At 60.8% G+C, this 222,747-nt stretch carries 209 protein-coding genes, 1 tRNA gene and 2 pseudogenes; 86 read left to right on the plus strand and 126 right to left on the minus strand.

Annotation, left to right across the window (positions count from 1 at the left end):
* Positions 1-139: 139 nt before the first annotated feature.
* From ACODSV_RS04530 to ACODSV_RS04575, 10 genes are all read right to left on the minus strand, one after another.
* Positions 140-2,197 carry a methyl-accepting chemotaxis protein gene (locus ACODSV_RS04530; protein ID WP_489044457.1) on the minus strand — a complete coding sequence of 686 codons (2,058 nt, stop codon included), beginning with the start codon at positions 2,195-2,197 and terminating at the stop codon, positions 140-142.
* 236 nt (positions 2,198-2,433) lie between these two features.
* Positions 2,434-2,742: a DUF3144 domain-containing protein gene (locus tag ACODSV_RS04535; protein WP_024076543.1), complete on the minus strand. Its 309-nt coding sequence runs from the start codon at positions 2,740-2,742 to the stop codon at positions 2,434-2,436.
* A gap of 33 nt (positions 2,743-2,775) precedes the next feature.
* Entirely contained in the window at positions 2,776-3,471 is a 696-nt protein-coding gene (locus ACODSV_RS04540) for a tRNA (adenine(22)-N(1))-methyltransferase (protein ID WP_150055931.1), read from the minus strand.
* Positions 3,472-3,576: 105 nt separating this feature from the next.
* Entirely contained in the window at positions 3,577-4,728 is a 1,152-nt protein-coding gene (argE, locus tag ACODSV_RS04545; protein ID WP_150055932.1) for an acetylornithine deacetylase, read from the minus strand.
* Complete coding sequence (locus ACODSV_RS04550; RefSeq protein ID WP_150055933.1) at positions 4,725-5,402, minus strand: DUF1028 domain-containing protein; 678 nt, start codon at positions 5,400-5,402, stop codon at positions 4,725-4,727. The genes argE and ACODSV_RS04550 overlap by 4 nt, the downstream gene beginning before the upstream one ends.
* Before the next feature lie 10 nt (positions 5,403-5,412).
* Positions 5,413-6,144, minus strand: coding sequence for a class II aldolase and adducin N-terminal domain-containing protein (locus ACODSV_RS04555; RefSeq protein ID WP_150055934.1), 732 nt, complete (start codon positions 6,142-6,144; stop codon positions 5,413-5,415).
* Positions 6,145-6,196: 52 nt separating this feature from the next.
* A complete protein-coding gene (locus ACODSV_RS04560; RefSeq protein WP_150055935.1) occupies positions 6,197-7,027 on the minus strand; it encodes an ABC transporter substrate-binding protein in 831 nt (276 codons plus the stop codon).
* 28 nt (positions 7,028-7,055) lie between these two features.
* Positions 7,056-7,928 carry a phytanoyl-CoA dioxygenase family protein gene (locus ACODSV_RS04565; RefSeq protein ID WP_150055936.1) on the minus strand — a complete coding sequence of 291 codons (873 nt, stop codon included), beginning with the start codon at positions 7,926-7,928 and terminating at the stop codon, positions 7,056-7,058.
* Positions 7,929-7,954: 26 nt separating this feature from the next.
* The gene (locus ACODSV_RS04570) at positions 7,955-9,472 is read right to left on the minus strand and encodes an amino acid ABC transporter permease/ATP-binding protein (RefSeq protein ID WP_150095304.1); all 1,518 of its coding nucleotides are present in this window, start codon (positions 9,470-9,472) and stop codon (positions 7,955-7,957) included.
* 893 nt (positions 9,473-10,365) lie between these two features.
* On the minus strand, positions 10,366-11,340 hold the full coding sequence (locus ACODSV_RS04575; RefSeq protein ID WP_069076168.1) for a LysR family transcriptional regulator: 975 nt from the start codon (positions 11,338-11,340) through the stop codon (positions 10,366-10,368).
* Between the two features lie 183 nt (positions 11,341-11,523).
* On the opposite strand from ACODSV_RS04575, the gene ACODSV_RS04580 reads away from it, so the two are divergent.
* From ACODSV_RS04580 to ACODSV_RS04595, 4 genes are all read left to right on the plus strand, one after another.
* Complete coding sequence (locus ACODSV_RS04580) at positions 11,524-11,946, plus strand: RidA family protein (RefSeq protein WP_024076555.1); 423 nt, start codon at positions 11,524-11,526, stop codon at positions 11,944-11,946.
* The gene (locus ACODSV_RS04585) at positions 11,943-12,923 is read left to right on the plus strand and encodes an NAD(P)H-quinone oxidoreductase (protein ID WP_150056153.1); all 981 of its coding nucleotides are present in this window, start codon (positions 11,943-11,945) and stop codon (positions 12,921-12,923) included. The genes ACODSV_RS04580 and ACODSV_RS04585 overlap by 4 nt, the downstream gene beginning before the upstream one ends.
* 13 nt (positions 12,924-12,936) lie before the next feature.
* Positions 12,937-13,377, plus strand: a complete 441-nt coding sequence (locus ACODSV_RS04590) for a type II 3-dehydroquinate dehydratase (RefSeq protein ID WP_069076166.1) — start codon at positions 12,937-12,939, stop codon at positions 13,375-13,377.
* Between the two features lie 101 nt (positions 13,378-13,478).
* The gene (locus ACODSV_RS04595) at positions 13,479-14,729 is read left to right on the plus strand and encodes a flavin-containing monooxygenase (protein ID WP_069076165.1); all 1,251 of its coding nucleotides are present in this window, start codon (positions 13,479-13,481) and stop codon (positions 14,727-14,729) included.
* 94 nt (positions 14,730-14,823) lie between these two features.
* Here ACODSV_RS04595 and ACODSV_RS04600 read toward each other — a convergent pair whose 3' ends face one another.
* Genes ACODSV_RS04600 through ACODSV_RS04640 form a run of 9 tightly spaced genes read right to left on the minus strand, consistent with a single transcriptional unit; the run spans position 14,824 to position 23,457 of the window.
* Positions 14,824-15,903: a protein-glutamate methylesterase/protein-glutamine glutaminase gene (locus tag ACODSV_RS04600; RefSeq protein ID WP_024076559.1), complete on the minus strand. Its 1,080-nt coding sequence runs from the start codon at positions 15,901-15,903 to the stop codon at positions 14,824-14,826.
* Positions 15,896-16,399 carry a chemoreceptor glutamine deamidase CheD gene (gene cheD, locus ACODSV_RS04605; RefSeq protein ID WP_150056151.1) on the minus strand — a complete coding sequence of 168 codons (504 nt, stop codon included), beginning with the start codon at positions 16,397-16,399 and terminating at the stop codon, positions 15,896-15,898. Before cheD ends, ACODSV_RS04600 begins: the two co-directional genes overlap by 8 nt.
* Positions 16,396-17,205: a CheR family methyltransferase gene (locus ACODSV_RS04610; protein ID WP_024076561.1), complete on the minus strand. Its 810-nt coding sequence runs from the start codon at positions 17,203-17,205 to the stop codon at positions 16,396-16,398. The genes cheD and ACODSV_RS04610 overlap by 4 nt, the downstream gene beginning before the upstream one ends.
* Before the next feature lie 9 nt (positions 17,206-17,214).
* Entirely contained in the window at positions 17,215-17,754 is a 540-nt protein-coding gene (locus ACODSV_RS04615) for a chemotaxis protein CheW (protein WP_150056152.1), read from the minus strand.
* Between the two features lie 36 nt (positions 17,755-17,790).
* The gene (locus ACODSV_RS04620) at positions 17,791-19,449 is read right to left on the minus strand and encodes a methyl-accepting chemotaxis protein (protein ID WP_150296191.1); all 1,659 of its coding nucleotides are present in this window, start codon (positions 19,447-19,449) and stop codon (positions 17,791-17,793) included.
* Between the two features lie 29 nt (positions 19,450-19,478).
* The gene (locus tag ACODSV_RS04625) at positions 19,479-21,512 is read right to left on the minus strand and encodes a chemotaxis protein CheA (protein ID WP_150055692.1); all 2,034 of its coding nucleotides are present in this window, start codon (positions 21,510-21,512) and stop codon (positions 19,479-19,481) included.
* Between the two features lie 41 nt (positions 21,513-21,553).
* Positions 21,554-21,841, minus strand: coding sequence for an STAS domain-containing protein (locus ACODSV_RS04630; RefSeq protein ID WP_024076565.1), 288 nt, complete (start codon positions 21,839-21,841; stop codon positions 21,554-21,556).
* Between the two features lie 23 nt (positions 21,842-21,864).
* Complete coding sequence (locus ACODSV_RS04635) at positions 21,865-22,233, minus strand: response regulator (protein WP_024076566.1); 369 nt, start codon at positions 22,231-22,233, stop codon at positions 21,865-21,867.
* Between the two features lie 9 nt (positions 22,234-22,242).
* Complete coding sequence (locus tag ACODSV_RS04640) at positions 22,243-23,457, minus strand: methyl-accepting chemotaxis protein (protein WP_024076567.1); 1,215 nt, start codon at positions 23,455-23,457, stop codon at positions 22,243-22,245.
* A 354-nt stretch (positions 23,458-23,811) separates the two neighbouring features.
* On the opposite strand from ACODSV_RS04640, the gene ACODSV_RS04645 reads away from it, so the two are divergent.
* The 5 genes from ACODSV_RS04645 to ACODSV_RS04665 all read left to right on the plus strand — a co-directional run bounded on the left by ACODSV_RS04645 (position 23,812) and on the right by ACODSV_RS04665 (position 30,711).
* The gene (locus ACODSV_RS04645) at positions 23,812-25,833 is read left to right on the plus strand and encodes a methyl-accepting chemotaxis protein (RefSeq protein WP_150054520.1); all 2,022 of its coding nucleotides are present in this window, start codon (positions 23,812-23,814) and stop codon (positions 25,831-25,833) included.
* Between the two features lie 95 nt (positions 25,834-25,928).
* The gene (locus tag ACODSV_RS04650) at positions 25,929-26,969 is read left to right on the plus strand and encodes an alpha/beta hydrolase family protein (protein ID WP_150054519.1); all 1,041 of its coding nucleotides are present in this window, start codon (positions 25,929-25,931) and stop codon (positions 26,967-26,969) included.
* Between the two features lie 80 nt (positions 26,970-27,049).
* Positions 27,050-27,568 carry a DUF2569 domain-containing protein gene (locus ACODSV_RS04655; RefSeq protein ID WP_150054518.1) on the plus strand — a complete coding sequence of 173 codons (519 nt, stop codon included), beginning with the start codon at positions 27,050-27,052 and terminating at the stop codon, positions 27,566-27,568.
* A gap of 212 nt (positions 27,569-27,780) precedes the next feature.
* Positions 27,781-29,007 (plus strand): MFS transporter, encoded by a 1,227-nt coding sequence (locus ACODSV_RS04660; protein WP_150054517.1) that lies wholly within the window; start codon positions 27,781-27,783, stop codon positions 29,005-29,007.
* Positions 29,008-29,322: 315 nt separating this feature from the next.
* Entirely contained in the window at positions 29,323-30,711 is a 1,389-nt protein-coding gene (locus ACODSV_RS04665; protein WP_150054516.1) for an aminotransferase-like domain-containing protein, read from the plus strand.
* Here ACODSV_RS04665 and panB read toward each other — a convergent pair.
* Entirely contained in the window at positions 30,699-31,514 is an 816-nt protein-coding gene (gene panB / locus ACODSV_RS04670) for a 3-methyl-2-oxobutanoate hydroxymethyltransferase (protein ID WP_024076575.1), read from the minus strand. The two genes, ACODSV_RS04665 and panB, sit on opposite strands and share 13 nt — an antisense overlap.
* 164 nt (positions 31,515-31,678) lie before the next feature.
* On the opposite strand from panB, the gene ACODSV_RS04675 reads away from it, so the two are divergent.
* Positions 31,679-31,840, plus strand: coding sequence for a DUF2986 domain-containing protein (locus ACODSV_RS04675; protein WP_150054515.1), 162 nt, complete (start codon positions 31,679-31,681; stop codon positions 31,838-31,840).
* A 1-nt stretch (position 31,841) separates the two neighbouring features.
* Here ACODSV_RS04675 and ACODSV_RS04680 read toward each other — a convergent pair whose 3' ends face one another.
* A complete protein-coding gene (locus tag ACODSV_RS04680) occupies positions 31,842-33,053 on the minus strand; it encodes a YeeE/YedE family protein (protein WP_150095257.1) in 1,212 nt (403 codons plus the stop codon).
* Between the two features lie 80 nt (positions 33,054-33,133).
* Between ACODSV_RS04680 and ACODSV_RS04685 the strand changes: the two genes are divergently transcribed.
* The 4 genes from ACODSV_RS04685 (at position 33,134) to ACODSV_RS04700 (ending at position 35,823) form a co-directional block, all read left to right on the plus strand.
* Complete coding sequence (locus tag ACODSV_RS04685) at positions 33,134-34,351, plus strand: MFS transporter (protein WP_150054513.1); 1,218 nt, start codon at positions 33,134-33,136, stop codon at positions 34,349-34,351.
* A gap of 75 nt (positions 34,352-34,426) precedes the next feature.
* Positions 34,427-34,702 (plus strand): metal/formaldehyde-sensitive transcriptional repressor, encoded by a 276-nt coding sequence (locus ACODSV_RS04690; RefSeq protein WP_024076579.1) that lies wholly within the window; start codon positions 34,427-34,429, stop codon positions 34,700-34,702.
* Positions 34,699-35,610, plus strand: a complete 912-nt coding sequence (gene dmeF / locus ACODSV_RS04695) for a CDF family Co(II)/Ni(II) efflux transporter DmeF (RefSeq protein ID WP_150054512.1) — start codon at positions 34,699-34,701, stop codon at positions 35,608-35,610. Before ACODSV_RS04690 ends, dmeF begins: the two co-directional genes overlap by 4 nt.
* Positions 35,611-35,643: 33 nt before the next feature.
* Positions 35,644-35,823 carry a DUF1289 domain-containing protein gene (locus ACODSV_RS04700; RefSeq protein ID WP_024076581.1) on the plus strand — a complete coding sequence of 60 codons (180 nt, stop codon included), beginning with the start codon at positions 35,644-35,646 and terminating at the stop codon, positions 35,821-35,823.
* A 26-nt stretch (positions 35,824-35,849) separates the two neighbouring features.
* On the opposite strand, the gene ACODSV_RS04705 is transcribed toward ACODSV_RS04700, so the two are convergent.
* The 5 genes from ACODSV_RS04705 to ACODSV_RS04725 all read right to left on the minus strand — a co-directional run bounded on the left by ACODSV_RS04705 (position 35,850) and on the right by ACODSV_RS04725 (position 40,962).
* On the minus strand, positions 35,850-36,647 hold the full coding sequence (locus tag ACODSV_RS04705; protein ID WP_150054511.1) for a DNA/RNA non-specific endonuclease: 798 nt from the start codon (positions 36,645-36,647) through the stop codon (positions 35,850-35,852).
* A 125-nt stretch (positions 36,648-36,772) separates the two neighbouring features.
* Entirely contained in the window at positions 36,773-37,789 is a 1,017-nt protein-coding gene (locus ACODSV_RS04710; RefSeq protein ID WP_150054510.1) for a sensor histidine kinase, read from the minus strand.
* Between the two features lie 8 nt (positions 37,790-37,797).
* Positions 37,798-39,258, minus strand: a complete 1,461-nt coding sequence (locus ACODSV_RS04715; protein WP_150054509.1) for an ATPase domain-containing protein — start codon at positions 39,256-39,258, stop codon at positions 37,798-37,800.
* Complete coding sequence (locus tag ACODSV_RS04720) at positions 39,255-39,689, minus strand: hypothetical protein (RefSeq protein ID WP_150054508.1); 435 nt, start codon at positions 39,687-39,689, stop codon at positions 39,255-39,257. Before ACODSV_RS04720 ends, ACODSV_RS04715 begins: the two co-directional genes overlap by 4 nt.
* Positions 39,690-39,750: 61 nt before the next feature.
* Positions 39,751-40,962 (minus strand): MFS transporter, encoded by a 1,212-nt coding sequence (locus ACODSV_RS04725; RefSeq protein ID WP_454843337.1) that lies wholly within the window; start codon positions 40,960-40,962, stop codon positions 39,751-39,753.
* Between the two features lie 122 nt (positions 40,963-41,084).
* On the opposite strand from ACODSV_RS04725, the gene ACODSV_RS04730 reads away from it, so the two are divergent.
* The gene (locus ACODSV_RS04730) at positions 41,085-41,735 is read left to right on the plus strand and encodes a TetR/AcrR family transcriptional regulator (RefSeq protein ID WP_150054506.1); all 651 of its coding nucleotides are present in this window, start codon (positions 41,085-41,087) and stop codon (positions 41,733-41,735) included.
* 70 nt (positions 41,736-41,805) lie between these two features.
* Here the strand turns inward: ACODSV_RS04730 and ACODSV_RS04735 are convergent, their stop codons facing one another.
* A complete protein-coding gene (locus tag ACODSV_RS04735; protein WP_150054505.1) occupies positions 41,806-42,861 on the minus strand; it encodes an NAD(P)-dependent oxidoreductase in 1,056 nt (351 codons plus the stop codon).
* Positions 42,862-43,010: 149 nt separating this feature from the next.
* On the minus strand, positions 43,011-43,907 hold the full coding sequence (locus ACODSV_RS04740) for a LysR family transcriptional regulator (protein WP_069076154.1): 897 nt from the start codon (positions 43,905-43,907) through the stop codon (positions 43,011-43,013).
* Positions 43,908-44,029: 122 nt separating this feature from the next.
* On the opposite strand from ACODSV_RS04740, the gene ACODSV_RS04745 reads away from it, so the two are divergent.
* The 3 genes from ACODSV_RS04745 (at position 44,030) to ACODSV_RS04755 (ending at position 47,285) form a co-directional block, all read left to right on the plus strand.
* A complete protein-coding gene (locus ACODSV_RS04745; RefSeq protein ID WP_024076587.1) occupies positions 44,030-44,692 on the plus strand; it encodes an RraA family protein in 663 nt (220 codons plus the stop codon).
* A gap of 11 nt (positions 44,693-44,703) precedes the next feature.
* Positions 44,704-45,912: a pyridoxal phosphate-dependent aminotransferase gene (locus ACODSV_RS04750; RefSeq protein ID WP_150054504.1), complete on the plus strand. Its 1,209-nt coding sequence runs from the start codon at positions 44,704-44,706 to the stop codon at positions 45,910-45,912.
* Positions 45,913-46,007: 95 nt separating this feature from the next.
* Complete coding sequence (locus ACODSV_RS04755) at positions 46,008-47,285, plus strand: cation:dicarboxylate symporter family transporter (protein WP_150054503.1); 1,278 nt, start codon at positions 46,008-46,010, stop codon at positions 47,283-47,285.
* A 290-nt stretch (positions 47,286-47,575) separates the two neighbouring features.
* On the opposite strand, the gene ACODSV_RS04760 is transcribed toward ACODSV_RS04755, so the two are convergent.
* From ACODSV_RS04760 to ACODSV_RS04785, 6 genes are all read right to left on the minus strand, one after another.
* Complete coding sequence (locus tag ACODSV_RS04760) at positions 47,576-48,034, minus strand: Hsp20 family protein (RefSeq protein WP_024076590.1); 459 nt, start codon at positions 48,032-48,034, stop codon at positions 47,576-47,578.
* Positions 48,035-49,987: 1,953 nt separating this feature from the next.
* Positions 49,988-50,368, minus strand: a complete 381-nt coding sequence (locus ACODSV_RS04765) for a hypothetical protein (RefSeq protein ID WP_143036972.1) — start codon at positions 50,366-50,368, stop codon at positions 49,988-49,990.
* An 8-nt stretch (positions 50,369-50,376) separates the two neighbouring features.
* On the minus strand, positions 50,377-50,790 hold the full coding sequence (locus ACODSV_RS04770; RefSeq protein WP_143036971.1) for a CdiA C-terminal domain-containing protein: 414 nt from the start codon (positions 50,788-50,790) through the stop codon (positions 50,377-50,379).
* A gap of 99 nt (positions 50,791-50,889) precedes the next feature.
* Positions 50,890-51,342 carry a hypothetical protein gene (locus ACODSV_RS04775; RefSeq protein WP_150055902.1) on the minus strand — a complete coding sequence of 151 codons (453 nt, stop codon included), beginning with the start codon at positions 51,340-51,342 and terminating at the stop codon, positions 50,890-50,892.
* Positions 51,343-51,703: 361 nt separating this feature from the next.
* Positions 51,704-52,012, minus strand: coding sequence for a DUF3630 family protein (locus ACODSV_RS04780; protein ID WP_223817905.1), 309 nt, complete (start codon positions 52,010-52,012; stop codon positions 51,704-51,706).
* Positions 52,009-53,052 carry a VENN motif pre-toxin domain-containing protein gene (locus ACODSV_RS04785; protein WP_454844019.1) on the minus strand — a complete coding sequence of 348 codons (1,044 nt, stop codon included), beginning with the start codon at positions 53,050-53,052 and terminating at the stop codon, positions 52,009-52,011. Before ACODSV_RS04785 ends, ACODSV_RS04780 begins: the two co-directional genes overlap by 4 nt.
* Here ACODSV_RS04785 and ACODSV_RS04790 point away from each other — a divergent pair.
* On the plus strand, positions 53,006-53,245 hold the full coding sequence (locus ACODSV_RS04790) for a hypothetical protein (RefSeq protein WP_454844036.1): 240 nt from the start codon (positions 53,006-53,008) through the stop codon (positions 53,243-53,245). The genes ACODSV_RS04785 and ACODSV_RS04790 overlap by 47 nt on opposite strands.
* Before the next feature lie 56 nt (positions 53,246-53,301).
* On the opposite strand, the gene ACODSV_RS04795 is transcribed toward ACODSV_RS04790, so the two are convergent.
* The 4 genes from ACODSV_RS04795 to ACODSV_RS04810 all read right to left on the minus strand — a co-directional run bounded on the left by ACODSV_RS04795 (position 53,302) and on the right by ACODSV_RS04810 (position 68,151).
* Positions 53,302-53,553, minus strand: a complete 252-nt coding sequence (locus ACODSV_RS04795) for a DUF7660 family protein (protein WP_096480655.1) — start codon at positions 53,551-53,553, stop codon at positions 53,302-53,304.
* A gap of 7 nt (positions 53,554-53,560) precedes the next feature.
* A complete protein-coding gene (locus ACODSV_RS04800; RefSeq protein WP_454843335.1) occupies positions 53,561-65,662 on the minus strand; it encodes a hemagglutinin repeat-containing protein in 12,102 nt (4,033 codons plus the stop codon).
* A gap of 33 nt (positions 65,663-65,695) precedes the next feature.
* A complete protein-coding gene (locus ACODSV_RS04805) occupies positions 65,696-67,417 on the minus strand; it encodes a ShlB/FhaC/HecB family hemolysin secretion/activation protein (RefSeq protein ID WP_454843333.1) in 1,722 nt (573 codons plus the stop codon).
* Positions 67,418-67,698: 281 nt separating this feature from the next.
* Positions 67,699-68,151, minus strand: a complete 453-nt coding sequence (locus ACODSV_RS04810) for a winged helix-turn-helix transcriptional regulator (protein WP_150296174.1) — start codon at positions 68,149-68,151, stop codon at positions 67,699-67,701.
* Between the two features lie 125 nt (positions 68,152-68,276).
* Between ACODSV_RS04810 and ACODSV_RS04815 the strand changes: the two genes are divergently transcribed.
* The 4 genes from ACODSV_RS04815 to ACODSV_RS04830 all read left to right on the plus strand — a co-directional run bounded on the left by ACODSV_RS04815 (position 68,277) and on the right by ACODSV_RS04830 (position 71,227).
* Positions 68,277-68,909: a class I SAM-dependent methyltransferase gene (locus tag ACODSV_RS04815; protein WP_150055483.1), complete on the plus strand. Its 633-nt coding sequence runs from the start codon at positions 68,277-68,279 to the stop codon at positions 68,907-68,909.
* A 112-nt stretch (positions 68,910-69,021) separates the two neighbouring features.
* Positions 69,022-69,987: an SDR family oxidoreductase gene (locus tag ACODSV_RS04820; protein WP_150095594.1), complete on the plus strand. Its 966-nt coding sequence runs from the start codon at positions 69,022-69,024 to the stop codon at positions 69,985-69,987.
* Positions 69,988-70,099: 112 nt separating this feature from the next.
* Entirely contained in the window at positions 70,100-70,720 is a 621-nt protein-coding gene (locus ACODSV_RS04825) for an NADPH-dependent F420 reductase (protein WP_150055481.1), read from the plus strand.
* Positions 70,721-70,810: 90 nt separating this feature from the next.
* Positions 70,811-71,227: a nuclear transport factor 2 family protein gene (locus tag ACODSV_RS04830; RefSeq protein ID WP_150055480.1), complete on the plus strand. Its 417-nt coding sequence runs from the start codon at positions 70,811-70,813 to the stop codon at positions 71,225-71,227.
* Between the two features lie 60 nt (positions 71,228-71,287).
* Here ACODSV_RS04830 and ACODSV_RS04835 read toward each other — a convergent pair.
* From ACODSV_RS04835 to ACODSV_RS04845, 3 genes and pseudogenes are all read right to left on the minus strand, one after another.
* Positions 71,288-71,425 (minus strand): annotated as a pseudogene (locus ACODSV_RS04835) (ParA family protein); the annotation flags it as partial.
* Between the two features lie 121 nt (positions 71,426-71,546).
* Positions 71,547-71,622: transfer RNA gene (locus ACODSV_RS04840), tRNA-Asn, on the minus strand.
* Positions 71,623-71,706: 84 nt separating this feature from the next.
* Complete coding sequence (locus ACODSV_RS04845; protein ID WP_150056161.1) at positions 71,707-72,594, minus strand: LysR family transcriptional regulator; 888 nt, start codon at positions 72,592-72,594, stop codon at positions 71,707-71,709.
* 100 nt (positions 72,595-72,694) lie between these two features.
* On the opposite strand from ACODSV_RS04845, the gene lldD reads away from it, so the two are divergent.
* A complete protein-coding gene (lldD, locus tag ACODSV_RS04850) occupies positions 72,695-73,837 on the plus strand; it encodes an FMN-dependent L-lactate dehydrogenase LldD (RefSeq protein WP_150056160.1) in 1,143 nt (380 codons plus the stop codon).
* A 281-nt stretch (positions 73,838-74,118) separates the two neighbouring features.
* Positions 74,119-75,045, plus strand: a complete 927-nt coding sequence (locus tag ACODSV_RS04855; protein WP_150095468.1) for a GGDEF domain-containing protein — start codon at positions 74,119-74,121, stop codon at positions 75,043-75,045.
* 22 nt (positions 75,046-75,067) lie between these two features.
* On the opposite strand, the gene ACODSV_RS04860 is transcribed toward ACODSV_RS04855, so the two are convergent.
* The 7 genes from ACODSV_RS04860 to ACODSV_RS04890 form a co-directional block, all read right to left on the minus strand.
* On the minus strand, positions 75,068-75,838 hold the full coding sequence (locus tag ACODSV_RS04860; protein ID WP_205896045.1) for an iron-containing redox enzyme family protein: 771 nt from the start codon (positions 75,836-75,838) through the stop codon (positions 75,068-75,070).
* Between the two features lie 78 nt (positions 75,839-75,916).
* The gene (locus tag ACODSV_RS04865) at positions 75,917-78,379 is read right to left on the minus strand and encodes an EAL domain-containing protein (RefSeq protein ID WP_150095469.1); all 2,463 of its coding nucleotides are present in this window, start codon (positions 78,377-78,379) and stop codon (positions 75,917-75,919) included.
* Between the two features lie 71 nt (positions 78,380-78,450).
* Positions 78,451-80,268, minus strand: coding sequence for an ABC transporter ATP-binding protein (locus ACODSV_RS04870; protein ID WP_069076148.1), 1,818 nt, complete (start codon positions 80,266-80,268; stop codon positions 78,451-78,453).
* Complete coding sequence (locus tag ACODSV_RS04875) at positions 80,261-80,896, minus strand: DsbA family protein (RefSeq protein ID WP_024076606.1); 636 nt, start codon at positions 80,894-80,896, stop codon at positions 80,261-80,263. The genes ACODSV_RS04870 and ACODSV_RS04875 overlap by 8 nt, the downstream gene beginning before the upstream one ends.
* A 3-nt stretch (positions 80,897-80,899) precedes the next feature.
* Complete coding sequence (gene trhO / locus ACODSV_RS04880; protein WP_024076607.1) at positions 80,900-81,841, minus strand: oxygen-dependent tRNA uridine(34) hydroxylase TrhO; 942 nt, start codon at positions 81,839-81,841, stop codon at positions 80,900-80,902.
* Between the two features lie 118 nt (positions 81,842-81,959).
* The gene (locus ACODSV_RS04885; protein WP_150055084.1) at positions 81,960-82,256 is read right to left on the minus strand and encodes a BolA family protein; all 297 of its coding nucleotides are present in this window, start codon (positions 82,254-82,256) and stop codon (positions 81,960-81,962) included.
* 6 nt (positions 82,257-82,262) lie between these two features.
* The gene (locus ACODSV_RS04890) at positions 82,263-82,781 is read right to left on the minus strand and encodes a DUF2059 domain-containing protein (RefSeq protein ID WP_010567461.1); all 519 of its coding nucleotides are present in this window, start codon (positions 82,779-82,781) and stop codon (positions 82,263-82,265) included.
* A 192-nt stretch (positions 82,782-82,973) separates the two neighbouring features.
* On the opposite strand from ACODSV_RS04890, the gene ACODSV_RS04895 reads away from it, so the two are divergent.
* Positions 82,974-84,356 carry a class II fumarate hydratase gene (locus ACODSV_RS04895; RefSeq protein ID WP_454843331.1) on the plus strand — a complete coding sequence of 461 codons (1,383 nt, stop codon included), beginning with the start codon at positions 82,974-82,976 and terminating at the stop codon, positions 84,354-84,356.
* Here the strand turns inward: ACODSV_RS04895 and ACODSV_RS04900 are convergent.
* From ACODSV_RS04900 to pap, 3 genes are all read right to left on the minus strand, one after another.
* Positions 84,353-85,309, minus strand: coding sequence for a DMT family transporter (locus tag ACODSV_RS04900; RefSeq protein WP_024076610.1), 957 nt, complete (start codon positions 85,307-85,309; stop codon positions 84,353-84,355). The two genes, ACODSV_RS04895 and ACODSV_RS04900, sit on opposite strands and share 4 nt — an antisense overlap.
* A 173-nt stretch (positions 85,310-85,482) precedes the next feature.
* Positions 85,483-86,667 (minus strand): thiolase family protein, encoded by a 1,185-nt coding sequence (locus ACODSV_RS04905; protein WP_150056204.1) that lies wholly within the window; start codon positions 86,665-86,667, stop codon positions 85,483-85,485.
* A gap of 387 nt (positions 86,668-87,054) precedes the next feature.
* On the minus strand, positions 87,055-88,569 hold the full coding sequence (gene pap, locus ACODSV_RS04910) for a polyphosphate:AMP phosphotransferase (RefSeq protein ID WP_150054956.1): 1,515 nt from the start codon (positions 88,567-88,569) through the stop codon (positions 87,055-87,057).
* 141 nt (positions 88,570-88,710) lie between these two features.
* On the opposite strand from pap, the gene mnmC reads away from it, so the two are divergent.
* The 5 genes from mnmC to ACODSV_RS04935 all read left to right on the plus strand — a co-directional run bounded on the left by mnmC (position 88,711) and on the right by ACODSV_RS04935 (position 96,132).
* Entirely contained in the window at positions 88,711-90,705 is a 1,995-nt protein-coding gene (gene mnmC / locus ACODSV_RS04915) for a bifunctional tRNA (5-methylaminomethyl-2-thiouridine)(34)-methyltransferase MnmC2/FAD-dependent 5-carboxymethylaminomethyl-2-thiouridine(34) oxidoreductase MnmC1 (protein WP_489078214.1), read from the plus strand.
* Positions 90,706-90,870: 165 nt separating this feature from the next.
* The gene (locus ACODSV_RS04920) at positions 90,871-92,643 is read left to right on the plus strand and encodes an N-acetylglutaminylglutamine amidotransferase (protein WP_150054955.1); all 1,773 of its coding nucleotides are present in this window, start codon (positions 90,871-90,873) and stop codon (positions 92,641-92,643) included.
* A gap of 3 nt (positions 92,644-92,646) precedes the next feature.
* Positions 92,647-94,395: an N-acetylglutaminylglutamine synthetase gene (gene ngg / locus ACODSV_RS04925; protein ID WP_024076615.1), complete on the plus strand. Its 1,749-nt coding sequence runs from the start codon at positions 92,647-92,649 to the stop codon at positions 94,393-94,395.
* A 265-nt stretch (positions 94,396-94,660) separates the two neighbouring features.
* Entirely contained in the window at positions 94,661-95,845 is a 1,185-nt protein-coding gene (locus tag ACODSV_RS04930; protein ID WP_024076616.1) for an osmoprotectant NAGGN system M42 family peptidase, read from the plus strand.
* A 59-nt stretch (positions 95,846-95,904) separates the two neighbouring features.
* A complete protein-coding gene (locus tag ACODSV_RS04935; RefSeq protein WP_003236706.1) occupies positions 95,905-96,132 on the plus strand; it encodes a YheU family protein in 228 nt (75 codons plus the stop codon).
* 8 nt (positions 96,133-96,140) lie between these two features.
* Here ACODSV_RS04935 and csrA read toward each other — a convergent pair whose 3' ends face one another.
* Together csrA and ACODSV_RS04945 are read right to left on the minus strand one after the other, a co-directional pair.
* Complete coding sequence (gene csrA, locus ACODSV_RS04940) at positions 96,141-96,338, minus strand: carbon storage regulator CsrA (RefSeq protein WP_069076724.1); 198 nt, start codon at positions 96,336-96,338, stop codon at positions 96,141-96,143.
* Positions 96,339-96,526: 188 nt separating this feature from the next.
* Positions 96,527-97,342, minus strand: a complete 816-nt coding sequence (locus ACODSV_RS04945) for an SDR family oxidoreductase (protein ID WP_024076618.1) — start codon at positions 97,340-97,342, stop codon at positions 96,527-96,529.
* Positions 97,343-97,670: 328 nt separating this feature from the next.
* On the opposite strand from ACODSV_RS04945, the gene ACODSV_RS04950 reads away from it, so the two are divergent.
* Positions 97,671-97,823, plus strand: a complete 153-nt coding sequence (locus tag ACODSV_RS04950) for a DUF3309 family protein (protein ID WP_010208879.1) — start codon at positions 97,671-97,673, stop codon at positions 97,821-97,823.
* Positions 97,824-97,877: 54 nt separating this feature from the next.
* Here ACODSV_RS04950 and ACODSV_RS04955 read toward each other — a convergent pair whose 3' ends face one another.
* The 5 genes from ACODSV_RS04955 to ACODSV_RS04975 all read right to left on the minus strand — a co-directional run bounded on the left by ACODSV_RS04955 (position 97,878) and on the right by ACODSV_RS04975 (position 103,647).
* Entirely contained in the window at positions 97,878-99,965 is a 2,088-nt protein-coding gene (locus ACODSV_RS04955; RefSeq protein WP_024076619.1) for an LTA synthase family protein, read from the minus strand.
* A gap of 411 nt (positions 99,966-100,376) precedes the next feature.
* Positions 100,377-100,568, minus strand: a complete 192-nt coding sequence (locus ACODSV_RS04960; protein WP_024076620.1) for a PLDc N-terminal domain-containing protein — start codon at positions 100,566-100,568, stop codon at positions 100,377-100,379.
* A gap of 67 nt (positions 100,569-100,635) precedes the next feature.
* Positions 100,636-101,166: a hypothetical protein gene (locus tag ACODSV_RS04965; protein WP_024076621.1), complete on the minus strand. Its 531-nt coding sequence runs from the start codon at positions 101,164-101,166 to the stop codon at positions 100,636-100,638.
* A 41-nt stretch (positions 101,167-101,207) separates the two neighbouring features.
* On the minus strand, positions 101,208-101,723 hold the full coding sequence (locus tag ACODSV_RS04970) for an ankyrin repeat domain-containing protein (RefSeq protein ID WP_150056425.1): 516 nt from the start codon (positions 101,721-101,723) through the stop codon (positions 101,208-101,210).
* A 97-nt stretch (positions 101,724-101,820) separates the two neighbouring features.
* Entirely contained in the window at positions 101,821-103,647 is a 1,827-nt protein-coding gene (locus ACODSV_RS04975) for a long-chain-acyl-CoA synthetase (RefSeq protein WP_150056424.1), read from the minus strand.
* Positions 103,648-104,046: 399 nt separating this feature from the next.
* On the opposite strand from ACODSV_RS04975, the gene ACODSV_RS04980 reads away from it, so the two are divergent.
* Positions 104,047-104,325, plus strand: coding sequence for a DUF3509 domain-containing protein (locus tag ACODSV_RS04980; RefSeq protein ID WP_003172952.1), 279 nt, complete (start codon positions 104,047-104,049; stop codon positions 104,323-104,325).
* A 60-nt stretch (positions 104,326-104,385) separates the two neighbouring features.
* On the opposite strand, the gene ACODSV_RS04985 is transcribed toward ACODSV_RS04980, so the two are convergent.
* From ACODSV_RS04985 to aroC, 4 genes are all read right to left on the minus strand, one after another.
* Complete coding sequence (locus ACODSV_RS04985) at positions 104,386-104,664, minus strand: response regulator transcription factor (RefSeq protein WP_150056423.1); 279 nt, start codon at positions 104,662-104,664, stop codon at positions 104,386-104,388.
* Positions 104,665-104,873: 209 nt separating this feature from the next.
* Positions 104,874-105,404: an acireductone dioxygenase gene (locus tag ACODSV_RS04990; protein ID WP_150056422.1), complete on the minus strand. Its 531-nt coding sequence runs from the start codon at positions 105,402-105,404 to the stop codon at positions 104,874-104,876.
* Complete coding sequence (locus ACODSV_RS04995; protein ID WP_150056421.1) at positions 105,401-106,564, minus strand: MFS transporter; 1,164 nt, start codon at positions 106,562-106,564, stop codon at positions 105,401-105,403. Before ACODSV_RS04995 ends, ACODSV_RS04990 begins: the two co-directional genes overlap by 4 nt.
* Positions 106,565-106,625: 61 nt before the next feature.
* A complete protein-coding gene (aroC, locus tag ACODSV_RS05000; protein WP_024076627.1) occupies positions 106,626-107,717 on the minus strand; it encodes a chorismate synthase in 1,092 nt (363 codons plus the stop codon).
* A gap of 142 nt (positions 107,718-107,859) precedes the next feature.
* Between aroC and ACODSV_RS05005 the strand changes: the two genes are divergently transcribed.
* The gene (locus ACODSV_RS05005; protein ID WP_024076628.1) at positions 107,860-108,822 is read left to right on the plus strand and encodes an alpha/beta hydrolase; all 963 of its coding nucleotides are present in this window, start codon (positions 107,860-107,862) and stop codon (positions 108,820-108,822) included.
* Between the two features lie 99 nt (positions 108,823-108,921).
* A complete protein-coding gene (locus ACODSV_RS05010; protein WP_024076629.1) occupies positions 108,922-109,728 on the plus strand; it encodes a hypothetical protein in 807 nt (268 codons plus the stop codon).
* Between the two features lie 293 nt (positions 109,729-110,021).
* Here ACODSV_RS05010 and prmB read toward each other — a convergent pair whose 3' ends face one another.
* A complete protein-coding gene (prmB, locus tag ACODSV_RS05015; protein ID WP_024076630.1) occupies positions 110,022-110,930 on the minus strand; it encodes a 50S ribosomal protein L3 N(5)-glutamine methyltransferase in 909 nt (302 codons plus the stop codon).
* A 239-nt stretch (positions 110,931-111,169) separates the two neighbouring features.
* On the opposite strand from prmB, the gene ACODSV_RS05020 reads away from it, so the two are divergent.
* The 4 genes from ACODSV_RS05020 to ACODSV_RS05035 all read left to right on the plus strand — a co-directional run bounded on the left by ACODSV_RS05020 (position 111,170) and on the right by ACODSV_RS05035 (position 113,557).
* Positions 111,170-111,760: a cysteine hydrolase family protein gene (locus ACODSV_RS05020; RefSeq protein WP_024076631.1), complete on the plus strand. Its 591-nt coding sequence runs from the start codon at positions 111,170-111,172 to the stop codon at positions 111,758-111,760.
* Between the two features lie 140 nt (positions 111,761-111,900).
* Complete coding sequence (locus tag ACODSV_RS05025; RefSeq protein WP_102625225.1) at positions 111,901-112,221, plus strand: hypothetical protein; 321 nt, start codon at positions 111,901-111,903, stop codon at positions 112,219-112,221.
* Between the two features lie 75 nt (positions 112,222-112,296).
* Positions 112,297-112,854, plus strand: a complete 558-nt coding sequence (locus ACODSV_RS05030) for a Smr/MutS family protein (RefSeq protein ID WP_003192796.1) — start codon at positions 112,297-112,299, stop codon at positions 112,852-112,854.
* Positions 112,855-113,203: 349 nt separating this feature from the next.
* Positions 113,204-113,557, plus strand: a complete 354-nt coding sequence (locus ACODSV_RS05035; protein WP_454844018.1) for a hypothetical protein — start codon at positions 113,204-113,206, stop codon at positions 113,555-113,557.
* On the opposite strand, the gene ACODSV_RS05040 is transcribed toward ACODSV_RS05035, so the two are convergent.
* The 11 genes from ACODSV_RS05040 to ACODSV_RS05090 form a co-directional block, all read right to left on the minus strand.
* Positions 113,505-114,044 carry a lysis system i-spanin subunit Rz gene (locus ACODSV_RS05040; protein ID WP_454844017.1) on the minus strand — a complete coding sequence of 180 codons (540 nt, stop codon included), beginning with the start codon at positions 114,042-114,044 and terminating at the stop codon, positions 113,505-113,507. The genes ACODSV_RS05035 and ACODSV_RS05040 overlap by 53 nt on opposite strands.
* A complete protein-coding gene (locus tag ACODSV_RS05045; RefSeq protein ID WP_411390685.1) occupies positions 114,044-114,451 on the minus strand; it encodes a ubiquitination-like system serine protease family protein in 408 nt (135 codons plus the stop codon). The genes ACODSV_RS05040 and ACODSV_RS05045 overlap by 1 nt, the downstream gene beginning before the upstream one ends.
* Positions 114,448-114,981 carry a glycoside hydrolase family 19 protein gene (locus tag ACODSV_RS05050; protein ID WP_454843326.1) on the minus strand — a complete coding sequence of 178 codons (534 nt, stop codon included), beginning with the start codon at positions 114,979-114,981 and terminating at the stop codon, positions 114,448-114,450. The genes ACODSV_RS05045 and ACODSV_RS05050 overlap by 4 nt, the downstream gene beginning before the upstream one ends.
* A 58-nt stretch (positions 114,982-115,039) precedes the next feature.
* The gene (locus ACODSV_RS05055; RefSeq protein ID WP_454843324.1) at positions 115,040-115,294 is read right to left on the minus strand and encodes a hypothetical protein; all 255 of its coding nucleotides are present in this window, start codon (positions 115,292-115,294) and stop codon (positions 115,040-115,042) included.
* A gap of 18 nt (positions 115,295-115,312) precedes the next feature.
* Positions 115,313-117,151 carry an SGNH/GDSL hydrolase family protein gene (locus tag ACODSV_RS05060; protein WP_489046083.1) on the minus strand — a complete coding sequence of 613 codons (1,839 nt, stop codon included), beginning with the start codon at positions 117,149-117,151 and terminating at the stop codon, positions 115,313-115,315.
* 72 nt (positions 117,152-117,223) lie between these two features.
* Entirely contained in the window at positions 117,224-117,964 is a 741-nt protein-coding gene (locus tag ACODSV_RS05065) for a gp53-like domain-containing protein (RefSeq protein ID WP_102643039.1), read from the minus strand.
* Position 117,965: 1 nt separating this feature from the next.
* Positions 117,966-118,619 (minus strand): putative phage tail protein, encoded by a 654-nt coding sequence (locus tag ACODSV_RS05070; protein WP_454843322.1) that lies wholly within the window; start codon positions 118,617-118,619, stop codon positions 117,966-117,968.
* A gap of 5 nt (positions 118,620-118,624) precedes the next feature.
* A complete protein-coding gene (locus tag ACODSV_RS05075; RefSeq protein WP_454843321.1) occupies positions 118,625-119,752 on the minus strand; it encodes a baseplate J/gp47 family protein in 1,128 nt (375 codons plus the stop codon).
* A gap of 55 nt (positions 119,753-119,807) precedes the next feature.
* Positions 119,808-120,251 (minus strand): phage GP46 family protein, encoded by a 444-nt coding sequence (locus tag ACODSV_RS05080; RefSeq protein ID WP_489046086.1) that lies wholly within the window; start codon positions 120,249-120,251, stop codon positions 119,808-119,810.
* Positions 120,248-120,844 carry a phage baseplate assembly protein V gene (locus ACODSV_RS05085; RefSeq protein ID WP_489046088.1) on the minus strand — a complete coding sequence of 199 codons (597 nt, stop codon included), beginning with the start codon at positions 120,842-120,844 and terminating at the stop codon, positions 120,248-120,250. The genes ACODSV_RS05080 and ACODSV_RS05085 overlap by 4 nt, the downstream gene beginning before the upstream one ends.
* On the minus strand, positions 120,844-121,938 hold the full coding sequence (locus ACODSV_RS05090) for a phage baseplate assembly protein (protein ID WP_489046090.1): 1,095 nt from the start codon (positions 121,936-121,938) through the stop codon (positions 120,844-120,846). The genes ACODSV_RS05085 and ACODSV_RS05090 overlap by 1 nt, the downstream gene beginning before the upstream one ends.
* Positions 121,939-121,994: 56 nt before the next feature.
* On the opposite strand from ACODSV_RS05090, the gene ACODSV_RS05095 reads away from it, so the two are divergent.
* Complete coding sequence (locus tag ACODSV_RS05095; protein WP_489046092.1) at positions 121,995-122,387, plus strand: hypothetical protein; 393 nt, start codon at positions 121,995-121,997, stop codon at positions 122,385-122,387.
* Between the two features lie 19 nt (positions 122,388-122,406).
* Here the strand turns inward: ACODSV_RS05095 and ACODSV_RS05100 are convergent, their stop codons facing one another.
* The 30 genes from ACODSV_RS05100 to ACODSV_RS05245 all read right to left on the minus strand — a co-directional run bounded on the left by ACODSV_RS05100 (position 122,407) and on the right by ACODSV_RS05245 (position 145,378).
* Positions 122,407-123,837: a DNA circularization protein gene (locus ACODSV_RS05100; RefSeq protein WP_489046094.1), complete on the minus strand. Its 1,431-nt coding sequence runs from the start codon at positions 123,835-123,837 to the stop codon at positions 122,407-122,409.
* Positions 123,834-125,843 (minus strand): phage tail tip lysozyme, encoded by a 2,010-nt coding sequence (locus ACODSV_RS05105; protein WP_489046096.1) that lies wholly within the window; start codon positions 125,841-125,843, stop codon positions 123,834-123,836. The genes ACODSV_RS05100 and ACODSV_RS05105 overlap by 4 nt, the downstream gene beginning before the upstream one ends.
* A gap of 111 nt (positions 125,844-125,954) precedes the next feature.
* Positions 125,955-126,245 carry a phage tail assembly protein gene (locus ACODSV_RS05110; RefSeq protein WP_489046098.1) on the minus strand — a complete coding sequence of 97 codons (291 nt, stop codon included), beginning with the start codon at positions 126,243-126,245 and terminating at the stop codon, positions 125,955-125,957.
* Positions 126,246-126,248: 3 nt separating this feature from the next.
* Positions 126,249-126,614, minus strand: coding sequence for a phage tail tube protein (locus tag ACODSV_RS05115; protein WP_489046100.1), 366 nt, complete (start codon positions 126,612-126,614; stop codon positions 126,249-126,251).
* Between the two features lie 56 nt (positions 126,615-126,670).
* On the minus strand, positions 126,671-128,149 hold the full coding sequence (locus tag ACODSV_RS05120; RefSeq protein ID WP_489046102.1) for a phage tail sheath subtilisin-like domain-containing protein: 1,479 nt from the start codon (positions 128,147-128,149) through the stop codon (positions 126,671-126,673).
* Complete coding sequence (locus tag ACODSV_RS05125) at positions 128,149-128,391, minus strand: DUF2635 domain-containing protein (protein ID WP_489046103.1); 243 nt, start codon at positions 128,389-128,391, stop codon at positions 128,149-128,151. Before ACODSV_RS05125 ends, ACODSV_RS05120 begins: the two co-directional genes overlap by 1 nt.
* Positions 128,392-128,393: 2 nt before the next feature.
* Positions 128,394-129,080: a phage tail protein gene (locus ACODSV_RS05130; protein WP_489046105.1), complete on the minus strand. Its 687-nt coding sequence runs from the start codon at positions 129,078-129,080 to the stop codon at positions 128,394-128,396.
* Entirely contained in the window at positions 129,080-129,415 is a 336-nt protein-coding gene (locus ACODSV_RS05135) for a head-tail joining protein (RefSeq protein ID WP_169884232.1), read from the minus strand. Before ACODSV_RS05135 ends, ACODSV_RS05130 begins: the two co-directional genes overlap by 1 nt.
* A 235-nt stretch (positions 129,416-129,650) precedes the next feature.
* Positions 129,651-130,730, minus strand: a complete 1,080-nt coding sequence (locus ACODSV_RS05140; protein WP_489046107.1) for a major capsid protein — start codon at positions 130,728-130,730, stop codon at positions 129,651-129,653.
* 87 nt (positions 130,731-130,817) lie between these two features.
* Positions 130,818-131,513 (minus strand): head decoration protein, encoded by a 696-nt coding sequence (locus tag ACODSV_RS05145; protein WP_489046109.1) that lies wholly within the window; start codon positions 131,511-131,513, stop codon positions 130,818-130,820.
* 27 nt (positions 131,514-131,540) lie between these two features.
* Positions 131,541-132,188, minus strand: coding sequence for a hypothetical protein (locus ACODSV_RS05150; protein WP_489046111.1), 648 nt, complete (start codon positions 132,186-132,188; stop codon positions 131,541-131,543).
* Between the two features lie 24 nt (positions 132,189-132,212).
* Entirely contained in the window at positions 132,213-133,091 is an 879-nt protein-coding gene (locus ACODSV_RS05155; RefSeq protein ID WP_489046113.1) for a S49 family peptidase, read from the minus strand.
* Entirely contained in the window at positions 133,091-134,743 is a 1,653-nt protein-coding gene (locus ACODSV_RS05160) for a phage portal protein (protein WP_489046115.1), read from the minus strand. The genes ACODSV_RS05155 and ACODSV_RS05160 overlap by 1 nt, the downstream gene beginning before the upstream one ends.
* Positions 134,743-135,009, minus strand: coding sequence for a gpW family head-tail joining protein (gene gpW / locus ACODSV_RS05165; protein ID WP_489046117.1), 267 nt, complete (start codon positions 135,007-135,009; stop codon positions 134,743-134,745). The genes ACODSV_RS05160 and gpW overlap by 1 nt, the downstream gene beginning before the upstream one ends.
* A 39-nt stretch (positions 135,010-135,048) precedes the next feature.
* A complete protein-coding gene (locus ACODSV_RS05170; protein ID WP_489046119.1) occupies positions 135,049-137,040 on the minus strand; it encodes a phage terminase large subunit family protein in 1,992 nt (663 codons plus the stop codon).
* Entirely contained in the window at positions 137,015-137,614 is a 600-nt protein-coding gene (locus ACODSV_RS05175; RefSeq protein WP_150054840.1) for a hypothetical protein, read from the minus strand. Before ACODSV_RS05175 ends, ACODSV_RS05170 begins: the two co-directional genes overlap by 26 nt.
* A gap of 140 nt (positions 137,615-137,754) precedes the next feature.
* On the minus strand, positions 137,755-138,384 hold the full coding sequence (locus tag ACODSV_RS05180) for a hypothetical protein (RefSeq protein WP_454843296.1): 630 nt from the start codon (positions 138,382-138,384) through the stop codon (positions 137,755-137,757).
* Between the two features lie 26 nt (positions 138,385-138,410).
* Positions 138,411-138,701 (minus strand): hypothetical protein, encoded by a 291-nt coding sequence (locus ACODSV_RS05185; RefSeq protein WP_454843294.1) that lies wholly within the window; start codon positions 138,699-138,701, stop codon positions 138,411-138,413.
* Complete coding sequence (locus ACODSV_RS05190; protein ID WP_150054843.1) at positions 138,698-138,913, minus strand: DUF7940 domain-containing protein; 216 nt, start codon at positions 138,911-138,913, stop codon at positions 138,698-138,700. The genes ACODSV_RS05185 and ACODSV_RS05190 overlap by 4 nt, the downstream gene beginning before the upstream one ends.
* On the minus strand, positions 138,910-139,224 hold the full coding sequence (locus tag ACODSV_RS05195; protein ID WP_223817849.1) for a phage holin, lambda family: 315 nt from the start codon (positions 139,222-139,224) through the stop codon (positions 138,910-138,912). Before ACODSV_RS05195 ends, ACODSV_RS05190 begins: the two co-directional genes overlap by 4 nt.
* A 271-nt stretch (positions 139,225-139,495) precedes the next feature.
* A complete protein-coding gene (locus ACODSV_RS05200; protein WP_150054845.1) occupies positions 139,496-139,849 on the minus strand; it encodes an antiterminator Q family protein in 354 nt (117 codons plus the stop codon).
* A 2-nt stretch (positions 139,850-139,851) separates the two neighbouring features.
* Positions 139,852-140,169: a hypothetical protein gene (locus ACODSV_RS05205; RefSeq protein ID WP_454843291.1), complete on the minus strand. Its 318-nt coding sequence runs from the start codon at positions 140,167-140,169 to the stop codon at positions 139,852-139,854.
* A gap of 282 nt (positions 140,170-140,451) precedes the next feature.
* Complete coding sequence (locus tag ACODSV_RS05210) at positions 140,452-141,732, minus strand: tyrosine-type recombinase/integrase (RefSeq protein WP_489046123.1); 1,281 nt, start codon at positions 141,730-141,732, stop codon at positions 140,452-140,454.
* Positions 141,729-142,160 (minus strand): VRR-NUC domain-containing protein, encoded by a 432-nt coding sequence (locus ACODSV_RS05215; protein ID WP_489046125.1) that lies wholly within the window; start codon positions 142,158-142,160, stop codon positions 141,729-141,731. The genes ACODSV_RS05210 and ACODSV_RS05215 overlap by 4 nt, the downstream gene beginning before the upstream one ends.
* Positions 142,157-142,453 (minus strand): DUF1364 domain-containing protein, encoded by a 297-nt coding sequence (locus tag ACODSV_RS05220; protein ID WP_489046127.1) that lies wholly within the window; start codon positions 142,451-142,453, stop codon positions 142,157-142,159. Before ACODSV_RS05220 ends, ACODSV_RS05215 begins: the two co-directional genes overlap by 4 nt.
* Positions 142,450-143,133, minus strand: a complete 684-nt coding sequence (locus tag ACODSV_RS05225) for a replication protein P (RefSeq protein WP_489046129.1) — start codon at positions 143,131-143,133, stop codon at positions 142,450-142,452. The genes ACODSV_RS05220 and ACODSV_RS05225 overlap by 4 nt, the downstream gene beginning before the upstream one ends.
* Entirely contained in the window at positions 143,130-143,906 is a 777-nt protein-coding gene (locus ACODSV_RS05230) for a helix-turn-helix domain-containing protein (RefSeq protein WP_489046154.1), read from the minus strand. Before ACODSV_RS05230 ends, ACODSV_RS05225 begins: the two co-directional genes overlap by 4 nt.
* 11 nt (positions 143,907-143,917) lie before the next feature.
* Entirely contained in the window at positions 143,918-144,622 is a 705-nt protein-coding gene (locus ACODSV_RS05235; RefSeq protein WP_489046131.1) for a phage antirepressor KilAC domain-containing protein, read from the minus strand.
* A 70-nt stretch (positions 144,623-144,692) separates the two neighbouring features.
* On the minus strand, positions 144,693-145,115 hold the full coding sequence (locus ACODSV_RS05240) for a phage regulatory CII family protein (RefSeq protein WP_489046156.1): 423 nt from the start codon (positions 145,113-145,115) through the stop codon (positions 144,693-144,695).
* An 83-nt stretch (positions 145,116-145,198) separates the two neighbouring features.
* Positions 145,199-145,378, minus strand: a complete 180-nt coding sequence (locus ACODSV_RS05245) for a Cro/CI family transcriptional regulator (protein ID WP_198865814.1) — start codon at positions 145,376-145,378, stop codon at positions 145,199-145,201.
* A gap of 88 nt (positions 145,379-145,466) precedes the next feature.
* Between ACODSV_RS05245 and ACODSV_RS05250 the strand changes: the two genes are divergently transcribed.
* Positions 145,467-146,318 (plus strand): XRE family transcriptional regulator, encoded by an 852-nt coding sequence (locus tag ACODSV_RS05250; RefSeq protein ID WP_489046133.1) that lies wholly within the window; start codon positions 145,467-145,469, stop codon positions 146,316-146,318.
* Between the two features lie 51 nt (positions 146,319-146,369).
* On the opposite strand, the gene ACODSV_RS05255 is transcribed toward ACODSV_RS05250, so the two are convergent.
* Entirely contained in the window at positions 146,370-146,687 is a 318-nt protein-coding gene (locus tag ACODSV_RS05255) for a DUF1654 domain-containing protein (RefSeq protein ID WP_489046135.1), read from the minus strand.
* A 741-nt stretch (positions 146,688-147,428) separates the two neighbouring features.
* On the opposite strand from ACODSV_RS05255, the gene ACODSV_RS05260 reads away from it, so the two are divergent.
* The 13 genes and pseudogenes from ACODSV_RS05260 to ACODSV_RS05320 all read left to right on the plus strand — a co-directional run bounded on the left by ACODSV_RS05260 (position 147,429) and on the right by ACODSV_RS05320 (position 154,697).
* Entirely contained in the window at positions 147,429-147,701 is a 273-nt protein-coding gene (locus ACODSV_RS05260) for a hypothetical protein (protein WP_454843365.1), read from the plus strand.
* Positions 147,698-148,012, plus strand: coding sequence for a hypothetical protein (locus ACODSV_RS05265; RefSeq protein WP_454843364.1), 315 nt, complete (start codon positions 147,698-147,700; stop codon positions 148,010-148,012). The genes ACODSV_RS05260 and ACODSV_RS05265 overlap by 4 nt, the downstream gene beginning before the upstream one ends.
* Positions 148,013-148,103: 91 nt before the next feature.
* Positions 148,104-148,451, plus strand: a complete 348-nt coding sequence (locus tag ACODSV_RS05270) for a hypothetical protein (RefSeq protein ID WP_454843363.1) — start codon at positions 148,104-148,106, stop codon at positions 148,449-148,451.
* Positions 148,452-148,475: 24 nt separating this feature from the next.
* Positions 148,476-149,291, plus strand: a complete 816-nt coding sequence (locus ACODSV_RS05275; protein ID WP_454843362.1) for a DUF2303 family protein — start codon at positions 148,476-148,478, stop codon at positions 149,289-149,291.
* Positions 149,292-149,374: 83 nt separating this feature from the next.
* Positions 149,375-149,851, plus strand: a complete 477-nt coding sequence (locus ACODSV_RS05280; protein ID WP_454843433.1) for a hypothetical protein — start codon at positions 149,375-149,377, stop codon at positions 149,849-149,851.
* A 120-nt stretch (positions 149,852-149,971) separates the two neighbouring features.
* On the plus strand, positions 149,972-150,559 hold the full coding sequence (locus tag ACODSV_RS05285) for an Lcl C-terminal domain-containing protein (protein WP_454843432.1): 588 nt from the start codon (positions 149,972-149,974) through the stop codon (positions 150,557-150,559).
* 57 nt (positions 150,560-150,616) lie between these two features.
* A complete protein-coding gene (locus ACODSV_RS05290) occupies positions 150,617-150,970 on the plus strand; it encodes a four helix bundle protein (protein ID WP_454843270.1) in 354 nt (117 codons plus the stop codon).
* Between the two features lie 211 nt (positions 150,971-151,181).
* Positions 151,182-152,339, plus strand: a complete 1,158-nt coding sequence (locus ACODSV_RS05295) for an RNA-directed DNA polymerase (RefSeq protein WP_454843269.1) — start codon at positions 151,182-151,184, stop codon at positions 152,337-152,339.
* Between the two features lie 155 nt (positions 152,340-152,494).
* Positions 152,495-152,818 (plus strand): annotated as a pseudogene (locus ACODSV_RS05300) (DNA cytosine methyltransferase); the annotation flags it as partial.
* A 44-nt stretch (positions 152,819-152,862) separates the two neighbouring features.
* Positions 152,863-153,174, plus strand: a complete 312-nt coding sequence (locus ACODSV_RS05305) for a DUF4406 domain-containing protein (protein ID WP_454843359.1) — start codon at positions 152,863-152,865, stop codon at positions 153,172-153,174.
* Complete coding sequence (locus ACODSV_RS05310; RefSeq protein ID WP_454843265.1) at positions 153,171-153,737, plus strand: hypothetical protein; 567 nt, start codon at positions 153,171-153,173, stop codon at positions 153,735-153,737. Before ACODSV_RS05305 ends, ACODSV_RS05310 begins: the two co-directional genes overlap by 4 nt.
* A gap of 80 nt (positions 153,738-153,817) precedes the next feature.
* Positions 153,818-154,177 carry a hypothetical protein gene (locus ACODSV_RS05315; RefSeq protein WP_454843263.1) on the plus strand — a complete coding sequence of 120 codons (360 nt, stop codon included), beginning with the start codon at positions 153,818-153,820 and terminating at the stop codon, positions 154,175-154,177.
* Between the two features lie 49 nt (positions 154,178-154,226).
* Positions 154,227-154,697 (plus strand): class I SAM-dependent methyltransferase, encoded by a 471-nt coding sequence (locus ACODSV_RS05320; RefSeq protein ID WP_454843262.1) that lies wholly within the window; start codon positions 154,227-154,229, stop codon positions 154,695-154,697.
* Positions 154,698-154,732: 35 nt separating this feature from the next.
* Here ACODSV_RS05320 and ACODSV_RS05325 read toward each other — a convergent pair whose 3' ends face one another.
* Both ACODSV_RS05325 and ACODSV_RS05330 read right to left on the minus strand, forming a co-directional pair.
* Entirely contained in the window at positions 154,733-154,975 is a 243-nt protein-coding gene (locus tag ACODSV_RS05325; RefSeq protein WP_454843261.1) for a hypothetical protein, read from the minus strand.
* A gap of 116 nt (positions 154,976-155,091) precedes the next feature.
* On the minus strand, positions 155,092-155,340 hold the full coding sequence (locus tag ACODSV_RS05330; protein WP_454843260.1) for a hypothetical protein: 249 nt from the start codon (positions 155,338-155,340) through the stop codon (positions 155,092-155,094).
* Positions 155,341-155,463: 123 nt separating this feature from the next.
* Here ACODSV_RS05330 and ACODSV_RS05335 point away from each other — a divergent pair, with 123 nt between their 5' ends.
* The 5 genes from ACODSV_RS05335 (at position 155,464) to ACODSV_RS05355 (ending at position 158,867) form a co-directional block, all read left to right on the plus strand.
* Positions 155,464-156,390 (plus strand): phosphohydrolase, encoded by a 927-nt coding sequence (locus ACODSV_RS05335; protein ID WP_454843258.1) that lies wholly within the window; start codon positions 155,464-155,466, stop codon positions 156,388-156,390.
* Positions 156,391-156,434: 44 nt separating this feature from the next.
* A complete protein-coding gene (locus ACODSV_RS05340) occupies positions 156,435-156,776 on the plus strand; it encodes a hypothetical protein (protein WP_454843257.1) in 342 nt (113 codons plus the stop codon).
* On the plus strand, positions 156,680-157,825 hold the full coding sequence (locus ACODSV_RS05345; RefSeq protein ID WP_454844013.1) for a tyrosine-type recombinase/integrase: 1,146 nt from the start codon (positions 156,680-156,682) through the stop codon (positions 157,823-157,825). Before ACODSV_RS05340 ends, ACODSV_RS05345 begins: the two co-directional genes overlap by 97 nt.
* A gap of 22 nt (positions 157,826-157,847) precedes the next feature.
* Positions 157,848-158,393, plus strand: coding sequence for a GTP cyclohydrolase I FolE (folE, locus tag ACODSV_RS05350; protein WP_454843256.1), 546 nt, complete (start codon positions 157,848-157,850; stop codon positions 158,391-158,393).
* 102 nt (positions 158,394-158,495) lie between these two features.
* Entirely contained in the window at positions 158,496-158,867 is a 372-nt protein-coding gene (locus tag ACODSV_RS05355) for a glutathione S-transferase N-terminal domain-containing protein (protein ID WP_069076717.1), read from the plus strand.
* Between the two features lie 110 nt (positions 158,868-158,977).
* On the opposite strand, the gene ACODSV_RS05360 is transcribed toward ACODSV_RS05355, so the two are convergent.
* From ACODSV_RS05360 to ACODSV_RS05370, 3 genes are read right to left on the minus strand one after another with little or no spacing between them, the layout of a single operon-like run.
* On the minus strand, positions 158,978-159,298 hold the full coding sequence (locus tag ACODSV_RS05360) for an AtuA-related protein (protein ID WP_024076635.1): 321 nt from the start codon (positions 159,296-159,298) through the stop codon (positions 158,978-158,980).
* On the minus strand, positions 159,295-160,620 hold the full coding sequence (locus ACODSV_RS05365) for an acyclic terpene utilization AtuA family protein (RefSeq protein ID WP_150055869.1): 1,326 nt from the start codon (positions 160,618-160,620) through the stop codon (positions 159,295-159,297). Before ACODSV_RS05365 ends, ACODSV_RS05360 begins: the two co-directional genes overlap by 4 nt.
* Before the next feature lies 1 nt (position 160,621).
* Entirely contained in the window at positions 160,622-161,914 is a 1,293-nt protein-coding gene (locus ACODSV_RS05370; RefSeq protein WP_150095518.1) for a CitMHS family transporter, read from the minus strand.
* Between the two features lie 111 nt (positions 161,915-162,025).
* On the opposite strand from ACODSV_RS05370, the gene ACODSV_RS05375 reads away from it, so the two are divergent.
* On the plus strand, positions 162,026-162,928 hold the full coding sequence (locus ACODSV_RS05375; RefSeq protein WP_069076714.1) for a LysR family transcriptional regulator: 903 nt from the start codon (positions 162,026-162,028) through the stop codon (positions 162,926-162,928).
* A 9-nt stretch (positions 162,929-162,937) separates the two neighbouring features.
* Here the strand turns inward: ACODSV_RS05375 and ACODSV_RS05380 are convergent, their stop codons facing one another.
* Positions 162,938-163,540, minus strand: coding sequence for a glutathione S-transferase family protein (locus tag ACODSV_RS05380; RefSeq protein WP_024076639.1), 603 nt, complete (start codon positions 163,538-163,540; stop codon positions 162,938-162,940).
* 10 nt (positions 163,541-163,550) lie between these two features.
* Positions 163,551-164,717, minus strand: a complete 1,167-nt coding sequence (locus ACODSV_RS05385; RefSeq protein WP_150055871.1) for an aminotransferase-like domain-containing protein — start codon at positions 164,715-164,717, stop codon at positions 163,551-163,553.
* Between the two features lie 81 nt (positions 164,718-164,798).
* On the opposite strand from ACODSV_RS05385, the gene ACODSV_RS05390 reads away from it, so the two are divergent.
* From ACODSV_RS05390 to ACODSV_RS05400, 3 genes are all read left to right on the plus strand, one after another.
* Positions 164,799-165,233 (plus strand): MarR family winged helix-turn-helix transcriptional regulator, encoded by a 435-nt coding sequence (locus ACODSV_RS05390; protein ID WP_024076641.1) that lies wholly within the window; start codon positions 164,799-164,801, stop codon positions 165,231-165,233.
* A gap of 308 nt (positions 165,234-165,541) precedes the next feature.
* Positions 165,542-166,873, plus strand: a complete 1,332-nt coding sequence (locus ACODSV_RS05395) for an NCS2 family permease (RefSeq protein WP_205896041.1) — start codon at positions 165,542-165,544, stop codon at positions 166,871-166,873.
* Between the two features lie 13 nt (positions 166,874-166,886).
* Positions 166,887-167,513, plus strand: coding sequence for a LysE family translocator (locus ACODSV_RS05400; protein ID WP_024076643.1), 627 nt, complete (start codon positions 166,887-166,889; stop codon positions 167,511-167,513).
* Between the two features lie 55 nt (positions 167,514-167,568).
* On the opposite strand, the gene ACODSV_RS05405 is transcribed toward ACODSV_RS05400, so the two are convergent.
* On the minus strand, positions 167,569-172,809 hold the full coding sequence (locus ACODSV_RS05405) for a dermonecrotic toxin domain-containing protein (protein ID WP_150095520.1): 5,241 nt from the start codon (positions 172,807-172,809) through the stop codon (positions 167,569-167,571).
* 147 nt (positions 172,810-172,956) lie between these two features.
* Entirely contained in the window at positions 172,957-173,310 is a 354-nt protein-coding gene (gene uraH, locus ACODSV_RS05410) for a hydroxyisourate hydrolase (RefSeq protein WP_024076645.1), read from the minus strand.
* Between the two features lie 389 nt (positions 173,311-173,699).
* On the opposite strand from uraH, the gene puuE reads away from it, so the two are divergent.
* The 7 genes from puuE (at position 173,700) to ACODSV_RS05445 (ending at position 180,893) form a co-directional block, all read left to right on the plus strand.
* Positions 173,700-174,626: an allantoinase PuuE gene (puuE, locus tag ACODSV_RS05415; protein WP_024076646.1), complete on the plus strand. Its 927-nt coding sequence runs from the start codon at positions 173,700-173,702 to the stop codon at positions 174,624-174,626.
* Entirely contained in the window at positions 174,623-175,138 is a 516-nt protein-coding gene (gene uraD, locus ACODSV_RS05420) for a 2-oxo-4-hydroxy-4-carboxy-5-ureidoimidazoline decarboxylase (RefSeq protein WP_024076647.1), read from the plus strand. The genes puuE and uraD overlap by 4 nt, the downstream gene beginning before the upstream one ends.
* 41 nt (positions 175,139-175,179) lie before the next feature.
* Positions 175,180-176,175 (plus strand): allantoicase, encoded by a 996-nt coding sequence (gene alc / locus ACODSV_RS05425; protein ID WP_069076708.1) that lies wholly within the window; start codon positions 175,180-175,182, stop codon positions 176,173-176,175.
* A 189-nt stretch (positions 176,176-176,364) separates the two neighbouring features.
* Positions 176,365-176,868, plus strand: coding sequence for an ureidoglycolate lyase (locus ACODSV_RS05430; RefSeq protein ID WP_024076649.1), 504 nt, complete (start codon positions 176,365-176,367; stop codon positions 176,866-176,868).
* A gap of 51 nt (positions 176,869-176,919) precedes the next feature.
* Positions 176,920-178,203 carry a urate hydroxylase PuuD gene (locus ACODSV_RS05435; protein WP_069076726.1) on the plus strand — a complete coding sequence of 428 codons (1,284 nt, stop codon included), beginning with the start codon at positions 176,920-176,922 and terminating at the stop codon, positions 178,201-178,203.
* A 122-nt stretch (positions 178,204-178,325) separates the two neighbouring features.
* Positions 178,326-179,672 (plus strand): nucleobase:cation symporter-2 family protein, encoded by a 1,347-nt coding sequence (locus ACODSV_RS05440; RefSeq protein ID WP_150056254.1) that lies wholly within the window; start codon positions 178,326-178,328, stop codon positions 179,670-179,672.
* A 435-nt stretch (positions 179,673-180,107) separates the two neighbouring features.
* A complete protein-coding gene (locus ACODSV_RS05445) occupies positions 180,108-180,893 on the plus strand; it encodes an outer membrane protein OmpK (protein ID WP_024076652.1) in 786 nt (261 codons plus the stop codon).
* A 116-nt stretch (positions 180,894-181,009) separates the two neighbouring features.
* Here ACODSV_RS05445 and ACODSV_RS05450 read toward each other — a convergent pair whose 3' ends face one another.
* Together ACODSV_RS05450 and ACODSV_RS05455 are read right to left on the minus strand one after the other, a co-directional pair.
* Complete coding sequence (locus ACODSV_RS05450; RefSeq protein WP_069076727.1) at positions 181,010-182,158, minus strand: patatin-like phospholipase family protein; 1,149 nt, start codon at positions 182,156-182,158, stop codon at positions 181,010-181,012.
* Between the two features lie 43 nt (positions 182,159-182,201).
* Positions 182,202-183,134 carry a lipid A biosynthesis lauroyl acyltransferase gene (locus ACODSV_RS05455; RefSeq protein WP_150055375.1) on the minus strand — a complete coding sequence of 311 codons (933 nt, stop codon included), beginning with the start codon at positions 183,132-183,134 and terminating at the stop codon, positions 182,202-182,204.
* Between the two features lie 119 nt (positions 183,135-183,253).
* Between ACODSV_RS05455 and minC the strand changes: the two genes are divergently transcribed.
* From minC to ACODSV_RS05490, 7 genes are all read left to right on the plus strand, one after another.
* Entirely contained in the window at positions 183,254-183,991 is a 738-nt protein-coding gene (gene minC, locus ACODSV_RS05460; protein WP_024076655.1) for a septum site-determining protein MinC, read from the plus strand.
* Between the two features lie 201 nt (positions 183,992-184,192).
* A complete protein-coding gene (gene minD, locus ACODSV_RS05465; protein WP_003175251.1) occupies positions 184,193-185,005 on the plus strand; it encodes a septum site-determining protein MinD in 813 nt (270 codons plus the stop codon).
* Positions 185,006-185,008: 3 nt separating this feature from the next.
* Positions 185,009-185,263 carry a cell division topological specificity factor MinE gene (gene minE / locus ACODSV_RS05470; RefSeq protein ID WP_003175252.1) on the plus strand — a complete coding sequence of 85 codons (255 nt, stop codon included), beginning with the start codon at positions 185,009-185,011 and terminating at the stop codon, positions 185,261-185,263.
* Between the two features lie 96 nt (positions 185,264-185,359).
* Entirely contained in the window at positions 185,360-185,995 is a 636-nt protein-coding gene (locus tag ACODSV_RS05475) for an RluA family pseudouridine synthase (protein ID WP_003192838.1), read from the plus strand.
* A gap of 170 nt (positions 185,996-186,165) precedes the next feature.
* A complete protein-coding gene (locus tag ACODSV_RS05480) occupies positions 186,166-187,455 on the plus strand; it encodes a M18 family aminopeptidase (RefSeq protein ID WP_024076656.1) in 1,290 nt (429 codons plus the stop codon).
* Between the two features lie 162 nt (positions 187,456-187,617).
* Positions 187,618-187,794 (plus strand): hypothetical protein, encoded by a 177-nt coding sequence (locus tag ACODSV_RS05485; RefSeq protein ID WP_017845812.1) that lies wholly within the window; start codon positions 187,618-187,620, stop codon positions 187,792-187,794.
* 73 nt (positions 187,795-187,867) lie between these two features.
* Positions 187,868-190,036, plus strand: a complete 2,169-nt coding sequence (locus ACODSV_RS05490) for a mechanosensitive ion channel family protein (protein ID WP_150055000.1) — start codon at positions 187,868-187,870, stop codon at positions 190,034-190,036.
* Positions 190,037-190,339: 303 nt separating this feature from the next.
* Here the strand turns inward: ACODSV_RS05490 and ACODSV_RS05495 are convergent, their stop codons facing one another.
* From ACODSV_RS05495 to ACODSV_RS05515, 5 genes are all read right to left on the minus strand, one after another.
* A complete protein-coding gene (locus tag ACODSV_RS05495) occupies positions 190,340-190,561 on the minus strand; it encodes an MbtH family protein (RefSeq protein WP_024076658.1) in 222 nt (73 codons plus the stop codon).
* An 82-nt stretch (positions 190,562-190,643) separates the two neighbouring features.
* Entirely contained in the window at positions 190,644-192,056 is a 1,413-nt protein-coding gene (locus ACODSV_RS05500) for an aspartate aminotransferase family protein (protein WP_150056334.1), read from the minus strand.
* Between the two features lie 215 nt (positions 192,057-192,271).
* Positions 192,272-193,039, minus strand: a complete 768-nt coding sequence (locus ACODSV_RS05505; RefSeq protein ID WP_150055913.1) for an N-acetylmuramoyl-L-alanine amidase — start codon at positions 193,037-193,039, stop codon at positions 192,272-192,274.
* Positions 193,040-193,165: 126 nt separating this feature from the next.
* Positions 193,166-194,485, minus strand: a complete 1,320-nt coding sequence (locus ACODSV_RS05510; RefSeq protein ID WP_041160988.1) for an ATP-binding protein — start codon at positions 194,483-194,485, stop codon at positions 193,166-193,168.
* Complete coding sequence (locus ACODSV_RS05515) at positions 194,485-195,180, minus strand: response regulator (RefSeq protein ID WP_024076662.1); 696 nt, start codon at positions 195,178-195,180, stop codon at positions 194,485-194,487. The genes ACODSV_RS05510 and ACODSV_RS05515 overlap by 1 nt, the downstream gene beginning before the upstream one ends.
* 177 nt (positions 195,181-195,357) lie before the next feature.
* Here ACODSV_RS05515 and dsbD point away from each other — a divergent pair, with 177 nt between their 5' ends.
* From dsbD to dsbG, 3 genes are read left to right on the plus strand one after another with little or no spacing between them, the layout of a single operon-like run.
* Positions 195,358-197,085 carry a protein-disulfide reductase DsbD gene (dsbD, locus tag ACODSV_RS05520; RefSeq protein ID WP_069076731.1) on the plus strand — a complete coding sequence of 576 codons (1,728 nt, stop codon included), beginning with the start codon at positions 195,358-195,360 and terminating at the stop codon, positions 197,083-197,085.
* A complete protein-coding gene (locus ACODSV_RS05525; RefSeq protein WP_024076664.1) occupies positions 197,085-197,945 on the plus strand; it encodes a TlpA disulfide reductase family protein in 861 nt (286 codons plus the stop codon). Before dsbD ends, ACODSV_RS05525 begins: the two co-directional genes overlap by 1 nt.
* Positions 197,921-198,682 carry a thiol:disulfide interchange protein DsbG gene (gene dsbG, locus ACODSV_RS05530; RefSeq protein ID WP_024076665.1) on the plus strand — a complete coding sequence of 254 codons (762 nt, stop codon included), beginning with the start codon at positions 197,921-197,923 and terminating at the stop codon, positions 198,680-198,682. The genes ACODSV_RS05525 and dsbG overlap by 25 nt, the downstream gene beginning before the upstream one ends.
* Before the next feature lie 125 nt (positions 198,683-198,807).
* Here the strand turns inward: dsbG and ACODSV_RS05535 are convergent, their stop codons facing one another.
* A complete protein-coding gene (locus ACODSV_RS05535; RefSeq protein WP_454843251.1) occupies positions 198,808-211,692 on the minus strand; it encodes a non-ribosomal peptide synthetase in 12,885 nt (4,294 codons plus the stop codon).
* 56 nt (positions 211,693-211,748) lie between these two features.
* Complete coding sequence (locus ACODSV_RS05540; RefSeq protein WP_150053694.1) at positions 211,749-212,501, minus strand: thioesterase II family protein; 753 nt, start codon at positions 212,499-212,501, stop codon at positions 211,749-211,751.
* A 302-nt stretch (positions 212,502-212,803) separates the two neighbouring features.
* Here ACODSV_RS05540 and ACODSV_RS05545 point away from each other — a divergent pair, with 302 nt between their 5' ends.
* A complete protein-coding gene (locus ACODSV_RS05545; protein WP_024076668.1) occupies positions 212,804-213,355 on the plus strand; it encodes an RNA polymerase factor sigma-70 in 552 nt (183 codons plus the stop codon).
* Positions 213,356-213,457: 102 nt separating this feature from the next.
* Here the strand turns inward: ACODSV_RS05545 and ACODSV_RS05550 are convergent, their stop codons facing one another.
* From ACODSV_RS05550 to ACODSV_RS05560, 3 genes are all read right to left on the minus strand, one after another.
* Positions 213,458-214,648 carry a hypothetical protein gene (locus ACODSV_RS05550; RefSeq protein WP_150053695.1) on the minus strand — a complete coding sequence of 397 codons (1,191 nt, stop codon included), beginning with the start codon at positions 214,646-214,648 and terminating at the stop codon, positions 213,458-213,460.
* A gap of 151 nt (positions 214,649-214,799) precedes the next feature.
* Positions 214,800-215,594 (minus strand): substrate-binding periplasmic protein, encoded by a 795-nt coding sequence (locus ACODSV_RS05555; protein WP_150053696.1) that lies wholly within the window; start codon positions 215,592-215,594, stop codon positions 214,800-214,802.
* 94 nt (positions 215,595-215,688) lie between these two features.
* Entirely contained in the window at positions 215,689-216,312 is a 624-nt protein-coding gene (locus ACODSV_RS05560; RefSeq protein WP_024076670.1) for a TetR/AcrR family transcriptional regulator, read from the minus strand.
* 152 nt (positions 216,313-216,464) lie between these two features.
* On the opposite strand from ACODSV_RS05560, the gene ACODSV_RS05565 reads away from it, so the two are divergent.
* Genes ACODSV_RS05565 through ACODSV_RS05585 form a run of 5 tightly spaced genes read left to right on the plus strand, consistent with a single transcriptional unit; the run spans position 216,465 to position 222,681 of the window.
* A complete protein-coding gene (locus ACODSV_RS05565) occupies positions 216,465-218,243 on the plus strand; it encodes an acyclic terpene utilization AtuA family protein (protein WP_024076671.1) in 1,779 nt (592 codons plus the stop codon).
* A 13-nt stretch (positions 218,244-218,256) separates the two neighbouring features.
* Positions 218,257-219,129: an SDR family oxidoreductase gene (locus ACODSV_RS05570; RefSeq protein ID WP_024076672.1), complete on the plus strand. Its 873-nt coding sequence runs from the start codon at positions 218,257-218,259 to the stop codon at positions 219,127-219,129.
* A 3-nt stretch (positions 219,130-219,132) separates the two neighbouring features.
* On the plus strand, positions 219,133-220,749 hold the full coding sequence (atuC, locus tag ACODSV_RS05575) for a geranyl-CoA carboxylase subunit beta (RefSeq protein ID WP_150053697.1): 1,617 nt from the start codon (positions 219,133-219,135) through the stop codon (positions 220,747-220,749).
* A gap of 16 nt (positions 220,750-220,765) precedes the next feature.
* Positions 220,766-221,923: a citronellyl-CoA dehydrogenase gene (gene atuD / locus ACODSV_RS05580; protein ID WP_150053698.1), complete on the plus strand. Its 1,158-nt coding sequence runs from the start codon at positions 220,766-220,768 to the stop codon at positions 221,921-221,923.
* Positions 221,920-222,681, plus strand: coding sequence for an enoyl-CoA hydratase/isomerase family protein (locus ACODSV_RS05585; RefSeq protein ID WP_150053699.1), 762 nt, complete (start codon positions 221,920-221,922; stop codon positions 222,679-222,681). The genes atuD and ACODSV_RS05585 overlap by 4 nt, the downstream gene beginning before the upstream one ends.
* Positions 222,682-222,747 lie beyond the last annotated feature (66 nt).

Here is a 222,747-nt window from a genome sequence, read left to right on the forward strand (position 1 = left end):
TTACAGGCGATGTGTTTTTAACTGACACACCGCGGTGCCTGGTTTTGGGGCTGCTTCGCAGCCCAACGCGGGGCAAGCCCGCTCGCCACAACGGCCCACTCCACAACAGCTAGCTCGCCACAGGAAACGCGGTGAGCGTTCAGCTCAGGCGAAAACGCGCGGTGTTGTCACTCAGGGCACGGCTGCCCTTGCTCAGCGTATCCGCCGCCTGGTTCACTGCCCGCGCGCCGTCGAGCAAGCGCCCTGCCGCCTGGTCGACCTGTTGGATATTGCCGCTCACTTCATCCGCCGTGGTGGCTTGTTCTTCCACCGCCGCCGCAATCTGCGCCAGGGTGTCGGTGACGTTCTGCACAGCCCCGGCGATCTCGCCCAGCCGCGTGCCCAGCCCGGTGACGGACTCGGCATCGGTCAGCGCCTGTTCGCAGGCGGCGCCCATCAGCGTGACGGCCTGGCTGACCGTGGCGCGCAGGCTGTCCACCGTGCTGGCGATCTGCGCGGTGGAGGCCTGGGTGCGTTGTGACAGGCTGCGCACTTCATCGGCCACCACGGCAAAGCCCCTGCCCTGCTCGCCGGCGCGAGCGGCTTCGATGGCGGCGTTGAGCGCCAGCAGGTTGGTTTGTTCGGCGATGCCGCGAATGGTGTCGACCACCGATTGAATCTGCTGGCCCTGCTGGCTCACTTGCTCCAGGGCGTTGGCCGTGTCGGTCAGGCGCTGGTTGAGCTGCTGGATGCTCGCCGTGGTGCGCAGGCTGTCGCGGCTGCTGTCTTCGGCGATGCGCCGGGTCTGCTGGGCGCTGCCGGATGCTTGCTCACAGCTCTTGGCGACGCCCATGGAGGTGGCGGCCAACTGCGTGGCGGCGGCGGCGATCTGGCTGATCTGGTGTTGCTGGTCTTCGACGTCGCCGAGGGTGCTGCTTGATTGCGTATTGAGGGTGAGCACGGCAGAACCGAGCTGCTGGGTCTCGTGGTTGACCCCGAGCAGGCTGGTGCGCAACTGCACCACCGCCACGTTGAGCGCGGTGCTGATGACCGCCAGTTCGTCGCGTCCTTCCACCGCCACTTCCACGCACAGGTTGCCGTCACGCAGGGACTCGGCCAAGGTGGTGATACCGCTGGCACTGCGGCGGATCGAGGCTTGCAGGCACATGAACAGGTACAGCGCCGCCAAGGCCAGCAGGCTGAACGTCGCCACTACAGGGATGAACTGCTGAAGGGAACGGTCGTGGTAATAGCTCAGGCGCGCTTCCAGTGAGCCCAGCGACTGGTTGCGCAGCGCGCCCAGGCTACCGAGCATGGCGTCGACACTGCGCTCGAAACCGGCGGGATCGAGCTTGATGCTGCCGCCGAACACGCCATCGTCAAGCACTTTGAGCTCGCTATCCAGCAATTGCAGGCTGTTGTCGTACTGGGCGATCCAGGGTTCCAGGCCAGGGTATTGCTTGGCCTTGAGCGAGGCCGTCGCCTTGACCAGTTGCTCCCGCGCATCGCCGATGCGGCTGCGCAGGTCACGCATCTGCAAACGGCTTTGCAAGGTGAACTGCCCCGAGGCGACGGACGACTGACCCACACTGGCCATGCGCCCGATACGCTCGATCAGGTCTGGCGTTTGCTGGGTGGAAATCTGCATCAGCAGGTAAGTTTCCAGCCAGGGATCGAGGATCAGGCCGGTGTCGAGGGCAATCTGCTCGCGCAGGGTTTGCAGGGCGGTCAGGGCCGAGGTGAAGCGGTCGTAACCGTCCGGCCACCAGCCCACCGTGCGCAGGGATTGCACGTCCATGCCCTTGACCGTTGCCTGCAACGCCTCGAAGCGGGCCAGGGTGTCAGCGCTGACGCCCTGCGCCTTGAGAGCATCGCCCAGGGCTTGCAGGCTTTGCAGGATCAGCGGGTTATTGGCATCCACCTTGTCCATCGCCACCTTGGCCGCAGGCGTCGGTTCACGCAGCAGGTCCAGGGCTTTCCAGCGCGACGCCAGGTTGCGCTGGGCGGTCAATTGGCCATCCAGCGAATCCAGAGCCAGCAGTTGGTGAACGCCGGACGTTTCGCTGGAAATCACCGCTAATTTATCGCGATAGTCCAGCCCGATCATCCACAGGCTCCCGGCCAGGGGCAGCATGAACAGAATGAATAAAATCTGGAACTTGCGCGCAAAACCAAAACGTCCGAGCAGGCGGATACCGGGTGATAAAAGACTGTGCATGGCCGACCACTCCCCAAAACAACCCACGCGGTACAACGCAGGGAAAAACCATGAAATGACTAACGGCAAAATGCCATGTCATTGATTGGGAAGGCTCAAGCAAGATACGGGCCGTCGGCATGAGGCCCGCGGATAGGCAGTGTGCGGCTGAATAACGGGCACGGCGCGCACGAAAATGGGGCGAAAGCACTCAGGTGCGCTGGGCAAACTGTAACCGCTCTTTACGCCCCTTTCGCTTATTCGCCGGCGGGCGACGCATTTACCTGCATGTACTGGCTGAAATTGTTGATGTGGTCATCCAGATTGTCCTCAAGCATCAGCCGGTATTGCTCGGTGAAATACTTCAACAGCGCTTCGCGCGCGTCGGCCATCTCCGCCCCGGACTTGAAACTGCGCGCGCTGGCCCAGGCATTGAAACGCGTGGTCCCGAAGGTCATCGAGGCGCTGACCTGGCCGATGTTTTCAAGGGTCTTGAGTTGCTCGTTCGACAGCTCGATATGGGCGTCGGCGCGGTCGTAGAAGGCTGAGTCGGTGGCGTCTGCCATGGTGGGCTTCCTTGATGAATCGTTGAATTGAGTTCAAGCCAGCAACGCGGTAATCCACTGCACCTGCTGGACAAGTTCCTGCACCTTGGCCTGCGGCACTGCCTGCCGCGCTTGCTGGAAACTGGCCAGGGTCTTGTGTTTCTGGCGCAGCAGGCGTTGCCATTTGGCCAGGAACACCGGGCTGCGCGCCTGCATCAGCAGCGGGCCGAAGTACAACGCCTCGGCACTGTACACCACCGGTTCGGCACGTTCGGCGACGATGATTTCGTAGTAGAAACGGTTTTCCTGCAACAGCTCCTCGACCAGGATGCGGTAGCCATTGTCCATCAGCCATTGGCGCAACGGTTGCTCGCCGCCGTTGGGTTGCAGGATCAGACGCTCCTGCCCGCTGAGGTTCGCCGTGCCGCTGGCGAGGATGTCACGGATCGTCTCGCCGCCCATGCCGCACAGGCTGATGGCGGTGATCGCATCTGCCGGCGTGACGGCCGCCAAGCCATCGGCCAGGCGCACGCTGACTTGCTGCTCCAGGCCATTGTCGCGCACGGTCCGTTCCGCCGCGTGGAAGGGCGTCGCCGCCACCTCCCCCGCCACCGCTGCTGCGATCACACCGCGACGCATCAACGCCACCGGCAGGTACGCGTGGTCCGAGCCGATATCCGCCAACCGCGCCCCAGGCGGCACATGCGCCGCCACGCGTTCCAGGCGGGTGGAGAGTGTGTGTTCGTTCAACTGAGGTTCCTTCTTCACCGCGAATGTCAGTGCGAGCGGCGCATCATGCTGGGTGAAGAAGATGAGGTAAAGGCTGGCGCCTGAAAACACGGCCGGCCTTGCCATTCAATGGCGCACAAACCCCACTACCCGCGCCAACATCCGATCACACGCCTCCAGTTGCGCCAGGCTGATAAATTCATCGGCCTTGTGCCCCTGTTCCATGCTCCCCGGCCCGCACACCACCGTGGGGATCCCCACCTGGTCAAACAGGCCGCCCTCGGTGCCAAAGGCGACGGTGCCGTAGTCTCGAGAGCCGCAAAATTGCGCGACCCACTCGGCGGCCTGGCTTTCCAGCGAGGTCACCAGGCCGGGGTAGCTCGACAACTCGCTGAAGCCGATCGCGCACTGCGCACTCACCGCCTGCATTGCCGGTAGCAGGGTGTGCTCGGCGTACTCACGCAGTTGGTTGGCCACCTGCCAAGGGTCATGGGCCGGCAGCGAGCGCACTTCAAAGTCAAACGTGCACTGCTGCGGGACGATATTCAGCGCCTTGCCGCCGCTGATCACACCGGTCTGCACCGTGGAGAACGGCGGCTCAAAACGCGGATCCAGCTGCGCCGGCGCCTTGAGTGTTTCGCCGAGCCGTACCAGTTCACTGATCAAGCGCGCCGCGTATTCGATGGCATTGACGCCCGACGGCGCATACGCCGAATGACACGCCGCACCGTGTACGTCGCAACGCATGGCCAATTTGCCCTTATGCCCCAGCACCGGCTTGAGTTCGGTGGGCTCGCCGATCACGCACAACAGCGGCTTGACCGGTTGGGCCTGAAACCTTTCGATCAACGCCCGCACACCCAGGCAGCCCACTTCTTCGTCATAGGACAGCGCAATGTGCACCGGCATGCGCAACGGCGCCTGTACCAGCGTTGGCACGCAGGCCAGTACGCAGGCGATATAGCCCTTCATGTCAGCCGTGCCACGCCCGTATAACCTGCCGCCCTGTTCCGTCAGCTCGAACGGCGCCACGCTCCAGCGTTGGCCGTCCACCGGCACCACATCGGTATGCCCGGACAACACGATGCCCGGCACATCTGCCGGGCCAATGGTCGCCAGCAGGTTGGCCTTGCTCTTGTGTTCGTTGAATAACAGTTCACAGGCAACGCCGTGGCCCTGCAAATAGGTGCGCACGAAGTCGATCAGCGCCAGGTTGGATTCGCGGCTGGTGGTGTCAAAGCGCACCAGTTGCGCCAGCAGGTCACGGCTGTGGTTCATCGGTCGTCTCCCGGCACCGCATAGCCCGGTGCAAGGTGCGGGTTGAGGGCGCGGTCGAGGTAGTCCTGCAGTTGCGGGCGATAGGCCTGCCAGAGCTGGTCGAGGCCGCCAATCGGGTCTGTATCGGCCCAGTCCACACGCAAGTTGACGATAGGCCACGGCAGGTCATCGACCACCACCAGGGCCGCCGAATGCACCGGCCCGGCTTCGCCGCCCTCGGCCTGGCCGGCGTGCATCGCGGCAAGCAGCCGCTCGGCCAGGTGCCCGCTGGCGTGCTCGAACGCGCGTACCATGGCGCTGATCACTGCGCGATTGGCCAGCATATTTCCGGCGGCAACACACTGCTCCCCGCTGACCGCGTCGTGAATGCCCAAGGTATGGGCACCGCTGTAATGCGCAGTGCGCCCCTGGCTATCGATCACCGTTACTTGACGATATTCACCGTGCTCCTGGCCGGCAAGCACCGCGCCAAGCGCCTCACTGGCTGCCATGCCCTGCTCCAACACGTCCAGCACCTGCGGCCCCAGGCTCGGCAAGGTGATGTTCTGCGAGGCCACCGCGCCCACGCCGGGCCGCAGCCATGGGCAACGAGCGCCCACCGCAATGCTCGACGAGCTGATTGCTATACCCAACTGGCCCGTTTCGGCGCAGCGGGCGACAACGGAAAAAGTCATTGAGCGCTCCTCAATCGAGTACCGAGGGGTCGGCGTCGATCATCATCTGCTTCATTTCTTCAAAGTGCCGGCGTGAGAAATCCGCAATGCCTTCCCAACTTCGTGCGGTTTTCTCCGCGACTTCATCGGACAACACTCGCAGCGGCTGCCCCGTGGACCACGCTGTGACGAGGATCTGGCAGGCGCGCTCCAGGGTCCAGATATCGTCGAAGGCTTCACCGATGGACGAGGCCGTCACCATCACGCCGTGGTTGCCCATCAGCAGGCGACGCTTGCCGTCGAGCAAGCCGGCCAGGCGCGCGCCTTCGGCCTCGGTGTCGGCCATGCCGCCGTAGAGTTCATCCACCGCGACACGGTTGAAATAGCGCGCGGTGTTCTGGTCGATCGGCGGGATATGCGGTGTGGCCAGGCACGCCACCGCCGTGGTGTAGACCGGGTGCAAGTGCAGCACAGCACGGGTGTGCGGCAGCAGGCGGTGGATCTGCCCGTGGATCGACCAGGCGGTGGCGTCCACGTGCGGGTGCTCGGCACAGGATGAGTCATCAGCGTTGAGCAGCAACAGATCGCTGGCCCGGATCCTGGAGAAGTGCTTCCACTTCGGGTTGAGCAAAAACTGTTTGCCATCGGCCGACACGGCGGCACTGAAGTGGTTGGCCACGGCCTCGTGCATACCCAGGTGGGCAATGATGCGAAAGGTCGCCGCCAGGTCGATGCGCGTTTGTTCTTCGAGGGATAACGCCATGGATCGGTCTCCGCAGGGCGCGGCCGCAGCGGACTGCGGCGCGCGGGTCAGGTTACTTGGGCATCAACGCCGCAATGTCGGCATCGGTCGGCGCCTCGAAGTTGTATTTCTTGAGCAAGGCCGCGTACTCAGGCGTGGCGCGGTATTTGTCCAGGCCGTCGAGCAGGGCTTTTTTCACCGTGTCATTGCCCTTCTTCACGCCGAAGCCGTTGAGCACCGGGTAGATCAACGTGTCGGATGAAATCACCACGCGGTTGCCCAGCTTGTCGATCACACCACGGGCCACGGCCGCGTCGGTGATCTGCGCCTCCACCGCATGCGCAAGCAGCGCCTGGGTGGTTTGCGGGTCGGTGCTGTATTCGCTGATCAGGATCGGCTTCAAGCCTTTGGCCACGCAGTATTCGGCCGACAGTTTGTTCATCTGCGCCAGCCACGAGGTGGCGCCCATGGAGCCGATCTTGTGGCCGCAGAATTCTTCCGGGGTCTTGGGCTGGAACGCACTGTCCTTGAGAGTGAGGATCGACTCGCCGCTCTTGAGGTAGGGGATCATGTCGATGACTTTGACCCGCTCGGCAGTGATGTACATCGACGAATTGGTCACATCGAAACGCCCGGCTTGCAGGCCGGTGATCAGGTTGGGAAAGCGCGTGTCGAGGGTCTCGACCTTGCGCCCCATGACCTTGCCCAGGGCGTCCATGAACTCGATATCAAAGCCCGCCGGCTTGTTGTTATCCATGTACTCGTAGGGGAAGAACGTCACATCGGAACCGGCGACGATCTTGCCTTCCTGCTGGAACGCCGAAGCCGCCAACGAAGTCATCGCAACCGCAGCGCCCAGCAGGCACACGGCAAGGGGGCGAACACTTTTACGAAACGCTGTCATGGTCAATACCTGCAAGGGGGTTGGGAGGTTAGGCAGTGGCAGAATCTTGTCCGGCCTGTTGCACGAAGAACGAGGCGCCACGGGGTTTCTGCGGCAAGCGCAGTTGGTTATCCGTAGAACGCACCACGCCACTTTCTTCGCCGGCCACCAGCAGGCCGGCATGTGCGCTGGGCAGTGGGTTTTCGCCGAATGGCAGCGCGTCTTCAGCGGCGTAGACGCTGATGAAGAGGGTGCGCGGCAGTTCGGTCTCGTTAGGGCTGGAAGCATGTAAAAGCCGCGTGTGCATGAAGCACACGGAGCCGGCCGGGCCGTAGCAGGCCACCGGTTGCTGGCAGTGTTCCTGCACCACCGCATCGTCCACCGCGCCGGTGAAGCGCTGGTTCTGCCAGTGCGACCACAGCGGGCCTTTGTGGCTGCCGGGGATCACATTCAGCGGGCCGTTTTGCGGGGTGACTTCACTGACCATCAGCAACGCAGTGACGATGTCGTCGTTGCTGTGGGGCGTGAACAAAAAGTCCTGGTGCCACTTCACCTGGGTCGCGGTGTGGGGCAGTTTCGAGTTGATCTTGCTGTGGTGGAAACGCGCGCCACCGCCACCAATCAACTGCGCGGAAATCGCCGCCATGCGCGAGTGCAAGGCCACGCGTTCATACACCGTGGAAATCTCGGTGGGCGAGCTGACCCGGCGCAACGAGGGGTGGTCAGGCCGGTGGTCGCCTTCCAGGTCGAAGCGCGCGCGGCCATCCACGGTAGCGCCCCATCCCTGGTCATGGCGCCGGCTCTCTTCGACCCACTGGTCGAAGTCGTGCTGCAGCGCGGCCACTTCGTCCATCGACAACACACCTTCCACCACCAGGTATCCGTCGCGCTGGAACTGCTCGATTTGTGCTTGCTCGATCATTGTCTTTTTCCTGAACGTTAAAGCGATCACGCCAGCGAGACGTCCTTGAGGAACGCCTCCACGCGTGGGTTCTGGCCGCTGCGCAATACCGCGGGCGTGTCGTCGCAGACCACCCGCCCCTTCTCCATGAACACGATCCGGTCGGAGACCTTGAACGCGAAATTCATCTCGTGGGTGACGATCACCATGGTGATGCCCTCCTCGGCCAAGGCCTCGATGACTTGCAGCACTTCGTTGACTTTCTCCGGGTCCAGCGCCGAGGTGGGCTCGTCGAACAACATGATCTGCGGGCGCATCATCAGGGCGCGGGCAATGGCCACGCGCTGCTGTTGGCCGCCGGAGAGTTGGTGCGGGTACTTCCAGGCATGGTCGAGCATGCCGACCTTGTGCAGCAGCGCGTAGGCCTGTTGCTTGAGCTCGTCGGTACGGCCCAGGCGGTGGTATTTGGGCGCCATCAGCAGGTTGTCGAGCACGTTCAAGTGCGGGAACAGGTTGAAGCTCTGGAACACCATGCCGATGTTCAGGCGGTGCTCGGCGTGCTCGGTGTACTGGGGTTTCTGCGCGCCGACCTTGCTCAGGTGAATGAAAGGCTGGCCGTTGATCTGGATCTCGCCGTTGTCCAATGGCTCCAGGCCGTTGAGCAGGCGGATCAACGTGGTTTTGCCCGAGCCGGACGGCCCGATCACCGACACCACTTCACCCGGCTGGATTTGCAGGTTGACCGAGCCCAGCACCTCGATGTCGTTGTAGGCCTTGTGCAGTCGCGTGGCCTGCAGCGCCGACACACCGGTACTCACCGGGCGCTGCAACACGCTGCGCTGTTGTGTGGCCAGGGCCAGCACCGCCGCATCGGGAACGCGCGAGACATTGCGCTGGTTGACGTCGAGAAGGCGCTCCAGGCGTTTGAGCAGGAAGTCGAACACCGTGACGATAAACACGTAGAAGAACGCCACCGCGGCCATGGTTTCGATCACCAGGAAATTCTGCGAATACAGGCGCTGGCCGACCATCAGGATTTCCGTCAGCGAGATCACCGACACCAGCGAAGTCAGCTTGACGATGGAGATGTATTCGTTGGCCAGGGACGGCAATGCCACTCGCAGCGCCTGGGGGATCACCACGCGCCATTGGGTGCCGAAAAACTTCAGGCCCAACGCCCGCGCCGCTTCGCCCTGGCCCTTGGGAATCGAGAGCAAACCGCCGCGATGGATCTCGGCCACGTATGCCGTTTCACAGATCACCAGGGCCAGCAGGCCGGACCAGAACGGGTCGGCCAACACCACCGAGGTGGCGGGCAGCGCCTGGGGCAGGTTGTAGATAAAGATCAGCAGCACCAGCAGCGGCAGGCTGCGGAACAACCAGATATAACCCCGCGCCGGCACGTTGAGCAGCGCGTGCCTGGATTGCTTGGCCAGCGCCAGCAGAAAGCCAAAACCGATGCTCAAGACCCAGGTCAAGGTGCTGAGCTTGATCACCGTCCACGTCGCTCGCCAGAACTCGGCGTCACCCAGCAAACCCAACATGTAGTTCCAGTCAAATGTCATCGTCGCTGTGCCCTGCAGAAAAAAGAAATGGCCGATCGAACGTGCAAAACGTTGATCTGCATCAATGGATTCAGAGTCGTGGCGAGAGGCACTTGGGGTCAATTCGTAAAAGCCGGTCCACTGGGTAGGCAGAACCTACGCAGCGCCTCCCCCACTGTTGAAAACACCCCACATCCACTGTGGGAGGGGGCTTGCCCCCGATAGCCATGGGTATCTACACAATGTTGTATTAGCCAACGCTAACCACGATGCGAAGCGAGCCGCCCTTGATCTTGCTTTTGATCTTGATCTCAGGCGCCCCGTTAAACCACGCTGGCCGCAATTCGACAGTGATTTGGGGGGTAAACCGGCAGGGATGCCGGTTTAGCCGCCCCGCGCCATGGATGGCGCGTGGCGGCGGCCCCCCAAATCACTGTCGGATTGCGGGCACACCGAGCCTGGGCGAGGTGCCGAGTGGTGGGGCAAGAGCCCTTTGCTTACTTTGGGGCTTTTCCAAAGTGAGCCGCCGTAAGGGCGGAACCCTAAGTGGCCGTTACCGCAGCAACGGATATGTACCCGGTCCAAACCAAAAAAATAGTCGGCCCAGAGGCCGCCATCGGGGGCAAGTCGAATCGTCGCACCGCCCGCTCCCACATTTAGGTCGCGATGCGTCAGTTAGATAGTCGTCGGCTCCCGAGCCGTCACGGGAGCAAGCTCCCTCGCCACAGACTCAGGGCCACGCCAAAAGTTGTGTAGATACCCATGCCCCGATAGCGGTGCATCAGCACCCCATCATCCGGCTGCCCCTCCGTAATCGGGAGCCCCCCCTGCCACAATGGGCAGACTGTGTGGTTTGGCTAAAAGGGTGCACGCTGCAATTCAGCGTGCCGCGAACGCCACCTTCTGGTGCGCTCTCAGTTCACACTGCTGAGCGAGCGCACCGCATGGGGGTCAAAAAAGCTCGGCGGCGCCATGCCGGGGATGTACTGGTCGGACACAAACATGCGGCAGCGCTCGGCGAACGCCGACACCACGCGCGACAGCTGGGTGTTGCTCGCAGTGGCATAGCCCAGCTTCATCGGCCGATGCGCCCCGGCCAGGCGCAGGCGGATCACCCGCTTGCCGTCCTGGGACATGTTCGATTTGGGCCGCGCATTCGCGAAGGAATAGCCAATGCCATTGCCCACCATCGCCCGCACCGTTTCCAGGTTGGTGGAGCGCATGATGATGTTCGGCGTGGTGCCCGCCTGCATAAACAGGCTGAGGAAATAGTCGCGGCTCCAGGGCGTGTCGAGCAGCACCACCGGGTACGCTTCCAGGTCCTGCATGCTGACCGCCGACAGGCTGGCCAACGGGTGATACTCGCCGACCATCACATAGGGCGGCAGGTGCGCGAGGGGTTGGAAGTCGATGTCCGGGCTGGTTACCAGGTCGTAGGTCAGGGCGATATCCAGCTCGCCGCTGCGCAGTTTTTCCAGCAGTTCCTCATGGTTGCCTTCGGTTTGGGTCAACCGCACGCCGGGAAACGCGCGACCAAAACCAAACACCAATTCGGGCGTAATCATCGGCGCCAGCGACTCCAGGCAGCCCACCCGCAACGGCCCGCGCACCGTGTTCAATGATTCCGAGGCGATGGTATAGAGGTTGCTCATCTGCTCCAGAATCTGCTTGGCCTCTTGCATCACCAAGCGCCCCACGGCGGTCAGGGAAATACCCTGGGCGTGATGGCGGATAAACAATTGGATGCCCAGTTCGGCTTCCATATGGGTGATCGCCGCCGAGATCGACGGCGATGACACATGAATGCGCTCAGCGGCCGCACTGATGCTGCCCGCCTCTCCCGACGCCACAAAATACTCCAGTTGACGCTGAGTAATACGACTGAGCATCACACCTGCCCCTCAACAATGACTGTGCAGGCGACGTTGCAGGGTTCGTGCCGGGTCCTGCGCGCGCCGATGACCTGCACGGGCTTCGGTTTTTCCTAAGCACTACCCCGCGCAAATGCTGGTTTCGCGAGAACGGAGGCGATGTGAAGCTGAACTCATCCCGCTTACGATGAGTTGCCTGCTATGCCGACCCACACCCGTATCCGCATGTTCAATACCAAAGAAACCTACCCCAACCAGGCGCTGGACAACGACCTGTGCCAGGCCGTGCGCGCCGGCAACACCATCTATGTGCGCGGCCAGATCGGCACCGACTTCGACGGCAACCTGGTCGGCCTCGGCGACCCGCGTGCCCAGGCCGAACAGGCGATGAAAAACGTCAAGCAACTGCTGGAAGAAGCCGGTTCCGACCTGTCGCACATCGTCAAGACCACCACCTATTTGATCGACCCGCGCTACCGCGAGCCGGTGTACCAGGAGGTTGGCAAATGGCTCAAGGGCGTGTTCCCGATTTCCACCGGGCTGGTGATTTCCGGCCTGGGCCAACCCGAGTGGCTGATGGAGATCGATGTGATCGCCGTGGTGCCGGACGATTGGACCGTATGAAGGCGGTGATCGCCCGCGAGCCCGGAGGGCCAGAGGTGTTGCAGTTAGTGCAACGCCCGGTGCCGTCGCCCCAGCCTGGCGAAGTGCTGATTCGTGTCGCGGCCGCGGGTGTCAACCGCCCGGACCTGATGCAACGCAGCGGCTTGCCGACACCGCCCGGCGTCACCGACGTACTGGGCCTGGAAGCGGCAGGCATCGTGGTTGCACGGGGTTGCGATGTGGACGAATTTGCCGTGGGCGATCGCGTGATGGCGCTGCTCAACGGCGGTGGCTACGCCGAGTACTGTGTGGCCGAGGCGGCGCACTGCCTGCCGGTACCCGTGGGCGTGTCATTGCACCACGCTGCCGGCATACCGGAGGCCGCGTTTACGGTATGGCACCACCTGTTTGAACTGGGGCGCCTGCGCAGTGGCGACAGCGTGCTGATCCACGGCGCCGCCAGTGGCGTCGGCAGCTTCGCCGTGCAGTGCGCCCAGGCTGCCGGTGCGCGGGTGATCGCCACCGCTGGCGGCCCGCAGAAAGTCGCGATGCTGCAAGCGCTAGGCGTTTGGCGTGCGCTCGACCGCCACACGGAAGACTTCGTCCGGGTGGTGCAGGACTGCACCGAAGATCGCGGCGTGGACGTGGTCCTGGATAACGTCGGCGGCCCCTACGTGGCGCGCAACCTGGCGGCGCTGGCGATGGGGGGACGGCATGTGAGCCTGTCGTTCCTGCAAGGCGCGCACATCGAGCTGGACCTGGGCCTGTTGATGCGCAAAAGCCTGAGCCTCACCTCATCGTCCCTACGCCCTAAAAGCCACGCCGAAAAAGCCCGCCTGGCGGTGTGCATCCGCTCCCGCGTTTTGCCCTGGCTGGCGTCCGGCCTGGTCAGCCCGCAGCTGCATGCGCAAATCCCCCTCGCCCAGGCTGCCGAAGCTCATCGGCTGCTGGAAGCCAACGCCAATGTCGGCAAAGTCGTGCTGAGCGTCGCGCACTAAGCAGGAGAACCCCATGCCCCACACCGTGTATTTCCTCAATGGGCCCAACGCCAACCTGTATGGGTTGGATAGCAACGGCACCTACGGCAATGAGAGTTTTGCCAGCATCGAAGCACGCTGCCAACGCCACGCCGCCGAACTGGGCTTGAGCCTGGACTTTCGCCAGAGTAACCACGAAGGCGTGCTGGTGGACTGGATTCAAGAAGCGCGCTTGCACGCTGACGCCCTTGTGATCAACGCCGCCGGGCTGAGCTACAGCTCGGTGCCGATCCTCGACGCGCTGCTGGCCTTCGACGGCCCGATCATCGAGGCGCACATGAGCAATATCTGGAAGCGCGAACGCTTTCGGCATCACTCCTACCTCTCCAAGGCCGCCACCGGCGTCATCGCCGGGCTCGGGGCGTTGGGTTACGAACTGGCACTTACCGCCGTGGCCGAGTTGCTCAAGCCTTGAATGCGCACTCGAAAACACAGCAGCTCCCCGCGGGCGCTCGACAACGCTCGCATTGGAACGTCGGCGTCGCTGATAAACCTCTCACTTTCCAGGAAACGCACATGTCAGTAGAAACCATCAACACCCTGGTCGTCGGCGCAGGCCAGGCCGGTGTCGCCATGAGCGAACACCTGTCCCTGATGGGCGTGCCGCATATCGTGCTGGAACGCCACCGCATCGCCGAACGTTGGCGTTCGGAGCGCTGGGACTCGCTGGTCGCCAATGGCCCGGCCTGGCACGACCGCTTCCCCGGCCTGACGTTCGAAGGCATTTCCCCCGAAGCCTTCCCGCCCAAGGAGCGCATGGCTGACTACTTCGAAGCGTACGTCGAGCGGTTACAGGCGCCCGTGCGCACCGGCGTAGAAGTGCACCAAGTGGAGCGCCATGTCGGCCGCCCCGGCTTCAAAGTCACCACCTCGGCCGGCGTGATCGAGGCTGCCAACGTGGTGGCCGCCACCGGCCCGTTCCAACGCCCCGCCATCCCGAACATCGTCCCCGCCACCGCACCGCTGCACCAACTGCACTCCTCCACCTATAAAAACCCCGGCCAACTGCCCGAAGGCGCCGTCCTGGTAGTCGGTGCCGGCGCCTCCGGCGCGCAAATCGCCGAAGAACTGCAAAAGGCCGGCAAGACCGTGTACCTCTCGGTCGGCGAACACTACCGCCCTCCCCGCGCCTACCGCGGCCGCGACTACTGCTGGTGGCTCGGCGCCCTAGGCCTGTGGGACGAAGTCAAAATCCAGCCGAAGAAAAAACACGTCGCCTTCGCCGTCAGCGGCTACGAAGGGGGCAAGACCGTCGACTTCCGGCGCCTGGCGCACCAAGGCATCCACCTGGTGGGCGTCACCCAGGGCTGGAACGACGGCATCATGACCTTCCAACCGGGCCTGGCCGAGAACGTGGCCGAAGGGGATCGTGCGTATTTTGACGTCCTGCGTGAGGCGGATGCCTATATCGAGTCGAACGGCCTGGCATTTCCACAGGAACCCGAAGCCTGGAAGCTGCTGCCCGACCCGGCATGCCTGATTAACCCGACCCTCAGCCTGAACCTGGCCGAAGCCGGCGTGACCACGATCCTCTGGGCCACTGGCTTCACGTTTGATTTCGGCTGGTTGAAGGTGGATGCATTCGACGAGAACGGCGAGCCGTTCCACAAACGCGGGATCTCGGCGCAGAGCGGCATCTACTTCCTGGGCCTGCCAAACCTGGTGAACCGCGCATCGTCGTTTATCTATGGGGTTTGGCATGACGCGAAGTACCTGGCCGATCACATCGTGTTGCAGAACGAGTACATGGCCTACAAGAAGCCTTAGCGCCTTGCCCCGTAGCCTGCAGTTGCGTCCAGATCCGCCGGTTTGTGCGCTTGAGTGGGACTCGCCGATGTTTATGACTGGCTGGCGTTCACCTTCACTTGTACAAGATCGCCTGATGAATGTCCTCCAGCGCCATGATGCGCTGGGCGGCGTTGAGTTTGATCGCCTCCTTGGGCATACCGAACACCACGCAACTGGCCTCGTCCTGGGCCACCGTGGCGGCTCCGGCCTCGAGCATCTCCTTAAGCCCGCGTGCGCCGTCGTCGCCCATGCCGGTCATGATGATGCCGGTGGCATTCCTGCCGGCGAACTTGGCCACCGAGCGAAACAGCACATCCACTGACGGCCGATGCCGGTTGACCAGCGGCCCGTCGATCACCTGGGCGTGATAATAGGCACCACTGCGGGTGACCATCAGGTGCTTGCCGCCAGGCGCGATCAAGGCCAGGCCGGGCAGGATGCGGTCGTTGTTGCGCGCCTCGCGTACCTCGATCTCGCAGACGCTGTTGAGGCGCTCGGCAAAGGAGGCGGTGAATTTCTCGGGCATGTGCTGCACGATCACCATGCCGGGGCACACCCTCGGCAATGCCGTCAGCACCGCCTCCAGTGCCTGGGTACCGCCGGTGGAGGTGCCAATGGCGACGATACGTTCCGTGGTCTGTGCCATGGCGTGGCCATTGGCGGGCAGGATCGCATCCGCACTGAGCTTGCTGGGCGGGGCCAGTGACGGCGCCGGGCTGGCGGCGCGCTTTCCCAGGTTCTTGACGTTGGAGTTCGCCGCGGCACGGATCGCGGCCACCAACTCGGCCGCCGACTCGATCAGGAAACTCTTCAGCCCGGTCGTGGGCTTGGTGATGATTTCCACGGCACCGGCCGACAGCGCTTGCAGGGAGGTCTCCGCGCCTTTCTGGGTCAGCGAAGAACAGATCACCACCGGCGTCGGCCGCTCGCTCATGATTTTCTTCAGAAAGGTGATGCCGTCCATGCGCGGCATTTCCACGTCCAGTACGATCACATCCGGCCATTCCCGGGCGAGTTTGTCCATGGCAAAGATCGGGTCAGAAGCGGCACCCATCACGTGGATATCCGGTGTATCGCTGAGAATCGCCAGCAGCACCTGGCGCACTACGGCCGAGTCATCGACCAGCAGCACACTGATTTTTTTGTTAGGCATTTTGTTGAAGTGTTCCCATTGGTTGGTGCCGAACCCAGACGTTGCCGTTCCACAGGTCGAACATGATCGTGCGGTAACCGGTACTGCCCATGTCCTGGGCCGCCAAGTGCAGGTGATAGCGCTCGGCCAAGGCCAGCGCCGCGCGAATATTCAGGCTGGCCACGTCCTGCGTCGGCCGCTGGCGTTGCTGTTCGGGAAACATCCTGCCGCCACCGAACAGCTTGACCTGGTAATCCTGTGCCTGCGTGCCATTGAGGTGGGCGTGTTGCACCAGCAGTTCCAGGGCCTCATCGGCATACCTGCCGTCCAGGGACTGATGGTTGCGCAAGCGCCCCGGCAGCATGAAGTGGCACATGCCGCCGATCTGCCGTTGCGGGTGCCAAAAGGTGATAGCTACGCAGGAACCGAGCAAAGTGCGCAGGCGCGTCGGCCGCGTCGCAAAGCTGACCTGCCCAGGTGCCAATACCACTTCGGCCACGCCGACAGGCTTTTTCATGGCTTGCGGTAAATCGACGGTGCCACCAGCTTCAAGGTGTCATTCACACCGTGGAGGCTTTCCGAATGACTGATGATGAAGTAACCGCCGGGCTTGAGCAGCGGCAACAGGCGCGCAACCACCTGGCTCTTGGTCGGCTGGTCGAAATAAATCATCACGTTGCGCAGGAAGATCACCTCGAACTCGCCGAGTGCGGGCAGCGCTTCGTTGAGGTTGACCTGGACAAAATTGACCCGGTTACGCAAGGTCTTGTCGATCAGGAAGGTGCCTTCCTGGCGACCAATGCCCTTGAGGCAGTACTTGGTCAGCAGCGGCTGGGGCAGCGTCTCGGTGCGCTCCATGGTGTAATGACCACTGCGCGCCTTGGCCAGCATCTGGGTACTGATGTCCGAACCGACCACTTCCCAGGGGGTGGTGCCCAGGCTCTCGGCCAGGGTCATCGCCAGGCTGTAGGGTTCTTCGCCCGAGGAGCTGGCCGCACTCCACACGCGAAACACCTTGCCCGGCACGACCTTGGGCAGCACCTGTTGACGCAGGAAGTCGAAGTGCTTGGGCTCACGGAAAAAATAGGTTTCGTTGGTGGTCAGCAAATCCAGGGCAACCTGCAGTTCGCCCGTGCGTTGGTCATTCATGATCAGCTTGAAATACTCACCATAGCTCTGCAGCTCATAGTGCTTGAGACGCTTGAACAGGCGCCCGGCCACCAGGGCTTTCTTGGCCGGCGACAGGTTGATGCCGGCTGCGCGGTACAGCCAGGATTGGAACTGGCCGAATTCACGATCGTCGATAACGGCGGTGTCTGGCATGGTCGGGCCTCAACGCAGGTCAAGGTCGAGAGCCGGCGCCTGGCCGCCCTCGGCGAGGCTGGACATCTCATCGATGGACAGCACCTTGTCCACCTCCAACACAATCACGAACTTGCCGTCGACCTTGGCCATGCCACTGATGAAATCGGCGCGAATCCGCGCGCCGAAGCTGGGCGGCGGCTCGATCTGCGTGGCGGGGATCTCCTGCACGGCAGACACCGTATCGACCAGCAGCCCGATGTCCTGGGGCTGGCCATCTTCGGTACTCGCCTCGATGATGATCACGCAGGAACGCCGGGTGATCGCCGAATTGGCCCGGCCGAAGCGCGCCGACAAATCGACCACCGGCACCACCGCGCCACGCAGGTTGATCACCCCGCGCACAAAGGCGGGCATCATCGGCACCACGGTCAGGCTGCCGTATTCGATAATTTCCTTGATCCCCAGAATGCCGATGGCGAACATTTCGCCGCCAAGCATAAAGGTCAGGTATTGCGCGTCCTCGTCCACCGCAACCGCGGCATGCCGAGTCGTCATCACTGCGCCCATGTCATTCTCCCTGTAGGCCCGCATCGATTCTTGTGATCAGAAGCGGGTGAATTCCGATTCGTCCGGGGCACTGGCCATGCTGTAGGCGAAGGCCTTGCGCGGCGCCTGTGGTTTCGGGCGTGGCGGCTGACGGTTGGGCTTGCTGCCGGGGCTGTCCACGCTGCTGCTTTGAACCGCGGCCTTGGGCGCTGAATCCAGCACGAAGAAGCTCATGGCCTGTTGCAGTTGCTCGGCCTGGCTGCTCATTTCTTCGGCGGTGGCGGCCAGTTCCTCGCTGCTTGAAGCATTCTGCTGGGTCACTTGGTTGAGCTGGGTCATCGCCGTATTGATCTGCGCGACACCCGCGGCCTGTTCCTCGGACGCGGCGCTGATTTCCTGCACGAGGTCGGAAGTCTTGTTGATCGACGGCACCATTTCGTCAAGCAACTTGCCGGCCTTCTCGGCCATGTCCACGCTGCTGGAGGACAGTTCGCCAATTTCCTGGGCGGCGACCTGGCTGCGCTCGGCCAGCTTGCGCACTTCGGCCGCCACCACGGCGAACCCCTTGCCATGCTCACCGGCCCGAGCGGCCTCGATGGCGGCATTGAGGGCGAGCAGGTTGGTCTGGTAGGCGATGTCATCGATGATGCTGATGCGCTGGGCGATTTTCTTCATCGCCACCACGGTCTGTTGTACCGATTCGCCGCCCTCGGTGGCTTCCTTGGCGGCCTTGCTGGCCATGCCGTCGGTGACCTTGGCGTTTTCAGTGTTCTGGTTGATGCTGGCGCTCATCTGCTCGACCGATGCACTGGTTTCCTCGACGCTGGCGGCCTGTTCACTGGTGGCCTGGCTCATCGATTGCGCGGTGGCGCTGACCTCCTCGGAAGCGCTGGCCAGGTTATCGGCGGCGTTGCGCACTTCACCGATGATATGTGCCAGCTTGCCGACCATGTTGCGCATGGCGTTGAGCACCATGCCGGTTTCATCTTTGGCACCCGGCTCGATGTGGGCGTTGAGGTTGCCTTCGGCCAATTGCTCGGCGGCAGTCGCGGCTTGCTTCAACGGACGGGAAATGATCCGCGCAATGAACATCGCCAGGCCCAGGCCAATCAACAAGGCGGCGATCAGCACCGCGATGATCGACACGCGTGCGCTTTCGTACAGCGCCGCGCCCTTGTCACCCGCAATGGTCGCCCCGCCGTCGTTGAGCTCGACCATTTTCTGCAAGCGGCTGGTCACTTCATCGAAATGCTCCTTGGACTCGCCCCTGAGCAAACCGCGCGCCTGGGCTTCCTGATTCTGCCGGGACAGCTCGAACAACTGCTTGCTGGCCGCCAGGTAGGACGCCCAGGCGCTTTTCACGCTGGCCAGGAGCTGACGGTCTTCGTCGTTGGACAGCAACTGCTCATAGGTCCCGAGGCGGGTTTCGAACTGTTGGCGCGAGTCGACGGCCTCACGTTCAGCCTGGGCCTTTTCCTCGGCAATCTCGGTACCGATGTGGCGGTTTTCTTTCAGGCGATAGTTGGCGGCAAAAAAACGCATGCCGGCCGCTGCGCGCATGGAGGGCATCCAGTTGCCCTTGATGTCCTGGGCCGCCTGGTTGACCGCACCGAGCTGGAGGATGGCGAAGCCGCCCATGGCCGCAGTGAGCGCCAGGACCACCAGGAACGAGCTGATCAACTTGGTGGAAATCTTAAGATCGTAGAACCATTTCATCGGGGAACCTCCATGGAGTTGCGAATACGTCAGCGAGCGACGGCCGGTGGCGATTGAGGCACCTGGGTCGTGCGGGCTTCCAGTTGTACGATTTGGTTGAGCAGTGCCGGTATATCCAGGATCAGGGCCACCGCGCCGCTGCCCAATATGGTCGAGCCGCTGATGCCGCGCAGTGCGCCAAACAACTTGCCCAGGGGTTTGATCACGGTCTGGAACTCCCCGAGCAGCTCATCGACCACCAGCCCGGCCTTGTGCTCGGCGTAGCGCACCACCACCACATTCTGGCGGCGCGAGGCGGGGCCTTCGTGGCTGAAGTGGTCGCGCAGGTCCACCAGCGGCAACACTTCGCCACGCAGGTCCAGGTAGCCCTTGTCGCGGCTGGACTGGCGCTGGCGCTCATCCAGTTCGATGCATTCCTGGACCATGTCCAGCGGAATCACATAAGTGGACTGGTCGATGCCCACCAGAAACCCATTGATGATCGCCAACGTCAGCGGCAGGCGGATGCGCACCACGGTGCCCTGGCCGGGGCGGCTGTCCAGGTCGACGGTGCCGCGCAACAGGGTGATATTGCGCTTGACCACGTCCATGCCCACGCCACGCCCGGACAGATTGGTCACGGCCTCGGCGGTGGAGAAACCCGCTTCGAAGATCAGGTTGTAGATCTCCTGGTCGGTGAGCACCGCGCCGCTGGCCACCAGCCCGCGCTCCTGGGCTTTGGCCAGGATGCGTTCACGGTTGAGCCCGGCGCCGTCGTCGGCGATTTCAATGACGATGCTCCCCGAGTCATGGTACGCATTGAGGCTCAAATGGCCTTTGGCCGACTTACCGGCCGCACGCCGGGCATCGGCGCTTTCGATACCGTGGTCCATGGCGTTGCGCAGCAGGTGCATCAGTGGGTCGCCGATTTTCTCGACAACCGTCTTGTCCAGTTCGGTTTCCGCGCCGCTGATGATCAGTTCGATGTCCTTGCCCAGCTCCTGGCTGATATCGCGCACCACGCGGCGGAAGCGGTTGAACGTGTCGCCGATGGGGATCATGCGCAAGTGCAGGGCACCATCGAGGATCTCTTCCACCAACCCCGATACCGTCGAGGTGGCCTCTTGTAGAGGGTCGTTGTTACAGGAGCGGGCCAGCAGGCTCGCGCCGGCACTGGCAATCACCAGCTCGCCGACCAGGTTGATCAACTCGTCGAGCTTGTCGGCGTTGACCCGCACGTAATTACCGTCCCGGGGTTTCGCCTCGCTGGCTGCCGGCTGGCGCTGCGCCGAAGCCGTCATGGCGCCTTGCTCTGCCGGCGTGACCTGTTCGCTGCCCAGGCCGCTGTCGGGCGTGGGATCGACGGCAACGATGTGCACTTCACAATCGTCACGTACGAAGTCGAACACTTCGTTGAGGGTGGCGTGGCTGGCTGTCGAGCGCAGGTCGATCTCGAAGCCCAGGTAGCAACTTTCCGGGTCCCAGCTTTCCAAGGCCGGGATGCTATCGGTGAGGATCGTGACCTGCATCATCTGCCCCAAGGTCTCGAGGTAACGCAGAAACGACAGCGGGTCCATGCCATTGCGGAACACATCCGCGCCGAAGCGCAGGGAGATGTGCCACAGCACGTCGGTGGGAGTGCCCGTGCAGGCCGCCGCAGTTTCGACGCGTTGGGCCGGGGTGCCAGGTGCCTGATACGTGCTCAGCGCCTCGCGCAATGCCGCTTCACGTTCCAGGGCCTCGGGCTGCAACGTTTCGCCCCGATGGGCGACGACGTCGATCAACTCGAGCATATGGTCGCCGCACTTGAGCAACATCGCGATCAGCGTGGCATCGACCGCCACACTGCCGTCGCGCAGGCGGTCGAGTACGTCCTCGACAATATGCGTAAAACTCACGACAGGCTCCAGGCCGAACAGCCCGGCGGAGCCCTTGATGGTGTGGGCGGCACGGAAAATCGCGCCAATGGCATCCTGGTCGCCGGGCTCGCTTTCCAGTTGCAGCAAGGATTGCTCCATGGCTTGCAACAGCTCGCGCGCCTCGACGATGAATGTCTGCTGTGCCTGATCGAGATTGATGCTCACCTGAACTTTCCTTGTCGATCAATGAACGTGGATGGCGCTGACTACAAGACCGCGCCGCGACACAGTTGGAGTGCCTGCGTGACCGCCTGGCTCTGGCCGATCACGCTCAAGGCTGTGCCGGCGATGCCGGCTTCACGCTGGATGACCGCGAGCAACTGCAGGCCGGCGCCATCCAGTTCCGTGACCTGCGACAGGTCCAGCGCCATGCGTGGCGTCGCGCCCAGCTGCGGCAGCAGCGCGCCCGCCAGTTCGGCGACGGTGTAGATCGTCAGTTCGCCGTCAATGCACACGCGGGTGGTGTCATCAAATGTTTCATGGGTGATGGGCATGGGAGCCTCCCTGGCGCCGGGTGTCAGGGCAGAATCAGTTTTGAGACCGCTGCCAGCATCTGTGCCGGCTGGAACGGCTTGACCACCCACGCCTTGGCGCCAGCGGCCTGGCCCTCGGCCTTCTTCGATTCCTGGGACTCGGTGGTCAGCATGATGATCGGGGTGAACTTGTAGTTGGCCAGCTTCTTGACCTCCTTGACGAAGGTGATGCCGTCCATGTTGGGCATGTTTACGTCGCTGATGATCAGGTGCACCTTCTGCCCGGTGAGCTTGCCCAGGGCATCCCGGCCGTCGCACGCTTCGATCACGTCGTAACCGGCGCTTTTCAAGGCAATGCCAACCACTTGCCGCACACTGCTGGAGTCGTCGACCACTAATACATTCTTCGCCATGAGGTGCTCCTAAAAGAAGGTAATGTCTTGAGAATTCTGCTGCACGGCCGCTTCGCCATGATGGATGCGCCGTTGCTCGTCGGTGGCATAAGTGGCTTCCATGCGCGCCAGCCACTGCCGGGCGTCGACGGCGACCGCCTGGTCAGGGGCCTGGCTGGCCTGCAGGAGGTGATCATGCAAGGCGTGCATGTTGTCTCGCACGTGGCTGAGGATCTGGCTGACCCGGTCCTGGAATTGCAGGTTGACCAGCACCTCGGTCATCTCATCACGAATGCCGTAGCTTTCCTGCTTGAGCAGGTCGGCGGACTCGGCCAGGCGCCCGGTGATGTTCTGGAAGCGCTCGAGCACCACTTGAATGCTGTTTTCGGACGCCGCCACCGAGTGGCTGTCCTGGTCGGCGCTGCTGGACGCGGCCTGTACCAATTGGGTGATGGCGTTATTGATGATGTCGACCTTGGCCGACATCTGTTGGCCGGTTTCACTGGATTTGCTCGACAGGCTGCGCACCGCATCGGCCACCACGGCGAAGCCACGACCGGCTTCGCCAGCCCGCGCCGCCTCGATGGCCGCGTTGAGCGCCAGCAGGTTGGTTTGCGCGGCAATCGCCGCCACGTCGGCGGCCATGGTGCGCAGTTCACCGGTATAGGCGGTGAGGCTACGGACCTGGGCCAGGGTTTGGTCACGGCTGCTTTGGGTCGCCTTGAGCGAATTGATCACCTGGCTCAGCTCACTGTCGCTGCGCGCCAGCACCTCAAGCGCGCCGTCGGCGGCCTGGCCATCCAGCTCACCCGCAGCGTGCTGCGAGGCTTGTACCGTTTCCTGCAACCGTGCGGCAATGCCGGTAAAACGGTTGGCCAGGCTCACAATGGCTTCTTCGGTCTGATGGCGCGAGCTTTCCACCTGCTTGGCCCAGATCGGCATGGCGCCCAGCAACACTTCATCAAGCTGTGCCCGCGCGGCCATGCCGTTATGTGCCGCGTCCGCGTCGGCCTGATCCGCCTGCGCACGCGCAATGGCTCGCCGCGTGGCGTCACGCTGCGAACCCGCGCTCCAGGCACAGGCACCGAAGCCGATCAACACCAGTACCGCGCAGGCCGCCAGGTTGGCCGCAGAAGTTGATTGCACCAGTATCCACACGACGGCGGGCAGGACCGGGATGAAAGCAAACCAGCGAAAACGCGGATGACCGGTAGGGGAAATGCGGCTGGCTTGACGCTGGGTCATGAGTTCGATCCTTGAACGTTGTTGCGGATATAAACGACATAGGGTTTATCTGCCCAGTACAGAGCAACTTTAGACACCTTATGTGCCTTCCGTCTGATTTATGACCAGCGGGTGACAGACCAGGGAGTTCGGGGTCCCCTGGTCCGGCACTTTTCTGACGTCTGGCACAAGACAGAGAAAGGCCTGGACCTCATTCCCATCGTGCTCAACATCGTCCTTTGGAATGGGGGGAGGCCCGAAACCATCCATCCGTCGCCTCTCTACCCCTCGCCCTACAGCCCCCACGCAACCTGCCGATAACCCTACTAATCGCATGTCTATACCCTGCCCCCTCCACCCGTTCGAGCCAGCCCTATGAACCCACTTTCCCTTCTAAAAAAAGCCCGGGCCGATCGTCAAGGCACCGCCACCCTCACCTGCACCGCCAATGAATTGGAGTCTTCATTGGCCACCCTGCGCATCACACCCACCCTGATCACCGGTTTCATCTCCCCCCACCTGGACATCGACCAGGTCGCCGCCAAGCTCAAGCGTCGCTTTCCGCAAACCGCCATCAGCCTGTGCACCACCTCCGGTGAGTTGTGCAACGCCGCTGATTCGCTGTATTGCGCGACCGGCGAGCGCTGGGACCGGATGGTGTTGCAGCTGTTTGATGACAGTGTGATTGCCTCTGCCGAGGTGGTGATGGTGCCGTTGGAGTGTGAGGACATTCGCAGCGGCGGCAAGCGCTTGGGGATGCAGGAGCGGATCGCCAAGTTGGTGGCCAATATCAAGCGGGTGCAGGTGCACACCTCAATCGATCACCGCGACACCTTGGCCTACGTGGTGTTCGATGGGTTGTCGGCGTCGGAATCGTTTTTCATGGAGGCGCTGTATGAGTCCGGGCGTTTTCCATGCTTGTTCGTAGGCGGGTCGGCCGGGGGTAAGTCGGATTTCCAGAAAACGCTGATCCACGATGGCCAGCGCAGTTATCAGAACCATGCACAGATTGTGTTCCTCAAGACTGCCGCCAATGTGCGCTTTGGCGTGTTTAAAAGCCAAAACTTCAAGGCCGCGGATTTGACCTTCAGTGTGCTGACCGCCTCGGTGGAGGACCGCACAATTGACCAGGTGATCGACAGCAGCGGCAATATCAAGAGCATGGTGCAGGCGCTGTGTGACGCGTTCAATTGCGCCCCCCAGGCACTGGAGTCGAAGCTGGCGGATTACTCGTTCGCGATTCGGGTGGGCAGTGAGTTGTTTGTGCGCTCCATCGCACGCATCGACTATGAACAGCAGATCGTGCAGCTGTTTTGCGACGTGGCGCCGGGCGAAGAGCTGGTGATGGTGCGACGTACGCCATTGCGTGAGGCCACACGCCTGGACTACGAGCAGTTTTTGCGTGGCAAGGGCGGCCAGCCGGTGGCGGGGATTTTGAATGACTGCATTTTGCGCCGACTGAATAACGGCGCCGAGCTGGGCAGCATGGCCGGCATTTTTGGGGATGTGCCGTTGGCGGGGTTTTCGACCTTCGGGGAGATTCTGGGCTTGAACCTGAATCAGACGCTGACGGCGATTTTCTTCTTTCGGGTGGCCAAGGGTGCGAGTTTCAGTGATGAGTACGTGGACAATTTCATCGCCCATTACGGCGAGTTCAAGGCATTTTTCCTGCGGCGTCAGGTGAAGAAGCTGGCGGGGTTGAACCATGTGGTGGTCAAGCAGATTGCGGCGTTCAAGAACAATGATTTCACCGACACCCTGAATACCCGAGGCCTGGACCGCAATATCCTGCCAGTCTTCGAAGGCCTGGCCGACTTGGGCCTGGTGTTGGCCCAGGCCGAGCGCCAGCAGGAGGACATCGCTTCGCAGCTCAAGCACTACTCCGGTGAGTTACACGCCTCGATGGATGAACTAGTGGGCACGATTGGCCAGCAGAACACGGTGTCTGCCCAGGCCGGGGCCACGGTGGAGGGCCTGTCCAGCCAGGCGGATGTCGCGGTGCAGGGCGCGCGCACGCTGGCGGGGTCGAGTTTGCGTATCCAGTCGATTGTGCAGGTGATCCAGCAGATCGCCGGGCAGACCAACCTGCTGGCGCTCAACGCCGCGATTGAAGCGGCGCGCGCGGGCGACCTGGGCCGGGGCTTTGCGGTGGTGGCGGACGAGGTGCGCAAGCTGGCGGAAATCACGCGTAAGAATGCAGCGGAAATCGGTGTGGATATTGACCTGTTGTCCAGTGAGATCCAGCGCGTGGCCCAGCAGATTGAAGACCAGTCCACCGGGGTGGGCGCGTTGCGGGAGATGCTGGATGTGCTGGAGGCGTCGAGCCGTGCGACGGAGGGTACGGCGCAACGGACCAAGACCATTGCGGATACGTTGACGGGGCTGACCCATGCGTAGGCGTTAACGGCAGGTAAAAAAGGGCGCGGGGCTCATGGCACTGAACGGGGGACTCAGTGCATGATGCTTCGCTCATATCAAGGACGATAACAACAGTGAAAAACGCCCTCGCCTCCCTGCTATTGCTGTGCCTGGCCGCTCCCGCCTTCGCTGCCGAAAACCCCGTCGGTTTCAAGACTGTCACCCTGCCGGATGTGCAACACAACCGACCACTCGAACTGGTCGTCTGGTACCCCGCCGCCACCACGGCCAAACCCACGCTGATCGCCGACAGCGCGGTGTTCATCGGTGCCCTCGCCGTGCCCGACGCGCCGCCAGCTGCCGGTGAGCATCCGCTGGTGGTGCTCTCCCACGGTTATGGCGGCAACTGGGGCAAGCAGGTGTGGCTGGCCGGTGAGTTGGCGCATCAGGGCTACATCGTCGCGGCGGTCAACCACCCCGGCACCACCACCAAAGACCGTACCCCGCAAACCGCCGCGCAGTTATGGCAACGCCCGGCTGACCTGAGCCGCGTGATCGACGCGGTGTTAGCCGAGCCGAAGCCATTTGGCGCGGTCGCGAATGGCCAGATCGCCGCCGTGGGCCATTCCCTTGGCGGCTGGACCGTACTGGAGATCGCCGGCGCGCGTTTCGACCCCGACCTGTTCAGCCGCGAATGCGGCGCCCACCCCAAGCTCGGCGGCTGCATCGGCTACCACGAGATGAACCCCGCCGGCACGCCAGCCGGCAAGGCCCGGTTGGCCGCTGATTTGAGCGACAAACGCGTCACCGCCATCGTGTCCTTGGACCTGGGCCTGTCGCGCGGCTTTACCGACGCCAGCCTGGCTGCATTGCCGGTACCGGTGCTGGTGATTGCGGGGGGCGTGCCGTCGGAGGATATGGACCCGCAGCTGGAGTCCGCCGACATGGTCAAGCGGCTGCCTGAAGCAACGACGAAGTACGTGGAGATCGCCGACGCCACGCACTTCAGCTTTATGTCGATCTGCAAGCCGGGGGGCATGGCGTTGATTGAGGAGAGTTCGCCAGGCGACGGGATGATTTGCCGCGATGGTGAGGGGGCTCGGCCGAGGGCGATGATTCAGCAGCAGGTGGTGGGGCTGATCAGTGAGTTTTTACACCGATCGTTTCGACAGTGAAGCCGCCATCGACCTTAGAGCACGTGGCGCGACACGGCTGACTATTTATCGTTTTAACTTCATTGAACTGCGGAGCGAACATGCAAGAAAGTAAACAACTGAAGGGGCTGGGCGGTTGGTTGATCGTGGTTGGCTTGGGCCTGTTCATAGCCTTGGCGCGTCTGAGCTATGCCCTTATCACGGTGCATTACCCGATATTCGCAGAGGGCGCGTTCAGTACCATCACCTCATCCGGCACGACGACGGCTAACACCCTATGGGGTGCGATCCTGATTTCAGAAACACTCATTAATGCAGTCTTTATCGCGGCCTTTGGTTATTTGGTTTACCTGTTCTTCTCCGAACACTATTTATTCCCCAAGGTTTATATCGTCACGCTCATCGTCTCGGCTATTTACGTTCCACTTGACGCATGGTTCAGCTCGCTTGTTCTGGTGGACGAACCCATATTCGACTACAACACGACCAAGGAAATCGTCCGCGGATTGGTATCCACCTCTATCTGGGTCCCCTACATACTGTTCTCTAAAAGGGTCAAGGCAACGTTTGTACTACACCGGCCGGTTGAGGCAGAAGCGCCTAGCCCCGCCAGCCTTTGACTCGGTAAGCATCGAGCGCCTGCCGGATGACCGGCGGGCTGCCCGAAGCGATGCCGCTGAAATACGCAGCCCAACCCCGTCACATCGATAGCACTGATGATTACTATCGAACCGCTCGCCTATGGGGTGGCCAAGCCCGATTCCTATAATCGCCTCCCAATTCTTCCCCTTCGCCTGGCCTCAGGCGACATCCCCCCTTGGAACCCAGCATCATGCCAAGCGCCCTCCAGGCCCCCAGCGGCCGTCCCGAACATAATCAACAAAGCGTCAAACAGCAGTGGCTGGCGATTCTCTCGGTCGCGGTGGGCGCCTTCGCCCTGGTGACCAGTGAGTTTCTGCCGGTGGGTGTACTCAACGACGTCGCCGCCGACCTCGGTATCAGTGCCGGCCACGCCGGGCTGATGGTGACCCTGCCGGGCATCATGGCCGCCCTCGCCGCGCCGTTTCTATCGGTGAGCATTGGTGCCATGGACCGTCGCTACCTGCTGATCGGCCTGACGCTGATCATGATCATCGCCAACTCGGTCGTGGCCTTTGCCAGTGACTTCAACCTGCTGCTGTTCGGCCGTGTCTTGCTGGGCATCAGCATTGGCGGGTTCTGGGCCACGGCCATTGCCCTCAGTGGGCGCCTGGCGCCCAAGGGTGTGGACGTCGCGAAGGCCACCTCGATCATCATGATGGGCGTGACCCTGGCCACCGTGCTCGGCGTGCCCGTCGGCACCTGGCTCAGCGGCTTGATGGGCTGGCGCATGACGTTCCTGGTCACCGCGCTGCTGGGCGTGCCGGTGCTGCTGGCGCAGGTGTTCCTGCTGCCTCGGCTCACCCCGGAGAAGGCCATTCGCATCAGCGACCTGCCGGCGTTGTTTATCAACCCACAGGCGCGAGTCGGGTTGATCGCGGTGCTGTTGATCGGCTTGGCGCACTTTGCGGCCTACACCTATGTCGCGCCGTTCTTCAAATACAGTTCCGGCTTCGACGGGCCGACGATTGGCTCGCTGTTGCTGCTCTTCGGCGTGGCCGGGGTGTTCGGTAATATCTTTGCCGGTTTCGCCGCCAACCGCAGCGTGCGTCACACCCTGTTGCTGGTCGCGCTGATGATCGGCACCAGCACCGCCCTGTTCCCTCACTTCGCCACGGGGATGACCGGCGCAGCGATGCTGATCGGGCTGTGGGGCTTCGCCTTCGGCGCCTTCCCGGCCTGCGCCAGTATCTGGATGTTTGTGGTGGCACCCAAGGATGTCGAACGCGGCATGCCGCTGTTCGTCGCCCTGTTCCAGGTGATCATTGCCTTGGGCTCGTTCTTTGGCGGGCGGATCGTCGACCAACTGGGCAGCTCGGTGCTGTTGAGCCTGGCCACGGCCCTGGTGGGCTGCGGTTTTGTGACGGTGCTGGTGCTGGGGCGTAATGTCAGCAATAGCTTGGCGGCCCAGCCTGGCTAGGCCAGCCCTGCAACCCGAGACCTTCGCAATAAATGCCCGCCATCGCGCCAACCGCGACGCCGGTTGCTCCCACGCCGCCACGTGCCTGTCAGCCGGCATGTCGCGCCCATGCACGATAGTGCAGGTTTTTTCGGCATGGGAGCGCGGGGACGTTGGCCTTGACGGCAGCCAGTCAAGTGGCCGGTATGGCGAGGGTATAGGGCTTGATCATGGGCCTCTGCGTTAAGTTTCCGTATTCCATCGCCTTGCGTGATACTGGACCGGCCCCACATCCGAAGTCTTCCCGTAATCGCAGGTCGAGCGGCTCAAAGGATCATGGATAAACCTAAAGACGCCTCTTTTGCCTATCAGGCGGTGTACCGCTACCTCGTCGAATGGATCGAAGCCAGCCCTTCGCAAGGCGAACGCAAACTGCCGTCCCTGCGCCATTTGGCCCAACGCCTGGGCGTGTCGGTGTCGACAACCAAGTACGCTTACTCGCTGCTTGAGGATCAAGGACGGATCTACGCCAAACCCAAGTCCGGTTACTTCACCCGGTGGATACCGGCGCCTTTATCGACTGAACACTCGCCCAACCTGCTCGACCAGGTGTTCGCCAACGCGCGCCAGCCCGGCATGTTGGCCCTGAGCAGCGACGCCCCGGCGATGCTGCTGTCGCTGGAAAACCCTTTACTGATGATAGAGCGCGAAATAGCCCGCCAGTACCCGCGCTCACTCACGCCGCTGTACCTGCCATTCGGCGAGCCCGAGTTGCGCACGGCGTTGGCCGAGCGTTACACCTGCTCCACAGCCCCTTACTGGCAGGCCGAACAGGTGTATATCGGTTCAGACCTGCACACTGTGCTGGACGTGTCACTCAGCGCCCTCGAACTGCGAGGTACGGTGGCGCTGGTGGAGTCGCCGTGTTCGTGGGCGATCCTGCGCCAGTTGCAGGCGGCGAATATCCGCGTGATCGAAGTGCCCCTCGGAGCAGACGGGCGCTTCAACATGCCGGCCTTCCATGAATTGCTCAAACAGGAGCCGATTCGCCTGGCAGTGCTGTCATCGACGGTCAACATACCCCAGGGTGGCGTGGTACCGGCGCAAGACAAGCAGCAGGTCTGCCGCTGGCTGGCAGAGCGGGATATCTGGTTGTTCGAGAATGACACCTACGGCGAGCTGTATTTCGAACCTCGGCCCGCGCGCTATCGCGACTATGCCGACCCGCAAAGACTGGTGGTGTTTTCAACCTTCGACAAGGTGATCGGCTCGGAAGCGCCCTACGGTTATGTACTGTGTCGCGGGCAGGCGCCGCACTTGCAGCGGCTGTTTATGGAGCGCGGGTTTCGCCTCTCGCCGATCCGCCAGAAGGCGATCGCCAAACTGCTTACCTCCAAGCGTCTCGACCAGCACTTGGTGATGCTGCGGGCGGCGTTGCTGGAGCGCATGACGCGCATGAAAGCCCTGCTGGAAGCACTCGGCGAATGGCAAGTGGTCGAGCCGAGTGGGGGCGCGAGTTTCTGGTTGCAGACCCGTCGCACGGTCGACATGCGCTGGGTATTCGAGCACCTGCTGGCCCAGCGCATCGTCATCGCTCCTGGAGAACTATTCAGCCAGCAAGGTACCTGGAAGCAGTCTCTGCGCCTGAGCTACACCCTCGACTGGAGCAAGGATATCGCCCAGGCTGTGAGGCAGCTGGCCCAGGCAATTCGTCAAAGCCCGTAACAGTGCCGAGCTTCTGGGAAGCGACCGTGGCGCACGTCTTCGGCAAACCGCTCGCACGCATCACGAATCACCGCGCTGACATCCGCGTACTGTTTGACAAAGCGCGGCAGGTGCTCGCCGCCCAGTCCCAGTACGTCTTCGGTGACCAGTACCTGGCCGTCGCAGGCGGGCGAAGCGCCGATGCCAATGGTGGGCATGGCCGAGTCCAAGGTGATCTGGCGTGCCACGCCTTCGGCCACCCCTTCCAGCAACAGGCTGAAGGCGCCCGCCTGCAGGCTGGCACGGGCATCGTTGCTGACCACTGCTGCGGTCTGGGCCGTGAGGCCCTGGGCCTTGAACCCACCCATCACGTTGACGAACTGTGGCATCAGCCCCACGTGGGCCATCACCGGAATACCGCGTGCCACCAGGAACTCAACCGTGCCTGCCAGCGCTTGGTTGGCCTCCAGCTTCACAGCATCGCAGCCGGTACGCGCCAGTACCTGGGCGCAATTGCGAAAGGCCTGTTCGTTGGATTCTTGATAACTGCCAAATGGCATATCGGCGATGACACACGCCAACCGCGTGCTGTCGACCACGGCGCGGGTGTGGCCGATGATTTCTTCGAGCTGCATGCTCAAGGTCGAAGCCCGGCCATAGCCGACCATGGCCGTGGAGTCACCGACCAGGATGAAATCCACGAGCGGGTCGATCAGCTTGGCGATGGAACTGGTGTACGCCGTGAGGGAGACGATTTTCTGCCGGCCTTTCATGGCGACCAGTTGGGGCACGGTCAATCGTTTGGTACGGGTGTGGAGGCTCATCTTTTCTTCCCTATGCCGTTCAATACTCGGGGATTGCAGGGCCCGATTATTGGCGAAAGGAAAGGCGATTCAATGCACAGATCGGCGTGAAAAAGCGACCCAGGGAACGGCCGCGGTTTTTAAGCTGGTATCATCCCGAGCCTGTACCAACCGGGTAAGACGACATGAACCGCCAGAAAAAACTGCAGCAGCTATTCAAGGCCAAGGCGAAAAAGGCCAGTGCCAAATTGGCGCCGAAAAGCAAAGACAGGTACATCAGCAAAGCAGAGCGGGAAAAGCTGGCGGCTGAAGCCGCTCAGGTGCCAGACATTTCCCCTGAACGTTGACTCAGCAACCGCTCAACGCCACCTGCGGCCGCTCACCCACGAAAAACAGTGGCCGCAACCGCACACCCACGCTATTGCCGATAAACGCCGCCACCAGCCACACCCAGCCATGCAGGCTGCCTGAGGCAATGCCACTGAAGTACGCGCCGATATTGCAGCCGTAGGCCAGGCGTGAGCCGTAGCCGAGCAACAGGCCACCGATCACCGCCGCTACCAGTGAGCGTGCCGGGATGTTCAGGCTGGGGGCGAAACGCCCGGCCAGGCCGGCCGCCAGCAGCGCACCGAGGACGATGCCGATGTCCATGACGCTGGTGATGTCTTCCCACACTGGCGCGGCCAGGGCCTTGGCGTTGCCAGGCATTTGCCAGAACGCCCAACTGGCCACATCCACCCCCAGCCCGCTCGCCACCTTGGCCCCCCACAACGCGAACGCCGACGTAATGCCCCACGGCCGCCCGGCCAGGGCCAACGTTGCGTAGTTGAGCAGCGCCAGGCCAATCGCGCCCCAGACCAGCGGCCACGGCCCGCGCAGGAAGCGGCGCAGCCCTGGGTGTTCGCTGGTCACGCCCGCTTCAAGCTGACCATGACGGGCTTTTTCCAGCCGCACAGTCACCACCGCGATGAGCGCAAATACCACCAGGCTCATGAGCAAGGCCGGCACCACGCCGAAGCTTTTGACGATGGACGTCGCGGGGAACGCAGGCAGCGCAAACCACCAGTCCACATGGTGCGTAGCTATCAACGAACCGCAAATGAAGAAGAACAACGTCACCAACATGCGCGCATTGCCGCCGCCCACGGTGAACAGGGTGCCCGACGCACAACCGCCGCCCAGTTGCATGCCAATGCCAAAGATAAATGCGCCAAACACCACCGACACCCCGACCGGTGCCACCAGCCCGACCACCGGTTGCCCGAACAACGTGCCTGCCCCCAATGCCGGGAAGAACAGCAGCACCGCCACCGCCAGCATCACCATCTGCGCGCGCAGGCCGGCGCCACGCCGATCGTTGATAAATACGCGCCAGGCCGAGGTGAAGCCGAACGCCGCGTGATAGAGGGTCAAGCCCAGTGCCGCGCCGACCACCAGCAACAGCATCTGGCGCACGCCGACGGTGTTTTGCAGGAACACGGCGCCCACCAGCAGGATGATAAACGCCACCAGGGGCGCAAGCGGTTTGCGCACAGGGGTCAGGGAAAGAGAGGTGCTCATGGGGATCTCGGTTCGGGTGAAGTTGGACGATTGCGAGGGGGCGAGTATAAACCCAGGGGCGGCTTATCTTTGGAGTATTCATGAGTTTGCTCGGAACCTTCCGCTCCCTGCGCAGCGTCAACTACCGCATCTGGGCGGCGGGTGCACTGGTCTCCAATATCGGCACCTGGATGCAGCGCACCGCCCAGGACTGGCTGGTACTGACCCAGCTCACCCCGCATAGCGCGGCCGCCGTCGGCATCGTCATGTCGTTGCAGTTCGGGCCGCAGTTGCTCTTGCTGCCCTGGACCGGCTTCGCCGCCGACCACTATGACCAACGCAAGTTACTGATCGTCACCCAGGCGGTCATGGGCATGCTGGCGCTGACGCTGGGGGTGTTCACCATCACCGGTTTTGTCGAGCTGTGGCATGTGTATGTGTTCGCGTTTTTGTCCGGTTGCGCCTCGGCTTTCGATGCACCGGTGCGACAGATCTTCGTCGCGGAGCTGGTGGGTGAGAAGGATTTGTCCAATGCAATCGCGCTCAATTCCACTTCGTTCAACATGGCGCGCCTGATCGGCCCGGCCGTAGCGGGCTTGACCATCGCATCGGTAGGCACCGGATGGGCGTTCCTGCTCAATGGCACGAGCTTTTTTGCGGTGCTGGCTTCGCTGTTTTTCCTGCGGGTGTCCGGCCAGCCGGTGAAGGTGCGAGCGCTGCGCTCCAAGGGCAGCCTGACCGAAGGGCTGCGCTATGTGTGGGCGCGACCGGACTTAAAGGCGATCCTGCTGATGCTGTTCCTGATCGGCACCTTCGGCATGAACTTCCCGATTTTCATCTCGACCATGGCAGTCAGCGTGTTCCATGCCGATGCCCGCGCCTACGGCCTGCTGAGCTCGACCCTGGCCATCGGCACGATCGCCGGCGCCCTGCTCGCCGCCGGCCGCGAACGCCCGCAGTTCAAGTCGCTGCTCACGGGTGCAGCGGTGTTCGGCGTGGGCTGCACGCTGGCAGCCCTGGCCCCGAACTATTGGTTGTTTGCCGTGGCGCTGGTGATTATCGGCGTGGGTGCGATGACCTTCAGCAACACCACCAACAGCCTGATGCAGCTCAGCACCGACCCCGCCATGCGCGGCCGCGTGATCGCCTTGCGCGTGGGCGTCGCCCTGGGCGGCACGCCGATTGGGGCCCCCATCGTCGGTTGGGTCGCCGACCACCTGGGCCCGCGCTGGGCGCTGGGGGTGGGCGCGTTATCCGGTGGGCTGGCGGTGGGCGTGGCGGTGTATACCCTAAGGCGCCAGTTGCACCGGCCGAAGTAACGTTGCAACAGCCTCCTTGTATAGGGGGGTGGGGTATGCAATGATCCGCCGCATTATAGGTAGGGGGGGTATGCCGTGGGTCATCTAGCCGCAAACAAAGACAGCCTGATCAAACGCGTCAAACGCATCGCCGGGCAGATTCAGGCGCTGGAAAAAGCGCTGGAGTCAGACGCCGACTGCGCCAAGACACTGCACCTGGTGGCCGCCACGCGCGGTGCTATCAACGGTTTGATGGAAGAGATCATCGAGGACCACGCCAGGGCGCACGTGGCTGACCCGTCACTGAGTACAGAGGCGCGCAACCAGGGCGTCGAAGAATTGCTTGAAGCCATTCGGCGCTACTCCAAATGACCCTCACGAATAGCCAGGCACACGAGCATGTCTTCCTGGGGGCTGCCCACGACGAGAACGCCCGGCGCACGCTGTGGGTGGTGATACTGACCGTGGTGATGATGGTGGCGGAAATTGCCGCTGGCGCCCTGACCGGTTCCATGGCCCTGCTGGCCGACGGTTTTCATATGGCCACCCATGCGGGCGCATTGGGCATTGCGGCGGCGGCCTATGCCTACGCCAAGCGCCATGCGAACAGCCCTCGCTACAGCTTTGGCACCGGCAAAGTGGGTGACCTGGGCGGCTTCGCCTCGGCGCTGATCCTGGCGCTGGTCGCCCTGGGCATCGGTATCGAGTCGTTCATGCGCCTGCTCCAGCCGACCGAAGTGCAATTTGGTACGGCGACCCTGATTGCTATCGTCGGGCTGGTGGTCAATATCGTCAGTGCGTTGCTGTTGGGCCATGGGCATAGCCACGGCCATGATCACGACCATGACCATCACCACCACGGCCACGATAACAACCTCAGGTCAGCCTACATCCATGTGCTTGCCGATGCGTTGACCTCCGTGCTGGCGATCGCCGCATTGCTGGCGGGTCGGTACCTGGGTTGGGTATGGCTGGACCCGGTGATGGGTATCGTCGGCGCCATCGTGATTGCACGCTGGGCCTGGAGCCTGATGGGCGTGACCGCCGGCGTGTTGCTGGACCAGACCGACGAACACGTCGCCGCCGAGATCCGCGAGCTGGTGGAGCAACCCGGCGATGCAACGATTACCGACCTGCACGTCTGGCAGGTCGGGCCCGGTGTGCATGCGGCCATCGTCAGCGTGGTCGGCCAACCGACAGCGGATGCCGAGAGCATTCGCCTGCGCCTCAAGCCGGTCCATGAAGTGAGCCACCTCACGGTTGAATTTCGTGCCGCGTAGCTGCGCCCCTTGACGGTATCCCCAGGTGAAATCTTGGCTAAAGAAATCGAAAACCCGTGTGTCTCGACCTGCCAGTTGAGTGGCGAGTTGTGCGTCAGCTGCGGGCGGACCAAGGACGACATCCGTAAATGGAAACGGATGAAACGCCCCGAGAAAATGGCCGCCGTGCAGCGAGCGACAGCGCGCTTGAAGGCGTTGAAAAAAGGCAAGTAACGCTGGGCGTATCGCTCAACCCAGCATCACGTACGCCCCACCGAACCCGTCACCGGCAGGTTGCCGAGTAATTTGAGCCCGGTACTCTTCACGAAGGTGTCGTAGTCCATCGGTTTCTGGATACGGGTTTCGGCATTGGGCAACACGTAGGCCCAGGCGCGTTTGCTTGAGGCGTCGTACACCAACTTGAACAGGCGCGTCGGCACCCAGACCTTGTTGTCGCCGATGGTGCTGTAGCCCGCATCGAACAGCGGCCCGGTGAACACATACACGTCGCCGCCCGCGCGCTTGGCAAACTTGCGCACATCCGCTTCGACCTTGCTCCAGATCTTGCGGTTGTTGGTAGGGTCTTGCGGCACCATGTTCGACAGCGCGAAAGACTGTGCCATGGCATGGGCATTCGGCGCGTCGGCGGCTGGGGATTGGTGGCCACGGTCCATCGCCGGGTGCTGGCTGCGGTAGTCGCTCAACTCGGCGCGCCCACCTTTGGGAATGCGTGGGTCGGGGTAAAACTGGTTGGTGCGCTCCTCGCCTTTGGCGTCGTTCAACTGGGCGGCATTCAGGCGCTCGACCACCACCAGCGGGGTCTTGCTGGTTTGCGAATAGAGCACCGCGAAGTGGTCGGAACAGAGGGCCATTGGCCTCATGCTGGCGGGCACCGTGGCCGTGTTGATCGGTGTCGCGGCGGGGAACAGATCTGCGCAACCGGTAAACGACGCGCGTTGTTCAGTGGGGGTGTAGAGGTTCGCCTGACTGCGTGCCTGGGCGCCGGCAGAGAGCAAAAACAGGGCTGACAGCCCGAGTGCAAGGGTGCGTAGAAGCATGCTTTAAATCTTATGGTGAGATAGACGGACGACGAATCCCGGCTTACGGGATCGACAAGCGCACGACCATGGATGACCGTGCGGAGGCTATTGACTCACATAAGTCACTTTAGTGCGGCGATCACTTAAACCAAGAGGGGCAGCGTCACCACGAATTCGCTGCCCTTGCCAAGCCCTTCACTCATGCCCGTTACAGCCCCGCCGTGGGCCTCGACCAGTTCGCGCACCACCGTCAAGCCAATGCCCAGGCCAGCCCCGTTGAAACCAATGGCATGCGTGTCTTGCACATAAGGGTCGAAAATGAACGGCAGGGCCTGGGCCGTAACGCCGATGCCATTGTCAGCAATACTGATCCGCAACGTATCCACCGTCATGGTGGCCGTCATGCGAATGCTGCCGCCAATGGGCGTGTACTTGGCCGCGTTGGCCAGCAGGTTGTGAAAAATCTGCGCGAGCCGGCCCGGGTCGCCGTTGATGATCAGGACAGCGTCAGGCAGCTCGGCCTCAAATAGTTGCTTGCGGGCAACCATCACCGGGCTACAGGCATCAATGGCAGCATTCAGGATGCCCAGTATGTCCACGTCACTGCGGTTGATGCGCAGTTTGCCGGTGCTGGCGCGCGAGACATCCAGCAGGTCGTCGACCAGTTGGGAAATATGCTGGACCTGACCCTCGATCAGCTCACGCATGCGCGGCAGTTGATCGCTTGGCAGCCGGACCATGCGCTCGGCAATCAGCTTGATGGGGGTCAGCGGATTGCGCAGCTCATGGGCGACCATCGCGAGGATGCTTTTCTGCTGCCCCAACGCACGCTCGGCTGTCGCCTGAAGGTCCTGGGCGCTGAGCGCCGCGATCACCAGTTGCGCATTGGCCTCGCGCAGCTCCTGAAACAGGCGATCCTCCAGGCCCGGCGTGATGATCGGCGCGGATTGCGCGAGGAGTATCGCCAGCACCAATTGCTGGTTGGCCTCGATCAGTTGCTCAACGTGGCGGGAATCCACCAAACGACTGTTGGCGTCACTCAGCTGTTGCTGCAAGGCGGCCAACACGGCACGCGCTTCCACCGTTTTCTGGCCGATCAGGAAGAGCTCATGAGCGGCACTGGCCACCTCACGCTCGTCCCCGCCGGCGCCTTTACTCATGATTCAACTCAAACATTTTCAGCTCCTTTGCGCTCGGTGGTCGGCCGACCACCGAGCAGCCCCTCCTGATCGACGAGCATCTCGCCGATCTGCAGGCCATCGTCATTGATGTGATATTGGCGCAGCTCGTCACAGTGGGCACTGGCGCGCACTTTGACCACCGCCATGATGCGCAACAATCGGCTGCGCACTTCAATGTAGCGCTGCACGATGATCGCATCGGTCAGGAACGCCGTACCGTAGGGGCTGAAACGCAGGTCGGTGTAGCGGTCTTCGAGTTCTGAGGTCATCAACACGCTGACCCCGGCACGGGTCAACGCCGTGACCATGCGTGACAGCGACTCACGGAAGTCGGCCCTGAAGGTCGGCGCCAGGGCCAGCTCAAAGCCCGACAATGAATCGATGACCACGCGCGTGGCGTTCAAGCGGCTGATTTCGCTGAGTAGCAGTTGAACGATTTCGTCAATCGACAGGTCCGGTGCCCGGCTGTCCACCAGGCCAACCTTCCCGCTGCTGATCAGGTCTGCCAGGGTGGCGTTTTGCGAGTGGTTGGGCCGTTGCTCGAACACTGCGATCACACCCGTTTCGCCATTACGCGCACCCTCGGCCAGGAAGCTTGCCGCCAGAATGCTTTTGCCTGACCCCGAAGGCCCCGCCACCAACAGCGAATAGCCTCGCGGCAGACCGCCGCCGAGCATGTCGTCCAGGCGTGGAACGCCCATTTTCAAGCGCTGCACCGGCAGCACCCTCGGCGCCTCGGTCGGGTTGAGCGCAGCGGGCGCAAAGACCTTGATACCCGAACTGGCGATGCGGAAAGTGTGCAGCCCCGGCAAGGTCGGCTGACCGCGCATCTTCATGATTTCCATCTTGCGCACCATCGAATTGCGTTCGACGCTCTGGCGCAACCAGATCAACCCGTCGGCCACGGTGAAAATCGGGTTGGTATCGGTTTCGGTGAAGTACTCGCCAATCAGGAAGGTGGTTGCCTGCCAGGTGGTCATCAACATGCCCAGTTGTTGCACGAATTGCGGCAGGTTGTTGTTGGGGTTGTGCTGGGTCTGGCTGGCCAGCACCACCGAGCGGAAAGAGTCGACAAACACCAGCGACGGCGAATGCGCCTCCACTTCGCTGACAATGCGGCGCAGCACTTCGTCCAGGTTCCCGGCCAGGGTGTCATCGGCCAGGTTGATATAGCGGATCGACTGGTTGATCGCATCGTTGTCAAAAAAATCGAACTGCTGCTGATACCGCAGCATCTTCAACGGCGGCTCGCCCAGCACGGTGAAAAACAGCGCAGGACGTTCGGGGGTCGCGAGGGCGAACATCATCTGATGTGCCAGTGTGGTCTTGCCACAGCCAGGCGGGCCGGCGATCAGGTTGAACGAAAACTCCGGCAATCCTCCGCCCAGCACCTCGTCCAGCCCTGGCACACCGGTAGCCAGGCGGTTGATAGTTACTTTGGTGCTCATGGCGAATTTTCCTGCGAAGGGGTGTCGCTCAAAGAAGGTTCCCACACGTCACGCAGCAACCGGGCGGTCAGCGACGGCCCGATCAGGGTGGTCAGCAACGTATAAAAGGTGGTCAGCAGCACCTCACCAAAAAACAGCGCATCGGCTTCGCTTTGCTCAAGCAATACGGCCTTGAGGGTGGCTCGATCCGGTGCAGCCTGCACAAGGTCATAGGTGCTGGCCAATCGGGCATGGGCCGAGGCGCTCAGATGCAGGCTGCGGCGCAACAGCGCCACAACCCCTTGTTGCCCGATGATGGGCGTGAGTGCTGCGTCCATGTCCTGCAATATCGAAATGATCGCCTCGGCGATGCCTGCAATATCAGCGGTGGGACCAACACGTTGCGCCAGAGAAGCTACGATCTGGCGGCTCTCTTCGCTTAGCGTGGACATGAAGGGCTAATATCCGATGAATTCAGACCCAGCCTACACCCTATGGCGCCCAACCGAAGGTTTAATGAGAGACTATTGCAGCGCCGGACCGTCGCCCAGGCTTGAAGCCGTGCTTACGCGCCCCCCACGCGACCCCCAGCGCCACGCCGATCAACACCAGCATCGCCCACGGAAATACCCCCACGCCCCAGCGATCGAGTAATACGCCACCCACCACACCGCTGGCGGCAATGGCGCTGTTCCACGCCACCACGTTCAGCGACAACGCCACATCGGCGCCATCGCCCGCCGCGTCGGCCAGAGCCGTTTGCAGCAAAGTGGCGGCACCACCGAAGCTCAGGCCCCACACGGCGACGCCGAGGTAGATCACTTCAGGTACGTTGCCCAATACGCCAAACACCAGCGCAATCGCGGCAAACACCACCAAGCTGACCAACACCGTCTGGCGCAATAACGGCTCGACCAGCTTGGCCGTCAGCCAGATCCCCACCAATGCCGCAATGCCGAATACCAGCAACACCAGGTCCACCCGCGCGGCCAAGCCTGCCCGCGCCACGAACGGGGCGATGTAGGTGTAGAGAACGTTGTGGGCGAGCATCCAGCTGATCACCACCGCCAGTACCGGCCTGACCCCTGGCGTGGTGAGGACCTTGCGCAACGGCAGGCGTTGGTGCGCGGGCTGTGGCCCATAGTCCGGGACTTTCACCAGCACCCAAGCGATCAACACCAGGGTCAGTACCGACATCAGGCCAAAGGTGGTACGCCAGCCGACCAGGCCGCCAAGCCAGGTGCCCAGCGGTACACCCAGTGACAGCGCAATCGGGGTACCCACCATCGCCAGCGCCAGCGCCCTCCCCTGTTGATGGGGCGCGACCATGCGCCGGGCGTAACCGGCCAGCAGGCTCCAGGCCAACCCCGCGGCGACCCCGGCGAAGAAACGCGCCACCAGCGTCACACCGTAATGGGACGACAATGCCGTGATGGAATTGAACAGCAGGAAGCCGACGATGGTCAGCAGCAGCACATTGCGGCGGCGCCAACCACGGGTGGCGATGGTCATGGGGATCACCGCCAGCACCGAGCCCAGCGCATAGGCGGTGACCATCTGCCCGGCCATGGACGGGGAAATCCCCAGGCCATCGCCGATCAACGGCAACAGCCCGGCCGGCAGGGTTTCGGTGACGATGCAGATGAAACCGGTCATGGCCAGCGCGAGCAAGGCGCCGATAGGCAGGCGTTCAGAAGACGCGGATACGCAGAGTGAGGGGGTCACGGGAAACTCCTTGAGGCAATTTAGATACTGATCGATACAAATGTTGCAGGCAGCTGTCGCACGTTGTCAACGACTTATGTATCGACTAGTATTTATCTGGTCTGCCAAGGGAGTTTTATGAAATGGCACAAATGGGCCGTCCCCGTACCTTCGACCGTGACCACGCCGTGGAACAAGCCATGTACCTGTTCTGGCAGCATGGCTACGACGCCACGTCCCTCGCCCAGCTCAAGGCCGGCCTGGGCGGCGGTATCTCCGCACCGAGTTTTTATGCCGCATTCGGCTCCAAGGAAGCGCTGTTCGATGAGTGCGTGCAGCGCTATCTGGCAACCTACGCTCAAGTGACCGAATGCCTATGGGATGAAAGCCTGCTGCCGCGCAAAGCCATCGAGACCGCATTGCGCCAATCCGCGCGCATGCAGTGTGAAGACGGGCATCCCAAGGGGTGCATGGTGGCATTGGGCGTGATGAGCGCACCAAGCCCGGAGAATGCGCGGGTGGCGGATGCATTGACCCAGTCCCGTATGAGAACGCGGGCAGGGGTCGTGGCGTGTGTCGAACGTGGAATAAGCTCAGGGCAACTGCCGGATACGATTGCCGCGGTGTCGATGGCGGCGGTGTTTGACAGTTTCTTGCAGGGCATTTCGATATTGGCGCGGGACAACGTGCCCCACGCAACCATCGATGCCGCCATCAGCCACATCCTGCTGACGTGGGACATTGCCGCCGCTACCGCACCGCCCATCCGTGCGACGGCTGCACAGCAGCCCTAGCCCATCCGGAAGCGCTTGCTACAACTCAGGGCGTTGAGGCGCTCATCAAGAGAGCGCTTTGTGCCCGTGGTCAATGTACGTCCGTAGCCAGACTGAGCGCGTGGATCTTGTCGACGATCTGCCGTGAAGCCTTGCGGATTGCCTTCGTCGTGTTGCCGGCGATATGGGGTGTCAGTTGGGCGTTGCGAATGCCAGCCAGCGGCGAGTTGAAGCGGTCTTTTTCCTGGGCGAAGGTATCGATGGCGACCGCTTTTATATGCCTGGGAAATGCCGTCATGAAGCTTGCCAACTGGGCTTCGTCGACAATGTCACCACGAGCGGTGTTGATCAGTATCGAACCTTGGCGCATCTGTCTGAACTCGGTAAGGCCGAACAGGCCTCGGGTGAGCGGTGTCAGCGGTACGTGGATCGAGACCACATCGGCCTCCCCCAACAATTGCTCGAGGGTTTCTCGTCGCTCAAGCCCAAGGCTGCGCGCGACCTGCTCCGTAAAGCGTTCTGAACCGGTGGCGATGACCCGGATCCCCAGCGATCCGGCCTTGCGCGCGACCTCTTGAGCAATGCTGCCAGTGCCGACCACGCCTAACGTGAGTTCGCAAAACTCAAGGCTGGGCGCCAAAGTGCCCTTGGACCAGCGACCACTGTGCGTCTCGGCGTTGTAGTGATCCAGGTCCCTAGATAAAAACAATGTTTGGGCCACCACGTATTCGGCCACAGCTACCGCGTTGGAGGCCGGCGTGTTCAGTATCGTCACGCCCCACCGTTCAGCCTCTTGCCGGTCGATATGGTTAACGCCTGAACCGGCCTGGGCGATGGCGCGCAGTGGCGTTGGCAGGGTCGGTGATGCAGCGGCGCGGATCAGTTTGCTCTCAATGGGAATATTCAGGCGCGTCTTGAACACGCTATACCCCCCGGCCTCAGTCACGGCGTCGATGAAAGCTTGCCTGTCGTGGCCATTGATCTCGGTGTATCGGATGCGCTCGCCGTAGTGCTTGCGGATACTGTTTTTATCCGTGAAATAGTAGAGATTCAGGGTGACGACCAAGCCCAACTCAAGGAATCGGTCGACTTCCTCGAATAGCAACGGCGGGCCGGGTGCATCCAGTATCAGGGTGGTGAATGCCATGCATTTTGGTCCTCTTGGCTGATAGAGGCTGGGTTCATGCGCCTTCAAGTATGGAGTTGAACTGACTACATCCAGGCTTGAATTAATCATGACCCTGTTTTTCGACAAAGGACCCTTTTGGAATAAAAAGCGCAGTGTGTGCACTTACGCTAAAACAACAACCGCGAAAAATCACAGCACCCCTGCGCCATCCGCGCCACGTCCTGGTTCAAGCCGAATTGGCGGTCCACCCGGTGCAATGCCACGTACTGGATACTCGGCAACTCCGGCTGCGTGACCAGCGCGCGTAATGCGCCGTGCTCGATCAGATGGGACAAACACGCCTTGGGCAAATAACTCACGCCGATCCCCGACAGCGCCAAGCCCACCTGCACCAGCAGGTTATGGCTGGTGAGGGTCCGCGGCATCTGCACGTTGTGCGCGGCCAGCCAACGCTCGTAGATTAAGCCGGTGCCCGACTGCGAACCCTGGGTCAGAACGGTGTAATCGGCCAGCACTTCCAGGCTTACAGGGTCGGGCTGGGGGATCAGGCCTGGCGCGCAGATCCAGGCGTTTTCCACGCATTGCAGCGCCGTGCTGTGAAAGCGCGGGTCGCTGTAGACGTCCGGCACGATGACCAAGTCGAGTTGGTCGCTTTCCAGCTTGCGAAACAGTTCGCTGCTCAGTTCCACTGACGGCTCGATCTGCACCTTGGGGTAGGCCTGACGCAGCGCATCCACCAGCGCCGGCAGCCAGGTCAATGCGGTGAGTTCGGTGACGCCGAGGCGAAAACGGCGCACCAGCACTTCGCGGGCGCTGACCCGTTCGAGCAGTTGGTCGCGGCTGTTGAGCAGGTCGCGGGCGTAGTCAAGCAGCTCACCGCCCTTCTCCGTCAGCCGGGCGTTTCGCTTGCTGCGGTCAAAAATCTCGACGTCAAAGGTGTCTTCCAACTCCTGGATGCGCTTGGAGATGGCCGACTGAGACATGTTCAGCTTGTTCGCCGCCGCTTCAAAGCTGCCGAGTTCGGCAATCCAGTACAGCGCATCGATTTGCTTGAAGGTGATCATCGCGGCCAATTCATGAGAAAAAGCGATGCTATCACATCATAAAATATCGCTAAAACTCTTCGATCATCACTCCTAAGATCCAGCCATAGCCCATCGCTATCTAACAATTCTGGAGATTTGCCATGTCCTTGCCCGGTTCACGCATCCTTCCCAACGCGCCCATGGCCCCGGCCGAACTGGTCGAGGCGTTTGGCCATGTCGTCACGCCGCATATCAGCGACAACCTAGGCCGTCATATCGGCGCCCGTGGCCTGACGCGCTACAACCGCAGCGGCAAGCTGGTGGGCACGGCGATCACGGTCAAGACCCGTCCCGGCGACAACCTGCTGATCTACAAGGCCATGAGCATGCTGCAACCGGGCCATGTGCTGGTGGTGGACGGCCAGGGCGACACCAATAACGCGGTGATCGGGGAACTGGTCAAGCTCTACGCCCAGCAGCGTGGTTGCGTGGGGTTTGTGATTGACGGCGCGATTCGCGATGTCGCCAGCTTCGAGGACACCCCGTGCTACGCCCGCGCCGTGGTGCACACCGGCCCGTACAAGACCGGCCCCGGCGAAGTGAACGTGCCGGTGTCTATCGGCGGCATGGTGATCAACCCCGGCGACCTGCTGGTGGGTGATGAAGACGGCCTGGTCGCGTTCTCCCAGGCCGACGCCGCCGAAGTACTGCGCCGCGCCGCGCAACATGCCGAGCACGAAGAAGCGGTCAAAGCAGAAATTGCCAGCGGTGCAGTGCGCCAGAGCTGGATCGACAAGGCCCTCAACAATGCCGGCCTGGTATGAAGGAGTCCGAGATGAGCACTGCATTTTTGTCGGACCGTGTCCTGGGCATTGCGCCCTCCCCCAGCATTGCCGCCAACGCCCTGGTCACCGAGTTGCGCGCCCAGGGCCGCGACATCGTTAACTTCACCGTGGGCGAGCCGGACTTCGACACCCCGGCGCATATTCTTGAGGCCGCCAGCTTGGCGATGCACAGCGGTGATACCCATTACACCGCCACCACCGGCACCCTTGCCCTGCGCCAGGCCATCTGCCTGAAACTGCAGCGAGATAATGATGTGGTGTATGGCCTGGACGAAGTCGTCGCCGGTTGCGGCGGCAAGCACATCATTTATCACGCGTTGGCCGCCACCTTGAATCGCGGCGATGAAGTCATCGTGCACACGCCGTATTGGGTCTCGTACCCGGACATCGCACGGCTCAACGATGCCACACCGGTGATCATCCCGGGCGATGAAAGCCTGGGTTTCAAGCTGTCGCCCGCCGCGCTCGAACAGGCGATCACCCCACACACCAAATGGGTGATCCTCAACAGCCCGAACAACCCCAGCGGCGCGGTGTACAGCGAAGCCGAGCTGCTGGCCCTGGCGCAGGTTTTGCGTCGTCATCCCCATGTGCTGGTCATGGCCGATGAGATCTACGAACACTTCGTCTACGGCGACGCCCGGCATGTGCCGTTGACACGCCTGGCGCCCGATCTCAAGCCACGCACGCTGATCGTCAACGGCGCGTCCAAGGGCTATGCGATGACCGGTTGGCGCCTGGGCTTTGGCGCGGGGCCGGCCTGGTTGATCGCGGCCATCGCCAAGTTGCTGTCACAGACCACCACCTGCCCCAGCTCGTTGAGCCAGGCGGCAGCGGTGGCCGCGTTTGCGGGTGATCAAGCACCTATCGCCGGCATGCGCGAGGAATACCAGCAACGCCGCGCGCGCATTCTGGCGCTGCTTGAGGGCATCCCCGAATTGAGCATTACACCACCGGATGGCGCGTTTTATGTATTCGCCAACGTCAGCGGCCTGATGGGCAAGCTCACCCCCCAAGGCGATCGCCTCGACAGCGACACCCAACTGGTGGACTACCTGTTGCGCGACTACGGCCTGGCCACCGTCAGCGGCGCGGCCTACGGCATGTCGCCGTATGTGCGCCTGTCGTTCGCAAGCTCGCTGGACGTGATCGAAGAAGGGTGCCGTCGCCTCAAAGACGCATGCAACGACCTGCGCTGACGGCCACCCGTAACACCCGGCGACCAGCGGACGGCCGCCTTTTGACTGCCTAGAACAACAACTTAAAAATCATTGATCTCAAATGAGGCACTCCCATGCACACGCCCCGCATCGCGCTGGTCTGGCAAATCATGATCGGCTTGCTCGCCGGTATCGCCATTGGTGCCCTGCTGCACCGCTTTCCCGAATCCCGGCCGTGGCTGGTGGACAATCTCCTGCAACCGGCGGGCGATATCTTTATCAAGCTGATGAAAATGATCGTGGTGCCCATCGTGTTTTCCTGCATGGTGGTGGGCATTGCCGGGCACGGTGACGGCAAATCCCTGGGCCGTATCGGGGTCAAATCCCTGAGCTATTTTTTCTGCATCACCACCCTGGCGATCATCATCGGCCTGGTCATGGGCAACCTGCTCAAGCCCGGCGCTGGCACTGAACTGTCCAGCCTGCACGCGGCGAATATCACCCTGCCCACCAGCAACGGCGCCGGTCATAGCCTGGGGCAGATCATCGTCGGCATCATCCCCGACAACGTGGTCAACGCCATGGCCCAGGGCAGCCTGTTGTCGGTGCTGTTTTTTGCGGTGATGTTCGGCCTGGGCGTGGCGCGCTTGCCCGCCGAGCGCAAAGACCCGGTCATCGCGCTGTTGCGTGGCGTCAGCGACGCGATGTTCAAGGTCACCTCGATGATCATGGCCTACTCGCCCATCGGCGTGTTCGGCATGATCGCCGTGACGGTGGCCAACTTCGGCTTCAGCTCGTTGCTGCCGCTGGCCAAGCTGATCATGGTCAGCTATGTGGCCATCGCGTTCTTTGTGCTGGTGGTGCTCAACCTGGTGGCGCGCGTTTGCGGGATCAACCTGTTCGCGCTGATGCGCCATATCAAGGATGAACTGGTACTGGCCTTCTCCACCGCCAGCTCGGCGGCGGTGATGCCGCAATTGATGAAGAAACTCGAAACCTACGGCGTACCGCCTTCACTGGTGAGCTTTGTGGTACCGGTGGGTTACTCGTTCAACCTCGACGGCGCTTCACTGTTCCTCGGCATCGGTACCCTGTTCGTCGCGCAGTTGTACGGCATTGATTTGAGCCTGGGCGATCAGGCCTTGCTGGTGGTGACCATGGTGCTCACCTCCAAGGGTGCGGCCGGGGTACCGGGGTTCATGTTCGTGATTCTCTCGGCCACCCTGGCCAGTGCCGGTTTGCCGTTGGAAGGCATCGCGTTTATCGCCGGGGTGTACCGCTTGATGGAGATGCCGACCACGGCGCTGAATGTGCTGGGCAATGCGTTGGCGCCGTTGGTGATTGCCAAGTGGGAGGGGCGTGAGGTGCGGGCTGGGCAGCAGCAGAAAGCGCAAAATGTGCAGATGGAATGAAGCGACTGCTGTGCTTCTGTGGTAAGCGGGCCTGTTGTGGCGAGCGGGCTTGCCCCGCGTTGGGCTGCGAAGCAGCGCCAATAAAGGCACTGAGATTTTCCGATTAGAACTCATAGGCTGATTTTGGGGCCGCTTCGCGTCCCAACGGGAGCAAGGTCCCTCGCCCCAGGTACAGTGTTCGCCCTTAACTGACTGGCATCGGGGCAAGTCCGCTCATACAAAAGCGCCACATTTTGACCTCGCCACATCGAATAAAAGCGCTCCGAAGAGCGCCTTTATTCATTCCAGCCTTACTGCTCGCTGATGGATTTCACCTCAGCCTTGGCAGCACCGCCAATCGCAATGCGCTTAGGCTTGGCTTCCTCGGGCACGATCCTGAGCAGATCGATGCTCAGCAAACCATTGGCGAGCTGTGCGCCCTGCACTTCAATGTGGTCAACCAGGCGGAACGACAGGCGGAACGCGCGCTGGGCGATGCCTTGGTGCAGGTAAGTGATGCCCTCATCGTGTTCCCGCTTGCCGCCGGCGACGGTCAACACGCCTTTCTCCACCTGAATATCCAGGTCGTCCTCCACCAAGCCTGCCGCCGCGATCACGATCCGATAATGATCGTCACCGTGCTTCTCGACGTTGTGTGGCGGATAGGTGGTACCGGCCTCGCTGCGAAGCGCCGATTCGAACAGGTCGTTGAAACGGTCAAAGCCCACGGAATGACGGAACAGTGGGGCCAAGGAAAGAGTAGTAGCCATTGCAAAATCTCCTGAGTTTTCTCCAAGTGATTTGATACGCGACCCGCATTCGGCATCGCGTAATCCCTAGGTAGGTTCAGGCGGAAAAAATTCAAGCGTCACCCTAAAAAAATTTTTTGTGCGTTTTTTTGGCTGCTGGCACGCCGGGTGTTCGTCAAATTCAAGGCGAAAAAAAGCCTGCATCGCTGCAGGCTTTCTCTATCTGGCTTCACGACCTGGACTCGAACCAGGGACCGAGTGATTGACAGTCATTTGCTGGCTGTTAGGCGCATCGGGGCCACGACGAAATGTGGCGCGGAGATAGGGTCGCTGCATAGCGTGGGTCGCATGAATGCGTCACGCCAGGAAAGTTAGTCGGGTTGGGTGGGCTTGTCAAAGCTGGAGAAGTCAATAAATTGTAGGAAAAGGCGACACTCTTAGTCAGAGACAGTTTAGTCCTCAATGATCGCCTTTCATCAATACGCTTATATAAAGTTGCTCCACTTATTGAGAAACGACACTCAACTCTAAATTTAGTAAAAACAAATTATGCGGCTTCGCTTATTAATACTTACTGGCATAATTTTCGCCTTTCCAAAACTTCTGTTACTTTGATTAACCAGCCAACACCCCAGACAGCTGTTTAAGAATATTCCTTTCTATCCATCTTACCGCGCTGGGATTTACGGCCTCTACACGCCTTGAGCAAATACAGCACCCAAACCCTCACCGCCACTAGAATGGCATAGGCTAAAGCACCTTTAACCAAACCAAAAACATCAACTCCCCCTCCCAATTGCCACTCTTAAAATAATGTACAACAACGGCGAAAAACGCCCCTAAAAACCCTAAAAAAACAAATAATCCCACACAATAGAGCATTAGAAGCAAAAACAGTTTACCTTGGACTTTCGCCAGTCATTACTTGCCTCCCAATGCGTTAATTTGTCCATTCACCACCTTCGGCAGAAAAGATCCGGAGGTATTGCCGACAGTCTCAGCCGCCCCACCTATTATCGGTATCAATTGCCCCGCAACCAACTTTCCGCTTTTGAATCCCACCACACCACCGACAGCGGTTACCCAGAGTGAGTATGTTGCATCTTCTCTTTTAATATAACTCCTCACCGCTTAAGCTAGTGCCCAATGTAACCCCCAAGACTTCTGTCTTGGGTCGCTATTCCAACGCCCGTGCAACGGATAAATCGACATAATCCATAAGTTTTCCCGCCATCAGTTGATAGTTGAAATTCGCTCCACCGGAAATTTATCCCCCCACAGCCACGTCGGTAAGTCCAACAACGGGGCTTCAACGGCTACCAGCGGAACTCCAGCCATCATTGACAAAGCTTGTATCAATGCGTTTGCAGGCGTCCATCCGTCATAGCCAGCCCCACCTTTTTCCCCAAGCCTTGCTCATAGACACACCACACTAACGTCTAAAGATGATTGATTTCGCGAAGTCCGCATACTTATAAAACCAACTCAACGCAAACAAAATCGAGAATGGCATTCCCAACCATACAAATACCACATCAAACCCCACCTCAAACCCTGCGGAAATAAACAGGACCGGCAACAACGCCAACAAGCATCCTAGGGACAACATGACGACCAAAACACCCGCCCCCATTATCGCCGAGGAAATGAACTTACTTACCGTCACCCTTAGCCTCCTCGTAAAAGCCGCAGCCCTTATAGCCAACTCCGCCGACATATATACCTAGCGCAGTACCAAATGGCGTTTTCGTGCCTAACTGCATACGTTACCTACACACCAGTCTGGACGAACACTACCCGAAGTGCCGTAAGGAACTTCTTGTCCATTTTTATAACTGACTTGTGGGCGAGCTCCAGCACCAAGATCAGCGCCGACATCAATTTCAGATTTTTGGGGTGTGGGACGAACAGGTGTCCCAGTAGAGGCAAGATCATCTACCTTTCCAGCAGCGCCACCAGTTGCTTTTGCACCAACTAATCAACCATGTTTCTCAGAAAACTAATACCAAACTCATCACGAATCACATACAAGCTTTCGTACTGAAAAGAAAGAACAAATTTAAAATCCGTCTCTATCGACAGCTTCGTAAGGAAAGACTTAATATCCTCAGAACTCTCCAGCAAATATTTTATAGGACAATGAAACGCTCCACTCATACCTGCTTTCCAATCAACATCAACCCCTTCAGCAGCAACGTCCTCAGGAGTACTAAAGCAACGAAATACAAAATAAACACCTGAATATTTAAAGTTACCTGTTAGATAACCACTTTCAATTGCGTGCTCAGCCCCCATCACTGAGAGCACTGAAGCAATTTCTTCAAAGGAAACTCCAACTTCAATCTCAAGATTCATTGTAATTGTCACTTCGCAGCCCCTATCACCCTAAATTCCCCGCCCTTCATCAAATAAAGCTTTTTCAAACCTTCGACAGGATTCGAGCGCAGTGCACTTTCTATCTGATCAAAGGTCAATGGAGAGTCAGCCAAATTCACAACAATATTGCTAGCCTGAGTCTCAACTTTACCGGTTATTGTTTTCAGCACTGAAATTGGGCTATTGGTGATTGGCGAGAAAACATCAGCTAGTTCACCATTAATCCGCAAATCAGGGTTGGCTCCTTTTTTCCCAGAATTTGCCAACTGCTCAACATCATATCCAGCTTGAGCAAGCCCCTTCGAAGCTTCATTTTGACGCTCAATTGATCGAATCATGTCCGGACTTGCATTTTTTGGTGGCAGCTCAGGCTCTCCCTTCAAAGAACCTATCTTTGCCAATCCACTGGTTCCAGCCTCAGCGTCTGTTATAGCACTCGTCGCATTCAGATTACTCGCTGGCCCTCCTTTTGCACCAACATGCGACTAAAACCGATAGAGTTAACGCCTATCCTTTTCCGGCAACCAGCCCTCTTCAATTCTCTGGACCAATAGAGTGTCGTTCCATGTTCCACGTATAGGAAACTTCCGCTGCTCTTCTGTAATTTCGCCAACTTTCCATTCTTTCTCCCCGTTCCAAAACCACCAAGCATCGACACGCCCAGTTGAAGGGTCCACTACTCCAGCACGGAAAGTTGGGGTCTCCTTAGAGTGCGTTGGAACAGTACAACTATTAGCTTTTTGGATAATTCCTTGCTTCAGAGCTGCCGAGACAGGAAAAAAAATCCAGAAATTTGTTTTTTCCTCTACCAAGACATCCAAATCTGGTTCGTCATGATACGTACCTGGCAAGACACGGATTAAAGAACCCATAGGAGGGATTTTTTTCACAAACTGGAAATATGCTTTTCCACTCGTAGTTGCGATGGCAAATACATCTCCAATTTTGATCATTATTTAAACCCTGGATATCCAATTGATTTCAAAAGAGCGGCACCTCTAGCGAGAGACTCCGCATAAATCGGATTAGCTGTGGAGATACTGTTGATCTTATTGATCAATGAGCCGCCATCTTTACCTAAGCCGTTGTATTCGATCAACACTTGCTCAACTGCCCTTGCATCACTGCGAGATATATTCTGAAGACCTGGTATTGCATCAATTTCAATGCCTTTCTGGGATAAGTGTGCCGCTGACCGCGCCTCAAGATTATCGGTAATACCAACATACTGTACAGTGCCGTCTTCAGCCGTCGAAGAATATACAGCGGTCTTACCTGGATCAGGTACTACATCTTTTGCGCCGAAGGACTAACCTAGCTTATCAAAATCTCTCTTAGCTCCTCGACAAATCGGTCCCCCCCTTCACTTTGCGACTCCAAACTAATCATCACGGGAAAGTCTTCGTAAACCAATCGCAGGGACTGACCTTTTATAATCACGCCCCAAACTCTAGTATCAACAGAATCATTTTTACTAATGATACTGCCAGAGAACTGCTTAATGAACTCCTCCGCATAGTTAGGGAAACCTTCCCAGCCCACATCAGAAATCAGCTCCGCATACAACCTTCCAGATTTCATACGGCCAAGAGCATAAACGTTATCATCAATAAATCTCTTCATTGAAAAAGGTCTCCACCGCCAGCCCGAGTAGAACTTTCAATTATCTGATCAAAAGTTTTACCTTTTTTAACTAGATCATCAAATGCGGGTCCAATCTTGTTGCCATATCGCTCCAAGTTTCTTGCATCAATGACATCAAGCATTTCCGGAGGTGTATACTCCCTGTACTTCATTTTCAGCTCGTTTCTTGCGCCATACGCATACTTTGCAACGTCTTCTGCGCTTGCACCGCTAGCACGCATCTTGTCCACAGCCCCTTGTAAGTCGTAAACATCTTTAACATAGTTTTGCCGGACAGGCGGGAGATACCCGAAGTCTCCGTCAGCTTTAGATATAGCGTTATCCCAAGCAGGAGTCCCTTTTGCACCTTCCGCCGCAGCACCACCAACAGCAGCCTTCAGCCCCACTATATTCAGAAGCGCTTGCGCAAACCAACCAATTCTCTCTCCAGTAGTCGCTTTGGCCTCTGTAACCGGGTTAGTGACACCAAATGCCATCGAAAGCTGGCATCCAATGCCAATTAGGCCCATCCCACCGCAGCCTTCACTGAAAGAATCATCAGCAAACTGCTTAAGCGACGCTTTCAGGTCGCTCGCCATTTTCTCCTGATTCGCTCGTCCTTCCAATGCCTGTTCGACGGTCGCCGGCTTCAGATACCACTCGTTACCGTCAGCGGTTTTCACAAATTGATCTGTAACTACACAGAACGAGGTATAGGACGTCTTGCACATGACGATGTCGCCAGGTTTGTGATCCAGCTTGGAGTCCCAGGTCGCATCACTTGCCAAGCTGATGGTTTCGTCTTTAAGTATGCTTTGGGCCTTCTTGAACAAAGCCTCAATATCAGCCTTCAGTTTTGTGCATTCATCTGACGAAACTCCCACGCACGACGAGTTGTACTCCTTTCGCATTATCTCCAGGGAGGCGTCTTCGATCGGGTTCAGATGGTTGTTCTCGACCGCGTTTTTAGCGGTCCCTGCAGCGGCAATCGCGTTGTTCAAGCCTCCAGCGGCCAGCCCACCCGCCAGTCCTCCAGCCAATGTTGATAGAGCCGATATCGTCTGCTTTTCCGACTCGGTTAAGCGTGGGCCTGCTCCGAAATGGCAGCAACAATTGGAAGCCATAGACCAGTTGCCCAAGAGCCAGCAGAAATTTGTTGCGCAGATGCTCGATGCCCTGATCGCTCAGGCCACGACCAAAGCGAGCAGCGAAGGACGGGAGGTTTTGCAGTAAGCAGATAAAACAACACCGGCACGAGGCCGGTGTTGAGTGAAGTCTATGCAGAACAACTATTCATAAACTTTCGATGCACACAATATCTTTGCAAAAGTACTCCAGCTAGGGCTAGTAACATCACTATCGCCAGAGTTTTTTGCATACATATCTATTGACCTAATCCAGGCTTCCATTGCAGCTAAAAACCTCTCTAAGTCCGGGTTTTCCCAGTCATCGGGATTAAGCACCAATCCCTCTCTGAACTCTCCAACAAAATCCGCAAGATCTTCTTTTGTCTGTATATCTCTAACTCGTTCAAAACTCATACGGCCCTCACTTACAAACGCCTCGAACACAGATAATCGAACCATTATTGGGCGTAGTCATTTTCCATCCTTCCTTGGCAACCTCTGCTGGCGTAGCCGGAACAACTTTGATTGGAACGCCCGCCTCAGACGCAGCAAGCAATCGTCTATTATCCAAGCTGTAAACCGCTCCATCCTTCTCAAATACCCGGATAGGAGGCAGGTCATCTGGAGAGATTTTCCCTGACTTCAGCCCGTCAATTGTTGACTGGAGAGTTTGGCCATCTTTGAAGGTATTCGAAACACTATCTTGCGTGAACCGGATATCTTTCGGGTTCGCATAACCAGTCAAGTTATCTGGTAAAGCAGATGGCAGCTTTTGGCCTGCGGCTCCTACTCCTTTTGCACCTTGAATCTCGTCACTGGCTTTGCTAATCAGCCTTGACGCTTCACTGACGTCCCCTTTTTTCAGCGCGTTCCTAGCTATTTTCAGAAGCCCGGCAGCAACCCGCTCACCCGGTACAAGAGACGCCGATGCCTCCAAATAGTCAAGCGCACTTTCTGCTTCTGCGACGCTTTTGATCGTACCAACCACGGGCACAAAATCTGCACCCGCTGACACCATGTCTTTCAGAGCTTCACGTCGTTCAGTGTACATCTTCACCGAACAAGCTTCGGCGCTCATTCCTACGCAGTTTTGCTCCTTATAGTGTTCGTTTTCTGCTTTGACGCGATCTTCAACCACCTGCTGAGGTGTTTTACCCCTCGTCTGTGCGTCCGCGATATCACTAATCGCATTGTTCTCTGCCGCATTGCTCCCTGCCTTTGCCCCAGCAACCGCACCACCCAAATCACCCCCCACAATCCCACCGGCTAACCCCGCCGCCAAGCCCGACAGTGCAACAACTGTTTCTTTTTGCTCCTGCGTCAGATCGGAGGTTTTGATGCCCGGATACAGTTGGTGAGCAATGAACTCGCCCGTTGCCGCTCCGGCCCCACCTGCCAGCGCCGAGTTGCCCTGAGCTTGCGCTACCACCGCCCCCAATACGGCATGAGCCATAGTACTGAGCGCGGTATTGTCTCCAGTTGTTTTCTTGATCACTTGCGCCAAATATGGCGCTGAGGCACCCGCAATGGCTGAACCGATATCGCCTCCTACCAGTCCTTGTAATGCGGCCGTCACTGCCTGAGCTACACGCGGGTAGTCACCACCGACTCCGTAGTCAGCCATGATCTTTTTGTATGCCGCACTGTCATGGATCTGTTCATCCGTCGGTCGATCAATATCCTTTTTTGCCAGCTCTTTGCGGGCGGCGTCACTGGCATTGAGATCCCCTTGGGTGCGTACGATGTCGATTGTCTGAGTGCCGATATCCCCAATCAACTGCACCTGCTGCAACCGTTTCTGCTCTTTCTCCTTGTCAAAGATCGGGCTGATGCTGTCGTTGGCGTGTACAACGTCGTGGCTCAGGGTCGCAACGTCCTGCAGCTGTTTGGCAGGGTCACGAATATCCAGGGTGCCTTTGGAAATAGCCGATGAAGTCGTGCCACTGGCACTGTCGCCATGGTTGAAAGCGATCAATGTACCGCTGGGCATGTTGCTGAAAAATTTGCCCGCGCCATCGCTGCTACTACTGACGCTGGCACTCTGCAGCTTGCTGGTGTAATCAGCCTTGTTCTTGATCTCACTCCAACCAAGGGTCCCTGTGCTCAGCCGGTTTTTGTCGGCGTCTGCGGTACTGGCAATGACACTGCCATCGAGCTGTGTGTGGTTTTTTACATCAACTTGATAACCACCCTTCCCGCTAAAGAGGCCGGTTTGTTCCTGCACACTCTCGTATTTAGAGTCGATCTTGCTTTTGCTGACGCTAAGGCTCGCGCTTCCACCCGTGCCGATAATGGCGATACTGGCGCCCCCACTGACATTGGTTTGCTTGGACTTGTAATCGTCGGTGTCCTGCAAGCTTTGTAGCGTCAGGTCGCGGCCTACGTTGGCGGTGATCTTTTCAGCATTGACCTGTGCGCCCTTAAGGGCGGTGTCTCGCCCGCTGATCAGACTGACTTGCTTACCCGCATCCAGCGTCGTTTCGGTCCACGTAGTGCCATTGCCCTTCTCACTGCCCGTGCCTTTGTTTGCATTAGCAAAAATACTCAGGCCCATTCCGCCTTCGGAACTGACCCCCAGACTGACGCCAACCGCCCCACCGCTGCTGCTGTTCTTACCCTCGAGCTTTTGCGTATTAGCCGCAGCCTCCAAGCGGATATCGCGCTCAGCAGCCAACAACATTTCGTTGCCTGCCTGAAGCTTGCTGCCTTGAATACGAATATCACCGTCAGCCCCAGGAATACCGTTGCCGGCAGCTACGATAGTCAGATTGTTTCCGGTGGTCAGACTGCTCCCCTGACTGACACTCTGCTCTTGGGTCTGCTTGGAGTTGGACTTCTGCGATCCAAGGGAAATACTGATACCGACGAACTGTCCGGCATTGCCGGCAGTCATTCCACCTCCCTGCTGCGCCGCTTGCCATGCCTGGACACCCGTCAGACCGGCTTTGACACCTTGCAATGCGGAAAGTCGACTATCGTCCTCGTTCTTGGCTTGCTTAGCAGTCTGGTAAGCGGAGTCGACCGCACTGCCCACGGTCCCGGACAATGCCAAGGTCAGGCCACTGCTCTTGCTCTTGGAGGTCTGCTCGCTCCGGTTATTGTTTTCGTCCGCAAGGACGTTGACGTTCTGCCCGACAAGACGAATGTCCTTGCCCGCAGTAACGTCAGACCCTCTGATGGTCAAGTCCTTACCCGCCTCGATATTCACGCTGCCAAGCACACTGCCGACGTTGCTGGCCCGGGTGCTTTCAGTGGAGCTGGTCGAGGTGTTCTGGTTACTGGTCGAGCCTAGCGTGAAGCCGATCCCACCACTGCTCAACAAGCCAGATTTTTTCGTCGATGAGGAATGACTTTGTTCGAAGGTTTCCGTCGCCCCGTCAATCACCACATTGCGTCCGGCAATCAGGCTGGTGGCGTTGGTGGAAACTACGTCACTGGCGGTAGTGCCAATGTCCCGACCGGCACGGACGACCACCGTGTCGGCACTGATGGAGGAGCCCTGTTGAGTGATAGAGCTGCTGCTATCGATGCGTGTCTTCTGGCTGCTGGACAACAAACCGCTACTGGCCTTGGTTTTGCGGTAGTAGCTGTAATCGCTGTTTTGCGCCGCGTTCAGGTCTAGATCGTTTCCTGCGTACAGATAAGCTTCCTTCCCCGCACTTACACGACTGGCGCTTACCAACAGATCCTGGCTCGCACTCAAGGCGACGTTGCCTCCGGCAGTGACAGTGGTGGAAACCTGCTGAACGTGATCCTCCTGACTCGTCACCTTCTTGGTCTTACCATACGAATGCTGCTCATCCGCCGCCGAAGCCAGGGTCAGATCACCCACCGCACTCATGCTCACATCGCGCTTGGCAGCAAGCTGACTGGCAATCGCGGTGACATCGCGGCCAGCGCTGACTTTCAAGTCCTGCCCGGCATCGACGGTCGAGCCGTATTGGGTAATGCCCTGACTGGTATACAAACCACGCACGCCGCTGGTGACTTGTTCAGCAGAGACAAGGTTGACGTCACGTCCGGCACTGATCGTGGTGTCCTTGCCGCTTTTGAGCACGCCGCCGGCGTTGTTGACGTCTCGCCCGGCGTTGACAGTCAGGCCGTTGGCGGCTTCGATGCGGGCGGCGTTATCGACGAAGTCAGTGCGTTCGGTTCGGTAGCTGCTGCCGCTTTCGTGGGTGGTGACCGTGCGTTCGTTGATCACGTCGCGGCCGGCCGTCAGTGAGACGTCGCGGCCGGCGATGACACCGCCTGCCTTGTTGATCAGGTTGTTGCCGGCCAGCAGGTCGAGACGATTGCCCGCTTCGACCAGACCGCTGTTCACCAGGTCGTTGCCAGCCGTCGCCGACAGGTTGTTGGAAGCTTTCAACGTGCCGGCGTTGCTCAGGTCCTTACCAGCGATCAGGGTTACGTCGCTGCCTTGGATAAGGGCGCCGTTGGCCGCCAGGCGATTGTTGGCGTTGGCCAGGTACAACACCGGCACCAGCACTTGCTCGCCGTTCACCTCGGCGTTTTCCATCCAGACAATGTCGTGGGTCAGGGCTGCGACCTGTTCGGAGGTCAGGGAGACGCCCAATTGCAGGTTCAATTCCTGTTTGCTGGCGACGGCGTTGTTCATCAGGTACTTGAACATGCCCTCGTCGGAGGTCTGGCCATCGATGAAGCGCTGGCCGGTTCGGGCGACTACGGCTTGCTGAATCAAGTTCTGTTCGTAGAAACCGTCACCCAGGCGCTTGGCGCTTTGGTCCGGGTTGTAACCGAGGTTGGACAACAGGTAGTCCGAACTCATGAACTGCTTGAGGTCGGTGAGTACCGGGTTGGTTTCGATCAGGTATTTATGGGGAGTGGACTGACCGCTGCTGGCGGGCAAGCCCTGGACACGATTAATGGTAAATGCCGTGGACCGGCCTGGCAGTGCAGAACCCTCAGCGCTGGCAGCCGGTGGGCTGACGTTAATCGCGCTGGCTCCCACGTTGACGTTTGACGCCTGATGACCTGCCGCAGTCAAATCTACGCCGCTGGCCGAAGCCTGAGCGTCGTTGCCCAGTTGAATGTTCGGGGGCTGGACGCTGGGCAGCACTTGCTGACGCTGGGTCGGGCTGACGCTGGCGCTGCCCATGGTCCAGCTTTGCGGGCCGCTGGCCACTGGAGTACTGCTGCCTTGACCACTCAGGCGGAACAAACCGTTCTGCCCGGTGGGCAGTGCGAAGCCCGGTAAGGCCAGTGGATTCACCTGCTGCTGGGCGAGGTTCGGTGGCAGCTGTTGATTGACTGTAACTCGCGTCGAAAACGCCCCCGCGCCGCTGGCGCCGGCACTGCCGGTGGTGGTTTTCGCACCCGCACCTACATAGGTGAAACCGGGCCGCGCCACACGGTTGTCGATACCGTCCTGGGCCTTTATGTTCACCGCGCCTGCCGCCTGAATCACGGCAGCGTAGGTCTGGTCACCCGTGCTGATCTTGGTGACCCGGCGCAACACCGTGCGCTCTTGCTCGGTCATGCCGATAAACGAGGACATGGCGCCAACCAGGCCGCTCAGGTCTTTGGGGTTGTAGCCCGCGCCGCCAATGGCATAGCGGTTGTTGAACGCCGCCGCAGCGTCGTACCACATACCGGCATTGCGGGTGCGCTCGGACACGAACAGCCGCCAGGTTTCGGTTTCGCCGGTTTCAACGCCGCTGTTGGTCAGGTTGTTGGCGGTAATGTTGAGGTTGCCGGCAGCACCGATGGTGCTGCTGGCATTGAGTACATCACCGCCTGCGATATTGAGGTTTTTCCCAGCGGTGATGCTGGAACCGGCGCTGGCAGCGGTCACCTCGAGTTTTTCGCGTTGGTCGATCTGCCACAGGTGGTTTTGCTTGCCGCTGCAGTCACCCGCGTAGTTCGGGCTTTCTATGCACGGATACTCCGTGATGGAGGCGGTGTAAATGCCACCGGCACTGGTGGTCAGCACGGCACGCACGTTCTGAAGCGTGCTGGCGGCCAAGCTCAGGTTGCCATCGCTCTGGATGCTCGACGAGCTGTTGATCACGCTGGTTGCCAGACCGCCCTGCCCGTCGCGGTCGATGCTCAGGTTGCCCAGGCTGTAGATATCGGCGTAGCTGTTGTTCAGTGTGTCGAGGCGCAGGCTCATGTCGGCGCCGCTGAAGATCAGGCCGTGGTCGTTGACCAGCGCGCCAGTGGTCACGGTCAGCCCTTGACCGCTGCCCAGCGTGCCCTGGTTGTTGATGCCCCCGGCGTTGACGATCAGGTTGGTCGCCGAGGTCAGGCGACCGACGTTGTTCAGCTGGCCGCCGACTGACACCGTAGTGTCTCCGCCGCCGGCGATGCTCGAAGGGGCGTTCAAGCTCACTTGCCCGGCACTCAGCCCGAGTGTCCCAAGGCTACTGAGCCGGCCATTGCCTGCGTATGTGCCACCGAGGTTCAGGTTCAGCGCACCGTCACTGGCGATCAGGCCATCGTTGGTCCAATTGCCGCCGCTACCGACGAGGCTGGTGGACGCCAACAGCTGGCCACTGGCGGTCTGGGTGAAGTTATTGACGTTGACGTTCAGGCGCGCGGCCTGGATGACGTTGCTGTTGCTCCAGCTATCGGCGTTAAGCGTCAGGCCGCCGCGAGTGACGATCGAGCCGCCGGCGCCCGTGACGTTGGCGGTAGAGATGTCGAACGTGCCGTCGCCCACATGCAGCAAGCTGCCGCCATCATTGAGAAAGCTTCCTGCCGCCAGGCTCAGGTTGGTGTTGGCGCTTTCCAGGGTGCCATTGCGGTTGTCAAACAGCCCGCCAATCTGGAAGTCGGTTTTACCGCTGCCGCCCAGAACACGCAGTTGGCCGGTCTGGTTATCGAGGCTCGCGGCCTTGATTGCCAGGGTGCTGTCGCTTTCGATGATGCCCAGCCGGTTGTTCAGTGCGCCACTGAGGTTGAGGTCGATCTGCTGACCGGCAATCTGGCCATCGTTGTCGCCGCTGTTGTCAAAATCGTTGCCGGTGACGTTGATCTTGCCTTTGGCGTACAGGCCACCGTTACGGTTGTCGAAGTTGCCGGTGATGATGATCGCGTCACCGCTTTGCGCCGACACTCGCCCGCCGTAGTTATCGATGCCACCCAAGGCGGTCAGGTTCAAGCGTTGTGCCTGGGTCACGCCGCCCTGACGGTTATTGTTCAGGTCATAGCCATTTTTCAGCACGCCGGTGAGCTGAGCAGTGAAGGCCGATTGCAGGCTGGAGAGCACGCCGCCGCGGTTATCGACATTGCCGGCAGAGACGGTCAGGTCGCCGGTCTTGGCGATGATCCGGCCACTCTGGTTATTGATATCCGCGCCTGTGGTAAGGGTCAGCGCCCCCTGACTTTGCAGCGTGCCTTTGCCATTGCTGAGGCTGCCGGCCTGGACTTGCAGGTCACCGCTCTGGCTGTAGATCAGGCCGTCGGCGTCGTTCTGCACCACGCCCGGTGTGGTGATCGTCAGCAGATAGTTAGCCGCAACGGTGCCCCGATTACGGTTGTCCAGGCCGCCGGTGAGCAGCGTCATCAAGCCTTGGCTGGCGAGCTGGCCGCCCTGGTTATCGATTTGCGTGGAGCGCTGAACCCGCAGCGGGCCGACGCTGGCCAGTTTGCCATTGGTGTTGGTCAGCACGCCGAGCAAGTCGAGGGTCACTGCCGCGTTGCCGACCAGATTGCCACCGGTGTTATCCAGCGCGGTGCCGGTGAAACTGAGGCCCTGCTGGGCGTTGACGGTGCCGCCGGCATTCCCCAGCGTCATCGCCTGAATCACCAGCGCCGCATCGCTGTCGATCAAACCGCCTTGGGCGTTTTTCAGCAGACCGCTGAGGGTCAGGGTCTGGGCGCCGCCACTGGAGATCACACCACCGTTGCTGTTATCCAGGTCCACGGCGTTGAGACTGAGGTTTTTGCGGCTGACGATTGCGCCTTCGCCGCTATTGAGTACCGCACCGCTGACCGCAACGGAAACATCGCCGTCGCGGCTCGACAGCGTACCTTTGTTGCGGTTATCCAGGTTGTTGCTGGTCAGGCTCAGGCCCTGCCAGCCGGACAGCAAGCCACCGAGGTTTTGCACGGCGTCGGCATTCACTGTCAGCACATTGCTGCTGATCAGCTTCCCACCCGTGTTGTCGAGTGCCCGTGTGCTGAGATCGAGGCTTTGCGTGCTGGAGATTTCGCCGTTGCGGTTACTCAGGTCGCGTAAGTGCTGAATGCTCAACACGCCGGCGGTGGTGATCAGGCCGCCGCTGTTGTCCAGGTCTGCTGTGGCCGCACCAAAATCGATGGCAATTGCGCTGCCCAACAGTGAACCGCTCTGGTTATTGATACCGCGGCTGTTAATGGTCAGACCGTTGGTGGCGTTGATCAGGCCCTTATTCTGGTTATTCAGAAGGCCGTCGAGGTTCACGTCCAGATTGGCACGACTGGTCAGCGTGCCGCCGCTGTTGTCCAGGCTGCCGGCCTTGACGTCGAGTGTGGCGGCAGCTATCAGCCCTTTGAGGTTGGTCAGCGCCTGATCGACGCGCAGGGTCAGGGCCTGATTGCTCAGCAACTTGCCATTGCTGTTGTTCAGGCTGCGAGCCGTCACGTTGAACGCTTGGACACTGGAGATTTCACCGCCATCGTTGTTGATGTCGGTGAGATTCTTGAGCATCAGCAACGGCGCGCTGATCAACCCGTTCTGGTTATTCAGTTGACCCCGGTTCACGTCCAGCGTCAGGGCGGTGTTGCTGAACAGTTGACCGCCCTGTTGATCCAGGCCAGTGACGCTTGCGGTCAGGGCGCCGGAACTGGCAATTCGACCGCTGTCCTGGTTGGTCAGTTGGGTAGCCGTCAGGTCCAGCGTGTCGCCACTGTTCAGCCGCCCGTTGTGGCTGTTATCCAGCACACCGGTGTTCACGCGCACCGCACCTTTGCTGCTGATGCTGCCTTTGTTGCTGTTATCGAGGCTGGCACTATTGAGCACGAGGCCGGTATCGGTAACGATCACACCGCCTTGGTTCAGCACGATGCCCGTGGTGGTCAGCGTCAGCGGTCCTGCCGCAGACAGGCTGCCGAGGGTGTTGGTCAGGCTGGCTGCGGTCACGTCCAACCGGCCTTCAGCACTCAACAGGCCTTGGCTGTTGGTCAGATCGCCGGAGAGTCCGGCCTTGAGGTTTTTCTGGCTCAACAGCGAGCCGCCGCTGTTGTCGAGATCCTGCCCGATCAACGTCAGGTCAGTCTTGCCCGACAAAAGGCCTTTGGCGCGGTTGATGACATGATCGACTGTCAGCGCCAGCGCGCCCTGCGCAACTACCTGACCGCCATCGCTGTTGTCCAGGCTGTCAGCGCTGATCTGCATATTCCCGTCTGCAATCAGGGTGCCGCCCTGGTTGACGACCTGACCGCCTACCGTTACCCCGAGGGTGCCGCGGCTGCTGATCAGACCACCCGTGTTGTCCAGACGGGCGCTCTGCAGGTCCAGGGACTGTGCGGAAATCAGGCCCTTGACGCTGGTCAGCCATTGTTCGAGGCGCAGGGTCAGGCCCTGATTGCTGATCAACTTGCCGTTGCCGTTGTCGAGGTTACGAGCGTCCAGCGCGAATGCCTGGGCACTGGAGATTTCACCGCCCTGGTTGTTGATGTCCTTGAGGTTTTTCAGCATCAGCAACGGTGCGTTGATCAGGCCGTTCTGGTTGTTCAACTGCCCCTGATTCAGGTCCAGGCTCAGGGAGGTTTTGCTGAACAGTTGACCGCCCTGCTGATCAAAACCGGTGACGCTGGCGGTCAACGCCTTGTCGCTGGCAATCCGGCTGGCAACACCGTTGCTCACCTGAGTCGCGCTCAGGTCAAGGGTGTCGCCGCTGATCAATTGCCCGGCCTGGGTATTGTCGAACACACCGGTCGTCACAACCGTCGCATTCTTACCGCTGATCTGGCCTTTTCGGCTGTTGTCGAGGATGGCGCTATTGAGGGTCAGGGTGCCGTCGGTACTGATCGAGCCGCCCTGATTTTTCAACACGCCCTTGGTGGTCAGCGCCAGCGCGCCGGCACTCGACAAGTTACCGCCAGTGCTGTCGAGACTGCCTGCATTGACCGCCAGGGTTCCTTCACTGCTGATCAGACCGGCGACGTTGCTCAGGGCATTATCGAGGCGAATATCCAGACCTTGCTGAGTGACAAGGTTGCCACCGCTGTTGTCCAGGCTCTGTCCGACAACCGTGGTCGCGCCCTTGCTGAACAGTTGGCCTTTGGTCTGGTTGATGATCTGTGCCACGCGCAGGGCCAGATCGGTACCGGCGAGGATCTTGCCGTTATCACTGTTGTTCAGTTGCGAGCCTTGCAGGCCGACATCGACGGCGCTGGAGATTTCCCCGCCACGGTTGTCCACTGCATCGACGTTGAGTTGCAGCGCTTTTGTGGCGCCTACCAGACCGCCGCCACGGTTATCCAGTACCTTGCCGTTCAGGGTCAACGCGCCCTGAGCGACCAGTTCGCCCCCCTGGTTGGCGAACTGCGCAACATTGGCGATCAGATTGGTTTGGCTGGCAATGCGACCGCCGCCGTTATCGGTACTGGCGGCGTCCAGACGCATCGGCCCGACTGCGCTCAACAAGCCACCGCGGTTGTCCAGTTGAGTGCCCGTGAAATTGATCGCCGCCTGACTGTTGAGCAGCCCTTTTTGGCGGTTATCGAGTTGCCCGACATTCAGTTGCAGGTCATTGGTGGCGCGTACGTTACCGGTGCGGTTGTCCAGCGAGTCGCTGCGCAGCGTCAGTCGGTCCTTGCCGGACAGGCTGCCATTACGGTTATCGAGGCTGCCAGTCTGCAGGTCGACCGCGCCTTTGGCGCTGAGGTCACCGTTCTGGTTATCGAACAGGCCCGCAATGCGGGCGGTCAAGCCGCCATCGCTGACAAGGCTGCCGTTATGGCTGTTGTCCAGGCTGGCGGCAGTGATGCTCACACGCTGACCGGACCCCAACACCCCGTTCTGGTTGTTCAGGGCGCCGATCAAGCCGATATTCAGCGCAACGTCACCGGTCACCTGACCATCGCTGTTATCCAGCGAGGAGGCATTCACCGTGGTGTTACCGGCGCTGGAAAGCTCGCCGTTGTGGTTGTTCAAGTGCCCGACATTGGCCGTCAGGTCACCGCTGCTGGTGATCACGCCCAGGGTATTGAACACCTCATATGCCGTAACCTTCAGCGCGCTGACACTCAGCACACGCCCGTTGTTCTGATTGTCCAGAGTCTGGGCATTGAGGGTGGTGGTTTGTCCGCTGAGCGTGCCACCCTGGTTGGTCAGGGTCTGCGTTGCGTTAACAACCAGGTCACGACTGGCGATGATGTTCTTGCCAGTGTTGTTGACGCTCTGTGCACTGATGCTGACATCGCCCGTGGCATTACGGGTGTTATCGGCATTGACCCCGCTTTCGATGATGCCGTTATTGCGCAACTGGCCGCCGCTGGTGAGCGTGATGCGGTCCTTGGCGACAAGGTTGTTCTGACTGGTCAGGTCGCCTTGGGTTTTCACGTCCAGGGTAGTGCCGGCATAGACCGGCCCCTTGGCTTGCAGGTTGTCGGCCTTGATGTTGACCGCGCCGGCCGCCGCCGTATCAACCAGGCTAAGGTTGCCGCTGGCATCCAATTGCATATCGCCGCTGCTGGCGACCATCTTGCCGTCGAGTTTCACCCCGACACCGGCTTCACTGCTGACCAGCTTGATCGCGCCGGCATACATGCCGCCCAGGGCCGAGGAGTCGATGGCCAGCTGCGGCTTAGTCGCGGGGTCTGCAGCGCGGGCGGTGGCATTGAAGGTTTTCGCGTCGACGTCATTGGCGCCGGCGATGATCGTCAGGTTCTTGGCCTGGATCTCAGCGTTGATCTTGGCCGAGCGGGTGATGATTTCGAACTGGTCGACGTTGGTCGCGTTAAGACCAGCGCCTTCGATGGCGACGCTGCCCTGGTCGACTTGGTAGCGAGTGATCTGGCCGTTTTCGATGACGGCCTTGCCGGTGGTCAGCGTGGCCTGTGGGGTGTTGATGAAGCCACAGCCGTTGCAGGTGACACCGTACGGGTTGGCAACGATCACGTGGGCCGATTGCCCCGCCACTTCGGTGTACCCGTGCAACTGACTCGGGCTGCCGCCGTTGACCTCGTTGAGGATCACGCTGGCTGCTGTGCCGTTGAGGTTCTGGTTGCCGAGGATGATCCCGCCCAACTGGGTCGACTGGGTCCGACCGGTCGCGTTGTTGAGGATCACGCCCTGCTGGCCGACGTTGTAATCCTGGAATTGGTTATGCGACAGCCCGCTGCCATTGGGCGCCGCGATATTGACGATAGGCACGCCATTGCCCGCCTGACCGAGCGTCGTCCCCGGCGCGCTGACCACAATCCCGTCCGCCTGGGCCAGCAACGGTTGCCAGAACATCGCGTTGGCCAGCACCAACGCCAAGCCACGCTTGGGCAACCCCAGGAAGTTGGAACGACTTTTCAAGGCCGCAGAAGGTTGGCGCGCGAGGAAGGCGAACTGGCGAACGTCCATGTGTTTTCTCGATGCCCGAGGGGCAGTAAAAATTTAAAGAAAGAAATCCAGGCGGAAATAGATCGGCGCTTCACGTTCAGTGATCGGCCCCGGGCGTTCCAAAGAGTGTGCAAAGGTCACCGTGGCGGCGACGTTCTGGCCGCGCGCGAACAAGTCCACGGAGTTGCTGGTCATGCGCCCGTGCTGTTCGGCGTTGTAGCGGCCATGGCTGATCACGCCCTGGTCGTAGCCGAGGCTGGTGCCGTATTCGCTGAACACCGGCTGCATCCAGGCCCAGGTCACCGGGCGGCTCCAGCGCAGGTCGTTGCGCCAGTAGCCGCCGCTGTCGCCGGACAGGCTTTGATCCTTGTAGCCACGAATCGACGACTGCCCGCCCAGGCTCATGCGTTGCGGGCTGAACAGCACGTCTTCGCTGCGCTGGCCGGTCATCAGGCTGCTGAAACTGAACGACTCGTCCCATAGCTTGAACGGGTACAGGTAGCTCAGGGTCGCGGTGTATTTGCGGTAGCGCGCATCGGCCTGGCCGGGGCGTGGGTTGTGGTTGGCCTGGGCGTCGAAGGCGCCGATGCCGTCCTGCATGCCCAGGTCGATGTTGAGGAACGAACCGCCAATGCGTCGACCGTGGTTGATGCCAAATTGGGCTTCGCTGAGGCGGTTGCTGCTCAGGGCGAGTTTGCTGTCTTCGATGAAATTGTTGGTGCGCAGGTAGGCCACACCGGTGCTCAGGGAGGTTTTGCTCAGGGCGTCGCGGTGGATCACCCGCTCCAGGCGCAGTTGGTGGTTTTGGCTGTCGCCCGATTGCTTGAAGTTGAAGCCGCTGGCCTGGGCCAGCGAGCGGTATTCGCTTTCGCTGTAGGTGTAATTGAGGTTCCACCAGCCGAACGGCAGGCTGTAGTTGAGCATCGAGTTACGCGAGGTTTTCTGGTGATCGCTGATCGCATCGTGGCCGCCGCGCAGCGAGAGTTGGTCGGCCAGGCCCAGCGGATTGTCCCAATCGAGGCTGGCGCCCCACTGCTGTTCACCGGTGCTGCGTTGGCCGCCATTGTGGCGTGACAGGCCGACGCGCCAGGGTTTCTGCGGGGTGTTTTTGACCAGCACTTCGCTGCCTCCCACTTCCTTGCCGGGGGCCAACTCCATCTGCGTCTGGTTCGATGGCAGGCGGTTCAGTTGGTCGACCATCTGCTCGATCTCGCGCAGGTTGAGCAGAGCGCCTGGTTTGCCTGGGAAGCTCATAAACAGCTGGCGATCGGTGATACCGCTGCCCTCGGCGCCCTTCATGCCTTCCAGACGCCCTTCCACCACCTGCACTTTGAGATTGCCGCTGGAGAGGTTCTGTTGCGGCAGGTAGGCGCGACTGGTGACCAGACCTTTGGCCAGGTAGTAGTCGGTGATGACCTTGAGCAGATCATTGAGCTGCGGTACACCGAGGCACTGGCCGATATAGGGCTTGAGCAGGCGATCACGCTCGCCTTCGGACAGCGCGTCGGCGCCGATGAGTTCGATGGTGTTGATGGCGAAGCAGCGGGTGTCCGCCGGCGCCGTCGGTTTGGCAGGCGCGGCGGCTTTGCCGGGCAGGTCCTTGAGTTCTTCGAGGCGGCGCTGTTGCTCTTCGAGCAGGCGATCCTGACGATCACGGATCAGATCAGTGACGCCCGGCGTATCCTGCGGGGTCGCACCTTGAGCCGTCCCGGCGAAGCCCAGGCAAAAAAAAGCGGACAGCAGACTGAGCCTGGTCCGGGGTACCGAACGCCACATTGCTAGATCCCTCTACATGGCACTGTGCCATCAATTTGCGGCGATCTTATGGTGGCGTTTTAGTGGCGTCAATTAAATGTATAACTTTGTTCAGCTGCGACACATGATCAGTTTCAGCCTGAAAAATTAAGCTGTTTAACATCATGTACTTAAGCAAGAAATCACAGAATCCCACTCAAAGGCTTCATGCGGCACGGTCGGCACCTGCATCCCCTACACCGTGTAGCCGATGGTGAGCGCACATCGTTCATGCAACATGACAGGGCGTGCTTGCCTCTAGCTCATCGCTCGCTCTCAGGAAACATGCATCCGCCATTGCGGACCAGCGCCTTCAACTCTTCGCTTACCTGCGTAGGGTCTTGCGTTAATCGGGTCACGAATTCCTCGAGGTCCCGTGCGTACGACTTCGAATCGTGCTTCGCGCTCCAAAGGACGATGTTGAGCACGATGGGAATGAGGTCCAGGCCTTTCTCTGTCAGCGTGTAGAAATCCTTGCGCCTGTCGTCGGGGTTGGGGGCCTTCGAGAGAATTCCTTGCCCTTCAAGGAAGGCGAGGCGGGACGCAAGGACATTGGACGCGATGCCTTCCTCCGATTTCAGGAACTGGCCATAGGTCTTCTTACCCGCAAAAACGATGTCGCGAATGATCAATAGCGACCATCGGTCGCCGAAGATCTCTACGCCATAGTTCACTGCGCAATGGGACCGAATGTCTTCTTTAGATGTGGTTTTCATGGCGGGATCTTAACATCGCTTGCATGGTGCAAGTAAACTCCCGCCATTCACTTGCTTTTTGCAAGTGAAGCGCCCAGCATGGATAGGACATTGAGCGCGAATACCCAGCCGTAAAGGAGATTCCCATGTACGACACAACCCAATTATCCGAGTTGCTCCGGTTCGCACGCGTCTCTGCAGGCTCAACCGTCATCGACGTTTACCCAGGCAACGGTGAGTGGACCCGTCTGTTCTCCGACACCGTGGGACGAGAAGGACGGGTCTACAGCTTCGTGCCGGCCGAAGTCGCCCACTTCAAGAGCGATCCGCTCGGTAGCATGCAGGCGCTCGCGAAGGAGCCAGGTCGGGAGAATGTCGAAGCCGTCTGCGCCGACCTCACCGCGATGACGGAGGTCACGCAACCAGCGGATGTCCTGTGGCTGCACCTGTTCTACCACGATCTGCACACCGCGCTGATGCAGGCCAGGGGCGCCACGGCCGCCGACTTCAATCGAGCCGTCTATGAGCGGCTGAAGCCTGGTGGGTCCTACGTCATCATCGACCACGCCGCGGCCATCGGGGCGGGCGTGAACGATGCGCAGCCGCTGCATCGGGTTGAGCCCGCATCCGTTCGCGAGGAGGTGGAAGCGGCCGGCTTTGTACTCGATGAGCAAAGCACCCTGCTCGCGAACAAGGACGATCCGCACTCGATCAAGGTGTTCGATCCCGCCATCAAGGGCGAGACCGATCGCTTCGTCTTTCGGTTCGTGAAGCCCTGACAGGTCAAAACCCCGTCTTCATAGCACACCCACTTCTCAATCGGCGTCAGCCTTCTCGGCTGAGTGCACCCGCAGCACCCTTTTTTTCATCTCACTTACAAGGAACACCAACATGCGCGTTTTCGTCACTGGCGGGACCGGCCATTCCGGTCCGTACATCATCTCCGACCTCATCGCTGCCGGCCACGAGGTCACCGCTTTGGCCCGGTCGGACAGCGCGGCGGCGGCGATCACTGCGCTCGGCGCAAAGGTGCGTCGCGGTGATCTCGATGATCTCGAGCAGCTCAAGGAGGCGGCTGCAGCCGCCGACGGCGTAATCCACGTCGCGCACCGACAAGATCTGCTGCCGGTCGGTGGGATCGACGCTGTTGCCGCAGCGGAGGTTCAGATCATGCTCGCATACGGTGATGCACTGGCTGGAACGGGAAAGCCGCTGGTCGTGTCGGGCAGCATCGGTTCGCCGACTAACGAGGGTTGGCCGGTTCCTGGGCCAGTCCAGAGCCGACCGGCAACCGAGGAGGACCCAGCTCTTTCTCCAGTTGGCGATCAATACAAGGGCTCGCTGCGGGTTCGGAACATCGTGGAGTTGACTGCAATCGGTCTCGCAGAGCGGGGCGTGCGGTCTTCGGTCGTGCGCATTTCTGAAATCATGCACAGCCCAACCGACAAGGCCGGATTCCTTCAGGTCCTCATCGGGCAAGCAAAGGAAAAGGGCGTCGTTGGCTACCCTGGCGACGGCTCCAACCGGTGGGCGGCAGTGCATGCCCGCGACCTCGCTACCCTGTTCCGCCTGGCGCTGGAGAAGAGTCCCGCTGGCAGGTCCTGGCATGCGGTTGCTGAAGGGGCTATCCCGTATCGCGAGATCGCGCAGGCCATTGGCAGCCGCCTGAACCTTCCCGTCGTGCCCATTCCTGCGGACGTGATGATGGGGCCGGGTTTCTTCGGTTTCCTCGCGAACCTGGTGACGCTGGATACCCCGGCGTCAAACGCTATCACGCGCCAGATGCTCGGCTGGACACCCACGCAGCCCGGCCTGTTTGCCGATATGGACAACGGCCACTACTTCCCTGTCGCCTGAGTGAGCTGAGGCTGTTCGCCGGGTCGCAACAAGCCCGGCACCCACGGGATATTCACCGGGCGAAGCCTGTTCAGAGACTGCGGGCAAGACCCCGACTCATTTGGAGATACACATGGGCACTATCAGCATCATTGGTTCAGGAGGCATGGCGGCGGCCATCGCCGGTCGTGCCGCCAAAGCTGGATACACCGTCGAGGTGGTCAGCCGCGACCCTGCCAAGGCGCAGGCGCTGGTCGACAAGCTCGCAGCTGGCGCGACCACAGGCACCTATGGGGCCGCGCCCGCCGGCAACATCGTCATCCTCGCCGTGCCATACACCGGCGCGGCGTCGGTGGTGGCCGATTATGGGGATGCGCTGGATGGCAAGGTGATCATCGACATCACCAACACGGCCTCGCCGGACCTCACGGGCCTCGTCTCTCCCGCCGGCAGTTCTGGTGCGCAGGAGATCGCCAGGCTCGCCCCCGCCAGCGCGCATGTCGTGAAGGCATTCAACACCCTTTTCGGCCACGTCCTTGCCAAGGGAGGCCCACTCGACGCGTTCATCGCTGCCGACGATTTGCAGGCCAAGGCGCGCGTTTCAACGTTCCTCGAAAGTCTCGGGCTACGTCCATTGGATGTCGGTGGCCTGAACATGGCCCAGACGCTCGAAGCGCTCGGCCTGATGATGATCGGCCTGGCCAAAAACGGCGCCGGCACTTGGGACATCGCGTTGAAAGTCGATATCGGCTGAGACTCCTACACCACGCCCCTCACCGGCAGGTCCACAAGGTATCTGATCAGAACGGATGCGATCAGATGCGAGAGAAACGGAAAGCTATCTATGAACACACAAAGGAATGTCCAGGTGGTTAAGGACTTCTTCACCGCAATGGGCCGCAGCGATAGGCAAGGTCTGCTGGCGCTGACTTGCGAAGCTATTGAATGGATCATTCCGGGCGAGAACTGGCCGCTGGCTGGCACGTATCGCGGGCACGCGGGATTGGCAGATCTGCTTCATAAGGCTTGCGAAACGATGGAAACCTCCGTCATGGAGTTCCACGCGTACGTGGCGCAGGAAGATCGCGTTCTGGTCGTCGGCTTCGCGAAGGGGAGAATCAAAGCCACGAATAAAACGTGGGAGGACGATTGGGTCTTCGCCATTACCGTGCGAAATGGAAAGCTGGCGAACATCCGGGAGTATGTCGACACGCAAGCACTGGCACGGGCTTCCGAGATGGGCGCGGGCTCCAAGTCCTGACCCATCGAGATCGATAAGACAACACGATTCACAAAGTCAGCAAATACGTTTGAACAGCGGCGAGGACAGTGACGGCTGATTATCAAGATCGATAAGCAGGGTTCGAACACCTGCGTCGGCGCAGAACGCACCTAGATTGGCGCCAACCGTGGTCTTACCCGGCCCGCCTTTGGTTGAAACGACTGCTGCGACTTTCATGATACTGACCTCTGAATCGTAGGATTAGAGACGGCGTCATGCTGGTCACGCTGTGCGCTTTGATCACCCTGGAGAAATCCAAGGCAAAAAAAAGCCTGCATCGCTGCAGGCTTTCTCTATCTGGCTCCACGACCTGGACTCGAACCAGGGACCCAATGATTAACAGTCATTTGCTCTACCAACTGAGCTATCGCGGAATGCGCCGTATGTTACTGATTGAAAAGGAGAAGTCAAGCATTACGTAGCATTTGGCCGGTTTCATTCGGATGACCGGTGACGTCCTACTGCGTCGGGCTGGCCATTTCCTTGGCCAAATCCAGCCAGGCGCGTGCCGCCGGTGGCAGGTGGGCACTGGCGCGCCAAGCCAGGGCGATGTGCCAGTCGGTGTGGGGCTCGTCCAGGGGGATCAAGGCGATGCCGGCGTGTTGGTGCTTGTGCGCCAGCATGCGGGGCAGGAACGCGACGCCCAGGCCGGCCGCTACCAGGTCGACGATAAAGTCGATCTGGCCACTGCGGGCGGTGACTCGGGGCGTTACGCCCTTGCGCTCGCAGGCAGCCATGATCAATGCGTTCAGGGCGAAGCCGGCTTCGAACAGGATGAAGGGTGAATCCGCCAGGTCGGTGAAATCGATGCGAGTGTGCTGTGCCAATGAGTGGCTGATGGGCAGTACCGCCATCAACGGTTCATGACGCACGGGCTGGTAATCGAACCCCTCGTCCACCGGCAGCAGCAGGGCCGCCAGGTCGACCTCACCGGCTTCCAGGCATTCGCGCAGTGTCTTGCTGCCGTGCTCGGTCAGTTCGATATCGATGTCTGGATAGCGACTGCGATAGGTGGTGAACATCGCCGCGAACAGCACGCCACATCCTACCGGCGGCAGGCCGATGCGCAGCACACCGCGCTTGAGGCCGCGCAAGTCGTTGATCTCGGCAACGAGGTCATGGTGCTCGGCAAGCAGCACCAGGGCACGGCGGTAGGCAATTTCGCCGGCGGCGGTGAGTTCGTTCCGGTGGCCAAGGCGATTGAGCAGTGGCGCGCCGAGTTCCTCCTCCAGGGTCTTGACCGCCTTGCTCACCGTGGATTGGGTCAGGGACACCACATCGGCCGCTTGGGAGAACCCTCCCTGGCGCACCACTTCGACAAAGGCACGCAATGTGCGCAGGTTCATCAGCATTCCTTTAGCGACTGGGTAGTAGTGATAAAAGTTGTTTTTATCATGCCAGATGTTTGCTTATCGTGGCGCCACCTTGCCCGTGGAGTCACCCTAAATGATCATCTCGTCTGCTGCCGATTACCGCGCAGCCGCCAAGCGCAAGCTGCCGCGCTTTCTGTTCGACTATATCGATGGTGGCGCCTACGCCGAGCACACAATGCGCGCCAACGGCTCGGACCTGGCCGAGATCGGCCTGCGCCAGCGCATCTTGCGCAACGTTGATAACTTGAGTTTGAAGACCCGCGTCTTCGGCCAGGAACTGGCTATGCCCGTCATCCTCAGCCCAGTGGGCCTGACCGGTATGTACGCGCGACGCGGAGAAGTGCAGGCCGCCAAGGCAGCGGCGAACAAAGGCATCCCGTTTTGCTTATCGACGGTGTCGGTGTGTTCGATTGAAGAAGTGGCCTCCCAGAGCCCGCAAGCGATCTGGTTCCAGCTCTATGTGCTCAAGGATCGCGGTTTTATGCGCAATGCCCTGGAACGGGCACAGGCCGCCGGCGTGACAACTCTGGTGTTCACCGTCGACATGCCCACCCCAGGCGCACGCTACCGCGATGCGCACTCGGGCATGTCCGGGCCGTATGCATCGACGCGGCGGATGTTGCAGGCCGTGACCAAACCGCAATGGGCATTGGATGTCGGCTTGCTCGGCCGCCCTCACGATCTGGGCAATATCTCCACGTACTTGGGCAAACCCACCACCCTGGAAGATTACGTGGGCTGGCTGGCGAACAATTTCGACCCCTCGATCAGTTGGAAAGACCTGGAGTGGATTCGCGAATTCTGGAAAGGCCCGATGATCATCAAGGGCATCCTCGACCCGCAGGACGCCAAGGATGCGGTGAGTTTCGGCGCCGATGGCATCGTGGTGTCCAACCACGGCGGGCGTCAGCTGGATGGCGTGCTGTCCACCACCAAGGCGTTGCCACCGATTGCCCAGGCAGTGGGCGATGACTTGACGGTGCTGGTGGACTCCGGCATTCGCTCCGGGCTCGACGTGGTGCGCATGCTCGCCCTGGGGGCCAAGGCTTGCCTGCTGGGACGCTCGACGGCGTATGCACTGGCCGCCGAGGGCCAGTCTGGCGTGGAGAACCTGCTGGATATCTTCGCCAAGGAGATGCGCGTGGCCATGACGCTGACGGGCGTCACCTCGATCGACCAGATTGACCCCAGCACGCTGGTTCAGCCTGCCAAATAACCGGCGTCATACGGCAATGGCTGTTTTGCGTGTTAAAAACAGCCATTGATTTATAAGGAGTTTAATTAAGTTAAACGAAGTGGCATGAATCTCGCTCTAACCCTTCCCACGCAGGTTAAGCGATGACAAGACGTGCGGCAGTACCCAAGGGTTATAACCCATGACAAAGCGGTCTAAACTGTTTCCAATGTTTTACGGAACTGAAGGAACAGTAAGACGCTTGGCACTCGCCACTCTCATCGAGCCTGTAAGACAGCTAAGTGCTTAGAGGCCGATTGCTTATGAAAACACCCACCCAGACCCACGCAATCGACTTCGACACGGCCAAATTGCAACGCCTGGGCTTTGGCCAGCCAACCTCTCTGCCGCGCCGCCCCACCACTATTGTCCAGCTTCGCCAGCAACTGGGTCAGCAATTGCAGATCAGCCTGGAACCGGAGCGTATCCTCGGCCTGTTCTTTCGCGAGATCCAGCGTCTGGTACCCCTTGATGCCCTGCTGTACCGCCACCAGGCCAGTGATCTGCGCCTGGAGTTTGGTCATCGCGGCCATCATTCGGTCAGTTATGCCCTCAGTCACGAAGGCGAGCACTTGGGTGAACTGGTGTTCCGCCGCAACCAACGCTTGGTGGAAGAAGAGCTGAGCCAACTCGAATCCCTGCTGGCCACCCTGCTCTACCCGATGCGCAACGCCCTGCTCTACCGCGCCGCCACCCGCAGTGCGCTACGCGACCCGCTGACCCAGACCGGTAACCGCGTCGCCATGGACCAGACCCTGCAACGGGAAATCGATATGGCGCGGCGGCACCTGAACCCGTTGTCGTTGCTGATGCTGGACATCGATCACTTCAAACAGATCAACGACACCCATGGGCATGCGGCCGGCGATAACGTGCTGCGCGCGGTCGCCGCAGCGATCAAGGCCCAGTTGCGTAACGTGGACATGGTGTTTCGGTTTGGCGGGGAAGAGTTTCTGATCCTGCTGTCCAACACCGGCCGGGATGCCGCGGCGATGGTTGGCGAGCGTCTGCGCCAGGCGACGCAGGCCCAGGACTACTGGGCGGATGACCTACGCATCGAATTGACGGTGAGCCTGGGCTGCTCGACCTTGTTGGCGGGTGAGTCTGCCGACAGCCTGTTGCGCCGGGCCGACAATGCGCTGTACGTGGCCAAGCGCGAAGGCCGTAACCGCTTGGCAATGGCGGGGTAATGACCCCGCCATCACGCTGACCTTATGCTTCGCTGGCCACGCGAACCGGGCGTTCACGCACCGCCATGACCGCAGGTTTGTCTTTCTCCAGGCGCATGCAGCTTTCCAGGAACAGGTACATGTAGTCGTAGCTCTTGCACACGGCCTGGCGCAGCTCTGCCTGCAGCGCCTTGGTCGGGTTCATCCCGGCCAGGGTGCAGATGATTTCCAGTGCTTCCCACGGGTGGGCGTCATCGTACTGGGCATGCATCTTCAGCCATTTCATCGCACGCTTGCGGTCTTCCTCGGGGAAGGCGGCAGCGTAGACGCCGGTGGAACATACCACCGCGGACCACTCCCCGGTCGCCCCCTCGATCGCGTAGTTGGTCGCGGCAATCGCCACGATCAGCGAATCGGCCGAGCTGGTGTGCCAGCACCAATGGCTCAGCGCATGCAACTCCGGCGGTACGTTCTGCGCTTGCAACTCTTCGAGGCTGACGCCATGGGCGCGGGCCCAATGCACCCAATAGTCGGCGTGGTTCAGTTCCACGCGAATGTTGCGCATCAGCCACCGCCGCGCCATGTCCTCTCCAGGATGACGGGCAAACTTGGTTTTGGTGAGGTTCTGTGCCATGTACAAGGCAAACTGTTCAACCACTGGCCAGCCACCAATAAGGTAATGGCGCATGGTCTTGGCGCTGAGCGTGTTATCACGCATGCGCTGGTACAGTTCGTGCTCGACAACTCGGCGCTTGCTCTCACTACAGTCCTGGATCAGTCGTTGTGCCCAGGCGGGGTAACTTGAGGCTTCCATAAGCGGGCCGGTTCGGTTGAAGGTGTCGATCACTGTAAGGCTCCTTTTTAAGTGTGATTGTACAGACCAGCAAATGTTTCAGCGGAATGTGCCGGGCGCCTTGAATAACAGGGGCTGCGGCCGCACAGGTCGACACTGCAAGCTATCAGGGGTAAACAACTGCGGGCGTTCAATCACGTAGCCCTGAGCGTAATCCACACCAATCTCGAGTAACGCCTGTTCAATGAGCGGTGTTTCAACAAACTCGGCAATTGTGCGCTTACCCATGACGTGGCCGATGTGATTGATCACTTCGACCATGGCGCGGTTAATCGGGTCGTCCAGCATATCCTTTACGAAACTTCCATCGATCTTCAGGAAGTCTACAGGTAAATGTTTCAGATAAGCGAATGAGGACATTCCGGCACAAAAGTCGTCGAGTGAAAAATGGCAACCTAACGCTTTGAGTTCATTAATAAAGCGAATTGCACTACCCAAATTGGCAATAGCGCTGGTCTCAGTTATTTCAAAACAAATCATTTCCGCAGGAATGCTGTAAGCCGCGAATTTGTCACGTAGAAACCCTAGGAAATCGTCATCGCCAATGGTTATTCCCGACAGATTAATCGCACACATGGCCATGGGCTGGCCCGGACGCTCATGCATGCAGCGGGCGATGATCTTGAACACGTTCTCAACCACCCAGCGATCCAGCGAGGTCATCAGGCCGTAACGTTCGGCTGCCGGGATAAAGCTGTCCGGCAGAATGATCCGACCGGCCTCATCATGCAGGCGCAGGAGGACCTCGATATGTCCGTTACCGGGGTCCGTATGGCCCAAGGCTGCGATTTCCTGGGCATACAGGCAGAAACGGTTTTCTTCCAGGGCCATGTGCAGGCGCTGCACCCAGGCCATCTCGCCGAAACGCAAGGACAGCTCAGAGTCATCGGCATGGTAGACCTGCACGCGGTTGCGGCCCTTTTCCTTGGCCATGTAGCACGCCATATCGGCGGCCCGCAGCGATGTCTCCAAGGTGGTCGGCGCGTGTGAGAGGTGCACCAGGCCAATGCTGACCGTGGTCATGAACGGCCGCCCCTTCCACACAAAATGCAGGCTTTGCACGGTATGGCGCAGGCTTTCGGCGATTTTTTCCGCCACCGGCGCCGGGCAGTTCTCCAGCAAAATACCGAACTCATCGCCGCCCAGTCGCGCCAGCGTGTCACCCTCCCGCAGGTCCGATTGCAACAAGGCGCAGATGTGGCGCAGCAGTTCGTCGCCTGCCGCATGCCCGCAGGTATCGTTGACCAGCTTGAACTGGTCCAGGTCGAGGAACATCAAGGCGTGGCGCCCACTTTGCTGGCGCGCGGCCTGTTGCAACACCTGCTCCAGGCGGAATTCGAATTCGCGGCGGTTGGCCAGGCCGGTCAGGGCATCGTGGGTGGCTTGCCACGACAGATTGGCAATGTACTGGCGCTCCTGAGTCATGTCGTGCAGCACCAGCACCGCCCCGCTGACCTTGCCGGCGCTACGGATCGGCGCGCCCACCAGGGTCACCGAGACCGTGCTGCCGTCCAGGCGCTGAATGGTTTTGGAGTGTTCACTGCCACCGCTGAGCTGGCCTTTGGTGATGTGTTCGATCAGGGTAAATCCATCGGGCTGGGCGTCTTCATCCAGCAAATTGAACAGCGAAGCCAGGGGCAGGCCCTGGGCCTGGGACGATTTCCAGTGGGTCAGCGCCTCGGCCGCCGGGTTCATGTAGGCAATGGCACCATTGACATCAGTGGTGATCACCCCGTCCCCGATCGATTCCAGAGTGATCTGCGCCCGCTCCTTTTCCAATTCCAGGGCATCGGCGAACGCATGACGCTGGCGCAGTAACTTATGGGTGCGCAGCAAAGCCAGGGCGATCAGGCCCAGGGCCGTGGCCAGGTTGGTAATCATCAACAGCCGCAGGATAAATCGCGAACCTTCGCCCAGGGCATCACTGAACGCCTTGGCCGCCGGCGTCACGCCGTCGTTGATGGCAAAGATCTGGGCTTTCCATTGCCGCACAGCGTCGCCGCTGACCTGGTGGGTGGTGATTGCGCGGTGCATCGTCTGGGCCAGGTCATCCAGTTGCACCAGGTAGCCATCCCCCACGGTCCACAACTCGATGGCTTTTTCCAGGTAACTGAAATGGCGAAAGTTGAGGTACAACCAGATCAGGCTGGAGACATCATCCGGGTGGTTGCCCCCCTTGAGGATCCCCAGGCGTGCGGCGGAGAGATCGGGTGTGGGCCGGTCCAGGGCGATACGCAGCTCATGCCCGCCCTGGGGCACGGCGATGGCCTGCTGGTATTTGAGGAAGGTGGCTTCGTCACGATTGTCGGCGTACAGGGTCAGGTAGTAGATGGCGTCCTTCTGGCCTTTTGACCACAGGCTTTCGCCGGCCACATAACCACGCACGGCCGAGAGTACGTAGAGACTGACACTGCCCAACAATGCCTGGAACAGCACGACGGCGATAAATGGCCAGACAATGCCCAACAACCGTGGCGTTCCGAGAGTCCGCTTTTGCTTCATGAAGTCCCTTGCACATGCACAGCTGAAAACGCACGCGAACATCCGCTCCTGATAGCACAGCGTAGGCTAAATCAACGCACTTGTTGCAGGTGCCCGTAAAGTTTGGCGTACAGGCCGCCGTCGGCGATCAGTTGCTGATGGTCGCCATCTTCGGCGATATGCCCACCATCGAACACCAACACCCGGTCTGCCTGCTTCACTGCTGACAAGCGGTGGGCAATGATCAGTGTAGTACGGCCACTGAGAAACCGCGCCAACGCCTGATGCAGGTTGTACTCGGTGGCGGCGTCCAGGGCAGAGGTGGCTTCATCCAGGATCACCACTTTCGGCTCGGCCAACACCATGCGCGCAATCGCCAGGCGTTGCCGCTGCCCGCCGGAGAAGCGCACGCCTGAGCGACCGACGATACTATCCAAACCCATGGGCAGCGCCTTGACGGTCGCATCCAACTGGGCGATTTCTAGGGCCTGCCAGCACGCCTGGTCCGTGCGGCTGCGACCCATCGTCAAGTTGGCCCGCACGGTATCGTTGAACAGCGCCGGGTGTTGCAACACCACCGCGACGTTCTCGCGAATGGTCTCCAGGCCGATTTCCTGCTGGGTGGCGCCGCCAAAACGAATGCTGCCAGCTTGCGGCGTGTAGAGCCCCAGCAGCAGTTGCACCAGGGTACTTTTGCCGCCGCCACTGGCGCCGACGATTGCCACCTTCTCCCCCGGCTCGATGGCCAGGTTCAATTGATCGAGCACCCGTTCCTCGCCATACCCGAACGTGAGGCCGCGCACTTCAAGGCCGACCGTCTCGCGCCCGGCAAACGGGTCCTGGCCGCCGGCATATTGCGGCTCATCGGCGCGTGCCAGCAGTTCGTTGATCCGCGTCAGCGCCCCGCCCGCCGCGTAGTAGGCGTATTGCAGGTTCAATAACTGCTCCACCGGGCCGATCATGAACCACAGGTAGCTGAATACCGCGAGCATCTGGCCGATGGAGAGGTCGGAGAACAGCACCGTCAGCATCGCTGCCGCACGGAAGATGTCGATGCCGAATTGGAACAGCAAGCCACTGGCGCGGCTGGAGGCGTCGGTTTTCCACTGGGAGTGGATGGCGTAGTCCCGCACTTCCTGGGCACGCTGGCCGAGGCGCCCGAGGAAAAAGCCCTGGCGGTTACCGGCGCGCACTTCCTGAATGGCATCGAGGGTTTCGGTCAGCGCCTGGGTAAAGCGCGAGGTGCTGTCGTTTTCCAGTTTCTTCAGGTGTTTGACGCGCTTGCCCAGCTGCACCGTGGCGTAGATCACCAGCGGGTTGAACAACAGGATCAGCAGCGCCAGTTGCCAATGCATCCACACCAGGATGGCCGACGTACCCACCAGGGTGAGCATCGCCACCAGGAAACGGCTGAGGGTTTCACCGACGAACTTGTCCAACGTATCCAGGTCGGTGACCAGGTGCGTGGTGACCGTGCCGCTGCCCAGGCTTTCGTATTCCCCCAGGGAAATACGCTTGAGCCGTTCGATCAGGCGCACGCGGATGCGGTAGACGATGTCCTTGGCCAGCCGGGCAAACAAACGCGCCTGCACCACGTTGAATACCAGCGCACCACAGCGCAGGGCCAGGGTCACCAGCAGCATCAAGCCGATATACCCAGCGGCCTTTTGCCAACCCAGGGGCAACGCGTGGTTCATCACCTTGAGCGCGGCATCGCCGTGGCCCAACAGCACTTCGTCGACCAACAGCGGCAACAGCAGCGGAATAGGCACGCTGCATAGGGTCGCCAAGACGGCGACACCGTTGGCGATCCACAGGGATTTCTTGTGACGCAGGGCCAGGCGGCGGATCTCCGCCCAGGTCAAGCGGTCGACACGAGGGGTGGGCGTTAGGTCGGGCTGATCATGCACAGGCAGCTCGCTCCAGCCATCGGGCGAGCAGAGGCGACAGCTCGGAGAGCGGCTGGTAGCCATTGGTCAGCAACGCCAACTGGCCATTGCGCTCGGCCAGCAGCGTCGGGAAACCGGCGATCCCCAGGTCCTGTACCCAGGTGAAATCGGCGGCGGTAGCGGCATGCTGCTCGGCGCGGTCAAAAGCGCCGGCAAACTCGATACGCGGGATACCGGCCTCCTCGGCCAGTTCCACCAGCACACTGGCGAGGGTCACATCGCGCCCCTCGACATAAAATGCATGCTGGATCAGGCCCAGCAGTTTCCACGCGCAATCCGGCGCCAGGCTGCGCGCAGTGACAATCGCACGGCACGCCGGCTCCGTGTCGTAGACAAAACCGTCGGGCAGCGCGCCTTCGAACGTGAACGTCTGCCCGGTGGCGTCGGTGACCGCCTGCCAGTGTTCCAGGATATAGCGCCGGGTCGTCGGCTCCAGCGCCGCGCCGCTGCCGGTGCGCAAGCCGCCCACCACCAGGTGCAGCTCCACGCCGGCCGCCTGGGCCTGCTCAACCAGCGCCTGCGCCACCGGGGCAAAGCCCCAGCACCAGGAACACATAGGATCCATTACATAGAGCAGGCGCGCGGACATGGCTCAGGCCTCGGAAGGAGTTTGCTTGTAGTTGAAGCCGATCGGGTGCGGCATATTGCGGGCCTTGGCCAACTCAATCTGCTTTTGCCGGTCGATCGCGCTGCGACGGGTTTTCTCCGGCAGCTTATCCCAGCAATGTGGGCAACTGATGCCCGCCACATAGTGCTCGGATGCGCGGTCTTGCACGCTCACCGGTGTGCGGCAGGCATGACATTGATCGTAGTCGCCTTCGCTCAAGTCGTGGCGCACGGTGACGCGATTGTCGAACACAAAGCAGTCGCCCTGCCATTTGGTCTCTGCCTGCGGCACCTCTTCGAGGTACTTCAGGATGCCGCCCTTGAGGTGGTAGACCTCATCGAAGCCTTCACTGAGCATGTAGCTCGAGGCCTTTTCGCAACGAATGCCGCCGGTGCAGAACATGGCGACCTTCTTGTGCTTGGCCGGGTCGAAGTTGGCTTTGATATAGTCGGGAAATTCGCGAAAACTGGTGGTTTTCGGGTCGATCGCGCCTTCAAAAGTGCCGATGGACACTTCGTAGTCGTTACGGGTGTCGATCAACAACACCTCGGGGTCGCTGATCAGCGCGTTCCAGTCCTGCGGATCGACGTAGGTGCCGACCTTCTTGTTCGGGTCGACGCCTTCGACGCCCAGGGTCACGATCTCTTTCTTGAGCTTGACCTTGGTGCGGTAGAACGGCTGCTCGTCACAGTACGACTCTTTGTGGTCGATGTCGTCCATGCGCGGGTCGTTCTTGAGCCAGGCCATCAGGCCATCAATGCCTTCGCGGCTGCCGGAAACCGTACCGTTGATGCCTTCTTCGGCGATCAGCAAGGTGCCTTTGATGCCATTGTCGACCATCGCCTGCAACAGGGGCTCGCGCAGCGCAACGTAATCTTCGAGGGTGACGAACTTATACAGTGCCGCCACGACAATCGGTTGAGTCATGGGTGTTCTCTCCAGGTGGCTACCCTCGTAAGGGGTGAACCGGATGCAAAAAAAACGCGCCGGCTAAGCGGCGCGTTGCGGATTCTAGCAAATGCCAGGTGTCAGAGACACCCGGTCATCAGCTATGGCCGCCGGCGCAGGTCGGCGAGGCCGGGGCTGCGTCGATTTTCGCCCACTCTGCGGGCGTGTAGGTATGCAGCGCCAGCGCATGAAACTCGCTCATCAGGTCACCCAGGGTGGCGTAGACCTTCTGGTGGCGCTTGACGCGGTTGAGCCCCTCGAACTGCTGGCTGACCAGCACGGCCTTGAAGTGGGTCTGCAACCCACGGCTGTGCATATGGCTTTCGTCCAGCACGCTCAAGTGCTCCGGGGCCAGGGCGGCAAGTGCCGTTTCGATACGCTGTTGCATGGTCATTCCTGCTTACTTCTTCTTGGCCGGTGCGGCGGCTTTAGGCGTCAGCTCGTTGGTCATGTCTTCCAACAGCTTGTTCACCACCGGCACGGCGCTTTCCAGTTTGGCCTGGGTCATCTGGGCCGATTGCTGGGTCAGCTGCGGCATTTTCTCCAGGACTTTCTTGCCCAGTGGCGACTGGTAGAACGCAACCAGGTCCTTGAGCTCGGATTCGCTGAAGTTGCTGGTGTAGAGCTTGACCATGTCCGGCTTCAGTTTCGGCCAGCCGATGGCTTGGTCCAGGGCAGCATTGGCCTTGGCCTGGTAGCTGTCCAGTACGGACTGTTTGGCGGCAGGCGCCTTGGTCTGTTCGAAACGCTGGGCGAACATTTGCTGCACTTGCATGTACACCGGGGTCCCCAGCTTGTCAGCGTGGGCCAGGGTAAGGAAGGCTTCGGCACTGGCGTTGTGGCTGGCGGTATCGGCAAAAACCTGGCCGCTGGCGCAAACCAGAGCAACCGCGGTACAGATGGCACGAAGACGAGTCATCGAGTTTCCTTTTCTAGCAGGCGAGGTAAGACCCCAAGGGCGCCCATTCTGCGCCTAAAAAACGCCCCGGCTCAACCCCGAGCCTTAGCGGGCGCGGATTGCCGTGAATGAATCCGATGAAAAGTCTTTTAGGGAACCCCCCGGGCCGATCACAGCCTAAACTGCGCAAACGAACCTGAAGGAGTGTGCCCGATGAGCCGTATCGAAACCGACAGCCTGGGAGAAGTCCAAGTCCCGGATGACGCTTACTGGGGCGCCCAGACCCAACGTTCGCTGGTGAACTTCGCTATCGGCGAACAGCGCATGCCCCTGGCGGTCCTGCACGCCCTGGCCTTGATCAAAAAGGCCGCTGCCCGGGTCAACGACCGCAATGGCGACCTGCCCGCCGATATCGCCCGCTTGATCGAACAAGCCGCCGACGAAGTACTGGCCGGCCAACATGACGACCAATTCCCCTTGGTGGTGTGGCAAACCGGCAGCGGCACCCAAAGCAACATGAACGCCAACGAAGTGATCGCCGGCCGCGCCAACGAGCTGTCGGGCAAGACCCGTGGCGGCAAGAGCCCCGTACACCCCAACGATCACGTCAACCGCTCCCAGAGTTCCAACGACTGCTTCCCCACCGCCATGAACATCGCGGCGGTTCAGGCGGTCAACCAGCAATTGCTGCCGGCGATCACCCACCTGTCCGGCGGCCTGGCGGAACTGTCGGCACGGCATATGAAGCTGGTGAAGACCGGTCGCACTCATATGATGGATGCCACGCCGATCACCTTTGGCCAGGAACTGTCGGCGTTTATCGCCCAGCTTGATTACGCCGAGCGCGCGATCCGCAGCGCCCTGCCCCAGGTCTGCGAGCTGGCCCAGGGCGGCACGGCCGTGGGCACCGGGCTCAACTCGCCCCATGGCTTTGGCGAAGCGATTGCCGCCGAGCTGGCGGCGCTGTCGGGCTTACCGTTCGTGACCGCCCCCAACAAATTCGCCGCCCTCTCCGGACACGAACCCCTGGTGACCTTGCACGGTGCGCTGAAAACCCTGGCCGTGGCCCTGATGAAAATCGCCAACGACCTGCGCCTGCTCGGCTCCGGCCCCCGCGCCGGGCTGGCGGAAGTCAAACTGCCAGCCAACGAACCGGGCAGCTCGATCATGCCCGGCAAGGTCAACCCGACCCAGTGCGAAGCGCTGTCCATGCTGGCCTGCCAAGTACTGGGCAATGACGTGACCATCGGCATCGCGGCGAGCCAAGGGCATTTGCAGTTGAACGTGTACAAGCCGGTGATCATCCACAACCTGCTGGAATCGATCCGCCTGTTGGCCGACGGCTGCAATAACTTCCAGGAGCACTGCATCGCCGGCCTGGAGCCCGACGCCGAACAAATGGCCGAGCACCTGGAGCGCGGGCTGATGCTGGTCACGGCGCTCAACCCGCACATCGGCTATGACAAGTCAGCAGAGATCGCCAAGAAGGCCTACGCCGAAGGATTGACCCTTCGGGAAGCGGCGCTGGACCTGGGCTACCTCACCGACGCAGAGTTCGACCAGTGGGTACGCCCGGAAAACATGCTGGGCGCCTAAGACGCCATGCGTAGCCGCCGGGCCTTGAGCCCGGCGAGCAACGACGGCGCCAGCGCAACCGCCGCCGACCCCATGACCACCACCAACGCGCCGAAATAGCCCAAGGCATTGATCTCTTCGGCCTGCACATAGTTGGGCCACAGCCACGCCGCCAACGCCACCGCGACAAAGGTCACCAACGGCGTCAGCGCCAGGGTTGCACTCACCCGCGAGGCTTCCCAGTGGGCCAGGGCTTCGGCAAATGCGCCGTAGGCCACCAGTGTGTTCATGCAACACGCCAGCAACAGCCAGCCTTGCAGCGGGCTCAGTTGCAGGGCCTCCAGCGGATGCGCCCAAGGCGTCAGCAGCACGGCGCACGACAGGTAGATCACCATCATCACTTGCAGCGAATTCCAGACGGTCAGCAACTGCTTCTGGCCCAAGGCGTAGAACACCCAGATCGACGTGGCGAGCAGGATCGTCAGCACACCGGCGGTATAAGCGCCGAGGGACGTCAGCAGTTCCTCCAGGCGTTGGTTGAAGAACAGACCGAAGCCGACGATCAGCACCACCAGGCCCACGCTCTGACCCACGCTGAAACGTTCCTTGAACACAAACACGCTGGCGATCATCAGGAAGATCGGTCCCATCTGCACCACCAACTGCGCGGTGCCGGGGCTGAGCAGTTTCAGGCCCACCAGGTACAACACGTAGTTGCCCACCAGGCCGCACACGGCCATCGCCACCAGCCAGCCGCCTTTGGGGCCGAGCACTTTACGACTGGGCAGGCGCTTGGTCGCGGCGAGGTACACGAAGAGGCAACTGCCGGCCACCATCAGGCGAAACCAGGTGACGGTGATCGGGTCCATCACCTGCAACACTTGCTTGAGCTTGATCGGCAGAATGCCCCAGAGCAGCGCGGTCAGCAGGGTCAGGAAAAAACCGTAGACCCAGCGGCCGGAAGAGATGTGCATGAGTGCCCCAGAAAATGCCAGAGGTGGAGGAGCGGCCATTCTAGGGGCAAGTGGACGCATTGGGATATGGCGCTGCTTACCTGTGGGAGGGGGCTTGCCCCCGATGGCGGTGTGTCAGTCAAGTTTCTTTAACTGAACCACCGCCATCGGGGGCAAGCCCCCTCCCACACTTATCAGCGCACGGCTTCGAACAGTCCCGTGGCGCCCATGCCGCCGCCCACGCACATGGTGACGATGCCATAACGCAAATTGCGCCGCTGCAGCTCACGCACCAGGTGCCCGACCTGGCGCGAGCCGGTCATGCCGAACGGGTGGCCAATGGAGATCGAGCCGCCGTTGACGTTGTATTTGTCGTTATCAATTTCCAGGCGATTACGCGCGTACAGGCATTGGGAAGCGAAGGCTTCGTTGAGTTCCCACAGGTCGATGTCCGCCACCTGCAGGCCTCGCGCCTTGAGCAGCTTGGGCACCGAGAACACCGGGCCGATGCCCATCTCATCCGGCTCGCAACCTGCCACGGTGAAACCGCGGAAAAACGCCTTGGGCTTGAGCCCCAGTTCCAGGGCTTTCTCCAGGCTCATCACCAGCGTCATCGAGGCGCCATCGGAGAGCTGCGACGAGTTACCCGCCGTCACCGAGCCGTCTTCGGCAAACACCGGCTTCAACCCAGACAGGCTGGCCAACGTGGTGTCCGGGCGGTTGCAGTCATCGCGATCAACGACGCCGTCGAGGATTTGTACGGCGCCAGTGTTCTTGTCCTCGACCCTGTACTTGACCGCCATCGGCACGATTTCATCATCGAACAAGCCATCCGCCTGGGCCTGGGCCGTGCGCTGCTGGCTTTGCAAGGCGTAGAGGTCCTGGTCTTCGCGGCTCACGTTGTAGCGGCGCGCGACGATTTCAGCGGTCTGGCCCATGGGGAAGTAGATGCCCGGCACCTGAGCCTTGAGCAGCGGGTTGATGAGGTTATCGGTGTTGACGCTTTTCATGGTCAGGCTGATCGACTCGACACCGCCCGCCACGATGATATCGCTGCACCCCGAGGCGATCTGGTTGGCGGCGATGGCGATCGCCTGCAGGCCCGACGAACAGAAGCGGTTGAGCGTCATCCCTGCCGTGCCGGTACCCAATTGCGAAAGCACCGCCACGTTGCGCCCGATGTTGTAGCCCTGGGCGCCCTCGTTGGAGCCGGCGCCGACGATGCAATCCTCCACCGTGGCCGGGTCGATGCCGTTGCGGGCCAGCAGCGCGTTGACGCAATGGGCCGCCATGTCATCCGGGCGGGTCTGGTTGAACTTGCCGCGAAAGGATTTGGCCAGGCCGGTTCGCACACTGTCGACGATCACTACTTCACGCATGGGCTACCTCGATCTTGTGGTTGTTGGATCGAGAATAAATCCAGTCCTCTCCCACTGCGACGATCATTCACCCGGCGTATACAAAAACATGGTGACGAACATAAATCGGTGGTGAGTCGGCCTGTTGTGGCCAGAGGGCTTGTGTGGCGAGCGGGCTTGCCCCGCGTTGGGCTGCGAAGCGGCCCCAAAACCAGCCAATGAGTTCTGCCTGGAGAAACGCGGCGTCTGGGTCAGGGCCGCTTCGCGCCCCAACGCGGGGCAAGCCCGCTCGCCACAACAAGCCCTCTCCCCCAGAACTAGCCCTCTCCCCCACAACAAACCCTCTGGCCACTTCAAGCCCTCTCCCTCGCAACAGCCCCGCTCGCCACGAGTCAGTTACTCATCCACTTATTTGTTTTTCTTTTTATCGTGCTTGTCGGACTTGGCGAACGCTTCTTCCAAGGCCAGGTTGATGGTGCGTAGCACCTTGACCCGCGCCCAACGCTTGTCATTGGCCTCCACCAGGGTCCACGGCGAGACCTCGGTGCTGGTGCGGTCGACCATATCGCCCACCGCCGCGCGGTAGTCGTCCCACTTGTCGCGGTTGCGCCAGTCGTCCTCGGTGATCTTGAAGCGCTTGAACGGGATCGCCTCACGGGCCTGGAAACGCTCCAGTTGGGTCTGCTTATCGATGGCCAGCCAGAACTTGACCACAATCACCCCCGCATCGCGCAGTTGCTCTTCGAAGTCGTTGATCTCGCCATAGGCACGCAACCAGTCGGCCGGGGTGCAGAAGCCTTCGATGCGCTCCACCAGCACTCGGCCATACCACGACCGGTCGAATACCGTGAACATGCCGCGCGCCGGGATCTGCCGCCAGAAACGCCAGAGGTAAGGCTGAGCCCGTTCGTCTTCGGTGGGTGCGGCGATCGGGATGATGCGGTACTGGCGCGGGTCGAGGGCCGCGGCGACACGGCGGATCGCCCCGCCCTTCCCGGCGGCATCGTTGCCTTCGAACACTGTGACCAGGGCGTGCTTGCGCATGCGTTTGTCGCGCATCAGGCCAGAGAGGCGCGCCTGCTCGGTAATCAGTTGTTCTTCGTAATCGTCCTTGTCCAGGCTCAAGGTCATGTCGAGGCTGTTCAGCAGGCTCACCTGGTCCACCGCGGCAGGCAAAGGCGCCGGGTTCATGCCGCTGACCTTGCCCCTGGCTTGCTTCAAGGCGTTTTGCAGGCCTTCGAGCAGGATCTTGCCCACGGTCAGGCCACGGTAATAGGGGTCGACACCTTCGATCACATGCCACGGCGCATAGTCACGGCTGGTGCGGCGCAGCACGCGCTCGCCAAAATGCACGAACTTGTCGTAGGTCTGCGATTGCTGCCAGTCCAGCGGGCTGATGCGCCAGCTGTGCAGCGGGTCATCGGCCAGGGCCTTGAGTCGCGCCTTCATCTGTTTCTTGGACAGGTGGAACCAGAACTTGAAGATCACCGCGCCCTCATCGCAGAACATCTTCTCCAGACGCTCGGCACCGGCGATGGCCTGGTCGAGCCGCGCATCCTTGATCTCGCCATGCACGCGGCTTTGCAGCATCTGGCTGTACCAATTGCCAAAAAACACGCCCATGCGGCCCTTGGCGGGCAGTTGGCGCCAGTAGCGCCAGGCCGGGGGGCGCGCCAGTTCCTCGTCGGTCTGCTGGTCGAAGGTGCGCACTTCGATCAGGCGCGGGTCCATCCATTCATTGAGCAGCTTGACCGTCTCGCCCTTGCCCGCACCTTCAACCCCGTTGATCAGGATGATCACCGGGAAACGCTTCTGCTGCTGCAACTCGTATTGCACTTCGAGCAAGGCTTCGCGCAGGGCGGGCACCTCGGTGTCGTAGGTGTCTTTGTCGATGGCGTGACCGATTTCGGCGGATTCGAACATAGGCTGCTCCGTTTCAAGATGGATCAAGACTAGCGGATTGGGCAGCGCCATGCGGGAGGAAATTCCACGTGCGCTTGCCGTGGGTCAATTCAAAGGCTGTTGATCGGCTAGAATGGCGGTCTTGCCTTTGCCGAGTCGCCCATGAACCCCGTAACCCACGCCCAGCTCGACTGGGATGACCAAGGCCGCCCGCACTCACGGGTATTCGACGACGTGTACTTTTCCGACAAATCGGGCCTGGAAGAAACCCGTTATGTGTTCCTCGAACAGAACCGTCTGCAGGAGCGTTTTGCTGCCTTGCCGGTGAATGGATGCCTGGTGATCGGCGAGACCGGTTTCGGCACTGGCCTGAATTTTCTCTGCGCCTGGCAGTTATTTGAACAGCAGGCCGTAGCCGGTGCGCGCTTGCACTTTGTCAGCGTTGAGAAATACCCGCTGAGCCACGCCGACCTGCAACGCGCACTCGCCCTATGGCCCGAGCTGCACCCCTTCGCCGAATCCTTGCTGGCGCAGTACGTCGCGATCCACCAAGGCTTCCAGCGCCTGGTGCTGGCCAACGGCCGTGTGACCTTGACGCTGTTGATCGGTGACGCCCTGGAGCAATTGCCGCAACTGGATGCGCAGGTCGACGCGTGGTTTCTCGATGGCTTCGCCCCCGCCAAAAACCCCGACATGTGGACCGCCGAGCTGTTCGCCGAACTGGCACGCCTGGCGGCCCCTGGAGCGACCATCAGCACGTTTACCAGCACCGGTTGGGTGCGGCGGCTGATCAATGCCGCCGGGTTCAAGATGAAACGCACGCCGGGTATTGGCCACAAATGGGAGATCCTGCGGGGTGAATACCTTGGGTGGCCGGCCGACACCCCGCCGCCGCCCCCGGACAAACCGTGGTTCGCCCGTCCAACGCCGCTGCACGGTGAGCGCAGCGCCCTGGTGATCGGGGGTGGCCTGGCCGGCTGCGCTACGGCAGCCAGCCTCGCGGCACGCGGCTGGCGCGTCAAGCTGCTGGAACGACATGCGGGCCTGGCGCAGGAAGCCTCGGGCAACCCGCAAGGCGTGCTTTACCTAAAGCTGTCAGCGCACGGCACGGCACTTTCGCAGTTGATCCTCAGCGGTTTCGGCCATACCCGACGCCTGTTGGAACACCTGCACCGAGGCGTCGACTGGGACGGTTGCGGCGTGCTTCAACTGGCCTTCAACGCCAAGGAAGCCGAGCGCCAGGCACAGTTGGCCGGCGCATTCGCCCCTGGCCTGCTGCATCGACTCGATCAGGCCCAGGCCCAGGCTCGCGCCGGTGTGGCGCTGGAGCATGGCGGGCTGTTCTACCCCGAAGGCGGTTGGGTGCACCCGCCAGCGTTATGCGAATGGCAAGCCCGGCACCCTCTGATCACCGTGCTGACGCATCACGAAGCCCTTGAGTTGCAACGCGTCGACGGGCAATGGCGCGCCCTGACCGGCGACACCTTGCTGGCCAGCGCCAGTGTGGTGGTGCTGGCCAACGCAGCGCAGATCAAGCACTTCGCGTTCAGCGCCGACCTGCCCCTCAAGCGCATTCGCGGGCAAATCACCCGCTTGGCGCAAACCCCGGCGAGCCAGGCGTTGGCCACGGTGGTGTGCGCCGAGGGCTATGTGGCCCCGGCGCGCCTGGGGGAGCACACGCTGGGCGCCAGCTTCGACTTCAAGAGCGATGACCTGACCCCCACGGTCGCCGAGCATGTCGGCAACCTGGACATGCTGCGGGAAATATCCGTCGACCTGCTGCACCGCCTGGGCGCCGACCACCTTGCCGGCGAGGACCTGCAAGGTCGCGCCGCGTTTCGCTGCACCAGCCCGGACTACCTGCCGATTGTCGGGCCACTGGCCGATCGCGCGGCCTTTGACCACGCCTATGCGGCACTGCGCAAGGACGCCCGACAGGTACCCGAGGCCGCCTGCCCATGGCTCGACGGCCTGTATATCAACAGCGGCCATGGCTCCCGTGGGCTGGTGACCGCCCCCCTGTGCGCGGAACTGTTGGCGGCATGGCTGGACGATGAACCCTTGCCGGTGCCTAAAAGCGTGGCCGACGCCTGCCATCCGAATCGGTTCGCCTTGCGCGCATTGATTCGCGGCACGGGCGGCTCCTCTGCGCAGTAACGGGCCACTCGCCGCGCAGGATCGCACCGGAGCAGCCAAGGCTCTTGGCCTTATAACAGATTGTTCTAAAACTCCAATCATAGGGGCGTGTCAGTTTCTGGGTACGCGCCCTTTAGGCGCATTGAGTATTTACCCCTCCCCAACGGAAAAACCGGTAAGGAACTTATGTGCGGATTAGCTGGAGAACTACGTTTTGATGCCCAACCTGCCGACCTGGCAGCGATTGAACGCATCACCCATCACTTGGCCCCCCGTGGCCCCGACGCCTGGGGCTTTCATGCCCAAGGGCCGATTGCCCTGGGCCATCGACGCCTGAAAATCATGGACCTGTCGGATGGCTCGGCCCAACCGATGGTTGACGCCCGGCTGGGGCTGTCCCTGGCGTTCAACGGTGCAATCTATAACTTCCCGGAACTGCGCCAGGAGCTCGAAGCCCTGGGCTATGCCTTCTATTCCGGCGGCGACACCGAAGTGCTGCTCAAGGGCTATCACGCCTGGGGCGAGGCTCTGCTGCCCAAGCTCAACGGCATGTTCGCGTTTGCCATCTGGGAGCGCGACGCCCAGCGCCTGTTTATCGCCCGCGACCGCCTGGGCGTGAAGCCGTTGTACCTCTCACGTACCGGCCAGCGTTTGCGCTTTGCCTCAACCCTGCCAGCCCTGCTCAAGGGCGGCGATATCAACCCGATCCTCGACCCCGTCGCACTCAACCATTACCTGAACTTCCATGCCGTGGTGCCTGCACCGCGCACGCTGCTGGCAGGCATCGAAAAACTGCCGCCCGCCACCTGGATGCGCGTCGACGCCAAGGGCAACACCGAGCAAAAAACCTGGTGGACCCTGCCCTACGGCCCGCGAGAGGATGAGCGCAACCTCACGCTGGAAGACTGGACCGACCGCGTGCTCGACAGCACCCGCGAGGCCGTGGCGATTCGCCAACGCGCCGCCGTGGATGTCGGCGTGCTGCTCTCCGGTGGCGTCGATTCGAGCCTGCTTGTCGGCCTGTTGCGGGAAGTCGGCGTGCAGGACCTGTCGACCTTCTCCATCGGTTTTGAAGACGCTGGCGGCGAGCGCGGCGATGAATTCCAGTATTCAGACCTGATCGCCAAGCACTACGGCACCCGCCACCATCAATTGCGCATCGCCGAAAGCGAGATCATCGAGCAACTGCCGGCCGCGTTCCGCGCCATGAGCGAGCCGATGGTCAGTCATGACTGCATTGCCTTCTACCTCTTGTCCCGGGAAGTGGCCAAGCATTGCAAGGTGGTGCAAAGCGGCCAGGGCGCAGACGAACTATTTGCCGGTTACCACTGGTACCCGCAGGTGGACGGTGCCAGCGATCCGTATGCCGCGTACCGCGAGGCGTTTTTCGACCGCAGCTACGACGACTACGCCGCCACCGTCGCTCCAAAATGGCTGACCGCCAACGATGCCGCTGGCGATTTCGTGCGTGAGCATTTCGCGATGCCCGGCGCCGATGCCGCCGTGGACAAGGCCCTGCGCCTGGACAGCACGGTGATGCTGGTGGACGACCCGGTCAAACGCGTCGACAACATGACCATGGCTTGGGGCCTGGAGGCACGCACGCCGTTCCTCGACTACCGCCTGGTGGAGCTGTCGGCACGCGTCCCCGGTCAATTCAAGTTGCCCGACGGCGGCAAGCAGGTACTCAAGGAAGCGGCGCGCCGGGTGATCCCGAGCGAAGTCATCGACCGCAAGAAAGGCTACTTCCCGGTGCCAGGGCTCAAGCATTTGCAGGGCGACACCTTGAACTGGGTGCGTGAACTGCTGCTCGACCCCAGCCAGGATCGCGGCCTGTTCAACCCGGCCATGCTCGATCGCCTGCTGACTGACCCGCAGGGCCAACTGACGCCGTTGCGCGGCTCCAAGCTGTGGCAACTGGCAGCGCTGAACCTGTGGCTCAGCGAACAAGGAATCTGATCCATGAAACCGAATGCCGCGGCTTACAGCCAACGCTTGCTCAAGGGCCAGGCGCCGACCTATGAGCGCCTGCAGGCGCGCCTCGCCGAAGATGGCAGCCCACTGGCCGCCGAGCCGATTGCGGTGCATTGCGGCTGGGGCCGACTGTTGATCGGCCACACCTTTCCCGACCCGGCCAGCCTGGCCCAGGAACTGCTCAACGAGCAGCCCGGCGAGCGCGACATCGCGCTGTACGTGGCTGCGCCCCAACAGATCCTCGGGATCGATCCGCAGCAGTTGTTCCTGGATCCGTCCGATACCCTGCGCCTGTGGTTCAGCGACTATCGCCCTGCCACCCGGGTGTTTCGCGGCTTCCGGATTCGCCGGGTCCAGACCGAGGCCGATTGGCTCGCGGTCAACCAGCTCTATCAGGGCCGCGGCATGTTGCCCGTCGACGCCGAGCGCCTCACGCCGCGCCATGAAGGAGGCCCGGTGTACTGGTTGGCCGAGGATGAAGACAGCGGCGCAGTGATCGGCAGCGTCATGGGCCTGAATCACCCAAAAGCCTTCCACGACCCGGAAAACGGATGCAGCCTGTGGTGCCTGGCCGTCGACCCGCAATGCACGCGACCCGGCGTGGGCGAAGTGCTGGTGCGCCACCTGGTGGAACACTTTATGAGCCGTGGCCTGAGCTACCTCGACCTGTCGGTGCTGCACGACAACCGCCAAGCCAAGAGCCTGTACGCCAAGCTGGGCTTCCGCGCGCTGACCACCTTTGCGATCAAGCGCAAGAACGGTATCAACCAGCCGCTGTTCCTCGGCCCCGGCCCGCAGGCGGGGTTCAACCCCTATGCGCGGATCATCGTCGAAGAAGCCCATCGGCGCGGCATCGACGTGCAAGTGGACGACGCCGATGCGGGGCTGTTCACCCTCAGCCATGGCGGGCGTCGCGTGCGTTGCCGGGAGTCATTGAGCGACCTGACCAGCGCCATCAGCATGACCCTGTGCCAAGACAAGAGCCTTACGCACAAGGTATTGAAGGCCGCCGGTTTGAAACTGCCTTCCCAGCAACTGGCGGGCAGCGCCGATGACAACCTGGAGTTCCTCGACGAACACCAGCGCATCGTGGTCAAGCCGTTGGACGGCGAGCAAGGCCAGGGTGTAGCGGTGGACCTGCAAGAGATTGACGAGGTGCAACAGGCCATCGAAGCGGCGCGGCAGTTCGACAGCCGCGTATTGCTCGAGAGCTTCCACGAGGGTCTCGACCTGCGCATCCTGGTGATTGGCTTCGAAGTCGTGGCCGCCGCGATTCGCCGCCCGGCCGAAGTGATCGGCGACGGCCAGCACTCCATCCGCGCGCTGATCGAGGCGCAAAGCCGGCGCCGTCAGGCCGCCACCGATGGCGAAAGCAAAATCCCCCTGGATGCCGAAACCGAACGCACCTTGAAAGCCGCTGGCTACGACTACAACAGCATCCTGCCCCGTGGTGTGCAATTGGCTGTGCGCCGTACTGCCAACCTGCACACGGGCGGGTGCCTGGAAGATGTGACGGGCATCCTGCATCCCACCCTGGTCGACGCCGCCGTACGCGCCGCCCGCGCGCTGGATATCCCCGTGGTGGGCCTGGACCTGCTGGTGCCCGCGGCCGATCAACCGGAGTACGTGTTTATCGAAGCCAACGAACGGGCCGGGCTGGCCAACCATGAACCGCAGCCGACGGCAGAGAAGTTTGTGGATTTGTTGTTTCCACACAGTCAGCCGACCGCTCAATAAACCCTGTGGCGAGGGGGCCTGTGGTGGCGAGCGGGCTTGTTGTGGCGAGCGGGCTTGCCCCGCGTTGGGCTGCGAAGCAGCCCCCACATGTGCCAATGAGGTCTGACTGAAAGAGCGTGGTGCTTGGAGAGAGGGGGCTGCTGCGCAGCCCAACGCGGGGCAAGCCCGCTCGCCACAACAAGTCCGTTTGCCACAACAAGCCAGCTCTCCACAACAAGCCAGCTCGCCACAAAACCGCCCTTATCTTATCCAGTCAGGAGTCTTTATGACCCGAACCATCCCCGAACCGGATCTCAACTACCTGCAAAAAGTGCTGCTGGAAATGCTCGCCATCCCCAGCCCCACCGGGTTTACCGATACCATCGTGCGCTATGTCGCCGAACGCCTGGAAGAGCTGGGCATCCCGTTTGAAATGACCCGCCGCGGCACCATTCGCGCCACCCTCAAGGGCCAGAAGAACAGCCCCGACCGCGCAGTATCGGCGCACTTGGACACCATCGGCGCCGCCGTCCGCGCGATCAAGGATAACGGACGCCTGACCCTGGCCCCCGTCGGTTGCTGGTCAAGCCGCTTTGCCGAGGGCAGCCGCGTCAGCCTGTTCACCGACAACGGCGTGATCCGTGGCAGCGTCCTGCCATTGATGGCCTCAGGGCACGCATTCAATACCGCCGTGGATGAAATGCCGGTGAGCTGGGACCATGTGGAGCTGCGCCTGGACGCCTACTGCGCGACCCGTGCCGACTGCGACTCCCTGGGGATCGGCATCGGTGACTACGTGGCGTTCGACCCCCTGCCCGAGTTCACCGAAAGCGGCCATATCAGCGCGCGCCACTTGGACGACAAGGCCGGTGTCGCCGCCCTGCTCGCCGCGCTCAAGGCCATCGTCGACAGCGGCGAACCCTTGCTGATCGACTGCCACCCACTGTTCACCATCACCGAGGAAACCGGCAGCGGCGCAGCGGCTGCCCTGCCCTGGGATGTGAGTGAGTTTGTCGGCATCGATATCGCACCGGTCGCCCCTGGCCAGCACTCCAGCGAGCACGCGGTGAGCGTGGCGATGCAGGACTCCGGCGGGCCGTATGACTATCACCTGTCCCGCCACCTGCTGCGCCTGGCTTCGGACAATGAACTGCCGGTGCGTCGCGACCTGTTTCGTTATTACTTCAGCGATGCCCATTCGGCGGTGACCGCTGGCCACGATATCCGCACCGCGCTGCTGGCGTTTGGTTGCGATGCGACCCACGGCTACGAGCGCACCCATATCGACAGCCTCGCGGCCCTGAGTCGCCTGCTGAGCGCGTATATCCTCAGCCCCCCCGTGTTTGCCAGCGATGCGCAACCGGCCCAGGGTTCACTGGACAGGTTCAGCCATCAGATCGAGCACGAAACGCAGATGGAGAGCGACACGCGTGTGCCGTCGGTAGACAGCCTGGTCGGTCAGAAGTCCTGACGCTGGCAACAATGGTCCCGGCGCAGTAGCATCGCCGGGATTCTCTAGTTGAGGCTTGTATGCTGATTCCCTACGACGCACTTGAAGTCGACACCCTGACCCGCTTGATCGAAGACTTCGTCACCCGCGACGGTACCGACAATGGCGACGACACGCCCCTGGAAACCCGGGTATTGCGCGTGCGCCAGGCGCTGACCAAGGGCCAGGCATTGATCGTATTCGACCCCGACAGCGAACAATGCCAGTTGATGCTCAAGCACGACGTGCCCAAGCATCTGTTCGACTGAGCGCGGTTTCAGGCGTTGGGTTGCGGATGGGCGCCGGCACCCTGGCGTTCGACGATCTTCTCAAACACCTCGGCGCGGTGCACATTGACGCCCACCGGCGCTTGGATGCCGAATTTAACCTGGGTACCGTTCAGTTCGAGGATGTGCAAGGCGATGTCATCGCCAATGGAGATGATTTCGCCTACGGCGCGGCTTAAGACCAGCATGGCGGTTGTCCTTTTCGAGTGACAGGACCTTGACCTTGCGCGCTTGGATTTGTGGCAGCAATGGCTTGCGGCTAAATCAGGCAGCGCCTACATAGGCGGGTAAATTGCCTGACAGACAGAGGCTTGGTTGTGGCGGGTTTAGCGGGGCATATCCGTTACCAAGGAAACGGATATGCACACCATCCCAATCACCCCCTGACAGCCTGGGCCTTCGCGCGCATCTTATCCGCCATCACGGTCATCTCGTCATACAGCAACTGCGGGTTCTTCTGCTTCAACGCCCACGCCATCCGGCCCTGCTCATGGGGCAGGATCATGAACTCGCCCTGGGCCACCCGCTGATAAATGTAATCGGCGATATCCGCCGCCGAAATCGGTGAGCTCTCGAGCAACTTGCCCACCTGCGCTTTCATTGCCGGGGTCGGTCCACGGAACGAGTCCAACAGGTTGGTCTGGAAAAACGACGGGCAGACCACGTGCACCCCCACTTCCTGCTGCTTGAGCTCCACCAACAGGCTTTCTGATAGCGCCACTACGCCGGCCTTGGCCACGTTGTAGTTGCTCATGGCCGGGCCCTGCATCAGTGCTGCCATCGAAGCAATGTTGATGATGCGGCCCTTGCTCTTTTCCAGCAGCGGCAGGAACGCCTTGCAGCCCTTGACCACGCCCATCAGGTTGATCGCGATCTGCCAGTCCCAATCCTCCAGGGACAGTTCGGCGAAAAACCCACCGGAGGCCACGCCGGCATTGTTGACGATCACATCTATGCCACCCAGCTTCTCCTCGCAGGCCTGGGCAAAGGCCGTGAGCTGACTGTAGTCGCGCACGTCGCAGCGCTGGATAAAACCGTCGCCACCGGCCTCGCGTACCCGCTTCAAGGTTTCCTGCAGGCCCGGCTCACTGACATCCGACAAGGCCAGTTGCCAACCCTCGCGGGCCCAGCGCAGAGCGATTTCACGACCCAGGCCGGACCCGGCGCCAGTGATCATCATGCGATTTTGCATAGAAAGTAGCCTTGTGGTTCACAGAAGAAGTGATCGGCAGTGTAGCGAAGGTTTTTCCTACACCCACGCACCATCAGAGTGATGAATGCCCCAGGCAAACCGCGGGCTCGGTCGGATACCTGCCCACAGGCTAAGTTCAATCTTTTTCAACTAAGCAGGTGCATTGGCGAGGGTATTAAAAGAAATAAGCGACGCTGCAAAACGCTTTAAAAAAACATGGAATTTTCCACGCAGGCGCACAGTCGGAGTTATTAAGGCGTCCGTATTCAACTGTCGGGCCTATCGTTAAATAACCGGTCTTTACAGAAGGCCTACAAGGAAAAAAACTATGAGCCTCATTCTGATCATTATCCTGATCCTTCTACTGGTCGGTGGCCTTCCAGTGTTCCCGCACTCCCGTAGCTGGGGTTATGGTCCGTCGGGTATTCTCGGTGTGGTCCTGGTCGTGCTGCTGGTGTTGTTGCTGCTCGGCAAGATATAAAAGCCGGGCAAAAAAAGAGGCCTTCTTGAAGGCCTCTTTTTTATTGCCGGTCAATTAGTCCGGCTTGCCATCAACCACCCCTGCGGTGTTATCCAACAGGCTCTTGGTCGCGGTCTGCAGGAACGACTCCAGCTTCTGCTTCAGTGCAGCTTCGTCCGGCGAATCAGGAATGACCTTACCGGTTGGCTCGGCGCCCAGTTCGTATTCCCACAACTTCGGTGGCATTTCCTTAGGCAACACCAGCACGCGGTCGCCAGTGAGCAACGCCACGGTCTGGTCGCTGCCCGAAGGCTTGATCACGCCGAAACCCTTGTCGCCTTCCGGCAGGTTCAGCAGGTCACGCCCCCAGCACTGGTGCAGGGTGTCGCCGCCAAGGCGCCCCATGATAGTCGGGACGATGTCGATCTGGGTGCCCACGGTGTGGTCACGCTCGCCGAACTTCTCCTGGATACCCGGTGCGATCATCAGCATCGGCACATTGAAGCGGCCCAGGTCCATTTCGGTGATCTGCTGTTCATTGCCAAAGCCGTGGTCACCCACGATCACGAACAGGGTTTCCTTGAAGTACGGCTCTTTGCGGGCCTTTTCAAAGAACTGGCCCAGGGCCCAGTCGGAGTAGCGCATGGCCGTCAAATGCTCGTCGAGGCTGCCGCGGCCGGTCACTTTATCCACCGGCAACGGGTTGGGCAGCGCGTACGGCGTGTGGTTGGACAGGGTTTGCAGCAATGCGTAGAACGGCTTGCCGCCTTCGCGGGCCTTCAACTCTTCCAGGCCACGGTTGAACATGTCCTGGTCGGACACGCCCCAGGTCGGGTCGGAGAACACCGGGTTGACGAAGTCATTGCGGCCAATGAAGTTGGTCATGCCCTGGTTGCTGAAGAAACCGGACTGGTTGTCCCAGGCGAAGTCGCCGTTGTAGACATACACGTCGTCAAACTTGCGCGCACTGAGCAACTGCGGCAGGCCCGACAGCTTGTGACTGCCTTCGGGGGTCTGCATCAGGTATTCGAAGCCCGGCAGGTTCGGGAAGCAGGCCATGGTGGCGAACATACCCTGGTGGGTGTGAGTGCCATTGGAGAAGAAGCGGTCGAACAGCAGGCCTTCCTTGGACAACTTGTCGAAGTACGGCGTGATATTGCCCGGGCGACCCAAGGCGCCCACCGAGTGACCGGCGAAGCTTTCCATCAGGATCACGACGACGTTCTTGATCGGCAGGGTTTTTTCGGCCGGCGGCGTGTAGTCACGGCGCACGGCGGCGGTGTCGGTATCCACCAGTTTCTCTTGCGGCAAGACCAGCATGTCGCGCACGGTCTGGGTGGCCAGCGGTTGATCCAGGGTGGCTTTCCAGATGTTGGAGCGTTCTTCGGAGAAGCGCGACTTGGCCGCGGCGATCAGCGACAAGGTGCCATTGAGGCCCAACTGGTTGGCGAAGTTCGACTCGGTGGTGTAGACGTCACCCCAACGCAGCGGCGGGCCCTGGCGTAGGGTGCCACGAGCAGCGACGACCGCGACCAGCAGGCAAACCACGAACACCGCGATGCGCGAGTACCACGGCGCCACCTGACGGGTACCGATGCTGCCACCGCTGAACGGGCCGCGCGGGCGCGTGGCACGGTCGGCACCCTTGAAGGCGATGCTCAGGATCAGCGTGCCCACGGCCCAGGCCAGCAGGTAGCGCACCACTGGGAAACCGTACCAGAGCATGCTCATCACGGTCTTCGGGTCTTCCTTGACATATTGGAAGACCAGGCCGTTGAGGCGCTGGTGGAATTCGCGGTAGAAGTCCATCTCCATCAAGCCCAGGAACAGGGCGATGCTGGACGCAACGGTCAGCCACAAACGGAAGAACCCACGCGCGGCCATGGCCCGTACGCTGAACAGGGCCAGCAGCAGCGGGATCAGCACGTACACCACCAGGCGAATATCCAGGCGCAGGCCGTTGGCGAACGCTTCCAGGAAGGTCGAGGCCGGGGTGTCGAGGATCATCTCGCGGTTGTAGGCCAGCAGCGCCAGGCGCAGCAGGGAAAACATCACCATCATGACCAGTGCGCAAAGCAGCGTGTACGCCAGATGGGATTTGACGGTCGGTTGCAGCAGGCGATTAGAAGCTCGCTGCTGACTCAGGGCGTCCGGGTTTGCCATGTCGTTTCAGGACCCATTGGAAGTTTAAGTTGCGAAATAAAGCAATGGCGCTCGGCCTCGCCCAGGCTGGCTGGGGGTAGGCGGTTTGCGCGGTGGCGCAAATGGTGCCCGATCAATGCGAGCAACGCTATTAATTACTGAATGTGCGCCCCCCTTCTGCCGTTAACGGCACTGGAGATAGAGCCTTGGGGCGGCGATTCAAAGCGGGCGAATTGTCTTGGATGGGATGTGAAAATTTCGTGCAGCGAATATTTCGACACACAAATCTCTGGAGTGCGCTGAAGACCACTGTGGGAGGGGGCTTGCTCCCGATAGCGGTGGGTCAGCCAACTCATCTGGCACTGCCACACCGCTATCGGGAGCAAGCCCCCTCCCACACTTAATTGCTCACACGCCAAAGGGAGTGAGGGGTCAGATCCGCACATTACCGCGCGGCCCGGCGATCGCCCAGATGATCAGGCCCAACACTGGCAGCAACAGGATCAACAGGATCCAGAGCACCTTGGCCCCGGTGCTTGCGCCGCTTTGGAACACATTGATGATCGCCCAGATATCCAGCGCCAGGATGATCAACCCGATCAGACCGTTGAAAGTAGAACCCATGGTGTCGCTCCTAAGTGAGGGCATGCCCTTGTAGGATAGTCAGCCCTGGCGGGGGTTCCGTTTTATTTCAGACGTGAACGGCCACCTTCAACGCTTCCAGGGAAGGCTCGCCCTTGATGCCGACTTCGGCACACAGCGCCAACACGCGCGCCAGGTCGTTGCCGTACACCAGCACCGCCTGGATCTCGTCATCCAGCGGTTGGCTGAAGTTCATCAACACATAGCCGCCGTCTTCCGGGCTCAGGGCGCTCATCTGGATCTGGATGCGGTTGAGGGCGGTCAGCGCTTCGGTCTTGGCCAGTTGCTTGGGCTTGAGGTTGAATGCCACGCCCGGGCCGAACGACGCGACGATCTGGGCAAACAGATCACTGTAAGTATCGGCCTGGAACAGCACGGTGTCCGGCAGGCTGCCGACCACCACCCACTCCCCCAGCGGGATCGGGAAGGTGTCGTCGTAGTTGATGTCCGGATTGGCCGCCAGGAAGGCCGCAGGGTCTGCGTAGGCCTGGGCGGCCTCTTCGGCGATGCGCGCCACCTCGTCGTCGCTCATGAGGCCGGTGCTGATGTTGCTGATGAGTTCGACGAGGGCGGTTTTCATGGGGCGATCCTGTGACGGGCTGGTTTTCGAGGGCGCGTAGCCTACACCAGTTTCTGCAACTGCGCCGCCGTATCCATCGCGCCCATGGTCTGCGCCGCTGCCAGCACCGTCGCACCCTGGGCATCGACCGCCTTGGGGTTCGCGCCCTGGCCCAGCAGGTAGTCCACCATCTCAACGCGGTTGAACATCGCCGCCATCATCAGTGCCGTGCGGCCGTCCGAGGATGCTGCGTCAACCGGCGCGCCACCCTCGATCAGGGCCTTGACCACGGGCAGGTTGCCCTTGAACGCCGCGCCAGCGATCGGCAGTTGGTTCTTGTCATTGGCGATCAGCGGGTCAGCCTTGAATTCCAGCAGCACTTTTACCGCCTCGGCGTGGCCATGGTAGGCCGCGAGCATCAGCAAGGTGTCGCCGTTGTGGTTGCGCAGGTTGGCCGGCAAGCCTTTGGCCAGCAGCGCGGCGAGCATGGCCGCGTCGCCTTTGCGGGCCACGTCGAAGACCTGCTCGGCAAATTCGGCGGCTTCGTCTTCGGTCATTCGTTTGGCGTGGTCTGACATGGGGAGGCTCCTGTTCTGGTGCTTTATATGGCGCCCAGTGTCGCGATGGAGTTCCCCACTGTCATGGCTTTTTTGTCAAAAGCCTTCATAGACACAATCAATAGCGAAACTCACCGCCCTGGATCTGCGCCAATAATTGCCCCGTGACCGGCACGTAGCTGTCCGAGCCCGGCAACCACGCGTAGACCGGATCGTTGCCCGCCTTGTCCGGGTCGAAGGCTTCTTCCTTGAGTCGTACCTTCTGGTACTTGAAGGTGCCAGTGGTCTCCATCTTCACCTTGATCCGCAGGAATAACGGCACCGCATAGTGCGGCAATTGACCATGGGCGAATTGCAGCAGTTCGCGCATATCCAGGGCCGCCAGGGATTCACTGGGAGTGATGGCGACCATGCCTGCGCGGCCGTTAGTGTTTTCGATCTCGACACCATAGGCCACGACCTCGGCGATCTGCGGGTGTTGCAGCAGGATGTTCTCGACTTCGGTGGTGGAAACGTTCTCGCCCTTCCAGCGATAGGTATCCCCCAGGCGATCGACAAACTGCGCATGGCCAAAGCCGATGCTGCGTAACAAGTCGCCGGTATTGAAGTAGCGATCGCCCTTTTCGAACACGTCGGTCAGCACCACCTTGCGGTTCTTTTCCGGGTCGGTGTAGCCATCGAACGGCGACTTTTCATCGATCCTGGCCAGCAACAGGCCCTGGCCGCCCGTTTGCACCTTGCGCATGAAGCCATCACTGCCCCGCAGCGGTTCGCCGCTCTCCGGGACGTAATCCACCAGCGCCCAATGTTGCAGGCAAAAGCCGATGGTGTTGTCGAAGTTCAGCACGTTGGTAAAGCCGATATTGCCATCGCTGGCGGCATACAGTTCGCAGATATGCTCGACGCCAAAGCGCTGTTTGAATTGTGCCCAAACACCAGGGCGCAAGCCGTTGCCGACCATCTTGGTCACCTGGTTATCGCGATCCTGGGTACTGGTGGGCTGGTCAAGCAGGTAGCGGCACAATTCGCCGACATACCCGAGGGTAGTGGCGTTGAATTTGCGCACATCGTCCCAGAACTGGCTGGCGCTGAATTTGCGCCGAATGGCGAATCCCGACGCACCAATGATCGCCGCCCCCCAGCACACGCACAGACCGGTGGCGTGGTACAGCGGCAAGGTGCAATACATGACATCGTCCGGGCCCATGTCCAGGGCGATGCTGCCGAAACTGACGGCGGTCCTGGTCCAGCGACCATGTTTCATGATGCCGGCCTTGGGCAGGCCGGTGGTGCCGGAGGTGTAGATATAGAAGCAGGGGTCGCTGAAGAAGATCCGGGCACTGCTGGCGGGGTTGTCTGGCGAACAGTCGGCACTGGCGGCCATCAGGTCGACATACCCCTCGGGGACCGCGCTGGCATGCTGATCCGCGACGAACCAGGTGCGCTCCGCCGGGATCGACACTTGATCGCGCACCACCGTATAGGCATCCACCAATTCCGCGCCGACCACGATTGCCACCGGGTTGACCAGGTTCAGGCTGTGCACCAACGCCGCCTGGGTTTGTGCGGTATTGAGCATGGCGCAGATGCCGCCAAGCTTGGCCACCGCCAGCACGTTCAGCAGCAACTCGGGACGGTTTTCGATAAACAGCGCGACGACGTCACCCTTGCCGATGCCTTGGGAGGCCAGATGATGGGCGATGCGGTTGGCACGCTGGTTAGCGTCGCGGTAGCTGAGCACGCTGTCGCCGTAGAGCAAGGCGGCGCCATCAGGGTTACGCAGGGTGGCTTGTTCGAAGTGCCAGCCCAGGCCGCAAGGCTGCGCCGGGTCGGTGACATTCGCAGCGCGCATGCCGCGCACCACTCGAGGCAAGGCCCGCACGATGGCTGGCACCTTACGCAGCATCATGCCCCAGGTGATCATGTCGTTTGGCTGATGGCTCATGGCGGAACATCCTTTTTCTTATTCTTTATCTGATCCGGAAACACCGGCGCCTTGCGAAGGCAGGAGGCCGAATGCCTTGCAGGAAAATACGCCAGCGATTCTTCAGCTGTACACGCGGGATTTGAAAAGTTTTGTATCCCCTGCCCCTCGTTGGCTGAAAAAAGGGAATTTAGTCACGGACTGACAGTCTTTACCCTTGAGCACCCGCCGCGACGGGCCTATCGAATAGCGCAAAATGCAGGATGCATGATGGCCATTCATGCAAATTGCACGAAACCGAAAATTCTGAATATTTTTAACCTGTTGATTTATAAAGATTTTTTATAAATTCACTAGCTGGCACAATCACTGCACCTATCACTCCATGCTTGCCAACTTGAGCCAACGGAGCTGATAGACATGAGCCTGATCCAAGATAAATTCGCCTCAGTATTCTCCAACTACGACGTCACCACCCAGCCACGTCCCGACGGCGGTATCCTGTTGACCCTGCGCAACAGCGAAGGCAAGCAGGTCAAGCGTTCGATCTCTTACCAGCAGTTGCACACCGCCGATCAACTGACGTGGGTGATCAGCGCGATTCGCCGCGACCTGGCCGAACAAGCCAGTGAGCTGCCGCAGATTTCGATGCTGCAAAGCCAGAACCGCTTTGCCTTGCCGACCTACCATTCGGCCTGAGCTATCCAGCAATAAAGAGGGCCGCGACGCCATCAAGCGTCGCGGCCCTTTTTTATGCGTTCAGTACAGGCCTTGCCGAACCGCTTCATTCATTGCCTGCACGCGGTTGGTGACCTGCAACTTGCCATAGATGTTACGCAGGTGAAATTTCACCGTGGCTTCGGAACTGGCTCGAATCTGGCTGATCTCCCAGACAGTCTTGCCCTCCAGGGCCCAGCGCAGGATTTCATGTTCCGCGGGGGTCAGGGGCTTGCCGGACAAGCTCAGGCGCTTTCTCACCGCTGTGGACACTTCGTCCTGCGTCGGTGACGATCGATCCTGCTCCTGTTGCGCGCTCATTCATCTCTCTCCTTTTATTTGCGGACGCTGTCCTAACCTTCGGATTTCTCCTATTGACAGACAGCATAAACATCGAGGTTTGGAGAGATTTACATAACGAACGGAATTAAAGAGCAAGACCGGCAAAAACAGCCAAGTCTTACACTCCAATAAGGTTCTTCCCACAATACTTTTCCGCATAGGCGGGTTGAACAATCGCGAACCAGCGACTAGTCGTCCAATCCTGGAAATCCAGCGGCAAGCTCACTTCCGGTAAACTCAGCGACCGCGTGCCCAGGCTGGTGGGATAACTGCAAGATCACGCAGTGCGGGTGCTCTCCCATATCGAACCAATGCGGCAAGCCGGCCGGGATCACCAGCAGGTCATTTTTCTCACAGCGTACGCCGTACACATAGTCACCGATGTGCAAGCTGAACAGCCCCTGGCCGGCGATAAAGAACCTGGCCTGGTCCGAGCTGTAGCGGCGCTCATCGAGAAGGCCGGCGCGCAGCTCGGTGCGTTGCGGGTGGTCGCCGGTGACGCTGAACACCTCAATGCAGCCGTAACCGAGGGCGTCGATCCGGGGCTGGCATGCGGCGATCATTTCAGCCTCACTGGCAGCTTTTGCCAGCGGGCCTGGTTGCCAGCGCTCAAACCGCACACCGTGCTCGGCCAGGGTCGAGACGATGTCGTCGAAATGGGTCAGGACCTTGTTCGGGGTATCCGGGGTGGTGACGGAGTAAACGGCTACATAACTCATTGGACGGTTCCTTGGTTCTGCTCTTGCAATCGAAAGCCGATGATAAGGGCGGCGGCCAGGGCCGCGACGCTGGCGATGCTGAACGTGAGGGTCGGCCCCAACAGGTTCCAGCTATAGCCGGCATACAAAGCGCCAAGTGCGCCGCCGGTGCCGGCCAAGGCTGCGTACAACGCCTGGCCCTGGCCTTGCTGGCGGTCGCCGAAGCTGCGTTGCACAAAGGCAATCGCCGCCGCATGAAAACTGCCGAACGTTGCCGCGTGCATCACTTGCGCCAACATCAACACCCAGAAAAACTCGGCAAACGAGCCCAGCAGCAACCAACGCAGCGCCGCCAGCAGGAAACTGGCCAGTAACACACGACGCACGGAAAAGCGCGTAAGGATGCGACTCATGGCCAGGAACATCAGCACTTCCGCGACCACCCCCAGGGCCCAGAGCATACCGATCACGCCTCGGCTGTAGCCCAAGTGCTCCAGGTGCAGGGTCAGGAAGGTGTAGTACGGCCCATGGCTCATTTGCATCAGCGCCACACAGGCATAAAACGCAAGGACCCCGGGGCTGCGCAATTGCGTGAGGAAACCCTCGGCAGCCAGGCGATTGCCCTGGGTGGCAGGCTGCGCGTTCGGTACCCACAGGCTGGCGCCGATGATGCCGGCCATGATCACCACGACCACCACCGGGTAAATATCCAGGCTCAGCCAGTCGAACAGGCGACCCATGATCACGACGGTGAGGATAAAGCCGATGGAGCCCCACAGGCGGACCTGGCTGTAGCGCGAGGTTTGTGTGTGCAGGTGGGCCAGGGTGATGACTTCAAACTGCGGCAGCACCGCATGCCAGAAGAACGCGTGCAAGGCCATCACCAGCGCCAGCCAGGCGTAAGTCTTGCTGATGAAAATCAGGCAAAAGCTCGCCAGGGTGCACACCGCGCCAAAACGCACGATGGCCAGGCGCCGACCGGTATAGTCGCCGAGCCAGCCCCACAGGTTGGGCGCCACGCAGCGCATCAGCATGGGGATGGCCACCAGTTCGCCGATGCGCGCGCTGGAGAACCCCAGATGATCGAAGTAAAGCGCCAGGAATGGCGCTGTCGCCCCCAGCAGGGCGAAGTAGAACAGGTAGAAGCTGGAGAGGCGCCAGTACGGGACGGGGGGTGTCATGTTGCCGCAAGGGGCTGCTTCACAGCCCCGCGCGAGCCACATCGCTCGCCACCACAATCCGTCACAGTTGGCCCAGTACCGGGGTACTCACGCGTACATCGGCATTTTGCCCACGGTTGCGCAGCAGGTGGTCCATCAACACGATCGCCATCATCGCTTCGGCAATCGGTGTGGCACGGATGCCGACGCACGGGTCATGGCGGCCCTTGGTAATGACGTCCACCGGATTGCCGTGCACATCGATCGAACGCCCCGGGGTGGTGATGCTCGATGTGGCCTTGAGGGCCAGGTGCGCAATGATCGGCTGCCCGGAGGAAATACCGCCGAGGATGCCGCCCGCGTTATTGCTGAGGAAACCTTGTGGGGTCAGTTCGTCGCGATGTTCGGTGCCGCGCTGGGCGACACATGCGAAGCCCGCGCCGATTTCCACGCCTTTCACCGCGTTGATGCTCATCAGCGCGTGGGCCAGTTCGGCGTCCAGGCGGTCGAAGATCGGCTCGCCCAGGCCCGGCTTGACGCCTTCGGCGACCACGGTGATCTTGGCGCCCACGGAGTCCTGGTCGCGGCGCAACTGGTCCATGTAGGCTTCCAGTTCCGGCACTTTGTCCGGGTCGGGGCAGAAGAAGGCGTTGTCTTCCACGCTGTCCCAGGTCTTGAACGGGATTTCGATCGGGCCCAACTGGCTCATATAGCCACGGATGACGATACCCTGGGTGGCCAGGTACTTCTTGGCAATCGCACCGGCCGCCACGCGCATTGCGGTCTCGCGGGCCGAGCTGCGGCCGCCGCCACGGTAGTCGCGTTCGCCGTATTTGTGATGGTAGGTGTAGTCGGCATGAGCCGGGCGGAACAGGTCCTTGATCGCCGAGTAGTCCTTGGACTTCTGGTCGGTGTTGCGGATCAGCAGGCCGATGGCACAGCCAGTGGTGCGGCCTTCGAACACGCCAGAGAGGATTTCGACCTGGTCGGGCTCCTGACGCTGGGTGGTGTGGCGGCTGGTGCCGGGCTTGCGGCGGTCGAGGTCGCGCTGCAGGTCTTCCAGGGACAGCTCGAGGCCGGGCGGGCAGCCGTCGACAATGGCGACCAACGCCGGGCCATGGCTTTCGCCTGCGGTGGTGACAGTGAACAGCTTGCCGAAGGTATTGCCGGACATGCAGGGCGCTCCGTGAAATCAGTTGTAATCACTCAGAGGTGATAACCAAGCGCGCCAGTATACGCGGGCCAACCGACTAGTTCATCCTCGAAACCTTACCGGTAGACGTTGGTCGAACCGGCACCTTCCTGATGATGGCGTGATGATGCTTCGAGTTTTGCTACTGACCCTGACCCTGTTTACTGGCGTGGCCTGTGCCGCGTCCCCCGTGGTGTTGCAACGGCCCATCAGCCTCGACACCGGCAGCGGCGAGCTGTTTGGCTCGCTGCTGCTGCCCCAGTCCGACAAACCGGTGCCGGTGGTGCTGATCATTGCCGGCTCCGGCCCCACCGACCGCAACGGCAACAGCGCCGACGGCGCGCGCAACGACAGCCTCAAGCGCCTGGCCTGGGTACTGGCCCGGCATAACATCGCCAGCGTGCGCTACGACAAGCGCGGCGTTGCCGCCAGCCTGGCCGCCACGCCCGATGAGCGCAACCTGACCCTGGACGCCTACGTGGCCGACGCCGTGGCCTGGGGCAAGCTGCTCAAGGCCGACAAGCGCATGGGCCCGCTGATTGTGCTGGGCCATAGCGAAGGTGCGCTGGTGGCCGCCCTGGCCGCGCCGCAACTCGATCCGGCGGGGGTGGTCTCCTTGTCCGGCAGTGCCCGTCCGGTGGACCAGGTGATACGCCAACAGTTGGCCGACCACCTGCCCCCTGCCCTGCTGCTGCGCAGTAATGAAATCCTTGACCACCTCAAGGCCGGCCAGGTGGACCCCGATGTGCCGGCCCCTCTGGAAGGGATTTTCCGACCCAGCGTTCAGCCCTATCTGATCAGCCTGTTTCGTGCCGACCCCTCGGCAGCTTTTGCCAAGCTACGCATGCCGGCGCTGATCATCCAGGGCACCCACGATATCCAGGTGGGGGTGGGCGATGCGCAGCAATTGAAGAACGCCAAGCCCGACGCCGAATTGACGATAATCGAGGGCATGAACCACGTGATGCGCATCGTGCCCAACGACGTGAAGCAGCAACTGGCCTCCTATAACAACCCTCAATTGCCCCTGGCCGCCGAGCTGGGCACACGCCTGGTGCGCTTTATCGACGGACTTCAACCCCGTTGACCGACTAATTGCCTCCAGTACTGGGAAAAGCGGCCGATAAGCCCAGGGTCGACAGCAAAAAGCCTGTCGACTGGCTGGGCTTGGACAGGATCGCGCCGCATGACTATCACCGAAGCAACACCAGAACCTACCGCTGAAACCGCCACGGAAAAAACCGAGGTCGTCGACGCGGCGCCCCTGCCGTGGGCAGACGTGCAGGCGGAACATTTCAAGATGCTGCGCCTGGCGCCCCTGGCCACTGACCGCGCCACGGGGGTGAGGCCTTTGCGTTTCGTGCAGTTCGGTTACGCAGAACGCAACGACAAACACCACAGCCTGCTGCGCATGGTCATCCAGTTACCGGGTCAACGGGTGCGCCGCGAGCAGAATCACCTGGACATCTGGGTCGATCACGACAAGCACCGCGTGCACTTCGGCCCAGGCAACAGCCTGGAAATCGAACCGGCCAACCGTGGCATCGGCCGATTCCTGGTCGCCCAAGGCGCCGCGTGGGCGAAGAAAAAGTGGGCCCACTACCGCGTTGACGGCGTAGACCTGGCCAACAAGGACGCGCTCAATGAAGCCACGCGCCTGCGTCGCGATCACTTCCTGCGTGTCCAAGGCTTTGACGTGGCCTACGCCGATGTGCAGCATTTGAAAGGCAACGTGCAGCCCGGCAAGGTCGGCGATGTGCTGGACAGCTGGAACACCGAGAAGGTGCAGTTCGTGGAGATCCTCGAAGCCGCGCAAATGCTGCAACAGGCCGAACAGAACCTGGCGGAGCAGGAAGTGAAGCTGCGCAAGGAAGAGGAAAAGGTCACCAAGTTCAAGCGTGAGGACAGCGGGCTACGCTTTACCATCACCTGCCTGGTAGCGTTCACCGTGTTTCAGGCGGGGTTGTTGATCTGGATCGCTACGCACCGGTAAATCGCGAGTGACCGGGTTACACGGGATACACAGGTGGAAGGTGCGCCAACTATCCGACTGGGCGCTGTGGCGCAGCAAACTGGAACCCTGTGGCGAGCGGGCTTGCCCCGCGTTGGGCTGCGCAGCAGCCCCAGTAAGATCACCGCGTTTTTTCAGACAAAACGCGGTGCGGGATTTGGGGCTGCTGCGCAGCCCAACGCGGGGCTTGCCCGCTCGCCACAGACAAGCCCGCTCGCCACAACAGCCCGCCTTCCACAACAACCCGCTTGCCACGACAGCCGGTTCTTCTTCAGTTAGATCCTGGCGGCGAAGATTGCCTGGTGCGCCCGGCACTGCTCAGCCGTCAACATGAACACGCCATGCCCACCGCGCTGGAACTCCAGCCAGGCAAAATCGACTTCCGGGTACAGCGCCTCGACGTGGACCTGGCTGTTGCCCACCTCGACAATCAGCAAGCCCTTCTCGGTCAGGTGATCGGCCGCTTCGGCGAGCATGCGCCGCACCAGGTTCAGGCCATCGTCGCCGCACGCCAGGCCCAGCTCTGGCTCATGCTGGTATTCGTCCGGCATGTCGGCAAAATCCTCGGCATCCACATACGGTGGGTTGGACACGATCAGGTCAAAGCGCTGGCCCGGCAAGCCATCAAAGCCGTCCCCCTGCACGGTGTACACGCGTTCATCGACGCCATGGCGCTCGATATTCTGGTTGGCCACTTCCAGCGCTTCGAAGGACAGGTCGCCCAACACCACTTCGGCGTCCGGGAACTCATAGGCACACGCGATGCCAATGCAACCGGAACCCGTGCACAGGTCGAGAATGCGCGCCGGCGGCTGGGCCAGCCAGGGTTCGAAGCGGTTTTCGATCAGTTCGCCGATCGGTGAGCGTGGGATCAGCACGCGCTCATCGACAATGAACGACATGCCGCAGAACCAGGCTTCCTTCAACAGATAGGCGGTGGGTACCCGCTCGTGGATACGGCGATGCAGCAAACGCTGCACATGGGAGATTTCCTCTTCTTCCAGGTTGCAGTCCAGGTAGCTGTCGGCGATTTCCCACGGCAAGTGCAAGGCGCCGAGCACCAATTGCCGGGCTTCGTCCCAGGCATTGTCGGTACCGTGGCCAAAAAACAGGTCTTCCCCATGGAAACGGCTGACAGCCCAACGGATATGGTCGCGCAAGGTGCGCAGGCGAGAAGTGATCACGGGGGCAAGCTCCTGGAAAAAACGACTGGCGATTCTAACAGCCTTCGCCCGTAGCGACGATGTACGTAACGCCCTCGCCGTACGTCGGATTTCATCCAGTTTGCCATCATTGGCTGGAACAAGCCGGCCTCTTGACATGGCTGCACGCCAGCAACGGCGTACCTTATGATCGTAGCGATTCACAGAACCGCTCAGCCAGTGGACAATGTCACAAAAGCCCCACTCACAGGAGCCCCAGAATGTCCGTTCCAAAGACGATGTTTCAACTCAGCGGTCGTGGTTATGCAGCTGCCAATCTCAGCCATGCGACCCTTGTGATCATCGATGCCCAGAAGGAATACCTCAGCGGCCCGCTCGCCCTTACGGGCATGGACGCGGCGGTCGCCAATATCAAGCAATTGGTCGCAGCCGCGCGCAGCGCCGGGCGCCCGATCGTGCATGTGCGCCACCTGGGCACCGTGGGCGGCCTGTTCGACCCGCAGGGCGAGCGTGGCGAATTCATCCCTGGCCTGGAACCGGCCGGCGACGAAACCATCATCGGCAAGCTGCTGCCCAGCGCTTTCCACGGCACCGGCCTGGAAAAACACCTGCAGGACCTGGGTTCGCTGGACCTGATCGTCTGCGGTTTCATGAGCCACTCCAGCGTCAGCACCACCGTGCGCGCCGCCAAGAACCTGGGCTTTCGCTGCACCCTGGTGGAGGACGCCTGTGCCACCCGCGACCTGCCTTACAAGGGCGGCGTCCTCACTGCCGAACACGTGCAGCAAACCGAAATGGCCATCATGGCCGACAACTTCGCCACCCTTGCCTTGACCAAAGACCTGATCTGACAGCCGCGCGATGAGCGGAGCGGCCGCGTGCGGGCCCCGCTCATCTGCAAATGCCTGTCATTTGCTGCAATTGCCTCTGGCGCAGGAACAACCTGTGTATCTTCCGGTCGAAGGGCCGATACCCTGGAGGAAAGGTCGGAATGAAGATATCCGATGGTTTTGATGCTCGTCGCTTGCGCCCCAAGGGCCCGAGCAACTGGCGCCTGCGCCTGGTGGCCGGCATTGCCGCGCTGCTGGCGGTTGTAGGTGTGCTGCTGGCGGTGGCCGGTGGCGCAGGCTTGTCGGGGCACTCCCCGGCACTGGGCGAATTGAATGCCAGCCCTGGCGGCTCGGCGATCCTGGTGGTGGTCGGCCTGTTGGTGCTGTGGTTCGGCGTGTGGTTGTGGCGGCGCAGCCGGCGGCGGATGCGCCAGCCGTTGTCACTGAACATCGCCTCGCACCTGATGAAAAAACACGACTGATGGCGCTTGGATAGCGTTTCCTGCGCCCTGGCCGCCGCGATTTAGGTAAACTGCCCGCCCTTCGCGGAGGCTGACATGCAAGACGACGATTTTTCCCTGTTCAAGAACGAGCTGCGCGGCGTCAAGCCGATCAAGCACGACCGCGCCGACACCGGCAAACCCAAGACTGACCGGGCGCAGATCGCCAAGTTGCGCCAGGCTGCGACCGTGCGCACGGATGCCACCACCGTAGACGGCCTGTCGGACCAGTTCGTGATCGACGTCGGCCCCGAAGACGAACTGATGTGGGCCCGCGACGGTGTGCAGGAAAGCCAGATGCGCAAGCTCAAGGCAGGCCAGATCCCGTTCGAAGGCAGCCTCGACCTGCATGGCATGACCGTGGAAAAAGCCCGGGAAACCCTCTGGGCCTTCCTGGCCGAAGCCACCAAATTCGAAATCCGCTGCGTGCGCGTCACCCACGGCAAGGCCGTGCGCCTGGACGGCAAGCGGCCAATGATCAAGAGCCATGTCAACACCTGGCTGCGCCAGCATGCCCAGGTGCTTGGCTTTACCTCCTGCCAGGCCCGTCATGGTGGCGCCGGCGCGGTGTACGTGATGCTCAAGCGCACCATGATGGAAGGGCGCGACGAGTAACAAGTGCCATCGTCAGGCTTGCAGCCATGTGTCGGCCACCGTAACCTTGCGCTTTGCGAAAATCCAACAGGTAGTTTCATGTCCCTGGAACAGAATTACACCGAGATTCTGAAGGGGTAAGGCAAAGTAACAATAGTCAATGAAATCGGGCACTTGCTTACTCAGGGGTACCCGGTTTTTACCTGCTTTACACGGTCATTGGTACAAAAATTGGTACGAGATACACCCCCTCCTCCGGCGTCCTGCCGACCGAACACAAAAACCAAATCCCCTACAGCTCGTCGCCTGAAATCGCGCCACCCTCCAACCTCGATTACTGTATGCGCATACAGCATTTGAGCGCGCCATGATGAATATCGATCAAGACACCTGCGAGTGGCTCGGCTGCCCTACGCCCCTAGAAATGTACAAGCATCAGTGCGCCCTGCTCGAGGACGAGCTCACCGAGGCTCAAGCGCAGTTAGCCAAGGCCAGAAAGAACATAGCCGGCCTTGTCCAAATGAACGATGCGCTGGCCGCTGGCAAAGCCTCTGCCGAGACAGCTCTCGGAAAAGCACTCGCCGACGCGGGCAGGCTCAACCGGGATAACTCAGAAATGGGCGCGCGGATAAGCGGCCTGATGTCCGTAGTGGACCAGCGTGACCACCTGTTCAGGGAAAACCAGCGGCTGCTGATTGAGCGGAAGCGGGAGAAACAGTCCTGACATACGCCTGGCAAGCGCGCAGTGCGATCAGTCCTTGGTCCCCATCACCGGTGATGGCGAGAATTCGTTGAGCATGCGCTGGGTCAAGTTGGGCTCGCGCGGCTCCATGAACCACGCCGACGGCGCCGGGGGCGGCAGGCACGTTGCAGCCACTGGCTGAATCCGTGGCGTCGAGAAGGACTGACAGCCGGACATCAGAAGTGGCAAGGCGATCGCGCAAAACAGCCTGGTTGCGTTGGGCATCGGATAATTCCCTGGTGTGTTGTTGGTCCTGGCCGGCGAGCTGCTGCTCTAGGGCCAGGCGCTTGTCGGTCTCGTCGCGAGCCTGTTTGGCTGCTGCAGCACTGACCAGGCCGAGATCCGTCTTGAATTGGTCGGCCTGATCCGCCAGCTTTCCGTCGTAGCGCCAGTCCTGCACCTGCCAGGTGCTGGCGGCGCTGATGACCATCGCCAGCAGGATCGCGCCCAGGATCTGCGCGGGCGTCATCATTGCTCATCCTCCCAGTCAGGTAGGTCAACAGTTTGGCCCGCCAGATCATGCGTGCAGTCGTCCAGGTACTGGATTCGACCATTGGTGACGAATGAGTGGCAGACCTTGCCGAAGCGGCTGGAAAAAACCGCCTCTCTTCCACCCTTGGCATAGATAGCGTCGTATTCAGCCTCATCCTCAGGCGTCATTACACTGCGTCCATCAGGTGCGCCAGTGGTTCGAGCAAGCACCGACGGCGTGAATGTAGGTGCCTCGGCATTGCCGTTGTAGCCCCAGCGCGGGCCGGGGCCCTTTCCAGTGGAGATGCCGTGCACCATGTCGCAGCCTGGGCACCTGAAGAAGAGATCGCCCTCCTTGGCCTTGGCCAGCACCCGCGACAGCCGGGTGAATCCTGTGCCGCTCATGCCAGCACCTTCAGCGCCTTGTCGTACAGCGCCTGGCGGTCGGCCAGGCCGTTGACTCCACCATTGATACGACGGGTGATCTTCACGAATTCACCCTGATCCGCCAGCGTGTTCAACCCACGGGTAGACCAGAACCAGGCCGCAGACATCGCGGCGTACTGGGGCTGCTCGAGCAGTTCGGGCTTGCTGAGCAGGTCCAGGCCCAGGGCTTCACCGCACGCGGCGTAATTGGCTCGGCCGGTGATCTGGATCAGGCCCCGACCACGATACTTGGAGCCGTCACCCTTCACGGTATTGCCCAGGTCGGCGCGCCCCTCATATCCGACCTGCTGCGCCGTGGGGCCCCACAACTCCTTCAGCCAGCGGAACTGGCCCGACTCGTGCCCGACCTGGGCGATGAATGCAGCGGCGCGCGACGTGCCGACGATGCCGTAACGGTTCATGGCCGTGTTCAGGGCGGGAACAAAAACGCCGGCTTGGCGGCCGGCGTTCGGGAGGATCTGCAGCAACTGCTGCTCGGTGATAGGCATGGCTTTCTCCAGACAAAAATAAACCCGCTCATGGCGGGTTATTGATCAGTTACTCGTGTCAGCAATCGGTCGCACCTTCAAACTCAGGCAGTGTTTTCAGGTACTCGTATGCCTGCTTGAATGGGTTCTCGCCGTCCATGTCGTAGCGTGTCGTGTAGTACACATACGTCAAAGGGTCGCCGTTAGACTGGGCGCAGGTCTGAACGCTGAAGGTCATTTCCGCCTTATCTGCACCTAAGGTAGCCACCGCAACAGTGACATAGGCGCCCTTGACCTCTACGTTTTTGTAAATCAAATCCAGTGTAAGTGCCATGCTAGTAGCCTCTCGAAGTTAGATCGCGGAATTGCCGGCCACTGTGACCCAGTCCTGCGCGTTGATGCCTCTCGCATAGACCCATTGAGCTCCACCGGTGCAGTCCGAGCAAAATGCCAGTGCCCCGGTGTTGCTCGCCGCACTGAGAGCCAATAGCTGTGCGCGCGTAAAGCTATTGAAGTACAGGCCCGCGCGCAGATGCTGCATGCCGCCGGGGTTGTCGGTTTTTACGAGCTGGGTGATCTCAATCCCTGTCGACGTGACCACGTTGCGCTTGCGTACGTTCGCGGGTGTGTCGAAGTCAGTGGCCATGGGCTCGACGTTGGAGACCACACCGGGTTGCGACGATGTCCTGCGAAGAACCACCCCGGTGGAGCTGGCGAATGCAAAAGAGCGAGTCATGGTCAGCGTAAAATCCGACCCGGAGGAGGCGTCCCCAGTGATCGAAATTTCCCTGCCTGGGCGGTCACCAATGGTTGTACCGCGCGCGAGCCTGGACGGGGTGCCTCGGTCATTGACTGCCCGAGAAACGAAACCCAAGTTGAATCCATTAAGCCCCAGAAACTCCCAGAGCATCTCAGCGGCATAGGCCTGGACTGCGGCCACCGGGTGGACGCCATCGTCAGCCCCGAAGATGGTGTTCATCTCGGCATGCGTGCCCAGGAGGTGGTAGCTGTCGAAGTACAGATACGACGCCCCTTTGTTGCCGCAGAAGCCCTTCAGGTAATGCCCGGACCTCATCTTGAGCGAGTCGTTTAGGGTTCTCGGTGTCGACCCAATGAACAGCTTGTCCGCATATGGACTGGACGCATCAAGAATACCTATCAGATAGTTGAGCGATGCATCAGCGGCCGCCCCATCCCCGAAGTCGTCGTCCATCTCAAAGGTGATGAGGTCCGCGTTGATGTCAGTCAGGGCTGCCTGCCAAATCGCGCGCCCTTGCGCGGAGGCCGTTGCATCGGCCAGCAACAGGCCACCACGGTTCATGGTCTGATGCAGGTCGAGACCGGACACGGTGGTGTTGCGGGTATGCACAAGGACAACACGTACCGGGCCGCCAGAAACAGTGGTCAATACGGCGGCAGTAGCCGCTGCTTGCGTGTAGGACAAAACGCCAAGACCAGTGACATCGGCGGCGGCGGAGACGGTTGCCACAACGGTACCGCCGACGGAAAGGTTCAGCGTGCCGGCGGAGGGCTCTTTGATGTAATACACCTTCACATCAGTAAAGGTTGGCGAAGATCCCGAACGCACCCAAAGTGCTGACGCGCCATCATTAAGACGACTGACGAGCCCAGTAGGCCAATACTGATACTGAAAAGTTTCCGCCGTCACGAGCGAGGCGGTGCTAAGCGAGAGGTCATAGCCGCCGGTGGGCGGCCCGTCCCCAGAACCTGTGCCAGCACTGTTGACGCCACTCATGTTGACCCCGCCCATCCTGCGATCCAGCGAGGCGTTGAGCTGAAGCATTTTTGCCCCGGCCAAACTGTCACCAAGAATGATCACCCGCAGATGACTAATAGACGATGCTGCCGCAAAAAGCTTGCTGAACACTTTCCTCGGTTTTCGCAGGTTCAGTGCTAGGGCCGCGCTGACAGTAGTCCCCTTATCGCCGATTAAATTCGCGCCTTTGGTGGCATCGTCTGCACTGGCCAGTTCCAGCTCTAGGCCCGCCGTTTGCTCCAGAGACAAGCGGGCTTGCTTTGCAATTGTCGGCACTGGACCCGACTCAGTAACAACATCAGTCGCGGCATCGCCATGAATATATTGATGCTGTTTTTCCGCCGCCCCTAGCGAAAGTTGAGCCGCTTCCGACAACTGCCCCGCGTAACTCTCCAGCGCTGAAATATCAGTCATTCATGTTTCTCCAGTCGTAAAAAAAACCGCAGTGCGGCCTGGATGCTTTTTGAAGTTTGGGATCGATGCGAATTAATACCCCGGCGCTTTGCCAATCGCGCGCCAGTGAATCGTTGCTCCAAAGTTCTGCGTGTCGTTGAATAGCCTGTATTGCGTATTGCTTACCGCATAGGCACCCGCATCGTTGGCATCACTGTCTGAGGAGTTGGGAGTTACTTTGTTCCCGAAGCAGTTGTAAACCTCAGCAAACGGAGTTGGAAAGTCGATTGGCGCACTGACCGCGTCTCCGCCTACGTTACCTTGCCCCCACTGCTCTAACAGCCCCGTAGCGCTGTCCAACTTCCATCCGTTAACGCCCAACAACGCGGTGTTCTTGTTTTGCTTCGCGAGGTCAAGTGCGTCCAGCGCGGTTTGGATAGTCTGATGCAGTGAATTGAGCAGCGAATCTGTAGCAGTCTTTGTGTAGGCATCGCCGATGCCATAACCGCCCAGAGTGATGGCATTGTTCGCTTTACTTGAAAGTAGAAAGTCAGTCTGATTTTTCGTATAGGCATCAAGAATGTTGTACCCGGCTAATGACGTTGCCTTCACCGCATAGTTAGCAATCGCTGCCTGAATCGCCTTGAGCACCTGAGTGTTGTCCTCAACATCCAGAGCAGGCAGATACCCGAGGATCAAGTTGCACAGTTCCTCCTGAACGGCGTTCAACCATTCGGCCTTTATCGGCGTTGGGCTCACGCCTCCCACGATGGTGCCGTAGCGAAACCGGCCAAGCGCAGTGACAAGATCGGTCCAACTGGAAATTCGCTGCATGCTAAAAATCCTCAATGCCGGCGATCGCTGCAGGCGTCACGTAATGGATAACGTTAAAAAGGCTGTCAGCCTGGCTGATAATGTTGTCGACGACTTCCCGTCCAAAGCCCAGCACCACGTCGGTGTACTCGGGTTTTTCCTGTTGGAGACGGCAGGCGAGCATCGCGGCGTTCACTGATCCGTAGAGCGCCGAAGGTGCAGAGGCCAGCCAGCCCCACGGCCAACCATCTCCATAGAGAAAATCTCCGGTGCGCGCGTTATCGACAGTTAGGAACTGGTATTCATCAATCGTTACGGTCACGCCGAGTTGCGCGGCCATCTGGATGTAGTACGCTCGTTGGGGACCGCCCGCAGCCGAAATCTTGTCAGCAACGGCCTTCTGTCGTTCCGAAAAGGTCTGTGACCCTGGCACCGTACAGGCATCAGGTAGCCCCAGCGTCAGTTCCCACTCGGTCAATAGGTCGTTGGTCGATGCCGGAAACACGTCGGCAATCAGATCGACAGCAGTGTCGCTGATGCGTTGGAAGGTCGGAGCAAAACAGGAAATCGCCTGAGCGTGAACGCTACCCAACTCTTTGGGCCAGACTCGCCCACGCGGTAGCAAACCCAACAGCGCCTCCGTGAAGTCATCGCGTGTAAAGGACGGATTTGGCATGGTTATCAGCTATAGGTGATGGAACCGAGGACGGGCAATGAGCCCAGTTGATTCACAATGTTTTGCGTTGGAGAGGTCATAACAAAGCCAGCTGTACCGGCAATTGCGGCAATTGCAGAGTCAACAGCCGACAGCTCGATATAAGAACCATCGTTCAAAGGCGCCCCCTGCTCTGCCAACACCTCAGCAATAGCGCCCGCCAGCGCATCGCGGGTGGCCGTCGATGCGCCGGTCAGTCCCGATAGCGTGAAATTGATCGTACGATCTTCGGGAGCACAGAGGTAAACCATGGCGGTCACCGGCTGCTCGGGAAACATGCTGTTCGCGATAATAAGCTGGTCGCCCGTTGCCGTATTGGCTGGAGTTGCCCGAACGTCTTTGCTCGACACCCCATTCCTTCCTTGCGGAAAACCGCCATGCTCTGCGTTGGCGTCGTCAAGCATTGCGTACACAATCACGGTACCCGCACCAAAGCCATTCGGCGCGCACCAAGCACGCGTCACCCCCGACACCTCTTTGGCCCAGGCTACATAGTCTGCACCAGAGCCGCCTTTGGGGGTGTTCTGGAACGCATCAATCATACGGCTGAACAGGTTGCCGTCTTCCTCCTGATCCGCTCCGCCGGTGATAACGCTAGTCACTGCGCCGGTGGATTGCACGCCGTCGAGCGACGATCCCAGCCTTATCAGGCTACCGATAGCGGTATTGCCCTGCTCGCCAGCAACCTCTGCAATTATGCTGACGATCACGGCCCCCTCTGAGTTAATCGTTGCCGTAGTTAGAGTGGTGAACGATGCCGTATCGCCACGGACCACCTCGGTACCAGCATCGATAACGACACCTGGCGTCCCTTTGAAAGTGACTTGTCCACGCGCAAATGCTGCCTTTTTTCGGTAAACCTTCTTGAGCGCGGCCCATGCCTCCAGGTACTCGCCGGTACAAGTGAACGGGACGGACTGACGGGCGATCCAGTCAAGATATCCGTAGTGAAGATGGGCCATACCGGCAAGTGCCTTGCCCATCACGTTCATGTTGGAAAAGCGCAGCAGGCCGTCAGCGGTCGGTAGACCAGAGGTGATATCCGCAGCAACGTGCGCGCGCAGGTCCGAGAGCGTGGGTCTCGTAAATGGCATGAGGGGCTTTGCTCCTGAAATATGAAAGCTCGCTCGAGGCGGGCCGTGACGACTATCAGGTCTGATTCCAAACCCAGTTGAAATTGAGCGGGGTAACGGTTCCGTCACGGTGAGTCACGGTGATGATGCTATTGAGCCGGCTCCCGCCAGCAATGGCGGTCACGACCTTTACGCTGAGCGCGACTTGATCATCGATGAGCCACTTCAATGCCTCCTCCATGTAAATTTTCGCGGTGTTGGCAACGTCCTGCGTAAGACGGGACCGGTCCAGAAGCCAGAGACGGGAACCGATGGGAAGCTCCTCATCTGCATCGCCCCACCACCCGCGCCGATCATCGCTACCATCCGGAGGAATATCCGAGTCGTCGGCAATCCGGTCCGTGAATAGGCTGATCAATACAGCGCTGGCCAGGTCATTGCCGCTCGCCAAGGCGCCACCCATGATTGACCAATCACCCGTTCCGTTCTCTACGATCCAGGCTGTGGTGATATCGCTCATTGTTGAGGACTCGGGGTTGTGGTGCCGGTACCGTTGGTGTGCTGATTGAACAGCGCCCGATCGGCAGCCATGGTGCGGACCTTGTCTTTGACGTTGCCACCCGCTTCAATATCGCCGCTGACACGTAGAACTGGCGTGTTCATCTGAACTGCCTCGACGGCATTGATTGTGACGGTGGTGGCGTTGTTGACGGTGACAGGCGCAGCGCCTGCCTCAACTATGATTCCTCCGGTCTCGGTCAGGTAGATCGACTTCCCCCAGAGGTCATAGACCATGGATTCCCCCTCCAGCAGGTCGGTTGGCCGACTTGCCTGGTGCGCAGTGGCTACCACCACGCCTTTGGACCTGTCGCCAGCTAAAAACACGATCAATACATCCGCCCCCTCCGGCGGTCGAGACGTGAAGCCAAACTCCGCAATTCTCGGCGTACCGTCCCGGGTCTCGGAATCGTTGAGCTTCACCTGCAGTAGCTGAGCGGTCTTGCTATCGTCGCTGAACATCACCCGGCCCCAGCCAGTTGCAAGTTGAATCCGGCGCATCATGCGCTGGAGAACACCAGTGGAATCACCGGATTGATTCGTCGGGGACGTCATCAGAAACCACCTTGCAAAAGCTCGCCATAAAGCGGCGTGAGGTTGATGGGTTGAGGAAGGAACGCTTCAGGCGCCATAAGCGTGATCTCTGCGGTTGTTCCTGAGTAGCTGTTCTTCAGGAAGGTCACTTCACTGATCAGCATGCTTTCGGCGGAGAACTTCAATCTCGGCAAATGCACCGGGACCAGTGTGTTTGGTTCCCACAGGGCGCCGGCTGAGTCTCGCCAACTATCAGCGGTCAAACGTATTACCCGGGAGCGCCCAAAACGCCTGGCCGCCTCCCACTCTGCGCGCTTGATAGCGACGTCATTACCCAGTCCGCCCCCCTCGGAGATGATCACCAGCGCCCGGTGCCGCTTACAGTTAAGATCCTTCACCGGGTAGATATGGTTTCCGCCCTGCCCGAGATCTGTAAACGTGTCCACAGACTGGATATAGGCGTTGTAGTCGGAATAGATCTGATCCGCCGAAAAGTCGATGTAGGCTTGCTGAACGTTGACCCCCCCAACAAAGCCGCTTGCCGCGCGGCGCGTCCCAGCCCTACTCAGGAAGAGACTCCCGTCAGCCAGGTCGTAGGCGAGTACGGCGGAAAAGCGCGCCATTCGGTCGATAATGTCGAAGGCCGATTCACCCAGCATTAGATTGGTCTGAGGTAACACCGGCAAATCACTCACGTCCGTAGCAACTGATATGCCTTCGGCAACACCGTTGATGGATGGTCCGTAAACCGCCGCAAGCCGCCGTGCAATTCCCAACACAGTCTGGTTGCTGAGTTGCCCGCCTGGCCACTCAGCGGCGCAGTCGATCAAATCGGAGCATTTAGAACGGCCACTAACCTGGATCGAGTGATCGCCAGCGCTGATGCTCGGCGTGTATCGATCTACATACCCGGTCACCACCGGGTCCTGCCCGAGCCGGACCTGGCACGCCGCTCCAGGGGACAACTCCAGGCGATCCAGTTCACCAGGATAAAGCTCGGTCATACCAATACTGAAGTCACTGGGCAGCCGCTCAATACCCCGCGTGACTCGGACGTTCGTCCAGCCGGTGATATCAAAGCCGCCCGACGTTATGGTTAAATCGTCTACTTGCATGAGCTACCTCTGCGACCAGGCCCCCATAAAGCTCTCTAAATGGAATTCAGAAAACAATGAAGCGACACTTATCCAAAATATTATTTATCGGATTGATTTTCGGAGCTTACTTTCTAGTCTCTGGATTCTTCGTAAGTAACGAATTCGAAACTAAAAGCATAAAGTTATTTAAAGAGCGTGGAGCAGCAGTGCTAGCCGAGCTTGAAAAAGCTCCTGGTTGCGCTGACCGGTTTGAATTGCAGTCCGTTAGCTTCAATAAAGAGTGGCCTTTCAGCAAAATCGCTGAGGGCAGATCTATTTACACAGCAAGAGGCAATGTGATCCTCGATATAAGTTGGTCTGCGGAAGTTGTGGATAATGGCCGTATGATTATTGTCAAACCCAAAAGCACCGCCGAACTTCAAGCAACACTAATGTCGCTAATGCTCCGGTCCTGCCAAGGCTCCTAAGCTGCGTCCGGCGAGCCCTCTACCGGGCTAGAGCTTTCACCGTCGTCGACATAAACGCCGGGTGAATCGGGTTTGCCTGCTGGATCAACTCATCGGTACGATTCGTATCGCGGTAGAGCCTGTTAGCCATGGTCAGCGCCGATATAGGCGCGCGAAACGTGAAAGTCTCCAGTGTTGGAAGCGTGGCACCGGTGGTGGTCAAAGCCTTGACCACCACCTGGCGCAGATCGACCAGAGCGCCATAGCTTTCGTCGTCGCCGCTATCGCCCGCCACCAGCAACTCCGCATCAATGAACCCGGTGACCACCCCCATAGTTGACATGGCCTCGTCGTAGGAGGTCGGCACGTAGGCCGCCACAACCTTGCCGATTGAGGCGAGGGCAGAACGCCGCAGCAGAGCGCTGGTGGCGTCCTGTGCAACCCCGCGAGCTGCACCGATAGCCCCGCTGCCAGAAGTGGACGGCGGCGCGTAACCAGCAAGCGAGCCCAGCAATTCAATCGCGCTGCCTGGGTCTGCGATGCTGGCAACGAGCGAATCCATTACGCCCTGTACTGCGTCGGTGAATTGCTGCCCACTGTTTGCATCCAGGCTCGCCGCGGCGTCAACAAGCGTATCCATTGCCGCATCCACGGCTGCGCGATTGGCTGTGTTCTTGGCAATCAGGTCAGCCATGGTCGCACTGCTGTTTTTGGCTTTTTTGCTCGCAATGAGCGCGCTGCTGACATTGCCATTGGCATATCGCCCAAAATCACCGGTCAGAAGGCTGGCCAGGCTTGTAATGCTGCGCACGTCGAGGGTGATGCGGCCCACCAGAACTTTGAAATCAGCGATTACTCCAACTACCATCCCAACAATTGCCTTGCCGAACTTGATGACGCCCTCAACCGCGTTGATCACCGAGGTGACCCCGCCAATCACTTTGCGCACAAAGTCGAGCGCTGCAGAGAGTCCAAGCGCAGCAGCCAGTTTGTCCAGCAGCGACCCGGTCGACGTAGTGATTGAGGGAAATACACGATCGCCGGACTCAATGAATACGATGCTGATTTCAAAGTACCGCCCCATGTCCCAGCGCTCGACCACGCTCAACCCCTCGGAGGGAACGCTGACCTTGAGCGCTCCAAGGGTCGGATGTATTAACGCACCAGGCCCCGCAGCCTCCACTGCCGCGACCAGTAAATCGCGCTGTGCCAGGACGTTGCCACCGCCATACACCAAGCTGTCGGTGACCAGGAAGCCGCTCATGCGGATACGTCGAGTGGAACGCCCCATGTCTTCAACGTAGGGCTTGTCACGCCCTGGGTACTCGTGGAGCGCCAGGCGCCGCCCAAAACGCGCATCCCCCCCGTAAACTGCAAACGGCACACCACGAAATGAGGCTTTGTTGAGCATCTCCGGCCAGGTCTTATTTGAGTCCTGGGCAATTTGAATGATGTCCGACAGCAAACTCATGCAATAGCCCCCATGCCCGAATAGGCGATGCGGCTCGAAGCCTGGACGTTGCCGTCTGACTTGACCTTGGTTTTCAGACCATCGGGCGCGTTTTTATGTTCGATTTCAACCTTGACGCTCCCGCCATTTTGCTGGGCGGCACCTTGGGAGTAAGGGCCTGCCGGCGCTGGTGACGGCGCAGGCATCCTATTGGCGATGACCTCCGCCACAGCAGCCCTTTTTGCAGCGTCGCCGTCCGCATCAGCTGGCCGTTCGTACTTCCGGGAAACGATATCGCCCGCCTCCCTGGCACTTTTCGCTCTACGCAGAAGCTCACCAGCACCCTGCTCCTGGCCTTGAGTGAGTTCGTAGTGAACGAACCCAAGCTGCTCTTCCAGACTGGATCCCTGCATGGGTTTTCCTGCCCATTTCGTAAACTGCTGCTGCCGTGATTCATGCCACTGCGCGGCACCATATGCCCGCCCGCTATCACCCACAGCCGCTGGATTGAAGTTGCTCTCAAGACCAAGGTTTGCACTGATCCCCGCAGCCTGTTCTTTCGTCCACCCTTTTCCTTGAAAGAAGGCCATTGAGCGGCCAGTGGCTTCCTCGTTAATGCCGCCACGTCCCTTGAAGGCACTGCTCAAAACTTCCGAATCAGAAACCTCTGGGAGGCCTTGCGCGCGACGAATGCGAGCAATTTCCTTGCTCTCTCCATCGTTAAGCGATGGGGAGTACACCATTGCAGCAACCCCCGCGGCGGCGGCAGCAAGCCATGCACCAAGGCCTGTACCAGCTGCGCCGGCGGCACCAGCACCAACTGCGGCGCCTCCGCCCACTCCAGCACCAGCTGCGCCGGCGGTGGTAGTTGCAGCGCCAGCGGCAATTGCAGCCGATTCCCATCCAAGCAGCAGCTTAGTGAAGGCCAGCACCCCAGCGCCGCCCCGAACGAGCGTTACACCCAGAGAGAGAACGCTACCGATCAGCCCTGCGTTCATCACGCCTATAACCAAAATCGCGGCATTCTCCCAGCCACCGAGCCAATCAACTACTTTCCCGACCCCCTTGCCGAAGTTGATGATGCCGTCGCCGATCTTCTTCCACTCGACCTTGTTGATCCAAACGGCGAAGCCTTTGGCCCACTCGCCGATATCGCTGGCAATCAAATCGCGATTCACCGCTAGCCAATTGGTGAATTGATCAACCAACGGCTTCATAACGGGGATCAACTTATCGCCGATAGCGTTTTTAGTGCCATCGATGACGATATTCAGGCCGGCCAGGCTCTGCGAGAACTCCTTGCCACGCTGTACGGCATCGTCACTCATGACATAGCCCAAGCGTTTTACCGTTGCCTCGTAGCGCTCAATGCCAGCAGCCCCCTCACGCAGGAATGGCAGCATGCCGCCCAGCCCCAGGTTGTTCGCTATCAGTGCTTGAACCTGCGGACTCTTCTGGCTGGCAATCGCGGTGGCAATGGCCTTGTACTCCCCCACCACATCCCAAGAACCGTCCTTGGCTTTTTTCAGGCCGATACCGAGCTTGTTCAGCATCAACAACGCGCCTTGGTTACGCCCCCATTGCGCGTCCTGCATGGTGGTCGCCAGGCTGTTGAGGCTGCCCGTAGCCAATTCGGTATCGATGCCAACCATCTTGGCGGCGCCCTGGAAGGTCTGCAGCTGATCGGCAGAAATACCGATCCCGTGCGCACTGTTGTCAATCGACCTACCAAGCTTTGCCCAGTTGACGGCCAGCGCCGCTACACCAGCCACCGAGCCAATACCCGTAATAGCGGCCATCGGAGCAACTATGTTGCTGATGCTACGAGCGGCGCCGCCTGCTTCCCTGCCGATATTGGTGAGGTTCTTGCCGATGCGCTCAAAGCCAAGCTCACGGCCGAGGCTTTTGAAGGACTTTCCGACCTCTTCAAAGGGGCGGGTCATGCGGCTGACAGAGTCATTGACCTTGCGAACGGTCGCCGAGGCCTTATCAACCGCGTTGATCGTGATCGTGAAGGTATTAGCCATCTGAGTTACCCGCCATGCGAATGGCCTGTCTGTTCCATTCGATCAGTTCCTTCAAAGTGAGCGACCATGCATCGCGCGGCCCCCAACCGTAATACTTGGTGAGCTCGGCAATCAGCTCTGGCCAGCCTCCTCCGCCTGACCAGCTTCGGTAAAACCCTCGAGAAACTTGTTCGCCGCGACCAAATCGCGTTTGCTGAACTTCTCGACGACACTGCGCGGAATTGCGGCCACCAACGAAATCAATGTGATCGCAGATCCGATCATGGTGTCGGCCCGAGCCGCTTTCTCCATCTCGCCCGCAGTCGGCTCGCGGAGCTTGATTTCGTCGTAGGTGATGGCGCTTTCAGCTTTTCCGATGACTACTGGCTTGCTGAGGGTGATGGTGATTTCGTCTTCAAACATGGATCAATTCTCCGTAACGGAAGGACCTTCCCACTTCACTTCAATAGTGGCATCGGAAGATTTGGATTCTTGTTGGTCAGTGGTCCACATGTTGCGACCAATGATGGTTTTGCCATTGGCGAGTTCGGCGACGACGGTGGCGTTGTTCATCGCATTGATGTCGCTAATGCTGAGGTTTGAGGCATCACGCAGTGTGGCGGCGATGTAGCCGGGCTGCGGCGTTTCGCTGTAGCCGTGAATGCCGTCCTGCCCCTTCAAGGTTTCCCGGGACACGCCGGAAATCTTGTAAGAGAAGTCGGCGGCCAGCATGTAGCTCACGCCGTCGATGGTCAGGTAACAGGTACCGGCGAGGCGGTTTGGGTCAGCCATAATTTTCTCCAGGCGAAAAAAAACCGCTCAAGGCGGCAGTGGACGATAAGCCCGGGTTACAGCCGGAACTGGGCCAGCAGCGCAAAAATGCGCAGTTGGTTGATCAGGGTCCCAGGCCAGAGCACGTCGACTCGGTTAGGGTTGGTTCGGTTCTGCTCGACGATCAGCTCCTTGGCGAATGCCTTGGCATCCTGGACAAACCCGTCGTACTCCAGCGCCCCGTATTGAGCGATCAAGTCAGCCTTGATGATTTTCGGCGTAACGATCGCTGAGCCAGGCGCAAAGCGAGTGCCGTCGGCTGCCAGCTTCACCCGGGCATATTTGGAAGTCACCAACGACCGCTGGGCACGCAATACGTACATCAGCAAGAACAAGGTCTCGATCTGCAGATAGCTGTCATCTGCAGCACCGAAGCTGTTCTCCTGATATGTGGTGATCAAGTTATCGATCGCCACCGTGCCATCGCTCGCCACAGTGAATGTGGAGATACCGTCCCACAGCAGCGTGTTGCGCTCGCCCAGATCAAACCGCGAAGGAGCCGGCGGCGCCAGCACCGTACTCAGCGTCAAGGTTTGCAGCGGCCGGCCCGGATCAGCACGCAGTGCCACCGCCGCGGTACCCGCCAAATCAGCCGCCCAGATCCAGGCAGGCGACGGAGAGTCATTGAAACCCATGATCGACTCATGCTGGTTGTTGCGAGCGTTGCCCGCGGTGGCCAACGTCGAGAGCGTGCCGCGCTGGGCAGCGAAGATGTGCCCATAAATCTGGCTGGCATAACTCCAGCGACCGGTTTTGTCGTTGAGCAGGGTTTTCAGTGCATTCAAGGACGCCGTATCGGTGTACGGGCTGACAATGAAATCGAAGGCCTCGTCACCCAGGCTAGCCAGAGCAGCGTCGAGCACAGGGTTTGTTGCACCGGCGGCCATGGCGGTGATGGTCAGCGTCAGCCCAGCCGGTGTTACCTCGCCGCCTGCGGTTCCCAGATAGTTCAGGCGCAGGTCAATGTCGTTGCCGGTCGCCCCCTTGTTCTTGGCCGTAAACTTCACGGTTGCGTCGGTAGCCACGGCCGTCACCGGAAGATTTCCGGTGCTATTGACCAAGGCAGCGAGGCCGGTAGCAATGTCCGCCGCGGGCTCAGCGGTAGCCACAGCGAAAGTGAGAAGTTGGCCGGCGATGTAGAGCGAGACGACACCTGTGCCACTGGGTGCGCCAGCGATCAGCAGAGACCCGCTCGCAGCCACAGAACCCTCGGCGTCTGCCAGCGGCAAAAACCAAACTTCACCAAAGTTATCCGAGGCTTTATAGGCCGCGGTCATCAGTGCCAGCATCGATCCCAGGCCGCCTTTGGATTGGGCATCGCTCACACCCTGTCCGAGCACCGGCACATTAACCACGCCGTTACCATTGGCAGTGATCTGCCCGATGATCAGGGTGCGCTGAGTTTGTGCGCCGCTGTTGGCCTGGGAGTTATCGACCTCGGCATAAAACAGAGGAACCCGCAGGTTCGAGGGAATATTGCTAAATGGGACGGTCATTAACTGTCGCTCCCTTGGGAAGTTTCAGGCTTGGTGATCTTGGCCGCCGGCGGCTTTTCGTCGCCTGCCTGTGGTGAATCAGGCGAGGTTTCCGACTTAGGCGGCGTGCATGTAACGTCATTGCAAGAGAGCCGGCGAAGCCAGTAGTGATCGTTGTCCGCGACCTCTCGACCGTCTTCCGGCAGAGCATCGCGTTTGACCGGGTCGCGTACCAGCAACCCTGGAGATGGATAAATGCGCATGATTACTCCTGCGGAAATTCGAACGAAAGACCACCCTCCGCTCGCCCATCAGGGCCAACATCGCGCGGCGCCGGTGTGACGGAATCGGGAAACGGTGGATCGGCATAAGTGCCTGTTGGATCAAATACGTTGTGCAGGTCGTTGGTGACGCTAAGGCCGTCCAGCGGAGTAATCGGCTGCACAACGGACTCAGCAACCGGATCAAAAGGCGGATGATCGGAGGCTTCTTCCATCGGATAGAATTCCTCGGGGCCCTGGTAGAACTCCATACCGACATCCATGACGAGCTCGCCTAAGTTCTGATCGCCCTCATCACTTTCAACCATCTCGGACCGGATAAAAGGAAACTGCTGAAGGCGACTCATCAGTGGCGGAAAGTTGATCAGCGCCCTTTCAATCTGACGCTGTATCCCCTCTAAAGCCAAGATCATCGCCGCAGCCGCGCCGTTTTTGGGCAAGGCCTTTAGCTGGATGCGAGCACTGATCCGGATCGTTGCTGTCACTGTAAACTGTGGCCCTCCCTGGCGCCCCAGTGACTCCTTGTCTTCTGCCGGAGAGTGAACCCAGATGATCGGGTAGCTTCCGCTCCATGTCGGCCAGGTTCTGGCGGCGAACACATTGTTGCCGGCTGCGGTTCCCGCCTTGAGGGCTTCGGCAGTGATCTGCCGTAACTCGGAAGTCGTGGTCATCACATTTCACTCAGCATCAATTTTGCCCAGCCATGACTATCAGGCCGAACCTCCATCACCAGGTATCGCTTGGCGATACTCGGGATGTAAATCTCATCGTCCTGAACAGGCGGCTCACGAAAGGTCGAAAGCCGCACACCCAGCACCGGCTGCGTTGATGTAACACCCACCAGGGGGTCAATCAGCTCGACCTCCCGATAGGCCGAATCGAAAACGCCGTCGATGGGGTATGCCTGGCGCCCGACCGGGTAGTACGTCACCTGCCCTTCCGGTCGCTGACCTTCGCCAAAAATGGTTTCAAGCGGCCCCAACACCAAGCTGTCCCAGTCGATCATCAGGCGATCCTCACGCTAGGCCCTGCCGCCACCGAGACATGCGGGCCTGTTTGAGGCTTCTCGACTACGTTGCCATCGGCCAGAAAGCCGAGTTTGATCAGAGACTCGACCTCATCCTTTGGCACCTTGACGGTGCCTCCAGGCCCAACGCTTTTACCATTGACGCCGACCACGGTTCGGCCATGAGCCACGACGGCCTCCACGACAGAGGCCCCCGTTCCGGGTGCGCCGGCCATCAGCCTTTGCTCGGCGGAGTGCACACCTTCGCGGCAAGGCAGGCGTTAACTCGGCTTGGAATGACCAGCGGCGAGCTCTGCATCAGCAGGATGCGTTGAGCGGGGTCATTCTCGACCCAAGTCTTTGGCGCGTATGGCATGGCCTGGTAGTTGAAGTTTGGGTCAAGGATCGAACCGAAGGCGCGGGTACCGAGCAGTTGCTGGCCGGACATCAGCATGTAGCCATCAGGCAGCATTGGTTGCTCAACGCCGTTGTCGTCAATGAACCACTCGTTGTAGAGCCACAGGTCGTACTGACCCCAACGCCCCTTGTAGACCGCACCCGGTGCGATCTGTGGGCCAATGTTGATGCTCCCCGCCTCGGACTGTTTCGGGAAGAAGATGGCGCCGAATACTTTCTCGTCGTTGGAGAAGGTCTGCCAAGCCGAGGTAGTGAACACCAGATCCGTTGCCTGGGCGCCGGAGAGCTGGAGCATCAGCGTTTGCCATTCTTCCAGATTGTTCGCCGGGATGGTGTCGCGGCCTGCGGCGTTAAAGTTGGCCTTGATACCCCACTGCAGATTGCCGGAAAGAGCGATGCTCAACTGGGAATCTCGACCGAAGTCGACTACCTCAGTTTCAAAGCCTTCGCCCGAAACAACCACCTTGCCAGTGAGCAGCGCCGACGCTGCCATCCACTCGAGACGGCGGTCCAGCATATCGATTTGGTCGGCCATCTCGAACGCAACGTTGGCCATCTCGCGTTCACCGGCAGTCATGGTGCCGCCGCCGATGCGTTCGCCGATCTGGCGCATGATCGGCTTGCGCAGGTCCGGAGCGCGCTTGTCCTTGATGTAGGCCGGCTTGTAGGTGTTGGTCTGGTAGCGGCGCTGCTCAACCAGCTTGCCCTGTACCAGCGGACTGATGAAGGGGGCCATGCGACGCAAGCCAACGTCGATGTCGATGGCAACGAACTCGGTCTCCGAGCTCTGAATGTTCGGGAAGAACTTATCGAGTAGGAATTTCTGCGGACGCTTGAGCGTCGGCACGACCTGAATCAGGTCGGTGGTGCTAAAAGGAAACGAACTGGCGGCGGTCATGGGCCTCTCCAAAGCAAAAAATGCTGAATCCAACCCACAAAAAAACCCGCTTCAGCGGGCCTTTGTGGGCGGTGGGTATGGGCCGGATTACGGCGCCGAGTTATTCGACGGGGAAGCCGCCGAGAGTGAGGTTTTGGCAAACAGGCTGTACGGCCGCATCGCCGATACTAGGGCCGGGAGCGACCAGGTTGGGCTGTAAATCAGTTGGGCGGCATTGAATTCGCCGGCCACGTACGCACCAGCTGTCACCGGGCCATCCGTTGCATCAGCATCGTCGACCAAAATAGCGAGCGGAACCTGGCTGCCGTCGGTCGCCGTCCGAACGCACTCGACATAGGTACCGACCGCATCAAAGACGTTGACGGTGAAGCCATCACCTACCACAAAGGCCGTGGCACCCGCAGTGATCGTCAGATTGATCTCGGCGTGTGCAAACGCGGCGCCGACAGTTGCATCGCCCAGCGCCACGCCTTCGGGGTTGGTAACGCCGAAGGTGGTAGCAGATGTCGCCAGCAGCACGTAGCCACCGGTTTCAACGGCAGAGCCAACGGTGACCGCTGACACTGCGCCGTTGCCGGTGTTGCCTGGCTTGGCGATGACCTGGACCGGACTTACGGTTTGCTGCCCCAGGACCGTGCCGCGCTTGAGTACGCCAGCAGCCAAAAGAATCGGCTGGGTGACCAGGTTGCGGGCATCGGCAATCAGCTGATCAGGGATGTACACCTGTGCCTGAACGCCCGGTCTTTGTGGGTTGTCTCGAATTTCAGTTGGAATCAGCGACATGCTGTTGATCTCCGTTTGGCGTTGAGGTTACTGGGGCTTGGCGCGGGCGGCTGCCGCGATGATTTTTTGGGCGATTGGCGACATGTTGGAAGACTCCACGCCACCATCGCCCCCGGCGCCGACATTCGGCACGTCAGCTGCAGCCATGCGGTCTTTCAGCTTGCTGCCGCGACCGCTTACCGATCCAGCAGCGTTAAGTGCACTGATGGCAGCTGCAGCAGACATGTTGGTATCGAATGCGAACACCCCAGCCTGCTCGGCGTTACCCGACTTCAGGCCGTGAGCCATGATCTGGGCGCACCGGGCGCGCTCTTTGGCAACCGCAGCTTTGCTGGATTTCGGATCGTCCTGATCATCATTATCCTCGACCTCCGACTCATCATCGTCATCCTCGGCTCGCTTGGCTTTACGGCCTTTGGGGTCGTCGCTCTTATCGTCAGGGTCGTCCTTCTCCCCCTTTGCTTTGCGTGCCTTTTTGTCGTCTTCATCGTCCTCGAGGTCATCTTCCTCGGCACGCTTTGCCTTACGACCTTTTGGGTCTTCCTTGTCATCGTCGCCGTCATCCTCTTCGGCGCGGCGCGCCTTGTCTTTTTCGTCATCCCCCTCATCGGCGTGCTTGGCGAAACCCAGCAGGTGCGCGAAGGTCGCAGCAGCAGTCATTCTGCTTCTGGTCATGGTCAATCCTCTAAATGGTGAGAGCTAGGCCAGCTGGGATAGCAGTGCCCGGAAAGCGGCATCGGGGGCCGCGACAACATCGGCCAAGCCCGCATCAATCCCGGCAGAGCCGAGGTAGGTACCAGCCTGGGTTGCGCGGACCTTGCTGGCCGCGATGTTTCGGTTGCGGGCCACGGTCTCTACGAACAATTCGCCCATAGCGTCGATATCGCCCTGGAACCTCGCCAGCGCATCAGCTGACAGTGGGATTTCTGAATGGCCATCTGCCTTGCGATCGCCGTAGGTGATGAACGTCACCTGAATGCCGGCCGATGTCAGCGCCTTGGAAAAATCTACATGCATGCAGATCACGCCGATGGACCCAGTGCCACCGGTGCGCGGAACGTAGATACGGTCCGCAGCACTGGCGATCGCGTAGGCAGCCGAGTACGCCGACTCGTTGAGAATCGACCAGATCGGCTTGGAGCCCCGGGCGTTGTAGATCGTATCTACCAGGTCGAAACACCCGGAGACCTCGCCGCCAGGTGAGTCGACATCGAGCACGATTGCAGCGACCTGCGGGTCATACAGTGCGGTCAAGAAAGCTTGCCGTAACCCGTCATAACCTGTCATGCCACTCCAAGGCCGGAGGGTGCCGGTCTTCTGCACCAGCGTTCCGTGGACAGGAATGACCGCCACGTTGCCGACCAGGTCATACCCGCTATCACGGGATTCTCGGTCGGCGTAGCTGTATCCCTCCCCCTCCAATGCCATCGGTGTTAGGTCAACAGCATCGCCGCTGACCCGCATCACTCGACCGATCCCCATGCGCTCGGCCAGGGCGGCCATGATGACCTCGGCCTTTTCCGGGCGGATCGCCACCGGCACATTGAAGAGCCGTTGAGCAAGATGTCCAAATTGCATTAAGTCGGCCTCGGTTTCTGTATGGCGTCGTCCGCCGATGTGTATCCGCCAGGGATCTGCATGCCGGCCCAGGTAGGAGCGGGAATGCCAAGTTCTTTGAACTTGTCGATCTCGCGCTTGCGCTGTTCCAGTACTTCTTCGTAGTCCAGCCCCTGCTCCATACATTCCTGTTGAAGCGTGGATAGACCGGCATCCATTCCCAGCACCGCACCCTGCTTCTCGGCCACCGGATCAATCCAGCCACGGGCAGGCCCCATCCACTCGGCTCGCGAGTACATGGATCGGCACTCCATAAATTCGGGAGCGCCGTGGGGTAGCGGGTAGTCGTCGACCTCCATGGATTCCTCCATGAAGCACCCCAACACCGGCTGCGCAGTGTTATTGGCGAAGTCGTTGCGACGGCGGGTCAATGTTTTAAATGCTTCCAGTAACGCGCCACGGGCCGAGCTGTAGTTGGTGTCAGACCAGTCGTGCGACATCTGCTGCGCAGAAAGCCCAGTGGCCGAGGCAAAGTTGCGCAAGAACGATTTTTCGAACCCGGCGAAATTCGCGTTCGGCCGCGTGGCTGTCACCGCGTTGATCTTTTCCCCCGGGAACAGGATCGGAACCCGCGACTCGCCCAACATGGTTTTTCGGCTTGCGTGATAGTCCGCCCGCTGATCTTGATAGGCCGACAGGTTGTCATCGTCACCCACAGCCTCGGCCACCAGATTGTGATCGAACGGGCTTTCAATGTAAGCGCCAAAGATCGAGTTGATCACCGCCGCGTCCAGTTCGACCGCGTCGTACTTGGCCAGCATTTTCATGCGCTGCAGGATCGGCGCGAAAATGCCGGAACCGCCGCGGTGCTGAGAAGCCCGGTCATGATCGAAGTCGTGAATGATGACCGGCCGCCCCCACTCGGTTTCCCGCGGGATCTCTTCCCAGGTCACGCTATCGGCGGCGTTCCACCAGTCGCCTTGGTGCGCCTTGCGAATCCAGTAGGACTTCGCCGCGCCGAAGGCATCGAGCACCACCCCGCCGCGCGACGAATTCGAATCGAACTGCTGCTGGGGGTTACTCAAACGGTCAGGGTCGATTAGCTGCATCGCTGTACCGTACCGAGCCCGCCCGGCGCCTATCCGCTCCGGGATGTAGCAGGCCTGGATCAACGAGTCGCCATCAATCAGCTTATGCCGAAAGCCAAGGCGCATCATCTGGGTGATAGTCAGCGACCGTTGCGCATCGCAATAGCGACCAGAGTCAAAGGCCCAGGTCCGATAGTGCGCGCTGGCCACCTGGGCGAATTCATGCGCCCATGTCGCATCAAACGCTTTTTTACCGGTGTAGGCCGCCAGTGCGCGCCAGTCCGGCTTGATCAGTGGTCGGAAATGGCCGCCGATGGCGTTGTCCAGAATGCGAGTGACGGCGCCCGAGGCCCAGCCATCGTTGCGCACAAGATCACGCACCCGAGCGACGATGCGATCGCGATACATGTTGAGGTCGCCATCAGGCGAACCCAGGTAAGGGTTCCACCCGGCAACGTGTTCACCATGGATGTCGGCGGCGTCGTAGGGAGCGCCACCGCCAGGCGCCAGCATTTTCCCCCGACTCGGCCGTAGAGGCTGGATCGGCTTGCCGTCGAGCCCAACAATCGATACGGGATTGGTCATCACTTAAACCTGAATGTGAGTGGCCGGCGGGCACGGGTGACGATGCCCAGCTGTTGCTGAAGCATCTGAATAACGTTTGCCAGTTGGGCAATATTGGCGCGGGTGTAGGTGATGCTTTTCGAGCCATCGCCCTGGGTGTACGTTGCACTTTCAACCTTTCCGCCCGAGGAAAGCTGCAGGTAGGCCTGCTGGGCATTTTGCAAAGACACCTGCAACGACTCCCGGGGCATGCCCGCCAACAGGCTGCTTGGACCGTAACGGCTCATGGGATTACTCCAGCTATGCCCCGCCGAGGCGGGAAAGATCTACGCCAGCCGGCTGGCCAACGTCTTTTTCTTGGTGGGTTTTGCCTGAATGACGCGCGGGCCAGTGGCTTGGCCCTCATTGCCCTCTTCCACTGTGGGCTTCTGCTTCAGCAACTCGGGACGGTGAACGGGCGTGCCAATCGAAGCGTTCACCTCTTCCGCGCGCTTGTTGAGTTTCAAGCCCATATGCATAAGCCCGCACAACGCTGCATACGCATAGACGCGGCAGTCGAGTGCTTCGTTGGCCCTGCCGTTTGGCAACTCCCAGACACGGTAATGTTGACCGCCAGATGTTTTCCTTACGGATCGCTCTGCTGTCAGTTGCGCGAAGTAGTTGATGTCTCGGCTTACCGGGAAGTGCATGTAGCCAGCACCCGGATCCACAAGGTGAAGCCTGGAACGAACCGAATCCTTGGCTGCGTTAACGCCGAGGATCACTGGCCGGAATGACGACTTGTTACGCCGGCTGGGCGTCTTCGTCGGCCATATAGGAGAACGCTTGCCACCAACCGCTGACTCGCCTTTGACGGCCCATACGCGACGGCCGAGGCGCGCCTTCGCAAACTCATAAACCTTTTGGGTGTGGTGACCGCCGGAGTCATGACATACAGCCATGACTTCAAAGCCCCTGCCGTCAGCCCGGAACCAGATGCGCCGCAAATATGCGTCCAACCGATTCCAGGGGTCCGGTGTTTCCAGGTCGCCCTGGATGACCTCGAAGTCAATCGACCAGCTCTCTTCGTTCAGCCCCCAGCCGACCACCTCGCATTCAAAGCGGTCGCCCTGGGTATCGACCCCAACGGTCACAACGGCAACGCCGTCTGGCACTTCTGCGCCCCACACTTCACAGCGGGCCGCCAATCGATCCTCCTGAAGCGCCCTATCACCCCGATCCTCGTATGTCTCACCCAGCACCAGGTTGACGAAGGTTTGACGCATCAACGGGTCATCCTTGACCTCCAGCCACTCGGCTACCAGCTTGTGCCATGCCGCATTGACGAAAAGGCTATAACCAGCCCAGATGTGGAATCCGGCATGACCCGCAAACGGCTTGGTCGCCCGCCACTCACCGCGCTCAACCATCTCGTCTTTGTCGACTTCACGGATGACGCAGCCCGTAGCCTTGCAGACGTAAAACACGCTTTCTGGAATCCCTGCACCGCTCTCGTCTTTATCCCACTTCATGCCATAGGGCGTGTCAGGGCCACCCCACTCCAGCACCTGGTATTCACCGCAGTGGGGGCATGGAACGAAGTATTTGCGCTGGTCGCTGTTGGCGTAGCTCTTTTCGATCCGGCTTTCGCCTTTCACCGTAGGCGTGCTGCCCATGATGATTTTCCGGTTCCAGAAGCTTTCGGTCCGCTTGATGCCCAGCTTGATCTGGTCGCCTTCCTTGCCAGCACCCATTACTGGGTAGCCATCGACCTCATCGAACATCACCACGCGCGCGGTAATCCGCCGGAACCCGCCTGGGCTGTTCGCACCGACAAACGCCATCGAGGCGCCGTTGCGGAACATCCGCTTGTTGATCTTCTGCTTGGAGTCCTTCCTTTTGAGGTCTCCCACAATTGCCTTTAGCACCGGGGTATCCCGAAGCATCGGCTCAATTTCGGTGACGCTGTAGTCTTCCGCGTCCTCTACCCGGGGCTGGACAACCAGGACGGGCGCCGGGTCCTGGTGGATGAAGAAGCCGGACGCATGGTCCATGATCTTGGTGTAACCGACCCGCGCCGACTTCATCACTGAGACAATCTCGACGGTAGGATCGGTAATCGCGTCCATGATCCCGTTCTGATAGGGGAACGCATGGAACCGGCCCGTTTGGGCGCTAGTCTCCCCGGATAGCATTGCGTATTCAGCGGCCCACTGGCTGAGTGTCAGCTTCGGTGGGGGCTGTATATTGCGTCGTCGGGCATGGAGCAAGCCCGCTTCCAGAGCAGCATGACCCTCGGCGTAACGACGCACCTCATCGGTTGATCCCTTCTCCGTCACGGGTCAACTCCTCAAGCGCTTCAACAATAAGTCCATACATGGCGTCCTGAACCTCCAGCACTGTCTTCAGGCGATGAATCCGAGGGGCATTCTCTGAGGGGATGGCCAGGAGTCTGGTCCGAACTTTCGCGTATTCCTCACCGACGGCGCGGGTCACATCCTCGACGGCCACCACCAGGCGCGATTCGCGGTCGTATTCCAACTGCTCGCGCAGGGCCAGGTAGTTCTCCTTGACCCGCTTGGCCTCATCGATATTCATGTTCGCACCGGTGGCGATCAGGATGCGGGCAGTAGCCTGCTCGACCGTCTCACCGGGCTTGATTGTTACCCGCGCAGAAGCAGAGGTAACAGCCGACTTCTTCGGTGAAGTCTTGTTACCCACCAGCGTTTGGGTAACAGGATTTTGTTCTTGGGTAACAGCATCCAAGCCGTCACGGCGGTACCTGGCGATCAATTCATTTGACGCCTCAACATCAAGATCGCCGCCCTGAAACACAAGCCAGCCGCGCTCTTTCCACTTTGTGACAGTCTTGCGACTGACGCCATGGAGGGTTGCGAACTCGCTCTGATTCATGGGGGAGCCTTGTTACCTGTTACCCAAATTGAAAAATTTCGCAGCTAGAGAAACAGCGCGGCGCGCAATGCCCTCGATGTCGAAGGCCTCAGGAGGGACCCAAGCATGGGGGGTGCACCATTGCGGTGCAATTACCACCCTCAGCGCGCAGACGCCAGGGCTTTGGCCATAGCCTCACCGAACACCGCGTTGAACCTGCGATCTACCAGCGCCTTTGCTCGGCTCCGATAGTTCAATCGTTTGTTCACGGTGAGCGAATCACCGAAGCGAATCAGCAGCTTCAAGTGAGCCGGCTGCTTTCGCTTAGCCGGAATGCGCTGCCATACACCGTTGATTGTTCCGGACTTCGAATTCACCGGACCGATGAAGATATCCTTGCGGGCCTTCAACCGATCCAGCACCTTGCGTGGCAGCTGTCCATATTGATCGAGCTTGATGTTCTTCGGGTTGAAGAGCGCTCGACCAGATAGAACGTGGCTACCACCATCCTCATACGGCGCCAGGTACTTGGCCGCGATGGGCCGAACAAACACCGTGGCCGTGAGCGTGTCTTTACGGGCACCTCGTACACCAACTGACTTCTGGGTGAATGGCTTGGGCTTCTTGAAGGTCGCGGCAATGTTCTGGATCTCGTCAGCCTGAACCTCTTTGGCCAAGGCCGTCAGTGCTTGCGCAGTAGCGAAAGCAACCTGCTTGTAGGCCAAGGCCGAGAGCGATTTGGTGATCTCCTTCACATTGGCCCGGACCGAAATATCAAACGCTCCAGCCATATACCACCTCGACAGACAGCCTCTGATTAAAGCGCTTTCTTCGCCAGAGCCACAGCCTCACCCCAGAATACAGGGAGCTCATGGCCGAGGGCGGAGAGGATGGTTTCGAGCTTGGCGATCAGGTCGGGCGCCGGGGCAGCGACGGGCGCTGGCTCACTAACCTGGGCAACAGGCGCCGCATCAGGCACCACGACAACCGGCGCCGACGATGCAATGGCGACTTGTACTTCTACTGGCAATTCGGACATGACTGGAGCCTCTACGAAAGGTTTCGCAATCCATGCGACGATTGATTTCAGGAAATTAGGAGCTTTCATTCTTGCCCCCCGTCGGGCTGCGACTGGGACAGAACCCGGACGACGGCGACACCGATACCCAGTGCCATGTTGATGGCCGCGTAAATCAGCGGGTTGACCGTACCCTGGAATACTGTCCAACCAATCGCCCCGGCATTCAGTACCGAGCCGGCCAGGGCCAGCCGAACAGACCAAAGCCGATGCCAGCCACCCGCCCCGTCTATAAGCTTCATAGCTCATCCGCCTTGCGCTCAGACCAGCGCTTGCCGAGTTGTCGAACCTGATCAACTCCGAGAATGCCGACGAAGCCGGCAGCGAAGAAAGACCACCCGCTGCTCAACCCGAACTTCTGCACCGTCAGGCCTACCACCATCACGATTAAGGCCCCAAGGACAGACTCAATAATTTGGCGGACAGGCTTGGTCTCTTTGCCGTCGTACTGAATTCGCAACCAGATCAGGAGGAATGTCAGGACCATGGCCAGCCCGTTGTCACGCAGGGCATTCAAAACCATCGCCCAGAAGGAGGGGTCTTTTTCGGGCATGATTTTCAATCCGAAGTCCTCCCTTCTGGGAGTAGAGGAATAAAAAAGGCCGTCAGGTGGCGGCCAAACGCTGGGGAGCAGCGGCGAATAGGTCAGCCCCGGCAGCACTCCCAGCTCGGAGCGATGGGTGTGGTGGAGCCGAAAACGAAAAAGCCCCGGCAAATGCCGAGGCTCAAGAAAGTGTAGAAAGCAAAAAGCCCAACTCAGGGCCGGGCTTTGCTCGCGGAAAAACCGCAAAGTAACTGAAATCTATATGCAGGGACCGGGGCTGTCAAGCGGCCTGACGACGAATGTCTAAAGCCCCGTCTATCCAGGCAATGCCAGCTTTCCAGAGCCCGCGCGTCTTCTCTTCGCCGAAGCCCATTTTCTTGCCGACTTCCATCAGCGACGTGTCCCGGCTGGTGTAGTAGCGCATCAGCACCTGGCCACATTCGGGGTAGCGCTTGAGCAGGCGACCCATCAGACCATCGATCATCAAGGCGTCGTCGTCGGTGATCATCGGCGAAAGGATGGTGTTCTCTCGGGACGCGCAGCAAGACACGCCAGAGCCCAGTACAACCCAGCGGCCCCAATGCTCCAGCAGATCTTCGGCGGTGCGTTCTTTGAAGCTCGGCGTGAAGGCCATGATCAGTCCCCTGTGTAGTTGGTGCCGCCGGCGCCGCGGCGGTTGTTCTGGTTGTATTGCGCTTCAGCACCGGAAGGCTTGAAGCAGTTGAACTGCGCGATCTGATGCTCGGCGGCCTGGAGCCGGATGCTCAGTTGAGTCACCAGCACCTCCAGCGGCAGCGCCTCACCGGTTTCGGCGGTGACCCAGCCCGAGGCGTTGCACTGCACGCAGGCCAGCTCATGGAAGATACCCTTGATCACCGCACGACCGCGGCATGTCGGGCACTTCGCCAGGTCGAGCTGAGCAGCGCGGAAGGCAGGACCGTGTGATTTCTTCATGCTTTCACCCAGCGGCGCACTACAAGCTCACACCCTGACATCAGTGCGACGCCGTTGCATTTACCGACATGCGACTTCCGAGACCTGCATCCGCAATGGCAAAGCTTGCGGGACTTCGGCACCAGCGCCTCCATATAGCGGATGTGCTCAGGGAGGCCGCCGACCTGGCCCCAGCCCTCCATTCCGCCGCGCATTGCAGCTGACCGCGCTGCCGGCGATAGAGAATTCAGGTAGGTCTGGGCGGGGGCACTGCTCTTTTTCATCATTTTTAAACCTCGCCTTTTATGGTTTCTGGATTTGGCTAGAGGCCACGTCATTCAAGGCCTCGACGTCATTGTGCGAATTTCCGTTTCTAGTCATGGTCGAGCGGTGAATCAGGCCAAAGCCCTTCCCGTCTAGCCAGTCATGCCACTTGTTCAAGGCCTCGCGCTTGAGCAGTTCCGCCGAGGTATGGATGTAGGTCTGCACGTTGCGGGTCATGGTGTGGTTCACCAGCATCTCGCCGATCAGGAAGTCGACGCCCAGGTCAGTCCAGCCGGTGCGGGCAACTTTGCGCAGGTCGTGACTGGTCCACTCGCCCTTGCCTAGCCTGGTGGAAACAGCGCAGGCCTGGCTATCGCTGATCGGACCACGACCGCGCGCCGGGAACACGTAGGTGCCCTTGTAGCCCTTGGCCGCCTGCCAGTCCCGGTACCGTTCCAGCAACGCGCACACCTGATGGGTGAGTGGGAGGTGATGCTCGCAGCGGGTCTTGGTGTTCTCGGTGGGAATGAACCACTCGCCCTGCTCACCCAGGGTGAAGTGGGACCACTGCGCTTGCCTGGTCTCGCCGGCGCGGGTGCCGTGGCACAGCATCATCAGGGCCAGCATGCAGTCCTGTGGGTGCTGGTCGAAGCCGGCGGCCAGGTCGCCGATCACTTCCTCGAGCTGCACGGCCCGCAAGCGTGACGGCTTGGGCTGGATTCGGGCCTTGGTGAAGTCAGTGAACTTGAAACCGGCAATGGGGTTGGCGGTGATCAGTCGCAGCTTCTCGGCCTGGCGGAACGCGACCACCAGCACTCCCCACATCAGACGGACGTAGGACAGGGACATTTCAGCCTGCATCGGCCACATCACCAGCTTATCGAGGGTGGAACGGTCGACGTCTTCCACGGCGATATCGGCGAGCCGCGGCTTCAGGTGGCAGGAAATGATCGAGGTGTTGGTAGAGCGACGCTTGGACGACAGGCTGCGGTCAACGGCCTGGCGGGCGGTGAACCAGTCCAGCAGCTCGCCAACGGTCTGCAACGTGCCCGCGGCGGCTGATGCCTTTGGGTCGGCTGCCAGGCGTTCGCGAATTTTCGGCAACGCACCGATCAGCCCCTTCACCGGGAGCTGTGGGAACGCAGCGATCTTCTCCCACTTATTGCCCGACACCAGGTACCAGGTCCCGCGCTCACGGTTTTGGTGAAAGCGGAAGTAAACCCCAGGGTAGCGGGCGTCCCGCAGGTCACGGATGGCGGTATTGCCGGCCTGGCGGCGGATCTCGGCATCGGTAAACGAAGTGAGCATTGTCTGTGTCATGCGGCGGCCTTGGTTTGAGGTTGAAGAAGGTAGGCCCTGATTGCCTCGATAGCGTCGAAGTGCCCACGGCAGACGATGGCCAGGTAACCCTGATCGGTCAGCGCCTGCAGATACGCGTCCTGGGCCGGGGACACGGCGGCGTCGTGCGGCGCGGTCGCCTTGAATTCGATGTACAGGCCGAAGTACCCGCCGCGCGCCATGGGCAACACCAGATCGGGGACGCCGGCCTTCACGCCCTGCTCTTTCAACTTGATAGCCACCAGCTTGTGCCGGTGCCCACCGTTCGGGACGTGGTAGATCAACTTCGCGGCGGCGGGATAGCGCAGGCTGATTTCCTTGATCAGGGCTGCCTGCTCCAGGCCCTCACGGTCAATTGACTTGGCGCGCGCTGGCTTCGCGCTGAAGGCCTTCGGGCAGAACGCTTTCAAATCTTCACCTTCCCTTCACGAATCAAGATGTCCTGGGTGCGCATGACGCCCTCAGCCAGAAACAGCCGGATCTCGTATTTGGTCAGTTGCCCAGGCGCGCGCAGGCGCCCGTCGGCGATGTCGTGGCAGTAACCGCAGGCCCATGCGGCCTGGAAATCGTTGGGCTTCATGCCCATGCCGCAGGTGCCGGCCAGGCGGTAGTGCGCCAGGACGGTGGTAGACGGTTCGCACGAGCAGCCCGGAAATCGAACCTGGCAATCGCGGTCACGCGCGGCAGTGGTGAGCTTGCTCATCGGGAGCCTCCCGCACGGCGTGCGCGCAACTCGGCCAAGGCTTTTCTCCCCACCTCCGGCGTGATCCTCGGCTCCAAGGCCAGCTCTGCTACCGGTACAGGTCCCAATTGCTCGCCCTGCCAGATGCGGCGGCACTGGATCAAGTACTGCTTCTCGAAGCTGGCCAACCCAAGCTCGCGCGACAGAAGTGGCAGGCTGTGGAAGCCCGCGGCCGCCGTAGCGTGGTATACGGCTGGGTGATACCACTTCGAGCAACCGCGCATGGCGGGATGACAGTTGCGGAGCGCCTGGGCGTAAGCAGATTCGACGCTGGGCAGACCGAGGCCTTCGGGGGCAAAGCACCAACTGACAAACACGCCGGGGGCAGGTACGAAAGCCGACTTGCTCGCGCTCACAACGCGCATTCCGTGATCGATTTGCTCCATCCTGGTGATGCCCGAACGCATGAACTCGCCCAACCATTCCAGCTTCGAAGCGTTCATGACAGCCTCGGTTGGCCAGGACTGCCGCCAGGCTCCGCAAGCACCGCGCAGACGTAGGAAAAGGTCGTCAATTACCGCCTGGGTTGCAGGATCCACAGCAACGACTGCTGGCGATTGATTGGGGCCCTGATAGGTTGGATCAGTCCGGCGGCTAGCAACCAACTCACCTACGGCGACAGGCTTGTTTGATCGGTTCACAGGCGTACTCCTTTCGCTGCCCAGTCATCGCCGGACGATCCGTCCTCGCTGCCGGCAGCGGCAGCGTCCTGCGCGCGCTCTCGTTTGATCCAGCCGGCCAGCTTGAAACACCAGCCGGCGGCCGTGTCCATAACGGATGTTTTGGCGACGAAGAAACCCTTGAAGCCGGCCAGCAGTTCAGCGGTCAGAGCGTCAGCTGGCATCCCGGCGATTTTCAGTTGAGTTTGCAGCGCGTCTTCCGGCGGCACGAATTCGGCGAACATGGCGAAGCGCTGGCGATCATCCTGCGGTTCCAGAGCCTGGCGATCTTGCTCAGCGATCAACTCGGCAAGCTCGCGCTGCTGCTGCTCTTCGGTTCCTTGATGGTTAAGTGATGGATTGGGTGCAGCCGCTGCACCCCGTTCTGTTCCAGGCTGCACCCCGTTCTGTTGTGAATTGCACCCCGTTGCGCCATCTGCACCCCGTATTGCACGGGGTGCAGGATTTGCACCCCGCAATATTTGAAGGTCATATACGACTGGGCGGCGATCATGGCGATCGATGTGCACTGCGGCGATGGCCTGGTTACCTTTCTTGATCAGTCCGGACTGCTCCAGGTCGTCGAGCTTGTAACGAACGGTCCGCTCGGACAGCCCGGTATCCTGCGCAAGCGTGGAGGCGGATGGAAAGGCGCCCGTGCCGTTAGAGCCGGCGTAGTTGGCCAGGCAAAGCAGCACGTGACGCGCGCTTGAGTCTTTGAGTGTTTGAACGGGCAAAGAGAGCGCCCAGGACATTGCTTGAACGCTCACAGCGAGTTTCCTTGGATTTGTTCAGCGAGAGTGGTGATGCCCTTCCGGGTGACCATGACCTGCTCGACCACCTTGAGATCTTCCTCGGCGCCCTTGCCTACCTTGACCAGCTTGTGCTCGAGCAGGCCGGCGGTGAGGCGGGGTTGGTACGCAGACCAGGCCGAGAACGCGGCGCGGCGGTATATCCAGCGGTTGTCGCTGAGCCACTTGAAGAGCTTGAGAGGGCCTATGCCGAGTTGCTTGGCAGCCGTGGTGATGCAGATCGAGCCGTGGGTACCGGACAGGCGCTCCAGGGCTTGAACCTTGGGCGCCTGCTGCTGGATGACCTGGTGCAGAGAGGCGTTCTGCTTGGCCTGATCGGCGGCGAGTTGGAGAGCTTCGGCGAAGTTGGTAGGCAGCGACATGGAGTGTCGCGACACCTTTTCTAGTTCCTGCAATCGTGTCACGACACGATGACGAAGAGGGATGCTGTAGCCGGTAAGCAAGGTCTCGGTCAGGACGCGATCTAGACGAACTTCCGAGGTGCGGCCGCGCTCATCCGTATATCGAACTGCCTGGCTCAGATCTGAGCCAGCCTTTTCGAGCGACTCAAGCATCACGCTCACATCCCTAAGGACGTTCTTGTGCTGCTTACCGGTGAGCTCAGCAATCTCCCGGCTCGACATGGTGACGGTATTGCTTGGAGCAACAATCGTGTTCATAATGGCCCCACAGTGTTTTACAAGTTGTTGAAAGAGCCGGGTTGCAGCCCGGCTTTTTTGTGCCTGAAATTCAGGCAGCCTTAAGCGATTCGCGCAGGACCTGCAGCGCGTCTATCGCTTCAAGGATTGCTTTCTCGCCCTGGGCTTTTTCGTGCTGGCTGATGTGGTTGTCCGCCGCAGCATCGAAAATCAATCGACCAACATCACCGCATTCCGCGGACAAGAGGCCCAGCGCGGCCATCAGCGGTTTTGCTTTCGGCTTTTCACGAGCAGCGAGGTCAAAACCGAATTGGTCAGCGAGCGCCATCAGCGGGCGCATATCTTGTGTGTGGAGCAGCACGCCAAACAGATGCTCGATCGTTAGGTGGTGCGCCGCGTTATCCGGGTTTGAACGCTGCAGAAGGCTCACGTGAGCCATGCACATTTTCCCTGCCAGCTCCTCTGCCCCGCTTTCCTTGATGGTGGTGTGGCAAGCCCTCAAGAAATTTTCCATTCGTAAAACCTCGATTTTGTTTCCGTGGATGCTCGCCACGGTGTGCGCGATCATTTGCCCTACGGATCAACGACAGGGACGACCTATGCAGCGGATTGTTTTTTGTCGGCCTTCAACTGGCCGTTGGTCACCAGCTCAAGCTGGTACTGGCGGAGCTGAGGAATTTCATCGCCCCACTGCCGGACCGCCTCGTATGTGATTCCGAGCGCTTTGGCCAAGGGAGCAATCCCTTTGAAATAATTGATAGCGTCGGCACGGTTCATGGCTGACTCCTTGTGATGTGCGCCAATTCAAGCATGCTTGTGTTTACTAAGCAAGCATGCTTGCCAAGCTAACTTGTAGATTGCTCGCATGAAAATTACTGATCGAATTACTGCCCTCGTCCGTGCTCGCAAGCCAGAGGTCGGCGCACGCGGGTTCAAGCGCGACATAGCGACCACTTGCGGAGTCAGCTACGAGGCTGTGCGCCAGTGGTTTGCTGGTGACACAGGCAACATCAAGAATGAGAATTTGAAGGCGATCGCCGACGGCTACGACACGACAGTCGACTGGCTGCTGAGTGGGAAAGGCGAGCCGCCGCGCCGCATGACTCCAACCCGATCTACCGAGGATTCTGGAAAGTCATCGGCCGACATCGTTCAGCAGATGCTGGCGAAGCACGGGAAGAATCTGTCTGATGTCGCAAAGCAGAAGATCGCAGAAGCCGTTGCTGAAACGGCCAACGAAGTAAAGTCTGGCAATGTCATCCCTGCGGATTTTTCAGGCCTTCGCGCCAGGGCCGACGAGGTTCTGATTCCTCAATACGACATCCGTGCCGCCATGGGCCATGGCCAGGTACCGCCAGATTACAGCGAGACGGTCCGCAACCTGATCGTGCGTGAGGACGTGTTGCGAGAGAAGGGTGTGACATTCACCACTTTGAACGCCCTCGCCGTGATTACTGGCTGGGGTCAGAGCATGGAAGGCACGATCAATGACAAGGATCCTGTCATTGTTGACCGTGGAGTGAATGAGTTCATCGGTGATGGGATCTATGTGATCACCTGGCACGGCCTGCTCTACATCAAGCGCCTGCAGATGTCCGACGAGGATCATTTTTGGCTGATCTCTGACAATGAGAAGCACAAGGACCAGCAGGCCAGGATCGACGACGTGACAATCCACGCGAAGGTTTTGCTGATTTGGAATGCCAGAAAAGCCTGACCTGACACAAAACAAGAAAGCCCGCCAATCGAGCGGGCTTTTTTGTGACCGCTAAAACGGTGCCGGATCCTCTGCCACAGATACATCATCAACCTCTAACGGTCGATCTTCGTCGCTCGCGGCCTCCCACTGCAGAGTGATCGCCTCATCACCATCCTCGATGGTCATTTCGATACCGTCCGTATCTGATAGCACCAATAGCAACTCACTCCATTCCATCTGCCCGTCCGTGTCCAGGCGATGAATGGTAACCAGCCTGTTCAGTTGCGACGTCGGGTGATTGATCATCGACGAAACGCGCAGATTCAATCGCTCCATGCCCGTCATTGGCTTGGGCCCCGCTTCCTTCTTCTTATCCTGCTTTGCCATAAAACACCTCCTTTGCTGATGCTGTATATCCATACAGTACAAAAAATAAATACAAGCGTGCTTGCATTCAATACACAAGCATGCTTTTATAAATGCAAGCCGACTTGCAACATAAACACAAGCAGACGGTCAGGGCCTCAAGAGACCCACTGCTCTTTAACAGTCAGCGCAACAAACAACAGACCGCATTGCCTCTACCGGCGACCGGCGAGCAGACAGGCCCGAAAGCCTGCCAACGACAGGAACAACCTGGACGGCTGCTCGATGGTGAAACGCCAGAACCGAGTGAATGACCCGGCATGCAATGCGCCCCGCTTCTCCAGCGGCAATAGGAAACAAATTGCACCTCATCAGAAGAGTTTTTCCACACCCAACACGGAGGGTTTGCACCAATGCCGCATTAACGGCTTCACCCTGGTAGCGCAGAAAGCCTGAAGGCTGCGCCGCACAACCTGACAGGCAGCGGCATCTGGGTCGTCGGTGTCACCGCGCACTGGCCGAGCAATCGGTAGGCCACCCCAAGCAAGTCCACCGCTGATGATTCAAACCCAGGCCGTCGCCAGTAGCGGGCCTGGGAGGCCGTCACGTAGGGAGGTCTTCGTGATGCCAACAAAAGCCCGGTTTCGACTGGGCTTTTTTACACCTCGTCTTTATTCGTCAGCACCCTCATCTGGGCCCACCGGCGCCCACCAGGTGGTCAGGCTGCTGACGAATAAACGCAACCCACACCGAGGATCAACCATGCATCCATCATTTCAAGAGCGCATCGACGAACTCGGTGTGCTGCTGCAACAAACCAACGCCGCGCGCGCCGCGTTCTTCGGTCGCACTGATCGGCCGATACCGAAAAAACCGGTGCGCTACCAGGTAACAGGCGAAAGCGTCGGTATGTTCCAGATCGTCGACCTCACCACCGGCAAAACTCGCGCCTTCCGCGAGGCCTATAAGGCCGCTCATGACCTCGCAATGCAGTTCGAAGCAAAGGCCAACCGCCTTGCCGGAGGTGCCCAGTGATCGGCGTGCCTATGCCCAACCCGCGGGACTCGATCATCGATGAGCTGAATCAGCATCTGGAGGCATTCTTTGGCGCCGGGCGCACCGTGCAAGAAGTCGCCCAAGGCGTCAGTGGCGTAAAAGATGGCACCTACGGCGGTGGGCATAGCAGCAAGCTGCGCGCCGAGCGCGATCGCCTGGCACCAAGCCTTAAGGTATTGGCCGAAGCCGGTACCTCGATCAACAAAGCCGCCGCAGCAATGGGCATCGACCACAAGCGGGCCAAGCTCATCGCTCGGGAGAACGGCTTCAAGTTCACCGAAACCCCATGAAACGAATCAACACCCAGGTGCGCCAGCGCCTTCGCCAGTCGCAATTCAACCTACCACCCAGCGGCCTGCAAGCCATCCCGGAGAAACAGCCATGTCCACAGCAACAGATACAGCCGAGTTCCTCGAGGAGCTCAACGGCGGCGCCTTCGCCAGCCAGATCGGCCACGCCCTTTCCGAAGTAGCCGCCGGTGTTGTTGACCACGGTAAGGCCGGCAAGCTGGTCATTACCCTGGACTTCAGTCAGATCGGCGAATCCAGCCAGGTGAAAATCAAACACAAGCTCGACTACAAGGTGCCGACCAAGCGCGGTACCCGCAGCGAGAACACCAGCCTAGACACGCCGATGTACGTCGGCTCCGGCGGCAAGATCACCCTCTTCGCTGAAAAGCACGACCAGCTTTTTACCCGCGAAGAAGCCCCCATCAAACCCCGCACCTGATTCCGCCTCACAAGGATCTGACGAATGTCCATGACCAAAGAAGCAGTACAGCTCATCACCGATACAGCCCTGCAAGCCGCAGGCAAGGCTCTTCCAACTCAAACGCCCACCGTGGTACTGCCTGATGGCTGCCAAGTGGTCACGCTCGAAAAATGGCAGGCCGGCCGCAGCCGCTTCCGTGGGATCTACTCCACCCACTCGCTAGCTGACTTCAGCGCTTACGTCGCCGCCCGGGCCATCCCGGCCGCCAAGGGCTTCATCGACCAGGACGAAATGACATGCACCCTGCTGTTCAACCTGGGAACAGACGAGCTGCCCGGCCACGCAGATGACCGTGCGGTCCTGAAGCTGAAGGCGTCGGCCGGCTACAAGGCTGCTCAGTCTGTCGGTGGCCGGGCCATGTCTCAGAAAGAGCTGAGTGACTGGATTGAAGACTGGCACCAGTACCTGACCCCAGTGGACGACGAAGGCAAAGCAATCCCTGTGGCAAAGGCGATCGCAGCGGTTCGCACCATCACGGTCAAGGCCAGCAGCGAATCCGAAACCACCGTTGGCGACACCAGCGCCAGCCGGAGCGCTATGGATCAGATCGAGGCGCGCAGCAAAGAGACATTGCCGGCGGCGTTGTTGTTCAGCGTGATCCCGTTCGAGGGGCTGACCGAGCAGCAAATCAACCTGAGAATTTCGGTGATTACCAGCGGCGCCGTGCCAGCTTTGAAGCTGCGCTGGGTCGGGGAAGAAGTTCAGCGGGAAGACATCGCGCAGGAATTCAAGACAGTGCTTCAGGAAAAGATCGGAAGCAACGCTTCGCTTGCTTTGGGCTCTTTCGATCCGAAGTAAAAATAAGGCTGGGAGTCCGGCCTTTTCCAAACCTACTCGCTGCATCCGGTAACCGGAGGGCGGCGCTTACCCGGAGCAAACCAATGACCAAGCAAGCACAGCAAACAGTTCTCGCCGCCGAACTCCCCGAGCGCGGCCAGCCTCTCGCCGGCGGTGTGTTCGTCACCCGCTACTGGCTCAACGGCGTTGAACGCGCCCTGATCCTCCTGCCTGACGAACTCAGCGGCCCGTGGGGTGAGTACGGCGTAGAGATCAAAGGCGCAGGCAGCTACAGCGACGGCGAAGCCAACACCCGGGCGATGGCCGAGGCTGGCAGCGTGATCGCTGTGAAGGCCCTGGAATTGGATGGTTTCATCCCGTCTTGCCTTGAGGGCCAGTTGCTGATGGCGGCCAAGGCCGAAGGCCTGGTGGAGCTCCGCGAAGACCGTTGGCACTGGCTGAGCTCGCAGCGCTCCGCCCACTACGCCTACGGCGTGGACTTTGAAGCTGGCTGGCTCAACGACAACGGCAAGGGCCTCGAGCGGCTCGCGCGCCCTGTCCGCAGCCTCCCTATTCAGTAATTCATTCCTTCAATCGTTTTTCGCAGGTGATTCCCGGGAGCGCCAGGACGACGCTCAGACCAGAAGCATGTCGGGAAGCGCCGGCTACCTGCACTCTTATCTCGCTCACAGGAGCACCCCATGCGCGCCAATGAACTGACCACGTACACCCGTGGAGATCTGACTATCAGCAGCCCGGACGAAGGGGTGGTGCTGAAACTCGCAACCCTGGCCATCGCCGCCGCGCCAGCCATTGCGGCAATCGGCATCCCGGCCATCGGCGAATACTGGCCCGGCGAAGGCGGCATCAACGGCGGTCTATTCCCCGGCGGTGGCAAGCCCTACTACCTGATCGTGCCGACTGGCAGCGATGCCGAATCCACGCATGAATGGGGTGGTTATCGCGAAGAGTTCAGCGGCGCCAGCAGTGCGTGGGATGGTCGGACAAACACGGCTGATCTGGTCGGATCGGAAACCTCACACCCGGCCGCCCAGTTCTGCGCTGCCTTCGAGCGCGACGGTCACAAGGACTTCTACTTGATGGCGCGCCGTGAGGCGTCCTTCCTCGAAATCACCGTACCGGATGTGTTCACCCAGTCGTATCACTGGACGAGCTCGCAGCGCTCCGCCGACGGCGCCTACATCTTGGACTTTGAAGATGGCTGGCTCAACTTCTACGACAAGTACTACGAGCGGCTCGCGCGCCCTGTCCGCAGAAAGTTTATTTGATAATTCAATTCTTCATTCATGGGTGCGATAGCACCCTCGCTTTTCAGGAGGCCAGGGATGGCACTGCATACGGATTTGGAAATCCACAAGGTGGCCGAGGAGTTGCTCGGCTTTTCGCTTGACCTGGTGCGCAATATCCCGCGCGACCTGAAACAGGTTGTCGGGGCGAAGATCCGGGACGAATGCCTGCAGGTCCTGGTGCTGATCGGTCGGGCCAACATGACCCGGGACAAACTGCCCCAGATCAACCTGCTGCTGGAAAGCATTTGGATGCTCAACTACTTGCTGCGCGCCCTCACCAACCGAGGGTTAATCAGCAAGGGGCAGCACGCCAAAGCAATGAAGATGACGGCCTCTATAGGTCGACAGGCAAACGCCTGGAAGAAATCCGCAACCGCGCCCGCTGCTTGAGGGTCAAGGCCCTCTTGCCTGTGCGCTAAATCTGGTCGAGCCGCTGACCTCTGGTCACCGCCATGCGCACAACAGAAACCGCCGGTCTAAAGCGTCCGCGTAGGTCTCGCGCAGTTTCCAAGCTGATCGGTACTGCCTTCGGTTTGGCGATGTAGATAGCTCGACAGGTCGCAGCGCTCCGCCAACAACGCCTACAACATGGACTTTGAAGATGGCTGGCTCAACAACAACGACAAGAACAACGAGCGGCTCGCGCGCCCTGTCCGCAGATTTAAGTGTTGCTCCCTTCCAGTTCGAGGATCTCGTCCAGGCTTACTACGACTGCCGGCGCAACAAGCGGAATTCCGCAAGTGCCCGGTTGTTCGAGAAGGACATGGAGATCAACTTGCTGGAGCTGCACGACGACCTGATAGCCGGTACTTACCGGCCGGGCCGATCCATCTGTTTTGTGGTCACCCGACCGAAAGCCCGCGAGGTCTGGGCGGCAGCCTTTCGGGACCGCGTCGTCCACCACCTGCTGTACAACCATGTGGCACCGCGCTTCTACGCCAGCTTCATAGCGGACAGTTGCGCATGCATTCCAGGGCGCGGCACGTTGTACGCCGCCAAGCGTCTTGAATCGAAGATCCGCAGCGCCTCGCAGAACTGGTCAAAGCCGATCTTCTACCTCAAGTGCGACCTGGCCAACTTCTTCGTCGCCATCGACAAGGCGGTGCTTCGCAAGCAGCTAGAGGCCAGGATCACCGAACCCTGGTGGCTGGCCCTGGCCTCGCAGATCCTCATGCACGACCCGCGCGAGAATTACGAGACCCGCAGCCCGGCTCACCTGTTCAACCGGGTGCCGCAGCACAAGCGCCTGGTTGCGCAGCCCGCGCGCCTCGGCCTGCCGATCGGCAATCTGTCATCGCAGTTCTTCGCCAACATCTACCTCGACGCCCTGGACCAGTTCGCCAAGCACACGCTGCGCGCCAAGCACTACATCCGGTACGTGGATGACTTCGTATTCCTGCATGAGTCGCCCCAGCAGCTAAACCAGTGGCTGGCCGAGGTCGAAGCGTTCCTACCCAGGCTCGGCGCCAAGCTGAACCCTACCAAGACGATCCTGCAGCCTGTGGATCGCGGTGTCGACTTCGTTGGCCACGTCATCAGGCCCTGGCGCCGCACCACTCGTAAGCGGTCACTGGCCCAGGCACTGAAGCGCACGGCCGCAGCGCCTGCCGAGGATCTGCGCGAGACAGCCAACAGCTACTTCGGCCTGCTCAGCCAGGCCAGCCACAGCGAGAAAGATCGGGCCGCACTTGCCCGCGTCGTGCTCAAGCGCGGCAACAGCGTCAATGCCGACCTGACCAAGACCTTCCAGAAGAAGTAATCCCCCCATTTTCGAATAGCGCCAGCCGGCGAGGACCCCCTATGTCCGCACAACAGAAGAAACACCCCTTCGATTTCAAAACCCAATACGGACTCGGCTTCAACCCTCAGGACGATGAGATCGTTGTCGACTTCTTCTGTGGTGGTGGCGGCGCCGGTACCGAGAACATCAGCGCTTGCAATGCGCCCGCGCCGACCATTACCACAAAGGACCGCCTGGCCATGGTCACCGTGATGGTCAAGGGCACGCCCTACGTGATCGTCGACATCTGCCTGCGGATGCTGAAGCCGTCCGAACTGTACAGGGCCCAGGGCTTCCCGGCCGACTACATCATCAGTCACGGTGCCGACGGCAAGCCCTTCACCATAACCCAGCAGGTGCACATGTGCGGCAACAGCGTCAGCCCGCCGCCGATGGCAGCACTCGCCAGGGCCAATGACCCATGGCGCGCCGAAGAACGCCAGGCACGCGCCGCATAACTCCCCCACTCCACCGCCCGGGCATGGCCCGACAAGGACTCCCAGTGAAACGGATTTACCTCAGCGGCCCCATGACCGGCCTGCCCGGCCTCAACTTCGCCGCCTTCCACGCCATGACCACCAACCTGCGCGCCGGCGGCCACACCGTCACCAACCCCGCCGAACTCAACCCCGACGGCGGCACCTGGAACGACTGCATGCGCCGCGACATTGCCGCCCTGATGGACTGCGACACCGTGGACACCCTTCCCGGCTGGGAGCATTCAAAGGGTGCCCGCCTGGAAGTCCTGATCGCCGAACGCCTCGGCATGACGGTTGTGAATGCCCATGATCTGCTAACGATGGAGGCTGTATGAGCGAAGCACAGTCGTACTACGCAGGAAATATCGACAAGGATCGTGTGGTCTATCTCGCTTCAGACTTCGACAATGTCACGCGCTTGTTTCTGGATGCCGCCGAGCGCTGCATCGCCTCGGAACGCCGGGAGAAGGAGCTGCAACAGCGCCTGACCGCAGCGGATGAGCGATGGGACGAGTTGGTCAGTGCGGTACGGTCAATCAACCGTAGCCCGCACTACATGGTCAAAGCGATTGACGACGACCAACCGCAGTACAGGCAGCGCAAGGAATGGATTGATTGGGTGCTTGGGCTTTGCGATGCAGCGCCTACCTCCGGCGAGCGTTCCAACAAGGACTACGCCATCGAGCACGCCGAATACATGGCCAAGTCAGCCGATGACGTGCTGGCGAAGTTCCAGGCATACGGCCTGGCTCTGCTGGCCGTTGATGAGGGAGGTGACGACGGAGAAGGTGAGCTGCTTGAGAATATCGACTCCGCCCGCGGTGATCTGCAGGAGTCGCTGGTAGATCTGCGCAGCATGGTTTACGAATTCCGCAAACGTAGCGCTAAATCCCGATAGGAGTACATCCGTACTCCACCCGCAAAACCTGTAACCCCTCCCCCTTCAAAGTCAGCCGCTATAGCGGCGAGGACGAAGTCATGCCCGAAGAAAATGAAAACCCCTGGAACGGCGAAGGATTGCCGCCTGTTGGAACGACTTGCGAAGCGCTCAGCGCTCGGACATCCACGTTTCGGCAATGCGCAGTTCTGGCTCACCGCGGCGGAATGGCGGTAGTTAGCTTCCTCGATCAGGAGGAATTGCAGTGGGCCACAGAGTTTCGCTCGGCAGACAAGGCAGCAGCCGATGCACGGGATTCCGCCATCAACCTGATGATCGGTCACGTCAAAGATCACCCGGGTGGTCGACACGGTGCGCTGCACCTGACGCAACTCAAGATTCAGGAAGAGGCATGCCGAGACCTGTACGACGCTGGGTACCGCAAAGAGGTGACGGCATGATCGCCCTCCTCTGGTTCGCCTACGTCTTCATCTACAAGGGGCCAAGGCCATGAATGCGAAAGTCCTCGACCCTTGTAGCGCCAGCCGAATGATGTGGTTCGACAAGGGTGATCAGCGCGCCCTGTTCGGCGACATCCGCGATGAAGAGCATGTGCTGTGTGACGGCCGGGTTTTGAAAGTCGAGCCCGACGTCATCATGGACTTCCGGCACCTGCCCTTCCCAGACGCCAGCTTCAACATGGTCGTGTTCGATCCTCCGCACCTAGTTCGCGCCGGACGCGAAAGCTGGTTGCGGCTCAAGTACGGAATCCTCACCGACGACTGGCGTGACGACCTGCGCAAAGGCTTCGCGGAGTGCTTCCGGGTGCTGCGGCCTGGCCAGTTCCTGATCTTCAAATGGAATGAAACCCAGATCCGGGTCAGCGAAATCCTGGTGCTTACCGACGAGCAGCCGCTGTTTGGCCACAAGTCCGGGAAGCGCGAGAAAACGCACTGGATCACCTTCATGAAGCACTCATAACCCCAATCCCCCTACATGCCTGTCGGTGAGCGGCGTCAGGGCAACTGACTGTCGATCCATCGTTCAGCTGCCGCCATGGCGTCATCAAGAGCTGCTGGGTAGTCAGGCCAAGGCCCCATCAGTTCGGCAGCAACTTCGCCCAGGCCATGAATGGGCGCCGGCTCGATGATCATGGCGGCGACCGGTGCTTTGTCGTTCGGGCGCCGCCAGACGAACTTGAGAAACATTGTTTGGCCGCGGTACGCGTGCGCAATCGGCGCATCTAGTTGGTGTGGCACGCGCCCTCCTGGCGACCGGGTGGAATGAATACCCGTTTTACACCCATCCAAACGACACAGATATCTAGGCAAAACGCCATTACTCCACCCCCCTACATGCCGGTCGGTGAGCGGCGTCAGGGCAACTGACTGTCGATCCATCGTTCAGCGGCCGCCATGGCGTCATCAAGGGCGGTTGGGTAGTCAGGCCACGGCCCGGTCAGTTCAGCGGCAACCTCGCCCAACCCATCAATTGACGCTGGCTCGATGATCTTGGCGGCAACCGGGGCGTCATCGTTCGGGCGTCGCCAGTCGAACTTGAGGAATATCGTGTGGCCCCGGTAAGCATGCGCTATCGGGGCATCAAGATTGTGTGACACGTCCATGCCTCATCACGAACTTAGTTGAACCTTTTTGTACACCAAACCCCACGCACGTTAAATATCGGCAAAACGCCATTACTCCATCCCCCTACATGCCTGCCGGTGAGCGGCGGGCGAGGTATTTCTATGTCTGAGATTCAACGCAAAACGATGTGTATCTATCACGGCAACTGCGCCGATGGCTTCGGCGCTGCCTGGGTTGTCCGGAAAGCGCTCGGCGCTGACGTCGAGTTTGTGCCCGGCGTTTACGGCCAAGAGCCACCTGACGTCACGGGTAAAGACGTGATCCTCGTCGACTTCAGCTACAAGTACGACGTGCTGGCGGCGCTCGCGTATAAGGCGAACAGCATCATCGTACTCGACCACCATAAAAGCGCGGCTGAAGACCTTGCCCGCTTTGAGCCATTTCACGCCGGCATAGAAGAAGACACCCGGCACGATGACGGGTCTCCTTTGCTCGGCTGGAAGACGGCGCACGACATGGCTAACTCGCAAAATGGTCCAGCCATTGCCTGCTGCTTTGATATGAACCGCAGCGGCGCAATGCTCGCCTGGGATCACTACTTCCCAGACCAAGAGCCACCGCAACTGCTGCGCCACATCGAAGATCGAGACCTGTGGCTGTTCAAGTTGGATGGCACCCGAGAGATTCAAGCCAACCTCTTTAGCTACCCGTACGACTTCGAAGTCTGGGATCAGCTTATGGCTGCCGACGTCCAGACCCTTCGCTCAGATGGAGCAGCGATCGAGCGCAAACATCATAAGGACGTGGCCGAGCTGGTCGCCGTAACGAAGCGCCGACTGGTGATCGGTGGGCACGACGTGCCAGCCGCCAGCTTGCCTTACACCCTGACCAGCGATGCCGGCCACCTCATGGCCCAGGGCGAGGTGTTCGCAGCCTGCTACTGGGACACACCTGACGGCCGAAGCTTCAGCTTGCGCAGCACTGACGAGGGACTTGATGTGTCGGAGATCGCCAAGCTGTACGGCGGTGGCGGCCACCGTAACGCGTCTGGCTTCCGCGTGCCATTCGGCCACGAACTGACCTTGTAATCCATCACCACCTTCTGCCGCCCAGCGCGGCGCGGAGCATCATCATGGCAGCAGCAGAGCAACTACCTGTTGAGTACCTGTCCGACAAGGTCGCGGAGAAGAACTTCGCGGAGATGGTCGGCACAACGCGCCGCGCGCTTCAGGGCAAGCGACAGCGCAACATCATCCCCAAAGGGGTGTGGAACGAAATAGATGGCCAGATTTACTACAGCATCAGGAGATATGAGGCATGGCTAGAAAGCCTTTGGGATTGCCCGCCGGAGTTGAATTTGCAGGCCAGTCAGTCCGCATTCGCTTCACCTGGAAATTCAGGCGCTGCGAGACCCTCGCCTATCCCCAAACGCCAAAAGGCATCAAAGCGGCCGCAGATCTTCGCGCTACAGTAATCAGCCTAATCAAGCACGGCGTAATGGACGACAAGCGTTACGCCGAGCTTTTCCCGAACTCGACATATTCCACCTACTCCGCGACTCCGCTGTTTGGCGAGTATGCACAGACCTGGCTCGACAGCCGGGAGGTAGTAGGGGGAACTCGCAAAAACTACCGAATCTCCCTTAACCTTTACTGGATGCCGCATCTTGCGCTGCTTCCGATTGACCAGATCACATCGGCAATGCTTCGGAAAATAGCCGGAGAGACGCCGTGGAAGTCGTCGACGGTAAAGCGCTCGGCGATCCAGCGCCTGCACACGATGTTCGAGTGCGCAGTGAACGATGAACTGATCACCAGGAACCCGGTCGGCTCAATTGAGCTGCCGGTGAAGGCAAAGAAACCGGTTGACCCTTTCACTGTAGCGGAGGCGGATTTGATCATCGGGCACCTGTACGAAGTGCTGATCGGTTCAATGCGGGTATACGCGGCCTATTTTGAGTTCGCCTTTTACACCGGCATGCGGCCTGGGGAAATAGCGGCGTTGCGCTGGGATGAGGTGGATACAGATGGGCGTGTCGCCAACGTTTGTAGAATCGTGGCCGACTACAAGATCGAGGAGCGCACGAAAACACGCGAGACGCGCCGAGTCATGCTGAACAGCAGGGCATTGAATGCCGTTGAGGAGGCCAAGAGCGTGGCCGAGTTGAGGGCGAAACAGAGCCGGCGCCAGCATAAACAATCGCCGTACGTATTCCCGCCGACCAAGAACTTCGAGTTCATTCAGCAGGCCAGCGTGACCGACAAGCACTTCAAGGCGGCGCTCGTCGCGCTGAAGATCAGGGCCCGACGGCAATACAACTGCCGGCACACTTACGCTACCATGTGCCTCATGGCAGGCATGAACCTCGGGTTCATTGCGAATCAGCTTGGTCACAGCGTGCAAATGCTGCTGACGACTTATGCCCGATGGATCAATTCCAGTGAAGACTGGAGTGAGGTCGGGAAGCTGGAGCAAAGCCTGATTGGTACAAAATTGGTACAGACAGAAACCGTACCCCTCTAGAACCCATACGGAATAACGCTCTGTGACATTGGAACAGAATTACACCGAGATCCTCGGCCAACTTGGCGAGGACGTCTCCCGCGAGGGCCTGCTCGACACGCCAAAGCGTGCCGCCAAGGCGATGCAGTACCTTTGCCGCGGCTATGAACAGACACTTGAAGAAGTCACCAATGGTGCCTTGTTCAGCTCCGACAACAGCGAAATGGTGCTGGTCAAGGACATCGAGTTGTACTCGCTGTGCGAACACCACCTGCTGCCGTTTATCGGCAAGGCTCACGTCGCCTACATCCCGAGCGGCAAGGTGCTGGGCCTGTCCAAGGTCGCGCGGATCGTCGACATGTATGCGCGCCGCCTGCAGATCCAGGAAAACCTCAGCCGCCAGATCGCCGATGCGGTCCAGCAGGTCACAGGCGCCCTGGGCGTGGCGGTGGTGATCGAAGCCAAGCACATGTGCATGATGATGCGCGGTGTGGAAAAACAGAATTCGTCGATGATCACCTCGGTGATGCTGGGTGAGTTCCGCGAAAACGCGGCGACCCGTAGCGAATTCCTCAGCCTGATCAAGTAACAGGCTGCGTAGGAAAAGGCCGGCGTCCATCGCCGGTTTTTTTTCGCCCGCAAAATTCAGGTAAGCTGCGGCCCCTTCTGTCATGGGCAAGAGGTTTCAGCCATGTTCGTCAAAGCACTTCGAGTGGGCCTCGGCCACGTCATCATCGCGGGCGACTTCATTACCCGCCCACGCAAAAAGCAGCGCCCCGCCGAGCAGCAGGCACAGGTGAACGCGGCGGCCAAGGGCCTGAGCCTGTACCAGTTCCACGCCTGCCCGTTCTGCGTGAAGACCCGTCGTACCCTGCATCGCCTGAATGTTCCGGTGGCGTTGAAGGATGCAAAGAACAACGAGCAAGATCGCCAGACCCTGCTGGAGCAAGGCGGCAAGATCAAGGTGCCGTGCCTGCGCATCGAAGAGAATGGCCAGACCACGTGGATGTACGATTCCAAGGTGATCATCGATTACCTGGACAAGCGCTTCGCTGCGGTCTGACAGACCTGTGCAGATCCAATGTGGGAGGGGGCTTGCCCCCGATGAGGGAGTATCAGTCGCAGAATACATCGACTGACACTCCGCTATCGGGGGCAAGCCCCCTCCCACATTCAGTTCGGTGTTGGCAAATCCAGGTCCAGCAGCGCCGAGCCCAGGCACTTGCCATGGGCATCCAGCGCCAGCGAACGGGTCACCCCGCCGCGCAGGATCCCAGGCAGCACGAAGTTCAGCGCCTGCACGTTGGGCAACTCATAACGCCGTATCGGCGCAGCACCCGGTTCCAGGAGGCCCGCAAAAAATTCGCTCACGCGCTCGGCCGTGAGCTGTTCGCAAAGCAAGGGATAGTCCTCGGCGCGATAGGCAATGATCGAAATATTCGAGGTGTCGCCCTTATCCCCGGTGCGGGAATGGGCCAGGGTGTGCAGCTTCATGCTTCGATCCTCGGGTTGACCGCGTTACGCGGCAGCAGCAACGACGCCACCGCCACCACCTGCCGCACACTCTTGCTGGCGCCGCCACCGCCAGACGGGCCGTTGGTGTAGAGGGTTTCCACTTCATTGCCGACACGTACCGCCTCGCTGCGCTCTTCACAGCGCGCAGCCACGCGCAGACGCACTTCCCAAGGCTCGACACTGCTGCGTGGGCCGTGCAATGAGTCCATGCCGATCAACTCGGCGCGCACCTCCTGCATCTTCACCCCCATCAACTCCAGGCGCTTGAGCACGACATCTCGCGCCAGTTGCGCCCGTGCGACCGCACCTGGGCCACCGTAGGACATCTGCCCCTCGCCGATCCAACCGTCCAGGTAACCCACGCTGACCTTCAACTGTTCCGGCCGTGCTCGGCCGTTGGCGCCCTGGGCCCGCACCCGGTCAGTAGCGTCCTCGACAAAGGTCACCTGGGAAAAATCGGCGGTGACATCAGGGGTCAGGTACGCCGCAGGGTCATGCACTTCATAGATCAATTGCTCGGTACAGGTCGCTCGACTGACCCGCCCACCGGAACCCGCGACCTTGGTAATCACCGCATCACCGTCGGCATTGATCTCGGCCAACGGAAACCCCAGGCGCGCCAGGTCATTCACGTCCTTAAAGCCGGGATCGGCGAAATACCCACCGCTGACCTGCCCCGCGCATTCGAGCAAATGCCCCACCAGTGTGCCGCGCCCCAGACGCGGCCAATCGTCCATCGCCCAGCCAAACTCAAACATCTGCGGCGCCAGGAACAGCGACGGATCGGCCACGCGCCCGGTGATCACCACATCAGCCTCGGCACCCAGGGCCTCGAGAATGCCATCGACCCCCAGGTAGGCGTTCGCAGAAATCAACCGCGCGCCCAGTGAGCCCAAGGTCTGGCCGTTATCCAGCACCTGCTCGGGACGCAGGATGTCGAGCACATCGTCACCCAGCACCGCCACCACCTTGAGGCCCAGGCCCAACTCATTGGCGATGCGGCGCACTTCAAGGGCCGCCGCCACCGGATTGGCCGCGCCCATATTGGTGATCACTCGCAGACGTCGGCGCCCCGCGCGGCGGCCGACAAACGGCAGCACGCGGCGCATGCGCTCGCTCAGCAGCGGGTCATACCCGCCCTGCGGATCGCTGATGCGCGCCTGTTGCGCCAGGGCGATGGTGCGTTCGGCCAGGCATTCGAAGACCAGGTAATCCAGGTCGCCGTGTTCGGCCAGTTCTACGGCAGGTTCGATGCGGTCGCCGGAATAGCCGGCACCGGAACCGATGCGCAAGGTGTTCATCTCAAATCACTCCCAGGAGCAACGCCGTCAGGGTCATCAACACCGACGCGGCAAACAGAAAAGGGATGGTAAAGCGCTGGTGATCGGCCAATTCGATCTTGCACAGGCCCACCAACAGGAATGTCGCGGGGGTCAGCGGGCTGACCGGGAAGCCGGTGGTGTGTACGCCGAGCAGCGAGGCCTGGGCCACTTGCAGCGGGTCGACGCCCAGGGCCTTGCCGACTTCGGCGATCACCGGCATGACGCCGAAATAGTAGGAATCGGGGTCGAACAGCATGCTCAGGGGCATGGAAATGAAGCCCACCACCGCGGGGATCAGCTTGCCGTGGCCCGCCGGAATCTGCGCGACCGCCACTTCGGCAATGGCCTTGAGCATGCCGGTGCCTTGCATGATGCCGGTGAACACCCCGGCGGCGAGCAGGATACTGGCCATGGTCAGGGCGGTTTTGGCGTGGGCATCGATGCGCGCACGCTGGGCGTCGACATTCGGGTAATTGATGCACAGCGCGACCACAGTGCCGAGCATGAACATCACCACGGGATCGACCCAACCGGCAATCATCACCACCATCACCAGCACCGTCAGGATCAGGTTGACCCAGAACAGGCGTGGGCGGCGCAGCTGGATGTCATCGTCGCTGAGCACCCGTTGCGGCACGGCATCCACCGTGGAACCGGCGCCCAGGCCCAAGCGTTTTTCCTCGCGACGACCAAGCCACCAGGCGCAGGCGAAAACGAAGATCAGGCCGACGATCTGCACCGGGATCAGCGGCTGGAACAAGTCCGCCACTGGCACGTGCAAGGCTGCCGACGAGCGCAACACCGGGCCGGTCCAAGGCAGGAAGTTGACCCCGGCGGCCATCGCGCAGACACAGGCAAGGATGCGCTTGTCGATGCCCAGCCGTGTATACAGCGGCAGCATCGCCGGCACCGTCACCAGAAAGGTCACCGCGCCGGAACCGTCCAGGTGGACCAGCAAGGCCAGGGTCGCGGTACCCACCACAATTCGTGTAGGACGCGTCCCTACCGTACGCAGGATGCGATCAATGATGGGATCAAGCATGCCGGCATCGGTCATGATCCCGAAAAACAGGATCGCGAACACAAACATGCCCACCACGGGGGCGACGTTCTTGATACCGGTAATGATGAAAGCGCTGGTTTGCAGGCCGAAACCGCCGAGCAGCGCGGCGATGATCGGCAAGGCAATCAGGGCCACCAGCGGCGAAAGGCGTTTGCTCATGACGGCAGCGAGCAGGCACAGGATGGTGATGACACCCAGGGTAGCGAGCATGGGTTACTCCAGAGCGGCCTTGGTGGCCGGTTATTGTTTTCCCTGGAGTATTGGAAGCGGGTTAGTCTTTGTAAATTGGAATATTCAGCCCCATATGTTCGGAAAAACAAAATGAAGAACTCAATCCAGCATATTCAAGCGTTTCTCGCGGTGGCCCGTACCGGAAGTTTCACCAAGGCCGCCAATGAACTGCACCTGTCTCCTTCGGCACTGACAGTCCAGGTGCAACAACTGGAGGACTGGCTCGGCGTCACCCTGCTGGACCGCAGCCCGCGCCATGTGAGCATCACCGCCGCCGGCCAGGAAGCCCGTGGGCCGATGGAAAAGCTGCTGCTGGACCTGGACAACATCGTCACTGGCTCCCGCGACCTGGCCGCCCTGCGCCGGGGCGTGGTCACCATCGCCGCCCTGCCCTCGGTCTGCGCAGGCGCCCTGCCCCCGGCGTTGCGCCTGTTTCGCGAGCGTTTTGCCGGGATCGAAGTGCGCTTGCAGGACCTGGTGGCCCACCGCATTCACGCCCAGGTACGAGCAGGCGAGGTGGATTTTGGTATCGGCGTACGCGCGCGGTTGAGCCATGGCCTGGAATTCGTGCCGGTGCTTAATGATCGTTTGTGCGCGTTCGTACCGCTGGATCACCCCCTCGCCCACCATCGCCAGCTGACGCTGCAACAACTGGCCGACCAGCCGATCATCCTCACCGGCCGCGACAGCAGCGTGCGTGAGCAGGTGGATGGGCTGTTCGATGAGACGCGGCTGACGATGCACGCCGGCATGGAAGCCAACTACATGTCGACGGTGTTGGCGCTGGTGCGCCAGGGCCTGGGAATCAGTGTGCTGCCGGAGTCGGCGGCGGACAGCCTGGAGGGGTTGAAACGTATCCACATCGATCATCCCGGCGTGAACCGGGAGATCGGGTTGATCAGTCGTAGCGGGATGGGGCTGAGCCCGGCGGCACAACGTTGTTTCGACCTGCTGAATGAGGAACTGTCCGACACACCCTCCCAGAGTTTTTGACCGCGTCAGTCAGTCGAGCATCGCGATATGTCTGGGATGGCTGGCCACACGCTCCAACCAAGCCCGCACGGCCGGGTACGGCGCCAGATCAAAACCGCCTTCCTCGGCCACATGGGTGTAGGCATACAACGCCACGTCGGCAATGGAGAACTGGTCGCCGACCAGGTAGGGCGTGAGTTGCAACTGGCGCTCCATGACCTTGAGCGCCTTGTAGCCACCCTTGTGCAGCTTCTTGTATTCCTCCTGGCGATCTTCCGGTAGCCCCAGGTAAAGCTGGATAAACCGCGCCACCGCAATGTACGGCTCATGGCTGTACTGTTCGAAGAACTGCCATTGCAGCACTTGCGTGCGCAGGCGCGGCTCGGTGGGCAGGAACTGGCTGCCATCGGCCAGGAAGTTGAGGATCGCGTTGGATTCCCACAGGCAGGTGCCGTCTTCGAGTTCCAGCACCGGGATCTTGCCGTTGGGGTTCTTGGCCAGGAATTCCGGGGTCTCGGTGTCGCCGTTGAGGATGTCGACATCCACCCACTGGTACGGGATGCCCAACAGGTTGAGCATCAATTTGACCTTGTAGCAGTTGCCCGATTTGTAATCGCCATAAACCTTATACATGGGGCTCCCCTTATGCCGCTTGCGCGTGCTGTGCTTGACGGACCACTGCGGCCAGGCGCTTGAGACCTTCGTCCAGGCGGGACGGGTCGATATGGCTGAAATTGAGCCGCAGTGAACCCAGGTGCTGGTCCGGCTCGGAAAAGAACGGTTCACCGGGCATGAACGCGACGTCCTGATCGAGTGCAGGAGCCAACAAGGTGCGGGTATCGAGCGGCTGTTTCAAGGTCAGCCAGAAGAATAATCCGCCCTGGGGCACTTGCCAGTCGGCCAACTCGCTGAAGTGACGCGCCAATGCAGCCTGAAAAGCATCGCGTCGCTCGCGATAAAAACCGCGCAGCTCGACCAAGTGCTGTTGATAGTTGTCGGTACCCAACCACTGCATCGCTTGCCACTGGCCGACGCGGTTGGTGTGCAGGTCAGCCGATTGCTTGAGCTTGAGCAAATGCGGGAACAGGTCGGGGCTGGCGATCAGGTAGCCGACGCGCAGGCCGGGCAACAAGGTCTTGGACACCGTTCCAGTGTAGATCCAGCTGGCCTTTTTCAGGCGGCCGGCAATGGGCTGCGCGCTGCCGCCATCGAAGGTCAGCTCGCGGTAGGGTTCGTCCTCGATCAGGGTCACGCCGAACTCGTCGAGCAAAGCCGCGACAGCCTCGCGCTTGGCTTCGCTGTAGCGCACCGCCGACGGGTTCTGGAACGTCGGGATCAGGTAAATGAACGCCGGACGATGGCGTTCAAGGCTGGCACGCAGGGCGGCCAGGTTCGGGCCGTCGGTTTCCAGTTGCACGGTGAGGCATTCGGCGCCGAACAGTTGGAAGATCTGCAAGGCGGCCAGGTAGGTCGGGCCTTCCAGTAGGATCTGGGTGCCTTTATCGATATACAGCTTGGCCGCCAGGTCCAGGGCCTGCTGGGAGCCGCTGACCACCAGCACTTGGCTGGCCTGGCACGGCACGCCAAGGGCGCGGGCCTCGGCAGCGAGCAATTCACGCAGTTGCGGCTCGCCTTCGCTCATGCCGTACTGGCCGATATTCAGCGGCATGCCATCCCAGTTCAACGCCGGCAACATCGCTTCGGCGGGCAAGCCTCCGGCGAACGACATCACTTCCGGGCGCTGGGCCGCTGCGAGGATTTCACGAATCAAGGAGCTTTTGAGGCGCGTAACACGTTCAGAGAAGGCCATAAGGTCACCGCTAGCGAAGCCTGTGGGAAATACGTCAAACTAGTTGACCGAAATTACGACGACTTGAGTAGATACGTCAATATGCTTGACCTTAAAAACCAGAACAGTCAGCAAGCCGCCATGGAAGCGTTCTTCTTCGGCTACCAGGCGTTTACCGCCAAGGCCGACGAAATGCTCGAGCGCCGCGGCCTGAGCCGGGTGCATCAACGCATCGTGTTTTTCATCGCGCGCTACCCGGGCCTGAGCGTGAAGGAACTGCTGGAATTGCTGGGTGTGAGCAAGCAGGCGCTGAACATGCCGTTGCGCCAATTGCAGGAAATGCACTTGGTGGACAGTGTCGCGTCCGAGGCCGACAAGCGTAAACGCTTGCTGGCGTTGACCGAGGACGGCCGGCGTTTCGAGCAGTCACTGCGCCGCGAACAGGTGAAATTGCTGCAGCGCGCCTTCGCCGAAGCAGGCGAAGAAGCGGTAACCGGCTGGTTGGCGGTGAACCAGGCCCTTGCAGGGCCGCCGTGATCGCCGTGGCAAGCGGAATTACTGTGGCCAGCCACTAGCCACAGTTACAGTGTTCCTCCCTAACTGACTGGCATTACAACAAACCCACTCGCCACAACCCCCACCGGGATGTGCCTTTCATCTATTTCGCACAAGAAATAGAAAACATTATTTGCTTTCTTTGTATACAAAAGCATAATTCGCTTCGTGCGAGTTCCTGACCTATTGGTCAACAAACCCGCCAGTACCTCACAGCGCGTGCGCGCTGGACATAACAATAAAATGCTTGAGGAGTACTCGCTGTGGATAGCCGCAAATCCGAAGCCCCGCTGGACCTCGCCCCGCCGAACCTCACCCATACGAACCACGGCTGGCTCGAACGCCTGTTCAAACTGCGCTTGCATGGCACCACAGTGAAGACCGAGCTGATCGCCGGCCTCACCACCTTCATCACCATGGCCTACATCATCTTCGTCAACCCGAACATCATGGCCGACGCCGGTATCGACCACGGTGCGGCGTTCGTCGCCACCTGCATCGCCGCCGCCCTGGGGTGCCTGTTGATGGGCCTGTATGCCAACTGGCCGGTGGGCCTGGCGCCGGGCATGGGCTTGAATGCGTTTTTCACCTACACCGTGGTCGGCACCATGGGCTACACCTGGCAGACCGCACTGGGTGCGGTATTCATCTCTGGCGTGCTGTTCATGCTCCTGACACTGTCGCGCGTGCGTGAATGGCTGCTCAACAGCATCCCGGTCAGCCTGCGCCATGCCATGGGCGCCGGTGTCGGGCTGTTTCTCGGGGTGATCGGCCTGAAAACCGCGGGCATCATCGTCGATAGCCCCGCCACCCTGATCAAACTCGGTTCCCTGCACGAACCCGCCCCGCTGCTGGCGGCCATCTGTTTTCTATTGATCGCGATCCTCAGCTATCACCGCGTGTTTGGCGCGATCCTGATCAGCATCATCGCCGTGACCCTGGCCGGCTGGGGCCTGGGCCTGGTGCACTACAACGGCATTCTCTCCACCCCGCCGAGCCTGGCACCGACCTGGATGGCCATGGATATCAAAGGTGTATTCAATGTCAGCATGATCAGCGTGGTATTTGCCTTCCTTTTTGTGCACATGTTCGACACCGCAGGTACACTGATGGGCGTGGCACAACGCGCCGGGCTGGTGGGCGACGATGGCAAGATCCATAACCTGTCCAGGGCGCTGAAGGCCGACAGTGCCTCCAGCGTGTTTGGCGCCATGGTCGGCGTGCCGCCGGTGACCAGTTATGTGGAAAGCGCTGCCGGCGTCGCGGCCGGTGGTCGCACCGGGCTGACCGCCGTGACCGTGGGCGTGCTGTTTGTGGCGGCGATGTTTTTCGCACCGTTGGCCGGCATGATCCCGGCCTATGCGACGGCCGGTGCACTGATTTATGTGGCGATGCTGATGATGGCGAGCATGGCCCATATCCATTGGGATGAAGCCACCGACAGCATCCCGGCAATCGTGACCGCGATCATGATGCCGCTGACCTTCTCGGTCGCCGACGGTATCGCCCTGGGCTTTATCACCTATGTGGCGCTGAAAGCAGGTACCGGCAAGTACCGCGAAATTTCCCTTAGCCTGTGGGTGCTGTGCGCGATTTTCATCGCTAAATTCATATTTCTATAAAAAGGAGTAAGGCATGACCCTGGAAACCTGGCTGCTGTTCAGCGGCGCTGCATTGATCGTGATCCTGATCCCCGGCCCACTGTCCTTGCTCATGATCAGTAACAGCCTCAACTATGGTCTGCGCGGTTCGTACCCCGCATTCCTGGGTGGCGTGTTTGCCTCGGTCTGCCTTTTGAGTGCATCGGCACTGGGGCTGGGCGCCCTGCTGCTGGCCAGTGAGCAACTGTTCGGCGCATTGAAACTGCTCGGCGCGCTGTACCTGTTCTACCTCGCCTGGCAAAGCTGGCAGCAATCGCGCCAGCCGAGCCTCGCCGTGCACGTACCACAGGCCATCGCCACGCCGCGTTTTCGCAGCTTGTTTGGCCGCGCGTTTGTACTGGGCGCCAGCAACCCCAAGGACATTCTGTTCTTTGCCGCCTTCCTGCCACAGTTTCTCGACAGCGGGCAATCCTTCCTGCCGCAACTGCTGGTCATGATCGCCACCTGGACGGTGCTCGACCTGCTGTGCAAGTTGACCTACGGGCTCGGCGCACAGGGAGCGGCACGCTACCTGCGCAGCGGCAAGGGCCAGGTCGGGTTCAACCGCGTCAGCGCCGTATTATTCAGCGGGGCCGGGGCAGCGTCTCTGCTGAGTCGATGAGGTCACTGGCAGACGCTTCAGCCTGCACACTGTCGAGTCGATCGCGGCGAGGCGCTCACACCTTCACAAAATAAACACTGGGTGGATCCGCCTGAAAGACAGGCCATTGAATACCTGCCACGATCCGGACCAATCGATTTTCCTGCATGGCGCGCTGGACACTCACAACGGGAAGCGAACCCGGGTTGGCTCTGATGGCGACATTCAACCAGTGATCGGTCAGCCTTTCTTTCAACTGAACACTGGCTCGCTCAACCCACAGGGCGCTGATGTAGTACACATTGCCTGACGCGGAAGAACGGTGCGTCGCGATAAATTCATTGCTCAGGTACCTGTTTCTTCTTACCTCGACGTCATACACGTTGAAGCCCTGCTGCTCCAGGACGTTCCGGATGGCGGCGCGTTGTGCAGTGTTGCGCTGAGCCGTTCTCCCTGGACCGCTATATCGCAACACAGGATCCAAGTGGGGAGCCCGGAAGTCGACGCGAGTGAAGCCCGGCGCGTTACTCTCGTTACCGATGCGGATTGATCCGTGCGCTCGTTCGGTGCGGCGTAACATTCTCAGCAAGTCATCGGTCTGGCTCGAGCCCCTGGCATTGGAGGCCAGCCAATTGTCCAGCGTCGCCCGGATATTGAGCAGGTGAGTGGTCGAGACCGAGTAGGCAGTGTCGGCCAACTCGATCAGCCTTCTGGCTGCCATTCTCTGGCTGTGCAGGGTCATGGTGGGGAAGGCCGTGCCGACATAGTGCTCCAACGGCCGGTCGAACAAACGCGTATGCACTTGCCAGTCACCCGTCGCATTGCGCGATACCGGTATCGGCTGTTCGCCTGGCGCAGTGCTTGTCCAACGTTCGATATCCACGTAAGCGCGTGAAACCAGCGGCTCGTCCGGGACAATAAACGCAATACCGCTCCTTGGCGCATTGCTACCCTCATGAAGCAACCGGTAATACCCGATCCCCGACACGGTCGGCGTGTCATATTGCGCCCCGATGTAGATAGCGTCGTAGGAAAACCCTCGGGCGTCCTGGCTCACATGAAACGTCCCGAACTCCGTGGCGGCAGACATCTGCTCGAGAGGAACCTGAACCCTCCAATCGAACCATTCGTTGGCTGTGGCGGGTGACTGGTAAATACGATGTTCCGTCGCAGCGCGCACACTGGTTGGCCGCCAATCCGACACTACCGGCATTGGCGCACGCCAGGGGTCAAGCCCAGCGGTACTCGTCCCCGCCACCGGCTGGGGCGCATCAGCGCCCAGTAACCACTCCCCAGGTTGGTGGACGTTGATAATCAGTTCGTCCTGCCCCAGCGCCTGCTGGTTTTTCAGGCGCAATACCCGTTCGTTGTCGCGCCGGTAAAGTGGGTAATGGTGGGTTTCATCCGCCACGAAGAGCTCGCCGTTTTTCACGTAGACGCCGGACGCCCCAGGCCCTTTAAGCGCCACCGCGCCCTCGGGCACACCCTTGGCTTTGAAGCGTTCCAGGGCTTTGAGTTGGGTCACCTTGGGCGGTTCCGGGCGTGAAAGCCCGTCGTACGGTGTCATGCGCAAGCGGTGTATTCTTCTCAGCCCATTACCCAGCGCGGGGCGCGCCATGCCGGCGCTCTTGGGGCCGGGGATAAAGCTCATCAACAGGTCAATCGCCAGATAGGCGCTCCTGAAACCGACTTCGACGGCATCCCGAGGGTCGCCAGAACGGTGATAACGCCGTGCCGAAAGGAACAACTCATAGGCTTCGTTCAACACCCCGAAGGCCGGAGAGAAAAACGCCACCAACGCCCGCGCACGGGTATCGCCCTGCTCACCAAGGCGCCGAATTCGATAGTCTTGCAGCGCCTTGCCGGATTGACTCGCCGCCTGCGTCCGGCGCTGCAGGTCAAGCAGGCTGGCACGGTAGAGCAATGCCTGGGCGTTGCTGTGGGATGTTCCGACGATCGCCAACCATTCCCGCGGCTCGCAAGCGATCTGCTCGAGGATCAGTTTTTCAATTTCTTCCGGCAACGGCGTCGGCTCCAAGTGCTTGACCTTGAATGAGCGAACAAAACCGATACCTTTCCAGATCCCTTTCATGAAGAAAAAAGCCGGCGCGACAATCAAGTGCGCGGCCCCCACAGTGCGCTCGCCAACCGCCTCCGGATAATGGGTGATCGCCTCGAATGCCCAACCGGGGGCGACCTGCCGCGAGAGTGCCTTGACGTTATCGGGCAAGGCACCGATGCGATTGAGTTCATCCTGGGCCACTTGCAGGCTGCTGTACTCAGTGAGCGCCAAGCCGTGGGGCGCATCGGGCCAGTAGACCACGCAGAGCCCGGAAAGCTTGTCCTGCACGACCACTATCCCCGCGATATAGCGATCGTGCTGCAGGGTGTGCCCCACCACATGCACCACATGCAATTGCAACTGGTACGGGCTCTTCCACAAGTCTTGCGGGGTTATCGCCGCCATCGCGGCGATGAACAGGTTTTGTGCATTGGCTGTCAGACCCCGTTGAATCGCCGAGAACAGATGATGTTCAACGCCCGCACGCAGGGCGCGATTCAGCAACGCGGGGATACGTCCTTCGCTGAGCGTCCGGCCAGGACCGATGAGTGGGTAAAAAGCCCGGTTGATCAACGCGTCGTATTGCCCACCGATATCCAGTGAAGACACCAGGCGGATCAGGTAACCGGCATTGAGCTGTTGCTTCCAGTCAGCTTGCAGATAGCGGGCGCGATCGAGTCGCCACTGCGTCCAGGGCGCCAGTGGGTCCAGGTTATGCAGCGCCAATTGCAGCAGACTGAACGTCGTGCGCGTGGTGGTTGGCGTCAACACTATGTTGCGATCACCCACGGTACAGGTGCTGCTCCAGCCACAGAAAGAGCCGCGCACATCATCGGGCAGCTCAATCAAAGGCTCGTCGATATCCGGCAGCGGGGAAAAACCATCCTGGCGTAAACGGTCGATCAAGGCTTTGCGGGCGAACGTGTTCAGGTCAGGCAGGTAGTGCTCGATCCGATCATGAAAGGCAAAGGTACTGCCCAGGTACACACGCTCCAAGTGTTGGAATTTTTTACGCTGGGCACGGCTTGCGCGCGCCAACCACGTGGGCAGTTTCTTCGCTTCGGATACCGCTTTGCGCAGCAGCTCGACATTGGCCAGAGCCCGGCTCAGGAGGTTATTGAGGGGAATACTCAGTTGATCTTCCAGCTCGACCATCAACAGCGAGCGGCTCAGCCCGGGGTCCTTCACCTCACTGAAAATACGCGTGATGTCCTCGTTGCTGTTGTGCAAGCGAGAGTAACTACCCAGCAGTTTCTTGAGCGAGGCCAGCGCTGGCTTGCCCGGGATCTCAAGGTAGCGAACAGCGAGCGTTTCACGTGCCGCATGCCCCCGCAGATCGGAGCGTTTATCCCGCTCGACGGTGCCCCACAGCACAGAGCCATCCGGGCTGCTCAGGCTCGTCTTGAGGCTTCGGGTCAAGGCGTCCAAACCGGCAAACGCCTGAATCCCCCCCTCCACGCCGAACGCGTACAGCACCACCGGATGCTGGCGGGCCGGAACCCGCACCGCAGCCGCCGTGGTCATCACCCAGACATTATGGAGTGGGTAGAAGGCGTCCGGTTCGCTGCCCACCGCGATCGACAGCACCCGGGTATCGCTGCCCGGGCGTTTGGTTGCCAGGGGCTGGGCCACCACTTCGACCACCAGGTCTCGATGGGCCGCACTGATCAACTTGAGCCCGTGCAGCAACTGCGCTTCGCAACGCAAGGCTTCGGTCTGGGCTTGCATAAACAGGGAAACACGTCTGGCCGTTCCCTTCCCATGGGGGCGCTCTGCCCAGAATGCCAACTCAAGCAGCCGATGCCGCGCGCTTTGCATCAAAGTTTTCAGCACATGGGTATGGACGTTGAGTCGCCCCACCTGGGACATGATCTCCAGATAGGCTGGAGTCTCTGCGCAGGGGTCATCCGCGGCCAATAAGGCGACCAGGCCCTTTTCATAGCGTTTGACCTGCTGTTCTACGGTACGCATGGGCAAACCCGGCGCCACACCGGTGAACATGATTTCTTCGCGTCGTCGTTGCTGGTCCCATTTGAGCAATTGATCGCCAATGACCCCGAGCCGGGCAGCGCCGACCAGTTGGCGCCTGGCGCTCTCCACCTGCGCGAAAAAAAGCACGGCATCCAGCGGTGGCGGCTGAGACCGCACGTCAGAAAACACATGGGCAAAATACACCTTCACCGCACACCCCAGCTCATTGCTCCATTGCCCGGCCAGCAACGCCTGGGCGCCATGCGCCAGCGCATCGTCCCTCACCTCCAAGCCACGCGTGAAGCCGGTGGCCGGCGACAGGTCCGCCGGCCGGTACAAGGTTTTGCGGCGACTTAACGGCAAGCAATGCCAGAGGTCGTGGAACAGCGAGCGGTTCAACGCCAGCAGGTCGCACTGAAGGGCAAGGAAGGATGGGGCCTCGTAAAAATTGCGTGCGGTGCCTGACAGGTAAATCACATGAGGCGTATCACTGGCCTCCCCCTCACGGTAAAGATGCAAGGCCCCGGGCATCGCGACGGCAGGAGTGCCCGGCCACATCAATTGGCTCACTTTGACGCTGGCCCACTCCCCGCCTGCCCGCTCGCGTGCTTCTGCGGCAGGGGCGTCGATCAGAGCTTGAACCAGGGCCATGCCCGCGCTCGATAGCTCCTCAAGTTGCCGCGCCATAAACGCACGGTCAGCGAAGAGCGTCTTTTGCAACTCGACCCAACGTTCCTGGCGGGTGAGCCAGGAGCCCTGCGCCAGCGTGCCCCAGTATTCAGAAACCGCGTGATCCAATCGCTCAAAGAGCCTCAGCGCATTGACACGCTGCAACGCTTCCAGCGGCGTATACGGTAAGCGGCAACCCGGATCTCCCTTGACGCTCAGCGCGGTGAACTGGTTAACGTTGGCCATTACCACGGGCAACGCCAGCAACATCAACGCCCGATCGGTCAAACTGTCGACTTTGCGCGGTTCGCTTGGCCGCTTGGATTCGGTGAACAGCAAGCTGTCCGGGTCCATGCCGAATGCTTTGCGCAGCTCGGCACGGATAACCGTCAAGACTTTGGGAGAGCGTCCTATCAAGCGTGCAAGTTCCTGCGTCAACTCTGTGCAGCGCCGGTCTGCAAGGCCGATCTGATTGATCAGGCGGCTTGGATGGGGATGGGCGTTGATCCGCCGCGTTAACCGCTCACGAATGGCCTGTGGCGCATCGCTGTCGTCTGCAACGGATGGGGAACTGGAAGGGGGCGCAGCGCTTGAGTGATCGATGGACGAGGTCATGGTGTTTTCTTTTCTAGGAGGAAAACACCCATCCTAGGTATCGCCGAGGTGCCCCTGGCGCTAGATAGTTGAACGCACGACACGCAAAAAAAAGCCCGCAGTGTGGGCGGGCGAAAAACCAACGAAGAGCGTTAGGCGAGGTGACGCTCAGCTACCGCGATAGGTGGAGTAGCTGTAAGGCGAAATCAACAAGGGCACATGGTAGTGATCCTGTTCGGCGTTGATGCCGAATCGCAGCACCACCACGTCGAGGAAAGCCGGCTCCGGCAGTTGCACGCCCCGGGCGCGGTAATAATCGCCGGCACTGAATTGCAGCTGGTACACACCGCTGCGGTAGTCATCACCTTGCAGCAGCGGCGCGTCGCAACGACCGTCGCTGTTGGTCAGGGCGGTGGCGAGCCGTTCAAGCTTCTCGCCCTCGACGCGGTACAGCTCAACCTTGATTGCGCTGCCGGGGCAGCCATGTGCGGCGTCCAAAACGTGTGTGGTCAAGCGTCCCATGGCGTTTGTGCGCCTCCCGAAGTCAGTAGAAGAGGAAACCGCACTTTTTCAGGGCATCAAAAAAGTCGGCGATGGCTGATTAAGACACTTTTTAAAAAAATTGTACACAATAAATATCACAACGCTTTTGATCCCCCCGCCGACATTGCTCGACGAGTCGATTCGTCAGTAATCCTTGCTTTTAAACGACCTTTTGTCCATTAGCTGACCAGTCAGGCAAGTTTCTTGCTACACCCTTGAAGGAGAGCGATGCGGAAAAAATGCAGAAATGCAGGCTTACAAAGTTGGCAATAAGTTGTATACAATCACTCATCGCTGTGACGCCACCCAGTCTTTTCACTGCCCGGCCGCCACACCTATTGCTACCACGAACAAGAAGGAAGACTGCAGTGAGCGCTGACTACCCACGCGACCTGATCGGTTACGGCAGTAACCCTCCTCACCCCCACTGGCCGGGCAAGGCACGCATTGCGTTGTCTTTCGTACTCAACTACGAAGAAGGCGGCGAGCGCAACATCTTGCATGGCGACAAAGAGTCAGAAGCCTTCCTCTCGGAAATGGTCTCGGCCCAGCCGTTGCAAGGCGAGCGCAACATGAGCATGGAGTCGCTGTACGAATACGGCAGCCGTGCCGGCGTGTGGCGCATCCTCAAGCTGTTCAAGGCGTTCGACATTCCGCTGACCATCTTCGCCGTGGCCATGGCCGCCCAGCGCCACCCGGATGTGATCCGCGCCATGGTCGAAGCCGGCCACGAGATCTGCAGCCACGGCTACCGCTGGATCGACTACCAGTACATGGACGAGGCCCAGGAACGCGAGCATATGCTCGAAGCCATCCGCATCCTCACCGAACTGACCGGCGAACGCCCCCTGGGCTGGTACACCGGGCGCACCGGCCCGAACACACGGCGGCTGGTGATGGAGGAAGGCGGCTTCCTGTACGACTGCGACACCTACGACGACGACCTGCCCTACTGGGAACCGAACAACCCCACCGGCAAGCCGCACCTTGTGATCCCCTATACCCTGGACACCAACGACATGCGCTTCACCCAGGTGCAGGGGTTCAACAAGGGCGATGACTTTTTCGAGTACCTCAAGGACGCCTTCGACGTGCTGTATGCCGAAGGTGCCGACGCGCCGAAGATGCTTTCCATCGGCCTGCATTGCCGCCTGATCGGCCGCCCTGCCCGTCTGGCCGCCTTGAAGCGTTTTCTCGAATACGCCAAGGGTCATGAGCAGGTGTGGTTCGCCCGCCGTGTCGACATTGCCCGCCACTGGCAGGAAACCCACCCCTATACGGGAGTGGCGAAATGACCACGTTCCAGACCCTGAAACCCTCGACCTTGAGCCGCGACGCATTCGTCAAAGCCTTCGCCGATATCTACGAACACTCGCCATGGGTGGCCGAAAAAGCCTATGACCTGGGCCTGGATGCGTCGATCGACCAGATCGAAACCCTGCACCAGCGCATGAGCGATATCCTGTTGAGCGCCGATCACGCCAGTCAGCTGGCGTTGATCAACGCTCACCCGGACCTGGCAGGCCGTGCGGCCGTCCAGGGCCAGTTGACCGAAGCCAGCACGAATGAACAAGCTGGCGCCGGTATTCACCAATGCACGGCCGAAGAGTTCTCGCGCTTCACCGAGCTGAACGATGCCTACAAGGCCAAGTTCAAGTTTCCCTTCATCATGGCGGTAAAAGGCAGCAACCGGCACCAGATCCTGGCCGCGTTCGAAACGCGCATCCACCACTCGGCAGACACCGAGTTCAACTGCGCACTGGCCGAGATCAACAAGATCGCGCTGTTCCGTTTACTGACCCTCTAAACGACCATCCCCAGCCACTCTATCTAAGGCAGACAAGAAGAATGAAAGCTTACGCTGTACCTTTCGAGAAGTTCGTCAACCTGGCCGACGCCCGCCTGGGCACCAAGATCATCTCCGTCACCGATGACTGGTTCGCCGACGCCAACCGCCTGTTCCAGCCGACCCCGGCCGTGTGGAAGGAGGGCGTTTTCGATGACAACGGCAAGTGGATGGACGGCTGGGAGTCGCGCCGCAAGCGCTTCGAAGGCTACGACAGCGCAGTGATCCGCCTGGGCGTACCGGGTTCGATCAAGGGCGTGGACATCGACACTTCATTCTTCACCGGCAACTACCCACCGTCGGCGTCCCTGGAAGCCTGCTTCCTGGCCTCGGGCGAGCCTGACGACAACACCCAGTGGGTAGAAGTACTGTCGGCCGTCGAGCTGCAAGGCAACAGCCACCACTACCACGAAATCAGCAACGACCAGGCGTTCAGCCACCTGCGTTTCAACATCTACCCGGATGGCGGCGTGGCTCGCCTGCGTGTGTACGGCGTGCCGTTCCGCGACTGGTCCGCAGTGGGCGATAACGAACAGGTCGACCTGGCTGCCGCCTTGAATGGTGGTCGCGCCCTGGCCTGCTCCGACGAACATTTCGGCCGCATGAGCAACATCCTCAACCCGGGCCGTGGCATCAACATGGGCGATGGTTGGGAAACCGCGCGTCGTCGCACGCCAGGCAATGACTGGGTGATCGTCGCGCTGGGCCACCCCGGCGAGATCGAGAAAATCATCGTCGACACCCTGCACTTCAAGGGCAACTACCCGGACACCTGTTCGATCCAGGGCGCGTTCGTCAAGGGCGGTACCGACAGCCAGATCGAAACCCAATCGCTGTTCTGGCGCGAACTGCTGCCGGCGCAGAAGCTGGAAATGCACGCCGAACACACCTTCGCCGAGCAGATCAAGGCGCTGGGGCCAATCACCCATATCCGCTTGAACGTGTTCCCGGATGGGGGCGTAAGCCGCCTGCGTGTGCTGGGTAAAGTTTCGAAGTAAGCAGTGAACCTCTGTGGCGAGCGGGCTTGCCCCGCGTTGGGCTGCGAAGCAGCCCTGAAACCAGGCACCGCGTTGTATCGGTAGAAACGCGCTGACTTGATGGGGGCTGCTTAGCAGCCCAACGCGGGGCAAGCCCGCTCGCCACATGAACTGAATGACACAACACAGAATCCGGATAAGAAGACAGCCATGCGCACACTGATGATCGAACCGCTGACCAAAGAAGCCTTCGCCCCTTTCGGAGACGTTATCGAAACCGACGGCAGCGATCACTTCATGATCAACAACGGCTCGACCATGCGCTTTCACAAGCTGGCAACGGTAGAAACCGCACAGCCTGAAGACCACGCAATCATCAGCATCTTCCGCGCCGACGCGCTGGATATGCCGCTGACCGTGTGCATGCTGGAGAGACACCCGCTGGGCAGCCAGGCCTTCATTCCGCTGCTCGGCAACCCCTTTCTGATCGTGGTCGCGCCACTTGGCGATGCACCTGTATCAGGCTTGGTCCGCGCCTTCGTCACCAACGGCAGGCAGGGCATTAATTACCATCGCGGCGTCTGGCACCACCCGGTGCTGACGATCGAAAAGCGGGATGACTTCCTGGTGGTTGATCGCAGTGGCACAGGCAATAACTGCGATGAGCATTTTTTCAAAGAGGATGAGCGGTTGATCCTCGCCCCCCACCAATAAGAGAAGGCCGGATCACCCGACAACAAGGGTGACAGGCGAGAGGTAAAGACTGTGGAAGCACATCTGTTGGAATGGCTGAACCTTAGCGTGCGCTGGGTTCACATGATCACTGGCGTCGCCTGGATCGGCGCTTCGTTCTACTTTGTCTGGCTGGAAAACAACCTCAACCGCGTCAACCCCAAGAGCGGCCTGGCCGGCGACTTGTGGGCGATCCACGGTGGCGGTATCTACCACCTGGAAAAATACAAACTGGCCCCGCCGACCATGCCAGACAACCTGCACTGGTTCAAATGGGAAGCCTATTTCACCTGGATGTCGGGCGTCGCGCTGTTGTGCGTGGTGTTCTACCTCAACCCGACGCTGTACCTGCTCGCCCCCGGCAGCAGCCTGAGCGGCACCGAAGGCGTATTGCTGGGCATTGGCTCGCTGTTCGCCGGCTGGTTCATCTACTCCTTCCTCTGCGACTCGGCCCTGGGCAAGCGCCCTGCCCTGCTCGGTTTCATCCTGTTCGTGCTGTTGATTGGCGCCGCATACGGTTTCAGCAAAGTGTTCAGCGGCCGTGGCGCGTACCTGCACGTGGGTGCGGTGATCGGCACCATCATGGTCGGTAACGTATTCCGCATCATCATGCCGGCCCAACGTGCGCTGGTGGCAGCGATCGCGGAGAACCGCACGCCCGACCCGGCCCTGCCGGCCAAGGGTTTGCTGCGCTCACGGCACAACAACTACTTCACCCTGCCGGTGCTGTTCATCATGATCAGCAACCACTTCCCGAGCACCTACGGCAGCCAATACAACTGGCTGATCCTCGCGGGTATCGCGGTGGCAGCGGTGTTGGTGCGGCATTATTTCAACACCCGGCATAACAGCCAGAAGTATGCCTGGACCTTGCCGGTGGGGGCGTTGGCGATGATCTCCCTGGCCTACGTGACCGGGCCCAAGCCCGTGGCAGAAGTGGCCAAGGCACCCGCCGCGATCGAGTACCAACCGTTGCCGGAAACCGCCTTGGGCGGCGGCGTGAAATCCGCCGCGCCAGCCGCCCCCGTCGCGGCACCCGCCCCCGCCCAGGCGACGATTGACTTCGACAAGGTGCATGGGGTGATCCAGGAACGCTGTGCGGTATGCCATTCGGCCAAGCCCACCAGCCCGCTGTTCAGCACCGCACCGGCAGGCGTGATGTTCGATACACCGGCGCAGATCCAGCAACAGGCGGCGCGTATCCAGGCGCAGGCCGTGGCGAGCCAGATCATGCCGCTGGGCAACATCACCCAGATGACCCAGCAGGAGCGCGATTTGATCGGCACCTGGATCAACCAGGGCGCGCGTACCAACTGACGGATTCACATAGTTCCAATGTGCAATGTGGGAGGGGGCAAGCCCCCTCCCACATTTGGACATGCCGTGTTTTGAAGATTGCGTTCCACACAACACAACAATAAAAAGATCCGAGGTGTTGCATGACCGAGTTAGTCGAACCGCAGATTCCTGCCGCACCCGCCATGGTGCGGCTGCCCCTCTTGCAACTGATTCTGGTAGGCCTGCAACACGTCTTGCTGATGTACGGCGGCGCCGTCGCGGTCCCCCTGATCATTGGCCAGGCCGCCGGCCTGAGCCGTGAAGAAATCGCCTTCCTGATCAACGCCGACCTGCTGGTGGCCGGTGTCGCGACCATGGTCCAGTCGTTCGGCATCGGCCCCCTGGGCATTCGCATGCCGGTGATGATGGGCGCCAGTTTCGCCGCGGTCGGCAGCATGGTCGCCATGGCCGGCATGCCGGGTATCGGCTTGCAGGGGATCTTCGGCGCGACCATCGCCGCCGGGTTCTTCGGCATGCTCATCGCGCCATTCATGTCCAAGGTGGTGCGCTTCTTTCCGCCGTTGGTAACCGGCACCGTGATCACCGCCATCGGCCTGTCGCTGTTCCCTGTGGCGGTGAATTGGGCAGGCGGTGGCAGCGCCGCCGCGACCTTCGGCTCGCCCATCTACCTGGCCATCGCCGCACTGGTACTGGCCACTATCCTGCTGATCAACCGCTTCATGCGGGGCTTCTGGGTGAATATCTCGGTGTTGATCGGCATGGCGCTCGGCTACGGCTTGTGCGGCCTGCTTGGCATGGTCGATCTCAGCGGCCTGGCCCAGGCGCCATGGGTACAGGTGGTGACACCGTTGCACTTCGGCATGCCCACATTCGAGCTGGCGCCGATCCTGTCAATGTGCCTGGTGGTCGTGATCATCTTTGTCGAATCCACCGGCATGTTCCTCGCCCTGGGCAAGATCACCGGCCAGGACGTGACCCCGAAGATGCTCCGCCGTGGCTTGCTGTGCGATGCCGGCGCATCGTTCTTCGCCGGGTTGTTCAACACCTTTACCCACTCCTCGTTTGCACAGAACATCGGCCTGGTGCAGATGACGGGCGTGCGCTGCCGTTCGGTGACGATCATGGCCGGCGCCTTTCTGATTGTGCTCAGCCTGTTGCCCAAGGCCGCCTACCTGGTGGCGTCGATTCCGCCAGCAGTACTCGGCGGCGCGGCGATTGCCATGTTCGGCATGGTGGCGGCCACCGGGATCAAGATTCTCCAGGAAGCCGATATCGCCGACCGTCGCAACCAGTTGCTGGTGGCTGTCAGCATCGGCATGGGCCTGATCCCGGTGGTGCGCCCGGAGTTCTTCGCACAACTGCCGTTGTGGATGAGCCCGATCACCCACAGCGGGATTGCCATGGCGACCCTCAGCGCGCTGGCGCTGAACGTGCTGTTCAATATCCTCGGCGGCGCAGAGCGCCCCGCCGTCGCCCATACGCATTGATGCCTTTGTTAGTCCAAAAATAACAACAGACAAGGAACATCCCATGCATGCCATTCACCTGGGGCCGGCCATGTGCCGTGCCCCATTCTCGCCCCCTGCGCGCTCTAACAGCGCACTTGAGCCAAGGCTTTGGAGCCAGTATTCTCCGCGCCCGCTCGAATCGACTCAAAAAAAAACAGCGAATGTAAAAGCTGACTGCAAGGCCAACTTATCCCGGCCCTGCAACAGCGACCAATGTGCGCAAACATCCCCTGAATTCGACTGCATTCCGTGCAGCCGACGGGGATTTTTTGGTTTTTCAAACACGTTGGCGCAGCTCTTGCTAAAAGCATCAAAGCTGACCGAATAGACGATTTTTGCAGCGAACCAAAAGGCGCCACACCAGAGCGCCTGCGTAGAAGAAAAACCATAAAACTTTAACTCGGGAGCAACCGAATGAAACCTATGTTCAAGGGCCTGATGCTGGCGGGATCGCTGCTGGCCGGTGGCCAAGCCGTGGCCGGTGACTTGTTGCAGTGGCAGAACAACAGCCTGACTTACCTGTGGGGCAAGAGCTTCACGGTTAACCCGCAGATCCAGCAAACCGTCACCTTCGAACATGCCGACGCATGGAAGTACGGCGACAACTTCTTCTTCCTCGACCGCATCTTTTATAACGGCAAGGAAGACGGCAACGTCGGCCCGAGCACTTACTACGGCGAGTTCAGCCCACGCTTGTCGTTCGGCAAGATCCTGGACAAGGACTTGTCCTTCGGCCCGATCAAGGATGTGTTACTGGCCTTCACTTATGAGTTCGGCGAAGGCGATAACGAATCGTACCTGCTCGGCCCTGGCTTCGACCTGAACATCCCAGGCTTCGACTACTTCCAGCTGAACTTCTACCAGCGTCAGACCGAAGGCAATCGCCCGGGTGACGGCGTATGGCAGATCACTCCGGTATGGGCGTACACCCTCCCCGTTGGCAACTCCGACATCCTGATCGACGGTTTCATGGATTGGGTGGTGGACAACGACAAGAACGCCCGTGGCACTTACCACGCCAACCTGCACTTCAACCCACAGGTCAAATACGACCTGGGCAAGGCGCTGCATTGGGGCGATAAGCAGTTGTATGTGGGTTTTGAATACGACTACTGGAAGAACAAGTACGGGATCGAGGATTCCGGGGCGTTCAAGACCAACCAGGACACGGCGAGCTTCCTGGTCAAGTATCACTTCTGACCGAACATCGCAGGTCAAAATGTGTCAGGGGCAAGCCCCAATGCCAGTCAGTTAAGCGTACAGCGCCTTCTGTAGGAGCGATAACTGACTGGTATTTGGGCTTGCCCCTCCCACATTCAGATAGGCGGCAGGCCTAAGAACCGGGTGATTTCTTCACGCTTGGCCAACGCATCTTTCCTGCCCAATTCAATCAACTCGCTGCAATACCCCGCTTCGAACAACAAGTAACTCAGCACCCCTGCCCCACTCGTCTTGGTCGCCCCCGGCCCGCGCAGGAACAAGCGCAATGCCGCGGGCAATTCCTGACGATGCCGCGCCGCGATTTCATCGATCGGCTGGCTCGGCGCAATCACCAGCACGTCCACCGGGGCCAGGCCGCGGGACGCGCTGTCGGCAGGCTGAAAATGGCTGAACTGGTTCAAACGCTCCAGCAACTCGATATCACTTTCCAGGCTGTCGATGAACGTGCTGTTGAGCATATGCCCGCCAATCTGCGCCAGGGTCGGTTGCTGGCCCGTGAAGACGCGCGGTGTCGCCGCCTCGTTGCCCCGTGGGTTGCCACTGACCCCCACCACCAGCACACGGCTGGCCCCCAGGTGCAAGGCTGGACTGATGGGTGCCGACTGTCGCACGGCGCCATCGCCGAAATATTCCTGGTCGAGTTTCACCGGGGCAAACAGCAAGGGGATCGCCGAACTGGCCAGCAGGTGTTCAACCGTCAGTTGGGTCGGCACGCCGATACGGCGGTGGCGCAACCAGGCGTCGATGGTGCCGCCGCCCTGATAGAAGGTCACCGCTTGTCCGGACTCATAGCCGAACGCGGTCACCGCCACCGCGTGCAGATGCTTCTCGCGGATGGCCTCATCGATGCCCTCCAGGTGCAGCTTGTCGTGGAGCAGCTCGCGCAGCGGCGAGCTGTTGAGCAGCGCCACCGGCACTTGGGCGCCCAGGCCCAGCAGGCTGTGAAAACAGAAACGGCTGGCCTGGTGAATCACCCCCGGCCAGTCGCTGCGCAGCACCCGATGGCTGCGAAAGCCCTGCCAGAACGCGGTAAGACGCTGGATCGCCGCCGTGAAGTCCATGGCGCCGCTGGCCAGGCTGACCGCATTGATCGCCCCGGCCGAGGTGCCGACGATGACCGGAAAAGGATTCGGCGCCCCCAACGGCAGCAACTCGGCAATCGCCGCCAACACCCCCACCTGATACGCCGCTCGCGCTCCGCCGCCGGAAAGAATCAAGCCTGTGACCGGTTCAGCTGGGCGCATTGCATCACTCCATGTGGGGCCAACAGGGGAAGGTCAGGTGTTATCAACGACGTTTTTCGTACAGCTTGGGTTCGCCCGGTGGCCGGCTCTTGAAGCGGCGGTGGGTCCACAGGTATTGCTCGGGGCATTCACGCACCGAGGCTTCGACCCAGCGGTTGATGCGCAGGCAGTCGACTTCGTCGCTTTCGCCTGGAAAGTCGGTCAGCGGCGGGTGGATCACCAGGCGGTAACCGCTGCCATCGGCCAGGCGCTCCTGGGTGAACGGCACCACCAGCGCCTTGCCCAGCTTGGCGAACTTGCTGGTGGCGGGCACGGTGGCGGCCTGGATGCCGAACAGCGGCACGAAGATACTTTGCTTGGCGCCGTAGTCCTGGTCCGGCGCATACCAGATGGCACGGCCGGCGCGCAGCAGCTTGAGCATGCCGCGCACGTCTTCGCGCTCGACGGCCAGGGAATCGAGATTATGCCGCTCGCGACCACGGCGCTGGATAAAGTCGAATAAGGGGTTGCCGTGCTCGCGGTACATGCCATCGATGGTGTGCTTCTGTCCCAGCAAGGCTGCGCCGATTTCCAGGGTAGTGAAGTGCAGGGCCATGAGGATCACGCCCTTGCCATCCAACTGCGCCTGCTTGAGGTGTTCCAGGCCCTCGACGTGAGCCAGGCGCGCCAGGCGCTGGCGCGACCACCACCAGCTCATGGCCATTTCAAAGAACGCGATACCGGTGGAAGCAAAGTTTTCCTTGAGCAGCTTTTTGCGCTCCGCGGCGGATTTTTCCGGGAAGCACAGCTCCAGGTTGCGCGCGGCGATGCGGCGACGCTCGCCGGCCACGCGGTACATGCCCGCACCCAGCAGGCGACCAATGGCCAGCAACGCGCGATACGGCAATTGAGTGATCAGCCACAGCAGGCCGAGTCCCAGCCATAACAGCCAAAAACGCGGGTGAAAAAATACAGCACGAAAACGCGGGCGATCCATTACAGATTCCGGTAAAGACAAGGGCCGCGCATTCTACAACGGTTCGACTCGGCTTGCGGCCAGTGGATGTTCTCGTTATAAGTCTCGACACTTTTCGTGACAAGCCGCTTTTGCCGACCATGAGCCAAACCGAACCGCTAGACCAAGATCCCGTGTTCCAGCTGAAAGGCAGCATGCTCGCCATCACCGTGCTGGAACTGGCCCGCAATGACCTCGATGCCCTGGACCGCCAGCTCGCCGCCAAGGTCGCCCTGGCGCCGAACTTCTTCAACAATGCCCCGCTGGTGCTGGCCCTGGACAAGCTGCCGGCCGGCCAAGGCGCGATCGACCTACCCGGCCTGATGCGCGTATGCCGCTCCCATGGCTTACGCACCCTGGCGATTCGTGCCAGCCGTATCGAAGACATTGCCGCCGCCATCGCCATTGAACTGCCAGTACTGCCACCGTCCGGCGCACGCGAGCGTCCACTCGATCCGACGGAAGGTGAAGTGAAGAAAAAACCGGAAAAACCGGCGGAACCGACGATCAAGCCGACAAAGATCATCACCTCCCCCGTACGCGGCGGGCAGCAGATTTACGCCCAGGGCGGCGACCTGGTGGTGATCTCATCGGTCAGCCCCGGCGCGGAACTTCTGGCCGACGGAAACATCCATGTATACGGCCCGATGCGCGGACGTGCGCTCGCCGGTATCAAGGGTGACACCAAGGCACGTATTTTTTGCCAGCAATTGACCGCTGAACTCGTGTCCATCGCAGGCCAGTACAAGGTTTCAGAAGATTTGCGCCGCGATCCGCTGTGGGGGGCTGGTGTACAGGTCAGCCTGTCGGGCGATGTGTTGAACATCATCCGTCTTTAACGGATACTGCCGCATTTTCCAAGCATCTCTAGACTCTGATAGCACAGCGAAACTGGCAAGACTTGCGTAGGAATAATTGGAAGTTGGCGTTTCCCCTCCGGGAACCCCATCTTTTCCCTACAAAGGCTGTCCGCCTGCAGCGAGTTCCAAGAGATGTTTTTCAGGGGCTGAAAAGTCCTTTTTCCTTAGGGGTGAAACACCTTGGCCAAGATTCTCGTGGTTACATCCGGCAAGGGTGGTGTGGGTAAGACCACCACCAGCGCCGCTATCGGTACCGGCCTCGCACTGCGCGGCCACAAGACAGTCATCGTCGACTTCGACGTCGGTTTGCGTAACCTCGACCTGATCATGGGCTGCGAACGCCGCGTGGTGTACGACTTCGTCAACGTCGTCAATGGTGAAGCCAACCTGCAACAGGCCCTGATCAAGGACAAACGCCTTGAGAACCTGTATGTACTGGCCGCCAGCCAGACCCGTGACAAAGACGCACTGACCAAGGAAGGCGTCGGCAAAGTCCTCGCCGAGCTGAAGGAAACCTTCGAATACGTGGTGTGTGACTCCCCGGCCGGTATCGAAACCGGTGCTCACCTGGCGATGTACTTCGCCGATGAAGCCATCGTGGTGACCAACCCGGAAGTGTCCTCGGTACGTGACTCGGACCGTATGCTGGGCCTGCTGGCCAGCAAGTCCAAGCGCGCCGAAGAGGGTCAGGACCCGATCAAGGAACACCTGCTGCTCACCCGCTACAACCCTGAGCGTGTCAGCAACGGCGAAATGCTCGGCGTTGAAGACGTGAAGGAAATCCTTGCAGTGACCCTGCTGGGCGTGATCCCGGAATCCCAGGCAGTTCTGAAGGCATCCAACCAAGGCGTGCCGGTGATTCTTGACGACCAGAGCGACGCCGGCCAGGCGTACAGCGATGCGGTCGATCGTCTGCTGGGCAAGACCGTGGAACATCGCTTCCTCGATGTTAAGAAGAAGGGATTCTTCGAGCGTATCTTTGGAGGCAACTAAACAATGAAATTTCTCGACTTCTTTCGCGCCAACAAAAAGCCAAGTACCGCGTCGGTAGCGAAAGAGCGTCTACAGATCATCGTGGCGCACGAACGCGGCCAACGCAGTACACCGGACTACCTGCCAGCCTTGCAGAAGGAATTGGTAGAGGTGATCCGCAAGTACGTCAATATCGGCAACGATGACGTGCATGTCGCCCTGGAAAACGACGGCAGCTGCTCGATTCTGGAACTCAATATCACCCTGCCTGATCGTTGATCGAAAGGGCGGTCGCCACGGCGGCTCCGTCACCCTGATGCCTTTGCGGGCATCGGGTGGTCGAGCCGCCGTTGGCGTTTGTTACGAGGCTGTTTAATGCCGTTGTCCAACATCCATATTCTTCATCAGGACGATGCCGTCCTGGTGGTGAACAAGCCGACTTTGCTGCTCTCGGTGCCTGGCCGCGCCGATGACAACAAGGATTGCCTGATCACCCGCCTGCAGGAAAACGGCTACCCCGAAGCCCGCATCGTCCATCGCCTGGACTGGGAAACCTCGGGCATCATCCTGCTGGCCCGGGACGCCGATACTCACCGCGAGCTGTCTCGCCAGTTTCACGATCGCGAAACCGAAAAAGCCTACACCGCCCTGGCCTGGGGCCAGCCGGCACTGGACAGCGGCAGCATCGACCTGCCCCTGCGCTATGACCCGCCGACCAAGCCGCGGCATGTGGTCGACCACGAATTCGGCAAACATGCGCTGACCTTCTGGAAGGTGCTGGAACGTTGCGGCGACTGGTGCCGAGTCGAGTTGACGCCGATCACGGGGCGTTCCCACCAGTTGCGGGTGCACATGCTGTCCATCGGCCACCCCTTGCTCGGCGATGGCCTGTACGCCCATGAACAAGCCCTGGCCGCCTGGCCACGCCTGTGCCTGCACGCGAGCATGCTGAGCTTTACCCACCCGCAAAGCGGCGAGCGTTTGCGCTTCGAGTGCCCAGCCCCGTTCTAAAGCTGCAAACACAGTAAATGTGGGAGGGGGCAGCCCCCGATTGCGGAGTGTCAGTCACTGTATTTGTTGACTGGGCCACTGCAATCGGGGGCAAGCCCCCTCCCACATTTGTGCTGTGCACTTCTTGCCATCGGACGGTAAACTCCGCGCATTGCTGTCTGGAGCTATTTATGCGCGAAGCGTTGAATCAAGGCCTGATCGACTTCCTCAAGGCCTCCCCTACTCCTTTCCATGCCACCGCGGCCCTGGCCCAGCGCCTCGAAGCCGCCGGTTTCCAGCGTCTCGACGAGCGCGAAACCTGGGCCACCGAAGCCAACGGGCGCTATTACGTCACCCGCAACGATTCCTCGATCATCGCCTTCAAGCTCGGCCGTCACGCGCCACTGCAAGGCGGCATCCGCCTGGTTGGCGCCCACACTGACAGCCCGTGCCTGCGGGTCAAGCCGCAGCCTGAGCTGCAACGCCAGGGCTTCTGGCAGTTGGGTGTGGAAGTCTACGGCGGTGCGCTGCTGGCGCCGTGGTTCGACCGCGACCTGTCCCTGGCCGGGCGCGTCACCTTCCGCCGCGACGGCAAGGTCGAAAGCCAACTGATCGACTTCAAGCTGCCCATCGCGATCATCCCCAACCTGGCCATTCACCTGAACCGTGAAGCCAATCAGGGCTGGGCGATCAACGCCCAGACCGAGTTGCCGCCGATCCTCGCGCAGTTTGCCGGCGATGAACGCGTGGACTTCCGCGCCGTGCTCACCGAGCAACTGGCCCGCGAGCACGGCTTGAACGCCGATGTGGTGCTCGACTACGAGCTGAGCTTCTACGACACCCAGAGTGCTGCCGTGATCGGCCTGAACGGCGACTTCATCGCCGGCGCACGCCTGGACAACCTGCTGTCGTGCTACGCCGGCCTGCAAGCCTTGCTCACCAGCGAGACCGATGAAACCTGCGTGCTGGTGTGCAACGACCACGAAGAAGTCGGTTCCTGCTCGGCCTGCGGTGCCGACGGCCCGATGCTGGAACAGACCCTGCGCCGCCTGCTGCCTGAAGGTGATGAATTCGTACGCACCATTCAGAAATCGCTGTTGGTTTCAGCCGACAACGCCCATGGCGTGCACCCGAACTACGCCGAGAAGCATGACGCCAACCACGGGCCCAAGCTGAATGCGGGCCCGGTGATCAAGGTCAACAGCAACCAGCGCTACGCCACCAACAGCGAAACCGCCGGTTTCTTCCGCCACCTGTGCATGGCCGAGGAAGTCCCGGTACAGAGCTTCGTGGTGCGCAGCGACATGGGCTGTGGCTCGACCATCGGCCCGATCACTGCCAGCCACCTGGGCGTGCGCACCGTGGACATCGGCCTGCCGACGTTTGCCATGCATTCCATCCGCGAGCTGTGCGGCAGCCATGACCTGGCGCATTTGGTCAAAGTACTCGGCGCGTTCTACGCCAGCCACGACCTGCCCTGATCCAAAGGCTGAATGCAGTTAAACAGGTGGGAGGGGCGGTGCGATGATTCGACTTGCCCCCTCCCACATTTGGCTTCGCGTACATCTGATCTATGTCACCTGCATTTCCCACAATCCCACCTAGACTTGTCACTATTCCCACTCTGACAAGGCCATCGCCTCATGATCACCATGTCCTCCTTCCACGCCATGCTCATCCCTATCCTGATCGGCATGATCATGCTCGCGGTTGGTTTTAACTTTCGTGACAAGCCCCTGGGTGTGTTCGGCATGTGGATCGGCATGCTGTTGATCCTGGGCACCGTGGTCTACAAGATCCTCGCCAAACTGGCCGAATGACAAATGCACTCGCATTGGGCATAGCGGCCTCGTACACTCGGTCAACTCGTCGTTTCCAAGGTTGACCGCCTCCGTGCTTTCCCGTCTGTTCGCTCTGCCCTGCTACCTGCTGATCGCCCTGCTCACGCTGCTGCCGCTCGCACCTGCCCAGGCCGTGAGCTTGCCCGGCATGCTGGGCGCCGCCAACAAGCCCCAACCCCAGGCCGATGTGCCCCTGGGGCAGTCGTTGGACGAGGTGATCAAGACCCTGGAAAACGACCAGCAGCGCACCCAACTGCTGAGCGACCTGAAGAAGCTGCGCGAAGCCACGCAAAAAGCCCAGCCGGCCGCCGAACAAGGCGTGCTCGGGTTGATCGGCAGCACGCTGTCGGACCTTGAGCAACAATTTTCCGGGGACGACAGCCCGATCAGCCGCTGGTCCAACGAGGTTGACCTGGCCAAGGATGAACTGAGCGCACTGATACTGCCGGCCAATGAATGGCTCCCCATCATTTTCGGTTTCGCCGTGATCCTGGCGGTGTGGAGCCTGCTCGCCGCCGCGTTGATCTGGCTCAGCCACCGCGTGCGCGAGCGCTTCGGCCTGCCCGAGGAATTGCCACAACACCCGCGCACCTGGGACATGCTGCGCTTCGCCCTGCGCAAGCTGGGGCCTTGGCTGATCGCCCTGGTGATCACCGTGTACCTGAGCTATGCACTGCCGTCGTCCCTGGGCAAATCCCTGGCAATGGTGCTGGCCTACGCACTGGTGGTCGGTACGTGTTTCTCGGCGATCTGCGTGATCGCGTTCTCCCTGCTCGACGGCCCGCACCGCCACCGCGCGTTGTATATCCTGCGGCACCAGGCGTTCCGTCCACTGTGGTGGATCGGTAGCTTTGCCGCCTTTGGCGAAGCGTTGAGCGACCCCAGGCTGGTCACGGCGCTCGGCCAGCATTTGGCTCATACCGCAGCGACCGTGGCCAATGTGATGGCTGCGCTGTCCACCGGTGTGTTTATCCTGCGTTTTCGCCGGCCGATTGCGCACCTGATCCGCAACCAGCCGCTGTCCCGACGCCTGACCCGCCGCGCCCTCAGCGACACGATCGAAATCATCGGCACCTTCTGGTTCATCCCGGCCCTGCTGCTGGTGGGTATCTCGCTGTTCGCCACCTTCGTCTCGGCCGGCGACACCAGCACCGCCCTGCGCCAGTCGCTGCTGTGCACCGTGTTGCTGGTGCTGTGCATGGTGATCAACGGCCTGGTCCGACGCCACGCGCTCAAACCGCAACGCGGGCACAAGCGCCATGCGCTGTACTCCGAGCGCCTGAAAAGCTTCGTCTACACCCTGGCCCACCTGGCGGTATGGCTGGCATTTATCGAGCTGGGGCTGCGAGTCTGGGGCTTGTCGCTGATCCGCTTTACCGAAGGCGATGGTCATGAAGTCGCCGTCAAGCTGTTCGGCCTGGCGGGCACCCTGCTGTTCGCGTGGCTGATCTGGATTCTCAGCGACACCGCGATCCTCCACGCCCTCACCCGCTCGCGCAAAGGCCTGGCCAATGCCCGTGCGCAGACCATGATGCCGTTGATCCGCAACGTGCTGTTCGTGACCATCTTTATCATCGCGGCCATCGTTGCCCTGGCGAACATGGGCATGAACGTCACGCCACTGCTGGCCGGTGCCGGTGTAATCGGCCTGGCCATCGGTTTTGGTGCGCAGTCGCTGGTGGCGGACTTGATCACCGGCCTGTTCATCATCATCGAGGATTCCCTGGCCATCGATGACTACGTCGACGTCGGTGGCCACCTCGGTACCGTCGAAGGCCTGACCATCCGCACCGTACGCCTGCGCGATATCGACGGCATCGTCCACACCATCCCATTCAGCGAAATCAAGAGCATCAAGAACTACTCGCGGGAGTTCGGCTACGCGATCTTCCGGGTCGCGATCCCCTACAACATGGACATCGACAGCGCGATCAAGCTGATACGCGACGTCGGCCATAAAATGCGCAACGACCCGCTGCAGCGTCGCAATATCTGGTCGCCCCTGGAGATTCAGGGCGTGGAGAGCTTCGAGTCGGGCAGCGCGATCCTGCGCGCACGCTTCAAGACCGCGCCGATCAAGCAGTGGGAAGTGTCGCGGGCGTTCAACCTGTCACTCAAGCGCCATCTGGACGAAGCCGGGCTCGACCTGGCCACGCCGCGCTTGAGTGTGCAGGTGGTGACAGGGGCTGCGGGTGGGCTGGAAAAAGACAAGAACGTATAAGGGGTACAGGCCTGTTGTGGGAGCAGACCTGTTGTGGGAGCGGGCCTGTTGTGGCGAGCGGGCTTGCCCCGCGTTGGGCTGCGAAGCAGCCCCAATCAAGAAGCACTCGGTGTATCAGGTACAACTCAGCGGCTGGTCTTGGGGCTGCTGCGCAGCCCAACGCGGGGCAAGCCCGCTCGCCACAACAAGCCCGCTCGCCACACATCAAGCCAGCCTTCCACATCAAGCCTATCTGCCACATCAAGCCTACCTTCCACATCAAGCCCGCCTTCCACATCCAGCAGGCTTGCCCCAGGTTTTGTGTCAGCCCAGCGCGGCGCCGTCCATCTTCTGGCGCAGGCTCAGCGGGCGCATGTCGGTCCAGGTTTCCTCGATATAGGCCAGGCACTCTTTCTTCAGGCCGCTCTTGCCCACGGTACGCCAGCCTTCCGGCACGGCCTTGTAGTCGGGCCAGATGGAGTACTGTTCTTCATGGTTGACCACTACTTGGAACAGGATGTCGTCGCGGTCAAATACTGAGGTCATTGCGGTTCTCCGTCGCTCAAAGGCTGGCTGCGCACCACGCGCAGCGCTGATATCTGTAGAAACGTACCAAGACGTTGAAAAATTAGAGGCTGGCGACCGCCGCCGCCAATGCACGCCCGAAGATCTCGGCGACGCGGTCGATTTCCACGGCCGTGATCACCAGCGGCGGCAGGAAGCGCACCACGCCGCCATGTCGGCCACCCAGCTCCAGGATCAGGCCGCGCTTGAGGCATTCACGCTGTACCAGCGGTGCCAGTTGGCGATGCACCGGTGGGTGGCCCTGGATATCGAGGGGGCCGCGCGGGTCCACCAGCTCTACGCCGAGCATCAACCCACGGCCACGGATATCGCCCAACTGCGGGAAGTCGCGCTGCAGGAGGCGCAGGTGCTCGCCGAGGCGCTCGCCCATCGCCGCCGCATGGCCGGCGAGGTCATGGTCCTTGAGGTAGCGCATCACCGCCGACCCCGCCGCCATGGCCATCTGGTTGCCGCGGAAGGTTCCGGCATGGGCGCCGGGCAGCCAGGTGTCGAGCCAGTCGCGGTACACCACCACCGCCAACGGCAGGCTGCCGCCGATGGCCTTGGACATCACCACCACATCCGGGATGATCCCGGCGTGTTCAAAGGCGAACATTTTGCCGGTGCGGCCGAAACCGCTCTGGATCTCATCGACAATCAACGCCACGCCGGCCTGCTCGGTGATACGGCGCAAACCGCGCAGCCAATCGAGATCGGCCGGGATCACGCCGCCCTCGCCCTGCACCACTTCGACGATCACCGCCGCCGGCAACAACACCCCGGCTTCCGGGTCGGTGAGCAGGTTTTCCAGGTAATGCAAGTTGACCCGAACCCCTTGCGCGCCGCCCAGGCCGAACGGGCAGCGGTAGTCGTAGGGGAACGGCAGGAACTGCACGCCATTACCGAGCAACGCCCCCAGGGGTTTCTTCGGACCCAGGCTGCCCATCAGGCTCAAGGCACCCTGGCTCATGCCGTGGTACCCACCCTGGAACGACAACACCGTGCTCCGGCCGGTGGCGGTGCGCACCAGTTTCAACGCGGCTTCCACCGCATCGGTGCCGGTGGGGCCGCAGAACTGGATCTTCGCTTCACGGGCCAATGCTGGCGGCAACAGGCCGAACAGGTCCTGCACGAACTGGTCCTTGACCGGCGTCGTCAGGTCGAGGGTGTGCAACGGCAATTCATCGCTCAGCACTTGCTGGATGGCGGCGATCACCACCGGGTGGTTATGCCCCAACGCCAAGGTGCCGGCGCCAGCCAGGCAGTCGATAAAGCTGCGCCCTTCCACATCCTCCACGTAGATCCCCTTGGCGCGCTTGAGCGCCAGGGGGATACGCCGTGGGTAACTGCGTGCATTGGACTCCTGCTGGCGCTGACGGGCCAGCAGCGGCGTTTCTTCGAACTGGTAGAGCGTTTCTGCGGGTGCCGGGCTGACAAGCGCCTGGGCGTCTTCGATACGGCTGGTAGCGACTGACATCTCTCGATCCCTCAATACGCTGATGATGGTGACCAAACTGCCGATCCGTTGGCGTCTGGCCCAAGGGCATGCGCACGGATTTCCTGTTCTGGAAACGCACCAGCGAGAGGAGGATTTAGGAGAAGTGATTGTTGACTGAGGCATGAGGATCAAAATGTGGGCGGGGCAAGTCGAATCGTCGCCCCGCCCCTCCCACCTTTGAACGGTGCGGGGCTTCAAAGCCCAAGGTACTTTTCATTCAAGGCATACAGAATCGCGCAGGTTTCGACATCCAGGAACCCGCAGTAATCCCGCGGCCGAAAGTGCATCTGAAATGCGCGGGTCCTCAGTTCAAACCCATGGCGGTTCTGCGCCGGCTTATAGCCGTAGCGCTGGAATGCCCGCTCCACCTCCACTTCAGGCGGTAAGCCGAGACAGAACCGGCGCTGGTACATGGCTCGCGTCGACTCGTCAAACCACGCCCCGATTCCCGCCTCGAACAAGCGGCGCCACGGCAGCCGGGGCCCCGGATCGCTCTTGCGCCCATAGGCCACATCCGAATGCCCGAGCACGTCGGTCGGCCCGATCTGGGGGTAACGCCCGAGAATGTCACGCAGCAACTCGATCAACACCTCGACCTGCTCCTCGGCGTAATAGGGAAAGGTAAACCCACTGGCGTCATCCCGCGCCTGATTGACGATTTCGATGCCAATCGAGCGACTGTTGAGGTTATCCCGGCCCCCCCATTGGCTCACCCCGGCATGCCAGGCACGCTTGTCCTCGTCCACCAGGCGAAACACGCGCAATTCGTCATAGCCGGCCTTGCGGTAGCCGGGCTCATCGGGGTCGGGCAGCAAGTAATGCGCACTGACCCCGTTCCGGGTCAGGGTGTGCAAGGAGGAGGCGAAGGGTGCCGCGGTGTAATGCAGGATCACTTGGCGCACAGGTTCGCCATTGCGTTCGTTGAAGTCCCGGGAGGGAAAACTGGTATCGATCACCAACATAAGAGCTGTCCTTTTCAACACAGGCCGAGTCATTCAGCCCGTTCAAGCGCAAAAAAATTACCGCCATCCTGAAGGGTTGAACCTCAGGAGGGCGGTAACTATGTGTGACACTTGAAAAAAGGGTGATCAGCGCCGCAGGGGCATGCCCAGGTCAACTCGCAGGCCATCCGGCTGGCTGTCGAATGTCAACGAGCACGAACAGCGCTGCACGATCGCTTGCACGATCGCCAGGCCCAAGCCGCACCCTTCGCTGTTGCCATTGCGCCAGAAACGCTGGGTCAGGTATTGCAGGTCTTCGGCGGATATCTGCGTGCCATGGTCACGCACACGAAACACCACCTGGTCGGCGGTGGTGGATACATTGAGTTCCACCCGGGTAGCCGCCGGGGTGTGGCGCAGGGCGTTGTCCAACAGGTTGCGCAGGGCCGCAACCGCCAGGCCCACCGGCATTTCCACCGGGGCACTTGAGAGGTTGTCCGGCAGGATCAGGTCGATCCGCGAATTGTCACCGGCATTCGCGTCCTGGATCGCCAGCCGTGCAACCTCCTCGGCACTGGATTGCATGCCATCGTCAAACGACAGGCTGCCCTCCACCCGCGCCAGCAGCAGCAATTGTTCGAGGGTGCGGTGCAGACGGTCGGCGCCCTCCTCGGCGTGGGCCAGGGACTGGTCGCGGGCAGCGCCCTCGGTCATGCGGGCCACTTGCAAGTGGGTCTTGATCGCCGTCAGCGGGCTGCGCAACTCGTGGGCGGCGTCGCCGGTGAGGCGGCGTTCGCGCTCGATGGTCTTGGCGATGCGTTGCAACAGTTGGTTTTGCGTGTCGAGCAGCGGCTTGAGCTCGCTGGGCAGCGGGTGGATCTGCAACGGCTCAAGGGAGTCAGCACTGCGGCGCATCAACGCGTCACGCATGCGGTTGAGCGGCAGCAGGCTCTGGCCGATGCCCAGCCACAGCAGGCACAAGCAGCCCAACAGGGCCACGCCCACCGGCACCGAGGCCGCCAGCAGGATCGACAGGTTCAAGGCTTCCCGCTCCACCTGGCGGTCGGCGGTGGTGATGAACAGGTCGCCACGGGCCAGGGTGAAGCTGCGCCACGCCGCGCCGTCGATGATCTGGTCACGGAAGCCACTGCGGTGGGATTCCAGGCCCTGGTCAGGGGTAGTGTGGCTGCGCGCCAGCACCTCACCGCGCAAGGAGCTGACCTGGCATGCCATGCCGCCCGGCACGTTGAGTTGTTCGGCACTGAAATGCTTGCCCTCGGCGGTGCTCGCCAGGCCGGGCATTTGCTCCATCAGACCGGCGACCATGCGCGCGGACGCCACCAGGCGCTGGTCGAGGGAAAACATCATTTGGTTGCGCAGATCGTTGAGCATCCAGGCAGCCGCCAGGGCCCAGATCAGCACAAAGGCGGCGCCGAGCTTGAACGTCAGCCGCAGTCGCAGGCTCATCACGAAACCTTCTCTCCCGCCTCGGCCGGGCCGCCATCCGCCGGCCCCAGGCGATAGCCCAGGCCGCGCACGGTCTCAACGATGCCATTGCCCAATTTGCGCCGCAGGTGGTGGATGTGCACGTTGAGCGCGTTGCTCTCCAGCTCGTCGTTGAAACCGTAGACGCTGTCCTTGAGCTGCTCGCTGGAGAGCACTCGGCCTTTGTTGTGCAGCAGGGCTTGCAGCAACGCTTGTTCGCGGCGCGACAAGTCCACAGGCTGCCCGCCCAGGAAGGTCTCGCGGCTGCTGGGGTTGTAGGTCAGTTGGCCATGCTCGATCAGGTTGACGCTACGCCCGGCCACCCGCCGCAGCAGGGTTTGCAGGCGCGCAGCGAGTTCGCGCAGGTCGAAGGGCTTGAGCAGGTAGTCGTCGGCACCGGCCTGCAGGCCGTCGACGCGGTTGGTTACCGAGTCGCGCGCGGTGAGGATCAGCACCGGGATCTCCAGGCCCTGGCTGCGCTGTTGCTGCAACAGCTTGAGGCCGTCTTCGTCGGGCAGGCCGAGGTCGAGCACCATGATGTCGAAGGTAGCCGCCTTGAGCATCGCCCGCGCCGCTGCCGCCGAGGCCACGCGCTCGACCGTAAAGCCCTGGGCGCCGAGGCCGGCCACGATGCCGCTGGCGATCAGTTCGTCGTCTTCACAGACCAGTACGTGCATGCTGAACCCTTCATGAAAGATGGGGGTGATTAAAAGTGCTGCGGATTAAGCAGCGATTATGCCGCGAAAAGAAGCCCCCTCAGACATTCCCTACACTTTAGAATAGCGCCCGGTTAATCATCGGTTAATCAACACCACACATTGTGTGCCTCACTTGCATCGAACTAAGGCTTGACCATGCGGCATTTGTTTATCGTTCTGCTGGCGTTATTCGCAGGGTTCGTCCAGGCCGCGCCGGGCAACCCATTCGAGACCAAACCCGACTTCCTCCCGGTGGGCAAAGCCTTCACTTTTACCTCCGAACGCCTGGAGTCCGGTGAAACCCAGTGGTATTGGCAGATCGCCGACGGCTATTACTTGTACCAGCAGCGCATGAAGTTCGACGGCCTGGCTGAAAAGCCGCCGCTGCCCCAAGGCGAAGCCCATAGCGATGAGTTCTTCGGCGAGCAGCAAGTGTATCGCCAGGGCCTGGAAGTGAAGATCCCCGCCGGGACCACCGGCAAGGTCAAGCTGGGCTGGCAGGGCTGTGCCGATGCCGGCCTGTGCTACCCGCCGCAGTCGATCACCGTGGACCTGGGGGGCAACCCCGCCGTGGCCGCTACCGCCGAAGCCCAGGACCAGAGCCTGGCCAGCGGCCTGCAACAACGCAGCCTGGGCTGGAGCCTGCTGGTGTTCTTTGGCCTGGGCCTGCTGCTGGCGTTTGCCCCTTGTTCATTGCCGATGTTGCCGATTCTCGCCGGGTTGGTGGTCGGCAGCGGTGCCAGCCCGCGTCGTGGCTTTGCCCTGGCCGGCAGTTATGTCGTGTGCATGGCGCTGGTGTATGCCGCGCTGGGCGTAGTCGCCGCCCTGCTCGGCAGTAACCTCGCCGCGCTGCTGCAAACCCCGTGGATTCTGGGCAGCTTCGCTGCGTTGTTTGTGATCCTGGCCCTGCCGATGTTCGGCTTCTTTGAACTGCAACTGCCGGTGGCCCTGCGCGACCGCCTGGACAACGTCAGCCGTAACCAGAGTGGCGGCAGCCTGATCGGCGCCGGAGTACTCGGCGCCCTCTCCGGCCTGCTGGTCGGCCCGTGCATGACCGCGCCCCTGGCCGGTGCGCTGCTGTATATCGCGCAAAGCGGCAATGCCCTGCACGGCGGCCTGATCCTGTTCGCCATGGGCATCGGCATCGGTGTGCCGCTGTTGCTGCTGGTGACCGTGGGCAACCGCTTCCTGCCCAAGCCGGGCACCTGGATGAATGTGCTCAAGGGGATCTTCGGCTTCCTGTTCCTGGCCACCGCCATACTGATGATTCGTCCGGTCGTCGATGAAGCCCTGTGGCTGGGCCTGTGGGGTGTACTGGCCTTGGCCATGGCCTATTGCGGCTGGCGCCTGGCACAGGATTTCGGGCGTGTCGCCATGCTGTCCGGCGCCGGTTCCGTGGTACTGGGGTTGTGGGGCGGCCTGCTGCTGGTGGGCGCGGCAGGTGGCAGCGATGACCTGTGGCAACCGTTGAAGGTCTACAGCGGCTCGCGCGCTGTCGCCGGCCCTACCGCCCACGACGCGTTCATGACCATCAACGACCCAGCCGTGCTGCAAAGCCAGCTCGACAGCGCCAAGGCCCAGGGCCAATGGGTGCTGGTGGACTACTACGCCGACTGGTGCGTGTCGTGCAAGATCATGGAGAAACAGGTATTCGGCAAACCCGAAGTCCTCGACGCCCTGAAGGACGTGCGCCTGCTGCGCCTGGATGTCACCGCTGACAACGCCGCCAGCCGCGAGCTGCTCGGCCGTTACAAGGTGCCAGGGCCGCCGAGCTTCGTGTGGATCGGCCCTGACGGTGAAGAACGGCGTGCCCAGCGCATCACCGGCGAAGTGGATGCCGCGGCCTTCCTGCAACGCTGGACCCAGACCCGGGGCGCCCTCTGATGCTGACCCTGACCATCGGCACCTTCGCGATCGCCCTGAATCACATCCTGCTGATCAGCGCGCTGATTCTCGCCACCCTGGTGGGCTGGCGCGTGGCCAAGCGTGGCGGGGAAAACCCCGAGTCGGTGCTGTTCAGCCTGTTCCTGCTGGGCATGCTCAGCGCGCGGGTCAGCTTCGTACTGATGTATTGGAGTTACTACAGCAACGACCCGCTGCAGATGGTCGACCTGCGCGACGGCGGCTTTCTGGCCTGGCCGGGCGTGATCGCGCTGATCCTCGGCGCGCTGCTGTACGGCTGGCGCCGCCCGGCCCTGCGCAAGCCGCTGAGCGCCGGGGTAATCACCGGCCTGGTGTTCTGGGGCATGACCAGCCTGTCCCTCAGCGTGTATGAAAAAGGCACACGACTGCCAGACATCACCTTGCGCACCGCCAACGGCGAGGTGGTGCAATTGGCCGACTATCAAGGCGGGCCGCTGGTGATCAACCTGTGGGCCACCTGGTGTCCGCCCTGCCGTCGCGAAATGCCGGTACTGGAAAGCGCCCAACGCATGCGCCCCGACGTGACCTTCCTGTTCGTCAACCAGGCCGAGAGCATGCAAAGCGTCAGCACCTACCTGGCCACCCAGGGCCTGAACCTGGACAACGTGCTGTTCGATGCCAGTGGTCGCCTGGGCCAGGCCGTGGGCTCCATGGCCTTGCCGACCACGCTGTTCTACCAAGCCGACGGACGCCTGATCAACAGCCACCTCGGTGAACTGTCCCAGGCCAGCCTGGCCCGTGCCATGGAACCCTTCGACTCCGCCCCCGCCGCCACGGCCCCCTCAAGGAAACCGACATGCCCCGCCTCCGCCACCTGCTGACCCTGCTGCCACTGAGCCTGGCCGCCACCCTGGCCCAGGCCGAAGACTGGCCGGCACCGATCAAACAGATCGAAGCCAAGGGTGCCAAGATCATCGGCAAATTCGATGCACCCAGCGGCCTCACCGGCTACGCCGCGCAGTATCAGAACCGTGGCATGGCCCTGTACCTGACCGCCGACGGCAAAAGTGTGATCGCCGGCAACCTGTACGACGCCCAGGGTAATGACCTGAGCAGCGCGCCCCTGGAAAAACTGGTGTACGCGCCGATGGCCAAGGAAGTCTGGGCCAAGATGGAAAAGAGCCACTGGATCCAGGACGGCGACAAAAACGCCCCCCGCACCGTCTACCTGTTCAGCGACCCCAACTGCCCGTACTGCAACATGTTCTGGGAACAGGCGCGGCCATGGGTGAAAGCCGGCAAGGTGCAGCTGCGACATATCATGGTGGGGATTATTCGCGAGGACAGCCCAGGCAAATCCGCTGCGCTGCTGGCCAGCAAAGACGCGCCCAAGGCCCTGGAAGAACACGAAGCCGCCGGCAAAGGCAGCAAGCTCAAGCCGCTGGAGAAAATCCCGGCGGATATCCAGGCCCAACTCAATGCCAATATGCAGTTGATGGATGACTTGGAGTTGTCGGCAACCCCGGCGATTTTCTACCTGGATGACAAGGGTGGCTTGCAGCAACAGCAAGGCGCGCCGTCGCCGGATAAGTTGGTGAAGATTCTTGGACCGAAATAAGCCGCGCCTGGGCTGACGCCATCGGGAGCAAGCCCCCTCCCACACTCGAGCCCCTTCCTTCAGGATGAACCCGGTCACTGTGGGAGGGGGCCTGCTCTCGATGAGGCCCGCGCAGGCTGCGAAAATTACAAGCCTTCCAGCTCCGCCATCAAATCACTCAAGCGATCCACCTTCTGCGCGCTGATCTCATTCGCCGCCAGCCCATCGATGTACTCGGCCAACGCCGCCACCGTGCTGCACTCGAACATCGCCCGCAGCGGCACATCCCGTTGCAGGGTTTTCTGCACCCGCGAGGCAATCTGCGTGGCCAGCAACGAGTGTCCGCCCAGTTCGAAGAAGTTGTCCTGTACCCCTACCCTTTCGACTTTCAGCACCTCGGCCCAGATCGCGGCCAAGGTGGCTTCAAGTGCGTTGCGCGGCGCCAGGGAGTCCTGGCTGTGCAATTGGCCGATCTCCAGGGTGGGCAGGGCCTTGCGGTCGAGCTTGCCGTTGGCGTTGAGCGGCAGGCGGTCCAGCCATAGCCAATGCAGCGGCACCATGTACTCCGGCAGCTCGGCGCGCAGGCGTTGCTTGATGCGGTCCAGGCGTTCGCCTGGGTTCAGGGTTTCATCGGCGGCCACCAGGTAGCCGACGAGGTGTTTGCCGTTGTCCCCCTCCTGCACGCCGACGGCCGCGTCGCGCACGTCCGATTGTTCGTGCAGGCGTGCTTCGATTTCCCCCAGCTCGATGCGGTAACCGCGAATCTTCACTTGGTGGTCGATACGCCCGACGTACTCCAGCACACCATCGCTGCGACGGCGTGCCAGGTCGCCGGTGCGGTACAAACGCTCGCCCGCCGCGCCGAACGGGTTCGGCACAAACACTGGGGCGGTGCGCAACGGGTCGCCGACATAGCCACGCCCCACACCGGTACCGGCTACGCACAACTCGCCTACCGCGCCTTGGGGCACCAGTTCCAACGCACCGTCCAGCAGGTACAAGCGGTTGTTGTCGGTCGGCGTCCCAATCGGCAGGTAAGTGCCACGGGTCGAGGCCAGGTCGACGCGGAAGAACGCCACGTCGTCCGAGCATTCTGCCGGGCCATAGGCGTTCACCAGGCCGATCTGCGGGTAACGCAGCAACCACTGGTGCGCCAGCTCCGGCGGCATGGCCTCGCCGGTGGGTAGCATCCAGCGCAGGCCATCGAGGCTGATGCGCTCCTCGGCCAGCATGCCCTGGATCAGCGACGGCACGCTTTCCAGCACCGTGATGCCTTGAGTCTGAACATGCGCCAGCAAGCCTTGGGGATAGTGGGCGATGGTGTTCGGCACAATATCCACCCGCGCCCCGAACAGCGGCGCGGCAAGGAATTGCCACACGGAAATATCGAAGCTTTGCGAGGCCGTCTGGGCGATCACATCCGTCTCGCTCAGTTGCAGGTAAGGCACTTTGCTCAACTGGTTATTGAGCATGCCGCGCTGCTCGACCATCACCCCTTTGGGCAAACCGGTGGAGCCCGAGGTGTAGATCACGTAGGCGAGGTTGTCCGGTGTGCTGTAGACACCAGGGTTGGCACCCCGGGACGGCACTTCCTCCCATACCAGCAACTGACAGTCAAAACCATCCAGCAACGCGATGGCCTGCTCGCGGCACGCCTCGGTGCACACCAGCAACGGCGTACGGCTCAGGTCGATGATGCTGCGCAAACGCTGGCTCGGCAGGCCGGGGTCCAGCGGCAGGTAACCGGCACCGGCCTTGAAGCTGCCGATGATCATGCCCAGCAAGTCAAGGCTACGCTCGGCCAGCAACGCCACCGGTTGGTCCAGGCCGACACCCGCCGCGATCAGCGCGTGACCGAGCCCGTTACTGCGACGGTTCAATTCGTCATAGGTCCACTGTCGGTCCAGGCAACTGGCGGCAATGCGCTGTGGATGGGCGGCGACCTGCGCTTCGAACAGTTCGACATAACTGCGTTCCAGCGGGTAGGCGTGCGCGCTCTGATTGCAGCCGTGCAACAGGAACGCACGTTCCTGCTCGCCCATCAGCGGCAGGTCGGCCATGTCGCCATGGAACCCGTGCATCAATGCCAGCAGCAAACGCTTGAACTCGCCGAGCATGCTTTGCACGGTGGTTTCGTCGAAGTAACGCTGGTCGTAAGACAGGTGCAACCCCAGGTCATCACCCGGATAGCACACCGCGGTCAGCGGGAAGTTGGTGTGGGTGCGGCCGGAGTCCGAGGTGGCATTCAGGCTTTGTGCGCGATCCAGTACCGAGACTTCCACCGGGGCATTTTCAAACACGAACAGGCTGTCGAACAGCGGCTGGCCCTTGGGCAACTCGCTGTGTTCCTGGATCGTGACCAGGGGCAGGTATTCGTACTCGCGCAGTTGCATGTTGCTGTCGAGCAAGCCGCTCAACCACTGGCGCACGCTGCAACGCTGGTCGTCCTCGGGCAGTTTTACCCGCAGCGCGATGCTGTTGATGAACAGGCCGACGGTGCGCTGCATCTCGGGCATGTCCACCGGGCGCCCAGCCACGGTGACGCCGAACAGCACGTCACGATCGCCGCTCAAGCGGCGCAGCACCAACGCCCATGCAGCCTGGGCGAAGGTGTTGACGGTGAGTTGATGGGCCTGCGCCAACTCGCGCAGTTGCGCACCGTCGCGGGCCTCGAGACGGGTGTAGCAGTCGCCCACCACCATGCCACCGCTATGGCCGGCATGTTCACGCAGGAATGGCCGGTCGCTCGGGATCGGCGTGGTGCGCTCGAAGCCTTGCAGGTTCTGCTGCCACCACTGGCGTGCTTCGCTCAGGTTCTGGCGTTGCAGCCAGGCAATGTAGTCGCGATAACGCGGCGGCGTGGCCAGTTGTGCCTCGCGCCCTTCGCCCAGGGCCATGTAGATCTCGAAGAAGTCATTCATCAACAACGAGCGGCACCACGCATCGATGAGGATGTGGTGGTTGCTCATCATGAACCAGTAGCGCTCGGCGCCGACGCGGATCAGGCGCAGGTGGAACGGCGCCTGGTTGAGCAGATCGAAACCGGCTTCGCGCTCCTTCTTGAGCAGCGCTTGCAGACGCGGCTCCTGCTCGCTTTCTGGATCAGCACTCCAATCCAGGTACTCAATCGGCGTACTGCCCGGCTGATGGATCACTTGCAGCATGTCTTCGCCAACGTTCCAACAGAACGAGGCACGCAAGGCTTCATGCCGGGCGATCACCGCCTGCCAGGCCTGGGCGAAACGCTCAGGGTCCAGGGCGCTGTCGATGCGGTAGCGGTCCTGCATATAGTAGAGACCCGTGCCCGGTTCCAGCAGGGTGTGCAGCAGCAAACCCTCCTGCATTGGCGTCAGCGGGTAGACGTCTTCGATGACGCTGGCGGGTACCGGCAAGCTGTCCAGTTGCGCCTGACTCAAGTGCGCCAGGGGGAAGTCCGACGGCGTGAAACCGCCAACATCGTCCCTGAGGCAGTGCGCAATCAGGCTGCGCAGTTCGGCCAGGTAGGCATCGGCCAGAGCCTGGAGAGTCTGCCGATCGAAGCGTTCGCGGCTGAAGGTCCAGCGCAGCACCAGCTCACCGCCGTATACCTGGCTGTCGACGCTCAGTTCGTTGGGCAGTGGCGCGTCCGGGTCATGGGCCAGGCCGGCGGATTCATCCAGCGGGTGGAACAGCGCATCGGCGCCAAAGCTCTGGTCGAATTGACCGAGGTAGTTGAAGGTGATGCCGGCGCTGGGCAGCCCGGCCAGGGTCTGCTTGCACAGGTCGTCCGCCAGGTAACGCAGCACGCCATAGCCGAGGCCCTTGTGGGGGATGCCGCGCAGTTGCTCCTTGATCGCCTTGATCGAAGCGCCCTGCTCCGCCAGTGGGGTCAGGCGCAGCGGATAAGCACTGGTGAACCAGCCGACGCTACGGGTCAGGTCGATATCATCGAACAGGGTTTCACGACCATGGCCTTCCAGCTGGATCAGCGCCGAATCATGCCCACTCCAGCGGCACACCACACGGGCCAGCGCGGTCAACAGCAGGTCATTGACCTGGGTGCGGTAGGCGCTGGGGGCCTGTTGCAGCAACTGGCGGGTGTGTTCGGCATCCAGGCAAACGCTGACGGTATCCGCATCCCGATTACGCAGCGCGCCTAGAGGACGCGTCACCGGCAATGCCACGGCCGGGCCGGCCAATTGAGCCTGCCATACCGTCAATTCCTCGCGCAGGGATTCACTGTGGGCATAAGCCTGCAAGCGCGCAGCCCAGTCACGCAGGGCGCTGGTCTTGGCCGGCAGGCTGACGGACTGGCCTTCGCTCAGTTGGCGATAGACGTTTTGCAGATCCTCCAGCAGCACCCGCCACGACACGCCATCGACCACCAGGTGATGGATAGCGATCAGCAGGCGCTGTTGCCCTTGCGGGCCATCCACCAGCAAGGCGCGCAACAGCGGGCCGTGCGCCAGGTCGAGGCTGCGCTGGGTCTCGGTGAACAGCGCGGTGCACTGCGCCATATCGTGCACGTGCGCCTGCATCAGCACGCCGCCCTGGGGCACGGCCAAGTGCTCGGCGTGCCATTGCGCGTCGCGCTGGCTGAAGCTCAGGCGCAGCGCGTCGTGGTGTTCCAGCACCGCCAACAGCGCTTGCTCCAGGCGATGGGGCTCGAGCAGTTGCAGGGGCTTGAGGACAAGCGCCTGGTTCCAATGCTGACGTTCGGGAATCGGGGTATCGAAGAACCACTGCTGGATGGGCGTCAGGCCCGAGCTGCCGGTGAGCACGCCCTGCTCGGCCGTCACTTGCTCGACGAGCGTGGCAACCGCCGCCAGGGTTTGCACGGTCTGGTGCTGGAACAGGTCGCGGGGGCTGAAGTGAATCCCCGCCTGCCGCGCACGGCTGACCACCTGGATCGACAGGATCGAGTCGCCGCCCAGTTCAAAGAAGTTATCGTCCAGGCCGACTTGCGGCACGTTCAACACGGCGCACCAGATCGCGGCCAGGGTGCTTTCCAACGGGTTGCGCGGGGCCACGTACTGTTGGCGGTTGGCTTCCGGGTCCGGTTGCGGCAAGGCACGCCGGTCGAGCTTGCCGTTGGCGGTCAACGGCATGCTGTCCAGCACGATCAGGTGCGCGGGCACCATGTAGTCCGGCAGTTGCGCCTTGAGATGCGCCTTGAGCGCATCGCGTAATGCGCCGTGCTCGGCATCGCTGACCAGGTACGCCACCAGCTGTTTGCCGCTGGGCGAATCCAGCGCCAGCACCACGGCCTCGCGTACGGCCGCATGTTCCAGCAGGCGGGTTTCGATCTCGCCCAGTTCGATACGGAAGCCACGAATCTTCACTTGATGGTCGATCCGCCCCAGGTACTCCACCAGGCCATCGACGCGTTGGCGCACCAGGTCGCCGGTGCGGTAAAGACGCCCGCCGTCACGCGCGAAGGGATCGGCCACGAAGCGTTCGGCGGTCATGCCCGGACGCTGGTGATACCCCTGGGCCAGGCCGGCGCCACCGACGTACAACTCACCGGTCGCACCTTGCGGCACCAAGGCCAGGTCGGCGTCGAGAATGTACGCCACGCGGTCCCCGATGATGCTGCCGATCGGTACGCTGCCGGCGCCCTCCTCCAACTGCTCGGGCGCGAGGCTGGCCAGCGGCATCACCACGGTTTCGGTCGGCCCATAGGCGTTGAAAAACACCTGCGGCTGGAACGCTGCGCGGATGCGCTGCAAGTGTTCGCCGGTCAACGCCTCGCCACCGGTGATGCACATGCGCACCGGCAACGTCTGATGTTGGGTGGCCAGCCACTGCGCCAACTGGCTGCCGTAGCTCGGCGTAAAGCCGAGGATATTGATGCGATGGGTACGGATCAGCGCGCAGATCTCTTCTGCATCCCACTGGCCCTGGGCGCGTAATACCACCCGCGCACCGCAGAGCAACGGCACCAGCAAACGTTCGGTAGCGGCGTCGAAGTTGATCGAATAGAAGTGCAGTTCGCAGTCGTCCGGGCGCATGCCGAAGCGCTCGATCACGGCCTGGCAGTGCATGGCGATTTCGCCGTGCGACACCACCACGCCCTTGGGCTTGCCGGTGGAACCGGAGGTGTAGATCAGGTAGGCCTGGTGCTGCGCCAGGCTGATAAAGGGCAGTTCATCGGCCGGGTAATTCTCCAGCACCGGAAGGTCATCTTCCAGGCACCAGCAGGCCACGGTCGCCGGCAGTTCACCCAGGGCTTCGAACATCGCTGCATCGCTGAGCAGCAGGCCAATGCCGCTGTCTTCGATCATGTAGTGCAAGCGGTCCAGCGGGTATTCCGGGTCGAGCGGTACATAGGCACCGCCCGCCTTGAGGATCGCCAACAGGCCGACGACCATTTCCAGGGCGCGCGGCAACGCCAGGCCGACGCGTACCTGCGGGCCGACACCACGCTCGCGCAGCATCCAGGCCAGGCGGTTGGCGCGGGCGTCCAGCTCGCGGTAGCTGAGGGTAACGCCGGCGAAGGTCAGCGCGGGCGCATCGCCACGGGCTTTTGCCTGTTGGCTGAACAGCGTGTGAATGCACTGATCAAGGCGGTGCTCGCCCGCTTCGACGCCCAGGCTGTCCTGCAACGCGCGCTGTTCCGTGGCGCTGAGCAAAGGCAATTCGCTCAGACGCTGCTCGGGGCTGGCGATCAGCGCTTGCAACAGATTGCGCCAATGCTCGGCCATCCGCGCAATGCGCGGCTCATCGAACAAGTCGGTGCTGTAGGTCAGGCAGCACCCCAGGCGATGGTCAAGGTCGGTGACTTCCAGATTGAGGTCGAACTTGGTCGCGCGCGCATCGTTGGCCAGGTACTCGACCGTCATGCCGGCCAGTTGGCGGCTCTGCTGGAACTCCCAACGCTGCACGTTGCACATCACCTGGAACAACGGGTTGTACGCCGCACTGCGCGGCGGTTGCAAGGCTTCGACCAGATGGTCGAACGGCAGGTCCTGATGGGACTGGCCCTCGATCACGGTGTGACGCACCTGTTCGAACAACTCACCCACGGTCATCTGCCCATTGAGCTGGCAACGCAGCACCTGGGTATTGAGGAACGCGCCGATCAGCCCTTCGCTTTCCGGGCGAATCCGGTTGGCCACGGGGGCGCCGATGCGCAAGTCGGTCTGGCCGCTGTAGCGGTAGAGCAACACGGCCAGGGTGGCGGTCATGGTCATGAACAGGGTCAGGCCGCGTTCGGCGTTGAAGGCGCGCACGCGGGCCGCCAGGTCATCGCTCAATTCGAAACGGTACAGCTCGCCACGATGGCTTTGTACCGGTGGCCGTGGGCGGTCGCCGGGCAGTTCCAGCAGCGGGTGCTCATGACCCAGTTGCGCGGTCCAGTAATCCAGCTGGCGTTGGCGTTCGCCGGCTTCCAGCCATTGGCGTTGCCACACGCTGTAGTCGAGGTATTGCACGGGCAACGGCGCCAGCGGCGAGTCGCGCTCGTCGATAAAGGCTTCGTACAACGCGCTGAGTTCACGGGCAAAGATGTCCATGGCCCAGCCTTCGGTGACGATATGGTGCAGGGTCAGCACCAGGTAGTGCTCCTGCTCACCGGCCTTGACCAGGCACGCGCGCAGCAGCGGGCCGGTTTCCAGGTTGAACGGTGTGTGGGCTTCATGGTCGGCCAGCTGCTGCAAGCGTTGCTGGCGCTCGGTTTCGCAGAGCGCCGAGATGTCCTGCCAGCCCATGCGCACGCCGGACTGCGGCGCGACCTTCTGATAGGCCACGCCATCGACACTCGGGAAGGTGGTGCGCAAGGTTTCATGGCGCATGATCAAGGCTTGCAACGCCGCCTCGAAACGCCCCACATCCAGCACCCCGCGCAGGCGCGCCATGCCGCCGACGTTGTAGGCCGGGCTGTCCGGCTCCATCTGCCAGAGGAACCACATGCGCTGCTGGGAATAGGACAACGGCACCGGTTCGCTGCGGTCGACCTTGGCGATGGTGGTTTGTTGGTTGCGTTGCCCCGACGCCTGGATCAGCCCGACCTGTTCAGCAAAAGCGCCCAACTCGCTGGCTTCGAACAACGTGCGCAACGGCAGCTCGACGTCACAGGCCTGGCGGGTACGGGAGATGATTTGCGTGGCCAGCAGCGAGTGGCCGCCCAGGGCGAAGAAGTCATCGTGCAGGCCGATCTTCGGCAGGCCAAGGACCTCGCGCCAGATCGCGGCGATCTGCTGTTGCAGCGGCGTTTCAGGCTCGACGTGCTCACGGGTTTGCCACACCGGCTCCGGCAAAGCGCGGCGGTCGAGCTTGCCGCTCGGGCTCAGGGGCATGGCGTCCAGACGCATCAGCAGGGCGGGCACCATGTACTCCGGCAGCTCGGCGGCCAGGGCGGTTTTGACCTGCTGTTCGTCCAGCTCGGCATGGGCGGTGTAGTAGCCGATCAACTGTGCGTCACGCACCAGCACCACGGCCTGGGCGATGCCGTCCAGGGCGAGCAGGCGCGCTTCGATTTCTTCCGGCTCCACCCGGAAACCGCGGAGCTTGACCTGTTGGTCGAGACGGCCGAGGTACTCAAGCACACCGTCGGCGCTCCACCGGGCGCGGTCACCGGTGCGGTACAGGCGCGCACCTTGGTGGTCGGCGACAAAGCGCTCAGCGGTCAACCCAGGACGACCGAGGTAACCCCGCGCCAGGCCAATGCCACCGATGCACAGCTCACCCGGCACGCCAACGGGCACGGGGTTGAGCTGCTCATCCAGCACGCGACAGATCACATTGCCCAGTGGGCGGCCAATCGGCGAGCGCTCGCCATCCTCCACGCGGCAGTGCCAGTGCGTCACGTTGATCGCGGTCTCGGTCGGGCCATAACGATTGTGCAATTGCACCGCCGGCAACTGCGCCAATACGCGGTTGCGCAGCTCGGCGGGCAAGGCTTCACCACCGGAGAACAGGCGGCGCAGGCTGGTGCATTCGGCCACCAAGGGTTCATCGATAAACAGCTGCAACAGCGGCGGCACGAAGTGCAGCGTGGTCACGCCGTGTTCCTGGACCAACTGCGCGATACGGTGCGGATCACGATGCTCGCCAGGGCCAGCCAGCACCAGGCGGCAGCCGGTGATCAGCGGCCAGAAGCATTCCCACACCGACACGTCGAAACTGATCGGCGCCTTTTGCATCAGCACATCCGTGTGGTTGAGCTGATAGGTGGCTTGCATCCATTGCAAGCGTTCGGCCAGGGCCGCATGGGTGTTGCCCACGCCCTTGGGCTGGCCGGTGGAGCCGGAGGTGTAGATCACGTAGGCGAGGTTGTCACCCTCTAGGTGCAGGCCCGGGGGCTGGGTCGGCCAACTGTCGAGGTGCAGGCTGTCCATGGCGATCACGCACACGCCATCGGCCGTCGGCAGGTGTTCGAGCAAGGCGGTCTGGGTCAGCAGCAGGTGCGCGCGGCTGTCCCGGAGCATGTAGGCCAGGCGCTCGGCGGGGTAGTCCGGGTCCAGCGGCACATAGGCACCGCCGGCCTTGATAATCGCCAGCAGGCCGATCAGCAACTGCGGCGACCGCTCGGCAGCGATGGCCACGCACACGTCCGGGCCAACGCCTTTGTCGCGCAGGTAATGGGCCAGGCGGTTGGCCTGGGTATGCAGTTGGGCGAACGTCAGGCTGCCGTCCTGCCAGACCAGCGCGGTGTTATCAGAGACAGATGGGTTGAGCAGTTCGGGCAGCCATTGTTGAGCGGGGGCACACGGCGCCTGGCTCCACGCTTGCTGTTCGTCCTGCTGCATCAGCTTGAGGTCGCCGAGGGCACGCTGCGGATGCTCGCAGATCGCGTGCAGCAGGTGGATGAAGTGTTCGGCCAGGCGCTGGATCGTCGCAGGCTCGAACAGTTCATCGGCGTAGTCGAACGACAGGCCCAGGCGCCCATTGCGGTCTTCTTCAGTGTGCAGTTGCAGGTCGAACTTGGCTTCGCGGCTGTGCCACGGCAGCTCGTCGGCAAGCATGCCCGGCAGGCGGCGCAAGGCACTCAGGTCGCGTTGCTGGTGGTTGAACATCACTTGGAACAAACCCTGTTCGCGGGCCTGCGGGAACGCCTCCAGCAGTTGTTCAAAGGGCAAGTCCTGATGCGCCTGGGCGCCCAAGGCGGCCTGGCGTGTCGCGGCCAATAGCTGGTTGAACGGCAAACGCCCGTCCAGTTCGGCGCGCAGCACCAGCGTGTTGATAAAGAAACCGACCAGGCCCTGGGTTTCCTGGCGTGGGCGGTTGGCGTTGGGCACGCCAATGCGGATATCGCGCTGGCCACTGTAGCGATAGAGCAAGGTCTGGAACGCCGCCAGCAACAGCATGAATGGCGTGGACTCATGGGACTGGGCAGTCTGGCGAATCGCTTCGCTGAGGCTGGCGCCCAGGCGCACGCTGTGGCGTGAAGCAGTGTGGCGTTGCTGCGCCGAGCGCGGGTGGTCGGTGGCCAGGCTCAAGGCCGGATGCTCCTCCCCCAGTTGCGCTTTCCAGTACGCCAGTTGGCGCTGGCCTTCGCCTTCGGCCAGCCATTGGCGTTGCCAGCTTGCGTAGTCGGCGTACTGCAAAGCCAGGGGTGGCAACGCCAGGGTTTGGCCCTGGGCAGCGGCGGCATACAGTCGCGAGAACTCGTCGATGAGCAGATTCAGCGACCAGCCGTCAGCAATGATGTGGTGCAGCGTCACCAGCAGTTGATGATCTTCATCCTCCAGGCGTACCAGGGTCACCCGCAGCAGCGGGCCGTTTTCCAGGTCGAACTGGGCACGCGCTTCGTCCTCGCGGATCTGTTGCGCGCGGGCGTCACGTTCGGCGGCGGGCCGGTGGCTGAGGTCGATGACGTGCAGATCGAAATCGCTGTTGGCGTCCACACGCTGGAAGGCTTGGCCATCGCGCTCATAGAAACGTGTGCGCAGGGCTTCGTGGCGCTGGATCAAGTGCTGGAAGCTGGCACGTACCGCGTCCTCATCCAGCTCGCCACGCAAACGCAGGGCGCCGGGGATGGTGTAGGCGCTGCTCAGGGGATCCAGTTGCCAGGTGATCCACAAGCGATTCTGGGCCAGGGATTGGGGCAGGTCTTCGTCGCGCGATAGGGTGTGGATCGCGCCTTGGGCAACGCCACCGTCCTGTTGCAATTGCGCGATATGCGTGGCAAAGCCTTCCAGGGTCGGGGCTTCGAACAGCATGCGCAGGTTCAGCTCCAGGCCGAGGTCTTCGCGCAGGCGCGCGACCACCTGGGTGGCGGTGATGGAGTTGCCGCCGAGCAGGAAGAAGTGATCGTCGGCCGCCACGCTCGCCACGTGCAACTGTTCGCACCAGATCGCCGCGATCCGGCTTTGCAGCTCCGACCCCTGCGCCGCATTAGGCGCCGGCGCATGCAGGTCGGGGAACTGCGCATAGCTATCGAGGCTGCCATCGGCATGACGCACCGCGCAGGCCGCGCGTTGCAGCTTGCCGCTGGAGGTCTTGGGCAAGGCACCGGGGTTGAGCAGCAGCACCACGCACGGCGCCTCTTGGTAGGCCTCGGCCACGGCCTGGCGGATGGCTTTGATCAGCGCTTCAGGCGGCAAGATCTTCTGCACGCTGCGGCTGATTTCCGCCGCAATGCCAATACCTTCCTGGCCCTGATCATTCACCGCGAACGCCGCAACGCGACCCTTGCGCACCACTTCCACTTCGCGCTCGATGGTCTGCTCGATGTCCTGGGGATACAGGTTGTGCCCGCGCACGATCAGCAGGTCTTTCAGGCGGCCGGTGATGTACAGCTCGCCCTCGCGGATAAAGCCCAGGTCACCGGTGCGCAGCCAGGTGCGGCCGGCGTGCTGTACGAAGGTCTTGGCGCTGGCTTCGGGGTTGCGCCAGTAGCCATGGGCGATGCTCGGCCCGCTGGCCCAGATTTCGCCGACGCCGTTGTCGGCCAGTTCGCTCAAGGTGTGCGGGTCGACGATCAGCACCCCATGGTCCGGCTGGCTCGTGCCGCAACTCATGATCGCACTGCCCTGCCCTGGTTCGGCGCGGTTGGCGGCCAACGCCTGTTCGTCGACACGCAGCGCGGGGATGCCCTGGCCACGGCGGCCACCGGCGACAAAGAGGGTCGCTTCGGCCAGGCCGTAGGAGGCGAAGAAGCTGTTCGCGGTGAAACCGCAACGGGCGAATTTCTCGGCGAAGCGTTCCAGGGTGTCGAGGCGGATCGGCTCGGAGCCGGAATAGGCCACGCGCCACTGGCTCAGGTCGAGACGCGCCAACGCCGACTCACTGACCCGCTCACTGCATAAACGGTAGGCGAAATCCGGGCCGCCGCTGATGGTACCTCCGTATTCGCTGATCGCTTCCAGCCAACGCAGCGGCCGGCCGAGGAAGTACGCCGGCGACATCAGTACGCAGGGCACGCCGCTGAAAACCGGTTGCAGCAGGCCGCCGATCAGGCCCATGTCGTGGTACAGCGGCAGCCAGCTGACGATCACATCGTCCGGGTTCACGTCGATGCCGAAGCCTCGGCGGATCAGCACTTCATTGGCAACCAGATTGCCGTGGCTGACTTGTACGCCCTTCGGCAACGCGGTGGAGCCAGAGGTGTATTGCAGGAAGGCAATGTCGTCGGGTTGCAGGTCGGGGGCGCGCCAGCTGTCCGCGATTTGTGCGTCCAGGGTGTCGACACTCAACACCGGCGGCGCGTTTTCGAGCTGCGCCAAGCCATCGCCGAGGCTGGCGATGGTCAGCAGCAGGCGCGGCTCGGCGTCGGCGATGATCGACAGCAGGCGCGCCTGGTGATGCCGGCGGGTGGACTCCGGCGGGTAGGCCGGCACTGCAATGATGCCGGCGTACAGGCATCCGAAGAACGCCGCGACATAGTCCGGGCCGCTGGGGAACAGCAGCACCGCACGCTCGCCCAACGTTGCGTTGGCCTGGAGGGCGGCGGCGATGGTGCGGGCGCGCAGGTCCAGGTCGCGGTAACTGAGCACGACGCTCTGTTCGGCGGACTCGGCGAGAAAGCGCAGGGCCACTTGGTCCGGGGTCTGCTCGGCACGCTGTTGAAGGGACTGGACCAGGGTGCGGGGAAGTTCGAAGGCGTCCATCTTGGGGTTCCTGCCTGAAATCGGCTTACGGGAAATTCGGGAATGGGAGGGGGCGTTCAGCCGGCGGCCAGTTGCCGCGCCGTGCCATTGCGCCAGCGGGCCAGGTGCTCGTCGGCATAACGCCGCAGGCAGCGCAGCACGGCGCTTTCGTGCTGCACGAGAAAGAAGTGGTGGCCGTCGAACATATCCAGGGAAAAGCCACTGGCGGCGTCGGCCTGCCAATCGAGCAATTGGTCGGCGCGCACACTGTCCTGCTTGCCGCCGAACACATGGATCGGCATGTCCAGCGGCGTGCGCTGGTCATAGGTGAAACTGCCGCACAGCAGGAAATCGGCGCGCAGGATCGGCAGCATCAATTTCATCAACTCGGGATTGGCCAGGGCTTCTTCGGCGGTGCCTTGCAGTTCGCGCAGGCGGGCGATCAGTTGCTCATCGGTCTTTTCAATGGCGTATTCACTGACATCACGGCGCGCGGGCCCGGCGGTGCCGGAGGCGAACAATGCCAGCGGCGCAGGCACATGGCGCTCGTTCAGCGCATGCGCCAGCTCGAAGGCCAGCAGGCCACCCAGGCTGTGACCGAACAGCGCGTAGGGGCCGTCCAGGTCGCGACTGATTTCATCCGCCAACTGCGCGGCCAATACCTTGATATCACGCTGCAACGGCTCGTCCATGCGCATGCCACGCCCGGGCAACTCCAGCGGGCACACTTGCAACCACTCCGGCAGGGCGCGGCGCCAACGCACGTAGACCATGGCGCTGGCCCCTGAATAAGGCAGGCAAAACAGGCGCAGTCGAGTCGGCGCACTCATCGCCGGTGGCCCCCACACTGAATCACGCTGTATGCACGATAGAAACCCATCTCGCCCTCCTGCGGGTGCTGATCCTTGGCCGTTTTACTAACGGACCTGTCACCCAGAAGAACGGACGGCACCGGCAAATAATTAGTCGCCGGGGGTGAGCGAGACGTGGCTCACACCTTCCGCAAAGGCATAAGATTAGTTCGCCTTCTCATTTGACAATCATTATCATTAAGCATAATTTATTGCCCGATGTGTAGGAGGCCTCAGCAAGGACGCCCTCCCCTAACCTCTTTAGCGACAAGGTGATTTCCATGACGGAACAAGTATCCACAGGCAGGTGCGACTCACCGCTGCTCCAGGCATTCGTCGACAATCGGCTGATCCTGGTAAAGATCGCAGCACGAATTACCGGGTGCCGCTCCCGGGCCGAAGATGTGGTGCAGGACGCCTACTTCCGGCTGCAATCGGCACCGACGATCACCTCATCGTTCAAGGCCCAGTTGAGTTACCTGTTCCAGATCGTGCGCAACCTGGCGATCGATCACTACCGCAAGCAAGCCCTGGAGCTCAAGTACTCGGGCACGGAAGAGGAAGGCTTGAATGTGGTGATTCATGGCGCATCACCGGAAACCACCCACATCAATTTCAACACCCTGGAAAACATCGCCGACGCCCTGACGGAGCTGCCCCAGCGCACCCGCTATGCATTCGAGATGTACCGCCTGCACGGCGTGCCGCAAAAGGACATCGCCAAGGAACTGGGTGTGTCGCCAACCCTGGTGAACTTCATGATCCGTGATGCGCTGGTGCATTGCCGTAAGGTGTCGGGCAACCATAGCGACACGTTTGCGCGGCGGGTTTGATAACGCCCTGAAGCGTTCCCTGCGGGGAAAAATCGAAAGATTGGAACAATGCAGGGAGCTGCAAACATGCAGCCCTCCGACATTGACTCGACCTGTCTTTGATCAAACCGACATCACCACAATTTGTCGCAGGTTGAAATCGTTTCCATGTCCCGACGGTTCATGGCTATGAATTTGAAGTGTCATCACTGGAGACGACGCTTCGAACTCAAGCGTGAGCTTTACTTGAGTTCGATCAGGAAAGAGTGTCTCGGGTGTTTTTTGATTCACATCGGCACTCAGTGACAACCTGGGTACCGTATAAGAGCTATTAGCCCGCTGTACGAGCACAGAAAATGAATAAACCTGCCCAACCAGCAAACGCGAGAACGTCTTCTCCAGCAAAACACCGTCTGACTGATGGGTATAAGTGTAAAAGTGCGCATACCAGTCGTCGCCACTACGCTGGATAATCAAGTCGCGAGGATCATTTATCGCACTCCCTTCCTCCCAGTGATTCAAGTTTTTAAATTCGAAATCAGTTCTATCAAAAAAGGCGTAACGCACTGACTGCCTGATGCCTTTTGTGGTGACACGCAGTTCTTGTACAGGGTCGGCTTCCAGCAAAGCTACCCTGTCATACTTCACATAAAACTTGACATCAATGGATGACCAATTCGCAAGTTGGTTGAGGAAATAGCGTGTGATCTGAAATTGAAATCCGTTGAGAACCTCATAGGGTTTCACTTCATAGGCTTTCATTACCCAAAGGGAAATCGGTTGACCATCCTCATCCGTACCCGTGACTTCGCACCACACAAACTGCCCGACTTCGATAAATGGATAAGGAATAAGGCTCGCATTGACGCTCCCGGGGAAGATTGCCAAATCCAGGTTCTCGCTGTCTCCTGCTTCCACCAGATAGACACCAGGCACATCCACGTCACTGGGCGACAGTGGCATGATGGTCAGGTCCAATGCCAACGACTGACCCAGGAACACACCGTTCTGCTCGACGGTATAAAAAATCTCGACCGTATATCCAATACACCGGCCAATGACAGGCGCGGGAACGAAGAATTCCAGGTGTTTTGATTCATTGCCATGCTGGGGTGCAATAACGGGATTGGCTCCCGCTATCGGCGTTTTGAAATAAACGGTGTAGAGCGCGTTCGTTGACATGTCATCCAACGTGATTTCTACCGTTCCCCCATTGCGTGCGAGCAAAGGATTTAACGTCGGTCCTTGGGCATGTCTAACTGAAGGTGGCGCAAATTCAATTGGCTCAAGTAATTTACCGGATGCATTTGCCATGGGGGACTCTCTTCGACTGAGGCCGCAAATGTGCGGCTTCCACGCGGAAAGAGTTAATAACAAGTGTCATAGACCGCCTACTGTGAGAATTGACAGTTTTATTCCCATTCAGACCAGCGGTACTTAACCACCCGAACACCGAGTAATCGTTTTAATTCCCAGGCACGGCCATCACATCAATGCGATACGGCTCGAAAATCTTCAACATCTCGCCGTTATCGCGTAAACGTTTGAGCAGTTCGGCAAACGCCGACCCGCTGATCGGCGCCTTGGGTCGCAGCAAGGCGTAATGGTGGTACACCTGATCAATGCGCTCCGACACCATCAACTGGCCCGCCATCTCGGCATTGCGCACCATGAAGTCACTCAGGTATGAACGCGTGACCAGCGCGATATCGGCACGGCCACGGGCGACCATCAGCAGGTTGCTGTCATGGGAGTAGGTCAGCGTCGCGTTGAAGTGCTCGGCCATGTACCTGGGGTCGGCGTTGAAGTTGGCGAAGGCGTAGTGATAACCGCTGAACACCGCCAGGCGCTTGCCGGTCAGGTCGTTGAAATAGCTTTGATCGCGGTCGGGTTCATGCTGGGCGACGAACACTTCGGCATCTTCAAGCCCCATGTCGACACTGGTGTGGGGAATCTTCTGCCAGCCCCAGTCCGGGTTTTCGAAGATCGCCATGTCCACCCGGCCTTGCTCGAAATCCCGGAAACGCCGGGGGATGGAGGTGGGGACCAGCACAAATTGGTAGTCCGCCTGCGCGGCGTTCAGCGCTTCCACCAGTTGCGGCAGCAAACCGGTGTCTGCGCCCTGCTCAGGGCGTACGGTGTAGGGCGGGAAATGCGCGGCGCCAATCCTTACCAATTGCGCGGCCGAAGCTGGCATCCACCCTGCGGTGCCCAGTGCCCATAAAGAAAGTCCTGCAGCCAGCCGCCATGGCGAAAACATCGAGGCACACACCGTTCACTATTCTGATGGCGATAAGCTAGGCGTTTTTGTCTGGCGAGACAACTTTTCCACCGCCAAATTAACAGCTTGCGCCTTAATCGGCCTTCAACACCATCAACAAAGCCTCTTCGGCCAATTGTTCAAGGGTCAGGCTGCCCTCGGCACGGAACCAGGTGGTGGTCCAGGACAAGGCCCCCGTGAGAAAGCGCCGGGCAATAAACACATCGCCCTTGATATAGCCGGCGGCCTTGGCCTCGCCCAGCACCTGCAACCAGAGTTGCTCATACACATCACGCAGGGCCAGCACCTGGGCCTGGCCTTCGGCCGACAGCGAGCGCCATTCGTATACCAGCACCGCCATCGCCTCGCCGCTGCCGCCCATGATCGACTGCAATTCGCAGCGAATCAGCGCCAACACACGCTCGCGCACGTTCGTCGCTTCTTCCAGCGACGCCCGCATCAACGCGGTGTTGTAGTGGATGGTTTCCTCCATCACCGCGCGCAGGATCTCGTCCTTGCTCTTGAAGTGATGAAAGATGCTGCCGGACTGAATGCCCACGGCGCTGGCCAGGTCGCGCACGGTGGTGCGTTCAAAGCCCTTGTTGCGAAACAGGTGAGCCGCGGTTTGCAGCAACTTGCCCCGGGCACTGTCGGGGTCGGTCAATTGGCCGCCGTCGACCATGGTGCGCATCACCCGCAGGGCTTTGTGCTCATCCATGCTGCTCTCCTCTACTTCTTTGACGTCTTGGGCGGCAATTTAGGCCGTGGCCGCCACCCAAGCAAGCGCTTGGCTAAAACTTGTATCCGAAGTTTACAAACCAAGCGCTTGCTTGGTAGGATCAAAGCCAGCCATTCGAGGAAGGATTTCTCATGAGCAAGACGGTTCGTATCGGCTGCGCCAGTGCCTTCTGGGGCGACACCTGCACTGCCGCTGCCCAGTTGGTGCACGGCGGCAAGCTGGATTACCTGGTGTTCGACTACCTCGCGGAAGTCACGATGTCGATCCTGGCCAGCGCCCGGATGAAAGATCCCCAGGCCGGCTACGCCACAGACTTTGTCGAGGTCCTCGCGCCGTTGCTGGGCGATATCCAGCGCCAGGGCATCCGCGTGATCAGCAATGCCGGCGGGATCAACCCGCACGCCTGCGCCGCCGCCCTGCAAGCGGCCTGTGACAAGGCCCACGTGCCGCTGAAAATCGCGGTGCTGCTGGGCGATGACCTGCACGCCCAACTCCCGCACCTGCAAGGCATCACTGACATGTTCAACGGCGCGCCCCTGCCGCCCCTGTGCGTGTCTGCCAACGCCTATCTGGGCGCACCGGGCATTGCCCAGGCGCTGAAGCTGGGCGCCGATATCGTCATCACCGGCCGGGTGGTCGACAGCGCGGTGGTCAGTGCGGCATTGGTGCATGAATTCAACTGGTCCTGGCAGGATTACGACCGCCTCGCCCAGGCCGCCCTGGCCGGGCATATCATCGAATGCGGCGCCCAGTGCACCGGCGGCAACTTCACCGACTGGCGCGACGTGCCGGACTACGAACACATCGGTTTCCCCATTGTTGAAGTCAGCGCCGACGGCCAGTTCACCGTCAATAAAGTCGAAGGCAGCGGCGGGCTGATCAGCGAACTGAGCGTGGCCGAACAACTGCTCTACGAAATCGGCGACCCCCGCGCTTACCTATTGCCTGACGTGATCTGCGATTTCAGCCAGGTCAAATTGCACCAGCAAGGCAAGCACAGCGTGCGCCTGCATGGCGCCAAGGGCTTGCCGCCCACCGCTCAATACAAAGTCAGCGCCACCTACCCCGATGGTTTTCGCTGCACCGCCAGTTGCCTGATCGCCGGGATCGACGCGGTGGCCAAGGCCGAGCGGGTCAGCCAGGCGATCATCCACAAGACCTCGGAGCTGTTCAGCCAACAAGGCTGGGCGCCCTACACCGAGGTGAATATCGAATTGCTCGGCAGTGAAGCCACCTACGGCGCCCACGCCCAACGCCATGACTGCCGCGAAGTGGTGGTGAAGATCGCGGTGCGGCACCCGAGCAAGCAGGCACTGGCGCTGTTCGCCCGCGAGATCGCCCAGGCGGCCACTGGCATGGCGCCGGGGCTGACCGGCATCGTCGGTGGGCGGCCGACGGTGTATCCGCTGATTCGACTGTTTTCATTCCTGGTCGATAAGTCTGCGTGTGCGTTGCTCATCGACGTCCAGGGCCAGCGTCACACCTGCGAACTGCCCACCCGCGATGCGCTGGGCACGCCCTCCGCCCCTGTCGACCCACCCATGCCCGAGGGCCGTGCCGACGCCAGCGTGCCCCTGGTGAAACTCGCCGTGGCGCGCTCTGGCGACAAGGGCAACCACAGCAATATCGGGGTGATCGCCCGCGACCCGGCGTACCTGCCGTGGATCGCCGAGACCCTGACCCCAGCCGTGGTCGTCGACTGGATGAGCCACGTGCTCGACCCGCTCCACGGCCGTGTCGAACGCTGGTACCTGCCGGGCAGCCACAGCCTCAACTTCCTGCTGGAAAATGCCCTGGGCGGCGGCGGTATCGCCAGCCTGCGCATTGACCCGCAAGGCAAGGCCTTTGCCCAGCAACTGCTGGAAATCCCCATCGCCGTGCCGCAACACATCGCCGATCAATGCCAATAAAAGGAATGTCGCCGTGGCCTTCGACTCGATCTTCAAAGCCAACCTGTTCCAGGGTCACACCGTGATTGTCACCGGCGGCGGCAGCGGCATTGGCCGCTGCACCGCCCATGAACTGGCAGCCCTCGGTGCCCAGGTGATCCTGGTCGGGCGCAAGCCGGAAAAACTGCAAAAGGTCGCGGCGGAAATTGCCGAAGACGGTGGCAGCGCCCACGGGCTGGCCTGCGATATTCGCGATGAAGAGGCGGTGAAAGCGCTGGTCACGCAGGTCCTCAATGACCACGGCCCGATCCATGGGCTGGTCAACAACGCCGGCGGCCAGTACCCGTCGCCGCTCGCGTCGATCAATCAAAAAGGCTTCGAAACCGTACTGCGCACCAACCTGGTCGGCGGCTTCCTGATGGCGCGCGAGGTGTTCAACCAGTCGATGAGCAAACACGGCGGCGCCATCGTCAACATGCTCGCGGACATGTGGGGCGGCATGCCCGGCATGGGCCATTCGGGTGCGGCGCGTGCGGGCATGGACAACTTCACCAAGACCGCAGCGTTCGAATGGGGTTACGCCGGGGTGCGGGTCAACGCGGTAGCGCCGGGCTGGATTGCCTCCAGCGGCATGGACACCTACGAAGGCGCGTTCAAGGCCGTGATCCCGACCCTGCGCGAACACGTGCCGCTCAAGCGCATCGGCACCGAGTCGGAAGTCAGTGCGGCCATTGTGTTCCTGCTCAGCCCCGCCGCGGCCTTCATCAGCGGCAGCACCCTGCGCATCGACGGCGCCGCCAGCCTGGGCAACCGCGCCTGGCCGCTGCACAAGGCGCACCCACCGAGCGCGCCGTTCAATGGTTTCCACCGCGCGTATCTACCCGACGTGCTCAAGGCGGAGCAATAAACCATGCCCGTGATTGAAAGCTCGATCGATGCCCACAGCCCGCAGTTCGCACAGAACCGCGAAGCCCTGCTCGCCACCATCGCGCAGTGGCGCCAGTTGGAAGATGCCCTGCTCAGCAAGGCCCAGGAGGCCAAGCCCAAGTTCGACCAACGTGGCCAACTGCTGCCCCGCGAGCGCCTCAACCGGCTGCTGGACCCCGGCGCGCCGTTCCTGGAACTGGCCAGCCTCGCCGGCTACAAGCTCCACGACGACAAGGACGGCAGCGCGGCCGGTGGCGGTTTGATCGCCGGCATCGGCTACGTCAGCGGTGTGCGCGTGCTGGTGGTGGCCAACAACAGTGCGATCAAGGGCGGCACCATTTCGCCTACGGGTTTGAAAAAATCCCTGCGCCTGCAACAGATCGCCATGGAGAACAAGCTGCCGGTGGTGACCCTCGCTGAAAGCGGCGGTGCCAACCTCAACTACGCGGCAGAGATTTTCGTCGAAGGCGCACGCAGCTTCGCCAACCAGGCGCGCATGTCCGCCATGGGCCTGCCCCAGATCACCGTGGTACACGGCTCGGCCACGGCGGGCGGCGCCTACCAGCCGGGGCTGTCGGATTACGTGGTGGTGGTGCGCGGTAAGGCCAAGCTATTCCTGGCTGGGCCGCCGCTGCTCAAGGCAGCGACCGGCGAAGTCGCCAGCGACGAGGAACTGGGCGGTGCCCAAATGCACGCGCAAACCGCAGGCACCGCCGAATACCTGGCTGAAAACGACGCCGACGGCATACGCATCGTGCGCGAGATTGTCAGCCTGTTGCCTTGGAATGATCGCCTGCCGCCTGCGCCCAAGCGGGCTTATCAGGAGCCGCTGTACCCGGTCGACGACTTGCTGGGACTGATCCCCGACGACCCGAAAAAACCCTATGACGTGCGCGAAATCCTCGCACGCCTGGGCGACGGTTCGAACTTCCTGGAGTTCAAGGGCGAGTTCGACCCCCACACCGTCTGCGGTCACCTGCACATCCAGGGGCGGGCCGTCGGCGTCATCGGCAACAACGGCCCGATCACCCCCAAGGGCGCCAGCAAGGCCGCGCAGTTTATCCAGCTGTGCGACCAGAGCCGTACGCCGCTGCTGTTCCTGCACAACACCACCGGTTTTATGGTCGGCACCGAGTCGGAGCAACAAGGCGTGATCAAGCACGGCGCCAAGATGATCCAGGCCGTGGCCAATGCACGCGTCGCTAAACTCACCCTCGTGGTCGGCGGCTCTTACGGCGCCGGCAACTATGCGATGTGCGGACGCGGCCTCGACCCACGCTTTATCTTCGCCTGGCCCAACAGCCGTACCGCCGTGATGGGCGGCGCGCAAGCCGGCAAGGTGCTGCGGATTGTCACCGAGGCCAAACAACTGAAGAACGGCCTGGTGCCGGACCCCAAGGTGCTGGATATGCTGGAGCAAGTCACTGCGCAGAAGCTCGAGAGTCAATCCACCGCGCTGTATGGCAGTGCGAACCTGTGGGATGACGGGCTGATCGACCCACGGGATAGCCGCACGCTGCTGGGGTTTCTGCTGGATATCTGTGATGAAGCCGAAGTGCGGGAGTTGCAGCCGAACAGCTTTGGTGTGGCGCGTTTCTAACCGGAGAATAAGCACAATGATCTTCACCCAGGAACATCATGAACTGCGCCGCACCGTCCGCGCCTTCGTCGACCGCGAGATCAACCCCTACGTCGACGAATGGGAAAAAGCCGGCCGCTTTCCCATCCACGACCTCTTCCGCAAGGCCGGCGACCTCGGCCTGCTGGGCATTTCCAAACCCGAGCAATTCGGCGGGATGGGCCTGGACTACAGCTACTCGATCGTCGCCGCCGAAGAGTTCGGCACCATACGCTGCGGTGGCATCCCCATGTCCATCGGCGTGCAGACCGACATGTGCACCCCCGCCCTCGCCCGCTTCGGTTCCGACGAATTGCGCGACGAATTCCTGCGCCCGGCCATCAGCGGCGAACAAGTGGGCTGCATCGGCGTCTCGGAAACCGGTGCGGGCTCCGATGTGGCCGGGCTGAAGACCCATGCGCGCAAGGACGGCGACGACTACGTGATCAACGGCAGCAAGATGTGGATCACCAACTCCCCCAGCGCCGACTTTATCTGCCTGCTGGCCAACACCTCCGACGACAAGCCGCATATCAACAAGTCGCTGATCATGGTGCCGATGAACACTCCGGGCATCAGCGTCAGCCCGCCCTTGGAAAAACTCGGTATGCACAGCTCCGAGACCGCCCAGGTATTTTTCGATGGCGTGCGCGTGCCACAGCGTTATCGCATCGGCCATGAGGGGGCCGGCTTTATGATGCAGATGCTGCAATTCCAGGAAGAACGCCTGTTTGGCGCGGCCAATATGATCAAGGGCCTGGAGTACTGCATCGACAGCACCATCGACTACTGCAAAGAGCGCCAGACGTTCGGCAAGGCGCTGATCGACAACCAGGTGATTCACTTTCGCCTGGCTGAACTTGCCACCGAAATCGAATGCCTGCGCGCCTTGGTCTACCAGGCCACCGAGCAATACATCAAAGGCCAGGACGTCACGCGCCTGGCCTCCATGGCCAAGCTCAAGGCCGGGCGCCTGGGCCGTGAAGTCAGCGACAGCTGCCTGCAATATTGGGGTGGCATGGGCTTTATGTGGGACAACCCGGTGGCCCGCGCCTATCGCGATGTGCGCCTGGTATCGATTGGCGGCGGTGCCGACGAGATCATGCTGGGCATTATCTGCAAACTGATGGGCACCCTGCCGGGGAAAAAACCATGAACACCCTGCTGCTCGAACCGCATAACGGGGTGCTGCATATCACCCTCAACCGGCCGGAAAGCCGCAATGCAATGAGCCTGGAAATGGTCAATGAACTGCGCGCGGTGCTGGCGGGGTTGGACAGCCAGGTGCGCGCGGTGGTGATCAGTGGCGCAGGCGGACACTTTTGCGCCGGTGCCGATGTGAAGGATCTGGTCAGCGCAGGCGATCAATTGCAGGCGCTGAACCGGGCCTTTGGCGCTTTGCTGCAAGACGTGGAAGCCGTGTCGCCAGTGGTCATCGTGGTGCTGCAAGGCGCAGTGCTGGGCGGTGGGTTTGGGTTGGCCTGCGTGAGTGACATCGCGATTGCCGATCACCAGGCGCAGTTCGGTTTGCCGGAGACCAGCCTGGGGTTGCTGCCGGCACAGATTGCGCCGTTCGTGGTCAAGCGTATCGGCCTGACCCAGGCGCGGCGACTGGCACTCACCGCCGCACGCTTTGATGGACTGGAAGCTGAACGGCTGGGGCTGGTGCACTTCACCGAGCGCGATCCGCAGGCGTTGGCGGAGCGTTTGGATGAGGTATTGGGGCAAGTGCTGCGCTGCGCGCCAGGCGCCAACGCACGCACCAAGGCGCTGTTGCTGGCCAGTGTGGAGCAGCCGTTGGGGCCGCTGCTGGACCAGGCGGCGCAGTGGTTTGCCGAGGCGATGACCAGTGAAGAAGGGATCGAGGGGACGCAGGCTTTTGTGCAGAAGAGAAAGCCTGGGTGGTGCAAATGACGCCCGCTGAGCATGGGTATCTACACAATTTTCAGTGGTCTGTGGCGAGGGAGCTTGCTTCCGTGG

It is taken from the genome of Pseudomonas sp. FG86, from assembly GCF_057808775.1.

Bases quoted from the DNA above. Each gene is read 5' to 3' on its own strand.
- ACODSV_RS04530 (WP_489044457.1), bottom strand. From the start codon at position 2,197: ATGCACAGTCTTTTATCACCCGGTATCCGCCTGCTCGGACGTTTTGGT.
- ACODSV_RS04535 (WP_024076543.1), bottom strand. From the start codon at position 2,742: ATGGCAGACGCCACCGACTCAGCCTTCTACGACCGCGCCGACGCCCAT.
- argE (WP_150055932.1), bottom strand. From the start codon at position 4,728: ATGAACCACAGCCGTGACCTGCTGGCGCAACTGGTGCGCTTTGACACC.
- ACODSV_RS04550 (WP_150055933.1), bottom strand. From the start codon at position 5,402: ATGACTTTTTCCGTTGTCGCCCGCTGCGCCGAAACGGGCCAGTTGGGT.
- ACODSV_RS04555 (WP_150055934.1), bottom strand. From the start codon at position 6,144: ATGGCGTTATCCCTCGAAGAACAAACGCGCATCGACCTGGCGGCGACC.
- ACODSV_RS04560 (WP_150055935.1), bottom strand. From the start codon at position 7,027: ATGACAGCGTTTCGTAAAAGTGTTCGCCCCCTTGCCGTGTGCCTGCTG.
- ACODSV_RS04565 (WP_150055936.1), bottom strand. From the start codon at position 7,928: ATGATCGAGCAAGCACAAATCGAGCAGTTCCAGCGCGACGGATACCTG.
- ACODSV_RS04570 (WP_150095304.1), bottom strand. From the start codon at position 9,472: ATGACATTTGACTGGAACTACATGTTGGGTTTGCTGGGTGACGCCGAG.
- ACODSV_RS04575 (WP_069076168.1), bottom strand. From the start codon at position 11,340: ATGCTCAGTCGTATTACTCAGCGTCAACTGGAGTATTTTGTGGCGTCG.
- ACODSV_RS04580 (WP_024076555.1), top strand. From the start codon at position 11,524: ATGCCGACCCACACCCGTATCCGCATGTTCAATACCAAAGAAACCTAC.
- ACODSV_RS04585 (WP_150056153.1), top strand. From the start codon at position 11,943: ATGAAGGCGGTGATCGCCCGCGAGCCCGGAGGGCCAGAGGTGTTGCAG.
- ACODSV_RS04590 (WP_069076166.1), top strand. From the start codon at position 12,937: ATGCCCCACACCGTGTATTTCCTCAATGGGCCCAACGCCAACCTGTAT.
- ACODSV_RS04595 (WP_069076165.1), top strand. From the start codon at position 13,479: ATGTCAGTAGAAACCATCAACACCCTGGTCGTCGGCGCAGGCCAGGCC.
- ACODSV_RS04600 (WP_024076559.1), bottom strand. From the start codon at position 15,903: ATGCCTAACAAAAAAATCAGTGTGCTGCTGGTCGATGACTCGGCCGTA.
- cheD (WP_150056151.1), bottom strand. From the start codon at position 16,399: ATGAAAAAGCCTGTCGGCGTGGCCGAAGTGGTATTGGCACCTGGGCAG.
- ACODSV_RS04610 (WP_024076561.1), bottom strand. From the start codon at position 17,205: ATGCCAGACACCGCCGTTATCGACGATCGTGAATTCGGCCAGTTCCAA.
- ACODSV_RS04615 (WP_150056152.1), bottom strand. From the start codon at position 17,754: ATGGGCGCAGTGATGACGACTCGGCATGCCGCGGTTGCGGTGGACGAG.
- ACODSV_RS04620 (WP_150296191.1), bottom strand. From the start codon at position 19,449: ATGAAATGGTTCTACGATCTTAAGATTTCCACCAAGTTGATCAGCTCG.
- ACODSV_RS04630 (WP_024076565.1), bottom strand. From the start codon at position 21,841: ATGCCCATCACCCATGAAACATTTGATGACACCACCCGCGTGTGCATT.
- ACODSV_RS04635 (WP_024076566.1), bottom strand. From the start codon at position 22,233: ATGGCGAAGAATGTATTAGTGGTCGACGACTCCAGCAGTGTGCGGCAA.
- ACODSV_RS04640 (WP_024076567.1), bottom strand. From the start codon at position 23,457: ATGACCCAGCGTCAAGCCAGCCGCATTTCCCCTACCGGTCATCCGCGT.
- ACODSV_RS04645 (WP_150054520.1), top strand. From the start codon at position 23,812: ATGAACCCACTTTCCCTTCTAAAAAAAGCCCGGGCCGATCGTCAAGGC.
- ACODSV_RS04655 (WP_150054518.1), top strand. From the start codon at position 27,050: ATGCAAGAAAGTAAACAACTGAAGGGGCTGGGCGGTTGGTTGATCGTG.
- ACODSV_RS04660 (WP_150054517.1), top strand. From the start codon at position 27,781: ATGCCAAGCGCCCTCCAGGCCCCCAGCGGCCGTCCCGAACATAATCAA.
- ACODSV_RS04665 (WP_150054516.1), top strand. From the start codon at position 29,323: ATGGATAAACCTAAAGACGCCTCTTTTGCCTATCAGGCGGTGTACCGC.
- panB (WP_024076575.1), bottom strand. From the start codon at position 31,514: ATGAGCCTCCACACCCGTACCAAACGATTGACCGTGCCCCAACTGGTC.
- ACODSV_RS04675 (WP_150054515.1), top strand. From the start codon at position 31,679: ATGAACCGCCAGAAAAAACTGCAGCAGCTATTCAAGGCCAAGGCGAAA.
- ACODSV_RS04680 (WP_150095257.1), bottom strand. From the start codon at position 33,053: ATGAGCACCTCTCTTTCCCTGACCCCTGTGCGCAAACCGCTTGCGCCC.
- ACODSV_RS04685 (WP_150054513.1), top strand. From the start codon at position 33,134: ATGAGTTTGCTCGGAACCTTCCGCTCCCTGCGCAGCGTCAACTACCGC.
- dmeF (WP_150054512.1), top strand. From the start codon at position 34,699: ATGACCCTCACGAATAGCCAGGCACACGAGCATGTCTTCCTGGGGGCT.
- ACODSV_RS04705 (WP_150054511.1), bottom strand. From the start codon at position 36,647: ATGCTTCTACGCACCCTTGCACTCGGGCTGTCAGCCCTGTTTTTGCTC.
- ACODSV_RS04710 (WP_150054510.1), bottom strand. From the start codon at position 37,789: ATGAGTAAAGGCGCCGGCGGGGACGAGCGTGAGGTGGCCAGTGCCGCT.
- ACODSV_RS04715 (WP_150054509.1), bottom strand. From the start codon at position 39,258: ATGAGCACCAAAGTAACTATCAACCGCCTGGCTACCGGTGTGCCAGGG.
- ACODSV_RS04720 (WP_150054508.1), bottom strand. From the start codon at position 39,689: ATGTCCACGCTAAGCGAAGAGAGCCGCCAGATCGTAGCTTCTCTGGCG.
- ACODSV_RS04730 (WP_150054506.1), top strand. From the start codon at position 41,085: ATGGCACAAATGGGCCGTCCCCGTACCTTCGACCGTGACCACGCCGTG.
- ACODSV_RS04735 (WP_150054505.1), bottom strand. From the start codon at position 42,861: ATGGCATTCACCACCCTGATACTGGATGCACCCGGCCCGCCGTTGCTA.
- ACODSV_RS04740 (WP_069076154.1), bottom strand. From the start codon at position 43,907: ATGATCACCTTCAAGCAAATCGATGCGCTGTACTGGATTGCCGAACTC.
- ACODSV_RS04745 (WP_024076587.1), top strand. From the start codon at position 44,030: ATGTCCTTGCCCGGTTCACGCATCCTTCCCAACGCGCCCATGGCCCCG.
- ACODSV_RS04750 (WP_150054504.1), top strand. From the start codon at position 44,704: ATGAGCACTGCATTTTTGTCGGACCGTGTCCTGGGCATTGCGCCCTCC.
- ACODSV_RS04755 (WP_150054503.1), top strand. From the start codon at position 46,008: ATGCACACGCCCCGCATCGCGCTGGTCTGGCAAATCATGATCGGCTTG.
- ACODSV_RS04760 (WP_024076590.1), bottom strand. From the start codon at position 48,034: ATGGCTACTACTCTTTCCTTGGCCCCACTGTTCCGTCATTCCGTGGGC.
- ACODSV_RS04765 (WP_143036972.1), bottom strand. From the start codon at position 50,368: ATGAATCTTGAGATTGAAGTTGGAGTTTCCTTTGAAGAAATTGCTTCA.
- ACODSV_RS04775 (WP_150055902.1), bottom strand. From the start codon at position 51,342: ATGATCAAAATTGGAGATGTATTTGCCATCGCAACTACGAGTGGAAAA.
- ACODSV_RS04780 (WP_223817905.1), bottom strand. From the start codon at position 52,012: ATGAAGAGATTTATTGATGATAACGTTTATGCTCTTGGCCGTATGAAA.
- ACODSV_RS04795 (WP_096480655.1), bottom strand. From the start codon at position 53,553: ATGAGTTTTGAACGAGTTAGAGATATACAGACAAAAGAAGATCTTGCG.
- ACODSV_RS04800 (WP_454843335.1), bottom strand. From the start codon at position 65,662: ATGGACGTTCGCCAGTTCGCCTTCCTCGCGCGCCAACCTTCTGCGGCC.
- ACODSV_RS04805 (WP_454843333.1), bottom strand. From the start codon at position 67,417: ATGTGGCGTTCGGTACCCCGGACCAGGCTCAGTCTGCTGTCCGCTTTT.
- ACODSV_RS04810 (WP_150296174.1), bottom strand. From the start codon at position 68,151: ATGAAAACCACATCTAAAGAAGACATTCGGTCCCATTGCGCAGTGAAC.
- ACODSV_RS04815 (WP_150055483.1), top strand. From the start codon at position 68,277: ATGTACGACACAACCCAATTATCCGAGTTGCTCCGGTTCGCACGCGTC.
- ACODSV_RS04820 (WP_150095594.1), top strand. From the start codon at position 69,022: ATGCGCGTTTTCGTCACTGGCGGGACCGGCCATTCCGGTCCGTACATC.
- ACODSV_RS04825 (WP_150055481.1), top strand. From the start codon at position 70,100: ATGGGCACTATCAGCATCATTGGTTCAGGAGGCATGGCGGCGGCCATC.
- ACODSV_RS04830 (WP_150055480.1), top strand. From the start codon at position 70,811: ATGAACACACAAAGGAATGTCCAGGTGGTTAAGGACTTCTTCACCGCA.
- ACODSV_RS04845 (WP_150056161.1), bottom strand. From the start codon at position 72,594: ATGAACCTGCGCACATTGCGTGCCTTTGTCGAAGTGGTGCGCCAGGGA.
- lldD (WP_150056160.1), top strand. From the start codon at position 72,695: ATGATCATCTCGTCTGCTGCCGATTACCGCGCAGCCGCCAAGCGCAAG.
- ACODSV_RS04855 (WP_150095468.1), top strand. From the start codon at position 74,119: ATGAAAACACCCACCCAGACCCACGCAATCGACTTCGACACGGCCAAA.
- ACODSV_RS04860 (WP_205896045.1), bottom strand. From the start codon at position 75,838: ATGGAAGCCTCAAGTTACCCCGCCTGGGCACAACGACTGATCCAGGAC.
- ACODSV_RS04865 (WP_150095469.1), bottom strand. From the start codon at position 78,379: ATGAAGCAAAAGCGGACTCTCGGAACGCCACGGTTGTTGGGCATTGTC.
- ACODSV_RS04875 (WP_024076606.1), bottom strand. From the start codon at position 80,896: ATGTCCGCGCGCCTGCTCTATGTAATGGATCCTATGTGTTCCTGGTGC.
- trhO (WP_024076607.1), bottom strand. From the start codon at position 81,841: ATGACTCAACCGATTGTCGTGGCGGCACTGTATAAGTTCGTCACCCTC.
- ACODSV_RS04885 (WP_150055084.1), bottom strand. From the start codon at position 82,256: ATGACCATGCAACAGCGTATCGAAACGGCACTTGCCGCCCTGGCCCCG.
- ACODSV_RS04890 (WP_010567461.1), bottom strand. From the start codon at position 82,781: ATGACTCGTCTTCGTGCCATCTGTACCGCGGTTGCTCTGGTTTGCGCC.
- ACODSV_RS04895 (WP_454843331.1), top strand. From the start codon at position 82,974: ATGAGCCGTATCGAAACCGACAGCCTGGGAGAAGTCCAAGTCCCGGAT.
- ACODSV_RS04900 (WP_024076610.1), bottom strand. From the start codon at position 85,309: ATGCACATCTCTTCCGGCCGCTGGGTCTACGGTTTTTTCCTGACCCTG.
- ACODSV_RS04905 (WP_150056204.1), bottom strand. From the start codon at position 86,667: ATGCGTGAAGTAGTGATCGTCGACAGTGTGCGAACCGGCCTGGCCAAA.
- pap (WP_150054956.1), bottom strand. From the start codon at position 88,569: ATGTTCGAATCCGCCGAAATCGGTCACGCCATCGACAAAGACACCTAC.
- mnmC (WP_489078214.1), top strand. From the start codon at position 88,711: ATGAACCCCGTAACCCACGCCCAGCTCGACTGGGATGACCAAGGCCGC.
- ACODSV_RS04920 (WP_150054955.1), top strand. From the start codon at position 90,871: ATGTGCGGATTAGCTGGAGAACTACGTTTTGATGCCCAACCTGCCGAC.
- ngg (WP_024076615.1), top strand. From the start codon at position 92,647: ATGAAACCGAATGCCGCGGCTTACAGCCAACGCTTGCTCAAGGGCCAG.
- ACODSV_RS04930 (WP_024076616.1), top strand. From the start codon at position 94,661: ATGACCCGAACCATCCCCGAACCGGATCTCAACTACCTGCAAAAAGTG.
- ACODSV_RS04935 (WP_003236706.1), top strand. From the start codon at position 95,905: ATGCTGATTCCCTACGACGCACTTGAAGTCGACACCCTGACCCGCTTG.
- csrA (WP_069076724.1), bottom strand. From the start codon at position 96,338: ATGCTGGTCTTAAGCCGCGCCGTAGGCGAAATCATCTCCATTGGCGAT.
- ACODSV_RS04945 (WP_024076618.1), bottom strand. From the start codon at position 97,342: ATGCAAAATCGCATGATGATCACTGGCGCCGGGTCCGGCCTGGGTCGT.
- ACODSV_RS04950 (WP_010208879.1), top strand. From the start codon at position 97,671: ATGAGCCTCATTCTGATCATTATCCTGATCCTTCTACTGGTCGGTGGC.
- ACODSV_RS04955 (WP_024076619.1), bottom strand. From the start codon at position 99,965: ATGGCAAACCCGGACGCCCTGAGTCAGCAGCGAGCTTCTAATCGCCTG.
- ACODSV_RS04960 (WP_024076620.1), bottom strand. From the start codon at position 100,568: ATGGGTTCTACTTTCAACGGTCTGATCGGGTTGATCATCCTGGCGCTG.
- ACODSV_RS04965 (WP_024076621.1), bottom strand. From the start codon at position 101,166: ATGAAAACCGCCCTCGTCGAACTCATCAGCAACATCAGCACCGGCCTC.
- ACODSV_RS04970 (WP_150056425.1), bottom strand. From the start codon at position 101,723: ATGTCAGACCACGCCAAACGAATGACCGAAGACGAAGCCGCCGAATTT.
- ACODSV_RS04975 (WP_150056424.1), bottom strand. From the start codon at position 103,647: ATGAGCCATCAGCCAAACGACATGATCACCTGGGGCATGATGCTGCGT.
- ACODSV_RS04980 (WP_003172952.1), top strand. From the start codon at position 104,047: ATGAGCCTGATCCAAGATAAATTCGCCTCAGTATTCTCCAACTACGAC.
- ACODSV_RS04985 (WP_150056423.1), bottom strand. From the start codon at position 104,664: ATGAGCGCGCAACAGGAGCAGGATCGATCGTCACCGACGCAGGACGAA.
- ACODSV_RS04990 (WP_150056422.1), bottom strand. From the start codon at position 105,404: ATGAGTTATGTAGCCGTTTACTCCGTCACCACCCCGGATACCCCGAAC.
- ACODSV_RS04995 (WP_150056421.1), bottom strand. From the start codon at position 106,564: ATGACACCCCCCGTCCCGTACTGGCGCCTCTCCAGCTTCTACCTGTTC.
- aroC (WP_024076627.1), bottom strand. From the start codon at position 107,717: ATGTCCGGCAATACCTTCGGCAAGCTGTTCACTGTCACCACCGCAGGC.
- ACODSV_RS05005 (WP_024076628.1), top strand. From the start codon at position 107,860: ATGATGCTTCGAGTTTTGCTACTGACCCTGACCCTGTTTACTGGCGTG.
- ACODSV_RS05010 (WP_024076629.1), top strand. From the start codon at position 108,922: ATGACTATCACCGAAGCAACACCAGAACCTACCGCTGAAACCGCCACG.
- ACODSV_RS05020 (WP_024076631.1), top strand. From the start codon at position 111,170: ATGTCCGTTCCAAAGACGATGTTTCAACTCAGCGGTCGTGGTTATGCA.
- ACODSV_RS05025 (WP_102625225.1), top strand. From the start codon at position 111,901: ATGAAGATATCCGATGGTTTTGATGCTCGTCGCTTGCGCCCCAAGGGC.
- ACODSV_RS05030 (WP_003192796.1), top strand. From the start codon at position 112,297: ATGCAAGACGACGATTTTTCCCTGTTCAAGAACGAGCTGCGCGGCGTC.
- ACODSV_RS05035 (WP_454844018.1), top strand. From the start codon at position 113,204: ATGAATATCGATCAAGACACCTGCGAGTGGCTCGGCTGCCCTACGCCC.
- ACODSV_RS05040 (WP_454844017.1), bottom strand. From the start codon at position 114,044: ATGACGCCCGCGCAGATCCTGGGCGCGATCCTGCTGGCGATGGTCATC.
- ACODSV_RS05045 (WP_411390685.1), bottom strand. From the start codon at position 114,451: ATGAGCGGCACAGGATTCACCCGGCTGTCGCGGGTGCTGGCCAAGGCC.
- ACODSV_RS05050 (WP_454843326.1), bottom strand. From the start codon at position 114,981: ATGCCTATCACCGAGCAGCAGTTGCTGCAGATCCTCCCGAACGCCGGC.
- ACODSV_RS05055 (WP_454843324.1), bottom strand. From the start codon at position 115,294: ATGGCACTTACACTGGATTTGATTTACAAAAACGTAGAGGTCAAGGGC.
- ACODSV_RS05060 (WP_489046083.1), bottom strand. From the start codon at position 117,151: ATGACTGATATTTCAGCGCTGGAGAGTTACGCGGGGCAGTTGTCGGAA.
- ACODSV_RS05065 (WP_102643039.1), bottom strand. From the start codon at position 117,964: ATGCAGCGAATTTCCAGTTGGACCGATCTTGTCACTGCGCTTGGCCGG.
- ACODSV_RS05070 (WP_454843322.1), bottom strand. From the start codon at position 118,619: ATGCCAAATCCGTCCTTTACACGCGATGACTTCACGGAGGCGCTGTTG.
- ACODSV_RS05075 (WP_454843321.1), bottom strand. From the start codon at position 119,752: ATGCCATTTACGAGACCCACGCTCTCGGACCTGCGCGCGCACGTTGCT.
- ACODSV_RS05080 (WP_489046086.1), bottom strand. From the start codon at position 120,251: ATGAGCGATATCACCACAGCCTGGATCGTAGAGAACGGAACGGGTGAT.
- ACODSV_RS05085 (WP_489046088.1), bottom strand. From the start codon at position 120,844: ATGACGTCCCCGACGAATCAATCCGGTGATTCCACTGGTGTTCTCCAG.
- ACODSV_RS05090 (WP_489046090.1), bottom strand. From the start codon at position 121,938: ATGCAAGTAGACGATTTAACCATAACGTCGGGCGGCTTTGATATCACC.
- ACODSV_RS05095 (WP_489046092.1), top strand. From the start codon at position 121,995: ATGAAGCGACACTTATCCAAAATATTATTTATCGGATTGATTTTCGGA.
- ACODSV_RS05100 (WP_489046094.1), bottom strand. From the start codon at position 123,837: ATGAGTTTGCTGTCGGACATCATTCAAATTGCCCAGGACTCAAATAAG.
- ACODSV_RS05105 (WP_489046096.1), bottom strand. From the start codon at position 125,843: ATGGCTAATACCTTCACGATCACGATCAACGCGGTTGATAAGGCCTCG.
- ACODSV_RS05110 (WP_489046098.1), bottom strand. From the start codon at position 126,245: ATGTTTGAAGACGAAATCACCATCACCCTCAGCAAGCCAGTAGTCATC.
- ACODSV_RS05115 (WP_489046100.1), bottom strand. From the start codon at position 126,614: ATGGCTGACCCAAACCGCCTCGCCGGTACCTGTTACCTGACCATCGAC.
- ACODSV_RS05120 (WP_489046102.1), bottom strand. From the start codon at position 128,149: ATGACCGTCCCATTTAGCAATATTCCCTCGAACCTGCGGGTTCCTCTG.
- ACODSV_RS05125 (WP_489046103.1), bottom strand. From the start codon at position 128,391: ATGCGCATTTATCCATCTCCAGGGTTGCTGGTACGCGACCCGGTCAAA.
- ACODSV_RS05130 (WP_489046105.1), bottom strand. From the start codon at position 129,080: ATGACCACGACTTCCGAGTTACGGCAGATCACTGCCGAAGCCCTCAAG.
- ACODSV_RS05135 (WP_169884232.1), bottom strand. From the start codon at position 129,415: ATGATCGACTGGGACAGCTTGGTGTTGGGGCCGCTTGAAACCATTTTT.
- ACODSV_RS05140 (WP_489046107.1), bottom strand. From the start codon at position 130,730: ATGACCGCCGCCAGTTCGTTTCCTTTTAGCACCACCGACCTGATTCAG.
- ACODSV_RS05145 (WP_489046109.1), bottom strand. From the start codon at position 131,513: ATGTCGCTGATTCCAACTGAAATTCGAGACAACCCACAAAGACCGGGC.
- ACODSV_RS05150 (WP_489046111.1), bottom strand. From the start codon at position 132,188: ATGACCAGAAGCAGAATGACTGCTGCTGCGACCTTCGCGCACCTGCTG.
- ACODSV_RS05155 (WP_489046113.1), bottom strand. From the start codon at position 133,091: ATGCAATTTGGACATCTTGCTCAACGGCTCTTCAATGTGCCGGTGGCG.
- ACODSV_RS05160 (WP_489046115.1), bottom strand. From the start codon at position 134,743: ATGACCAATCCCGTATCGATTGTTGGGCTCGACGGCAAGCCGATCCAG.
- gpW (WP_489046117.1), bottom strand. From the start codon at position 135,009: ATGAGCCGTTACGGTCCAAGCAGCCTGTTGGCGGGCATGCCCCGGGAG.
- ACODSV_RS05175 (WP_150054840.1), bottom strand. From the start codon at position 137,614: ATGAATCAGAGCGAGTTCGCAACCCTCCATGGCGTCAGTCGCAAGACT.
- ACODSV_RS05180 (WP_454843296.1), bottom strand. From the start codon at position 138,384: ATGGCTGGAGCGTTTGATATTTCGGTCCGGGCCAATGTGAAGGAGATC.
- ACODSV_RS05185 (WP_454843294.1), bottom strand. From the start codon at position 138,701: ATGAAAGCTCCTAATTTCCTGAAATCAATCGTCGCATGGATTGCGAAA.
- ACODSV_RS05190 (WP_150054843.1), bottom strand. From the start codon at position 138,913: ATGAAGCTTATAGACGGGGCGGGTGGCTGGCATCGGCTTTGGTCTGTT.
- ACODSV_RS05195 (WP_223817849.1), bottom strand. From the start codon at position 139,224: ATGCCCGAAAAAGACCCCTCCTTCTGGGCGATGGTTTTGAATGCCCTG.
- ACODSV_RS05200 (WP_150054845.1), bottom strand. From the start codon at position 139,849: ATGGCCTTCACGCCGAGCTTCAAAGAACGCACCGCCGAAGATCTGCTG.
- ACODSV_RS05205 (WP_454843291.1), bottom strand. From the start codon at position 140,169: ATGAAGAAATCACACGGTCCTGCCTTCCGCGCTGCTCAGCTCGACCTG.
- ACODSV_RS05210 (WP_489046123.1), bottom strand. From the start codon at position 141,732: ATGACACAGACAATGCTCACTTCGTTTACCGATGCCGAGATCCGCCGC.
- ACODSV_RS05220 (WP_489046127.1), bottom strand. From the start codon at position 142,453: ATGAGCAAGCTCACCACTGCCGCGCGTGACCGCGATTGCCAGGTTCGA.
- ACODSV_RS05230 (WP_489046154.1), bottom strand. From the start codon at position 143,906: ATGTCCTGGGCGCTCTCTTTGCCCGTTCAAACACTCAAAGACTCAAGC.
- ACODSV_RS05235 (WP_489046131.1), bottom strand. From the start codon at position 144,622: ATGAACACGATTGTTGCTCCAAGCAATACCGTCACCATGTCGAGCCGG.
- ACODSV_RS05240 (WP_489046156.1), bottom strand. From the start codon at position 145,115: ATGGAAAATTTCTTGAGGGCTTGCCACACCACCATCAAGGAAAGCGGG.
- ACODSV_RS05245 (WP_198865814.1), bottom strand. From the start codon at position 145,378: ATGAACCGTGCCGACGCTATCAATTATTTCAAAGGGATTGCTCCCTTG.
- ACODSV_RS05250 (WP_489046133.1), top strand. From the start codon at position 145,467: ATGAAAATTACTGATCGAATTACTGCCCTCGTCCGTGCTCGCAAGCCA.
- ACODSV_RS05255 (WP_489046135.1), bottom strand. From the start codon at position 146,687: ATGGCAAAGCAGGATAAGAAGAAGGAAGCGGGGCCCAAGCCAATGACG.
- ACODSV_RS05260 (WP_454843365.1), top strand. From the start codon at position 147,429: ATGCATCCATCATTTCAAGAGCGCATCGACGAACTCGGTGTGCTGCTG.
- ACODSV_RS05270 (WP_454843363.1), top strand. From the start codon at position 148,104: ATGTCCACAGCAACAGATACAGCCGAGTTCCTCGAGGAGCTCAACGGC.
- ACODSV_RS05275 (WP_454843362.1), top strand. From the start codon at position 148,476: ATGTCCATGACCAAAGAAGCAGTACAGCTCATCACCGATACAGCCCTG.
- ACODSV_RS05280 (WP_454843433.1), top strand. From the start codon at position 149,375: ATGACCAAGCAAGCACAGCAAACAGTTCTCGCCGCCGAACTCCCCGAG.
- ACODSV_RS05285 (WP_454843432.1), top strand. From the start codon at position 149,972: ATGCGCGCCAATGAACTGACCACGTACACCCGTGGAGATCTGACTATC.
- ACODSV_RS05290 (WP_454843270.1), top strand. From the start codon at position 150,617: ATGGCACTGCATACGGATTTGGAAATCCACAAGGTGGCCGAGGAGTTG.
- ACODSV_RS05295 (WP_454843269.1), top strand. From the start codon at position 151,182: ATGGCTGGCTCAACAACAACGACAAGAACAACGAGCGGCTCGCGCGCC.
- ACODSV_RS05310 (WP_454843265.1), top strand. From the start codon at position 153,171: ATGAGCGAAGCACAGTCGTACTACGCAGGAAATATCGACAAGGATCGT.
- ACODSV_RS05315 (WP_454843263.1), top strand. From the start codon at position 153,818: ATGCCCGAAGAAAATGAAAACCCCTGGAACGGCGAAGGATTGCCGCCT.
- ACODSV_RS05320 (WP_454843262.1), top strand. From the start codon at position 154,227: ATGAATGCGAAAGTCCTCGACCCTTGTAGCGCCAGCCGAATGATGTGG.
- ACODSV_RS05330 (WP_454843260.1), bottom strand. From the start codon at position 155,340: ATGGACGTGTCACACAATCTTGATGCCCCGATAGCGCATGCTTACCGG.
- ACODSV_RS05335 (WP_454843258.1), top strand. From the start codon at position 155,464: ATGTCTGAGATTCAACGCAAAACGATGTGTATCTATCACGGCAACTGC.
- ACODSV_RS05340 (WP_454843257.1), top strand. From the start codon at position 156,435: ATGGCAGCAGCAGAGCAACTACCTGTTGAGTACCTGTCCGACAAGGTC.
- ACODSV_RS05355 (WP_069076717.1), top strand. From the start codon at position 158,496: ATGTTCGTCAAAGCACTTCGAGTGGGCCTCGGCCACGTCATCATCGCG.
- ACODSV_RS05360 (WP_024076635.1), bottom strand. From the start codon at position 159,298: ATGAAGCTGCACACCCTGGCCCATTCCCGCACCGGGGATAAGGGCGAC.
- ACODSV_RS05365 (WP_150055869.1), bottom strand. From the start codon at position 160,620: ATGAACACCTTGCGCATCGGTTCCGGTGCCGGCTATTCCGGCGACCGC.
- ACODSV_RS05370 (WP_150095518.1), bottom strand. From the start codon at position 161,914: ATGCTCGCTACCCTGGGTGTCATCACCATCCTGTGCCTGCTCGCTGCC.
- ACODSV_RS05375 (WP_069076714.1), top strand. From the start codon at position 162,026: ATGAAGAACTCAATCCAGCATATTCAAGCGTTTCTCGCGGTGGCCCGT.
- ACODSV_RS05380 (WP_024076639.1), bottom strand. From the start codon at position 163,540: ATGTATAAGGTTTATGGCGATTACAAATCGGGCAACTGCTACAAGGTC.
- ACODSV_RS05385 (WP_150055871.1), bottom strand. From the start codon at position 164,717: ATGGCCTTCTCTGAACGTGTTACGCGCCTCAAAAGCTCCTTGATTCGT.
- ACODSV_RS05390 (WP_024076641.1), top strand. From the start codon at position 164,799: ATGCTTGACCTTAAAAACCAGAACAGTCAGCAAGCCGCCATGGAAGCG.
- ACODSV_RS05400 (WP_024076643.1), top strand. From the start codon at position 166,887: ATGACCCTGGAAACCTGGCTGCTGTTCAGCGGCGCTGCATTGATCGTG.
- ACODSV_RS05405 (WP_150095520.1), bottom strand. From the start codon at position 172,809: ATGACCTCGTCCATCGATCACTCAAGCGCTGCGCCCCCTTCCAGTTCC.
- uraH (WP_024076645.1), bottom strand. From the start codon at position 173,310: ATGGGACGCTTGACCACACACGTTTTGGACGCCGCACATGGCTGCCCC.
- uraD (WP_024076647.1), top strand. From the start codon at position 174,623: ATGACCACGTTCCAGACCCTGAAACCCTCGACCTTGAGCCGCGACGCA.
- alc (WP_069076708.1), top strand. From the start codon at position 175,180: ATGAAAGCTTACGCTGTACCTTTCGAGAAGTTCGTCAACCTGGCCGAC.
- ACODSV_RS05430 (WP_024076649.1), top strand. From the start codon at position 176,365: ATGCGCACACTGATGATCGAACCGCTGACCAAAGAAGCCTTCGCCCCT.
- ACODSV_RS05440 (WP_150056254.1), top strand. From the start codon at position 178,326: ATGACCGAGTTAGTCGAACCGCAGATTCCTGCCGCACCCGCCATGGTG.
- ACODSV_RS05445 (WP_024076652.1), top strand. From the start codon at position 180,108: ATGAAACCTATGTTCAAGGGCCTGATGCTGGCGGGATCGCTGCTGGCC.
- ACODSV_RS05450 (WP_069076727.1), bottom strand. From the start codon at position 182,158: ATGCGCCCAGCTGAACCGGTCACAGGCTTGATTCTTTCCGGCGGCGGA.
- ACODSV_RS05455 (WP_150055375.1), bottom strand. From the start codon at position 183,134: ATGGATCGCCCGCGTTTTCGTGCTGTATTTTTTCACCCGCGTTTTTGG.
- minC (WP_024076655.1), top strand. From the start codon at position 183,254: ATGAGCCAAACCGAACCGCTAGACCAAGATCCCGTGTTCCAGCTGAAA.
- minE (WP_003175252.1), top strand. From the start codon at position 185,009: ATGAAATTTCTCGACTTCTTTCGCGCCAACAAAAAGCCAAGTACCGCG.
- ACODSV_RS05475 (WP_003192838.1), top strand. From the start codon at position 185,360: ATGCCGTTGTCCAACATCCATATTCTTCATCAGGACGATGCCGTCCTG.
- ACODSV_RS05480 (WP_024076656.1), top strand. From the start codon at position 186,166: ATGCGCGAAGCGTTGAATCAAGGCCTGATCGACTTCCTCAAGGCCTCC.
- ACODSV_RS05485 (WP_017845812.1), top strand. From the start codon at position 187,618: ATGATCACCATGTCCTCCTTCCACGCCATGCTCATCCCTATCCTGATC.
- ACODSV_RS05495 (WP_024076658.1), bottom strand. From the start codon at position 190,561: ATGACCTCAGTATTTGACCGCGACGACATCCTGTTCCAAGTAGTGGTC.
- ACODSV_RS05500 (WP_150056334.1), bottom strand. From the start codon at position 192,056: ATGTCAGTCGCTACCAGCCGTATCGAAGACGCCCAGGCGCTTGTCAGC.
- ACODSV_RS05505 (WP_150055913.1), bottom strand. From the start codon at position 193,039: ATGTTGGTGATCGATACCAGTTTTCCCTCCCGGGACTTCAACGAACGC.
- ACODSV_RS05510 (WP_041160988.1), bottom strand. From the start codon at position 194,485: ATGAGCCTGCGACTGCGGCTGACGTTCAAGCTCGGCGCCGCCTTTGTG.
- ACODSV_RS05515 (WP_024076662.1), bottom strand. From the start codon at position 195,180: ATGCACGTACTGGTCTGTGAAGACGACGAACTGATCGCCAGCGGCATC.
- dsbD (WP_069076731.1), top strand. From the start codon at position 195,358: ATGCGGCATTTGTTTATCGTTCTGCTGGCGTTATTCGCAGGGTTCGTC.
- ACODSV_RS05525 (WP_024076664.1), top strand. From the start codon at position 197,085: ATGCTGACCCTGACCATCGGCACCTTCGCGATCGCCCTGAATCACATC.
- dsbG (WP_024076665.1), top strand. From the start codon at position 197,921: ATGCCCCGCCTCCGCCACCTGCTGACCCTGCTGCCACTGAGCCTGGCC.
- ACODSV_RS05535 (WP_454843251.1), bottom strand. From the start codon at position 211,692: ATGGACGCCTTCGAACTTCCCCGCACCCTGGTCCAGTCCCTTCAACAG.
- ACODSV_RS05540 (WP_150053694.1), bottom strand. From the start codon at position 212,501: ATGAGTGCGCCGACTCGACTGCGCCTGTTTTGCCTGCCTTATTCAGGG.
- ACODSV_RS05545 (WP_024076668.1), top strand. From the start codon at position 212,804: ATGACGGAACAAGTATCCACAGGCAGGTGCGACTCACCGCTGCTCCAG.
- ACODSV_RS05550 (WP_150053695.1), bottom strand. From the start codon at position 214,648: ATGGCAAATGCATCCGGTAAATTACTTGAGCCAATTGAATTTGCGCCA.
- ACODSV_RS05555 (WP_150053696.1), bottom strand. From the start codon at position 215,594: ATGTTTTCGCCATGGCGGCTGGCTGCAGGACTTTCTTTATGGGCACTG.
- ACODSV_RS05560 (WP_024076670.1), bottom strand. From the start codon at position 216,312: ATGGATGAGCACAAAGCCCTGCGGGTGATGCGCACCATGGTCGACGGC.
- ACODSV_RS05565 (WP_024076671.1), top strand. From the start codon at position 216,465: ATGAGCAAGACGGTTCGTATCGGCTGCGCCAGTGCCTTCTGGGGCGAC.
- atuC (WP_150053697.1), top strand. From the start codon at position 219,133: ATGCCCGTGATTGAAAGCTCGATCGATGCCCACAGCCCGCAGTTCGCA.
- atuD (WP_150053698.1), top strand. From the start codon at position 220,766: ATGATCTTCACCCAGGAACATCATGAACTGCGCCGCACCGTCCGCGCC.
- ACODSV_RS05585 (WP_150053699.1), top strand. From the start codon at position 221,920: ATGAACACCCTGCTGCTCGAACCGCATAACGGGGTGCTGCATATCACC.